This is a genomic window from Sphingobacterium sp. UBA7631 (assembly GCF_002483935.1).
GTDB lineage: Bacteria > Bacteroidota > Bacteroidia > Sphingobacteriales > Sphingobacteriaceae > Sphingobacterium > Sphingobacterium multivorum.
In genome coordinates this window covers 807,402-1,038,087 of record NZ_DLIX01000010.1, presented here as the reverse complement: position 1 = coordinate 1,038,087, position 230,686 = coordinate 807,402, and the positions used below count along the sequence as shown (strand labels likewise).

Sequence of the window (230,686 nt, the reverse complement as noted above, 5' to 3'; positions counted from 1 at the left end):
TGTTGCTTTTTCCCGGAGCACTTGATTAAGCTGTTCAAATTGTTCGATGGCGGCGTTTTCGTGCCCGAAGACCTTCACCACTTTTTGTCCGCTGATCATTTCCTCTACATAGCCATTGGCATTGCCGAGTGCAGCTTGGTTGGCGGCAAAAAAACGCTTGCTTTTGTTGATGATCAGTTTCGCCAGATATAACATCAGGGGGATCATGATCAATGCAATAATAGATAGGATAGGGCTGATATATACCATGAGCGCGAGTGTTCCCAGCAAGGTAATTGAGCTGATTAAAAGTTGTGTAATGCTATTATTTAGGGCGTCGCTTACGGTATCCATGTCATTGGTGAAGCGACTCATCAGATCACCATGTTGATGGGTATCATAAAACTGCAAAGGTAGGTACTGCATGCGGTCGAACAGCTCATTTCGGAGGTTGGAAATCGTTTTCTGCGCAACTTTTATGGTCAGCCGGTATTGCAACATGTTGAAAATTCCTGTAGCGATATAAATTCCGATCATGACGAGGGCGATATGTCCTAGACCAACAATATCTTTTTTAAGTACATAATTGTTGATTGCAGGCCGTAAAAGGTAGTTGCCCGCTAGTGTTCCCGCAGTTCCCAGCAAAAGTGAAATTAAAATCAGCAGGAGCATCAGCCGCTGCGAAGACAGGTAGCGCATCAATCGCCATAGAGCCCTAAATCCCTGTTGAGGCTTTTCATTTTTAATGCGTCTTGAACTTCCGGGACCGGGTAAACTCACGGGGATAGATTTGTTTGAGGTACTCATTAGGCTTCTTCTTTTTGCAGGTGTTGGGACTGATAAATTTCCTGATAGATGGTATTTGTTTGCAGAAGTACCTCGTGTGATCCGGAGCCGACAATGCGGCCTTCTTCCATGACCAATATCTGGTCGGCGTGCATGACGCTTGAAATGCGCTGTGCAATAATCAATTGTGTGGTATCCTGCAGATAATTTTTTAAACCTTCAAGTATTTTTCGGTCGGTGTCGATGTCCACAGCACTTGTGCTGTCGTCCATAATCAAGATTTTAGGTTTCTTCAATAAAGCCCTGGCAATACATATGCGTTGTTTTTGTCCTCCCGAAACATTGACGCCCCCTTGTCCCAGTAGCGTCTGATAGCCGGCGGGAAAAGAGCGTATAAAATCGTCTGCACAGGCAATCCTGGCAGCGGCATAAATATCCTCATCCGTTGCCTGCTCATTTCCCCATTTGAGATTTTCTAAAATAGTTCCTGAAAAAAGTTGATTTTGCTGCAAGACAATCGCAATCTGTCTGCGCAGTTCCTGTAGTTGGTAATTCCTGACATCGATTCCATCGACCAACACGCTACCTTCAGACACATCATACAGTCGTGGGATTAATTGTACCAATGTGCTCTTTCCGGAACCTGTGCCACCTATGATAGCTAAGGTACTCGCAGGCTTCACGTCGAAGCTAATATTGTCGAGGTTGGGTTTCTCACTTTGTTTGTTGTACCGAAAAGTGACTTGCTGAAAGGCGATCCGTCCTGCTGTGATAGCGTATCTGTTTTGGAGACCTTCCACCGTATCCGATAAGGAAGGCTGTTTCTCTAAAACTTCTTCAATTCTATCACCCGAAGCGATTGCCCTTGAAATCATCATGAAAGTCAATGAGAGCAACATCAAAGAAATAAGGATCTGCGTGATATAACTTAGAAAGGACATCAGTCCACCAAGCGCAAGCGTTCCGGTCATAACTTTCTGTCCGCCAAACCAGGTCACGGCAACAAGCGACAAGCCCATCACCAATTGCATGACAGGCATGATAAGTACAACGATGCTTGAAGCTTTGGTCGCAACATCCATCAGGTCGAAATTCACTTTGTCGAATTTCTTTTTCTCAAAATCCTGACGGACAAAAGCTTTAACCACCCGCACATTGAGTAGATTTTCCTGCACAACACTATTGACACGATCGACCGCCTGCTGCATCTTGATAAAAAAGGGGAGCCCTTTGCGTAATAATATGAAAATGCTTAGGGCCAATATAGGCAACGCAATGGCCATCACGATGGACAGATCCTTATTTATAGAAATCGCAAAGATAATGGCAAAAACCATCATAAGTGGTGCCCTGAGGAGCATACGCAGGCACATCATCATGACTTGCTGCATCATATTGGTGTCGTTGGTGAGCCGCGTAGTAAGCGATGCCGAACTGAAATAATCGGTATCCGCAAAAGCAAAAGATTGTATTTTTCGAAAGAGGGCAGTCCGGAGATTTGTCGCAAAACCCACAGATGCATGTGCAGAGTAATAGATGTTGCACAAATTGGCAACGATGGCAACGATGGCTAACCCGATCATGGCCAATCCAATTTTCAAAATGTAGTTGATATCTTTATGCAAGATTCCGTCATCGACAATAATAGACATTAGACGAGGTTGTACAATTTCGCAAAACACATCAATTACAACGAAAAAGGGAATAATCAAAAAAGCCTTTCTAAATGACTTGGTATAAGGGGTAAACGTGGAAAGCTTCATCTGCTTGTATATCCATTAAATCATTTAGTCCAGTTTGTATGCCTGAACGCTGTTACTCCTAACGGTAGGCACATAAAGCATACCCGAAGATTTGTCGTAACCGATATCGGCAGCATTTATCTTCTTGTCCCTTGTATCAAGCAATACCGTATTGGAGCCGTCAGGTTTGACATGATAGATCAGTCCTTGCCAGCCCGAAACTACAAATTCGTTGGGTTTAATTTGTACGACACCGTCCAATCCACCTTCCATACCTTTCGATATTACAGTAGTTTTTTTATCCTGATCTATCTTAACAAGAGCACCATCCGATAATACATACAAGTCTTTGCCGACAGCCAGCAGTCCGTTTGCACCTTTGAGATTTTCGGCATATAGCATAGGGACATCATTTTCAATGCGATAGACTTTTCCAAGTCGCGTATCGCTCACATAAACAATACCCTTTGAGTCAACTGTAATGTCATTGAGTAGCTCAGCACCATCGATGGTAATTCTTTTAACGATACTTGCTTTATCTATATCGATGACGGCAATCGATTTAGCGAATGCTTCCGCTGCATAGAGCCGGTTTTTGTGAATTCCTATGCCCAAAACAGCATTTAATCCTGTCACCCAATCTTTTTTGATAAATTTTCCGTCCATATCCAGTTTACTGATGAATGCCGTTGTGTTAGGTTCGAAGGCAATCGTATTTGAAACATAGAGTACTTTGTTTTTGGCATCTACCCAAACGGACTCTGGAGATCTTAGGGTAGTGTCCGATTGCCATTGAGGCGTTAAAGACTTCTGTCCAAACAGGACTTGTACAAACATGAGAAGGGTTAATGTTAACGTAATTTTCATAGAAAATCGGATTGGTGTTTATATTAGTTTAATTTATTCGAGTTAAAAACGACTACTCAAAGGAACTTTTGGTCTTCTGTTTAAGAATAAATAGTTGTAGTCAAAAAAATCGACCATTGAGCTCCTTTAATATACAGCATTTACATCGCATTGTTTTCTTTTTTCGAAAGAAAACCCCATCAGATCGCTTAGATCAATACTTCTTTATAGATAAATTGCTGTAATATTTCTTTTCAATATACGGCAAAATTGCCTTAGGCCCACCAATATATTTATAAATAATTTTTCGTTTCATACCGATTTATAGAAGCTATTAATTTCTTGTTAATAGTTCATTAATGGTACCTCATAACTTTGATTTCGAGAATAAGCCCAGTACTATTTAGCCCCCCGGAACGAAGGGGGAGTAGGGCGACCTGCATTGAAATAAACCAATTTGTATAAACCAGTTTCAACCATTTATAAAAAAAATCACTTGATTATGAGTATTAAAAAGCAAACAAAATTATGTATGGTCTTCTTGTTGGCAACTTTGCTGGCGTCCTGTTCGAAGAGCGAAAAGATGATGGAACAACAGCTCCCGAAAGAGGAGGCCAAAAAGGCAAATGGCAATAATGGAGTTTCCGCGACAGGCGATGTTGTTGGCCAGATTACTGTGGGATACCAGGGCTGGTTTTCCTGCGCTGGCGACAATTCTCCCATGGGAACACATTGGTGGCACTGGACCGAGGCCTGGCAACAGACGCCGTCCCAGGGTAATTTCCATATTCCTTCTTGGCCCGATAACAGTGAATACCAAAAAAAATACAACAGCAATTTACCGGCGTTGGGCAATGGTTCACCTGCGTCTTTGTTTTCTTCATTTGACGATCAGACAGTGAATGTCCAGGTTAAATGGATGAAAGATTATGGTATACATACGGCGGCATTGCAGCGATTTAATCCCACAGGGATAGAAGGTCCCATTCGTAACGCCATTACGGCTAAAGTTAAAACTCCCGCCGAGCAACACGGTGTCAAATTTTATATCATGTATGATGTGTCGGCCTGGGTTAATATGCAGGCTGAGATAAAAAATGATTGGCTAAATCTAATGAAACAATATACTCAGTCTCCAGCCTATGCCAAACAGAATGGCAAGCCTGTGGTCGGTATTTGGGGATTTGGTTTTAATGACAACAACCACCCCTGGTCGGCGGCCGTCTGTCTGGATGTGATCCAGTGGTTTCGCGACCAAGGCTGTTATGTCATGGGCGGCACGCCAACACATTGGAGGCTGGCACAAGCAGGGGGAGATTCGAGGCAGGGCTACATCGACGTTTACAAAGCATTTGATATGTTGTCGCCTTGGATGGTAGGACGTATCGGAACCATTGCAGACGTGGATCATTATGCACAGCATATCCAAAATGCTGATCTACAGTTTTGTAATTTAAATAACATAGACTATCAGCCCTGTGTATTGCCGGGCTCACTGCAGGAGGGGCAAAGAAAACATGGTGATTTTATGTGGCGACAATTCTATAATCTGACTTCGCTCGGTGTCAAGAGTATGTATGTGTCTATGTTTGATGAGTACAACGAATCCAATCAGATCGCGAAGACTGCTGCAACCCAACAGGATGTTCCGGTTGGGCTGGGGATTAAATCCATGGATGAAGATGGGACTGCTTGTTCTTCGGATTACTATCTCCGGATCACAATGGACGGTGGAAAGATGCTAAAGGGACAGATACCGCTGAACCCAAATAGACCAACCTCCCCGCAATAAGTCAACTTTTAACGAACACAATTGGTTTATATAGTTTAATAGTGCGGCCGAATCTTCGTTATGAAGATTCGGTTTTTTATAGGGTTTTATTATCCGATCAGAAAAGCACTTTTCATTTTCAATTCAGACTTTCTTTAGTAACTTTAATCTATGATGAACGTTGCGCTTACCGTTTATAAAACTTCGCAGCATACGTTTTGTCTTGTACAGCGTTGGTCGGCAAGGTTGTCATGTACCATCCTTGGTCCTAGGTCCAAGGGTATTCATCGACCTAAATTCAGACGATGTTGGGGTGGTTTCGGGTAGCTATAGATTGTCATGTTTCAAAAAAAAATAAAAAAAATGCTCTTTATAATTTTATTCATCGTGGCGGTAGTCGCCGCAGGTGTAGCCTATTATTTATTCACCAATGGTAATGTTAAAGTAGATATGGCCTTGAAGTCAGCTACGCTATATGATTTTAAAGTGAAGGGGTTGGATGGCTCGTCCATCGATTTTGCGCAGTTTAAAGGTAAAAAGATACTTGTTGTAAACACCGCTTCTAAATGTGGATTTACACCACAGTACGAGGGACTCGAACGCTTGTATAAAAGATTTAGTGATAAGTTGGTCATTGTAGGTTTTCCATCAAATGATTTTTTAGACCAAGAACCTGGTAAAGATGCCGAAATAGCTGCTTTTTGTCAACGGAATTACGGCGTAACTTTTCCGATGGCAGCAAAGATTGATGTTAAAGGAAAGCGGCAAGCGCCTATTTATCAGTGGTTAACAAATAGAAGCTTGAACGGCGTAGAAAGTTCTGCTGTCCTGTGGAATTTTCAGAAATATCTGATCGATGAAAACGGCAGGCTTATCAAGCATTTTCCTCCAAAAACAGATCCCGAAGATCCAGCAATTGTAGCGCTGATCGATTAGTTAGACAGCGTTCATTCAACTTTCTTTAAACAGTTGAAAGTCTGCGGTAGTGGCTGGCTGCAGAATGGGAGAAATTCTTTTTTAACTTATTTCTTCACCGCCACTTGCTTACCTGCAGTACTTTTTCATCCAGCTGCGCAGCCAATGATTTCACCCGCGCTTTTAAGATCAATTTTCTACCAGCAATTGTTCGGGTAAAAATTAATTCACAATTCCCTACATGTGCTTCCCACTGATTGCTAAAATATTCGGCGAATTCTTTTTTGCGTGCCAGCAGTTCCGGAACAGCATGATAATCTTCCTGCTTGACAAAAAAAGCAAATTTATTCTTCCTGACAATCACATAACGCGGATTATTGATCGGTGTAATAATCTCTTGTAATGCATTGATAAATATGGATTTGTCGAATGTTGTACCCCCTTCTAAATGGCAATAAACGGCACCGGAGCGGTCAACTTGCGTTTCCACGCGCACTTCGTTTTGATCAGCCCGTATGATATGTGCTTTTAACAAGCTATTTAAGAGCGCAGAACTCACTTGGTTCAGATCTTTGGAAATATCGCGATATTTCAAATATAGTCTGAGTGACTTGATCGTATTTCTTCCGAAAAGCAGCATTCCTACTGCACTCAAGCTGGCGATGTAAATATAAAAATCTTTTAGGCTTTGCATATTTTTTAATGCCCTAAAAAATCCTTGAACGTTGTCAAGTCCAAAACTTAGCCAGGCAGCGCCCACTGTCGCCAGTACATTTCTAATTGTTTTGTTGAGATACAACGATTTTACCCGTTGATAATCTTGTTCTTCCGCAAAAGGTATCTTGATCTCCTCGACGAGATTCACTCCTTTGGTAAGCGCATCATTCCACCGCTGCCTGAGGTTTACCCGATTGGCAGCAAATAGTAGCATTTCCGCATTTTTCCGTGAAATTTCCCCAACGTTGTTTATGTTTTCAGGTAGATCAAAACGGCCTATACCATTTTCAATTTCAGGTTCTTGTCGCAGCGAGACGCCGACAAAACTTTTGAACCGTCGTTTTAGTAATTTAAGGTCATCACCACCCGTTGCCGAGGTAGAGTCAGCACATACCAAATGCCAGATATTTGCCGTTTTATCCTTATTGCCCTGTTGCGCTCTAATAGCCCGACCGCGCATCTGATTGGAAAGTACAAATGAGCCGACAAAACTCGCTAAAATCAACGCATTGATTGCCGGAGCATCCCAGCCTTCACCTAGCAATGATTTGGTCCCCAGTAGGACTTCAATTTCTCCAACCTGGAATAGCTGTGTGACAATGTGAACAATATCGTGTTTAAGACCCTCCGTCTGGTTTATTAAAAGGTAATTTGCATCAAAAGGAACAGGGCTCGTAGAGCTGTCAAATATACCATATCTAGCAGCAGTAGTTTGAAATGCTGAGTAAGCACTGGCCGGAATAATGATCATGGATCCTGTAAGCACAGCGATTTTCTTATTATTCTTATTTTCCCGTCTTAATTTTTCGAAAATAGGGATGACACCTATTTTGTTCAATTCAAGCGTATTGTGGTCGGTGTTTACATAGAATTCTTTTCGGATGAAATCCGAGAGGACGACCAGCCGCAGGTCTTTCCCCAATTTTTCATATTCAAAATCCACAATCGCGGTAATAGCGTCCATTTTACTGATACTGGATGTTAAATATTGTCGGACACGGCTATTTTGGGAAAAGTTTACCTGTTTTCTTTCCATGGCACCGTGTCGTTGTAATTTATTTTCCAGCGCGCTTCGATGTTCTGCAAATGCATTGAAATGCACTTTTTCCTGATGTAGGTAAAATTCAAGTAGAATTTCGAGCCATTCATAATCCAGGTGAGGTATTTTAAAATCTTTGCCACCGATGATTTCCATATGGAGCTCGGGAATTGGGATTTGGTTGGCATGGAGAAAAATTAAGCATGCCGAGTAATATTTCAAGTTATTATAGACCCAGTCGAGATCATCCATCGGGTTTAGCCATATCGGATGATTTTGGATCCCCTGAAGTACGATTTCGTCCGTGCCTAATTCCTTAAATAGCTTAAGCATACTATCCCTGTAATCGGCAATAAACTGTCTTTCCCTTTCGCTGGGATTGGTGAAATAGATATAATCCTGATGCGGACATAGATCACCTTCAATGACAAGTTCGGGGACCGAAATTTCCGCATCTATGGGGCCGTTGAGGTCCATATAGCGCTGCCATTCTGTTGGAGAGACATCGTAAGGGGGAGTCGCTGTTAGGCCAACGATCGTCGGGTTCAGCTTTTTCTTGATATTAATTAATGTATGCCACCACTCATTTTTAAGATGGTGTGCTTCGTCGACGACAATTGTACCAATTTTTTGGGATTTCAATCCTTTTAGGATAAAGTCAAGGTTTGAATCTGCTCCCTTTGGATCTTGATCACTGCAGGCAGCATGCATTCCCTGATAAGTCGCTACAGTGATAAATTTAGGATTTCGGATATCCCTAGAGATCCAGTCAGGCACGGTGTCCGATGGAAGAAAAAGTTCACAAAACCGTTGTATCCATTGGTTACGGATTGCACGTGAAGGTGCGAGAATTAGCGTTGGTTTATTGATGCGTATAGCAACTTCAAGCCCCAGGACCGTCTTACCTGAGCCGGGAGGTGCCACCACATGTAAATGACCATCTTTAAGATGCTCCTGTAATTCTTCAAGTACCCGTAATTGGTATTTACGCCATGGATATTTGAATTTAATTGCTTTAGGGTACTCAGTCAATAGATTCGGATAATTTAAAATTTACACCATATTGCAGCGCAATATACCAATTTAGTTGAAATTACGATTTGTTGGAGAGGCTTGTGAAATTACCTCTATTGACCTCGAATTTAGGCGACGATATGGAGACTATGTTTTCTTTAAGTTAAATATTGTATATGCTTGCCGAGGGAAAAAACAACCATTTTATCCACGATAGAGATACTTTCATAGTGCGTTTAAAGCACTTTCAAGGCACTAACCCCTTGTACCCGAACAGTGCTATATCCGTGCTTTATCTGTGCTTAGCATGTGCTTCATCTGTGCTTGATCTGTACAGCCTCCAAAAATGGGCTCTTTTTAAGCCCTGAATTTCAGCAGGTGGTTAATTAAAAGTTAAAAATAAGCAGGGTGGATTTCGGCTCCGTTTTGTCTGCTGTTAGGCTTATTGGATGGCATAATAATTACTATTCGCCGAGATTGACTTTATATTCGTGTATCAGTCCCAGAAAATAACTTGATATCTTTGTAAGCTTACTTGAAGGAGTTGTCAATGCATAAACAAAACGTTATCTCGGTTATATTATTCATAAAACCAAGAAATCAGCAACAGCAATTGTAAAATACGAAGTAATATGGGAAAAATTATATTCAGATTTTGGTTGGTTAATGTATTGATAAGTGTCGCGCTATTTGTACTGTACCGACTTGTTATCGCAGAGACGGATACGGCTGCTACGGGATTTCTCGAGACAATCATCGTTATTCTGGATATTATTGTCAATTTGGGTTTTTCAACAATTTATCTTTTCGCGGTGATTTTATGTTCCTTACTATTTTTTCTAAATCATATCGAAAAAATTCGCCTTAATAAAGGATTATCGTTTTTGACATTTTCGGGAATACCGGCTGTTTGCCTGATCTTACTGATCATTTATATTTTGGTTGGATTTTATAAATATCATATGGTTCTTGACCCGTTAAAAATGCTGCTTCTGTTCTCCGTTATTTATCTAGCCAGCACCATCTTAGAATTTATCTTGTTCCGGAAAATAATCAAAAAACAGCAGGCTGACCCAAAAGTTCAGTAATAAACCGCATTGTTATGTTATCCGTTCCTGGCGTATCTACTGTCCTTTACAAAAAAACGCAGGGGTAGGACTGCGTGCTCCTGAGCATAAGCGATACCAATTCGTGCTGCTTTTCCGATTTGTGCTGAACTGTATTTTATTCCCTGATCTTCAATCCATATGCTATCACCGGTCAATAATACGCCATTAAATGAGGCGTCAATTCCCAAAGCTTTAGCCGTAGATCCCGGTCCGTTGGAGAAGGAGGGTTTTTCGGGCCGCACAGGTCTCCGCAATGCCATTACGTCAATGCCAACCAACGGTTCAATCCCTCTAATTAGAACGCATTGGGGATCGTCTGCTCCAGAAGTCACAATATTCAACAGATGGTGAATACCATAACAGAGGTATACATAGGCGACGCCACCTTCCTTGTACATCGGCTCGGTTCTCGATGTTCTCTTTCCGTTAAATGCATGGGATGCTTTATCCATAATGCCAAAGTAAGCTTCGGTCTCGACAATTCTACCCGCTGTTACCAGGCCATCTTTTTGCGTATAGAGAACTTTTCCTAACAGATCTTCCGCCAGGAATATGGTATTTGTATTAGTATAATAAGATTGAGGTAGTTTAACCATTTTTTATCCTTCAAACTGTCAACGATTATGTTCGTCGCATAACGGTGATTAAATATAGGGAAAATCATTTGATTCGCTATTCATTAGCAAATCAAATGATTTCAGGGCTTATATTCAGGAGCAGATGAAAAGCCTGTTTATCCTAATTTTCATGAGGCCTAACAGCCGCAATCGGTAGATATAGCAGTGAGATCAAATTGTTTGGCCAGCTCCGGGAATATATAACCTTCTGGAAATACCTTTGCGAACTTGATAAATAGTGGTCGTCGTTGTTTATTTTATAAGACATGGGTTGCACCAAATTGACCAGGCATTAAAGTTGTTGCCGCTTTGATCTTGCGTAAGAAGCTCAAGATGATCGACACCTGTGATATCAAGATCAAAAAGATACTGTTCGTTGGGTTTGACGTTATGGGAAGAAAGGATTTTCCCATTACCACGAATGATAAATTGAATGCCTTCTGGTTTTTGTGAGCCGTCGCGTAAAGCTGCGATGATCTTTAATTGTCGCCACTTTTTTGCAAGCTTGTACTTATACAGGGATGGTGCATGGGCATATAATCCTTTGCGATATACTTTAGCGTTGTTTTCTAGAAAAAATAAAGCATTAGATTCTGCTGTGTAATAATTTCTCGCTGGGTTTTCCCAACCTACATAAGCTTCTTCCCATGCTGCCTCAGAAAGAAAGATACTGTCCTTTTTTATGGTTCTAAGGTTGATAGGGTGGTCGTCCTGCAACAATTGATTTAAGACACTCAACTTGGCTTGTTTTTGATTATCCAGGCTGTCATTTTCTACTACTCTAATCAGGTCATTGACGGTAGCCTGACCAAAATTGTTAAGGGTTAGGAAATCTCCTTCTTTACTATGGCTAACCATTTTTCGGTATTCTTTAACTGATCCGTTGTCGAATAAAAATAGCATTCTTATTTCATAGGGTATATTGCCTTCAAAAGGAGCAATATCAATTTCTACAGAATTGCTCTGATTGACTACAGCGGTAAAGCTGTTGCTCAAATACTCTGAGATATTATAAGGGCGGATCAGTGCTACAACGCCACATGGTACTGTACCTGCACGGTACTGAACCTTTAATTTTGTCGTATTTTCAGCTTGAAATAGCGTAAATGATTGTAATAGGAATTCGTTTTTTTGTAGGATAGGTTTTGGTCGCTGTGTAAATATGGGATGACTACTTAGTTGAAAAACTGAGGCTTTGGAAAATTTAGCTGATTTTAAACCACCCCATTTTTCGACTTTGTAGTGCCTGCTACCATGTTCTCCCATTAAGGAAATCGTGTTTGGATTGAACTCATTTGGAAAACCATGATCGTGTGGTAATCCAAATAGGTGGCCCATTTCATGTGCTATCCCACCGAGGTACCAACTGTTGAACTCTCCTACAGTAGATTCTTTATTTGTGGCAAACATCTCTGTAAAAGTTATTTTGGTGCTTGCATCCGTGAGTAATGCCGGATCTAGCAATTCGCAGTCGGCAACCATGCACAAGCCCGAGGAAGCAGAGCCCCTGCCATAGTATGGCGAATGAAAGACGTAGGTCCCATTTTCATCTTTATGGCTTAAGGCAGTAATAATAAGGATATGTTCGGTATTTGGATTGATAGCAGGCGTCAGTTTCTCGAAGATTTCATTTTCTATTTCACGCCCTGAATTTATTGTATAATCATTTGAGGGTTTCGACCCTTGAACCAAGTGGTACCGATAACCCGAATCGTCTGCCTCAAAAGGGATACCATCACTTTTAAACCCCGAATTTCCAAGCTCAGTTTTGTAATAGGAGGAGATGTCCTTCAATGTTCGGTCGAGACGATTTTTCCAATCGGAAGACAGTTTTGCGTCAGCAGGATAAAAATAAACAACCTTAACAGTATGAAGCAGTTTATTTTTATTTGTTGAGATTGCTCCTTGAGCGAATTGGTTAAATGTTAATAGTAAAATAGACAGCATTATCCAGAGGAAGTTTGGCTGACGTTTCATACATGGTGAATATACAATCGCTATTGATTTCAATTAGGTTTAATCTAGGTTTTATATTATCTATACACTAAGTTAAATAAAATCAGAATGGTTTTCTTCAATAATATGCATAAGTTCTTCTCCCTCTACAGGACTTATTTTAAAAAGCTATTCAGATAACTTAAAATGCTTCCAGTTTGGCCTATCAGGCTGACGTGGCTTTGTCCTGGGATAATAGCTAATTGGGATTTCGGCATTTGTCCAAAGTCACCAACTACTTCACCGCCCAATAATTGATATGTTTTTACCAGCTCGATCTTGTCTAGACCGTCGTTGTCTCCAGCAATCAAGAGTACAGGTGAAGATATTTTGGCAATATTTGCGTCTCCCAGATCATATGGTTGCTGTGCCAATGAGATCATCTGTTCCAAAAATTTTGTCCACTTTGTTTTGTCGGGAGCAACGGCTTCATAGGCTTGCTGCATCGGACTATTTTCAAATAATGCTGGTTTCATGTTCTGGAAGGCTTTGTTAATTTCCGGCATCCATCCCTTACTTTTATAGGTAGCAGAAATAATGACTAATTCATCTAAGCGCTTCGGATACTGAATGGCAAATTGGTAGGCTACTGCCCCTCCAAAGCTGTAGCCAAGCACTGCAGCATGTTCAATTTTCAGATAATCCATCACTTTGGCAACATCAGCTGCAAGTATGGCGTGGTCAAATTTTCTATCAGAATAGGGTGAATGGCCATGGCCCTGCAACTCAATGGCGATGACTTTCCTGTTTTTTGACAGTTCGGGTATGAGCTGGCTCCAGTTGGTGCTGATGGTCATAAAAGCGCCGTGTAATAATACAATCGGTTTTCCAGTACCATAAACTTCATAATATACCTTGCTGTCCTTAAGGTGTACTAAACCTTGAGCCGAGGGTTTAATTTGGGCATAAGATTGCATAACAGTAATCATCATAATGATATAAAGTAATGATTTAAAAATAGTATTGGTTTTGATACGTGTGTTCATAACGAATTTATTTAAAATGTACATGACAAATATCATTACGATTTCCCAGGAAAATACTGTGGAAATACGACAAATATAGGGGCGATTGCGTCAGAAACGCAAGCAGACAGTTCGTTAAAAAAAGATCGGAGCGCGATAATACCCGAGGAAAGGATTTCGTATCGCTGGGGCAGTTGAGGTGTAATTAAAAAAGACAGGGACCAATATCCTATACCAGCCCCTGTGTTTTGCTATTATTTCAACTTATCTTTTACACTTTTAGCATGATCTAAGTGGTTTCTAAGTGTTGGTAGAGTTTTATCTACAAACGCTTTCAGCTCGGTATCTTTAAGATTTTTACTAGCGTCCTCAAACAGCTTGATATCCTTTTCATGGTCTTTAACCATATCTTCGATATACGATTTATCGAAGTCTCCGGGCGACTTTTTGGACAATTCATCCTTCAAATTTTGCTCATCTGTACCCAAGGTGGCTGGTAGCGTGATATTTTTTGCTTGTGCAAGTGTTGCAAGTTCATCATTTGCTTTGGAATGATCTTTAACCATCATTTCGCCGAAGGCTTTTACATCCAGATGCTGGCCTTTTTCCTTTGCCAGTTTTCCAAGTTCTACCTCAGCCATGCCACCGTTCGCTGCTTCAGTAACGAATTTTGCATCGTCTTCACTGACAGCAACAGGCGTCGTTGCCGTATTATTATCGTCTATGTTTTCTGGTGCTTTTGTTTCGTTGATACTGTCTGCTGTTTTTTTGCTGTCGTTATTTGCATTGCCGCAACTTTGGACAGCAACAATAGAAAATGCAATTGCTAGGGTCAAAAATATTCTTTTCATGATCTTATGAGTTTTGATTTCTAGATAAACAGTGGTCAAAACAGTATCGTTTCAAAAAAATGACCAACGCAACTATCTCATATTACATTCACGTGTTTTTTAGCTTCAAAAATTTAATAGTGATACCCAGCTGACCCAGGTGGTAAAAATCGTGATGGATAAGGCCTGTCAGGAGGTATTTGAGGTTATGCGGGAAATCAGGATTCGCATGTTTATAGGGTTGCTCGAGGAAGGAATCGTCTTTGCCGTTGAGAAAGTGAATAACGTGTCGCTGACTATCCCAGAAATCTTCCAACAGCTTTTTCCAGCCTGTTGTCTTCAGTTCGTCATTCGTTCGCCAATTCCTAGCTTCGTTCATTTCGAGTCCCCGTGGATTTCCCTTCAAACGGCTTAGAACCTCCTTACGCCATTCAATGAGATGCGACATCAGTTCCGCTACACTGTGCATTTCTGGGATAGGACGCTCATAAACAGATGATTCGCTCACCGTAGCTAATTTTTTTTCAAAATTTTCATCGATCCATAGATCGGCGTGCTCCACATCCTTTAATTGCTGAATGATATCTTTTATCAGAATAGTGCTCATAATGACTTAGTTTTAAAATGATTAAGTTTGAGATTTTAGAAAGTAAACCGAACTATACAGGAATTAGTTTTAACCAATTGTGTATTCGTTTAAAATGCTAACATCGTACTGAAGAATTCCAGCTAGCAACGCTGGAATAGTTGCGGAGTGAAAAGGTTCTAGTTAGGATGTAATCAGTAGACAAACTATTATTTGCCGAATCTTGTCCTTCTATCGAGATTCCCTAGGAAAGGCAATCGCTTTATGATCCGGGCTCATACTCGCGTTTTATGGTCTCGAACAATCGTATTGAAATGGCTGATCAAAGATCCACAGCACGTCTGTCTATCAACGAATTAATGAAACAGGCTAAATTGTTAGAATCCGAAGGCAAATTGGAGGATGCTGTCAAAAACTATCATACAGTTATCGCAAAGGATAAGCTGCATACCGCTGCATATAATCGGCTCATGATTGTATATCATAGGCAGAAAATGTACAAGAAAGAGCTAAGTACCATAAAGAAGGCGCTCGCTGCCTATGAAAATGATCTGTTGAAAGATCAGCGCAAATGGAAGAAGCTGAACGGTGGGTCAGCGGACTTAAGTCAGCGTTTGGCCAAAGTACTGGGATTAATGCAGGAGGATGGCCTTCCAAGATATGAAGAACCGCAAGTCATGGCCTGGAGAAAGCGTTTGGGAAAGATAGAGCAATCTATCAAAAAGGCAAAAGGTGTAAAGACCTAGACGCTTTAAATTTGTTATAAAATCGTAAACGAAATTGTAGATGCTACTGTTCACTATAAAACTCATTAGTTTTAATAAGTCGATATTGAGCCGAAACCCATTTTATAAATGACGATGAAATATATATTCTGCACGGTTGAAACACCCAAAAATTCAAATGCTAAATACAACTATGAGCCAAAATGTGGCGGATTTGTTCTAGCAAAATACCTTCCTTTGGGCTCAGTTTTCCCCTATGATTTCGGTTTTATCCCAGGCACGGTAGGAGAGGATGGTGACCCTTTGGATATTATCTTTATTTCGGAACAAGGGACGTTTCCTGGCTGTATATTGAAATGCAGAATAATTGGTGCAATAAAGGCGATACAGCAGAATAAAGATGGCGAAACTGTAGAAAATGACCGTTTTTTGGTTGTGCCAGAGGCTTCAGCCGTCTTTGGTCACATTCATCGTGTCGCCCAATTGCCTGAAACCGTGCTCGATGAACTGCAACAGTTCTTCATAAATTATAATAAACAGGAAGGCAAAAATTTCCAGCCTTTGAAAATTCTAAGTGCTAAAGATGCATGTAAGGCAATAGAAAAAGCAAAAAGTAACAGTCAGCCCATCAAAAAAATTGAACTTTTTCTTCCACTCTACGATGCGTCGGGAACACCCTTCTCCGCTCAACTATTTCAGGATATTAGGAAGCAGCTCATTAAAGACTTTGGCGGGATAACAGCTTATACGCGTGCCCCTGCCATTGGTATATGGATCGATCCTAAAAAACAGTCAATTAAAGACGAGAATGTGGTTTATGAAATCATGGTTGCTGAAATCGACTATGCCTACTGGAAACAATTCAAGAAAAAACTCGAATTACAATTTGCCCAGAAAGAGTTAGTTATTAGACAAAGTGAGGTCGGGCTGCTCTAGTCGGTATATTAATACTGTAGATCTGCTGGAATGTATACCTAGTAGGCTTATTGATTTATTTAGTTTGAAGCGTAGGTGAACGGAAAATCAAAATAGAAAATAGATCCCTTATCCTTGGCGCTTTGAACGTGTATCTGTGAACCATGTTTTCGTAGGATTTCTGCGACCAAATATAGGCCGATGCCAAATCCAGATATGTTAGAAGTATTTAGGTTATCCACCCGATAGAATGATTTAAAAATATTTTTTTGATGTTTGGGCTCGATTCCAATCCCTTCATCCTGAACATATATACGTACTTTTTCGCCTATTATCTGCGTGCCAATAATAATCGTTCCGCCGTGGGGAGAGTATTTTATGGCATTGTTAAGTAAGTTGGCAAAAACCTGATCCATTTTGGGCCAGTCAGCTAAAATATGAACGGTAGGATCGCAACGCAGTTCAATGCTGTGCCGATTCGTTTCCAAATCATTAATACAGTCCTGCATTAATTTGTCAAGCTGAAAAATGGTTTGGTGAAGTTGCAATTTTCCTTCGTCTACCTCCGTTATACTTAGAAAATCCGCAATCATGAGCATCATTTTTCTTACTTGGGATTCGATCTTAGTTCCTATCTGGGCACTTTTTTCACCAAATATAGTTGCATGCTGTTGCATCATCTGCGCACTCATCAAGACTGTGGTGAGCGGTGTTTTGAGTTCGTGGCTTGCTACGGATATAAACGTATTTTTTCGCTTCTCTTCCTGCTTTTTTTCGCTGATATCCCGTGCAATTTTTGATACACCAATGATCTCGCCGAGATCGTTTTTTATGGGGGATATCGTCAGCGACAAATCGACCAATTTGCCTGATTTTGTCTGCCGAACAGTTTCAAAATGCTTGATGGAATGTCCCATGCGCATTCGCCCCAGGATATAATCTTCTTCAGAATGCCTATCTCGTGGAATTAATTTTAGGATGGACTGACCGATCATTTCCGCATTTGAATAGCCAAAAAGATTCGTCGCAGCGTCGTTCCAGCTGGTTATAATACCGTCTAGTGTCTTTCCGATAATCGCATCGTAGGATGAGTTAACAATGGCTGCGAGTTCGGCACTTTTTTCTGTCGCTTTTTTCTGATCTGTCACATCCATAAGCGCTCCGATAATCCTGCGCGATTCTTTGCTGCCGCTAAAGAAAGCCGATCCCGTGATTTTTACAAAGGCAATCCCATGTGTGATAGGTCTTATAATGCGGCAGGTAAACTCAAAATGGCCGTCCATTTTATTTTCGCTCAGCCCTCTCATTTGCTGGAAAATAGCGGGTTGATCTTCCGGATGGATGAGCGTTATCATCGCTTCTTTCTTTTGGATTGGGGCAGAAAGTTCCAAAATTTCTTGAGCCTGTGGGGAAAGTTGAACTATTCCTTTCGCAGCGTCCCAATCCCAGGTCCCAAGTCCGGTAGAGGCGATGGCAAGGCGAAGTCGCTCTTCCTTCTCCTGCAGGATTGCTGTGAGTTTATCTCTTCTTTTTTCTGCAAGTACGGCTTCCGTAACATCTTTGGTAAAACACATCGAATGGACAAATTCGTCATCCTTCATCAAAGCACTGGAATTTATAACAACATGCTTTATATCTCCATTTTTGCACCTCAGACTTGCTGGATAATCCTCCACACGTTGATTATTTAAAAGCATGTGTAGGATTTTCGAAATGGTATCCTGATCTGTGTGAAAGTCTGCAATGGGGAAACCAATATATTCTTCCTTACGATAACCAAGAAGGTCAAGTTCAGCTTGATTGGCCCAAATAATAACCCCTTCCCGGTTAACCCAATGTAGTGCTAGAGATGCACTGTCGATAAAGTCAGTTAGTTCAGTAATCCGGTTGTTGAGCTCGAGATTTTCAATTCGTAATTGTTCTATTTGTTCGGAGCTGTTCATAAAGATGTCGTATGGTGTTATAAAGACAATTATATGGATATAAAACTACTTTAAAAAAGGTAAAAGTACGGGTCATCTTAATGATAAATAACAAAAATCGCACTAAACCATGTTTGAAGCTATTTAAAGCAAACAAAAATTGGGTGACGGCAGTTTGAAAATAATAGTATCGAATAATTTTAAGTATAATATTTCATGGCGGACAGCAAAAAATAGAGGCTATTATATCATGGACAATAATAAAACATCAATTTACAGTGCCCTTGCTGCCAATCTACTGATAGCGCTGACCAAATTTATCGCCGAATCTTTTACCAACAGTTCTTCTATGATTTATTTCTGAAGGAATTCATTCCACAGTTGATACGGCTAATCAGCTGTTGATATTATATGGATTGAAACGTAGTAAAAAGGCGCCCGACCAGTCTCATCCTTTTGGTTATGGAAAAGAGCTTTATTTTTGGTCCTTTGTGGTTTCTATTCTCATATTCGGTTTGGGTGGAGCGCTGTCCATCTATCAGGGAGTGATGCATATACGGGAGCCCGAATTGATGAAAGATCCTTTCTGGAATTATATCGTCTTGATTCTCTAGCTTATTTTTTGAGGGTACTTCTTTTATTATTGCTGTAAAAGCATTCAACAAAACCCGAAAGGGGGTTGGCTGGTGGGATGCGATCATTAAAAGCAAAGACCCCTCCAGTTTTCTTGTTGTTTTTGAGGATGGAGCAGCAGTGGCGGGACTATTGATTGTCATGATCCTCATGTCGCTAAGCCATTCCCTGCAGATTCCCGAATTGGATGGATTAGCTTCTGTAATTGTTGGGGTGCTGTTGGTTTTTGTTTCGTTTATTCTCGCCAGGGAAAGTCGGAGCTTGCTGTCTACCTATCAGTCTCCTGAAGACGTTATATTGATGCTTATCATTGATTTTAAGGATGATCTTGATACAGAATATATTACCGAAGCAATTACCCGCATCCGTACACGCATTAAAACCGAATTTCAATTTATCCATTATGTCATTATCCAACCAGAATAAATATTAAACGCCAATTAACCTTGATAGCTATTTTAATAGCAGCGGCTTCGTTTTGAAAGTGAGCTTTTGCAAGGACATCGCGGGGGGCTTATGCCAAGATTGCAAAGAACACAGCGTTGGCTAGCACAGTAAAATGTAGCGTTGGGCTATCTTTAGGATGGATAACCGAGTTTCGGAACTTTATCGAAAAATTATGTAAGAAGTAGAAGAATGACAATGTAAACGTGTAAGTTTGTAGATCACCAATATTAAATTTAAGGTTATGCTATATTTAGGAATTTTGGTCTTTTTTGGACTTATTACATTATTTGCTTCATTTTATACGGTAAAGCAAGAGTCTGCGGCCGTGATAGAAAGGCTGGGTAAATTTTTAAAAGTAAGTCATGCCGGTTTGCATTTAAAAATTCCATTTTTGGATCAGATCGCTAAGCGGCTGAATCTTAGGATAAAGCAATTGGATGTCATAATTGATACCAAAACATTGGATAATGTTTTCATTAAGATGAAAGTTTCTGTTCAGTATCAGGTAATCAGAGATAATGTAAAAGACGCGTATTATCGTCTGGAGAATCCCGAAAATCAGATTACATCGTATGTTTTTGATGTTGTGCGTGCTGAAGTTCCAAAAACAAAATTAGATGATGTTTTTGTAAGAAAAGACGATATTGCCATTGCTGTAAAAAGTGAATTGCAGGATGCGATGCAAAGCTACGGTTACGATATTATCAAAGCATTGGTGACAGATATTGATCCTGATGAACAGGTGAAACATGCTATGAACAGAATCAACGCTGCTGAACGCGAGAAAACTGCCGCAGAATATGAGTCTGAGGCACAAAGAATACGAATTGTTGCCGTTGCAAAAGCTGAAGCAGAATCTAAAAAATTACAGGGGCAGGGGATTGCAGACCAGCGAAGAGAGATTGCGAAGGGACTGGAAGAATCGGTAAAAATGCTGAATGCGGCCAATATCAATGCACAGGAAGCTTCTGCCTTAATTGTCGTGACGCAACATTATGATACGCTGAATGCCATTGGAGCAAATAGCAGAAGCAATTTGGTCTTGCTTCCAAATTCACCAACAGCAGCAAGCACTATGCTGAATGATTTGGTAGTTTCAATGGCCGCAGCACAAAAAATTGATGGGCATACTAGTGCGCAATTGCCTGAAATTCCTAAAGATAGCAGTCGGCAGGAATAAAACAAAGGTAGCGTGGTATAAGCGCTACCCTTGTTTTATTGTTTCATTAGTATCCCGGGTTTTGGATCAGATTGGGTTCGACTTGAAAGCTACTTTCGTGGAAAGGCCAGAGGTATTGATGTTTCAAAAATTTTCTATCTTCAATTTTAAGCACCTCAGATTTCCCGTCCGCACTTTGTCGCATATGACCCAATGCAGGTTGATTAAGAACTACTTCTGCTGTTTTCCATCGAAGAATATCACTATAGCGCAGCCCCTCACCGGCAAATTCGACTCTTCGTTCATTGCGAATTAAGTCAATCCATTCTTGTTGAGATCTCACCGTGAGATTGACATCTGCTACATTCATATCGAGTCCTGCACGTTGTCGAATCTGATTGATACAGCTTTTCGCTAATTCATCTACGTTATTCAGCATAATTTTGGCTTCGGCATAGGTCAATAACACTTCTGCGTAGCGTGCCAAAGGAAAGTACATATTACCTCCCGTCCGAAATGCATCAGCTTCATCGACAAATTTCTTAAACCAATAGCCCGATCGGCTGCTTCGTAAGTTTTGATAATAGAATAGACTCTTTGAATCATAAATATCTATTTTTTCTTTGTTGAATAGGTCGCCCTGCCCAAAAATACTTGCTGTGTAACGTGGATCGCGATTTAATTTGGGGTTGAGCTCATATTCCTGCTTGCTGTGTAAGGGGCATTTGTCAATCGAACGTCCTTGTAGTGTCCAATAACTATCAACCAAAGACTTCAAAGGAACGACATAAGATTGCCCATTTCCGGTCTTATATTGTGGGGCAAGATGCTGAAAGGAATTTGTAGCAGAATTATTGTGGCTTTCCATGTCAAATTTGATGATAAACTCCTTATTGGTCTTGTCTGCTTGATAATTGAATAGGCTAGCATATTGGGGGTGAAGTTGATATTTGCCACTGTCCATTATTTCCTTCGCAAGGGTTGCGGCAAGCTCATAGCGTCCATTGTAAAGAGCATATCGCATGACCAACGTTTTGAAGGAGTATTTGTTGAACATATAGGCGTTTGTGGTACCTTCATTTTCAGGGAGCCTGTTTGCCACATCTTGGCTCATTTCAAATAGTTTGTTCAGTATTTCAGCTTTCGGCGTTACTGGAGGTATTGCTTCTTCAAGTGTAACCGGGACTAGGACAAAAGGTACGTCACCCCAAACTTCAGTGATCCTTAAATAATGCCAGATACGTAGTGCTTCTAAGATTGCTTTATATTTTTGTCTTATCGACTCATTTTCCACATAGGGAATGTCAATATTCGCGAGGTAAGTATTGATCCGCCCCACGTGTTTATTATATAATGTCCAATAGTACTCAGCCAAACGTGCGTTGCTTGTCATATTGCCATTGGCAATGATCATATGGTGGTCTGTCTCTATTCTAGCATAGGCGTTATCGCTACGACCATCTAACATATAGAAGAGCAGGCGACGTTCTCCTGGTCCCATAAAAACATCCAAATAACTACTGTAGACTACCCGACGTAAATCTTCTTCGGTATTGAAGAACTCGTCGAAGGATGTTGCGGTAGGATCTCGTTTATCAAGAAATTTTTCGCAGCTACTTAACGTTGCTAGCGCAATTATCAAGGTTAAAATTTTCTTTTTCATTAGCATAGTTTTAAAAAATACTCGCACTCAGTCCAACACTGTAGGTTGCCATACGTGGATAATTTCCGTTCCCATCATTTGTTCCAGGACTATCGACATCAATACGTTCGGGGTCAAGACCTTCCCATTTCGTGAACGTGAATACATCCTGCGCATTAACATATATTCTAAAATTTTTGATGCTTTTGCCGATTTTAGGAAATGTATAACCAAGCTGAAGAGACTTGATACGGAAAAAGGCAGCATTGCTAAGCCAAACATCACTGAGTAGGGTATTGGGGCTTGGCCCCGTCCAAAGACGTGGAAAACGGCTATTCGGATTGTCGGGGCTCCAATGGTTTGCTACATATTCGACACGTGGTGCGCCGAGGTCGTTACTGTTTCCATCAACATACACCGGATAGGCCTCTTGGCCGATCAAGCGGCCCGTGCGCTTTCCGATCCCCTGACCCAATGCTGAGAAATCCCAGCCTTTATAGCGAAAGTCCAGATTTATAGCATAGTTATAATGGGGAAGAGGGTCTGCCAGATAGCTGCGGTCCTCATCGTTGATTATACCATCCTGATTTTTATCCACGTAGCGGATATCACCAGGTTTTGAATTTGGCATTTTAGCGGGCGTTGCGTCAACTTCCGCCTGCGTTTGGAAATAGCCATCAGACTGGAAGCCATAATAATTGTTGATTGGGACACCTTTGTACCAGATTCGGTTATTATCGCCTTTAAAGATCAATCTATCGTTTTCATTGTAGCCCGCCTTGAGCATTCGGTTGCGGTTATCAAAAAGCATTCCACCAATCGTATACGAAAAATCGTCCTTTTTGTCGGACCAGCTTGCTGACAGCTCCCAACCATTATTTTCCACGGCACCGATGTTGACCGCAGATTCCAGACTATTTGATCCCGTGAGCGGAGGCACGGCAAATTGGTCATAAATAAGATCGTATGAATTTTTATGATAAAGCTCTGCCGTAAAGGATAGTCTATTTTTAAATGCATTGACGTCTAGGCCCAGGTTCCATTGCTTCTGTTTCTCCCAGGAGAAATTTGGATTGGGAACACGTATTGTCCAGCCCCAGGTATTAACAGATTCCTGCCAGAGGTATGGCGCTACATTTTCGTTTCCGATAAGTCCATAGGAAGCTCGTATCTTAATGTTATTAACTGTTCCCGATTCGAGAATAGGTTTAAAAAAATGTTCGTTATGTAAGTTCCAGGCGAAAGCTCCCGAGGGAAAAAATCCCCAGCGATGACCGGGGGCAAACTTGCTACTCCCGTCTGAACGTCCAGTCAACTCTAAAATATAGCGGTTGTTAAAGGAATAATTTAATTTACCGAAAAAAGAAGCTTTGCTGATTTCTCTAAAATCGGTGAAGGTGTAATTCATGACTTCTGAACCTGCGGTTAGATAGATCTTGTCTTTGTGCTGGCGGAGCTCTTTGTTAAAGTTAATCAGCATCCGAGCGGTGAGCTGGCTTTCACTAACACCTTGCGAGGCATTGACATCATTTCCCCAAATTGCTGCCGGAGCACCATTTTCATCAAAGAACTTATAGGTCAACCTTTTTTGTTTATTGGCCGATTTGTTAATCATGTAGGAGACATTTCCCTCAATATTGAAATTGCTGTTGATGTTATATTTGGGACGTAAATTGATGGTACTACGATCATACATATTGTTTTTTGTACCACCGTGTTTTATTGAAGCAATTGGGTTGATGTTATTATGCAGGATATAGTGTTCGGGGAGGTCAGAATCATAAAAAATTTGTTGCGTTGGGTTCAGGCGCCAGGCCTGTTTATAAAGGCCGTGCCCATCATCGTTTGCCAAAAGACGATCTACCTGTAGACGGTGCGCATAGAAATCGGCCATTAATACAAATTTGTCGGCAATGTTGATATTTGTATTGAAACGTGCCGAAAACTTTTGAGTACCTTCAATCTTATTGAGGCCATTTTCTTTTATATGGCCAAGCATTAAATTAAAAGTACCAACCCCACCACCGCCAGATATACTTGCGTTATTATTCATTGCTGTCGACGTTCGTTCCATGACTTGATCGAGCCAATTGACTTCTTTTAATTCTCCGGAAGCATATTTGTTGATTGTTTCTTCGGGGTAGATCGCAGATTGTCCCTGTTGGATTAAGGTTTCGTTCCGCAATTTCATAAAATCAACGGCTCCGACAAATTTTGGAAGATCAATGGGTTTATTGACTGCAAACCAGTTGTTGGTAACGACTTTAAACTGTCCTGTCTGTCCGCGTTCTGTTTCGATGATGATAACGCCATTTGCGCCACGGGAACCATACATGGAAGCGGATGCGGCATCTTTTAAGACGGTAATGCTTTTAACTTGATTCGGGTCAATATCATGTATGCTCTGTTCCATACCGTCTACGATGACCAAAGGATCTGCATTTTGTAAGGTACTGATTCCGCGAATAGAGATGGTACCCGGAACACTTCCCGGCATACTGTTTCCGCGCATCATTGTGACTCCTGGGATCGTTCCTGAAAAAGCATCCTGCATTTTAAAAATTGGACGATTTTTTATTTTCTCCATATCCATTTGTGATACGGAAGATGCAACGTGCTTTTTGTCTACTTCGGAGAAGCCGACGACCACCACTTCATCAAGCCCCACTTCATCTGCATCCATAATAACATTTAGCTCCGATTTATTGTTAATCGGGATTTCTAGCTGTTTGAATCCGACTGCACTAAAAATCAGGGTTCCTTTTTTGCCATCGGGGAGTGTCAGTTGGAACTCTCCTTTCGTATTCGACGAAGTTCCTGTATTGGAGCCTTTTAGCAGGATGCTTACAGCAGACAATAGATTTCCCTTGGTATCATGTACTTTTCCTTTTATGACTTGCTGCTGCAGATTGGATATGCCAGACGTACTTTGTTCTGGCAAAGAAATATCTTCATTTTTACGCTTGATAACAACAGTACCACGATGTAACATGTAATAGAAAGCGGTGCTTTTGAAAATTTTATCTAAAGCCTTATCGAGTGATACATCTGTGATTTCAACCGTTGCTTTTTCGTTTTTTAGTAATCCTTCTTTAAAGATAAAATGTATACCAGTCTGTTTGGTAATGCTTTCCAGGACAGTCTCAATCTTGGTATTTTGGGCATGTAAAGTTATCTGAGCGGAGCTTGAAGCGTAGGCGCCCATCATGGATGTCGCCAATAAGATTCCTGTCAGTTTCATTTTTAATAAATGGTTCAGAGTTTTCCCTTTGTCAACGGGACATAAGGTCCCTTTTGAATAAAATAAATTATTCATAAATTGGTATAGAATTAATGGTTTATGATCAGTGTTAATTCAATTTTGATGCAGGAGTATTTGCCGTACTTCTGCATTTTTATCATCTTAATTTAGGTTTTTCGCTTTTTTACATACAAAGTCCTCCTCAATAAGTTTATCTGTTTATAATTAGTTTATCTGTTTACAATTAGTTTATCATTGTCAATGGTCAATTTATAACCTGTCAAATCTTTTAGTACATTACAAAGTTCCGCCAGCGTTACATCTCTTTTCATGCTACCTTCATATCGTTCATTATTTAATGGGATCTTACAATCGACCTGAATTCCGTACCAACGGCTTAATTCATCAAGTATCTGTTGCATATCTTTATTTTTAAAATAGAAATATCCGTCTTTGAAGGCTGTTGCTTCAGCCTTACTGGCTAATGGAAAAGTCTTTAGCTTTTTATCGACAATCTCCGTTTCGCTGCCAGCATTCATATAGATTTCGTTTTCATCGTTGCTAACTTTAAGTTTTCCTTCTGTCAATGATACTCTCGTATTTGCATGATAGGAATTTACATTGAAAGCTGTTCCGATCGCCTGTATATTGATATGATTTGTTTCAACAATAAAGGGCCTATGTGCATCTTTTGCAACTTCAAAATAGGCTTCACCTTTTAGTGTCACTCTTCGCTCTTTTTTATCAAAATTTGCTTTATAGCTGAGCTCAGAGGCAGCATTTACCCACACTTTAGTCCCATCGCTAAGGGTTAATACCAGGGTAGATCGTTTAGGAACTATTAAAGTATTTTTTAGGTTTTCTGCTAAGCTAGCGGGGTATATAAGCCGTCCTTCTTTTAATTCGATACCTTGCGCAAAATATTGGATTGCCTTTTTTTCGGTTAATCGTATTTCTTCTTTGCCCTCAATTTTTAAAACGGCACCTGCTCCTCCTGGAAGAACATCATTTTTATGTCCGTATATCTTGTCCGGAATTAAATAGTTTATAGGTTTTTCTTGCTGTTGTCTTTGCCATAACAGCGTTAGGACAAGTAATAGGGCGGCAGCAATCCCAATAGCCTTGTACCATGGTTTATTTAAGAAGAGATATTTCTTTCTTGATTGTAAAATCGTTTCCTTCGCCGTAAATTTACGTTGTGTGATGAGCCATTCTTGTTTTACATCAGTAGTGCGAAGATCAAAAGGAACATATATGTCGGTCTGTGATAACCGACGAGATAAGCTATCCCTTGCGCTTGGATATTTTTGTAAGAGATTTTTTAATTGGTTTTCTTTGTCGGATGGTAACTCACCATCCTTCAAAAGAAGAGCAATCAGTTCTGCTAATAGTATTTTGTCGGTTTCTATCATAATTCAGAAGCTAAATAACTTGAACGGTTGAAATGGGTGATCCGTTTATGGAAATAAGTGGAGTTTTAGTTGTAAGGTGCTGATTGTTAGAGTGTAAAAAATGTAAAAAGTAGGCTTAGAAATTTTCTTTTAAGCAGGTTTATCGCACGCATCCTTTGTGTTTTAACCGTGTTTACTGAAACATTGAGTTCCTGTGCGACCTCGTCATACTTCATTCCGTCCAGATAGATTAAACGGCAGATTCGTTGACAACCTTCGGGCAATTCATTGAGTTCCCGATGTAGAGCTCCAATCAGTTCGGCGTTTATTAAATTATCCAGAATATCATTGTCATCCGGCTGGTCAGGGTTAAATTGGCTCCGTACACGATCAAATACCACATTTCTTCGTTTGATATTCATCGCTATATTTTTTACAGCGCTATAAAGGAAGCTCTTAATGACGGGCTCTCCCTTTTGCAGTAAGTCCTGTCTACCCATTAGAACGATAAATGCGTCCTGTACGATGTCTTTTGCAATTTCTTCGGAACCAACCCATGGAAATGCAAATACACTGAGTTGCAGAAAATATTTGTTAAAATAATATTCTGTGGATAACATTTCGTTTACTTTTTTTATTAAAATATAAATTTTAAAAGTGAAATAAAGAAAAATATTAGAGATTTTATGTAGGTAAAAACGTCTTAAAATTTTGAAGCTTTATAAAGCTGCTATTAAATGCTGTTTTTAGTTATAGTTTACTGTAATTTAATATAAATATGATATAACAGAGGTTTTTTTGTGTGAACATCTTGGTTTTTCGGAATCTTTCATATGTTGTTTCTATCGATTTTTTTTCAGATAGGCTACTTTACAGTAAGGCTTTGTACGTTTTTATCTCATAGCGATTTTCCCCATAATTTTAGTTATTCAGTGAACAAGCTCATTGCGAATAGTAACGGATCAGCTACGAATTCTAAGTGACCATTTACAGATATTTAATCATCATTTAAATAATTAAATGTGTCTTTATTTTTACCGTCATATACAAGGGTATGCCATCAAATCATACCATGGTTTAACAAGTAAATTTAAAAACAATGAAAAGATTAATGATGAGTTTGGTAGCAGTGGTTATGCTATCATCTGTTGCTTCGGCTAAGACAGCGACAACACCGGTCAATGGAAATGCATCTGTGAAAACAACTTCCCAGCGCCTGGCCAACAATACGCTCCGGGTAATCGAGGAAACCACGGAAACGAATGCAGCCTTTGTACGCTGTAATTTTAAAGTAAGCATATATAGCAGCGACGGCGTTTTGCTAGGCAGCGCAGTCTATACAGATTATGCTTCTTCAGCTGGTGGTTGTGCGGGTTTCTTTGCTGCAATGCATGACTGGGTTGCAAACAACTAACTTTTTATTCATTATCACAAAAAACAAGAGCGGGGCTTTGACCCCGTCTTTCTAAACTAAATTATCATGTGTAAATATTATATATTCTTTTTATTTCTGTTCCTTTCCAGATTATCTTCTGCACAGCGGCTTCATGCCGTATATGAATACATTCCATCGGCAATGGCTACTTTTAAAGAAGCGGTCTATTATGATGGAACAGTGAAGATTGCTGTTCGTGATTCGATGCCAATTCGTAAGCAAGAGCTTAACAAAGATGCCGACGATGAAGAAGTAGCATCTTCATTTTCGATAACAATCGGTTCTGGCAAGAGGTATAACAGGGTCGTGATCCATCAAAATAAGACTGACCAACAGTTAGAAACCCGTTCCATTCAAGGTGTTAACTATTTGGTGACGGACAAATTTCCGGCGCTGGTCTGGAATACGGATTACACCGATGTGGATACATTGGGCAAACATGTATGCCATAAGGCAACGGCCTCTTATCGTGGGACTACGTTGGTAGCTTATTATACGAATGATATTCCCGTGCCTGTTGGACCATCGAAATTTGGCGGCTTGCCAGGCCTTATCGTGATGCTCTATAACGAAAGTGCTAATCCGAACTATTGGTACTTGAAGGAGGTAAATTATCCCTATACTGGCGATATTCCCGTAAATGATAAATATATTCAGTCTTTACCCAAATTGAGCCTGGAAGAGTTTGTCAAGAAAGACGACCAATTCAATGAAGAGCAAATGCGCATTATGTACAGCAAAATGCCAATGATGGAAGGCGTAAGCGTTGAGAAGCAAAAAGTTAGGGGCAGTGTAGAGCAAGTGTATGAATGGGAACATCAATAAGCGGATAGCGGTCTTACTCAGCTTTTGTCTGTTGTGTATGGCCGTATATGGACAAGTTGCTATCCATGGAAGCGTCAGTACTGAAGGAAAACCTTTAGGAGGGGTGCGTATTGATTTACGGCGTGATGGCGATAACAAAATGCTGGCTTATACGTTTAGCGACGGTCAGGGGAAATATCATGTGCAAACGGCCCAAAGTGGATCATTTACGTTGCTATTCAAGGCGCTGAGCTTTAAGTCTGTTTCCCTTTCCATCACACCAATGCAGGTCGATACGCTAATTGATGTGCAGTTATCAGCTGGGGGAGTGGAACAATTGCAGGAAGTGATTGTCCACTCCAAAGGGGCTTATCGTCGGGGCAGAGATACCATTGAGCTTGCTGTGAAATCCTTTTTGCAGGGCGACGAGCGTACGGTAGAAGATCTACTTCGAAAGATCCCAGGTATTCAGGTGGGTACCGACGGCAGTATCAAAATAGGTAATAAAGAAGTGGAAAAAGTGATGGTGGAAGGGGATGATTTTTTCGAAAAGGGCTACCGCTTGCTAACGCAAAGCATGTCTGTTCGTCCCTTGGAAAAAATTCAGATATTGCAGCGGTATTCCAATAATAAGCAGCTGAAAGGTATCGAAAATTCGGACAAGATTGCACTAAATCTGCAACTTAAGGAGGAAAGTAGGGCACAGTGGCTTGGCTCTGTTGATGCGCAGGTGGTTCCCATAGGCCCCAAATATTATCAGGCGAGTGCTAACCTGATGAATTTTGGGAAGAAGAACAAATATTATCTCTTGGGTGCTGCTAACAATAACGGAGCGGATGCCGTAAGCAGCATCAACCACCTCATTCAGTCTGGTTCTCCAGATGAACCAGGTCAGATTGGTGTGGGGGTAACAACACCCACTTTGATAGATAATACACCAAATCTGCCTGGTTTTGATTATAAAAGAACCAATTTCAATAACGACAAGTTGTTGTCATTGAATACCATTTTAAATCCGACCCCACAGTTAAAAATCAAATGGCTGGGTTTTGCAAATCCTACTAAAAAATCATTTTACCGAAATACCGTGCAGAACTATCATTTGGAGGATATCCAATTTACCAACACCGAAGATTATCAGTTTACCAGAAACATCGATAACTACTTCACGAAACTGGAGCTGCAGTTGGAGCCCAATAAGCGTACATTGTTGAGCTATTCAGGTACACTAGGTTCTTTGAGGAAAAATGATTTGGGCGCATTATTGTTCAATGGTGTACAAAGTGAGGAACTGACCAAAAGCAAGGGGTATTTGACCAACCACAATCTGAGTTATAGCTACAAATTTTCGGAGCGGGATGTACTGGTCAGCTCACTACGTTGGATAAACCAGCAATCGCCAGTAGATTACAGTATCGATCAATATTATTATAAAGACTTGTTTGGGGGAGAAGATATCCGTGCGGTAAAACAACATATTGAAAATAATCTACAGTATTTGGGTGCCACTACGCATTATGTAAGCCGGAAAAAAAATGGTGACTTCTTTGAGTTGGCTTTCAATATGGCCTATCAGCAGCAACAGCTTAATACCGAATTAGATTTGCTGTCAAATCCAGATGAGTTAGGGGGAAAAGCAGTCTCTCCCTCGGGATTTTCTAATGCGATGGACTTAAACGTATTCCAGACAAACTTTACTTCCAAGTACACTTTTAAACGAAATAAATGGGAATTAACACCTCGTTTGCAGGTAGGTCTCGTACAGAATAGGTTAACAGATTTTGGGAAAACCATGCCTAAAAATAACCTCTTGCTTTCGCCTGGATTATCGGGGAAATGGGTTATCCACCCAAAAGGGCGCCTGGAAACCGACCTCTATTTTCAGCAACAGAATACCTCGCTTACCGAGCTCATTCCCCATTATTATACGACAGGAGTTCGAAACTTTATTCGAGGAATGGATAAGCTAGCGACGCTAAGCAGTTCTGGTGGTACGCTGATGTATACCTATGGCAGTATGACAGATCGTTTTTTTGCGAACCTCTCGGTCGGACATCAGATTTTGTTTGATTATGTGGGTACAGAAAGCAGTTTAGACCCCAATTTTAGCCTTGTGCAACAGGTATTGCTCAAAAACAAAAAGAGCAGCAATTATAAGGCGGATCTTAATTACTACCTGAAGGCTGTAGGAGGAAATTTTCGTTTGGACTTAGGTGCAAATACAGCAGATTACGAAACATTGGTGGTGGGCGTGGGCAATCGTCGCATCCATACAGAGACATACGATTATGGACTATCGTTTAGAAGTGCATGGAAATCCAGGTTGAATATTTACACAGGTTACGCCCTGCAGTCGGTCACTTATCGCTCAGATAGCAAAACTACACTACATAATAGTCGCGGGTTTCTGAATGTATTTTTGAATATGGGAAAAAACATACAGTGTAATCTAAAGAATGAATCCTATCGCTTTGGTAGTTTCCTTGGCCAGGATTCCAAGACCTATTATTTCTCGGATTTCTCCTTAGCTTATGAATTGCGGCAGCATAGGACAAGATTTACCATGACAGCAAAAAATATTTTCAATACTCGCTTTTTCAGAAATGCTGAATTGACAGACCTTTATAATACCAGCACCGAATATAAACTTTTGCCTGGTTATATCAGTTTTGGGGTAGATTATAGCTTTTAAGTTTTTATTTTGAAACTAGGACAGTACTATCCCCAAAGCTGAAAATCCTACGCGGATAGCCAACACAATCGTTGCTGGTTGATTACAAGTTGATTTCGTCTGAAATTAGATCGTCAATAAAAACTCTTTGATCAATTCGGCAGTTTCGATAGGTTTTTCGGCAAGAATAAAATGGCCACAGTTTTCAATTTTTTTAAGTGTTAGATTACAGGTGATTTCCGGTAAAGAATGATGCAATAGGTCATAACCACTCGCACCAATCGCTAGGACTGGCATTTCTAATTTATCATAGCTCCCGTAATCTTTAATATCTTGTGGAAAGGCCTGATACCATGCATTGGAACTACGAATGGCATCCTGGTTGTCATAAGCTTTACTATACACCGATATATCAAATTGGCTTATGCTATCTTTATTAATCAGCAGGTTGTCGAATAACCAAGAGATGACGATTGACATGCGCCCCTCAAGCAACTTTTCTGGCAATTCTTTGACTTGGTTGAAAGCTAGCCACCAGGGATATAAATAACTGCTCCCTAAAATAGGTAACATCGGAAGCTGATACATGCTTGGGTCTGGATGTGGTGTATCCAGCAGTATCAATTTGCTTGTTGCTTGTGGATAATTACAAGCAAAACTAAAAGCGACATGTGCACCGATATCATGACCTGCAATACAAACGCTGTCGAAGCCTAAATGCTTGACTAATTCGTAGATATCCTTGGCCATGTTCTTTTTATCGTAACCATTTTCCGGTTTATCCGAGCTACCCATCCCTCTAATTTCAACAACAAATACTTGGTTGTCTTCTGCTAATATTGGCATGACATGATGGTAAGCCCACCATGTTTCTGGATAACCCGGAATAAGAATTATGGGGTCTCCTTTGCCCCCTTGAACATAATGGATTGATAGGCCATTTATTACAATAAAATTGTTTGTGAAGCCGGGTACAAGTTTAATAAGTTCTTTGTCGGAATATCCTATTTTCATGATAAAAGATAATTGATAGTTACCATTGATTTTCAATAGACAAATTTAAACTGTATTTTTACAACCCACAAGTATGAAGTATACTATATACTTTTATTATTTTTTTAAACTATTGATTATCAAGTGAAATTAATTAGTCAACTAGCGAAGGAAGCGAACATGCCTATTGGAACTATACGCTTTTATGAAAAGAGCGGACTCATTTCTGGCATGACAAAAAAGGATGTAACTTCCAACAAGTACGTGTATTATGACGATGAAGTAACCGAAAAACTGAGGTTCATAAAGATGGCGAAAGCTGTAGGCTTTACCTTAGCTGAAATTAAACAGGTTATTGATGCATGGTATCAAAAAGAGCTGACTCAGGCAAGTAAAATGGAAGTGCTTGATCTTAAATTGCAACAGATAGACACTAAGATAAAGGAACTTAAGCTAATGAAAAAACAAATTGTACGATGTAAAAGCAATATCGAAAATGGTTTAAGTCGATAACCTATAAAAAACTTTGCGAAAAAGAAAATGATGAAGGAATACAGCATTGCTATTGGACTGTCAATCGTATTGTGTCTAATTGCCTTTTTTATTAGAGATCGGTTTTTGGTGTTTTTTACCACCGAAATAATAGGTGAAAGCCCTTTGCTTAATAATAGTTGGCGCCTACCCGGTCAGGTTTTGCCAGCACTGATTTTTATTTTCTCTTTTGGGATTCTTCCTTTTCTGTATCTGTCAGTCAAAAATTATTGTAAAATATCTTCGGTAAGAAATCAATGGTTTACTATACTATTGATCTGTACGTCAGGATCTATATTTTGTGGAATACGCGTGATTTATTTAAAATTTAAAGTTGCTCAGATACGTGACCTATTAAAAAGGGCCGAGTTTGCTTCGGATAGTGATATACCTAGTGTTAGTTTTCAGGATATGCACCTGGAGTCTTATCTCTTGGCAGGTTTACTTGTTGGCTGGCTATTGTGTATGATTATTTTTAGAAAATCTACATATCCTAAACTTTAGCTTTTAAACCCACCCTGAATGTTTAACGAACGGGGCATTTCATACTACGAACTGCATGAAAGTGTAGAACATCCTGCGGTGTCGTCATAGCTTGAAGGACGCTTGACGGAAAATTCCGGAAATAATTCCTGGTAAGGATTTTCTAATGCTTGCGTTAGCTTCATTAACAGTGCTGTTTTTCCGGCACTAATTTCTTCAATACATTGGTAAAGAAGATAGTTCCGCAATATAAATTTGGGGTTTGTTTTTTTCATTAATTCCACGGACTCAGCTTTTGAAATAGCATTTGAATTCAGACGGGATCGATAGTTTTCCATGAAGTCTTTCAGTCTGCTGAGCTTTTCTTCATTTAAAGCGCTGTAAGCTACCGGGCTGAAATGTTCCTGTAAATCAGTTTCTGGTGTTGTTTTCTCCAGTTGATTGAAGAATAAGGTATGATCCAATGCGAGGTCCTGCATTAAGCTCTGCCAGTTATTAAAAAACACCTCATCCTCTTCTTTTAGTTCATCAAATCCGAATTTTTTGCAGAGCATTCTGTCATGAGTTTCCCAAAAATTAACGCCAAAATTATTTAGGGTGTTTTCAAGAAACTTTTCATCGTTGATGATGGGCTGGAGGGTATTTGCGAGTTTCCATAGATTCCATTGGGCAATCTGTGCCTGCTTTCCAAATGCATATCTTCTTCCCGGTAGATCCGTAGTATTCGGGGTGAAATTTAAATTATATTCATCCAGCATTGAATAGGGACCATAATCGATCGTTAGGCCTAAGATGGACATGTTGTCTGTATTCATTACCCCATGTACAAAACCTACTCTGAACCATTCTACCATTAAGTCTGCTGTGCGGATACATACATTCTCAAAAAAATCTTTGTATTTCTGCTGATCGGATGAAACAATTTCAGGGAAGTAATTTTCAATTGTAAAATCAAGCAGATCCTGTAATAACGTATGTTCACCCTGAGCAAACATCAGTTCAAAATGTCCAAAGCGAAGGAAGCTTTCGGCGGTTCTGATCACTACGGCTCCTTTTTCGTATTGTGGATTGCCGTTATACATGATATCGCGAAGAACATCTTCTCCTGTAAAGGCTAGGCTTAAAGCCCTGGTAGTAGGTATGCCTAAGTGATGCATGGCTTCACTCATTAGGTATTCACGTACAGAAGACCGTAATACGGCTCTTCCGTCTGCACGCCTTGAATAGGGTGTTGCACCTGCTCCTTTCCATTGAATTTCGGTCTTCTTACCAGCAGCATTGGTAATTTCTCCCGCCAGAATGGCCCTCCCGTCGCCCAGTTGCCCGGCCCAATTACCAAATTGATGTCCGGCATAAGCTGTAGCGTAGGTCTGAATATTGTCGGGTAGGTGAGAGCCTACCAGAAAGTTAAGATCCTTTTCTTCAAATTTACCCAGCCCTATTTCCTCAGCAAGAGCTTCGTTAAAAGCAATCCGTTGGGGCTGTTCAAACCCTGCAGGTTCAATCGTAGCAAATAGCACTTTTGGCGTGCCTCGCTGTGTAGGGTTATTGGAAAAATCTCCAGGGAATTTTTTGAGGAAAGGTTGTTTGATCTGTTCAATATTCATACAGCAAAGATATTAAATCTAAAAGATAAAGACCTTCCTTTTTTATACCTAGATGGTGTCTTAATAATGAGTACATAGATAGCCAAAATAAAGAGCCGATAGCTAATTATTGCAGTGAATGAACATTTTATGAAGACAAAGCCTGTCTAAAAGAATATAGCCTGCTGTTTTTATCTAGTACGATCGTAAGCCTTTTTCAAGAGATAACAGGCATAGGCAACATCTTGCTTATTGTGAAGATAAAAACTGATCCAGCCTGAATTTTTAAACACATGGTGGTCCTTAATTTTTCCCTCCATCATCAATGATTTTTTTAGCTCTTTATTTAATAAAATGTCCACTAAACCATTGCTATGGACATGTGCAAATTCCTTTCCCAAATAATTGAACGCAGTCCCACCATATTTATGTATCCCAATCGTCGTCCCGGGCATTCCTTTTACATTTTCTTCCAGGTCATCGATCCAATTTAGCAGTTCAGGCTTGGCAATGAACATCCAAAATCTCATGAGACTATCAAATAGAATGGCTAATAAGGGGATATCCTTTAAAAAGCCAACTCTTTTTACCACAAAAGAAAACATAGATTATCGCTCGCTTAAAAGTTTAATATGCTCCATGACTCGGAAATGGACATTCCTAGTGATACTTTCTGCCCAAAGGTCATAGTACCAAGTCGGGAAAACATGGAGATTATACCAACTGTTCCCAATAAGGGTAGTGGTACCATTTCCATTGTCTTTCAATATAAATTGACCTCTTTTGATATCGATATGTCCCATGATTTCAGGGTCTTTGGGTTGATCAATGATATCAAAAATTAAGTTTTCATTGACGTCAAATTTTACAATCTTCTCATCGAAAACATACCCGTTGCTAAAAATACATTTTCGGTTTGCGCCCAGTTTATGTTCACTTACCGTTGTAGCCATGGGGCTCGGCATTCCTATACTAAAAAGCCAATAGTTTTCCTTCTGAGATATGGGATCGAAGGCGACCACGTGTTGCCATACTTGCGTTGGACTCGCATGAATTAAGATCTCATCGGAGACCATATTTTCATGATGGTGATCAGTCAGGGAGTCGACAATAAAAATTCCAAGTAAGAGGCTAACAATGCTTATATTCAATTTTTGATTACTCTTTTTAAACATTGACCTTCCAATAAAGGCACCTGCGATAACAAAGCCAAAGATAAGAGGTGAAACAATTAAGAGGCAAATAATGCCCTCACCTAGGAATATAAAGCTGAGTAAGATAGCCATAAGGCCACCCAAGATAGAACATGCGGTTATTTGTTTACCTCTCATGTCAGTATCTTTCCAACACCAAGCCATGATAATACCCATCAACAGTGGAATAATCACAAACTCAGAAAAAACAAGTACCCCTGCATCCTTGGGCAGCAATGAAGATTGCATACCAATAATTAGAAATGCAAAAATGTTGGCGATTAGAATTCCCTGAACTGTTTTAGAACTTCGTACTTTATAAAACGTTTGTTTCAAACTCATGATACTTGATTTTTATGTTCATAAACCGGTCGTGCTAAAACTTTGTGTGGCTAAGGTATTAAATAATTCGCTATTTAATAAATTGTGGAATGCTGATAAATATGATGCTATTCAATTGAAGCTGATCAAAATGTTACAAATACAAAAATGCCGTTGCGTTGGATGTATCCTACTGCTGAATTCGATACAAATCGCGAAAAAGTTGATGAAGCAAGTCAACGACAATGTGTTGGAGTTGATAATGTGGATAAAATTATTTGGTTATTACAGAAATAAGTAAGAAACTCGCTTATATGATAATGGTAGAAACCGCTCTCGGCAAGAACGTTGCGGTAATACTTTCCAGTAGAAATAGACAACTCCAATGAAATTAAGAAAGATTATATTGCTTTTAGTGATAGCCCTTTTGGGGCATACACTCTTCGCTCAGGCAAAAAATGAGGTAAAAGTACTGCAGATCAACATTTGGCAGGAGGGGACTGTTGTGCCCAATGGGTTTCCTGCGATAGCAGACGAAATTATTGCCAAGCATGCAGATGTCGTTCTCTTTAGTGAAGTCCGCAATTACAAGGGAACAGATTTTATTCAGCGTATACTAACGGAACTCAAATCTAAAGGGGCAATCTATTTTGGCCAGTCCAGTGATGCAAAACTGGATGTCGGTTTTATTTCCAAATATCCGATTGAATCACAGCATGCGCTTTATGAAAAAGATAGTACCATGGGCGGTGTTTTAAAAAGTAAGATCAAGATTGGAAAGCGTTCTTTTGTATGCTATTCTTTACACTTGGACTACACAAATTACGCATGCTACTCGCCGCGTGGTTACGATGGTTTGACCTGGGAGAAGTTAGATCGTCCTGTTTCAGATGTAGGTACCATTATTGAGGCTAATCGGAAAAGCAAACGTGATGAAGCTATCCAAGATATCCTGAGCGACGTAGAAAAAGAGGATCAATCACAATCGTTTATTATTGCAGGTGATTTTAATGAGCCTTCACATTTGGATTGGACATTGGCTACAAGAGATCTTTTCGACCATCGTGGGGCAGTGGTTCCTTGGGACTGTTCGGTTTTATTAGAAAAAGCCGGATTTATAGATAGTTTCCGTCAATTATATCCCAACCCGGTCAGTCATCCTGGTTTTACCTATCCTGCTTTTAACAAGGATGTTCCCATTGGGAAATTGGCATGGGCACCCACAGCGGATGATCGAGATCGGATCGATTATGTTTATTACCGCAGCAAAAAACCGTTGAAACCAGTAAAAGCTAACATTGTCGGTCCTGTAGAAACCGTAAAGTATGGACAGAAGCAGGAAAAAGATAGTGAAGATAACTTCCTGCTGCCCGAAGGCGTGTGGCCAACCGATCATAAAGCGATGTTGGTTATGTTTAAATTCTAGAGCATTAATAGCCAAATGAAATATACCGAAAAGACTGTAAGTGCCTACGAATGATAATTTATCTGCAGCGAATTATAATTGGTTCGATTTTCAATTGGTTGTACTATTAAATTTGTGTTTAAAATGATAAGTTTATCATGAACAAATCAAGCTAATGAAAAAGATTAAAAGGTTCGTTTTAGTGGTTGTCGTTCTATGCGTAGTAGCCCTGGTTGTTGTGGTGATAACCAATAGCAATGTAACGGCTAAAACAGATTCGGTGATTTTCACTGAACTTAAGGATGTGCCAAGAACCAAGGTAGCCATCATTTTTGGCGCTGGCATCAATGGTGATCAGCCAAGTAGGTATCTGAAAGATAGACTCGATGCCGGGATTTCGTTGTACAAAAACCACAAAGTGGATAAAATATTGTTGTCGGGAGACAACGGAAGAGACGAGTACGATGAGCTTAGCGTAATGAAGTTGTACTGTCAGAAAAATGGCATCGATACCGCTAAAATTTACATTGACTATGCTGGGTTCGATAGCTACTCGACCATGTACCGGGCAAAATATATATTTAATGTTGATACGGCAATTTTGGTATCTCAAAAATATCATCTAAATAGATGTGTTTATCTGGGTGATAAATTAGGCATAAAATCATTCGGTTATAGTGCCGATCGAGGAGTTTACCCTGGATATAAATATTATGCATTTAGAGAAAAACTATCGGTAACGAAAGCGGTTTTGGATGTAATGAGAAATAGAAAACCAAAGTATTTAGGTAAGCAGGTGGATGTAAACGGAAAGTCGAATTATACGAAAGAATAATTTAGGAGATTTTACGGATTGATAGACCAATTATTATCGTAAAATTCAGCAACCTCCTAAGAACAACCAGGAATAAAAAAATTAAAGGCAATGTCTCCAGTAGTTTGCGGGAATCATGTTGAATAAGTATTTTCGTATATATTCCAATTTGATATGAAATTCCTTTTAACCTTTATTTTTTGTTCCTGGTTTTCTTTTTCACTATTTTCTCAGGTTGGGAAAGTAGGTGGGCAGAAAGATCAATTTAAAGCAATTGATTCTGTTCTCGGCCAAGTTTTAAAAGATCATCATGTGGCGGGTTTTGCCGTTGCTGTTGTAAAAGGCGATAAAATAATTTATAATAAGGGATTTGGCTATCGTGATTTCGCGAATAAAAAACCTGTTACACCGAATACGCTTTTTGCAATCGGTTCGAGCTCCAAAGCTTTTACCGCTTCATTGTTAGGTTTGTTGAGAGCGGATGGCAAACTGACATTTGAGGACAGAGCGGTATCTTTACTGCCTGCGTTACGGTTTTACAATGATGAGATGGATAATCAAATCGTGGTTAAAGACCTAATGGCGCATAGGACAGGCTTGTCCCGCTATGATTTATCTTGGTTTCTGTTCAATAGTAAAAATAGAGATAGTCTGATTTCACGGGTCAGATTTATGAAACCCAGTTCAGGCCTGCGCATGAAATGGTTCTATAATAACTTTATGTACCTTGCTCAAGGAATGATTGTGGAGCGATTGAGCGGTAAGACATGGGAACAAAATATACAGGAAAAGTTTTTTACTCCCCTAGAAATGACTCGTTCTAATACCGATCTCTTAGCATTTCAACGGGACAGCGATGCTTCTTTGCCCTATACACTTTCCAAAGATAACACGATAAAACTGATTGATTATTATAATATTAGTGGTATGGGGCCAGCAGGAAGCATAAATAGCAGTGCTAGTGACATGTCTAATTGGCTCAAGGTTTGGCTCAACCAAGGTTATTTCAATGGGAAAGAAATACTTCCTGCAAATTATATAAATGAGGCTGCGAGCTCCCAAATGGTGATGGATGCCGCTTTACCGGACAAACACAAAGATGTTTTCCTTTCCAATTATGGATTAGGCTGGATGATTGGCTCCTATAGAGGACATTATCAAGTAGAACATGGTGGAAATATTAACGGATTTTCTGCGAATGTGGCATTTTTTCCAACAGATACACTCGGAATTGTCGTATTAACCAATCAAAACGTGTCTAAGGTCCCTACGGTGGTCAGAAATTCTATAGCGGATATCCTTTTTGGCTTGGAACCAATCGATTGGAATGGTGAAAAAAAGGCTGAAATCGATTCGCTGCGTCATGTTAAAAAAGAAGAAGAAAAGTTGCCCATTCCAGCGACGAAACCTTCCCATTCCTTAAAACAGTACACTGGTTCTTTTGAGAATCCTGCATATGGAATTATTGAGGTAAGGCTTAAGGATAACAAGCTATACAGTGAACTCGGTTATGAGAAGGTTGTCCTTATCCACCGACATTATGATGTTTTTGACCCAAGGTCTGTCGATAAAAATGGTGTAGCAGATCCTGAACCAAGTAATCTTCTCTTTAACTTCTTTAGCGATGTGGACGGTCAGATTCAAGGTATAGGAATTCTGTTGGACGGTAGTGAAAAACCGGTTATGTTTGATCGTAAACCCAGTCCTGTTACTGCATCGCAGTAACCGACCAATCGTATGGAGCAATAACATGAAAAGGAGGTGCCCCGATGGCACTCCTAAGCCAGCTGCCACAGAAAAGATTAGCTGTCAAATTGTATTTGACATACGAAAGCAGAAGATTGGGTGAATTTAAAAATGGGGACTTTAATGAATCTTAAGTATTTGAGATTTAATCCATGATAATTTATAGACGCATTATGAGATATTCACCTGTAAAAATAATACTAATTGAGGTCGTACTTTTGATGGGGTGTAATTTCGATAGGGAAAAACAGTATTTTCTGGAATTCAGAGAAGAAAAGACAATAGCATCCATGCCCAATGATATTTATTTCAACGATCAAAAAATAGGAACGGTGGATCGGGTATTATTAAAATCAAAGGTTCCAACTTTCAAGGTGACCTTATCTGATCCAATACCTATACATTCAACTATTGAATTAACTGAAATGGATCTGCTTGGTAATCACAGATTATTATTGAAAAAGAGTAGTGCTGAAAGAATATATCATCATAATGACACCATTACAGGTTTTTTAAAATACATTAAACAAAAAAACATAGATCCAAAACTGCGGGATAGTATTTATAAATCAATTCGCGAGGGGAAGGGGATCCTTCAATTTGATACTGAGTAGTTTCCCCGCTTTGAATATTTAAGCTTTTATACCTATTTTTATTACTTGTATAAGGCGCTTATCTCCGTGATATCTCGGTAACCCAAGTGAAAAAATCAGATCTTATTGTAACCTAAATGACTTCTTTACCGAAGCTCTTATTGATTGGAAAATTCTTCTTATGGAGGGGAGGTCTTTATGATTATGTCCAGAACAGCATAGGCGCTCCGGATATAAAGGTAACCGAGTTAAATACTCGCAAAATCTAGCAGGATTGCTTTCGTCAAGTTATGGCTACTACGAATCAAGACAGGTACGTCTGAGCTTCAACTAATAGGTTCATTTATGGCGCGACTAAGGATCAACGTAATCGCAAATCGACTCTCGAAAGCGAATGCGGTCGGATACAATAAGATAGAGTCCGGCTATGTCGACTTTGTGTTTATACCTTTCGATATAAGAGCGTAATTGTGATGAGCGCTCAAATGATTAAATCCTGATCCTGGCGTATAGTTTACCAAGTGAGCGGAGAGCAATACTGTTTTTGCATTTTTTTAAAATTAATTATTATAGAGTTTTGTAAGTATAAACGGCAGATCATGAAAAAAAACACGTTTTTACTAATCGCTATATTCTTTTGGATACCCATTGTTGCTCAGGTTAGCAGCACGGGCGAACAATATTCAATCGACAAAAAGGTAGAATATTATTTAGGGAGTATAGATATTGCAGGAATAAGCATCGGTGCCTCCTTCGATAGTCTGAGTAAAATTAGGAGCTATGCAAACAGGTTTCCCAACATAAGCAACCAAGCGCTGACTTATATCAATAATGGAAATAGGGTACAATTCAAAATTCGTACTAAACTACTTTCAGGCATAAAGAACTATCGCTTTGCTGTTGTCGATGATTTAAAAAATACGTTGTTATCCGGACGCTTAGAGGACCTGAACTTTAACAAACACGGCTTATTTGGTTATATAGCAGAATTGCCAATAACGGAGATCCGAAATAAGACCATTTCTGTAACCTTATATAACGAAAAAAATCCTTCAGAACAGGGAAGCGTGATTATATATAACACAGCGATCCCAAAAACTGATATTATCTTTCTTGGAAGGGAGCTAATTGATAGATCAAATAGATCTGCGGTTGAAATGAAAACAGATGCGTCGAAAATTATCTTGGACAATGATGTTACAGCTCTGAAGGTTGCAGTTAGAAAAAATGATTACAGTTCCATTTACTCGTTATTGGTAAAAGAAAAGGAAACTGGCAACATTGTATTTAAAAGTAATTCTTGGAATTACAGTTTTTACACTGTAGATGGAATAGAGCAACCGAATATTTCAATAGGTCGGGAGAATTTCAAAAATTCTGGAGAATATGAAATCATTATTCGACCACAATTAGAGAATATGACGGAGAAAGAGATGGAATCGTCTAGTTTTAGACAAAATGTCAAAATACAAATTGATAGAACTTTCTCTATGCAAGATATGATCATGTGGTCTCTATCATTAATTATTATCTTTAGCATTATAAGCTTTCTTCTAATTTATGTACTGCGTAGAAGAAATAGAAAAAAAATCCGAGAAGAGAGTTTAAATAAAAAAATATCGGAAACTAAACTGATCTCGATTCAGGCGCAACTCAATCCTCATTTTCTTTTCAATTCGCTCGCTAGCATTCAGAGTTTTATAAATAACAATGATGTGGACAATGCAAATAGGTATTTAAGCAAATTTGCCCGTCTCACCCGAAATGTGCTGGATAGTGAATCGGTAAATACACTCACGGATGAGCGCAATCTTTTAACCGATTATCTTCAGATGGAACAGCTACGATTTGGTTTTGAATATGCGATTGATGTTAACGATCTTGATCCTAATAACATCGAAATACCAACAATGCTCCTACAACCATTGGTTGAAAATGCTATAAAACATGGGATATCAGAATTGAAGGAACGTGGAAAGGTTAGCTTATATTTTGAGAGGAGGGAGAGTGATATGATAATAACTATATTGGATAATGGTCGAGGGTATGATATAGCACATACACCATTCGGATTAGGAATCAGGTTAACCAATGAGCGTATACAGCTTTGGAATGAATTGCATCCAGAGACAAATATTTTCATAGATACAGAATCTAAAAGTACGGGGACATGCGTATCTTTAATTTTTAAAAACTGGTTATTATGATACGTGCTATTTTAGTGGACGATGAAATTTCAAATACCAAAAATTTAAAGGCGCTATTGGCTAAGTATTGTCCACATGTTGAAGTTGTGGCAATTGCAAATACGATTACTGAAGCAGCGAGCTTAATTAAAAATAATAGACCCAATTTGGTATTTCTTGATATAGAAATGGGGAGTCAGACAGGTTTTGACCTGCTTAAGGATTTTGAAACAATAGACTTTCAGGTGATTTTTGTTACAGCATACAACCAATATGGTATACAAGCCATAAAACATGCGGCATTAGATTATCTTCTAAAACCCATTGATATAGACGAGCTCAAATTGGCCGTTGAAAAGGCTTGCAAAAAAGTAAGTACAATAGTGCAGAATCCCGGGGTAGAATTTCTGATTCAGCAGTTGACATCGAAACAGAGGGTGCCTCAGAAGATAGCTCTTGCTTTTCAAAACGAAACTCGATACTTACTCATTAGCGATATTATACGTTGTGAAGCAGACGATACATATACCGTTTTTCACTTACTAAATGAAGAGAAAATAATTTCTTCAAAACCTTTAAGAGAATACAGCGAAATACTAATTCCACACAACTTTATTCGAACACACCAAAGTCACCTTATAAACCCTTTTTATATCCAAAGTTGGCTTAAGGAAGATGGCGGGACTTTACTATTGGCAAACCGTGAGAAAATACCAGTATCTAAACCAAACCGTGAGCGCGTAAAAAACGCTTTGGCACAATTGTAAAACAACTTGGACCTGCAAAAATGGGAAACGGGTATGCATGAATTACGCTCAGTATACGACAGTTTACCCCCGAATGAAAAAGCAAGTTGTCTTATTTGGGGCAAACATTACTCGCAGGAGGGTGCAGTCGAACTGATGAAGAGTACATATGGGCTTCCGAACGCCTTTTGTTATCACGGTAGCTTCTATAACTGGGCACCGACAGGCCGTATGCCCCAAACGGCGATTGCCATTTGTTACAACGATACCAGTGACGATTTCTTTTGTCCTTTTTTCGAAAAAGTTGTTCCTGTGCGAAAATTATATAGTCCCTATGCAAGTAGCGAAGATTGGGTGCTGCTAACGATCTATCGCTGTAAAAAACCTAAGCAGGACTTTAACAAAATGAAAGATTTGTTTAAAAGTTGAATATTTGAATACGCATGCTGCTTACTTTATTTGACTGGGCTGCAAGAAGTATAAAATTGTATTAAGAAGGGGCTATATAACCTTTAGATAACCCCTCGCACGTTAAGTTTTTCGTTGCTATTGCGCTAAATCGATTGAATTTGTCTAATCATTTGGTTGGTAAATCCCCATTCGTTGTCGTACCAAGCCATCACTTTTACCAGATCGCCATCGACAACTCGAGTCATTTCTAGATCTACTGTCGCTGCAAATGGACTTTTGATAATATCGGTAGATACCAAGGGCTCGTCGGTTACCGTTAGCACCTTTTTATAGCGATCAGTTTTTGATTCTTCGATCAAGATTTGGTTGATCTCTTCGATTGTGGTGGACCTTTCTGCAATAAACGTAATATCGGAGATGGATCCTACTGGAACAGGTACCCTCACAGCTATACCGTCAAACTTTCCGGCGTATTGCGGAAGTGCTTTTGTCGTCGCTATTGCAGCCCCCGTGGCCGCGGGGGCAAGGTTAATGCCTGCAGCCCGTCCCATACGCGGTTCTTTTTTTGATGGAGCGTCGACCAATGTCTGTGAAGCTGTATAACCGTGTGTCGTATTTAGTATTGCTTTTTTTATTCCCAGTCTCCTGCCCAATATTTCGATTACTGGACTTATATTGTTTGTCGTACAGCTTGCGCACGAAAAGACAGAAACCCTTCCATCTTCAGTATTTACCCCATGGACCACTGTCGGCGTATCTTTAGTCGGACAGGCGGACTGTAAAGTTTTATTCCTTACTTCATTTTAAATTCCGTCGGCCTCATGTTGGTCAGCAAGTAAAAGTTATTGCTAAAAGCCGCTATATTTGAATAGCCAATATCATACGCAATCTCGGTCATATTCAAATCTGTATCGTTGATTAATTCCATTGCCTTAATAATCCGTAGCATTTTTAAATACTGAACAAATGTAATGTGCAGTTTGGTTTGGAATAATCTGGTCAAACTACGAACACTCATTCCCGATTGCTGAGCAATAAAAGCTAAGCTTAGATTTTCATTTAGTCGATTTCTAAAACTCTCAATTATGGTATTTAGCCTTTGATCGTCAGTTGTAGGAAGTTGTATGGAGAATTTTTTGAGATTTTCTTTTGATAATACACCTTTAAGCGTGATTAAAAATTCAAACTCCCACGAACCTTTGTAATAATCACCTTGCCACTTCTCACTAAATGAAAGCATCTCTGCCAGCAGCTTACTCACCGGATAAATCCCCAACTCCTCATAAAAATTACCAGCACTTTCCTCCGGAAAATAAATATTGATAATAGACAGGTCCTGGGTGTTGAACATCAGGTTGTGCCGATAATTTTTTGGTATCCAGATATAATGATTTGAGGGAATATAGAAATCCTTTTCGTCAGTCTGCAGGTAAGCAATCCCGCCATAAACCAATAACAACTGAGCCTTCTTGTGCTGGTGGGCAGGCAAACGTTGTTCTGTCTGCTGTCGCATCACCAGGATAGAATCAGGATTTTGATCAACAATATGTATGATTTGGCTCAGAATTTCCATATGGCCAAATTTAACAAATATTAGGCTAATTATATAAAATGATACTTCGTCATGCTGGATACTTTTGCTATGTAATAATAGTAAAGTCATTATGAAACATAAAATCATAACATCGCGCAAAGATTTTCAACTTGAAACACAAGACCAAAAGTCTGCTAATAAATTACATCATTCAGATGAAGGAATTGACAGTGCACATATTTTCTGGTTTGCTTATGGGTATAACTATGCTTTTATGCCAATGGTAGATTTAACTTTTGCTTTTGATGAATTGAAAAAGGTTGTAAAACCATGGCTAGTAAAAAGAAATAAATATATAAACAAAACCGATGAAACAATATAAAATAGTCCCGATTTTGAGCTTATTGTTAACCCTATTTGTACAATCACTCTATGCCCAAAATATAGCTAATGAGCTGGTATTAAGCTTGGAAGAAATTTGGAAAGTAGCCGAAACAAATAACCGTCAACTGAAACTATCCGATCTACATCTTCAGCAGAGCAATTTGGAAATATTGGAAGCGAAAGATCGTTTGTTGCCTGAGCTTTTTGTTGGCGGAGATGCAAAACTCAATTCCAAATTCCTGATTTATGACAATGGATTATTCTCTTCTCCACAGGATGTGCCGGTAAAAGGTTATGGTTACAGCGTGGGTTACAACCTGAACGTCAATCTTTACAATGGTGGTAAGGACAAAAGAAACATCGCCATGAAAAAGGAAGAAGCGATACGTACACAATATGAAGTCGATCTGCAAAAACACAGTGTAAAATACAATGTTGCAGCGGCTTACTTTGATCTGTATAAGTTTCTGCATTTCCAGGATTTTCTTGCTGCAGAAATTGAAGCCGAAAAAAAACAATTGACACTGGTAGCAAGCTTGCATAAAAATGGCACCGTGCTAAAGAGCGATGTATTAAGAACCTCCGTGAAATTAGCGCAACTGGAACTCAGCCTTTCTGATATCGCGAAGAAGATTGAAATCGCTAAACAACGGCTCAATATCCTGATGGGGAAAGAAAATGATGCTGAGCTTGCAATAAAATACCAAGATACAATCGAGTTAAAGGCTATCACTCAAGGTGGTTATGAGGATTATCTAGACATCGCATTTAACAAATCGCCGGAATACAAGATAGCCTATAGCGCTGTCAAATTGAGCGAAATGAACGTCAAGCAGGTAAAAGCGACGCTGTTACCCAAAATCTCCTTGTATTCAACTTACAATTACACCTATCCGCAGATTTCATTTTATCCATATTCGAATGATCTATGGGGATTTGGTCAGACCGGGATCAAAGTCCAGTTTCCTATTGATAATCTATACAAAAGTAAGCATTCCATCGCTCATGCTCAAGTGATCAGTAATGAGGCAAGAGAAAAAGCAAACATTAAAAAAGAGGAGATCTACCTTGAGGTAAAAGAGGCTTATTTACAACAAAAACAGGCTTTGGAAAGCATGGAAACAGCGGAGCAAAATATCATTAAAACCGCCGAAACTGCTCGTGTTATCAGAAGTAGCTACTTAAACCAGGAATCCCTTCTGACCGATCTTCTGGAAGCCGAAAATGCTTTGTTGGAAGCTAAATTTAATCTGACAACAGCACAAACAAACGTTAAACTTAAGCATATCAGGCTATTGGCAATTATCGGAATTCTTTAATACAAATATCATGAACAAAAATAAAACAGATAAAATTGTTGTAAGCCTAACCAAATGGCTCGGTATCACATTATTCGTGGGAATTATTATTTGGGCAGCTGTTTATTTCTTCGAAGGATATCGCTATGAACAGACCAACGACGCTCAGATTGATGCCTATCTTTCCCCGATAAACGCAAAAGTAGGGGGCTATATCCGTAAAATATATTATAAGGACAATCAGCAGGTAAAAAAAGGCGATACCCTTGTAGTGATCGAACAGGACGAGTACGGGTTAAAGAGAGATGCTGCGTCAGCAGAACTCATGAGCGCGCAGGCCAAATTACCGATCTTGGCGGCAAGCGAGGAAACGCAGGTTAAAAGCATTGCCGTCATTAAGGCCCAATTGGAAGGTGCTAAAGCACGATTGAACCAGCAGCAAAAAGAATTTGACCGCTATAAAAATCTACTGGCGGACGAATCGACCACACAACAAAAATTCGACAACATCAGTGCTACTTTATCCATCACCCAATCAGATTATGACCAGACCAAAGCTTCTTTACACGTCGCTGAATCCAAATTAAATGATTTCAGGGTACAGCACAATGCAATAAAGGCAGAAATAAAGATCAAAGAAGCACTTCTCAAAAGGCAAGAGTTGGATATTCGATATGCCGTTATCACAGCACCTTTTGATGGACATATTGGGAAAAAGACCATTCAGGCGGGACAACTGATACAGCCCGGACAGACATTGGCATTCTTAGTGAACAGAGCCGAGGAAAAGTGGGTAATGGCAAATTTTAAGGAAACACAGATTGGGAAATTCAAAATCGGTCAAGCGGTATCTATTGAAGTCGATGCTTTTCCGAATGAAGAATTCAAAGGTACTATCGAGTCCCTTTCGCCAACCACAGGATCCCGGTATTCGCTGCTTCCGCCAGATAATGCTACCGGTAATTTTGTTAAAATCATCCAACGTATTCCTGTTCGGATTAAACTGACCGATATACCCGAAAAATTAACTAAGCTATCTGCCGGAATGAACGCAAATGTTTACATTTTAAAAAATTAACGATGCAAGTACACAAAATACCAATTTTTAAATCCTGGGTATCCGAATGGATGGCAAGGTCTGTCATATTTGCTATTCTCATGACGAGTCTGTTTAGTTTTGCCTTTTACGGAAGTCCAGGTGCCGCGATGGGCTTTTACGGAATACAAGCTACCGATGTACAATATGGTATGGTCGTTATCTATGGTTCAACCGTAGCTTTCCTGGCGCTGGATTTTAGAATTGTAAAGTATTTCGCACCACGGGAATATCTACTGTTGGCACTTGGGGTAAATGTGCTATGTGCTGTGGTTTGTTTTTATTTCAGAGATTGGATATTATTTGTTTTCTGTCAGTTTTTGCAGGGCATTACCTGTGCATTAATGTCGGGCATTGTGTTACAGCTTATTTTTCCAAGGTTACAGTCTGTACGTGCCCGTGTGATTGCTTACAGCCTCCTTTATGGCAGTATACAAATAGCGGTGCCATTTTACTCCATCTATATCAGTGTCATCCTTTATTTCTTTGACTTCAACTGGATATTCTACGGATTTGTTATTGTAGTCATTATGCTGACAAGTGTTGTTTTACTTACCATGAACGGTAAGGCCAGGTTTACCAGAAAAATACCACTGTATCAGGTGGATTGGATCGGCTATTTATTTTATGTGTCTTTTATCTTGATCGTAGGATACATCCTTGTGTACGGACGTCAACTGGGATGGTTTGATAGTTCATTAATCAGCACACTTTGTTTAGTTAATGTAATTATTCTTTCTCTTTTTATTAGCAGAGAACTAAAACTTAAGCGACCACTAATCAATTTACAGATTTTTAGGGCAAAGAATTTCGTTATTGGACTTTTGCTTCTTTTTATCTTTTATATCTTTAAAGGAAGCACTGGGCTAGCCTATGGTTATCTTGAAGTAATTTTAGGAAACCATCCATTGAGTACCATTCCGGTATGGATTGCTGTGATTGCTGGAACTACACTGAGTATGTTTATCACTTCTCGATTTGTCTTGATGGGGTACAACCTGATCAGGATGATTATTGTTGGTTTTGGGTTGATGGCGGTATATTATACCTATATGATACTATTTGTTTCTGTACAGGGTGAAACAACCGACTTCCTTCTGCCTATGTTTGTGTATGGCGCGGCAACAGGGGTGTTGTTTGTTCCGATTGTTTCATTTACCGCCGCGTCAGCACCTTCCAAAATTGCCATCAATGCCGCTCTGATTGGTATATTTTCAAGGTTCATAGGATTTACAGCTAGTCTGGCGCTTAACAACGAACTTCAATTATTTGCAAAATCATCCGTAAGGGAAAAAGTTCGGGAATCACTCACGGAGACGAACCTGCAGTTGCCTGTTACCTTATTGGATATTCAGGCACAATACGCAAATGCAGGCAGCGATATATATACGTCCAAAATAGTATCCTCGGGCTACTTGAATCAGATGGTAAGTCAGCAGATATTGGCTCGTGCTATTAGGGATTATTATGATCTGATGTTAACAGGTTTAATTTTTGTCATTCTTATTTTAGTACTCTGGCCTCAAATTCAAGATGTTGTTTTGAAACTAAGAAAGGGAAATGTTCCATATTAAGATATTGACATTTCAGAAATTATCATCGCGAAATATTCTCCAACTATGCGAAAAGAATCCGGGCGTTTAAATACGCATATTATGACACAGGTAAATGGAGAAATCCGAACAAAGGGAGCAACTTCTTTCAATAGTCGATTATTGTTAATTTTGCATGCAGGATTTGGTATGGGACCCCGAGCTTTTTAAGAACAGCAATAGAAGACACAATATGATAATATGACGGATGCACTAATAAAATATCTATTCTCGATAGGAACACTGTCAGCTGACGAAGTGAATTTTTCTGTTCAGTTCTTCAAACCACACGATTTGAAAAAGGGTGATTTTTTTATTCGTGCGGACGAACCCTGTCGTCATATTGGATTTATATCCAGTGGTGCGGTAAAAGCATATGCCGTCGACAAGGAGGGGAGAGAAAATATAACCTGTTTCAAATTTGAAAACGAGTTTGTAACTTCATTCCCAGAGTTTGTCGCTCAGGAAAAATCCAGAAGGAGTATCAGGGCTGTAGAAGATAGTATAATTCATCGGATAAACTATGCTGACTATCAATATCTGCTTGGTCGAGTGACTTCTTGGAACAAGGTTATACAAGCTGTGATGGAACGGGAATATATCCAAAAGGAACAATACCTCCTGAATTACAATAATAAGTCAGCGCTCGATAAATATCATCATGTTCTTTCGAATGAACCAAAGCTCGTTCAGCGCATAGCGACACAAGACCTCGCCTCATATCTGGGCATCACGCAGCGATCTCTTACAAGAGCGAAGGGACAAATACATCGCGCCAAAGTATTATAGGACAAATGTCCTTATTTATTTCTATAGAGTGCCATAGTTTTGCAAAAAAAAGCTATGTTACATCAAATTGCCCAAGAAGTTTTTCATGTACCATTGATGCCACGAAATAGTATCAACTGCTATATAGTAGAGGGTGTGTTGGTTGATTGTGGGATACGCAGTTCATATAATACGGTGAAGGGAGCCCTTCAGAAAATACCCGTCCATCAACATGTGCTTACGCATGCCCATGCAGACCATCAGGGCTGTAGTGATCAACTATGTGATGAATTTGAAATACCTTTACTTTGCCATGAAAATGAAATTTTTAGGACTGAAACAGGTATGGTAACTAATGACTATCCAAATCCCAAACATTGGTTAGCAAAACTTCAACAAAAATACTGGGCGGGGCAGGGCCACAAAGTCGATGGTACACTCGTTGAAAATGATAGCATTGGAAACTTTCGGGTCATAGAAACTCCAGGCCATTCAGCCGGTCATATTTCTTTATTCCGTGAGCGGGATGGTGTATTGATAATCGGGGATGCTGCTACAAATATGAACCTGCTCACTACAGTTCCTGGCCTAGGGCTCCCTCCAAAAATATTCACGTCGGATCAACAGCAAAACATCAGATCGCTCCAAAAGTTAGCAGGATTAAATCCTTCTATGATATGCTTTGGTCATGGCCCGGTCATGCGAAATACGGATCGAAAGTTTGAGCAATTTGCGGCCAAATGTGTATCGTGGTTTAATTCGTAAACTTCCAGTACAGACTCGTCAAGTAGGGAATTACAAATGAATAGACAGTATAAAACTCTTTTTTGAAATCCAGTTTTTGCGATGATTATCTAAAGATTAACATCCTGAAAATGGATATCTTCGTAGATTCAATATCGATTGGCCTTGAAGCCATATCAAGATATCGTATCCACTGTCATAACTGTCCCAAAGAAAGACTGGAAAAATCTTATTGCCTTAGAAGTTTTAAGTAACTTAATATTATTCCGCTGTGCTCGGCTTCGTGAAAGTTAGCGGCTTGAAGCGCTTGGATATGATTATTGATGGAGAAGCCAATTGGTAAGCTGAACGATTGGTATTCAACAAATATACCTGATGTTAAATCTTTACTAAGTTGGTTTACTGTATAAAGCAATAGATGTTTTATTTCATCAATGTCTGGCGTATTTTTCCACGTATGTGGTGCCGTTCCAATTTTGAATGCTTCCATAAATTCCTGCGATATATGCATTGGTAGTCCACTACGCATGTACATATGCCGCTGCTGAGAAGTGATACAGTGGCCAATTTGCCAGACGATATTATTGTTAAAGGTCTCTGGAATTTTAAATAATATGGTATTATCAACTGTTTCCATTACTTGTAATAACCTGATTCTGCTAGCCTTTAAAATTTCAAATTCAAATAATTCAGTTGTCATCGTATTGGTTAAGATTCTAGATCAGTTTAATAAAGTCTTATTGGAGCGAATAGATCAATTAATTCGATTAATGATTATGCCAATGCGATTTTTTGCCGAGTACAAGAAGTGCATCTCTGAAAGCTAGTGCCAGCTCCCTAGAAGGACCGACTCCAAAGTAATGAAGAAAGATCATGTGTGGATCATCTCCAAGCATATGGTTGTGGATTGCTACAATTTCGATAAGGTGTTTTCTTAAAGTACTGATAACTTGATTGACCTCATGGTCTAACATTGCGATGTCACCCGCAATATAGGCTTCGTTTTCGGATCCGGTAAATGACGCCCAACTGTTTAAACCGATCGATGATGTCATTTCGGCTCCCATTGCCATAATTTTTAAATCGGATCGTCCTACGGTATATTTGATTGTTGAGCCGTTTATCGCGGCCTCATGACCGATAATTTTATTTAATTCCGTAACATTAAATATCTTATCCCCGGGATCTTGTTTTTGATTCAGTGGTGCTGGTTGATTTCCAACAGCTATCTTAGTGTTTGAGATAGCTGCTGCGTATTTCTGAGCCAATTCGACTGGTTCCCCCATTCCGTGGATGTGCATATAAAAGATTCGGGGTTCTTCATAAAAGAAATGATTATGGATTGCCCCAACTTCCAGACCTGATTCAAGGGCAGCAGTAATAAGGGGATTTACTTCTTCCTGAAGTAGAACACAATCACTCATAAGCACAGCACTCTTTCCATCCATGGTCCTCTTTATCGCAGCCCATCCTCCAAAGCCAAAAGATATAGGAACATCCTTACCTTTGACGGTCACAGCTAGATCATTACGGGGAAAACTGGTATTATGTGTAACTTCTTTTGTATTATATTTTCCTTTCTTTCCTAAAGCCTTTTCAATTCCCTGGATTTCAGCCTCGGTTAGATCAGGCGTATTCGACGTGGTCGTAGAAAACGCACGAACTGTTTTAAGACCAACTAGTCCGCTGCCTGTTAGGAGCAATCCCATTTTCAATAGCGTTCTGCGTGACGTTAAGTTTCTAAAATTTTTCATCCTGATCTATTATATTTTGAAAATATTACTACGTATAAACAATAAACTATCCCTTGCAACAAATGAACACCACTATTGTTGTTCATTTGGGAATTTTAATCGATCACGATTCGATTTAGAATATATATATCCGAATTGAAAAGCAGCAGCAATAGAAATTTTTTGTTCATTGCCAAATCGGACTGGGAAGGGAGTTGCTAGAAAAAGTTTTCCAGCCTGACCATGTGTTATGACCTTGCTTAATACCGGTGTAAGCCCATATCGTCCGGAAGTTTCAAATGCAGCCCTGGCGATAAATGTGAATTCCTTTCCGATGGGAAATAATACGCCCGGATGGAACAAGAAATTGCTCATTTTGCTGTTCCCGGATGCTACTTTAATGTAGGGAACCATTTCCAGTGAAAATCCCAAGTGTCCTTCTCTAAGTATATTGATACCTGTCGGCATACCTACCTGATAGCTATCTTTAAAATTTGGCGTTATCGTACCAGATGATAGGGAAGCAATGGGGTTTACTATACCAACATAAGCAACCAGTTTGCTCGGTTGTTGGGCTCTTAAATGTAATGATGATAAGAGTATAATAATGATCGCTGCACAAAAAGTTTTATGGTAAGAGGAGTGGTATCGGTTTGGTTTCATAATATCTGCTTTATAAAAGCAAGTATAACCAATACGTAACATCTCAAAATAGAATAAATTTTACTATTTTGTATATTCCTTACTTTTTAAAAGATTTCCTCCTATATTCTGAAGGATTACTTCCTGTAAATTTTTTAAAAATGCGCGTGAAATGACTTTGATCAGAAAAACCTGTCAGATAGGCTATTTCAGTAAGGGAAATTGAGCGGTCAGACATAAGTTCAATAGCTTTTTCTATTCTTTTTTTACGGATGTACTCACCATAATTTAAGTTTTCAAAATATTTTGAGAATTCGCGTGACAAATAGCTTGAACTAATATCCAGTTCTTCGGAAAGTTGATTTAAGCTTAATGTTGTATTTGTATCGATTTGATCCTGTATCATTTCCCGCAATAATGCGGTCCATTCTGGAGATTTTTCTTTTTGCTTATCATTTAAATGTTCGTGATAGATTTTAAGGAGCAAAACCTCAGTTGGCCCTTCATTGCTATGTTTCAGTCGGTAGAGGTGTTGAGCCCAGCTATAAAGGCCGTCATAAATGACCATTCCGATCTCCAAAAGCTGATTGTCGTCCTTGATATTGTAAGCTAGACCTGAAAAAATCGCCTCGAGACCTGCAGATTGTGGCATTAAATCATGTCTATCCGTATCCGCACTACGAACAATTGCAGCAATTCGTTTTAATGCCGGATCGTTTAATTCATGTTTTTTAAGGAAATAGTCAAATGTACACTCGTCTGCATAATGACTGTATTCTACACCAGGAATATCAAACGGAATGGCCTTCGTTTGTTTAGCAATTTCAAAGACCGTATTTAGGGGGGCATATATTATTTTTGCGTCCGGATTTATAAAACGCTTTATCAGCCATGGACAAGCAATCCTATCGATCTTTGGTCTTTCACGTGTAATCCAATCCATATCTTTCTTTTCGTCAAAATATTATGATTAAGATCAATAATTATTGTGTAAAAACAAAGGGAAGTATTTAATTTATTATAATAGCAATACGTTGTCTTCTTATTCAGTTTTAAAAAAATACTTTCTTTATTAGTGTGTTTTATTATATTAGAGTGAAACGCTTTGAAAGATTAAGAGGGAGGTAATGCTTCATTCAAAACATAGCTAATAGATATTTAAACCAAAATCTTATCATTATGATCCATACCAAGCTTAGTATACACTGTAAGATTTTGGTATTCTTTTTTTTTCTTTCGAGCTGCACAACAGTAAATATACCAATAGCTAACTTAAATAAGGTTTCTCCAGGGGCAATGAATCAATTGACAAATGATTCTTTAGGACTAAAGATTGACTTCTATGGGAACGCAAACTTTGGATCTAGGTATCTAGATTTAAAAGATGTCAGGTCTATTTTTCGAAAAAGAAAGATAAAATTTCCATCAAAAAATATTGTTTTTTGGGGTACATATGATGTGACAAGAAATCCAATGTATTTTGTCGGCAGTTTGGAAACTTCTTTAGATGTCTCAAAGTTCACTGCAGATACGTCTATGTATAAATGTGTTTATTATCGTAGTATCCAGAAAAATAGAGATAATATAATAAGTCGTGTAGCGATCCCATACCACAGAGATTCATTTCTTTTGGTCAGTGAAGTTAGGACGGAAATCACCGATATGCAAGAAAGTGTTAAAGATGTTTTAAATGGCATAAAAACGTCCTACAATTCTTTGGCTTACGGAGAGAAATTTGTCGAGCAGAAGCCCGTTCAAGAACCAGATTATTATAATCTAGCTGAATCAATTTTTAAAGATAAGGGATATGCGAATTATTTCTCTACAAGAGATACGCTGGAAAAACTTGTTCTGCAAAATGAAGATAGCCAATTTGCCAACGAGCTATTAAAATCATATCGTTCGTTTCTTGGTGAAAGTGTTCAATATGATAACGAAACTAAACAAGAACAACAGTCAGTCGAAAAAACTGCTATTACCATTGACCAACTGGTAGAGAAAATTAAGGAACATCGAGTGGTTATGTTTAATGAGAATCATTTACAACCACGTTGTCGTTTGTTAATCAATCTTTTACTGCCAAAACTTTACAAAGAAGGCTTTAATGTCCTTGCTTTAGAAGGTCTATCCGAAGATGATGACCGAATTAATAAGCTGGGATTTCCAAACGTTGAGAGCGGATTTTACACCAGGGATCCTAATATGGCGAATCTCATCAGAACAGCAAGAATTTACGGCTTAAAAGTAATAGGCTATGAAGATTTTGAAAACACAATCAATAGAGATCTACAGCAAGCTAAAAATCTGATTAGAAAAAGTGAAATCGTTACAAAAAATCAAGTTAAACTTATCGTATTAGCTGGCGGAGGACATATTGAAGAAGGAGATATCGGAGAAATCAAAAGTATGGCTCAATATTTTAAGAAACTAAGCAAAATTGACCCTTACACAATTAATCAAGTTAAGTTTTTATCTATTAACGATGTTAATGATTTGGTATATGTTATCGAGAGCAAGATATTGAATGGTTATGACTTGTATTTATCAAATAATCTGAATAGCGATAAAATAGTAATTGGAGCAAAAGATTTAAACCGCAGCTATAGTATACCGAATACTGATTCGACCAAATCAGGCACATCGGCCATTTACATTTATCATGAAAAGGAATATCAATTGGATAAAACAGCTATTCCAGTTTACTTGTCACTTTCTAAAAAGGATTCGCTACAGGTAGACCTTCCGAAAGGAGTATATAGATATGTCAAGCGAGATCATTATGGGGCTATAATTCATCAAGAAACTATTGCGGTAGAATGATTAAAACATCGCGCAGGATATAATTTTCGCTTATGTTATTTTTCGTTGTTAAAGGGACATGGGGGGTGAAGGTAAAACCATGTTCGAGAAGCTAACTACGCCTTTTTTTACAAAAAATAAAACGAAAGCAAATCAACCGTTGTTATAAGAATACTTTTCATAAATTAGGTTAATAACAGGTAGTAAAAACCTTGAGATCCCCCCTCAAGGTTTTTTGTCTTTATCTCACTGTTTTACTGAGCCATGCACAAACTTTCAAACACCTTGGTATTTATCATAAGCACATTAAAGTCGCAGCAGCTCCGGTTGGCACTAGTTGATCAGGTCTAGTTCTTTCAATTTTCCCAATATAAGTCGGACGACGGCAGAGGTTCTGCCAACATCACTGAGGGTTATCCATTCAAATGAATCGATTTCACTTGCTGCCTGTAGTGTGCCCGAATAATCCGCAAAATAGCAGGTCATCTTCACGATTACATCGGCCTCTTTGCCATCGGCCGGGGCTTGGAAGGTCTCAAAATAACGGATCGAATCTTCTTGGACCTCAACGTTGAGTTCTTCCTTAATTTCTCGCTTCAGACATTCTATGTCGGATTCATTAGGTTCTCTTTTGCCTCCTGGCAAATAGAGCTTTGATTTTGATTTGGAAAGTGCCGTCAACACTTTTTTATTCGAAATGCTGATCAATGCGACCTTATCTATAACCTTATTGTCCATATTATAAATTTAGTGAATTAAAATGATGTAAGCGGTTAACAAGCTATGATCACTTCGCTTTTTCCTGTTTGGATTAAAGTTTTTTTTTATTCTTATTACAGCATTTTAACGATGTACTTCTAAAGCAATGATCGTTAATCGATCCAAATGAAACCCTGAGAATAGGTACGGGCCTTACCGGCCACGATCACTCTATCGTTTTTGTTTTCGCAATAAAGTTGCCCCTCTCTTTCAGACAGCTGACGGGAAAAAAGAGTATCCTTGCCCAATCTTGATGCCCAAAACGGAATAAGGGAACAATAGGCAGACCCAGTAACGGGATCTTCGAGGATCGTTGATTGTGGTGTAAAGTATCTGGATACAAAATCACTGTCGTTTCCTGTTGCTGTGACGACCACACCTCCGGGATCAAGATTAATCAGATCAAAAATGGATCTGTTAATGTGGATGTTTCTGACCTCTTCCTCAGATTCGTATAGTAAAACATAATCTCTTGATTTATAAATCTCTTTGGGTTGTATGTTAAGCGAGTTTTTAATAACGTCGGGCAGTGCGGAAGGCTGTGGCATTCTGGATGGAAAATCCATATAATAAACTTCGTCTTTTATATCAACAGTTAATTCACCTACTTGCGTTTCAAAAACAATTTTGCTTTTTTGATAGTCTAGGTGCTTAACCAGGCAATGCACGGTCGCTAAGGTTGCATGGCCACATAGGTCCATTTCAATTTCAGGTGTAAACCATCTTAAATGGATTGTATCACCGTTATCTATGAAAAAGGCCGTTTCCGCCACCGCATTTTCACGTGTAATTTTAAACAGTGTCTCATCGGGTAACCACTCTTTTAACGGTACCACGCAGGCTGGGTTTCCCCGGAAAATTTCTTCTGTAAAGGAATCTATTTGATATAGTTCTAACTTCATGATGGATAAATTGCTGTCGTTTGTAAAGTTAATTCAATTCATGAAGATTAGCTTCATTGTTTACAGAATTTGACAGTAAACGCTATATTAACCGATGCTGTACAATCCCTTTGAACAGGTCCCGGGCTGTCAAATCCAAAGATTATTATGTTCTTTTTCGCTCAAATTTTTCCTAACTGTAATTAGGTAGAAATACAGCAGATGTTATTGTGAAGCAAAATGATGAATAGTAATAAACAGTTGAACAACATTTTGAGGGAAATATTTTAAACCTTTTTCATGCTACTATTGTGTTATAGAGAAAATGGGGTAAAGTAAATAAATAGCTATGGGACTATCGAAATATCGTGAAAAGCGTTCTGAAGAGAAAACCCCGGAGCCGTTTGGGGGACAGCCAAGTGGGACTGAATTACGCTTTGTTGTGCAGAAACATGATGCCTCTCATTTACATTACGACTTTCGTCTTGAGATGGATGGTGTTCTGAAAAGTTGGGCGGTGCCAAAAGGGCCTTCTATGGATCCTAGTATTAAGCGCCTCGCTATGATGGTAGAAGATCATCCCTATGATTACCGAGACTTTGAAGGGGTGATCCCCAAAGGTCAATACGGTGGCGGTACCGTGATCGTCTGGGATGAAGGGACGTATGAGCCAGCTGAAAGTGGAATTAAGGAAGTAGCTAAACAAGAAAAAGACCTGTTGCATCAGCTCTATTCCGGCAAGCTTAAATTTAAGCTCAATGGTCAAAAGCTAAAAGGAGAGTTCGCTCTTGTTAAAGCCCACGGACGTGGAGATAACGGGTGGCTGCTCATGAAACTAGACGATAAATATGCCAGTGAGAAAGATATTACAACAAAGGATAAATCAGTGATCTCAGGCAAGACAATTCCACAGATGGAAAAATCACCCGATCAGGTTTATGGTAAACATATTATCAAAAAAGACAGTACGGTAAAAGATAAGCGTTCAACAAAAAACAAAGCATCTGAGCTAATCAATGATCAGCTTGAAGCTGTTCCTACGGCGACTTCCAAAAAGAAAACGAATATTCAGGCACTTTTAAAAAATACGCCAAAAAAAAGATTCTATTCCCATATCGAGCCTATGCTCGCTACCTTGGTCGATAAACCCTTTGATGATGAGGGCTGGATCTATGAAGTCAAGTGGGATGGATATCGCGCAGTAGCTTTTATGAATAAAGGTGAGGTGGAACTAAAATCCCGTAATGACAAGAGCTTTAATGAAAAATTCTATCCCATCTATGATCAATTGAAGGAGCTGAAATTAGATGCCATCTTGGATGGGGAAGTTGTCGTTTTAGGTGGAAACGGCACGGCCAATTTTGGCTCGCTCCAAAATTGGCGGAGTGAAGCGGATGGCGATCTGGTTTATTACGTTTTCGATATCCTTTGGTATCAGGGACAGGACCTGAAAGACCTGACATTGCTCGAGCGTAAGGCAATTTTAAAAGAAATCATTCCCAAAGGCAACAGTATCCTGGTCAGTGAACATTTTGAAACTTCCGGAATACATTTTCTGGAGGAGGCTAAAAGGCTTGGCTTGGAAGGGATTATGGCGAAGCGTAAAGATAGCACCTATCATATCCATAATCGTTCTAAGGACTGGCTTAAAATTAAAGCAAACAAAAGACAGGAAGTGGTCATAGGCGGGTATACACTGAATGATGATTCAAGTAAGCAGTTTAGTAGCCTTCTTGTAGGCGTCTATGAAGGAAAAAAATTGATCTACACTGGAAAAGTCGGTACTGGCTTTAATGATAAGCTTCAAAAAGAAATGATGAAGCTATTTAAACCGCTTGTTATCAACAAAGCACCTTTTTCTGAAGAACCTGATGTCAATAAGCCCTCGCGTTTCAGACCAAATCCGCCACATGCTACCGTGACATGGCTTAAACCGGAGCTTGTCTGTGAGGTGAGCTTTGCGGAATTAACCAGCGACGGTATTATGCGGCATCCTTCGTTTGACGGAATGCGCGAAGATAAAAGTGCCAAGAAAGTAATTCTTGAGGAGGAAACTCCTACAGAAAAAATGGTAGACGATATGGAAGATAAAATTGTTACACCCAGAGTAAAAGGGCCGCGGAAAACGCTATTAAATCCGACGGATAAAACCCAGGTCAAAAAGATAAATGGACATGAACTAAAGTTTACCAATTTAGATAAGGTGTTTTGGCCGAAAGAGGGAATAACCAAAAGAGACCTCATTAATTATTACTATCAGGCTGCTCCATTTATATTGCCTTATCTTAAGGATAGGCCGCAGAGCATGAACCGTTTTCCAAATGGCATTGAAGGCGAAGGTTTTTATTTTAAGAACGTGACTGATACGGCGCCGGAATGGGCAGAGACCTATCTCTACCACAGTGAAACAGATGAAAAGGACCGTCATTATCTTGTGGGCAAGGACGAAGCCACATTGCTCTATATGGCGAATCTCGGCTGCATTGAAATGAACCCCTGGAGCAGTACGGTTAAAAAGCCTGAAAATCCGTCGTTTTGTATAATTGACCTTGATCCGGACAAAAATTCGTTTGATCAGGTTGTTGAAGCTGCTCAGGTCACAAAGAGCATATTGGATGATATGGGGGCGACTAGCTATTGCAAAACCAGTGGCTCTACAGGGCTTCATATCTATATACCACTCGGTGGCAAATATACCTACGAACAATCTAAAGAGTTTGCCCGGGTAATTGTCACGCTAGTCCATCATGAGCTTCCTAAATTCACCAGTCTAGAGCGGTCCATAAAAGACCGCAAAGGTAAAATGTATCTTGATTTTTTGCAGAACAGGCCACATGCGACCATTGCAGCCGCATATTCTGTCCGCCCCAAGCCAGGAGCGACAGTGTCTATGCCACTCCATTGGGACGAAGTGAAAAAAGGGTTAAAAATAAGCGATTTTCATATTTTAAACGCGATTGAAAGAATGCAGAGCGAAGGAGATATTTTTAAACCTGTATTGGGAAAAGGGATTAACCTAAAAAGTATAGTGGATAAATATTATAAATAAATTTCATTTTTAAAAATCAATAACTTTAAACGAGTATTTATGAACGTAAAACGCTTTTTCGGAACAATACTGACTATTCTTGGTATTGTCGGTTTAATTTATACAGGCTATGAACTCATCAATAAAAGCACTGCGTACACCAATTTAGGGGTAGTGGGCGTATTAGCTTTGATTTTCTTTTTTGCCGGTATCGGTCTGGTGAAAAATACCAAAGACGAGTCTTAGCATTAGCCACCAGTTAAAGACCAGCAGGGATTATAGTATATGGTGATCTCGATTTTTTGCATCGCTGACCGTTTTATAAGGTAACCACTACCTTTCCGACGGTACGGCCGGTTTCGATTTGTAGATGAGCTTTTGCCATCTCGTCGAAACCGAAAACATGCGAAATGTGCGGTTTTAAAATACCATTTTCCAAGAGGCTTAAGTCAGATGCTCGGCTTTTTTATAAAAGATCAAACGAATACTGCATTCCGGTTGTTCCTAATACGAAAAATGAGACGATTGCTTTTGCTGGCTTGATTTACACTTTGTCAAGCCAGCATTTTTTGAATCCGACTATCCCATTATTGGGATCATAACTATATATCAGGGCCGGACTATTCCGGCCTTCTTTACTATATGGTAGCAAATCTTGAACCTGGGATATTTATTGTATATGTCGGGTTGCCTTTTGCAGATATTGCCTTTAGCTACTTCATCTTGCTGTACGACTAATGTTTTTTCTAGATCATCCCAAGGCTGTTTCACAGCCTTGAAAACATGTTGAGAAATTTTCTAATACCATGATACTAAATTCCAGTAGCCCATTGTTCTTTATTTTGGTTAGGATAATCCTCATTATGGCAACGTAAGTAAATCCATTTTAGAGGCAACTTTGCATTCATATTAATATTAGTTAAAAATGGAAAATAGGCAAAAGGAAAAAGTTTGGTTCATTACAGGATCTTCAAGAGGATTTGGAAAAATATGGACAGAAGCCGCTTTGAAACGTGGCGACAAGGTGGCAGCTACAGCACGTAATATAAATAGTATTGCCGTGTTAAAAGAAACGTATGGAGATCAGGTTTTGGTTCTTGAAGTGGATGTAACCAATCGCTCCCAAGTGCAAAATGCGATCCACCAAGCCAAGCAGTATTTTGGCAGATTGGATATTGTGCTCAATAATGCAGGGTATTCTTTAGTGGGGACCATTGAAGAGAGTAGCACTGATGAGGTAAAAGCCATGTATGAAACAAATATTATCGGACCTATCCATGTGATTCAGGCAGCATTACCCATACTGCGAGCCCAAGGGCATGGCCATATTTTAGGTACATCCAGCGCTGTCGGCATTTATAGTAATCCCCTAATCGGCTACTATTGTTCTTCGAAATTTGCGTTTGAAGCTATTTACGATAGTTTGTCTAAAGAAGTTGCGGCATTTGGCATCAAAGTAACGCTGATTGAACCTGGGGGTTACAATACCGAATTTGGCAGCACCGAATCACTGAAAATAGCCAGCAAAAAGCTACCGGATTATGACGATTTGAAAAGTCAGGTGATGAAAAATTTACAAACGATGAAGCGGGGAAATCCTAGTGCCACTGCCGATGCGCTATTTGCTATTGTAGATGCTGAAAACCCACCGTTGCGATTCCTTTTGGGTAAAAATGATCTGCCACTTATCCGTCAAATTTATTCAGAGCGTCTCCAGGAATGGGAAACCTGGAAAGCGATTTCTCAAGCAGCCCAAGGCTAGTGATCTATGTCGTCGTTAACAATCTTGCGATCTATTCGCTTTTCTTTTTTGTGAGGAAAAGCGAATATTGTTTAACTTGTAACCTAGAATTTTTATAATATGGTTTCCAAAAAATCGAATCATTCCGTAAAAAGATTTAATACGCTGGCCGATGTCATGCAGGCATCAGGTTTTCCGCCGCCGCAGCATCCCTTAATTGTTTTGTTGAATGGGGTAGACAAGCCACTTGAAGGTCATGCTCCTCCTAAATCACATGTGTTGAACTATTATAAAATAGCTTTTAAACCAGATGCCGGAGGGGAACTAATCTATGGCCATACCAAATTTGATTTTAAAGAGGGCGGTCTGTTTTTTGTTGCTCCTCAGCAGATTCTCTCTGCTATAGAAACGGATAAGCAGAAGGAAACTAGAGAACAAAGCATACTTCGCCCACAGATCACGCTGCTCATAGATCCTGATTTTTTATTGCACTATCCGTTAGCCCAAAAGATCCATCAGTATCACTTTTTCTCCTACGCTACCAATGAAGCGTTGCACCTTTCGAACAAAGAAAAAGAAACCATTCTATCACTTTTCAGAAATATAGAAGAAGAACTTGAGAACCGTATAGACGAGATGAGCCACAATGTGATCATCGCCCAGATTGAACTGTTGCTTAATTATGCCCAACGATTTTATAACAGGCAGTTTCTGACCCGAAAACAAAACTATCCAAGTATTGCCGAGCGTATTGATCAATTGCTAGAGGATTATTTCAATAGCGATAAGGTCCTGAGTGGAGGAGTTCCTACTGTGAATTATCTTGCTGAGCAGCTGCATATGTCAGCGAGTTATTTAAGCGATCTGTTGCGAAACCTTACCGGTCAAAACACCCAGCAAATCATTCATGATAAAATGATTTATCGGGCAAAGAATAAGTTATCTACCACAACTCTCCGTGTTTCTGAAATTGCATTTGAATTAGGTTTTGAACAACCGCAATCTTTTAGCAGATTGTTTAAATTAAAAACCAAACAAAGTCCACAACAATATAGAGCCCAATTCAATTAATTTTTACGGATACTTAAACTCTCCGCACTATTTTTTCCGCGGCGGATTTGTATCAGCGTTTTTGAGAAAACACTTCATTTAGTCAATTTTACAATGGAAGTTTTAACACTTGTAATCAGCAGTAAATGGTACTTACAATCTAATGGAAGATAAATATAATCTGTTAAAAGAACATATAGAGAAAGTCGTTGTACTTACTGAAGATGAATTTGACTTGGTAAAAGCATGTTTTATTCAACGGCAGTATAGAAAGTCGGAATGTATTTTTAGGGAGGGCGATACCGTAAACTATATTTACTTTGTATTGTCTGGTCTTCTTAAATTTTATTATACAGACCATGACGCTAAGCAACATATTGTTTCATTTGCAATGGAAGACTGGTGGGAAACCGATGTTTCAGCCTTTTACACGGGCGGAAATGCTTCATTTACTTTGGAATGTCTTGAGAGAACAGAATTACTTTGTCTGTCGCTGGAAAATTTTGAAAGGTTGTGCAATAGGCTTCAAAAGATGGAACGCTTTTTCCTTCGTAAATCAATTGCCGGGCATATCGGTTCCCAGCAACGGATCTTATCATTTTTAACCTCGGGAGCAAAGGAAAGATATGAGCAGCTGATCAAAAGAAATCCCGCTTTGCTGCAACGGATTCCAAAATTGTTGCTTGCTTCTTACCTAGGCGTATCCAGGGAGACATTAAGCCGTCTATTTTCTTGATTTTATTTAATTGTGAGGTTTGTCACACAGGTGAATGTAAAAATATTTTGAGCTTTGCTCCATAATAATTTTACAGAAATGGAAAAGAAAATAATCAATCCTTGGAACTGGCAGGAAGCCAGAAATTATGTGCAGGCTGTTGAAATTAAACATGCCCATTCAACCTTATATGTGTCGGGACAATGTGCTATTAGTGATGATGGCGTATCGAGCACTGCTGATATGAGAACCCAGATTTTTCATACTATTGAAAATCTTGAAAAAGTTATTCAATCAAGTGGATATGAAGCTCGACATCTCGTTCGCCTCAATATCTACACGACCGATTCTACAGCGCTATTTGAAAACTTTGATGTAATTCAGGATTGGCTTACTAAAAATAAAGTGAAGCAAACAAGTACAGTTTTGGAAGTCAAGACATTGTTTGAAACTTTGAAGGTAGAACTGGAAGCAACACTGGTTAAATAACGTCAGGATTAAAAAAATGGCGATAGCTCACTATTTGCCATTTTTTTATTGTTGAATAACGTCCATAAACCGCATTTGGTTGGAAACTCATAAAGGACAATTCTAATAGCTATAAAACGAAATAATCAGCAAAACTTTTCCCCTAAAATCGCAAACGCTTTGCAGCGAGGATTGTTCTTTCTTTGCAGGCATAGGCTTTTGATGCTTCGGAAAATCGTATAAATTTTAGCTCATTACTCCATGGATCAGCTTAGCTTATTTAAACATGAAGGATATATTTTTCCGGAAGATCTCCTGAACTTTGAACCGGACTTTCTTATGCAGGAGGAAGCTGATCAGTTGTTTGATTTCCTGCTGAAAGAAGTACCCTGGCAGCAGACATCCAAAATAATGTACGACCGAACGATATTGACTCCTCGCTTGACCGCCTGGTATGGCGACGAAAATGCTACTTATCAAATGGCCGGAAAAACGATAGCCGTGAACGAATGGCTTATCTCATTAAAGGCGTTGAAGGAGCGGATTGAACAGCGGTTTCATTGTACATTCAATTCCGTCTTGCTCAATCTATATCGCGACAATAACGATTCAGTCGCCTGGCACCGCGATCGCGAGAGCGAATTGGGCAATAGACCCGTGATCGGGTCGGTGAGTCTGGGACAAGCACGCTATTTTGATTTCAGGAAAGTGGACGATCATAATAAGAAGTATTCGTTGCTACTGAATCATGGTTCTTTGCTGTTGATGAAAGGCAATCTGCAGGAGACATGGGAACATCGAATCGCAAAATCTACGCAAAAGATGAGCGCAAGGATCAACTTGACATTTCGCCTGATCAACGAACTAGAGAATGAATAAACAATTTTTGTATAAAGATCAAAAGAAAGAGAACCGTCCATTGTTATAACAATACTTTTCATAAATAAGGTTAATAACAGATAGTAACAACCTTAAGTTCTCGATTTAAGGTTGTTTATCTAACATATTTTAATTTGAATTAATTCTTTTTTTATTAAAAAACTATTCAAATAAAATTGTTGTTTTGTTATAAACTAAATTTCTATAGCATATTACAACTTTATGCACAATCAAAGATACCCCAAAAACGATAACAGCCATCCTCTTATCATGGATAATAATTATAAGCTGGTCGCTGATATGATTAAAAAAGATCTTTTTGGAGTGCTCCTTAAAGCTAAATTAATATGTAATACGGAAATTGCAGTGTTGACTTTATTTGATAACAGTCAAAATTTTGTACAGACTTATTTTCATGATGTCGATGGCAATATAAGTATCGATAAGGTATTTTTCGATTATGTGTTTGATGTCAACGGCACGCTAGAAATTCCAGACGTTAGCACTGAGCCTCAGTCGCAGCGCAATTCAGTTATTTTCCAAAATTTTGGTATACTATACTATTATGAGGCACCATTAATCGGTTACGACGGAAAAATAGTTGGTTTTTTAAGCGTTATGGATAGACGCCCCAACAAGCTTACGGATAGTCAACGGACTCTTCTTTCATTATTGTGTATAGAAGTTTTTAATTTACTTCAAGAGAAAAACCGGCATCTCCAGTTAACTAGTAAGTTGGAATATGTGAAGTCTACACTAGACATGACCAGTCAGGTTGCCAGAGTAGGGAGCTGGGAGTATGACTTAGTTGATGATTATATCGATTGGTCTGAAATGACCAAGATTATTCATGGGGTCCCAAAGGACTATCGTCCATCTATTGAAACAGCAATAGAGTTTTACAAGGATCCTCAACATAAAATGAAAATTGTTCAGGCTATAAATTGCGCAATATCTACGGGAGCATCATGGGATCTTGAATTGGAGATTGATACCTATCAGGGTACAAGGTTGTGGGTTAGAGCATTAGGCAAAGCAGCTTTTAAAAAGGGTAAATGTGTTCGACTATATGGCACTTTTCAGGATATCGATAAGCGTAAACGCTCTGAAGCGGAATCGATACGTTCTAAGAAAATGCTTGAAGATGTTTTGAATGCCACTACTGCCGTTGCTATCATAGCAACTGACGCAGAAGGGGTGATAACCCTTTTCAACCGGGGCGCAGAAAATTTATTGGGGTATAAAAGTGAAGAAGTGATCGGTAAAATTACGCCGACATTATTTCATAGCAGTAGAGAAGTTAGAGATCGCGCGAAGGAACTTGAAATTGAATTTGGCTATCCGATTAGTGAATTTAGAGTGTTCGTCGAAATAGCGGAGTGCTACGGATACGAGCAAAGAGAGTGGATTTATATAAAAAAGGATTTTACGCAACTTTATGTATCTCTTGCCGTTACTGCAATGCGTGATATTTCTGGTCAGATCATAGGTTATCTTGGCATTGCCACAGACATCACGAAGATTGTACTTCAAAGAGAAGAGTTAGAGAAAGCTAAAAAGCTTGCTGACCAAGGTAGCGTGGCGAAGTCAGAGTTTCTCGCCAATATGAGTCATGAAATTCGTACACCTCTTAATGGGATTATAGGGTTTACGGATTTGATGAGTCGAACAAAACTAGACGATACACAAAAAGAGTATCTTTCCATTGTTGATCAGTCTGCTAATCTTCTTTTGAGTATCATAAACGATATACTTGATTTCTCTAAAATTGAAGCTGGCAAATTGGAGCTTTCTATTGAAAAAAATGATCTGTATGAGATGTTTGCTCAGGTGGCAAGTTTGATTGATTTTCAGTGGAAAGCCAAAAAATTAGATTTTCGGGTAAATTTATCAGAATCACTACCACATTATGTTTGGGTTGACTCACTTCGTCTCAAACAGGTGCTCATGAATCTTTTAAGTAATGCAATAAAATTTACGGAAAAGGGAAGTGTTGCGCTACATGTTGATGTACTATCTTCGGACGAAAATTCCACGACGCTTCGCTTCTGTGTTACGGACAGCGGAATCGGTATTAAACCGGATAAACAGCAAAAGATATTTGAAGCATTTTCTCAAGAAGACGCGTCAATAAGTAAAAGATTTGGAGGAACAGGGCTAGGACTTAGCATTTCCAACCAATTGCTAAAAATGATGGACAGTAAATTACAATTGGAAAGTGAACACGGAAAAGGTAGCAAATTTTATTTTGAAATAACATTGAGATCTCTAAAAGGGGATGTATATGAATGGAAACTTTTAGAATCTTTACATATTATGATAGTCGCCCGGCGAGATGCCGAACGAGCAAATATTGCATTGATGTTGCAGATGAAGAAAGTTAATGTCTCGTTGGCCGATAACGGATTTGAAGTTCTTCAATTGTTGACTAAAGGAGAACGGTATGATGCGATTATTATCGACAATGATCTACCTATTATGAACGGTATCGATACTGTAAAAAAAATCAGGGAAAAGTTACTTTACAGAGGAGTTGGACAGCCCGTAGTTTTAATGTTATCAGTGCTTGAAACCAACCCAGCCCTTATTGCTGAAAGCAGCAATATTATTCATTGTATTAACAAACCAGTTAAAGTAGATCAACTGTATTCAACATTAGTTGCTGCGCTACAGCTGAATGAAGGATCTATCAAATATGCTGAAAAAGAAACGCTCTTTTTGGAAGGCAAATACAAGATTTTAATTATTGAAGATAATAAATTTAGTATGTTGCTCACCAGAACCATTGTACAGAATGTTCTTCCCAATGCTGAAATCATAGAGGCTGTCGATGGTTTCGCGGGATTTGAATTGTTTAAGGACAATAGGCCTGATTTGGTATTCATGGATATACAGATGCCTGAAATGAATGGATATGAGTTAACTGAATTGATTAGGAAAAATGAGGACGGTAGGATGCATACACCAATTATAGCATTGACTGCAAGCAATATTAAGGAAGAAAAAGAACGATGCATTTCGTGTGGAATGGACGATTTTGCAGTGAAGCCTTTTGTTAAGAAAACGGTGCTGGAGCTTTTGAGAAAATGGTTGATAAACGACGACAATGAGTAAAGAATAAATCTAATTCACAATTATCGAATGTCCTACTTAAATCCTAATCTCTACAGTTCGTCGTAGCATTGAATATATCTTATTTCATCGTTTAAAACAACATGTTCCTCTGTGTGGTTTTATAAACTAACGGGGTATCATACTGATCCATCACAAGATCTAATGCTTGTAGACCGACAAAAATTAATGATTCAAAACAAATTGATAAAAATGAAAAATATAAGAATATTACAGATAGCCAATGAATTTATAGCAAAGGGAGATTATGAAAGCTTCTTAGCTTATTGTACTGCAGACACGAAATGGGTCTTTGTAGGGGATCGTATCCTCCATGGAAAAGAAGAAGTCCGTGCTTATATGAAAGAGTTCTATCAGGAACCACCAGTTTTTAATGTGGAAAAATCGATTGAGGAAGGCGATTCTGTTATGGTGACCGGAGAAATTCGGTTGAGAAATAAGGCCGGAAAATATGAGCATTTCGATTATTGCGACATTTGGCGATTCGAAGATGGAAAAATGGCAGAGCTTAAAGCATTTGTAAATGAAAAACACGGATAGCCGCTATCGTCATCCGAATAGGCTTGGTATTTGATCTATTTCGTGTGTGGTTATACAATAATCCGTAATTTTGATTGAACGTGTGGGGCTTTTCACCGGATGTGCCATATTGAATTTAGCGGGGAAGGCTATTGCGCACAAACTCACTAAAGCAATGGAAAATGAATTAAAATATCAGGCAGTAAAACCTGACAGGCCGTTAGCGAATTTTGTTGACAGCTTTTGGCTTTTACAAAATCAATCGGATTGTGATAAAGAAGTTGTGGTACTGCCTGACGGAAGAGTTGATCTATTTTTTACGCAATCTGCAACAGAGCCTTTCCACATGACGCTTTTGGGCATCCAAACTAAGCCGGGGCGGGCGACCATTGCGCCTTTGCGACAGACTTACGCCATCAGTTTTAACCCGCTTGCAATCCAATCTGTTTTTCAGACCAGCATCGCCAACTTGGTGGACAGGGCAAGCCTCTCGCCTCCTAATTTTTGGAACTTTAGTGCCGACGACCTGAATGACTTTGATTTATTCTGTGCGAAAGCTACAAAAAAAATACAGTCACTTTTGCCACGTGAAGTTGACAACAGGAAACGAACACTGTTCGACCTTATTTATACATCAAACGGGGCGATTACAATTAAAGAACTTGCAGCACAATCGTTTTGGAGTCGGCAGCAGATCAACCGTTATTTCGATCAGCAGTTCGGACTTACGGCAAAAGCATATTGCAATATTATCCGCTTCCGTGCTTCCTTCCAGCACATCAAAGAAGGCAAATTGTTTCCACAACAAAACTTTGCCGATCAATCCCATTTTATTAAAGAAGTCAAGAAACTTGCTGGTGTTTCACCAAAAGAACTGTTGAAGAACCAAAATGAGCGTTTTATACAATTTTCAACGCTCAGATCCACCTAATTTTGTTCAGTCAAAAAAATTAAATTGTACTGGATATGAAATTACAAGACAAAAAAGTGGCAGTCGTTGGCGGTGGTCCTGGCGGACTCACACTAGCCAAACTCTTACAATTAAAAGGAGTAAATGTAACTGTATATGAGCGTGATAGTAATAAAGAAGTTCGCCAGCAGGGAGCCACACTGGACCTGCACGAAGAAAGTGGATTGGAAGCTCTTCGCAGGGCAAATTTGATGAATGAATTTAAAGCTAGCTTTCGACCCGAGGCTGGACGTTTAAGGGTGTTGGACAAGCAGGCCATCATCAAAATGGATGAGCACGAGCTTCCACATAAGGATCAGGAAGATCGTCCTGAAATTGATCGTGCCCCTTTGCGTGATATTTTAATAAACGCATTGCATGAGGGTACCATTGTCTGGGACAGTCAGTTTGTTTCAATGGAAGAACAGGATCATGGCTGGCTTCTGCATTTCAAAAACGGAAAATCTTTTTACGCTGACCTTGTCGTCGCAGCGGATGGTGCAAATTCAAAAATTCGCCCTTATTTAACCGATATTAAGCCAATTTATTCTGGCATCACGATTGTTGAGGGAAATGTCTACGAGGCTGAAGAAAACGCACCGAAACTTTGGGAAATCACAAAAGGCGGAAAAGTCTTTGCGCTTGGAAACGGACAATCCATTATCTTAAGTGCAAAAGGAGAGGGCAGTTTATCGTTTTATACCGGTTGTAAAGTCCCTGAAAATTGGGTGCAGGAAAGCGGCATTGACTTTAACAACAAGCAACAGGTATTTGATTGGTTTAAAGTCGCGTTCTCCTCCTGGAGCGAACAATGGCATGAACTTTTTGCAAGTAATGAAATTTGGTTTATGCCACGCCCGCAATATTATTTTCCATTGGACGAGACTTGGCCCACATTACCCAACTTGACCATGCTTGGCGATGCGGCACATCGTATACCGCCCTATGCCGGTGAGGGTGTAAACCAGGCAATGCAGGATGCTTTTGAGCTGGCCGAAAATTTGACCAGCGATCATTTTCCGGATATTCAGACGGCAATTTCACAGTATGAAAAACAAATGCAGGCAAGGGCGGCCGAAGTTACCAAAGATACGTTGGAAAACACCGAAATATTACACGCGGAAGGTGGACTTGACAATTTGCTGGCGATGTTTAACGAGCGGAGGTAAACCACGCTCGGCCATTTCGTGGGCAAAAACCACGATTAATCCAATACCTACTCTTTTCCGTTCTATTTTATACGATCGGTTCTGCTGTACTTTGCTTTGAACAAAATATAAATACTATGCCAAGTGCACCAAAGTGGTTATTTGATACCTTAGAATTCTTAACGCCCAAGCTGCCTTTGATCGAAGTTGTCGAAACAGTCTCTTTATCAAAATCTGTGAAGAGGATTTGTTTCAAAGGGGATTTAAAAAATGTACAATTTACGGTCGGTTCGTTCATAGACTTCAGAATTAATGATACAGAGGCTCGAAGATATACCGTTTCCCATGCAGATACTGAAAAGGGCTTGTTTGAATTCGTCGTTTATTTGAATGGTAAAGGTTGTGGAAGTCGTCTTATGGCGGATTTGAAAGTGGGCGATCAAATTGTGATGTATAAGCCAAGAGCGTTAAGTAGGTACTATGATAAAACAACGCAAAGATTTGTCATTTTTGGCGATGAAACTTCGTTAGCACTTGCTTGTTCTTTTCTTCCAGTGTTAAAGAAGAACAAGCATCAGTTTATGTTTATTTTTGAATTAGAGGAAGAGAACAAAGATGTTCCAAAATTATTGGGTTTGGAAAACTGCCTGATATTTTCCAAAAACTTTTTGTCCAACAAGCAGGAGTGGGTAGGCAAACTGCCGGTGATCGATACTCCAGATTGGCAAGAAGCTAAGTTCGTGTTGACAGGTAATGCAAAATCGGCTCAACTCTTCAGAAAAATTATTAGAGAAAACACCAATGGTACCGTTTATTTACACGGCTACTGGTTAGCCGGTAAAAAGGGATTATAAATAGCTTTGAATTATCATACACATCATTAGCCGCCTGGGCTGGTCCAGCTTGGTAACTAAAGGTGAACCGTGGGCGATGAAGATGAAGGATTGTCAGCATTAAACCGTAATTTTATCGTTCAAACACGTTGAACATGACATTTCTATACCAGTATTTTCGCTTGTATTGGGTGCTAGCGGCATTCCTATTTTCCTTCCATGTTTCTGCACAAAAGCAATCAGGAGTGGACAGCAATGCGTTGGCTATTCACTTTGTTGACGGACAACTTCCTGAAGGTAACTATACCGCAGCGGTGTTGGGAATTCCTCGACCTAATGCATCGCAGCTTGCAATTGTTGAGAAAATGAAACAAGCCTTGAAAGCCAATGAAGATTGGTTTTTCAAAACAATGAAGGAATTAAAACCCGGAGAGCCTATACCATATCACAAAAATCTAGGGATTAGCGAAGCGGAGTATGCTACTTTTATGGAGTTCTCCCAGGCTATCAAAATAGATAAAATAGGGGCTATGGAGCTCAAGATCGTTCGAAAGGACAATAGCATCCATTTCGAACCTAAAGACTTCGGCGATTACTTAAAATATGTGGTCATCAATTTAAAAGACCAGCGGGTCAGGGTTGATAGCCTGGGCTTGGAATACAAAGGGCAGATCATTATGGATGCTAAACGGACAACACTGGTTGCTGGACCTTGGGCAGGTTACTCCTGGCAACTCGAAGAATTTAAGAAAGACGGACAATTAATTTTAGATCCGAATAAAGTGGATCCTGCAGAGATGGGAGAACTGAATATAAAATCTATTGAGGTGATAGTTGGCAAACTCGATCATAATAATCAGTGTTTTCTATATGTCAAGAGCAATATTGTCGATAAAGGCCATGTGCTTGCAAAACAGGATATAGCCCTTTTATTAACGAAAGAATAGGCAGAAATTCAGAAATATACCTAACTTTAAATTAGAGCAAAGCCCAAAGCCGGTTTAACATTGGCTCAAGCGGAGATCTAGCCAAAAAAAGGCTCCCTTATCGGTTAATAAGGGAGCCTTTTATTTGAAAAAAATCGCCTATCCATTTTCCACTTTTGATTTTTCATGGGCGAGAAGTTCATCTGCGCAGAGTTTTCCGAATTTATCGGCCGCCAATGGGCTATCCCCAGTAATCAATTTTCTGTCAACGTGACAATCGCCGGCAATTTTTTTATTCAAAATTTCTACCCCAAGTTGTTTGAGTTTTTCGCCATAAAACCAGGGCATCTCGCCCGGCTGGTAACCACTTTCTGGCAAAGTCTTATCCATTTCATCGGGAAACGAATTGATCTTATACCCCTTAAAGGGAAATTCAGCGTCTCCGCAATCTGCAGCGCTTAAGAGCGCTGCCGGGCCATGGCAGATTGCCAAGAGATATTTATCTTCAGTTACTGCCCATTTGATAAGTTCTTTTACATCATTATTTTCAGGTAGCCCGAGCATTGCGCCATGTCCACCTGGAATAAAAACGGCCACGTAGTCAACATATCCTTTGTTCGTATCAGCTATAAAATCCCGTAGGTTGTGCGGGTTTGAAAATTGTGTATTATACTTGTCGAGGATGTTACCGATGTTTTCATCTTCGTACGGCATAGCCCACATTTCGAATTTTACAGGAGCACCGGTTGGTGTGTAGAAGTCAACCTCAAATCCAGCCTGTTCGAAATGAAGAATGGGAACGAGTGTTTCGACCGGATGATTGCCTGTTGAAAATTTCTTTCCATTTTTCATGGTCATATACCGTTCTTCTGTGCAAAGCACAAGAATCTTTTTTCGGGTGTCCTTGTTGACATCGCTGTACTTTTTTTTGCTGTAATTTGTCTTGGTCGTAACCATTGTCTTTCTTGAAAAAAAAGAAGGTTCGTAACCAATCCCGTCAAATACGGGTTCTTTGCTCAAATCGTTTGAAAATAATGACATAGTAATATTTTTTTTGGTTCGACATTCGTGCTATTGATAAGCTTCGAAGGTCAAACTTTCCACATTTATTAATCTTTAAGAGATAACAATATCAAAACCCATGCTGTTTCGCCTAAAAAATATTTGTAATCAGGGCAAAATATTTTACGAGGAACTTGGCTTTATGTACTCAAAAATATTTCATCGCTAAAGTAACTAACCATATCAGGTTTTAAGGTAGCTTGGACGCTGTTCAAGCGGGCTTTTTCTTTTTGTACATGAGGGAACATATTTTCCAATTTGCCGTCTCTTCAATACAATCCAACAGATCGATATCCGGCATCAAGGTATACGTTTCATTTGGCAGGAGTAAAAAAAATATTAGCTCCAGTGTAACAGATGTTTACCTCCATATACTTATTGTATATGAAAGAACTATTCAAAGCAATGCTGTTGCTGTTTTTAGGCACAGCTTTTACGAAAGCTGTATCGGCGCAGTCTAATACGAGTCAATCGGTTATGGTTGAGGGAAAAAAAATGGCCTATAAAACCAGCAATCTTGCCAACCGCAAAGCGGGGGAACCTATTTTGGTGTTCGAAGCCGGATTGGGCGGCGGTACATTTGATCCGATTTTACCCCTTTTGCCCAACCATATCGCGAGTATTCAGTACGAAAGAAGTGGTATTGGTAGTTCCGAACCCGACTCCCGTATTGTGACAGATAGCCAGGTGGTGGCGCGCTTACATGGCCTTTTGCAAACCTTGGCCATTCAGCCCCCTTACTTGTTAGTGGGGCATTCCATGGGAGGCCCTTACATCCGTCTGTTTGCAGCCCAGTATCCCGATGAAGTATGCGGACTGGTATTTTCGGACCCGACGGATTTTATGTTAACCGAGCAAGAGGATGAACATGCTAAAGTGGTCTCGCAGAGTAAAACGAGCTATCAGCAGATTACAAAGATTATTATGGAGCAGATGTCCAAAAATAAAAATTCCAGTGCGGGAGCACATATTGATGCTGCTCGAGCGCTAACGTCCATTTCAAAAGGATACTTTCATGAATACCGAACATTGCCGCCATTGAAAAAAGAAATTGCTGCTACAGTGATCATATCCTACAACAAAAATATTGAACTGCCGGATGAAGAGCTGGACCGTAAACTAAATCTGGGTATCAATTTTAAGGCATGGTGGAAAGAATACGATGAATTGCGAATCCAGCACTATGCAGCATTGTTAAAAGACAATGACCATAGCATGCTTGTCCTGCTCCCGAAATATTCACATGGTATTTACTACCAAAATCCGCAATTGGTTGCAAAACTCATACAGGACAATTTTAATAGCTATAAAAAGGAATAACTACCTCGAGTCCCTTGATTCGAGGATGGATCCGATGTAGGAATCAAGGCTTTTTATTTTCCCCTTTTATGCTTTACCAGCACGATCCAATCGTCCTGTACACTTTCTGTGCCTACCAATAATAGCGCATTGTCTATCGACAATAAATCGTCTTCCGCAAGTGGAGTTGTGCTGGTTTGCGCGAGCAGCTGTTCAAGATTCCCTTTCATGGGTTTATAGGCGTGCTCGCCAAATTTTCGCCATAAGTACGTAAATCCTTCACGCTTTAAATAGCTGAGTATCTTTTCGTTCATAGGTCGCGTTTTGTAATAAACAGCACATCCGCCATCTTGTTTAAGCCAACGACCAACTATAAATTATATCGCTGACAATGAATGTGATAAAAATTAAACCATTGTGCCTTCTTGATTGTTTGCTAATAATATTAGTAATTTTGAACAGAGCAGCTACCAAATTAAGAGAGGCCGAAGGACGGCTTTTTTATACAATTGAAAAAACATGGAGAGGAGTATAGTACATTGTGATCTCGATACATTTTTTGTATCTGTCGAGCGCTTGCAGAACAGCAAGCTCATCGGAGTACCCGTGCTCATAGGAGGAAGTAGTGACCGCGGGGTAGTTGCGTCTTGTTCCTATGAAGCCCGTAAGTTTGGCGTGCATTCCGCTATGCCGATGCGGCTGGCACTACGCATGTGTCCCGAAGCCGTTGTAGTCCGGGGCGATCACGATCGATACAGCCACTATTCCGGTATCGTTACACAGATTATCGAAGAAGAAACGCCTATTGTCGAAAAAGCCAGTATAGACGAACATTATCTCGATGTCTCCGGTATGGACCGCTTTTTTGGTTGTTGGAAATGGACCCAGGAGCTCCGCCAGCGTATTATCCGAGAGACTGGGTTACCCATTAGCTTTGGCCTGTCGGTCAACAAAACCGTCTCTAAGATCGCCACCGGTACGGCCAAACCCTGTGGTGAAAAGCAGGTACAAAATGGTACCGAAAAAGGTTTCCTCGCACCGCTATCCATCCGCAAGATTCCCATGGTAGGCGAGAAGTCCTTTACCTTGCTCCGAAATATGGGGATTTCCAAGATCGGAACCCTACAGCAAATGGAGGTGTTCACCATGCAGAAGGTCCTCGGGGAAAATGGGATCAACATCTGGCGCAAAGCCAATGGGCTTGATGATTCCCTGGTGTTGCCTTTTCGGGAGCAAAAGTCCATGTCCAAAGAAAATACCTTTCAGCAGGATACTATCGATATGGATGTACTACGTCGCACGCTGATCAGCATGGTCGATACACTCGCTTTCGATCTGCGCAAAGAGCAGAAACTAACCAGCTGCGTCACTCTCAAGATCCGTTACAGCAACTTCGATACCCATACGCAGCAGTTGCAGATTGGCTATACCAATTCGGATCGAAAGCTTACCGATGTGGTGCTTTCGCTATTCAAAAAACTCTATAGCCGCAGGATGCTGATACGGCTTATTGGGATCAAGTTCTCAGGCCTGATATACGGTTCTTACCAGACCGATCTCTTTGACGATAGCGCCGAGGAGGTTAACCTCATGCAAGCCATGGACAAGATCCGAAAACGCTATGGGGCCGAATTTCTGATGAAGGCCATCTGTGCGCCGCTGCCGGAGAAAGGAGGGGAGCATGCTCTTAAATCTACATAGCTATTATAGCCTACGTTTTGGTACCCTCAGCCTGCAGGATCTCGTGTCGGGCATGCTTGCTGGCGGTTATGATACCGCCGTGCTTACCGATATCAACAACAGTTCGGGATCACTGGATTTTATCAAACTGGGGCGCGCAGCCGGACTGAACCTACTCGCAGGGATGGAGTTCCGCAACGACGATCAGCTTTTTTTTGTAGCCATTGCCAAAAATGAGCGTGGCTTCCGTGAGATCAATGAGTATCGAACTAAGCTCAATATGGAAAACCGTGCTATACCGGAGCGTGCGCCCGAATTTGAGGAGGTCTTTGTCATCTATCCCTTTAGCAGGCTCAATGCCTTTCCATTGCGGGACTTCGAATACATCGGCGTTCGACCTAGTGAGCGTACCCGCGCCCAGCTGATGGACCACAAGGTACTTGATCGCTGTGTGATAATCGCCCCCGTCAGTTTCCGCAAAACCGACTACACCTTACATCGGCAATTAAGGGCGATTGATAACAACTTGTTAATTTCGCAGCTTAACAAAGGGCAGATCGCTGCCGAGGACGAGGTATTTATCCCTCGGGTCAAGCTTATGCGCTTATTTGCCGACTTGCCCCAATTGCTGGCCAACACCAACCGTATACTGGGCCAGTGTTCTTTCAGTTTCGATTTCACCAGTGTTAAAAATAAAGCAACCTTTACCGGTAATCGCTACAACGATAAGCAGCTCCTGTACAAGTACTGCATGGATGGCTTTTCCAGACGCTATGGTCGTAACGACCGGGTGGCAACCGAACGCATCCAGCGCGAGCTCGAGATTATCGAAAACCTGCGTTTCTCCAGTTATTTTCTCATTACCGACGATATCTGCCGCTACGCACGTGGGCGCAATTTTCACTATGTAGGCCGTGGATCGGGGGCCAATTCTGCTGTTGCTTATTGCTTGGGGATCACCGATGTTGACCCCATTGCACTTAAGCTTCCCTTTGAGCGTTTTCTCAATCCCAAGCGCAAGAGTCCGCCTGATTTTGATATAGATTTTAGTTGGAATGAACGCGACGAGATGTACGACTATATTTTCAACCGTTATCAGACAGGACATACAGCCCTGATGGGCGCCATGAGCACCTTTCGCTCCCGCAGCATCCTGCGCGAGCTGGGTAAGGTATATGGGCTACCCAAGGCCGAGATCGACCGCCTGGTGCATGAGCCCGATCATATGCTCAACAAAAATGAGGTGACTAATACAATTCTGAGCGTTTACAACCGCATGGCCGATTTTCCCAATCAGCGGACCATCCATGCCAGCGGCGTGCTCATTTCGGAGGAACCGCTCACCTGTTATTCGGCGATGGACAATCCGCCCAAGGGATTGCCGACCATGCAGTTTGATATGTATGTGGCCGAAGATATCGGTTTTGAAAAGTTCGATATCCTTTCCCAGCGAGGTATCGGCCATATCAAAGATTGCCGGACCATTGTGCGGGAAAACTTGGGTGTGGTGATCGATACCGACAACCCCAAGCGTTTTTTTCAGGATGCCCATATTGCGACGCAATTAAAATCAGCCAATACCATCGGCTGTTTTTATATCGAGAGCCCGGCCATGCGGCAGCTGCTCACTAAACTGCGTTGCGATGATTACCTGACGTTGGTGGCAGCGTCCTCCATTATTCGGCCTGGTGTGGCCAGTTCGGGTATGATGGGCGAATATATCCGCCGGCATCACAACCCCACGACGGTCGTCTATCCGCACCCCGTGTTTAAGGAACAGCTCGAAGAGACCTATGGCGTGATGGTCTATCAGGAAGATGTGATGAAGATCGCCAATGCCTACGGTGGACTCGATATGGCCGATGCCGATGTGCTGCGGCGCATGATGTCGGGCAAATACCGGAGCAAAGACCACCTGATCGAAATCGAGGATAAATTCTTTTCCAACTGCAAGGCCAAGGGATACCCCGAAAAGACGAGCCGCGAGATCTGGCGGCAGATGGAAAGCTTTGCGGGCTATTCCTTTAACAAGGCGCATTCCGCATCCTTTGCTGTAGAGAGTTATCAGAGTCTTTTCCTCAAGACTTACTATCCTTTGGAGTTTATGGTTGCGGTACTCAACAATTATGGTGGGTTTTACAATCGTAAAGTCTATGTCAATGAGGCGCGAATTTCAGGCGGCAATATCTGCCTGCCCTGTGTCAATCAGTCCGTTTTTAATACCTCCATTCAGGGTAAGGATATTTATCTGGGTTTTGACTGCCTGCTCAACTTGGAGGGTAAACTGGCCCATCGCATTATCGAAGAGCGCGAAGCGAATGGCACCTATACGAGTCTGGAAAATTTTGTTAAGCGCACACAGACGGGTATTGAGCAGGTTGTTATCTTGATCCGTGTTGGAGCCTTGCGCTTTACAGGGACGGGAAAAAAGCAATTGCTGTGGGCTTCGCATCTGATGATGAGCAAGCATAAGCCTGTTGCAACGGGTATGGCGCTCTTTGAGACTGAGAGTCGCAAGCCTATACTGCCACTCTTGGAAGAAGATATCTTGGAGGACTATTACGACGAAATGGAGCTGATTGGCTTCTGTGTCACAGGGACGCTTTTTGATCTTACCAAAAGCAATTACCGGGGCGATATGCCAGCCAGAGAACTCCACTTGTTTGAAGGGAAAATAGTCCGCGTTGTGGGGGATTTTGTCTGTGAGAAATTTGTGAAGACCAAGCGTGGCGACCTGATGAAATTCGGTACTTTCCTCGATGCCGAAGGGCGTTTTTTTGATACCGTCCATTTCCCACAGAGCCTGGTCAAATATCCGCTCCGTGGGGCGGGAATCTATTTGGTTGAAGGCAGAGTTGTGGTAGAATATGGTTGCCCTTCCATTGAGGTGGTCCGCTGTGCTAAAATGCCGTTAAAGCCAGATCCTAGAAGCGAGTAACCTGCTGCTTTAATCCAGTACTGCGGTGAGGTTGGGATTAATCACAAATTTACCTTCTGCAGTCTCTTGGATGAAATCTGATAGATTGATATGAAGCATTAGCGTATGGTTTTCATTCGGAGAAAGCTTATTGTCGGCAGCGATATTCACCGCGATAATTTGTCCTTGCGGCATCTCTAAAGCATAGGGAAGGTCATCTATGACTATTTCATTTCCTGTAGGGGCAACTTTTAGCATAACTTCCTTTAGGCTGCCATGGGGCACATGTCCACCCGCGATGATGCTATCCTTTTGAATTCCGAGGATGTTTACCCTTTTATTTGCCTCGATTTTTCCTCCACCTGCAGACGTGCGGGTCCATAACTGCTGGATCTCGAGATGGACTGCATCATACTGATCACCTTCAGTTTTTACCGTTACTTTTAAATGCGCCTGCTCGGGTGCGGGGCTATCATCCTTATGGCAGCTACCTAAAAGTATGAGGAGGACCAGGCCCATAAGATGCAACAGCGCAGAAACCCTGCGGGCGGTTAACTTTGTATTTTTTCTATTGGAAATCAGGGGCATAATTGTTTTTTCTAATTGAACACAAGAGGAGCTGTCATCGTTTGTTTTTTTGTAAAAACAGCCCGCTACGTGAGCCATATACACATTGTCCATTTTTCTCTTACTATTCAATTTAACTTTTCATATCTTTGTAGTTCATGCAAAAACAACTATTCACATATTATAGTTTAGCGATTGGAATGATTGCCTGATTCCGGGTGTCTAGCTTCTTGCGTTTCGCTGGTAATAAGCATGTTACCAGTGGTATACCTGTGAGTCATTCGGATGACCAATAATCAGCAATTTAATTCATCAATCTAAATTAATAATAAATGAATAACCTCGCATTATTTGGTTGGAATAGTGACCTATTTCAGCTTAAACAAGAATCTACATATTCTAATCTTTTTCATGGTCGTGTTTCGGCTGTGAACAAAACTAACTACGAGATCATGTCCGAGAATGGCTTGCTATTTTGCGAGCTGGCGGGCAATCTGCTCTTTGGAAAGTCAGCGTTTGAGCTACCCTGCACGGGGGACTGGGTTATCTTTCAACCTTTTGACGACAACAAAGGAATAATTGTCGATATCCTATCGCGTACCCACACATTATACAGAAGAAAGAGTGGTACCACTTCGGATAAACAGGCAATAGCATCTCATATAGACAAAGCTTTTATTGTTCAGAGCTTGGATGCCAATTTTAATCCCCGTCGAACGGAACGGTTTATGGCCCAGGTATTGGAAGAAAATATTCAACCGGTGCTCATACTCACTAAATCTGATTTGGATTTTAATCGACAGGATATAGATGAGTCGTTAAAACACCTTACCAGCAACGTGCAAGTATTTTACACAAGCATTCATTCCACAGAGTCAATTGTTCTTGTACGTGAATCTATCCTGCCTGGGGAAACAGTAGTATGTATAGGCTCCTCTGGTGTAGGAAAAAGTTCTTTAGTCAATGCGTTATGCGAACGCACAGTGTTGCTCACCTCCGAAACAAGTAACGCCACAGGGAAAGGTAGGCACACTTCAACCCGGAGAGAAATGGTCTTGATGGATGGTTCCGGCGTTTTGATTGACACGCCCGGTGTAAGAGAATTCGGTTTAGCGTTAGAAACTCCCGAAACATTGGAAGACGTATTTGATTTCTCTGGATTTGCTGGCTCCTGCCGCTTTGACAATTGTGCTCATCTTTCCGAACCTGGATGTGCAGTTAAGAATGCGGTAGACAATGGTCTTTTAGAACCTCGTGTATACGAAAGCTACTTAAAATTGAGAAGGGAATCATGGCATTTCTCCGTATCTGAACACGACAGGCGCAAAAGAGATAAATCCTTCTCAAAAATCGGGGAGGAGGCGAAGCGAATAAAGAAACGCTAATCAATTTTTCAATTTTATACAGATGTTCCTTAACAATGTTGAACATCTGTATAATTTAAGATACAGATATCAAACCTTGGTAGTCACGAATTCACATTATACTATACAATTCTACCCCCCGGAAACGACTACTTTTTGGGGAAACATTTCATGTAGCGGATATAATAACAGAATAGATTGAATCAGGGGAAAGTACTACTTTATTAAAAAGGCCGGCGACATGAATTACCGACCTTTATAACGACTAAAACAAACTAACTTAACCTATCAGATAACGATATTCATTTATAATAGTTCATTTTTTAGCAAAAAAAGGACTAATCTTTCGATTAGCCCCTAACTAAATTATAGACAGATCCATAAAGGACCGGAAAATACGTTTAAAATGGCCAGGTCTAAAACCTGACCATACAATTAAATCAATCTAACTGAACTGATACATAACGATTGACGCTAAATGGACAATTCTGTTAACAGCTTGGTTTGATAAAAATGAAAAAGCCTTGAGGGGGGAACCCAAGGCTCTAATTATTATTAACCTATATTTTTGAAAAGTACTTATAATACAAGGTCGAATTACTTTTAGTTTGAAAAAAATAAAAAAGGCTGATCCTAAGACCAGCCTTTAAAATCAACCATAAAAAATAAAACCTATTAATCGTGTCCTTCAGTCTTAACGATCTTATTGTAAATTCCTAATAATAAAAACGGTGCCGCCCATTGACCGACGAACAAAGCTGTATTATCATCTTTTGTTTTGCAACATTTTAATGCTGCTGAAATTCCCATCGCTGCAAGTGATGCCGCCAAGAATAAAATCGAGGGAATTTTAGAAGTTTGCTGTTCTACTTCTTTTGTTACTTTGTCTTCATTTCCTGTTGTAAGTGCCATAATATGTATACTTTGGTTTATTAATGAACTACTTTCAGGGATGAATAGTTTAGTTTTATACAAAAAAGACCGAGACTCAGCATCTCGACCTTCCATTCAAGACATTGCACTAAAGACTTTTATGTCGTTACTTTGGTATTCCTAAGAAATAAAATACGCTATTTTGTGTTAAGGTTCTTCGTTATCTGCCATGATTTTAAATGATGATTATAGGTGAGCATCCAAGCCGTTTCATTGGCTCTCTTTCCTTTTTCATTTAAATATTCACCTACTCGTACTGTTATCAGTGTTGTATTATCTCTAAGTATTTCAGCATATGCTTTTTCACCAGTGCTAAGTTCTGCTATTGCCGGAATATTTTCTACACCTACTTCGGGTTCGAACAGGAATGTTGCTGTACACCCAATATTGAGACTTTTTCCTTGAAATATGATTCCGTTCATGATGTTATCTTTTTAAGGGTGAGAAATTTATATTACAAAGAGAACCGCTATGGCATTGGTACCCTTTTATAAGTTTTACAGTAATATAACGTTTACAAGTCGTGATTTATTTTTTCTTGCTAATTTTATGAAATAAATATTACATTTCTTCAATAAGATCGCGAGTCCCTTGATGCTGGGGTGATCCATTGCAAGCGATCGGTTTGGTTCGGGGTCAGCTGTAGGATCTTTGACTAAGCACAAAGTTAACGACTTTTTGAACTATATGGGCTGCATTACTGTTCCAAAGTAAAGAGAACCGTATATAGCTTTTGAAGATGAAATTTGTCAAAGTAAATCGAGTCGTATTAACCGCGCTGCGAGCGATGGGGTATAATGTGCTGATTTCACCTGTTGAAGTTCAGGATCCACAAAATATTACTTGGAAGGCGATGTGGGTAGAGAACCTCGATACCTGGATTAGGAACTTGTATTGTGGGCAGGGAAGTACGGCTCGTCCAAATATTCTTGACATTGATTATGTACTGGCAAACGTTCCCGAGTGCTATTTGTCAGGAAGTGTATTTATAGAAAGTGATAAGGTCTATTAGTCTATAAATCCGCTTCGTTATTTGGAGTGAATATCTTCTGTTTAAAGATTATTGTGGCTACGTTTTTTTAAGAGATCCAGAGGTTAAAGAATCGTTGTACGATTACCCATTTACCATTCACTTTTTCAAGAAGAAATGCATCACCGTTTCCACATAAAGGACCGCATACATAGTCAACCGGCACGTATGCTTTTTTGCGGTTATACCCCATAATGGGAAGATGAAGGTAATAAATGCTTTGATTACGGTTCATCCTGTATTTATCGGCGTCATCGACATTGTACGCTGCTTTGATAGCGGCTGGAATCGGGATGATTGCCTTCCTTTCGTTCATCTGATTAAGCATATCCAGCGAGTCTTTGAGCTGGTTATCCAGTATTTTCATCAGCTTCTGTGGATCGACGTTGTAAAAAACATAATTCCTGTCATGCAATGATGAGATAGATTCTCTCATAAACTTATTATGAATGAACGCCCTTCGTTCTCCTTCACGTTGCAGTTTGATACCGGCCGAATCGTCAGACAAAATTGTTTCTAAAATGGAAACATAGTCTTTTTGCACTGAGCTGTCATTGTATATTTTGGATTTATTATTTTGGACAGGTGTCATTGTACTTTTACGCATTGTACAGCCCTGGAAAACTAAAAAAAAGAAGATAATATATAGATAATTCATATGCAATTAGTTGTTCCTATTTCCGTACTAGATCTGTGCCAAAAAACTTCATTTTCAGTTTTTGGTCTAATGCCGCTTTCCATCTTTTGCGCCATCCCAGACTTCAGTAATGCTACAACTGGGTGCAGAAGAGGCAAAGCCTTTATTTTGTCAACGAAGAAGATTATGAGCTGTTCTTTATGAATAGCTTATATCAGTGGCATGAGATGGGGGATAATAGTTTCGTTTAACACTGTAATACGCATTCTATCTGCGTACTTCTATATTTCTGTGTAAGCTTCAATTTTTTCAAGAAAATTATCTACCTGATAATAAGAGGTCTTCCATTGTTTTTATGCTCTTTTTTTAAATGCGCAAAAAGGCTTCAGTAGCGCAATCGATCTTTGTGTTAATGAAAATTTAAAAAAGCATGAAGAAATGAAAGCACATATCATCAAGAAGCTCATGGAAATAGAAGCGAGCGAAGGAGTACGTATACTTTTCGCCTGTGAATCAGGAAGTCGAGGTTGGGGATTTCCGTCAATCGACAGTGATTACGATGTTCGGTTTATTTATGTAAGAAAAGCAGAGGACTATAGTCTTTTGTTTCCGCTTCCTACCGAAATGCGGTTTCCGATAACCGATGACCTTGATATCGCAGGCTGGGATCTGTTTAAAGTACTCATCTTAATGTATAAGAGCAATGTGAGCCCATTTGAATGGATTCAGTCACCAGTGGTCTATCACGAGTTTAACGGATTCAAAACAAGTTTTAGGACAATGATCGAAAATTATTTTGACGCACGTAGGCACGCCCATCATTATCTTGGGATTGTCCGAAGCAAAGTGAAAGATCTTCGGCGAGAAACGATGAAGCTCAAGAGCTTATTTTATATCCTCAGATCTTTACTAGCGGCAGACTGGAGTATGACCTATCGCAGTTATGCGCCGATGACATTGGCCGAACTATCCGTATTATTGCCCAATGTTGTTAAAGTCGAAGTCATGCAGTTACAGAAGTTGAAAAGCCAAGTCGATGAAGGTTTTGTATTCAGCTGTTCAGCTACCATAAGGAGTTATATCGAAACAAAGTTAATACATTTAGAGAGCCAAGTAGAACAGGTTCCCGTATCCGTATTGGATAAGGAAGGACTAGAGAATTACTTTAAAACTATATTAAGATGACTATAGACGAACTTCGAAAGAACGGGCTGATCCTGTTTGAGGCCGTTGTCGGCAGCCGGGCATATGGTTTGGCCACCGCATCTTCCGATACGGATATCAAAGGGGTATTTTATCTGCCTCTGGAAGATTACTTGGGTGGTCAATATACTGCCCAAGTGGCTAATGCGAGCAATGATGAAGTGTATTATGAGCTAGGTCGCTTCGTCGAGCTCCTGTCAAAGAGTAATCCGACTGTATTGGAGCTATTGGCTAGTCCTGCCGATTGCATCGTATACCGAGATCCAATAATGGAGCAATTTAAAATGCAGGAATTTATTACGCGGGAGGCCGTTATGACTTTTGCGCAATATGCTATGGTACAGGTGCGTAAGGCAAAAGGGTTGAATAAGAAAATCAACAATCCGATGGATCACGAACGTAAAAATTTGCTGGAGTTCTGTTTTATCATAGCCGGTAATGGTAGTTTACCGTTAAGCGCGTGGCTGAGCAGGCGGCATTGGAAGCAGGAAAACTGTGGTTTAGCAAAGATTGAACATGCAAAGGGAATGTATGCCCTATATTATGATCAGACTCAGACTTTGGGTTATAAAGGCGTCGTGGCTAACCTGGATAGCAATGAGGTGTCGTGCAGTTCTATCGCAAAGGGTCAGACACTTTGTGCGTACCTCTGTGTTAATTACGAATCTTATTCATCTTATTGCAAGGCGTATAATGAATATTTCAGCTGGGTGTCAGCACGCAATGAGGCACGTTTTGAGGGGACAATGGATCATGGGCAGGGTTATGATGCGAAAAATATGATGCATACCATACGTTTATTGCAACAGGCAAAGGAGATTGTATCCAAAAAGAAATTACAGATACAACGTCCCAATAGGGAAGAGCTCCTGCGCATCAAGAATGGCGCCTATAGCTATGAGGAACTTTTTGTCTGGTCGCAAAAGCTCTTTCAGGAAGTTGAAGAGCTCTGCTTGCACAGTTTATTTCCGGTAGCGCCAGATCAGGTTAAGCTGAAGCATCAATTGGTTGATATGCGTAAGCGTCTGTATCATGTTAAGATTTAATTCTTCATGTCAAGGAGAAGTCAGTAATGGATAGCGTTCCACCATCCTTAAACTTCATGGAAACTAATGCATACTTTGGATTTTAAGCAAAGCATTTGCGATTTCGGTTGCTTTCTCCCGGATGGTGACCGGTTGATTTTTATATGATGGTGGATAATCTCCATTATACCAAGGCATAATTCCTCATTTTTGTATTTAGAACAAGGTACGCGTAGGATATCAAATAAATTTATCTGTTTCTGTACTAATTAGTTAATTGACACAGGATTCTTACAGGAGGAATTTTTTCTTAATTTCGAACCGTTAATATTTATAATTCATTCCATTTATGCTGTTCATTTATACACGTTACGAGTACGTTTTAGGAAGTAAAAATATCACTGCAACATTAAAAAATGAGACCATACCGCAGAATTTCAATCTTAGTATCATTACACCTGCGACCAAATTTTTAGGGTTTCCGGTTGGAGGAGGTCTGGTAAAAATGTCTCGTTTAGTCAATCAGTACGGGCAGGTCATCCACGCAAGAAATTATTCGCCTGAAATAAAAGAAGAGGTAAAGAAATTTAAGAAGACACTAGAAATTCCCTATTTCAAACTTTGGAAAGGGTATTTGATTATAGCATCGATAGCAATTATCGGCTCTATTATTTACGGTATTAAGCTGAATATGGATGGCAAGAAATATCGGAATGAAAAAGAAAGTCTGGCTAAATCGGCTCAAAAATTACAGGCAGGACAACTATATGGAGCAAGTTTCTTTACCGATGCTGAAGGAAATAACATCCAAGGTTTACCAGCAGGTTGGGTCAAGATTCTAAAGATAGAAGGAGATACAATTTTTGTCCAACGGTCTAAAAAAATATCGGATCGTGCGATGTTTGAAATGAAAGATTTGGAATCAATTAAGCCAACATCGGATGAAGACTGGAACAATAGGATCGAAAAAATGAATTATACGCTATTTAAAGAAGCTGTGAACAATAAAAATTTATCCGGTATTGATTTATCTTATATTGGTGCAGATCACGATAAATATTCTGGCGTTATTATGTCTTTTAAAGGCGTTGAATAATATTATTGCTAGAATTAAAACTGGAAAAATGGAATGAAAGTTCGAAAGTTTATTGTCAGGAAGAGAAGAAATACATCGATATTACCAATTATCAATATTGGTTGATTTTTCAAGAATGGATTTGATCAGCCCATTAAAGTACGCGTTTACGAATTGATGTTTTTTCTCATTTTTGGGGCTACCGTTGCCTTTGAAATAAAATTTTTTCACGTTCATTTTATTCCAAGTACCGTTGTAATTCATAATTTGAGCACTGAAAGTTGGACTATTGATTCTTATTTTTCCATCTTTAAACAAAAAAGACAAGGTATAATCGACATCATAGTAAGCAATACCCGATGTTTTAAGTCCTCTTTGTTGGTAAGCTGCTAAAGTTATCGCCTGCCCGGGAACCAAAGTCAGGCCTTCTTTGGGATTGGAATACAAGCTATTGATCGACTTTAATACATTATCGTAAAGTTCTTGCTGTTTAACGCCAGGAACTTCTACTACGGTATAATCTAGATTCTCTTTAGAAACGAAACCTGTTGGAGCTAGGGTGAAATATTGTGGAAACGCCAAATTTGTGAACAGAAGCAAAAATATTCCGGTAATGATATAATTTTTCATATTAAATTGTTTTAAAGAGAATTAACTTAGCCAACTTTACAAAATAATTCTTTAGTCGCATCAATGTTTCTACAATGTACTCTTTGTAAAAGAAAATCCAAAATTAAAGTTACCCCGAGCCGCCAATTATCCCTTTAATAGGATGATATAAGAAACGAATGATACCCTTGGTATAGTCATAATAGTCTGCTCCATTAGATGCTCCAACCGTCCAAAATTGATAAGCCGTACCTACCGATGTGCTTACAACCGTAAACTTTTCTAATTGGCCCTGATAATAACTATTAACTTGAAAAGTGCATACAGAGGATGTCGAACCATTTTATAACTATACAACTGAGGAAATTGTTTGGAAATCAATGTATATATTTGAATACTAAAAAGATTTAAAGATGATAAAATCAATGCGAACACAAACTATTACCATTGGAATTATAATAATAATTATTTTAAATTTATTTGGCTGTTCTGGACATACTAAGCAAAATAATAATAATAATAATAATAATAATAATAATAATAAGCCATCAATTCAGAATCCATTAACCGAGCAGATTATTGATACGACTTCGGATGACATGTTATTGGAAGTCGTTTATGATAACCTCTTTCGTAAGTTATCGCCGGCATATGATAAAGAATATGAAATCGTCTTGTCCTGGAACAAATCCAGACAAGCAATTTATATGATCAGCCAATTAGAAGGAGAAGTAAATAATGGTGGTTATAACCAGTTTTATTTTAATTCAAGCGGTCAATTTGCTACTGCGTTGCCAGAAGCGCTGAAATTAGTTGGCGCTACTCAATTTGCTGATCTGACCGAGCGGGCAAACAGCACATTTGAAAAGGAGAAATCGAAAATAACCGAAGATCAGGATGGTACGGTAGAAGGTTTTAGTAAATCTTATGAAAACAATCCGCTAAACAAATTTGACGAGGAGTTCTACAAACTTAATGACGCTAAAAACTTGCAAAAAATTCTGGTTGACTACATCCGAAAGAACAAGAAAGAGTTTACTGATTAGCATGTATTTACATATAGCCAAAAGTAAAATTAAAATTAGAGAATTTGGACCTGGATAGTTTATAGGTTGAACGATGCCCTTATCACCGTATTGATTAATGACATTTTCCAGTTGATGATAAAAAGTGTCACAATGGAAAGAAAATTTTAGATAATTTTTTTACTGGCATGCATTTCAGTAATTTTGAATTTATAACATAAACTTTAAGTAAGAATGGAAAAGTATAATTACGGGGTCATTGGTCTGGGTGTAATGGGAAGAAATCTGCTTTACAACATTGCCGATAATGGTTTTTCTGTCGTAGGATTCGATTTAGATGAAGAAAAGGTAATCGAACTTCGTAAAGGAGTGGCTTCAGGTACACAGGTTGTTGGAACTGTTTCACTAGAGGAATTTGTATTGAATTTAGAAAGTCCGCGAAAAGTTATTTTGATGGTACCAGCAGGCAAACCGGTTGATGCTGTTCTTGAAAGCATAACCCCGCTGCTGAGTCCAAAAGATATTGTCGTTGATGCGGGAAATTCTTATTTCAAAGATACCGAGAGACGTATAGCCAATTTAGCTTCTAAAAACCTTCATTTTATGGGAATGGGAGTTTCTGGAGGAGAGCAGGGCGCCAGAAGAGGACCGAGTATTATGCCAGGGGGAGATTTGGAAGTTTTCAATTTGGTGAAGCCTATGCTGGAAGTTATTTCAGCAAAAGTAAATGGGGAGCCCTGCACCGCTTATATGGGGAAAGGAGCTGCTGGGAATTATGTTAAAATGGTTCACAACGGAATTGAATATGCCATCATGCAATTAATCAGTGAAGCATATGATTTACTGAGAAAAGGAGCTAATCTTACGAATGAGCAATTGTATGAAGTTTTCAAAAGATGGAATGAAGGCGAGATGAATTCTTTCCTTATTGAAATAACAAGAGATATCTTCCAGCAAAAAGATGATGTAACAGACGGTTTTCTTGTCGACAAGATTTTAGATAAAGCAGGAGCAAAAGGAACCGGAAAATGGACCTCCCAGGAGGGTATGGAAATTGGGGTTTCTATTCCAACCATCGATATTGCCGTAACATCAAGAATTTTATCCGCTTACAAAGATGAGCGAGCAAAAGCTTCTCAATTATATGCTAAAGAAGAAGTAAAAACTCCAGAAAATACAGAATTGTTTATCAAAGAGGTGGGGGATGCTTTGTATTTATCTACTTTAATCAGTTATGCTCAAGGTTTGGCATTATTGGTAAAAGCTTCTGAGGAATATCAGTTTGAAATTCCGTTAAAAGATGTTGTTAAAATCTGGAGAGGTGGGTGTATCATCCGTTCGGTTTTATTGGAGAAATTTTATCTGGCTTATTCAAAATACGAGAACTTATCTAATATTTTATTGGATCATGAAATTTCAGAAATTGTAAAAGATAAAATTCCGTCATTAAGAAAAACAGCTGCTTTTGCTGTATCAAACGGAATTCCAAGTTTAGGAATTCAGTCAGCTCTAGGGTATTTCGAAGCTTACACCACAGCATCTTTACCTGTAAACCTGCTTCAGGCTCAGCGTGATTATTTTGGTGCGCACACTTACCAAAGAACGGACAGAGAAGGAGTCTTTCATACTTCATGGCAAACCCCAAATAACTAGATCCTAACAATGAGTGACAATACAATCCTGCATCCAACAACGATCGTTATTTTTGGTGCAACAGGGGATTTGGCAAAAAGAAAGCTTTTTCCTGCCTTCTACAATTTATACATCGATGGCAGAATGCCCAAAGGTTTTAATATTCTAGCTTTAGGAAGAGCCGAAAATACGGATGAAAAATTCAGCACTTATATTAAAGAAAATCTGGAGAGTTTTTCCAGGAAGACCGTAACCAAGGAAGATTGGGCTGGTTTTCAGGCTCACATCAGCTATTTTCAGCATCAGCTTGATGAAGAAAGCTCTTATCAGAATTTATATCAGAAACTGGAGAATTTTGATAAAGTGTACGGAATGAGAGGAAACAGACTTTTCTATTTGTCGATTGCACCAAACTTTGTATCGGTAATTTCAAATCATCTTAAAAATACATCAATAGCATCTGATCCTGCAACAGATCGAATTATTATCGAAAAACCTTTTGGTCACAATAAAGAATCTGCCATTGAGCTAAATAATCTTCTTTCACAAACTTTCCAGGAAGAACAGATTTATCGTATCGATCATTATTTAGGTAAAGAAACAGTACAGAATATTTTGGCGTTCAGGTTCGGAAATTCAATTTTTGAACCTCTTTGGAACCACAGACATATAGAATCGGTGCAGATTACGGTTGCCGAAGAAGTGGGAGTGGAAACAAGAGCCAGTTTTTATGAGCAGACAGGAGCTTTGCGCGATATGATTCAGAACCATCTTTTGCAAATTCTTTGTATGGTTGCTATGGAACCTCCGGCTTCACTTGGATCGGGTGAGATCAGGGATCGTAAAGTTGATGTTTTAAAATCCATCCGTAGGATTTCTCCTGAAAAAGTAGATCATTATGCGGTAAGAGGACAGTACGGACGAGGCAAAGTAAATGGGCTGAAAGTAAATGGCTATCGCCAGGAGGAGGGAATTGCTCCTGATTCCAATACCGAAACATTTGTCGCTATCAAGTTTTATCTGGATAATGAAAGATGGGAAGATGTTCCTTTTTATGTTCGTACAGGGAAGAAGATGAAAGAAAAGCATTCTTATATAACGATTCAGTTTAAGCCACTTCCCAATTCTATGTTTTCAGAAAGCACCTCGCTTCTGTCGGCTAACCGATTGATTATTAATATCCAGCCACAAATGGACATCAGATTGCAGTTTATGTCTAAAAAACCAGGCTTGTCCTTAGCGCTTAAACCTGTGGAAATGATTTTCGATAATTTTGCCTGTCAGACCGATACTCCCGAAGCTTATGAAACTCTTTTATTGGAAGCACTTGTCGGAGACCTTACACTGTTTATGCGCTCCGATCAGGTAGAAGAAGCTTGGGATGTGATAAAAACGATTCAGGAAACCTGGGAAAAAACCAAAGACCCATCTTTCCCAAATTATGCTTCAGGAAACTGGGGGCCTGATGACAGTGATGCACTGGTAGAGCGGCAGGGACATCAGTGGGTCTAAAATCTAATTAAAAGAAAATGAATATTACGATATTTGATAATCTGGATGCTTTATATAAAGAAGCAGCAGATACATTTGTTGAGCTTTCGAAAAAAGCAATCCAGAAGCATGATAAATTTGTGGTTGCGTTAAGTGGTGGCTCTTCACCGAAAGCTATTTTTAGCTTATTAGCTACTCCTGAATATGCCGATAAAATAATCTGGGATAAAATCCATTTTTTTTGGGTAGATGAAAGATGGGTTTCTCTTGAAGATGAGAAAAGTAATTTTAAGATGACTTTGGAAGTACTTTTGAATAAAGTTCCAGTCAATAAAAATCAGATTTTCCCCATGTATAAAGAGGGAATTGAGCCTGAAAATTACGCTAAAGAATACGAAGCTCATATCAGAAATGTTTTGGGAGCTGACGGTGTTTTTGATTTCATCCTTTTAGGAATGGGCGATGATGGCCACACAGCTTCTCTGTTTCCAGGTGAAAAGATTTTACAAGAAAAAGAAAAATGGGTTGATGCCTACTATCTAAAGCCACAGGAAATGTTTAGAATTACCTTGACTGAATCTATTATCAATAAAGCTGAAAATATTCTGATTGTTACATTCGGTAAATCCAAGAAAAACGCTTTGAACGAGGTTCTTAATGGTGTATATAATCCTGAACTATATCCGCTACAGTTAATTGAAAAGAAAGCAGGAGTCCAGCTTTTTACTGATAAAGAAGCTGGAATTTAATTTAATTGTCTTTTTGGGGTAAGCAATATTAACCTCCATTTCGAAATTGAGATTATTAAAAAGACCTTTCCGCAATAGCGGAAAGGTCTTTTTGATTCCTCTTTTCATGCGATGGAAGAATCACTGTAACCAGGGTATTTCAGTTATCCTTCAGACATTGCTAAAGTGAGGTTAGCCGTAAATTCAAGCCCTGTGGTTGTCAGTGCCTTTATGGTTACCTTATAGCTACCAGCTTTCAAGCTGTCACTTTTTTTCACGGAAACTGTACCTGTTTGGGCATTTACGCTAAACAGCTTTTCGCTATCTGTAAATGGCTGTCCATCTTTTTGTATTGAAACCAGTTCAAATGCAGATTTATATTTTTCGGGATATAATGTTGGTGCTGCAGAGACATAACCATTTGAAAGACCGATGTGTATCAGACTAAAGTCGATTGTTAGGTTTAGATCGGGATAATATTGTCCAAACAAGAACTTAATTTGTGGAATCAGAATGACTCTAAAAGTCGTTGAAGCGACAGGAAAACCATCTTTCCTAAGTTCGGGAGTCAGTTCGAACGACGTTTCAGCTTTTTTTTCCGGATCGCCAGCATCTTTCGATAACTTGATATGTGTATCTGCTATTGAAGCGATATTTTCCTGGCCATCCTTTTTTGCCAAGTGGAAACTAGCGCCATTAATCGGTAGGCCTAGAGGATCTATTTCAAAATCAGTAGATTGGTCGCCATACAATACATACGAATAAGGTAACTCGCCGCCGCTTTTTAGACCTTTGATAGCAATTGTTCCAGCCGTTATCTTGATTGAAAAATTTTCTTTTCCTACTACTGTGCCATGCGATTCTTTGGCTATCACTGTGACTTTATAATCATCGGGAATGCGTCCGCTGCTCGATTGGGCTCCGTTTGGATAGAGTAGGGCACTGTTAATCTGTATGCTTTGTTTTTCGCTATCGTATTTGATGGCTTGGTTCAATTTGTCACTGAGCTTACTCCCGTTGCCCAAATTGATGTCTGCAGTCTGGGAAAAGTCAAAACTGAATGTCAGTCCTGTACTTGTAGTTAGGTCTTTCGGAAGATGAATTTCTTGTGTTTCGCCGTAGCGTAGACTGAGCTGCGATGGTAACGAAAGTGAGATTTCAGTGGGAGTAGCGGCTGTTTCCTTTTTACAGGATGATGCCGAACCGAGCATCAGAGTCAGCGCTGCAGCTAGAGCGATTGGTGTGTTGATGTACTTCATATGATGTAAAATTTTGACGAAGGTAGCAATTGTAAATTATTAATGCAACATGATTGCATTTACTATTATCTTTTTTATTTTTGCAGCTCAAACAGGAATAGGTTATACTATGTTACGGTATCAGAATAAAGTTTTTTTAGCATCTCTCGTGATGTTAACTAGCGCAAAAATTGCGCATGCACAGCGCACACCATCAGTGGATACATTGCGAAGCTATACGCTTCCCACCGTAGAGGCAACTGGCTTTGTGCCGGGGCATGGGCAAAAGAAGAGGCTCGATCGAAATCAGCTAGATCGTATTCAGGCGCAAACGCTCGGTGAAACATTGAGTCATATTTCCGGGATACAAAACGCTTCTTTCGGTCCCAATTCCGGCATGCCCATGATACGCAGTCTAAGTGGTAGCAGGGTAGGTGTTCTTTCCAATGGTCTTTCTGTCAATGATCTGTCGGGAATCAGTCCTAACCTAAATCCCAATTTCGATATGGACAATCTATGCGAAATAGAACTTTACAAGGGTGCTGCTGCTGTATTATTCGGAGGAAAGGCGATTGGTGGAGCGGTCAATCTCAAAGACAACACCATTCCTATGACCCGTCTGCCACAGAAGATTGCAGGCCAGGCCAGTGCGGAGTTAGGAACCAATAGTGGCAATAGCCAGTCGCTGGCCTTCAATGCAAACCTTGGAAAATACTGGGTGGGGCATATCGGCGCGATGAGGTTCAGGCACGGAGACCTTAAGATTCCGGGCAATACAAAGGCGGCTATTGCTTATGATCCTAAGATCGATCATTTGACAGCTGCAATGGCACAGGTAAATGTCGATCGCGAGACGATTCGAAATCTGACGCTATATCCCTATTTAAGCCAGTTTGTGCTCGATAATATGGGCGATCCAAAGTGGGGTTTATCGGAGGCCGACCTCTATACCTTTGAAGATTATTCATTTATCAATGGAGCAAAAGTCCGAAACCCTCAAAATGACAAATATATCGCTGGACAGGATCCCAACACACCAATGTACACCGAAGTCGTTCATGGGATTACAGATTACGTACCTGTCAAACGCGGAGTGATGCCCAATAGTCATGCCGAGAGAAGCGCTGTCAATGCAGGAGCCAGCTATATCAGAGACAACTTTCGAGTAGGTCTAGGGCTTTACGCTCTTGAAAGCTATTATGGTATTCCTGGTTTTGCACAGCGCAACAAGCCTGTCCATAGCCACAGCACAGTTTGGACCCCCATATATGAACCGATCAATACACGCACTTATTCCTATGCCTGGCAGTTAGAATCTGCTTTTAAGCCAAACGCACAATTGATCTCGGAGATTAAATCTAGTTATAGAGGTGAGTTGTCGGACGATCGGGAGCTCTTGGGCAGGTACCGTGTCAATAAGTTTGATAGTGAGCGTCATGCACTTCGATCGGAGATAACGCAGCAGTTTACCCGGTTTTGGTCTGGGACGAGTGGATTTGATTTTTCATTTGCAGCCTTAAAGGGCGAGGGGGATCGGCGGTATATTCCCAATAATCTGAGTCGGGAAGGAGGGATCTTTACGTTGCAGAAAATAGAATTTAATCCAGTTACCCTTCATATGGGCTACCGACATGACTGGGTTGCCCGGCGTACTTTGAGCGATCCTACCTACCAGCGGAGCCGGGGGATGGCCGGGGGACAGCTTTTGGCTCGGGATTTTAGCTTAAACCACTTTTCGGGAGATATCAACTATTCTATTTTTGACATTGCCTATTTACAGGCTACATTTTCTCACGCAGAACGAGCACCAGGGGTCAATGAACTTTATGCTGGGAACGACCATTTCGCTATCATGGTGGAAGAAAATGGAGATGATCGACTTAATAAGGAAAGCTCAAATTCCTATGAGTTATCCGCAGGGATAAAATATGGTGGATTAAAACTGTCGGCGACGCATTACCGCAGCTTCTTTAAAAATTATCTCTATTTGGCTCATACAGGCATTTCCCGTTCTGGTGGTTTTTTGGTTAAGGAATGGCGTGCTTCAGACACCGAGATTCAGGGTTGGGAGCTGGAAGGAGGTTATACCTATGCGTGGGCAGCCGGTGGTCATCTCGTATTAAATGCGTTCGCCGATCTTGTCAAAAATATAAATACCTCAGATGATACTATGCGCAAATGGGCTGAAGGAGATTATATGCCCAACCTACCGACCAGTAGATATGGAATATCCGCGTTACTTCAATATAAAAAGTTTTTTGGGAACGCCAATTTCGACCGGTATCTGAAACAGCGTTATTTAGGCAAAAATATCAATATTGAGCCACCGATGCCGGCCTATTCCTTGCTATCTGGTCAATTAGGTTACAAGGGGAATCTAAAAAAGTATGAATTTGTCTATTTTATTTCCGGAAATAATCTGCTGAATGTTGAAGCACGTCCGCAAAATTCCATACTCAAATATCTAGCTCCATTACCGGGGCGTAATATCTCTATTGGATTAAAGCTATTGCTCTAATGAAGAACGGTGACGATCGATTCATATAAGTCCGTTACCTCCCGACTTTTGAAAAAGGGGCGAAACCAAATCGAAAAATTCTGCTGGTGATTCACTTTCATTATTTAATAGATTGTTGCCCTGAATGTTTTTATAGGGGACATCGATATTGACGACATCAGCTTTATAAGCTGAACTAATGTTTTCTATTTCCATTTTAGCGAGCTCCCCGTGTTTAACTGTTTAGAGGACGCAAGATTATTGCCGACCTGTTCTCCCGTACCAAATTAATGTATTTCGGCAGGGTAGCAGTTCCCGAAGGTATGGTCTCAAAATTATCTTCACTTATGAGGTTCCAACTAGCCCAAGCTTTATACCATCGGAGTTCATAGGAAATACTGGTGCCATTTTTTTTCAGAATAAGTTTATGCTCACCAGGTTCATCCATAAAAACAACTGATTTGTCAACTTTAGTTCTTAATTCAATGGCAGATTGTGCCAATTCCTTCAACGAATCGTGAAAAAAGGAAATGTTGAGTGTGACAGTCTTTTCTATATTGCCAATTTCAAGAGCAGCCTAGTCTCCAGTATTAAAGGTGAAAACTGATTTCATTGTTTTTAGCGATTTCCTCTACAATTTAAAAAGAATATATTATATCCGTGGGATTTTGTATTTCAAACCTCACCCTTTTCGGTATCTCCCACATACCGCCTAAATACACCTCATCGAAGCTGATCGTTGGCAGATCGGTATTGTATTGGCGTGTTCTATTATTGCACAGGTTACTTGCAAATAAAGTTGATGATTTTTCATTGTTAGATAGAATACATATATGGTTTCCTCGTCAACAATATATTAGCTGTTTTCAGCTTTGTGTTAACTTTTTGTTATAGAATATTTAAAAAATTAACATAAACCTTTTTTTATTTAAAAATTTATTACACAAAAGTGTAGGATTGAATATTTCATTTCATTGAAAGAAAATTATAATTAAATTTGTGAATCAAGTTTCTGTATGTAATAGTGGTTTTTAGTATTTTTTTTAAAATATGTTCTTCCTTTTCAATAGAATGCTTGATAGAAGAAAACGTATTCAAATAATAGCAAGCTGACTTGCTTGATTTTTAATTTTAAAATTAATGATAAAGATCATATCGAATAAGGTTATTGTAAATACCAGAATTGCTGCGGCATGTTTTATAGTTTTAGGATCAGCATCTTGCAGTAAAAGTCCAATGCCAGTTAAGCCACCTATCGTCGATAGTACAGGTAAGAAGATAGACTATAGTGTTTATGATTTTGAAAGAATGGCAGCGCTTAGTAATCGTTGGATATCCGATACATTATGGAATGAAAAAAAGAACGAAATTATCGGATTTAGGCTTAAGAAGGCAGCAGATTATGCTTTTTCGTATGATTCTGAAAATTATTTAAAACAACCTTATTTTAATGTATTTGTTTCCTTAAACGATTTTCCAGAATTTAATTTGACCCAATATCAATCGCAGTCTGCCTCCTATATTCCTTATGTGCGATTTAATCGTTATAATTCAAATCCCGTCGCGTATCAAAAAATTGCGAGCAGACAGGATCTAGATCAATTTATAAAAGATAAGTTTGTTGACAAGGGCCCGGTAAATTACTATGGCCATCAGGATTATATTTATCATTTTAAGCAATTTGAGAATCTACGTCTTGTTTTTAGCGGAGATGTGGATATAAAATCGAAGTTCGCCATCCCTGATTCACGTTATAATAGGATGGAAAATACGGGCTGGCTATACTATAGTTATAAACCGACATTTAATATCAAATCACATGCAGAGGAAAAAGATTTCAAGAAACTATTCCCTACGGCGAATTTAACTGGAGGCAACATTGTCAGGGTAGCAGAAATAGAATATGGAAAAAGTGCTTATATGGTCGTGGATGGCCCTGAAAAAATTAAGCCTATCATCTCTAAATTATCTTTAGACCCGCAGAGTTTAAGTGCTGACGATAAGAATCTTTTAAACAAACAACAAGCTTATTTTTACCTTATTGGCTATCAATCTTCGGATTTAGATCTGATACGAAATGCGCCTACCACCGTAGAAAAAATAGATGCTTATCTAGCCTTGGCAATTCGCTCCCCAGAAACAAAGATTTACGAATATCCCCATATAGGAGTTCCCGCTTTATATAAATTAGAGTCATCCAATTTAAATGATGAAACTTTCAAAACCCTTCAGTTTACAAAAGAAATAAAATTTTAATACATAATATAAACTAAAATGAAAAGTAGTCAATTAAGTCTTGTACTCCTGGCAGGGGTATTGGGATTCTATTCCTGTAAAAAAGACAACTCGAGTCTAAAAAATGAAATCGGAAATAACGAGGATTCCCTGTTAAAAGTTTTCCAAAACACGAAGATCATCGAAAATCCAATTATTGACCTGACTAAGAAAGGAAATTCGAGCAGACTCCGGGCCGGAGGAATCATTAGAGACAGCGTCTGGCAAAATGGGCTTGGCAATACCTATTTTGTTGAGTCTGATAATATAACCATTTCATCAGAAACGGAGGATTATGCCTATCCAGGTGCAATATTCAATAGCAAAAATATCATTAGGTCCTATCAGTTCGACCCACTCGGCAGGGAGCATTATGATGCTTTACCGATAAGAGCAAGTCTTTCAATTCCGGGTACAAATGTTTCTGGAACAATTGAATATCCAAGCCTGGACGAGACAAGGGAATTTGTCGGCAACATTTTGAAAAAAAATGGAAATGTGCCACAGATTAATAGTTTTTCTTATACTTCAAGTGAGTTTACAGATTACAATGAATTGAAGTACACCTTTGGGGCAAACGTCGACATAGGGAAAATAGTGAAAGCATCTGTGAATGGGGGTAAAAGTAAAATCACCAAGAGAACAGGGGTCATTGCCCGTTTTGTACAAGAAAATTTTACGCTCGATATGTCATTGCCTAAGAAAACTGAATTGATCAGCATTGCAGATGCAAATGCATTACAGGCGGAATACGCACCCACCTATGTGAGTTCGGTCACCTACGGACGGATAGGTGTTTTTACAGCGGAGACCGATGCCAACTACGAGGATTTTAATGTTGCTTTTAAAGCGGGAGTAAATATTGGCGTTGTGGGTGTGGATACGCACCTTACTGCAGCGCAGAAAGAGCTATTAGATAAAGCCAAAATTACGATCTACATGAAATTTGGTCCCGGGTCAGCATATGTACAGACAGTCCAGGGATATGCAGCATTCAAAAACGCAATTTTGGCGGGAGCGAATGTAACATCACAATCTTATGGTGGGCCAATCTCGATGCGCATGCGAAATCTTAAGAATTTTGGAATATTTAAATCAATATTTAAAATTGATGTTACAAAGTAAAACTTTCATCCATACATCAAAAGGGCTATTTAAAATAGCCCTTTTGATTTCAATCCTTTTTGTCGGTTGCAAAAAGGATAATGATTCCAAACTGACTGTACAGGAAACGAAGTCGCTTAATAAAAAAGCAAATAATGCAAATACTTCCGCTGCTGACATTTTGGTTATGGATAATAATTATGAAATTGTTTATTTAGGTGCAATTCTCAGCGGCACCGATATTCTCAGCGAATCCACATTTAATCCGCTAGGATCATATGCAAAATTACCGATTAAAGTCAGTACGTCTATCAGTGGAGCACCGTCTGCGACCATTAATCCGCCACGCTTGTCTACGTATCGCCAAACGGTTCAAGATATCTTAAGGTCAACCACATTGAGTAATCCAGATATCGCCTCATTTCTTTATTATTATCGACCATTTTATGATTATAAAGAAATTACAAGGGAATTTGGTTATAAAGTAAATACCAGAGGTCTGTTTTCCAAAACGAGTTCTAGCCTGACAAATCAGCTGACGACAATAACAAAAAAATATGGATTCGTTTCTGCTTTTGAGTTGGTCAATTTTACCGTTGACATGTCATCACCAAAATTGACTGAGTTGATTGATACTGCTGCGGCGCATAGACTAGTAGCTTCAGGAGAGAATCCTGTCTATATCAATTCCATTTCATATGGGCAGAAAGGCATTCTAGCGGTCGAAACGGATTACAATATGGAGCAGACGACCAAAATTTTCGAAAAGTTGACAAAGAAGATTTTTAAAAAAACCAAAGAAACGTTCTCTTCAACGGAAATAAATATCATTAATAACTCCACGATTCGTCTTTTTTTGGTAGGTGGATCAAGTGGTGGCTCTTCGGTTACGATTGATGGCTATAATGGATTTATCAACTATGTAAAAGATATAGGTGCATTTTCCGCTGATAATCCCGGTTATCCAATTTCATTTCGCTGTCGCAAATTAAAAGATTTCTCACTTTTTAAAGCATTGGAAAATGAATAATTATTATACAATAAATAGATTTGTGTATATATTTTTGGTTACAGCTTTCTTTGCCTCCTGTAACAAGGATCACTCCACTACTGACCCTAGAAACAATCTACAGATGCCCAATTTCTCAGAGATTTCCATTTTGGGGTCTAGTAATATATTGAATAATCATTCAGAAAATATATTTAACGAACAAGATTCCAAAAAGAAAGCTGGATCTCCTTTAATGGGGAGTAATCCCCGTCGAAAAGTTGGACGAGTTGAAGTAACAGACCGCACTCAATGGGATGACCCTGGTCAAGTAGGTTTTACAATTAAAGGCGTTGCCGACGAATTCATTATGACGCCTGACTGGTTGGGAAAATTGGATGTGTTTCATCTGGGCTCTATTATACAAGGTAATAGTATCCAAGATCTTTCCTTTATACCGCTTTCAGAAAGAAATAGAGAATATGAGGCAAAGCCGGTGTCGGTCTCCGTTTCCTTTCCTGCAAAAACAGTCACAGGAAGTTTCATGCCCGATGTCATGTCGTCGACCGAGTTTTTCAGCACATTAATGAAAAATAATAAGATGACTTCAATGCAGAATAGTGCATTTCAATATGAGATTGAAGAGTTTACATATTTTAATGAGCTTAAGACTGTTTTTGGTGCTGATGTTGATATAAAAGCCATTTTCTTTAAATCGGGAAGTAGCGGATCCACTTCTTCTGAACAGATCAGCGGTAACTCAGGACTAGTGGCCACTTTTACACAAAAGAATTTTTCCGTGGATATGAGCATACCTGAAGAGGGACTAGAGTTGTATGATAAATTAAATGTCGCCAGCGGTGTATCGCCTGTATATATCAACTCGGTCGTGTATGGAGCCAAAGGTATTTTATTGGTCGAGAGCAGTGTTGAATCAAATGTCTTAAAGTCCACCTTTGATAAAGTATTCTCCGTAATGGGAGGTTTGATCGACGGTTCAAAACAATTAACCAGCGAAGAAAAGCAGATAATTGCAAATTCGCAGATACAGATGGCCTTTATGGGTACTGGCGGAGCGGTCGTGAAGAAATTAGCTTCATTGGACGAGTTGATAGGGGTGATCAAGAAAGGTGTTCAGTTTTCGCCATCGACGCCTGGCGTCCCTATTTCTTATAAAATGAGAACACTTTTGGGGAATAAAACGGTTCAAAATAAATTTAATTTCCGGATCCCGATCAAGCCATTTTATGGAAAAAATGTTATTCAAGTTGAAAATGGTGTGAGCAATATGTATGCAATGTTTTTTGCTGACAAAAATTTGAAAGTACCAATTATAATCCCAGAGAATATCGCAATTAGATTAAGACATATTCAATATATTAGGGAAGGTAATCCTAGGGAAGGATTCGGTGTCGTAAAATATATGGATGATGAAAATATTTATAACAAAGATAAATCATCAAGATTTTTTTTAAGTCAAACATCATTCCCGCGGACCAATATTAATGATGGAGCCGGAAAGTTTCTAATTGATTCACAAAGTGGTTTTTATATAGTAATTTATGATAAAAATTGACGCTGTCATTAGAAAGCTTACGAACTTCCGAATAAGTATGACCTAATTGCAGTATTCAGTGAACTTCAAGTAGTTTCATAAAACAAAATTACTAATATTATTAGCGATTTACAGGTGTGAATTTTCGATTTAATGCTTTTCACTTTTTATGCAATAACTATTTTTCCAGAAGCCCGACTGATCCGATTTTTAAGGATGAAGTCCATCAAGAGCACATAGGATGGATCAAGATAGTTTAACAGCGCTTGCCGCAAGGGGAATAGGGTGGAGCTTTGATGAACTCGTATTCAATATGCTCCTTCAAAATTGGTAGAAAAAAGGATCGAGTGAGAATTGCGACATATAACCCCAAATGGTAAATCTTGGTATGCGAATTATAATGGCGAGGATGCGAAAATAAATTTTAGTCTTCCTGGAAATAAAACACGCTATTTTGTTTTAAGGTTCTTCGTTATCTGCCATGATTTTAAATGACGATTATAGGTGAGCATCCAAGCCGTTTCATTGGCTCTCTTTCCTTTTTCATTTAAATATTCACCTACTCGTACTGTTATCAGCGCTGTAGTATCTCTAAGTATTTCAGCATATGCTTTTTCACCAGTGCTAAGTGCTGCTATTGCCGGAATATTTTCTACACTTACTTCGGGTTCGAACAGAAATTTTGCTGTACACCCAACATTGAGACTTTTTCCTTGAAATATGATTCCGTTCATGATATTATATTTTTAAGGATGAAAAATTCATATTACAAAGAGAACCGCTATGGCATTGGTACTCTTTTATAAGTTTTAAAGTAATATAACGTTTACAAACAGTGATTTATTTTCTCTTACTTGTACTGTGGGCAGGGGAGTACAGCTCGTCCTAATATTCTTGACATTGATTATGTACTGGCCAACGTTGCCGAGTGCTATTTGTCGGGTAGTGTATTTATCGAGAGCGATAAGGTCTATTAGGATATAAATCCTATCTTAGCCCTATGCTGTACAATCCCTTTGAACAAGTCACCAAAAGTTCCTTTCGCGAGCTTGTCGAGTCGGGCTATGTCGACTTTGTACTGCAGCGCTTTGAATGGCCCGATGTTAAGGAAAAGACAGGCTTTCTACTCACGCCTTATGATGATAAGGATGCCGCCGATCAGCATGCCCATCAGCTGGGGGCAAAGGAGGGAAGAGCCCTGCAGCTGCCGCAAGACGCCGATAAAATTGATAGCCTGTTAACCACAGGATCAGGCTATCGGATTTTTCTCAATCGTATCAAGGAAGAAAACTGGGACAAGCGCATGCTTAAGCTCTACGAAAAAAATATAGTCAATTATCTGCGTACAAAGACCAGGTTTCAACGCAAAAATCCCATCGATATCCTATTCTCTCTAGAGTATGGTCGGGTAGTGGCTACCATTACCGATGGGCAGACCAAAAAGATAGTATTTGCTATCGAGATCCTTCGGTAGCTAGATCTAGTTCCAATTGAAATCCACTATTTTCTTGCCTTGGGGCAATCCTTATTTACAGCACAAATTGTGTATATTCGTATCAAAGCCAAAGAAGAAAGGATACCATTATGTGCTGGGATATTAGCCTCCATACCGATATTGAGATTATCAAAAAGACCTTTCCGCAGTTGCGGGATGAGCGTCGTCAATTGGATTACAATTATGACTATCTGGAAAACGTCCAGGCCATTACCTTTCCCAAGTATCCGATCCTGTATAAGGACAAAGACTCAAGCCAGCTGGCCTTGACCGAGATGGAGTGGGGGGTATTGCCTACCTATATTGACGATCCGAAGCTGCAGGCCGATCGCCGGCGCAATATGATCAATGTACGTAGCGAACGTATCTTGGAAGATAAAAAATCCTATTGGTATCGCTTGCGCAAGCAACGTTGCCTTATCCCAGTGAGTGGTACTTTTGAGCATCGTGCGGTGAAGGGATGGAAAAAGAAAGTACCCTATTTTATCGGTGCGGAGGGGAGAGATCTCTTCTATTTGCCAGGTTTGTACCAGTGGCATGAGACGGTGGATGAGGATGGCGTGGTGGAACGCGTAGGTTCCTTTGGAATGCTTACACGAGCAGCCAATGAAGTGATGGCCAATATCCATAATGACGGGCCCAATAAACATCGGATGCCTTTGTTCTTACCAGAGGATCTCGAGCGACAATGGATCGAGGATATTCAGGAGGATGATATGCCACCAATTTTCCTGTTTGAAATGCCCAATGATAGGCTGAAGCACTATCCGGTGTATACGTTGAGAGGATATCCAAACCGCCCGGATGGAAAGCATCGTTACGAGCAATTTGACTGGGAAGGATTGCCGCCGTTGGGAAGTGATACAGTGCAGACTTCGTTGTTTTAAATCAGTGTTCAATGGGAAGTTTAACCAAATATATATCAAACGATCGTCCAGAATTCGCGGTATTTATCGAAGATGACGATAAGGTATGTTATGCTTACCTTTGGAAAGAAGGTGAAAATATTATTGCCCATGTGTGGCTATACAATGTAGCTCCAACTCCTAGTGAGCCGGAATTGCAAATAGAGGAGAATCATCCCTTTTTAAATCCTGCGGAGTTTGTCAAAGAGAATCTAGAACTATTTGACGCATGGTCGCCTGTTGAAGTCATTTGGGATTTTGGGGAAGAAATAGTAGCTAAGATATTTTTAGGATCCAGATTGATTGCAAAACTTACTGATGGATCTCGCCCGGGTTGGTCTACCCTTGTGACTAAAGATGGGCCTTTGGCGCAGAAGATGTAACGTTTTCACGATTCGAATCGGAAGTAGGTAGAAGATATATTCAATAATATTATTTTTATAGTCTCGCCCTATACTGCTGTGGTGATAGTCCAAAATATTCTTTGAATAGATTGGAAAAGTTCGGTACACTTTCATACCCAATTTGATAAACAATCTCAGCGATATGCATATCCTTATTTTCCAATAATTGAAGCGCCTTTAGAAGTCTATGCTGTTTTATGAACTGGAATATGGTGATCTGCATTTCTTCCTTAAACTGTCTAAAAAGTGTCCGCTCCGAAAGAAAAAAATTAGCGCTAATCTCAGCTATTGACAATTTATTGTCGAGATGTTGGAGGATATACGTGCATACCTGGATCATCAATTCACTTTTTGCAGGCGTAATTTGCAACAGGATCGGGTTTGCCAATAGTATCGGGAGCATAGACTTAAAGGCCTCTAAGGTAGATGCTGTCAACGTGTCGTGGTCTTTAAGCTTCCAATGTTGCTGGCCAAAAAGCAAAAAATGATTCAATAATTCATTTGATGGATACACCTTAACGTCCTCGTGCATATTGTTCATATCGACAAAAATGGTTTTTATTGACAGTTGCTGTGAGCGAGAAATGAGTTTGTGTGGAACATGTGCTGGAATATATACAAAGAAAGTACTTGGTACACAGAAGCTGGCTTTTTCTGTATAGATAAAGAGGGTACCATTTGTTGGGCTAAGTACCTGTACTTGTTCATGAGCATGCATTTCTGTATTGAACTGTCCATAGGTACGTAATTCAATTGTGCCATCGCAGAAGTTTTTGGCACATTGAACGAAGGGGATGGTGGATTTTGGCATTATTGAATAACAATTGTTTTATTTTCAAATATATTAAATTTTATAGTTCTGGTACTTTTGATCTATAACAATAAGCGGAATATGAAACAAGTTAAGATTTTCGATACTACTCTACGTGATGGAGAACAGGGACCGGGCTGCCAATTGACACTGAATGATAAATTAGAAATTGCTAAAAAACTCGATGCAATGGGGGTAGATGTGATAGAAGCAGGGTTTCCAATAAGTTCACCTGGAGATTTCAAGGCAGTCACAGAGGTTTGTAAACTGGTAAAAAAGGCAACCGTCTGTGCATTAGCTAGGGCCAATAGGAAAGATATTGAAGAGGCCTCTTTGGCCTTGAGTAGGGCTAAGGTGGCACGAATTCAGCTGGGAATTGGAACATCGGACATTCATATTAAACATAAGTTTAATACCACTCGTGAGGTAATCTTGGCGAAAGCTTATGAAATGGTGGCTTATGCGTCTGATAAATGTGATGAAGTACAATTTTTTGCAGAAGATGCTGGCCGCGCAGACAATGATTTTTTGGTTCAAATGACCAATACGGTGGTTGAAGCGGGGGCGAAAGTTGTGAATCTTCCTGATACCAATGGTTTTTGTACACCCTTTGAGTACTTTGAAAAGATAGCCTACGTGAACCAAAATAGAAAGGAAAAAGAGAACGCAATTCTTTCTGTCCACTGTCATAATGATTTAGGTATGGCTACAGCGAATAGTATAGCTGGGTTAATGGCAGGTGCGCTTCAGGTGGAAGGAACGATTAATGGTGTGGGAGAACGTGCTGGAAATGCTGCCTTAGAAGAAATTATTTTGACACTCATTGTAAAGGAAAATCTAGGTATTGCGACCGGAATTGATCCAAAATATATTGTAGAATTAAGTAGTATGGTGGAACGGGCGATGTCAAATCCTATACAGGCCAATAAGGCCATTGTCGGCAAAAATGCTTTTGCACATTCTTCCGGCATCCACCAGGATGGCGTATTGAAAGACCGTAGAAACTATGAAATTATTGATCCCCAAATCATAGGAGGAAAGTTGCCTGAATTGTTTTTATCTGCCAGGAGCGGACGTGCAGCATTAAAAAATCGGTTAAAAAGTATGCAAATAGATTTCCCGCCTGAAAATTTTGAAAATATTTATAACCAGTTTCTTGTTTTAGCAGATCAGAAACGTTTTATTGAAGATAACGATCTACGGAATTTGGTTTAAAAAATATGAATGAACATCCAAACTTAGTTTTAGTAAACAAATTTTTCGATGCATATTAGCACAAACGCCGAACCGGTTGAAAGATACGAGTTTACATTAGCTCATAGCACGTTCTTAGCAGCTGATAAGGAAGGCTATTATAATGCTTATAAATTGGACGTTGATAAATAGTATCAGGATAAAAATATGTGAATTAATTTTCATCAAAACCCTTGTAATTAAATTTTTCTAATATTAGATTAGTAGTGTAAAACCATATTAATCTAAATTATGAAAAGAGTTCTATTATTATGCACTATTTGTGCTTTATCTATGCCTGTTTTTAGTCAGGTTGATACCCTTCATGTAACTTCAAATGTTGCAATTTTAAAAGTTAAAAACCAAAATTCTTTGGCCTTTTATGCTGATGAGGAGGGGGCTGATGAGGAGGACCAGTCTTCATTCCAGGCTTTAAATGCACTCCTTTCTTTCAATTTTTCAGGGAATAATAAGGGGTTGTCCAATTTGACCCCAATTGTAAATTATGGTTGGATTGAAAAATGGAAGTTAAGAGAAAAATCAAAAATTGCATTGGAAATTCAGCCATACGCTGGAGGACAAATTAATATGCGGGACTCCTCATCATATATTCCAGGATTAATGCTTCCAGGAGTTGCAGGGATTAAAGTGGATTTATCCTATAGATATGAGAATCAGGACGGTTTTTCTTTCATGCTTGCACCGATCAATTTTGGATACAAACTGATTTCCAATTTTGCTGATACTACTGTAACCGTTGCTCAGCATAATCTTCGCACCATCGGTGCAATTCAATTCAAAGATAAATTCACCCTAAGTGTCCAGTATACTTATGGATGGCATAACTCTATTTCGGAATCCAGTAGTGCTTTTCGATCCATATTTGGTAAGGATGCGACAGATATACAATATTTGAATTTAAATCTACAAACCAAGCTAACAAATACTACATCAAAAATGCCCACTTATTTATATATAGAATGGCGCGGTCTCTTAAATTCAGATAAGTATAATTCATTTCAGAATACTAGAATCATATCTATAGGGTTGCGAACTGAAATGGGATTTAAATTTAGCGGTAGTGCTAAGAAGCTTATTAATTCCTTTGTACTATAACATATTATGAGATTATCCTTTATTATTTTAATCTATTTTTATGATCGCAAATAAATTATACACCACAGTTTTTTGTTTGCTTATCTCCTTTTGCTGTTATTGCCAGGAGGAAAGGGTAAATAAGCAGCAAAGCAATCAGAAGTCGTTTCGATTGTACTTAGATGAAGATTTCAATCCGCTCCAGTTATTTCCCCCTGCCACAGATCAAAATTATACATTAGGTTTAGGATTTGGCTTCTCAAATTCAAATTATATCAATTCTCCTTTGTTTTATCCAATTTCAAAACTGGATCAATGGATACTAGGGAAAACCAATGTAGCGCATAATGATGTGGTGCCTATTGACCCTTCATGGATGGTCAATGGTGTCGCGTTTACGCCTGATGACCTTAGAGCCAAAGACCCGGTTTACAATGATCGGCCCTATGCCTTTCTATTAGGGTTATCAACCAGGAGGGGATATGTAAACCCTAAAAATGGAGTTGCTTTTCAAACGGAGCTAAATATTGGTGCCTTGGGCCTTCCCATTGGAAAATGGGTCCAAACCGGGATACACAAATTGATGAATGATAATAATACGCATTCCCCTTATAATCCCGAGGGCTGGCATAATCAAATTGCCAACGGTTTTTCTCCCGTATTCCTTTACGCTGCAGATTTTGAAAAATTGATTTTTGGTAATCCAGGAATTGAACACGCGGAACGTTCTTATTTTAATTTTAAAGTTGGCGCTGGTAGCTCAATCGGATATTATACCCAAGTCCATGGTATGGCAACGATGAGGATGGGACTCTTGGATTCAAGGAAATGGGTTCAGAATTTCAACCCTCTAGGAAACATGAATCAACTAGTTGAAAATGCGCAAAAGGACCTGTGGGAATTATATTTCTTTGCAGCAGCAAGACCAACATTCATAGCCTATAATACCATGTTGCACGGTACACCACTTAGGTCATCAGTTCACAAGCTCTCCTGGAAACAAACCAATCCCTGGATTCTTGAATGGAATACGGGAATACAATGCCACATACCATTTAGCAGTTACCGCTCATTGGATATTACATGGGCGATTAATTCAGGACGCACCTCCGAATTAAAAACTGATTTGAAAAGAACACATTATTGGGGCGGCGTGTATTTAGTTTATAACTTTTTTTAAATTATGTTTTTATGAAAAAAATCATTCTATTCCTCGGATTTCTATTGTCATCCCAGTTATGCTTGAGTCAAAAAATAACAATTAAGGTCCATTCTGTAACCGGATATGGAAAGCATACCGAATTTGCCCAAAAAGCTTTTAAGGCATTTGAGCTGGTACTGAATTCCGATGAATTTAAAGAGGGTATTGAGGCCATGAAAGCTGAAAAGACACAGGGCTATACGACGGGGCAGCTTTATGGGATAATAATGAAAGCTCATGAAAAAAACATTCCAAAAGATAGTATAGCAACTGATGGAATAGTGGACCTTTGGGTCAGGACCTTGGAGTTAGATGGAAGAGATTCCAGATGGAAAGATAATTGTGAAAAACCATCCATATTTGGGAATCAGACAATCGGCATTGATGGCGCTGGAGATGGAGTTATGGCTATTTGTCCAACAGCATTAGAACATTGGGCATCCACCAATGATTTAGCCGCCTTGGCGGGTCATTATGCACACGAATACATGCACGTATTAGGATTTGACCATTATCGGTTTCTCAGCACGCAAGCGTGGCGGGAAAGAACTTTTGTTTATAAAGTAGGGTACTTGGTCAAGTACTTGGTGGGAACGATGAATTCTACTAACCTATGAATAAAAAGCCGCACTAGTAGTTCGAATATACAAGTTCAATCATTTTCTATCACTTGCCATAGGACAAGAACTGACTGCTCCACTAATAAAAATGGGACAGCTTCCGATAACAATTCTACATATATGAAATGCTAAAATTTTGACTCAACCCATATGTGTTGTTTTTGGTATAGTTAGATTATTCATTCAACGCTAATTATCATTTATATTGATTCTCGTTGCGGCATGCACATGATTACCTAAATTTGCCTCTTCATCATCCTGTTGACGAATAAAATCAAGTAGTCGCTTCAATTCTCCATTGGCATCATCCCACCATTTAATGGACCATATCCTATGGAATATAAAACCATGTCTTTCAAGTTGCTCCTGGCGGAAGCTGTCCCAAGCGTAAGCTTCAGGACTGTTATGGTATTTCGCACCATCACACTCTATTGCGATGAGTGGTTTGTGGCTTGTTTTTGATTTTACAACGATATCAATCCTGAAACCGCCTACGGAATGCTGCTGTTCTAAACGGTCTGCACCGATATGCTGTGCAAGTTGTTCAAATACTTCATCTTCAAATGGAGACTCAGACCCCAAGCTAAATTCCGCATGTTCATACAGTTTATCTGTACAATACTGACTCAACAGCTGTAGAATGCCCTTTCGCAATTCGTCATTCCCCTCACTTACCGCTTTCGCATAGGTAAAGTAAGCGTACAGAATTCCACGGCCTTTATTGCCCTTCTGTTGGATAAGATTTGGGTACTGACCAACATACTCCTGCGGGAAAGAGGTACATACATATACCTTTGACCTTGCTCGAGTAATGATTACATTCAACATACGATGTCCTTTGCCCTGTATAATCGGACCAAAGTTTTGACTAAACGAACCGTCAGCCTTCCGTCCAAATGTCGTTGAGAGAATAATAATATCTCGTTCGTCGCCCTGAATGTTCTCGAGGTTTTTAACAAAGAATGAATCTCCCGCCTGCGCCATTAAACTATCGAATACAGAATCGTTCTGACGAACTGCACTCAGCTCCTCCAGGATCAAGTTACGTTGGTAGATATTGAATGTAGCAACACCCACGCTTGGGATACTATCTTTTGCATCCTTCATGATCTGTTGTAACAATTCGACCACTTTCAATGCCTCTTGCTTATTTACTTGACCTTCATACAATCCGTCAATTTGTAGGTATTCGATAGGCGTGTAATGCTCTTTCGCCGGGACAGGCATCAACCTATTTCCGTAGAATGCATGATTGGAGAAGTCGATAAGATACGGATGTTTTGAGCGATAATGGACTTTTAGGTAAGACTCTACAAAACCCTTGTCTACAGCATAAGCTAGTAACGATTCGCTATCCGCAAGATTAAGCTGAGCCGCTTGTAGCGCAGTCCGATCTGAAAATTCATCTTCGGAGTCTTCTATCTCATTATCAATCGGATCAAGTAGCGCTCCACTTCCTTCAAAGTAAGAGGAGGGAGCCATCTGGTGCTTATCACCCGAAACAATTTTAGCCTTTCCTCGGATCAGGGCCGCGTACGTATCTTCGAGACGCAACTGGCTGGCCTCATCAAATATGACCACATCAAAAATTCCTTCCTCCAGTGGTAGGATAGAACTGCAGACAGATGGATTGACCAACAATACCGGGAAAAAATCTGTAAATAGTTCAAATTCTCTGTTCACAATAGTGCGGAGTGAATTGCGACGCATTCCCTTCGATCCCTTTTTGTTAAACAAACTATTGATGTTTTGTCCTCTGGCTTTAAAATGTCCGACGGCGTCAGCTTGCCTTTCCGTCCATAAGGCAATAATACTATTCAGCTGTGCATGGTTAAACTCTTGTTTTTGCTGCTGATATTGTTGTAATTGGTAATCACTTTTTGGCAATTCCTGTGGCTCACTTGTCGTGAGTACCCAATACAGATACCAGCATTCAAATGCTTCAGCCCAATGATCTTTAAGATGTATGCTGGTTCTGGTAATAAGCCTTTGTTGCGCTTCGTCCACTGAAAGAAAAAATGATTTCCACTCATGATAGATACGGAAATCACTCATATGTTCACCGAACGTTGTGACGGTATGCTTAATCTTATCACAGAGTTCCTGTGCCGCCTGAAGACTTGTATACGGCAAAAATATCCCATTTGTTATATTTCCTGTTAACTGGTTACTTTCAATATCGTCAAACGAGTTTTGTAGACTCCGATAGGCATCAGCGCGTGCCGCGTAATAGTCACGAAAATTATTAAAATGCCTTAATTGAAAAGTTACTCTTTCAGTTAGATAAGGTACTGCCTCAATCAGCCCATTGATATCAGTAACAGGAGTCGTTGGAACGATAATATAATCAGCGATTAGCATTTGCTCGATGCTATCCAGTTTTTGAAGTAGGGGAGCTATTTGCGCTTTTAGTTCACTCAGTTCAGCATGAAAATGATGATCATTAATATTAGACAAATAGTCACTGATCGTATGCGGGTATTGCTCTTTCCAAGTAGCTGTCTTTTGTCGGAGTTCCTCGATATTGTTTAGATAAATAGATAAATCAGTCGTTTCCAAATGATCGTTATATTGATGTTCAATATAATTTTTCTGAACATGGGCTGCTCTTACCTGCGCGATGCGATTCTTTAACTCGATCCTCGTTTGTTTTATCTGCTTATGCTTTCCCGAGAATATGCTCAACAAAATTGTTTTGAATTTTGCACCACTACTATTATCCAATACATTATTGCCATATTGCGCAATGCTTGACTCAGCGTAGGCGAGATAAGTTGATATTTCATTGCTTAGCGATGAATAATAGCTGCTATAATGTTGTTGCAAAGCATCTTCATATTGTTTGAAAAATTGTTGCGCTTTTATCCCTACAGATTGTAATTCTAATACAATTTCGTTTATTCGTTGTTCCTGAGTAAAAGTGGATGGTAATACCTCTTCCTTCACTGAATCTCCAAGACAAAATGCCATATAGGACTTGAAATCCTGCTGCATTATTGCGGGGATGCCACTCAAAAAATCATCAGCCCACCGCTTCCCACTCACTTGAAGTTCAGCAATAAGCTGTTCAATAGGCGGTAGCTGTTTATGCGCGTATGCAATAAAATCCTCAATTCTTACACGTGATGGCCCAACCTGTTGATCTATAAATAGATCGTCTGCCAATGGTCTAAATATAGAATGGACTTGCTGCGATTGCTTAAATAAATTATGGCTACGCTTTAAAACAACAAGTGTCCTTTCCAGCTCTGCATGATCCTGAGCAAAATTAAAATCCTCTTTCGGTATAATATTCTTGAGCTGTACTTGATTAAAGTGTTTTAATAAAGCCAAATATCGTCCGACGATCTGCGACCAACTCTTATCGCCGTAGACCGTTTGAGCTAAGGCAGCATGCTGTGCATTGATAAGTTCAGCTGATTCCTTGAGTTTTGATTTTATCGCATCATATTGGTTTTGAGCTTGCCTTCCTGAGATGTGAAACGGAACCCCGATCTGACGATCTCTGACGGAATCAACGATTGCTTCACGCGCATCGTTTACATCATCAATTACACCGACTAGAGCGCCGATCTGAGGATTCGTACGTTCGATATTTGCTTTAATGACATCAAGCGCTGTTTTCTTTTCGCAGACAACAAGACATTTCAGTCCATTGGCAAGTGCATTTGTGATCAATGCAGTTAATGATTGACTTTTTCCGGTCCCCGGAGGGCCTTGTATTATTTGATTCGGTTCATTTCCAAGAGCACTTATTATGGCCTGTTGGCTTGGGTCTGTATCTACGGCGCTGAAAGGTGTTGTCGATAGATTTTCCACTTTAAGCTCATCAAATTCAAAGGCATCGAACCGATCCAATAAGCGGGAAATGTCGGTGATAATACTCTCTTTTTGCGCTCTGAACAAACCAAAAACACCGCCGAAATGAATGTAGGCTTTGTTATTGGCGATAGCATCTATCTGGGATGCTTCGGGTAATACATTGATCGCTGTTTCAAAGTTTTTGCTTAGCACCTCGAGTATCTGCTCTTTACTATTCGAATTGAGTGCCTCCAGTGCTTCAGCACAAGCGTTCACTAATTCGTTGCTATCAATCAGTGCGTCATCTAAGGCTTCATTGGTCAGACTGGGCAGTGTGATGTCATCTTCACTTTTGATAAAAGAAAGGAGGACTTCGTTTATACTAATCGGGTGAATATCTGAATCCACTATTTTTCCATTTGCTTGAACCACTTTATTTCGCAAAAACGACCATTCATTGACTTTGTTTTTAGATTTAACGGCCTCTAGTTGCCAAATAAATAATGGGGCTTTTATGATTTTCGAAGGGTCTTTTGAAGATCTTTTTATAAGTATAGGATAGCCGAATCCGAGGGTCTTCATCCCATGTTCTTTAAAATAATCCTCATTTTCGATGATAATGGAGTTCAGTCGTTTAGAAATGACTGTCAGTTTCTTTTGAGTCTCCGCATCTTTTTCATTGAGGTCTATCTTATCAAATGAAATCTTAAATTCAAAGTTTGCTTTGGTCAACAAGGTATCCAAAAATGATTTGGCGAGACCATCCTCAATGAGGTCGAGCTGCTGCAGGTCTAACCGTGTGGCCAACCTTCCTGGCAATGCATTTAAATGAATAGAACGGGCGTTACCGCCTTTTAATTTACTTTGTAAAGATTGCAGGAAAATCTTGGATGACATAATTGTAATATTTGTATTTAACCTAAGATACAAATATTCGGTACAATTAGCAATGCAATCAATTGCTGGTCTCCTAGAATACCAATTATAAGAGTCATGCTCTCCGCTTTACCATCTTGCACTACTCGGAATCTGTAATGGGTATTTGGCCGATACAGTTAGTCATGGGAAGGGAGGCTTTTTAATGGTAAAAGCATAGTCCTATCGTCAAAGTAATTGTTTGAATAGCTGAAAATTTTCATCATCAAAACAAACTATTGTAATTAGTTTGATTGTAGTATTTGATTCAAGAAACTGATTTATCGCGTTAATCGATATTTGGGCAGCCAATTCCTTCGGGAATCTGTATATACCTGTGCTGATATTCGGAAAAGCAATTGTTGTACAGTTATTATCCGCAGCCAGTCGAAGAGAGTTGAAGTAACAATTTGCCAGGAGGTTCTTTTCATTCTTTTGGCCGCCGTTCCAAACAGGACCGACGGTGTGGATGACATATTTAGCCTGTAGATTGCCAGCTGTGGTGATAACTGCTTCACCCGTTTTGCAGCCCCCTTGTCTAGCTACTATCATTCGGCATTCTTCCAGAATAGCTGAACCACCCGCTCGGTGAATGGCACCATCTACACCGCCACCACCAAGTAAGGAGCTGTTTGCAGCGTTTACGATTGCATCGACTTCGACCTTAGTGATATCTCCTTTAACAACGTTTACTATTTTGTTCATTTGGTATGGATAATGTTCGGAAATTTGCTTTGGCGTATCCGATGACAATAATATTTTAAATTTAATAAAAGTTACCCATTAAAGCTTCCTTTATCAGCTTAACACAATATTGGTTTCTTCTTTTGTAAAAATTAGCTAGATTAATGTGATTAAATAATATTCATAACGCTAGTACAGATCGTCAATTTTATTGTTGTCTGTTTCGATATCAATATGTAAATTTATTACGCCATAGGCCATATAACATTTTAATTTACATGAAGATCCTATTTATTTTTTTAGTCTCACTGCTATTCGTTTATCCATCGTTTTCACAAAGCGATAAATTGTTAGGTCAATGGGTTTTAGACTTTGCGCTGACTGAACAAAATTCGCTTGTTCCTCTAGATAATCCCTATTTTTCCAATGAGGTTATCTATGAAATAAGTCGGAATAAGATGAAGATATCAGCTTTTACATTTGACGCGAAATACATTGGCGATAACGAGATCGACCTGGGTCATATGAAGCTAAGTTATACATTCAGCGATGGCTATTTGACAGTTATTGAGAAGGGTACTGAAATCAAACTCTATTTTTTAAAGAGAGACGATTTTGTTAAAAAATATCCTGAATTTGAAGAAGAACGCATACTTAGTGAGGGTAGAGAATTATATATTGCAAATACGCTTTCCAAATTAGTATTCGATAATGGGACCATAGATCCCAATTCTTTTATCACGAATGGGGCACCACTATTGAAAAAGAAAACATCCAAAAATTACTTTATGAAGGCCGCGTTTATCCTTGACCGGCGTAATCAGATTTCAAATATTGTTGTTTCAAACATTGAAGAAGATGACATCAGGCAGCAAGTCATAAAATCAATAGAACGTTGCAGTAAATTTTATAAAAATTATACGGGGAAAGATTTATTGATCACACTACCTTTTAATTTTTTTAAAATGTATCAGTTTTTTGATCCTGAAACCAAAAGAGTTTATCGAGCCTATCAACAGGGAGAAGAATGGTTTGGGAATTCGGAATTTGAAAAAGCAATCTTTGAATACGAAAAGGGTATAGACACAAAAATTGATATGGAGCGATACGGCAATGTATTTTACCACGATTATATTATCCACCTTGGAATTGCGTATTTATTGACGGATCAAAAGGAAAAAGCTGCCTCTACATTTCGAAAGTTGGGCGATGAAACGAATTTTAAGATTCGGAACTATTTACGTTTTTATTGTCGATCTTAAAAGATGGAAATCTCGTAAAAAAATAAATCTCACCCTTCCGATGGTTGTGCCGCAATTGCTGTTTTATCGGTTATCATTGGCTTGTTAGCAATTCAATCGAAATGTCTGCTCGTCATATTTGTTCTGCTTCATATTTTACAATAGATTTTGATAAGCTTAAGATACATTTTTATTATCGTATTGAAATTATAAAACCATTGCATTAATGGATGACTTTCCTATCTTAGTCCTATGCTGTACAATCCCTTTGAACAAGTCACCAAAAGTTCCTTTCGCGAGCTTGTCGAGTCGGGCTATGCCGATTTTGTGCTGCAGCGCTTGGAGTGGCCCGACGTTACGGAAAAGACAGGCTTTCTCCTTACGCCGTATGACGATAAGGTTTGTTACGCATACTTATTGAATGAGGAAAGAATAGTAGGAGATATATGGTTATACAATAGCGTTCCTACGCCGAGCGAACCCGAATGGCATAAAAGGGAAAATCTACCATTTTTAAATCCTGCAGCGTTTGTCAAAGAGAATCTTGAACCATTTGATGCGAGTTCACTTGTCTAGGTAATCTGGGATTTTGGAGAAGAAACAGTGGCTAAGATATTTTTAGCGTCCAGATTGATCGCAAAGCTAACCGTAGGATCGTGTCCCGGTTGGTCTAACCTGGTCACTAAAGATGGGCCTTTGGCGCAGAAGATGTAGAACTTTTACAATATAATTGTCAGTAAAGATTCCTATGTGTTTTTATTTCTTCGATCCTTTTATAATAAAGTTTTCTTTGTTTTTGTTTACGAAATGGGTCAACAGACAAATAAATAAACGACAATATAATAATAACAGAAAAAAAAGCAGCTACATACATTAACCAAGTAAAAAACTTTTTCATTTTTTTCGGGGCAGTCCCAATAAGTATGTGAATAAAAACTATGGATTCCAGTTATGTTCCTTATAACTGGAATCTTTTTTTCAAATAAAGTTAAGAATTGTGATAAGATCCATAGTTATTGAGATTTTATTATCGTTAACTCGCCATCATCAAATCCCAACGTTATTGCTATCGCCTGGGCAAAAATTGAAGTTTTGAAATCTTCGGATTTTACATACGATTGGACTAACGATTCAGCACATTTTAAAATATCCTGCCAGTCTTTATCTTTTAACAACTCATTACCGAATGAAAAATATTTCTGTTTAGGTTCAAAGTCCATATTTGCAGCCCAATCGTCATCATCTTTATCGAATATTTTGGAGCCGGTGAGATACATGGTGAAACCCTCTTTAGATTCGAAAAGCCCGAAATTGAACGCAATTATTGATTTATCAATTCTTTCAATTTTGTTGATGTTATCCACCCATTCGTGGAATCTTTGATCGACTGGTTTAACTTTATGCAGATAGCTCATCATGATGCAGTAGGAGTAATGTCGTCAAAAGTAATAATTAATACCTATCTATTCTGGTTTTATTTTCACGCCACAGCTCCTGTTTTACAGCAGTAGAGCTAATTCAATAATTACAAAAAATGGCTCCCATTTTCCATATTTGAAATCGACGAAATTGAACTTAACTAATGTCGACTCAAAGAGTAATTTGGCTGAATTGACTTATCAGCTAGATCGTGGTATTACGTTGCAACAAAAAGCATCAGATAATCCAAATTATCCAATTCATACCTCGCTAGATTTTTTGGGACGAGATCGGTTACGCTTGTTTAATAATGGAACTATTAAGGTGTAAAATTTAAATGAGGCAGGTTATGTAATTATGAGCGGGGAGCTTATACCAGAAGGTAACGTTACAGCTGATCCCTCAACAATATACATCCGGTCTGCTAAATCAGGAGGGAGCTTGATTCCAGGTTCAATTTGGTTTAAACAATCCACAATTGGTAATACAGGCTGGGTGCGAATTGACAATGGTAATGCAACAACGACCGCAAAAGGAGTCGTTAATCAGGCTGCTACATCTATGGATTCGGCACCTAGTCCAAGCACGGTTTATACCCAGGCTGAGGCACAGGGTGTACTAGCTGAACTTAGAGATTTAAAAGCTAAGTTGCGAAGCGCAGGAATTTTAGCGAGCTAACCGTTTAACTTGGAACGAATAACAGTTTATATAAATAAACATTTTTCTTGTAGAAACCAAATGGAAAATTGTTTGTGACCTTTCTTCTTCACGTAAGAAGGAAGGTTACTTTTTTTATTGAAAAAGTAAATATTGGTTTCAGACAATTTTTTTACCGCTGTTTGCTGGCATTAAAATTAGATTATTCAGCGATCATCACCTTTTCCTCCTTGATATTATTTAGAAAATCCGTGTATTTTATGGGTAGCTTTTTTCTGTGGTAATAAAAATAGAAGTCAAATGAGCCCCCGATGATTCCCTTTTCCGGAGCATATACAAATCGATCAATTCCTCGCTCAAAATCATAATTATACTCATGTTGTGTCCAATCTACATAGGTCCAAAACTGATATCCCGTTGCATGCTGTGCTAAGGTGATTTTTTTTGATAGATATTCTCTTCTGTCCCGGGACCAATCTAAAAAGGAAAGCGGGTCTTCACCTATCCGATATAAAGGGAATTGTAAACTAGGATAAGCGCCTTTAAATATTTTTTCGAATTGAAGCACACTATAGGCCGAATCTTGCGTATTGATAGTCCCATAGACATTCGTAAAAGCTTGCGGACGATTGCGGACTGCATAAAACTGTAACAAACAATATTTTGGTGCATAATAAGTATCTCCTTTTTTTATAATTAGCTTATACGCATTAAAATACTTTGTTGTTTGCTTCACAGTAGTGTTGAAGTACGATAACGTATTTTTTTTATGAAGCTCTTCCAGATCTTTAAAGTTAATCATTGAAGAACGTACAGTATCAGGGTTGATTTCATACCAATCTTCTGAACCATCTAAATCAGGTAGAATGGAAAATAGCATGATATTATAATCATGTTGTCCATTATATATACCCTTATTACCAATAAACGTTTGTACCTTACTCATTACATTAAAAATATGCACTTCACGCTTAATCTTATATAGCGGATAGGTGTTTAACCTAAAGGACGAGGCTGTAAACTCTTTGCTATCTTCTTCAAAAAGGAAATATTTGGTGTGACTAAATCCTTTATTGAAGGACAATAGGGAGATAAGGACCAACCAAATTATAAGGCACTTAGTTTTAAGCATAGCAATGTTCATTTTGTTTGTTAATTAGTTTCTTTCAATTAAAAATTAGTTGCATTTAGTACCTGCTTTGCCATCTCTATGAGTCGAATTAACACTTGACTCGACCGCATCGAGATTATTTACTATTCCATTTTTTGCTAACGCCAATGCATCATATTTGCTCAAATTAGGATTAAAAGATTGTATTGCCTGTACAAGCTTATCTAGCTGGGTGCCAAAGCTGTTATGTTGGTTTACAAATCTTTGTTGATCATTCACATTGACTGCTGTCCAGCCGGAATATAATATTCCAAATTGTTCTCCCTTTCCTTCCGTTATTAATCTGGTGCGTTCATAATTTAAAAAGCCGTGTAGCGCCTCGTGAAACATCGTTGCTGCAATATACTCTTTTGAAGAGTTATTAAGGACATCTGGGTTGATAATTATTTTATGCGTTTGACCGCCTACACTACCAAAAGAACTGTGTTCTGCATCAATTTTAGTTCCTACAAATTGCGGAGCATCGGAGAAAGTGATGTTAAATGCGGTACTGTTACTAAATACAGAATTTAACCATTTTGAGATTTCGTTTTCTAAATTAGGAATATTTGCCAAAATGGATTGAGCACAAGGGTATCCTTGTAAAGAATCTATGATTTCTTGGTCCTGATTCGGATCAATGGGGGGTTTAGTGCCACCGTCGCCGTTGCTACCTCCGCCGATACCACCTCCGCCACCTCCGCTCGAACACCCGTCGCATCCATCAGGAAAAGGTGGAAAATCAGGAAAACTTGGATCAACAATATCATCACTACAAACTTCTTTCCATCCTGAAGAACATATATCAGTACCGTCTAAACAGACTTGATACCACATCATTCGACAATTCTTAAGCCTTTCTTTTGCAAGCTTACTATTCGAAGATGCATAAATTTTTACAATGTCATTTCTTGAAACTAGTTTATTGTTCAAATAATTTACAAACGAGGTCTTTCCCGTTAACAAGTCTTCTGAAACAATCACTCCGCCACTTTTGACCTCATTTATATCATCTGGAAATACGGTTAGAACCTTAAATTCCCATTTGTCATCATTTTTGAAAGCAAATAACCAAGTTTTATCTGCCAATGAATATATGGTGCTATCTGACGTTTTTGAGAATCGATTATTGTCTGAAGACAAGGGAATATAATATCCACCATTTACGCTTTGTCTTTTGCTCCAATTGGGAGTGAAGTCATAATTTTGAATTGTCGTTTTACCTTTTAGCTCTTCATAAGAAGAAATTAATGTATCCTCTATTTGAGAATGCTCATACTGTTTACATGCGGTAATAAACACCACAAAAGTGATTAATGTATAAATAAGTTTCCTTTTCATTAGGTTTATTTCTTTATTCTAATATAGTAATTTATTTTCAGTTATCATGAACTCAACTCTCGTTGATGATTATTTCTTATAAAAGTATGTTTTTTATAGTTGGGATTGTAATAATGTCGTGCAGCCGTAAGTTGTTGCAGCAAAAATTACTCGAGTATCTTTTGATAGCAATTCGATTTTTCCTTCCAAAATAAGATGATAAAAGTTTTCGAAGCAATCCTGATAGATTACCCATAATACCTATAGTCGTCAGTTTCCATTTCATCGTCATCGAACCATTCATCATCCAGATACTTGTAAAGATCATTTAAGTCAGCTACATCCTGACTTGTTTGAAAACAAGGGTGAAACCAAATTCAAAAATTCTCCTGGTCTTTATAAGGATCGGGTAGTGGTACAATCACTTTACCACGGAATAGATCTCCAGGATGTTCCTTATACCTGAAGTGGGTGAACTTTTCGCTCAAGTTTTTCATGACATTCATTTGGTCGAAATGCCACAAATGTCGTTCCGGAGAGATTAGATTAGCGTCAAAGTCAATTTTAGAACAATATTTCTAAACAAATGTACAAAGTTTTTCAGTATTGTTTATTTCATGACAGGCAAAGCCCTTAATATTCTAGCCCATCTGGAAACCCCGTAGCGCCAAGAAAAAAAGCTAGATGAACAATTGTTATATGGAAACATAAAATTACAACTATAGTTAAAGGCCTAAGGGTCTTTAAATCAATTCCAAGTAAAATAATTTGAGTAAGGTATTTATCGTAGTATATACCGTATGCTAGCGTAAAAATAGATTGTGGAATTAAGGAAATCCCTAACAGAACCTTTGTCAGTTGGCTATCTTGTAGTGAACCAATATTATTCAATATCACTATATCCGTTACTGTGAAAAGTATCGAACTAAAAACCAAACACAAAAATAAGCCCCTCTCTCGGACGGTGTTTTTTTTAGTCGCATTACCAGATCTCTTCAGATATTTTTCCAATCCAAAGTCTTCACCTGTCAGTCCACGTATTCCGCCGTACATCATTATTAAATATACGATTATGCACGGAAGTAAGGGCATCAATATGAAGATCGTTTCGGTATTCATTTCCATAATAGGTTAGCTATTTTTAAATATTACGCCAAACTTCCTTTTACAAAGGTGCCGCGCAATGTGATTATTCTTTGTTGCAATTCCAGTTTTCAATTGCTGGGTATTTTTTTACAAAATCGGCTTGAAAGACCATCGACAATTTAATTGTTAGATCTGATATATTTCATTGCCCTCAGTAGCATAGGAGCTACTATAATTTAATTCAGCATTTAGCTCTATCGCAAAAGTTTTTGTGAGATATTCTAATTCTTCCATTAAAAAGGCCACTAAGACCGTTCGGATCTTTTCTATTTTATACTCTTTAGAATTTATAGATGCCACTAAGTACCTGTCTTTTGTTTCCTCCATTGGGGAAAGAGAGATACGATCGTTGTTGACTGAGTAGATTTCTATCCTGTCGTTGTCCGAATCTGTATTAAAAAACAAGTATCGACTCTCGTAAAAGCAGGCCGAGCCTACTTCATTTTTTAACTTCCCACATATCCGAAATGAAAAGTAGTCGGGCAAATTCCCGTCGGATTCATAGATAAGATCTGAATTCCGATTAGCTAACAGCAGCACAAGATAAGGTGAGCGAAGTACTTCTTTTATCTCATTTAGAATAGTATAGAAGTCTTTTCTATAAAATGATTCAAAAGCTATTCTAAATTCTGAAGGCTTATTACAGACCTGATGAAAGGCTTTTAGCTTGGCTTGAAGAGATTTATACATTGGGTACTTTGTTGATTTAGTTATATAATTTTAAGCTATTCATTATGATAATGAGTTGAAAGTCCTGTTAAGATAATAATTCTACTGGAGAAATAAAATTATAAACGCTAAGCCTGCTGGTCATACCTGGATTTCAGGTTAATGCACCTATCAAAAGTGTCAGGGTACTTTCCGAAGTGGTGACTAATGGTTCGTTCGATGCGCTATTTGGGTACTTTGATACTTTATTCTCTTTTAATCTTTTCATTATTTGATACACTATTATATCCATGTCTACCATAGAACCAATAAATAATCAATCCAATAAAAGAACCAAATATAAGTGCTAGTATCCAAAGTGACTTTTTTATAGCATTTAGTTTTCTATTCGTCAATACATGGTTAATAGAATATAAAAATGGTGTGATTACACCTATAAGAAGAAGCGTTTCTTGCCAAGTTATAAACATTTTAATTAGCATAGTTTTGAATTTATAGTGGTTTGCACTGTGAGTAATTTGAGTTTATAATAACACATCTATTTCTAAGTTTCTCCATGAAATAGGTTATTAGCTATTCAATTATTATATACAGCGCCAAATAAAAAAAGTACTAAAAGAAGAGAATAAATATTTTTATTGACTAATCCTGATACTTTTTAAAAGAGAAGTAATGCTTTTTATCACAGATTTCCTGCTGAAATTTAAATATAATGCCTTCTTTGGTTATGTAAAACATGTCAGCAACGTCCCAGTCCATAATACCACAGTTATTATCCGGGTTTAACCTCACTTTTATGGTAGGGTTGATTTTGTGATAAATAATTCCCTCTTTTATAAATTCACTTATCTTATAAGTATCTTTACTTGGATAATATACCTTGTCAATTTCTAGCCTATTATCACTTTGTTTAATGTGTAAAGTTGGTACTATATTTCTTTTTTTTCGTTGGTTTGTAAAAATGATTTTGTCGCGATGCAAATATCCCATCTGATAAATGATACAGTTGCTAAGATTAACGATGGTATCAGGTTGATTGGTGTAAATACTGGCATATTGAGGAGCGTTGAGCCTTTGTCGGTATGGTTTTATGGGGACTAAATTCAGTACTCTTTTTAAGGTGTCAGATGTTTTTTCTATAAACAAGTAATGTATCCCAACCTTGGTTGTGGTATCCTGTTCCGGATAGGTATAAAACTCTTCTCGGCTATAGCAACTGAAATTTTTGAAATTAAGCGTATCCAAGATTGTTTCCTCAAATGTTGTTCGGTCAGGGAAATTAATGTAGTAGGTCGCACAGCTGCTAAGTGTAAACAGAGAGACTATAATTAGATATTTAAATAGATTCATCGTCGATCGTTTTATTCGTTTTACTTTGATCTGATTGTGCCATCAATCCCTATATGAAAAGTTGAGTTGTCGGGATGATAGGGGTAATTTCTCATGTAGTGGATCATTTTCTGTCCCTGAAAAGCCCTAAGTTTTGAATTGATCAGGTTAAAATTCAGCTGACGGTTATGTTTTAATCCAACGCCTAATCTAAAGTAATCCATATTAAATTGCCGTTCATCCGGATCGCCATAAACCACGATGTTATTGTTTAACGCGCTAGCTAACTCATAGCTTCCCTCAGAATATCCCGTAAATCTGTTGTAAGCAACTTGAATATGATTTACATCGATATAATCCTTATTTGAATGCCAAGCTACCATGGCGCTGGAAGTAAACCAACGATCTTTTTGATCCGCCATCCATTTAGGCAATACACCATCATTCTGATAAAAGATGTGGACATTTCCAAATTTTCCATATACTGATCCCACGCGTTGTGTTTTTTCAGCTAATGAGCCCGATCGCGATAATAGTAATATACAACCTGTTCCGGCAGACAGAGAAAGCGGGTAAACATTTTTAACAGCGGGGAATGATAGGTCGGCCATACTATAGAATGGCTGATTGTAGCTGTCTGATTTATTGATTTTTTTTGCCTTATAGGGAGACAGAACCGCTTGTACCGTAGAGTGGAGCTGTGCTGAAAAACCCTTTCGTTTACTCGAAAAGAAGTTGTATGTGCCATTTATTCCTACCTGCGCCACCAGACCTGCGTAATCAGGATTTACACTGCCTCCTAAATTAATATTACTATAGGCGTATAAGTTCTCCGCAAGATTTTTGGTTTTGACCAGTTTAAATCCTACGGTCAACGAGCTGGACATTCCATATTGAAATAGGTTACTTTTGCTTTCATAGATTTGGGCATTACTGTATAGGAAGCAGACAAGTAATGCTATTGTACTATAAATAGGTGCTATTTTCATTGTATCAGATGTTCCTGTCATTGGCTTATTTTATATTAAATTTTCATAATTAAAGCAAAAAACTGTCAAAATATATGGGATAATATGTTTTTGAACGGGAGAGCCGCTTTTCCCTAATTTTTAGGAAAAGGCGATTCTTTTGATTTAGCCATTAGATGGCTTTGTATTCATTTTAACTGCTATATAATAAGCGATCCAACCAATTTTTTCGGCAACATCGTCCTTATGGTCTGTATGGCAATAGCCAACTGTATGAGCAAACTCATGGCAAATATGTACGGCATAGGCAAGCTCAATGGGGAGGTTACGCATGTCACAAGATATCGACTTATAGTTTGAGGAAATATACTTCGTATTTGGGCATGTTGCACCCAAAGCGCCGCCACACCTGCCGGCCTGTATTGTCAAATCCAGGGTGACCTCCGCATTTCTATATAAACTATCGAGCACGGTTTTACCACCGATCCTTTCTTTTCTTGATTCCCTTTTATCTCCACAGGAGGTACAATGATTTTTGTATGCAAAATCCAGATCGTTCACTTTGTCCTGAAACTCTTTCGAATTCAGGATTTGAGAAGCCAGAACCATAGCCTTGTCAGCAATCTCCTTTGATAAAAAATTAGAATTATAGGTTTTAAAATCACCGACATGTAAAGTGACACTTAAGGTCCCTTTTGTCAGAGAAATAACTTTTGGCAGGCTCGCATTGGCCTTTAAAAAATTGTCTCTTCCAATTGAATCAGTAATACAGGAATCCTGACTAGTCACTTCATTCTTGGTTTTCACTGTTTCATGACATGCCATCATCACTATATAGCAGATTATAGACATTACAATTGCATTTTTTTTCATAATTCAAGTATATAAGGTTGATAATTGGCTTCATGGTGCATTTTGGATCACTGGTTAAACAATCTATATTCCCGGCTGAAATTTTAGTGCGATACTGGCAGCCTGGTTTTTTAACATATTTGTAGAACTTGAATATACTGGAATGTTGAATCCAATGGTGAATTTGCCAGCAATTTTTACCCCGGTATTAAATTGTAATAAACTGAAATCATGACTACCGATTCTATCGGCAAATTTGCCATTTCCGAAATAGTATGAGGTTTTAAATCCTGCGAATAGATTCATGTTAGATAATGTTTCTTCGGATCGTACCAAATCTATTGAGAAAAAGAACATGCTAGACAATTCATGAAAATTATAAGTTTGGGCCATAGGCTGGTTATCTTTTACTTCATCTATATTAAACTTATATTCAAGTGGAATATAGAATCTCATAAATTTTCCCATACTGACTTCGGTTTCTGTAAAAACAAATGGATATGTAAATGTTGCATTGAAAAAACCACCATAAGGGAGTTTGTTTTTACCTATATTGGTGCTGTCTATTTTTTTCTCATCTACCTGCGTTATCGTGCTACCTATGGCGAGTTTGATCGGTATTGACGGTATCGGGACGATTGCCGAGAAGAGCTCCGAATTTAAAGAATTCGATCCGTCAAAGTTCCGTTGTACCATAACATCTTGGACCAATTTGTAATGATCGTTTTTATCGGGACCATAGAAATGTTTTACAGCATCATCCGGAGTTTTAAACGGGAATATCCCTTTATTTTTATTTATTGAGCTCTCCTTAATTAATGATTGATAATATTTGATCGCCTCCCGGTAAGCTCTTTCTTCGGTTTCAAGTTTAAGACCAGCTTGATTATACTCATAAGCTTTATACTCTAAAATTTTCTCGATCTCTTTCTCGTTAAAATGTTTAATGCTTTCATCATCTTTTACCTGCTTACCTTTATTTGCCACTTCTTTATAAATTTTATCGTCAATCTCCGCAAGTATTTTAAATTCTTTTCTTTTTTCAATTATAGTCCTAAGTCTCTTCTCACTATCTTTTATAAAGTTGGGCGCTAATGTACTGTCTACAACACCTGAAGGAAGGTGGACGCTGTTCAAAAAAGATTGTGTCTGGGCATCTAGAGTAATTATTTTGGGCTCCTTCTGGCTCTTATAACTGTCGCTGAATGAGGATACAAATTGTGCCTGGGATCGAATTGCTAGCATGGCAAAGAGAATAATAGATAATAGTCTTTTCATATCAATTGGTTTTAGTTGTCAATGGTAATTCAATCACATTCTTGGGTATTCAAGGATGGGAAAATTTAACTTGGTTTTAGTCTTTAAACTATTTGATTAATACTTGTTTGGCTTCAAAATTTTGGCTATGTAAAAGTTAAAAACAAAATTTTAAATAACAAAATTTATCCTAAAATTTCTATCTGCTATACGGAACTTGTTTTATGATTACGTTTCGTTTAGCCGATAGCTTCGCTTCATTAAGAAGGCTGGACTAATTGTTTCAATATAAATACAGAATCCAATTAAGATTTTATTTTAAAAATTTATTAAATTAGTTACAGCTAATAACCTATTTAGATTAATCCTAAAAACCAAGATTATGGAAAGACCAAAAATTCTTTGTATTCATGGAATAGGTGGAAAAGACGAAACCATGTGGCAGCATGAAAAATGGGCGGAACAATGGCGCAAAACATTGAAAGATCACCTTCGAATTATTAAAGACGAAGATGTCATATTTATGGAATTTGACAGCTATTTTAGCAAATCAAGAGCCAACGCTAGGGATTATGTGAAGTTTTTTACCGACGCATTTTTTGCATTTTTTAGAATTACAAAGGACAGAAAAGGAATGATTACTTATCTGAAAGATAATTATCCAGATATGGTGATTGAATATCTGCAAGACCACAATAATATAAAAAGGCAGTTATGGACTTCTCTAAGAGAGCTAATTCTGAAGTATAAGCCTCATATTATATATGCCCATAGCTTGGGCTCAATGCTGGCTTATGATTTTTTCAAACAACAGGAGAATAGCACTGGATTTGAAGATATCACACTGGTCACCGCAGGCTCCCAACTTGGGAATAATGCTATAATGCGTGCCTATTTGGGCGGCCCCATAGTTCAACTTCCTATAAAGAAATGGTATAATCTGAATAATAATATTGATCTGGTTTTTGCCTGTCGAGATATAATAGCAAAATATCCGAACTTTAAACAAGTAGAAACATTTTTTCTAAAAAAATGGACCGCAAACCACGACGGCTGGGAATATTTAAATCATAAAAATGCAATCGCTGAAGTATGGAAATCTTTCCAATGAAGAGCTATTTCGCTTTGCTATTTCCAAGAAGCTTTTTTGAGCTTCATTACGGTTTCCCGTATTCCATTTTTAACCAAACAAAATATCTTTACATTGCTTAAGATTGATATAGGTTAAGTACAGATATATTATTTTAAAATAAATAATGTATCTTAGTAAAGGGTATAATAGCCAGCCCTTGTTAAAAAAGAAAAGCCATATTAATTCACAAATTGTAAATTATCAAATTTTGAATTACACGACCAAACAACTCATCGACAGGATCGAACATTTTGCTGTGAGCGATTGGGATATATCCAATCAGATCTTGTACAACATGTGTCAGCAATATCCTAGTAATACAGATAGCCAATCTATTTTGGCAAAGACCTTAATTATTGGCCGAACCTATGCGGCATCGATAGAAAGAAGAAAAGTAAAAAATACAATCGAAGACGTACAACCTGTCGCAACAATAATCAACGACGATTTTTATGTCAATCACGTTGTACCCATATTTCAGGGGCTGGATCTCGACCAGTATATCAGCGAAATCAAGAATTGGGGAAACATCCCTTTAGTGTCACTTAGCGATGAGCAGATCACCAAAGTCCTTATTCTACATAAAATACTGAGTGGCGCTTTTGAGAAAGCAACTGGATTACAGAAACGATCTTTTGCCTCAAAATACCTGCATTTTCATCTGCCTCATATCTACTTTATTTATGATAGCAGGGCATATGCAGCCTTGAATTTGGTGTATAAGGAAGTTAAGCCCCATGGCAAGAGGATTGTCAATACAGCACAGGCGGATCAGGGATATGCCTCATTTTTTTTGAAATGCCTGCGTATATTAGATTACTTTAAGACAGCGGATGAAAACCTGGATATAACGCCAAGACAGTTAGATAATCTCTTGATTGAAATTGCCAATCAATCATTGCGTAACGATAAGTCAGCAGATTAATTAGAGACTTAAACAGTCTTTTTTGAAATCGTAAGAATAGAACAACTATAATTTTACCACCCATGACCAATGCTATCTTTTTTGACACAGTCAAAGATATATTTAAGCTTGACGAAGAAAGAAAGCTAAAAGAGCGAACGCAATTCAACGTTTTTGAAATCCTTAAATTACAGAGTAATGAAAATAGGACCCATTCTGCGTTTATAGCTGAATTATTAAATCCCCATGGTTCCCATCTTATGGGTACTACATTTCTCAAGCTGTTTCTTGAGGTTACCGATTTGTTACCTTGGTTTTCACTGGATGGTGTCCGTATTAAATTGGAGAAGCATATTGGCAAGGTCGACCTGGAGGAGATCAGGGGAGGCCGTGTTGATATTTTCATTGAAAACGGCAAACAGACCATATGCCTCGAAAATAAGATTTATGCAGGTCAGGGGCATTATCAGGTGGAGCGATACCTAAAGCATAATGAAGGGAATAATCGCGTTCTATATCTCACTTTACAGGAAGATGGGTTAGATTTAAAGATAGATCATCGCTTTGATGGCCAGTGGCAGCACATCAGCTACAGCAAAACTATTATTGATTGGCTGGAGCGGTGTTTAACTGTTATAGATGAAAACTATTATTTGTTAAAAGAAAGTATAAAACAATATATTGTATTAGTAAAGAAACTAACAGGAACTATGGAGGACAAGAAATCAGCAGCTGACCTAAAAAAACTGATTATCGAAAATATAGAGCTGTCGCGCGCCGTATCAGTGAATTATCGGGAAGTACTGATTGATATCAAAAATGAATTTCAACAAGAAATCCATGATCGGTTAAAAAAACAGTTGCCGGATGGCTGGACTATCGCTATCGGAAAAAAAGCTAATGGTCCTAATGCATCCATTTGGATTAAACCTCCCAACGAACAAGCCATGTTATGGTTCGGTATAGAAACCTTCAGTGGTATGGGATCTTTTAAGGATCAGTTTATTGTTGGTGTTATTGATATGAAAAGACAATATGCAGAAGAGTTTAACCGCTCTTTTGAAAACCACAATACATTTCAAAAGAAAGATACATGGCTTGATTACAAGATTATAAAAGATCACGAGGACAAGGGGCTTAATTTTAATGACGATTTATTTCTTGTCCGTCTCGAACAAGATACTGATTATAGAGAAGCACTGACCGAACATATTCTAAACGTGTTTTCTGATTATTTTAATAGATCTAATGAGGTAATCCTTGAATTGACTAGTTAGTATTGTGTTTTTGCATAATGATTTGAAAAAAGTCCTCTAAAGATGACAATGTTTATTGAGCAACTCATGCTTATAATGTATGTTTCTAATTGATCCATTATATAAATATGAGTACGATTAATTTAATATTAATAAAAAGAATTTATGAAAGAATTTAATGATTTTGAAAAGGACAAAATTAGACTTCTAATTAACGCTGATAAACCTTGTTTAGGAGATTTTATCGCTGATACTGTTTTAGTGAATAGTGCAGTTGCAATTGATCGCCCCATGCGTACACTTGTTCTTTGGCATTTGAAAACAGATGCAAATAAACTAGACGAGTTGTTTGATACTATATCTCTGATAGAATATTTGAGAAGAGAAATGCTCATATTTGTACATACTAATCCAGTCGCATTTCAGGGAGTTTTTTTATCAAATAATTGGAATAATGATAGTAATATCCCAGTCGATAATATATTAAAGCATGAAATTCCAACGAATGTCTATGATTTAATTTTAGAATATATAAATTCATTTTATCATCCTACCTCAGATCTTAAGAATTTAGTCGAGGATAATTTTGAAACTCTTGAAAGGAAACAATTAAATGAAGCCCTAACCCAAACAAAATATTCAAAAGGTGCTTTTGTGGTTGCAATTTTGGCACTTATTTTTACCGTTGGGTATTCGTATTTTAAAGATGATTCCTTGAAATTTGATAAAGATCAAATTATTGAAATTAAAGACTTTATAGAAAAAGAAAATGAAATAAGAGAGAATAATTTGACCGAATATTTTAAGATGGAGAATGAATGGAAAAAGAGTTTTTATGTGCAACTGGAAAAAATCAGCACTAACAAGAAAAGTAGATGAGATTACAACATTACTATGCTAAATACTGTAAGTACCCCATTTTTCCGACAGCTGGGATTGGACTTTTCTAATTTACGTTACTAATTGATTTATTTGTTGTTTGTGTCTAATATTTTTTGATAATTCCGTTGGTGTAAGATTCCCAAGACCTTCATGTGGTCTGTTGTTATTGTATTCATCCATCCATGCCTGGGTATGTTCTCTTACGTCTGACAAGTTGAAAAATAAATAAGCATCCAAAATTTCTTTGCGATAACTTCGGTTAAACCGTTCGATGTAACCGTTCTGCATAGGCTTACTGGGCTGGATAAATTGAATAGCGATGCCTTGATCTTTACACCAGAGCTCAAAATGATGACTGGTGAATTCAGGACCATTATCTACGCGTAGACAGAGCGGTTTGCCCCGCCAGTCTATGATTTGTTCAAGTGCCCGAGTTACCCGCAAAGAAGAAATTGAAGTAGCTATTTCGATACACAATATCTCACGGGAACAGTCGTCCATCACATTAAAGGTTCTAAACCTGTTTCCGCTGGCCAAGCTATCGCTCATAAAGTCCATGCTCCATTTTTGATTAATGCTGACCTGTTGTTCCAAAGGCTGTTTCTCCCGAACAGGTAGACGACGTTTGCCACGCCTCTTCTTGTTCATATTTAGTAGCTTATACACCCGATAAACTTTTTTATGATTCCAGGGCTTCCCCGCTCTGCGCAGATAAGCGTAAAGTTTTCGGAATCCATATACAGGATGTTTGGAGGACAGTTCATCTAATGCAGAGATGACAGCGCTGTCATCTTTCTTACTAACATAGTAATATTGTGAACGGCACATACCTGTCAATTTACAGGCTCCGGTTACACTCAAACCGTGATCTAGGACAATCTCCTGAGTTAACTGTTTTTGCTGCCGGAGCCCCAACCTTTTTTTGTGATGACTTCTTTTAGGATATCATGGTTCATACTCAGTTCGGCAAACATCTTTTTCAAGCGTGCATTTTCTTCTTCAAGTTCCTTTAGGCGTTTGACATCTGAGGCTTCCATACCTCCGTAACGACTCTTCCAATTATAAAATGTGGCCTTGCTAATTTCCAGCTCACGGCAGATGTCTTCGGTCTTTCTGCCTTCTTCGCCCTCTTTGAGTGCTCGAACAATCTGTGTTTCTGTAAAACGTGTCTTTTTCATCTTATTACTTAAATCTAAACATTTATGTCCAGTTTTAAGCTGTTGGAGTTTTTGGGACACTTACAATTTCAGGACAAGACAGGTCAGTATGATCCGGAAAAGTTCATCTAAATCTTATTGAGGGGTCAACATCTGCCGGAATGGCATGCGATAACTCAATTGAATCGCGCATATACTCCAGTGCAATGTACCGGAATCATGGGGTCAATTTACTCCGGAATATGCAAATTCATCCGATCCTATTATTGTCCAAAGGAATTACCAGGCAATTAGGGATGAGGTCAGGGAAATAGTTAATGCAGCGCTGCAAAAAATTTTATAGATTATTCTTCATTTATGGGTAATGAAACTCCTTAATATTTTAATGCCATAATGTTATTAAACCATTTTCAAATAACATTATGGCATTAATCTTTAAAATTCAGTCAACGAAACATTTACGCCAGCTTTTAAATGCTTAAGTCCCCAGACTTTTACGGGTATCCCCTCATTTTGCAATTTTCGACTGAAAAATTTCGCTTGAACTGGATCGTGCGTTGTCATCAATATCTGAAAATCATGATCCAAAATATAGTCCCTTAACAAATCAAAGACTCCAGCAGCATGCACTAGATCGTGGTGTTGTGTTGGGTCGTCTAGTAATAAACCCTTCCAATCAGACCATTGGTATTTATGAGCCATTGAGAGTAAAAAAGTAAGTTGAAGATCAGTTAATTGGGCTTCACTTGCAATATCTGATACTGGTACACCATTGCCATGAATTTCAAGATTAACACTAGCGTGTTGTTTTTTATAATGGGAATAACTATTAAGTTGGGTTTCTGAGAATCTTCTATCTACTACTGTTCTGCTTAATAACTTTTTCCAATATGGATTAATTAATTGTAATCTATCATGAAGACTACCTATCTCACTTGAAATTTCACGTGATAGTGTGTTTAAAATATCAGAATTCGCATTTATTGAATTATACTTTTCTGTTGCTGCTTCATATTCTTTTTGCAGATATGATTCATATTCTACTTCCGATTTAGTTGCCCGCAATAAGTCAATTTCTTCTTGTGTTTTAAAATATGTCTTAAAGGTTGACCAACCAGCTAATTCACTCTTTATAGCTGACAATCTAGACTTTAAACTGTATAATTTTTCAAGCTTTATTTGTTCATCTTCTTTTCTTGACTTTAATAATTCTAAATTGATCTCATTTTCAAAACCTTCTAACTTCCAATTCTCTATAAATTTTGAAATGGTATTTGAATTTGAAGCTAAACTTTCCTTTAGCATAGTCTTCTCATTCTGTAGTTGTTGAAGTTTTAGGTTTATTTCTTCTTTTTTTGCGATTAAAGTTTTTTGTGCTGTTTGTTGTGAATTATTAATGCTCAGAAAATCATGAATTTCTTCTTGGTAATTTTTCTTCTGGTCAAAATCAGATTCAAGAATTATTTTAATTTTCTCATTTATTACATTTATCTTATTTTGCAAATTATGGACCTCGTTCTCTAGTTCATGAATCTTTAATTGTAAATGCTTAGACTCGTTTTCTAAATTTTCAAGTTCCTCCTTAGATACTGTTTCTATAAATAAGTAATCCGTTTCAACTTTTAGATATTCATCATTGTTTATTAGCTTTTGATTCTTCAAATATTCTACTGCCTCTTCTATACTATAGTTGCCTTCAAATTTTGGATGAATTTCCAATTTAATTTGATTCTCAAGGGACTTTATTTCGTCCTCTATTATTTTTTTATTGCTTTGGACTGATGTATAATTAGAATATTCTTTATTGTAACTATTCTTTTTGGATTCAATTTCGTCAAAGGTTTTTTGTGATTGTTCTTGCAATTGCATAAGCTGCGGGGAGAGTCGTTCCAAAGAATTCTTCATCCTATTTTGCAGTTCGTTAGGATCAAATTTTGATTCACACAATGGACATTCACCGTTGTCCTTAGGATGGTTTAATATTATTTGGGTCAGCGCGTCTTTGAGTGTATTATTGATACTACTAATATCTTCAAGCTGTCTTAATTTTTCACTAAATTCTTTTGATAATTCGGCAATTTCTTTTTGCAACTGATCTGCTAAACCTTTATGTGTTTTCTCTGATTCTGCATAATCGTTAGAGATCTTCCGCTTTTCAATAATCTCTCTATTAATTATTGCCCACCGATTTAAAATAGGATCTAAGTTTTCTAATTCAACTTTTCTATTAATAACTTTTTGTCTTTCATCTAAAATAATCTTCTGCCTTTCAAATTCTGTCTGTTTGGATCCAATTTGAAGTTTTAGGAGATCAAGCTTTTCCTTTCTATTCAATAATTCAGATCTTAAAGTCGAAATTAAAGTTGATGTATTCTGAACCTCAGAATTATGATTATACAAGGCTTCTAACTGTTTTTGGTTATTTTCCGCAAGGTTAAGTAGAATATTATTCTTGTTTATATTTTCAAATATAATTACCTCGTCATCATTTAATTCTTGAATTTTTGAAACATTGTCATTAATCTCTATTTCTAACTCATCAATTTTAATTTGATAATTTTGATTTTCTATTTCAAATTTAAAATAAGACAATGCTCCCTGTTCCAGTATTGCAAATCGTTCTAATTTTTTCCTTTTGCTTTCTTCTTTTGAATCTAGTTTATTTTCAATTGAAGAAATTGTAATATCAAGGTCGGCTATGTTATCCGTAATTATTACTTTCTCAATTGAAGCTTGTTCAATTAAAAATTTAATTTCGTTTATTAGCTGGTCGATTGGCTTTAATGAGGAGGAATGGTTAATTTTCTCCTCGTCCCTTTTTAATAATAGTGACTTCCAGTTTTGGAATAACACTTTAGCATTTTCTTTTTCAAGTTCTGCTTTTTCCCTTTTCTGAGTTGCAGCTCTTTTTGCACCGGTCATGATTTCATTCGCCCGAATAATTTCTTTTCCAATACTTAAGTTTTGCAATAAAAATCCTGCTTCAGTTGTGTTTGACTGGACAAACCATTTGTTACTTTGTTGGTCAAGCAAATGTGTTAATCGTAATAGGAATGGGATGTTTTCTATTTTAGCGTTCCTAAATAATTGATTGATATTACCTTTAACAGATATTGGATCTTTTGTCGATAAATTTACTTCATTAAATATTGACTCTCCAAATTCCAATTTTACATAACCATCAGTATATTTATCTCTAACAAGTGTATTTAAATTTGAATTTTCCAGTCTCCTAATTTTTCCTGTTAATCCCAACTCTATTGCTTCAAATATTGTTGTTTTCCCTGTTCCATTTGGAGCTAAAAATATAGTAGCTCCTTTTTCTATCGGAATTTCAACATCTTTATCAAATTTACGGATGTTACTAATGGATATTTTAGTTAAGTTTTGCATCAGGATTGGTGTATTATTTAAAAGATTGAGTCAACTAGTTCAATGCCACTTTTACCTGATAAAATTTCTGATTTCCATTGTTCAATTTTTTCTTTTGTAAATTGTGGATGTGATTGTGATGTTAACTGCAGCGCTGCCTGAAAGGGATCGGTAATAGCCTCCGAATCAATTCCAATGACTAAATTACTAAATACAGTTCTTTCCATAAATTGGTGAATGGTTTCATCATTTCGTATTATGTATTTCCTGCAGAATAATTCAGTTGTTTCGTAACCAAGTATTTCGTCTTCACTTAAAAAAGGGTTTACCATTAATAATACTAAATATAAATCAGTTCCTTCTATATATGATAAATGATCTTTTACGTTTGCAGTCCAGACAAGAGCGTCCTTTAGTTCCTCAATTGAATTTATTGATGTGAATAGAAATGTTTTCCAGCTATCTACTTGAATACTTCTTTTCTTAAAACGTATGCATTTTTTATCGTTATCTAAATAGAAGCTTTCATATAATTCTATTGTGCTTGAATCTACATCAGCGATAAATCGATCATTGGTCTGTTCTAATAGTTCAACACTAAACTCTTTTGCGGAAATCATATTTTTCATATTTGTAGTGTATTAATTAGTTCACTCGCATTTATGTTTTTTAAATGTGTTTGAATAAACTCTTCTAATTCCTTTATGGAACCTCCATTGATTATAGTTGATAATTTATTAGAATCTGTTATAATGGTTTTTTTCTTCTCTGTTAACATTGGTGGGTCATCAAAACTTCCTGCAAGTGAAGTTCCATATAAACCTGAAATAGGAGTATTTGATCCTGATAGTAAAAGGCAATTGCAGTTTTCCTTATCGATTATGTATTTCATATCTGAACTACTAATTGAAGTTATTTTTCTTTTTGCTTGTGGCGGTCCGCTCCAATATCTTAAAGCCTTAACAATCAAATTTTGGTTTTTTGTCGATATCCAATCATGGTTAATCTTATCAAATCCGACTGAAACGATTAATAGTAATAGAATGCCATGGGCAATAAGGTGAGCGGTTTTAGGCCCTATCCTAAGTATTGCAATTATATCTTCACCTTCTGCTATCGGTTTCATCATTTGGAGGAATAGACATTCTAATTCTGCGGGATTTTTATCAAAATCTTCCATCCATGCTGCCCACCGAGCATTTACAATATTTTTTAAGTCGCCTGTATTGAGTTCTCTAATTTTTAAATTTACTTTTTTATAAACAATGGTTCTGGTAGCAATTAGCATTTCTTCATTTAAACTTTCAGCCTCTTTTTCCTCCAGAACTTCATCTTTTAATTCAAAATTATCGCTTGCTTCAAAAGGAGTATAGTCTACAAATACCAAATTTTCTAAATCAGTTTCGTCCATACCTAATGTTCCTCCAGTCTTTGCAAATGTTATTTGCTCCCAAACTTTAGGATCAATAACATTAAAAGTACAATTACTTTTAAAGTGAATACCCAGTCTTATTAAAGCAGTGGAAAGCTTACAAAAATCATTATGTTCATTATTATTAAACATTAATGAAAATGAAGTTCTTTCATTCCAAAAATTATTTACTGTAATTTTTGGGTGCTCAATATCATTAATATCCTGAATTCCACTTTTGACCCATCGACTTAATGAGTTTTTAGAATATTGTGTCCACCTTGGTTTTTCTGGTTTTAAAAATTCATAAAGGTTAGTATAAATATATCTAGCAGTCAATGAATTCGGTGCCGGTGCCCCGTGTAACACTAATTGATTTATCTTAGCAATAACTGTTTCAATTTCTTTATAAAATGGACTAAGCAATTGTTTGGTGCTTTCAATCAACCTATCTTCATATCCATCAACCTGAATAGTTAAAGGTTTTAGGACTTTTAAAATTTCATCCCAATCATTTAAGCCGCACCAGGTATTGAAGTAGGTGAATGCTAATTTAACAAAATTTACTTCATCTTGCATCTCCTCCATTTGGGATGCTGTAGTTGTTTCTTTAATATGGATGTTGCATAATTTCATAAGATCCCTGACATAGAAATCTTTCTTTATTTGAACTCCGCCATCTGGCAGCTCTATTATGAATTTTTTTGGTGGATGAATTTGAGATTGATCAGTTTTTTTTATCCATTCTGCCAATTCGACTATGGTTTTATCAAATTCTGTTAAATCTCTTAATTTTTCAGAATCTTTGTCTTTACCTCTTTTCACAAGTGCTCTTTCTGTATCGCCATTATCAAAATCAGTTGTTTGCCTTTTTATTTGAATATGAATCCAATTACTTGAATTTCTTAGAATCAGATCGTCCCATCTTCCAATACCCCCTTGCTCGCTACCGATTTCATGGTGATGGGTACGACCATCAATAAAGCCTGCCAACATTTCTGCTATCTTGTTAACGGCAATTTGGACACCATAGCTTTCTGAAATATTTAAATTTATTTTTTTAAACACTTTTCAATTCGGTTAAAATTAGTTGGCAAAATAGCAATTATATTTATAAGATCACATAAGTATGAATAAAAGGTTATTACTTTATTTATTTTAAATAGAACGATATCATGATTGCCAAAATTCTTGGTTATCCAAATTCATTATGAAGCCTTCCCGCTTTTCTATAAAATATCACCTTTTGTGGAATCGGCGGGATTCGAACCTTATGGGTCAAAGCCGCTTCCAGTGCGTATTTTATAGTACTAAAAACAAAAATGCCACGAATAGCGATTATTCGTGGCATTTGTATCATTTGGCGGAAAGGGAGGGATTCGAACTAACCATCTCAATTCACAATAAACCTATATTTTTAATAGTTTTTAAGTAAGCAGCCACGATTTTGCCATAGATTTATTATATTCTGAAAACCGTTAGAAATTACTTAAATAATGTAACCTATAACAACAATGCAAAGAGCTTTATAATTCTTTTGTTTGAACAAATATAACTAAAATTATTAGTTCATTAATAATTGCTAAGATCTTTGTTTAGAATAATTTTTATTGTTATTTTACGGTAAACCGTATTGGAAAGAGATGATTTTTTTTGTATTTTCGAGTAACAATGCCATATTTTAATTCAAAAACTTATAACATATAATAATTGAAATAACTTATTTTTTAAATGAATTATAAGTTTTAAATTATTAATACCATGAAACACCTAATGATTAATGGAGTTAGAAGAACACGTACGAGTATACAAGGATAGGTTGAGAATATTTTTAATTCTCTATTATTTTGCTGATGATTATTCATCAGAAGAATTTCCAGAATATAAAAGAGTTTTTAAGAGTGAGGTTCGCATACAAAAGTTGGACTTTCTTTTACGAAACCCAGATTATCTTTCTTATGAGTTATTACAATTAATATCTACTAAACCTGAGTTGAAGGCGGAAATTAAAGATATTGTTAAGTCTATATATTTAAGTTCTGAACCTCAATTAAGAAGACTTGAAATGGAAAGGTTTTTCTTTGGCGCCTACGAAGATATAGATGATGTCATTAGCTTTCTATCGAGTATTGATTTCATTAAATTTACTAGCAAAAAAAGTTCTGATCTAAAGACAATCGAAAAACTATATTTTGTAACACAATATGCTATTTCAAAAGTAGATTCAGTAATTGACGATTTACCAGCAATTGAATGGTATACAAACAGGTGCATGCTTATAAAGAAATATTTTGGCAATTTGTTAGGATCAAATCTAAAAGTTTCTCAATACAAAATTGAGGAATACAAGAATACAAGTTTTAAGAAATTTATAGGTGAAATTTCAGAAACAGTTAAAAATAACTTTCACCAAATTTATACTGAGAAATTATGAAATTCGACTATAACAAATTTATAAAAGATCTACATTCTCAATTTAAGGATTCTTTTACCGTGGAAGAAATTAAAAGTTTATTAAATCTTGAGGACGAAATAGATAGGGATACCTCTTTATCTAATGGTAAACGACTTACTGTAAATTACGTAGCATTCAATGGTAAAAAAGAAGATGATGGAAATAAAAATATTAATAAAGTTGAAATAGATTACAAACAAGATATTTATTCAGGCGTAAATATTTGGGTTGCTGATAACTTAAAAGGAAAATCTAGTATTTTTAAGATTATCAAATTTGCATTGACAGGTAGTGATAGCTTAAAACCAAATATTTCAAGATGGATAGATCAAATTTTGGTTATTTTTAGTATAAATGATAAAAAGTATACTGTATTTATAAATAATTCAAAAAGAGTTAACGCGATTCTATACAATAAGGAGATAAAATCTTTTCCATCTGAAAATGAACATTTAGAAGATCAATTATTTGTTTCGTCTTCTAAAACCGATTTTGAAAATCAAATTCAAAATTTCTTTTTTAGGCAATTGGATTACTATTCCCTTCGTTGGACACAAAAATCCTCTGTAAAAGATAAAAATGATCTATTGGATGTCGGAGCTAGTTGGCTAACTTATTTTAAATCTGTTTTTTTAGAATCTAAAGATAGCGCAGAACTTATGTACGGTTCGCAAGGGACTAAGGTTTTCCAAATGCTTTTAGGACTTCATTTAACTTCACCAATAAATAAATTGACGGTTCAGAAAGATATGTTAATGCATGAAAAGGGCAAACAGAACGCTAGTGATTCGGCACAAAATGAATCGGCCTCTGAGGAGAAAAGTATTTTGCAAAAAGAACTTGATGATGTGACAAAAGAACTTGATGATTTAAATTTAGCCAAAAAAGAATCTGGTGATATTGAATTTCTTGTTAATCAATATGATGCACTACTTAAAGAAATTGAAGTAGAAAATAGTAAATCCTTTAAAGTTAACACAGATCTGCAAGAAAATAGGACGCAGAAATTAAATCTTACCAGATTAATTCAAACTCTTGATGAAGAAAAAATCAAATTAGGGAAAGAGAATCGAAAAGTTGAAAAACAGCAAATAGACATTCAAGAGTATTTAGATATTGGCGTTCTATTTTCCAATCTGGAGATAAAGTCTTGCCCAAGCTGTAACCACCCTGTCACTAATGAGAAGAAACAACATGCAGTGAATTCTCATTCTTGTGCGTTATGTAATGACGATGTTTCAAAGGATGAAGTTGAATTTAATACAGCTAATCTATCAAGTAAATTAGAAAGTCTTGTCAAATTAAAGGAAAATATCCAGCAAAGAATAGTAGAAATTAAGTTAGATATTGATACAGCGAGGAAAGCTGATAATGATTTGTACAGTACCCGTATTAGACTTGAACAACAATTAAGTTCGATCAAGGATGTAGCAGGTTTAAATGAGAAACTCAAAGAATTACAAGATAAGATAAATATAGAACGGCAAAAAATGGTCCCACGTGACTCTGAAAAAGATATATTAATTGAAAAAAAAGCCATTTTAAAGTTTAGGATTGATCAATTAAATCAGGGACCAAAAAGAATTGGAGATCCCAAAATAGAACAAAAAATTCAACTATTGACAAAGGCTGTTGAGGAATTAAATAGCCGAAGATTTTCCGACGGTCAATCAATTTTAAAAAAGCTGTCAGATTTGATGTTATCTGAGGTGCAGTCTCTTGGTCTAAGAATTTCAGAAATTACTATTAATGATAAATTTGATATTAAATATAAACAAGATGGAGATTACCTCACATTTTCTCAAATTGCTGAAGGTGAGCAATTAAGGGCAAAGCTTGCGTTTTATTTAAGTCTTATACAATTAGATATTATCCATAATTATGGGCGCCATTCTCGATTTTTAATTATCGATAGCCCTGGTAAGGAGGAAGGTGATAGAAGTTACTTAGAGGGCTTAACCTCATTGATCAAGGAAATTGAGGAACGTTATGGAGATCAACTTCAAATATTGATAGGAACTGCTGAAAGAAGTTTGGAAAATACAGTTTCTCATCAAAACGTATTTCCTGCAAACACGTACGTATTCTAATGGAAAGTCTAAAGGATCATTTCGCAAAAATAAATACTCCGGAAAAGATTGACTTCCTTCAGTCATCATTTTTTAATGTTGTGGAGAAATCAAGTGAAAGGGAATTAAATGCTTTTTTGCAAAATATTGTATTGAATGAATCTGAGAATACATATGTTCAAAGACTTGCGATTGAAAGATTAATGGATCTAATCTTTTTAAATAAGCTTAAGCCTCGTCACGCTTTATCTATTTTAATAGATAATTGGGATTCAAAAGACCTTTCATTAAATACTCTCAGAATAAAGTCGCTATATTACCTTTATGATTATGAAGAGAAAGATGTAATAAAAATTTATGAACAGTATCTCAGTTCCGAAGAATCAGAATTAGTTGCTGAAGCTTTTTTCCATTTGGGATTAGTAAATATGCAACTTGGAATGGCATCAAAAGATAAAAATACTTCCCTAAAGGCTCTTGAAAAAAGCAAGCTAGAATTTACAAGCGCCAGCTTGGCTATCGAAAATAGATCAGATGCAATTCTTATGAGCAAAATCGTAAGTCTGACTATTAATGTTTGTAATTCTGTAACATCAACGTTGAAAGAAGGCCTTAAAGAGATTTGTGAAATTCTATTTACAATTGAGTCGTATTCATTTAATTTTAAGAATGGTCCATACTATATTGGCTTTTATAGAGTTTTAAATAGTTTAGTTAATATAGCAGAACAAAAACCTCTTACTTGGTTGGATTTTAGAACTGGTTTATCTTCTCTGTTTAACGAATATGCATCAATTAAAGATCAAGAAATTAAAGATAAACTTTCTCTTAGTCAATTATCAAACAGTTTTTTCGAAAAATTAAAATCTGAATTTTTTCAACCCTTCTTTGCATTGAATTTTTCAGCAGAAAAATCTAGAATAACCGGTAGGCTAAACGAACTACCTTTGGACTCTCCAGAAACTATCTTTTTACAAGATCTACTAGCTCTAATAGATGCAGATCCTAAAAAAAAAATTACAATTGAGACCTTAAAAAAACAACTGAAATTATTATTTCCATTCGTTTCTGATTCTACTTTGGAAGAATTGGAAGAGCGATATTCTGACGAGAATATAGAAACGAAGCTGTTTAAAATTTATAAAGATCTATCTAAACCATCTTTAATACAAGTAGATGATCATGTTTTGAGAAGTTGTTTGTTAATGCAAAGTAACCGTAACTATTATGGAAATTATTCTGAAGATGATCGAAATACTTTTATAGCAAGTATGTTGGAAAGTGCAGGATATTTAATAAAGGATCAGACTAGACGAAGTAAGACGGAAACCGGAAAATCGGCAGGGGAAATAGACATCCTTATACAAAATATCGAATATCAACCAATTTCGATTATTGAAGCATTAAACTTAGAATCAGTCAACAAAAGCTATATCATAACTCATATAAACAAAATTTTCACCTATGATGCAAATGGATTATCAGATAACTACATCTTGGTTTATGCGAACTTGAAAAAATTTGGAGTGTTTTACAAAAACTATATGGATTTTGTAAAAGAACATGATTTCAAATATCCACTTATTGCACTTAAGGAAGATAACATATTGCAATATACTGAAATTAGAAAATTTACGATTGTCCATAAACGAAATGAAAGAGAGGTAAATATGCATCATGTTTTGATAAATCTTTCTGATAGTAAAAGTTAAAAATGATGTGATAGTTTAGAGACCGGTTAATAATATAAATAATTGATAGCCTACTTCTTTCCTTTATGCATTAAAAGTAATAACCTGTATAAATTTAGATAAATGAGAATTGGACGTAATGACCCGTGCCCATGTGGATCAGGGTTAAAAAATAAATTTTGTTGTAGAAACAAGCCAAAAAAACGGCATTTAGAGAGTTTACCGATGAAAAAAATAGAAAAGAAACATTTCTTTTCGAAATTTGATAAATGCGAGTTGTTGAAAACACTTGCCGCATTATCAATTATACCGGAAAATCATGGTAAGAATATTAGGATAGAGGAGTTAATAGTCAAGGCACTTATTCATAGTGGAGCCGATACTAAAGTCCCAACTAAAGCAGAACTAAACTTTTATTTAGATAAAAATTATGCGCATCACCCTCATGAAGACCTCTCTGTAAATCCATTTACAGATCTGGTTACTTTCCTAGGTGGGGATTATTTTACTTTTCCGGGTATTACAGAAAATGGACAAGAAATATTGAGTAATCAATTAGGTGCAATTTTCCATTTTCCTGACACAAATATTCCTGACTGGTTTAAAAATAATACAGTACTATTAGCCAAGTTCCTTCTTGGTATCTCCAATATTATTGCCAAACGTCTTGGTTATAGCAGATATATGGATGGAATTATGAATAAGGATGAACTATTTGTACCAGACGACATCAAATTGAATGAAATTAAAAGATCTGTTTTCATAAGTAACGGTGACATGGAATCCTTTTTAAAAGAAAAGAATATTCCAGCAGAAGTGATGAATTATTTCATTGTTGCTCCGGAAAAAGAGATCGGCGAATTTTCTTTAGACCCGTATAATAATGTTATTCTTTACAAACCTATACTTAAAGTAGAAGAAGGTTATATTATATTGTCGCCTTCAACAATTTGTCTTGCTATAAGTGCTTCGATTTGGAATATGGCAAAAGAAGGTGGATGTATGAAAGAAGTAAATGATGCTTACCATTCATTTGCCTGGAATAATGTAAACCTTGGTCTTAGAAAATTAGGTTTTGATTATATTGAAATTCCTGAAATCATGTTCAACCCTGGCAGTAAAGCTGGGTTTTATTTGTTTGACGATCATAAAATTGCATTGGTACGTTACCTTGGAGATAACGGACAAAATTATGGTAAGAATAAAATTGGATATGGTTGTTTTGCGACTTTAGAAGGAGAAAATAAGCCAGAAAAGATTATTAAGGAACTTAAAGCGCATCCTCTTTATAAGGAATTTAAAATATTTTCCATTACAATAATTTCAGGAATTGGATCTGAGACCGGCTACGCTATAATGAAAGATGGTGCGGACAGGATTTTAGCATTGCCCATCGAAGAATTCAATACATTAACAATGGTATCTGAAATGGATGCGCTCGATTTGTGGAAATTTGCAACCTTAAAAGATGAGTTTTTAGAAGATAACCCTTTTGCTTTCAGTACTTCTGCATTGGACCAAATGAAATTTTATAAAGAAAATTCAGATTCATTTTATACGACTGACGATAGTGCACCTGTTATTCCAATATTAGCTCCGGGATATGCTAGAGATTGGTATATAATAGCAAGGAAACGTCCTGACAAACATTCCATTTTGAGAAAAAGAAATGATCGATATGGATATGTAGGAGTTGAAAGGAAGGATAAATTTATGCCGGTTTACCACAACGAATATGAATTAATTTCTGGGGAATTGAAATTTGCGGTTGAAGGCTACCTCCAACCAATTTGGGTCATAGCTGAAAACCTTGATTCCCATATGTCACCAGGTCTAAAAAGCATACATTATCAAATAACAGAAGGAATAAGTTATTGGTTATGGCAAATACAGGAAAGTATCAGAGAAAATATAGCAAAGCTTGGCGAAGAACCTTTGGAAATTGCTTTTGAACTGGATAAACCTGAAAAATTTGATAACATCGAAAGAGACTATATAAGAATCGAAGATTTAGGATCTTTTTTTAAGGTAGAGTTACGGGATAATGGATTTAAGATAATTATTCCAAGTGAAATCATTCCATATTTGTATGGGGAGGACAATGCTGGAGAGAGGGTCTTGGTTCGACAGATTTTAGACTCTTGTAACCAAATAATGATAAGAAAAGGGTTTGGAGACCTTTCAGTGGAGACCATTGATAAAATTATAGAAAAAGATGTGCCTTTGGGTATGAAAAAGAAATTCTTCATCCTTGACAGTCGTGACAACCTACTAATTGATCCAACGAATCTCAAAGAGTACAGATATGTCCAAGAATATGATACAGGAAAAGTTTTAGACCAGATTGTTGGGAAATTAGGAAAGTTGTGTCCACCAATCGGAGAAATAGCTACTAAAGATAAACGTAAGGAGCTTGCAAGGGATATTACTACTAAAGTATTATTTGGTCTTTTGAACGAAAAAATAAATAATTATGATTCGAAAGAACTTATTCAACGTTTAATAGGGCTTAACGAAAGTTTAATCAGGGAAAGAGAAATGTTAAGGATATATACTCCAACAAGAATAGCATGCTTTGTTTCAGAAGAAGAACAGACAAAAGACGTTCATGAGAAACTTTCCAAAATTAACAGAACCACAATTGCTATACGATGTCTGATAGAGCACCTAGCTGCTGAGCAAAACAATGGAAAAGAGAATTTTTCAACTACGGATATTGATGAGCTCTTAGCCATTATGGATCAAATTATCCAGTGGGGATCAATTGGTGATATGATCCATTTTGATCTATTTGATGTAAAGATGGCTGTATTACCATCTGGAAGGATTGGTACTACAAAGAAAGATATGGAAGAGGTATTTGAGCCTTATCATAAATCTAAAACCACAGAAGGAGTGACAAATGCCGTAAGTTCATTTAATCATGTTTTTCCGCAGAATAAGTCAGATAAAACAGGAAAGGATGTACCAGAAAAACTGGACAAAGCATTTTTAGCGGATTATGGCGTGTCATTTACCCGAATCTGCTATTTCTGCGATTGGCTCTCATACATAGGTTTAAACCAATCACAAGATTTTGCTTCATTACCTTTCAGTCAGCTGAGAAGTGAGATAAATAAATTTGCAAAGCCAGAGTTTTTGGAGAATGAATTTGAAAATGTGATTGATTATCTATCATTGAAAAAAAGAGGAAAAGTGGATAATGTCGATAAAGCAAGTGGTTTTGAGATTTCCGATATCATTCCTTGGAAGTTTAACAGAATGTTATCACTATTGCGTAAACCATTGATACTTTTAGGGGAGTCAAGTGATGCTGATAAAATAGCTTTATGGGGTCCTAGGCATATTCTTGAGATAAAACGGTATTTAGAAGAACAATGCCAATCTGGAAGATTAAGAGTTCCAAAAACAGAATCAGAGATTGTAAAAGTTTTAGGTGTTTTTGCCCAAGAACGCGGGGATAACCTAGTTAAGGCAATTGTCAATTCCATTGATCCAACAGGGCTAATTATTGATCAAGAATGTTTTATTGGTCCTAACGTTGAGTTTAAACATATGGCCGATATTGGAGATATTGATGTTTTGATTATTGATAAATCAACAAAGGTAATACTTAGCCTGGAAAGCAAAAGTATGTCCCCAAGTAGAAATATAATGGAAATGGTGTCTGAGGTAAATAAACTTTTCGGAAGTAAAAGTGAAAAAGGATGGATTGACAAACATATGGAAAGGCATGAATGGTTAGTTAAAAATAAGCAACAATTGACAAATAAATATGGAATTGATGTTTCTGATTATGAGGTAAGATCATTTTTTGTGACAGATGAAGACATGCTTACTCCTCATTTAAGAAAAATGAATTTGCCACTACCATTTATAACAAGATATGATCTGGAAAAAAATGGTTACAAAACTTTATCTAAGGAACAATAAGATGATACCAAGGAAAATATATAGAGGAGATGCTGACCCTAAAGACATAAGGAACTTGAGGTACAGCAGTTCCAGAGGACAGTATTATACCAATTTAATCAAGGGTGGTATTGGACAGAAGATTTTCTCAGAACCTTTTATGAATTTGGTAAATACTCATATCCTTTCAAAGTTCGAGATTTCGCATTTTCTTTCGTTTACAGAAAGTAAAAATTCTGCTATGCGTTACGGACTAAATTTAATGAGTGATGACGTAAATGTTATAGAAGCCTGCTCAATACCATATTATGAGGATAATTATAAGTGGGATTTTGCATTACTAACCTTAAGTATTGACTTTCTAACATTTAATAAAGAAGTTTTCCCCGGGGTTTATGAGTTGAGCTATACACCACAATTATTAGAATTTTCCAGACATGGACCTTACAGAGTCATCCTTATTGATGTGAGTAAGGCGTTGGGAGGAATGAATTCAGAATCTTACGCAACAGCATTAGAGTACAGTAAATACGACAGTGAGTGGTTAGTACTTCCTGCAACAATAAAAGAATTCAATGGAGGCAAATCAGAATTTTCAGGAATACTAGATGGAGCTTGTTTTGAAAGCCCTGAATATTTTATAATTGATAAAGAACAGTATGACCTGAACAATACGCTAGATTATGGCATTTAAAAGTGAAAAGGAAATGCAGGCTTGGCTGAGTGACCTTTTTAAAAAAGGTCACTTCTTAGCTGAAATCGTTTTAAATTATGAGGATTTTAGAAAAAATAAACACCATGATAATTATCCAGAATCTTCATACCAGAAAATAATTCAAAGTTTTCAACATTGTCTCAACTCTTTTGAAAATCATGAAGTTCTTTCGGAGGATGTAAATATCTCTTTGAATCCGGGGGATATATTGCGACCTGATTTTTTACTTTACTCACCAGGAAGTGAAAGTATCCTTATAGTTGAACTTAAAAACATAAAGGGTCCAACGAGACAAGTCGCAACAGAAATTGGAGCGTATGCTGCTGAAATAAGAAGTTATCTGCCTTTTCTTGCAGACGGTGATCTTGTAAATGTTATTATTTCATGTGAATGGCCAAGTTTACTCTGTCACTTTGTTTATAACGAAATAGTTTGGTTGAATAAAGGCATTATATGTTTAGAGCCAATTCAAAATGGCGACGAAATGGGTTTGAAAATAGTTGACCCACTTATTATTTTTAAAGAACAAATGATACCTTTAATTTCTGCTAAACAATTAGGGGGATACCAAATTTGCCTTTATGATGACCAGATTTTGGGAGGAGGTGATTATATGAGGTTAGAGGAATATGAGGATTCAATGCGAGTTGCCTTAAACGCCATGTCGGCAAAGGGCAATTCTTTGAAAGCAAATGGATTTGCATTTTTGTGGCGACACTGTTTTGATGTAGGTTTAGCTCCTTACAACATAACTGTGATAAATTTTGCTTCTTTTCAAACCCCATCACTTACAACGCGTAATCCTTTAATTCAAAAAAGTGATTTCGGAAAGAGACTTAAGAAAGTAGTTCGAGATTATGATCCTGAAGGCCACAGTAGAACATTAGATGTTATAGCTGATTATGGGGAAATATTTTTAAAGGAGTTTTGTTCCCCTAAAGTAGAAGGTTACTCAAATTGGGAAACTTTAAAGCCTAGAATCTTTACTAATACGGACGCTCTTGCATTTATAGGATGGGGAATTTTCCAAGATCGATTATTTGACCGTTTACGGTTAATGCCAAAGCATGACGAAGCTGATTTTCGATTTGAATCTACAGATCCATTGTTTGCAATTGAAATGCTTAACGAAATAATTAAGGAAAATTAATATATTATTATTTTTTTTGACTAAAAATCTAAATCAATATTTGGCAATTTAGCCTTTAATCCCTAAGCCTATTTTTCAAAATAAAAAATTATTATTTACCTATGAGCCTAAACAATAAAACAAAATCTGAAAGTAAATTGTCTGCAATTAATCAAGAGGTGTTTTTTAAGGAATTTACTTTTAGTAAAAATGATTTTAAAATTGAAGATAAATCCGAACTAGAACTTGCGGATAATCTTGTTTGGCTAGATGACAAATGCTTTATTTATCAGACCAAGGAAATGAACCAAAGCTCAGTAAATTATGAAAATTGGTTTAAAAGCAAAGTGCTCAAAAAAGCTGTAAAGCAGATTAAAGACACATTGAACTATTTAGATGTCCATCAATCCATAACCATTGAAAATGAAAAAGGACATATTTTGAATGTGAGTGATGCTCGAAAATGTGAAAATATAAAAAAGATTATCATTTATGAGCCTAATGATGACTTTCCAGAAAGGCTAAGGCATTGCAAATTTTATGAGAGCTCGGAAGTTGGACATATCCACCTTTTTCATATGGAGGACTATTTTCATATTTGTAAATATCTAATAACCCCTAGTGAGGTCTATGAATACCTGGATTTTAGAGAAGATTTTTTTGAATTTTATAAAGACGGTGCCAATCGTGTTCATGAACAATATTTATTGGGACATTTTTTCGAGACCCCAAATGTAGATCATTTCAATGCAGAATATATTAAAAATCTCAAGGATCAACATATAAAAAAGTTAGATTTTGATATTTCTGGTTTAATTGAAAATTTTAAAAAAGCAATTATTAATTCGGGATTTAAACCTGAAACCCATTATTATCCAATCATAAAAGCAATAGCTCAATTAAAAAGAAGTGAGCTTACAGAATTTAAAAAAAGAATTTCTACCGCTATTGAAAGATGTGAGAAATTTGAATTTATCATACCATACAAGTTTTATTCAATGCGGACAGATTGTGCCTTTGTATTTATACCTCTACACTCAAAAAATATTAATAATGCAGTTGTTGCGCTAAGAAATTTAACATATGCTATAAAATATGACAACAAATCGAGCAAAGCACTTGGTGTGGTGGTTTATAGAAACCCTGAAAATATTGAAAAAATTGAAACAGCATGGATGTTTATAGAAGAGGATTTTGTTTTTGATGAAAATATGGAAAAGGCATTAAAGGATAATTACCCATTCCGTAAATCCATTCATAAGGAAATAAAGAATCCATACAAATAAACCTAAGAAAAGAATCTTCTTGCATATAAAAAATTCGAAAATAGAATTATATTTTTTAAAATGATAATTTACTACTAAAACTAATTACGAAAGTCCAAATTAGTGCAACAGCATGCTTGATTTAATTTGGCTTTGCTAAATCACATATTTAAATTTTATAGGTGTTGATCTCTACACATATTCGAACCATCTTTTTTAAGATGGTATGAGGGCACGTTTTCGAAGACAGTAAAATAACTGCCATGATTCTGCCATAATAAATTTGCTCTGACTTTTATGATATTTTGAAGCGGCGGTGTATACAACGTGAAATCAAAATATTAGATCTTTATACGATTTAGACCATCTATTCATTTTTGGAACAATTTGAATTATCCTTTTTTAAGCCTAAATAACATTCCGGAAGCTACAGCGATAACGCTGTAAGATACAACAAGTCCTAAGCTCAAAGTTTTTGATAAGAGATAGCATGTGGAACAAATACCAATAACGGTAAGTGAATCGCCCGTACCCATTTTACATCAATTTCATAACGATTCAGTAGATAGAATGCTAATATATAGACTAATAATGTAGGAAGAGATAATACTATTCCGCCTATCAATATCCATGGGAAAACCCAAATATCATTGAATACTTCTTGGTTCTCAAACCCTCCATAAAGTGAAAGGATGATGGGAGCTATCAATATTGTGGTTCCCCAATGCTTAAATATATACGACCACCTCATCTAATAACTTCCCTTACTAGGTATCACATGTCTAACGCCACCTCTAGGATTTTCCATATCTCCAACATAACGTGGAATTAAGTGGCAATGAAAATGAAAGACCGTTTGACCGGCAGATTCACCACAATTCATGCCGATATTGTAGCCATCAGGAGTAAATTCTGCTTCAACTAAAGATCGAGCTAGGCCAATCGCATTATCCAAGTCAGCTTTTTCTAAAGGAGTCAGTTCGAAATAATCTGTACGAAGTGCCTTGCTTATTATAAGTGTGTGACCTGGGCTAACTGGAAATCCATCTCGTATAAGGAAGAAATGTTGTGTTTCTCCAATTTGTTTATCTGTTGGTAATTCTAAAAAGTTTTTAATGCTACTCATGGCTAAAAATTTCCCTGCAGTTCGATCCACGGCTCCCATTCATGGATAGAGTGGGAGAGTGCTAGGTTATACTGCGTTTGTAGAAAGATACGTCTTTTTTCTTTATTTTTCCCTGTTTGATTAATAATTGTTTCGGCAAGAGGATGTTTACTTTCTATGTAGAACTCATTTCGGTTATATAGCCTTTCCAAGTAGCGGCGATGTGGTACTCTAGCACTTTTATCACCGTTGATTTTAGGATCTGCCAAAACCAAATTCCAGATACCGTTAATATTCGCTTCTTCTGCGGTGTGAGCCTTTTTATTAAGATGCGGTAGGAAGTGGTCTACTTCACAGATGTTCTCCGATCCTTTGTTTACAAATATATCTTGGTAAGAGTAGAAGCATTTTCCTTTTTGGTAACCGTTTAACGAATCTCTGACAGAGGTTATATCAATCCGACGCATAAATGAATCTATGAACAATTCCTGTTTTAGCGAATCGTGTTTTACTTCTAATAGATTGGGATTCAATTGGAGGTTCCAAGCTGTTTCGACCAGATTCCATCTTGCATCAACTTCTTGCTCCAAATTTATAAATTGTAGCGCCTCCCTTAATTTAAAGATATTGTCGGTAAGAATGATCTCTTTTCTGCCGTCAGCATAGTTCTTTTGATAAAAAGGATCTCTGATAATGTCGCCATTTACATTTTGAAATGCATCGACAACATTGACAAAACCGTATTTAATTGTCGTTTGGATCAACTGATCTTCATTGATACGACCAGCAATAAAATCGCGACAAGCATTTAAAAATTTGCTAGAAGAAGAATTACCTTGCTTATCACTTTTCCGTAAATGATCAACAATATTCTTGGAGAAGGGTACTGCTAAATCTTCCAATGACAATGACGATTTGCCGGAAGGCAGTAGTTCAATGATTGACTTAGCAAAAGCAAATTTATATGTTGCCGAGTTTTTGCCAAACAAGATGATTGCTCGCCATTGCGATTCGAGACTGGGGTCGTTTATCTGAAATTGCGTCACCAATACTATTTTATTTGAGAATACGTTTCAATCAATTCTTTCGCAATAGGAATATCAGCAGGAGCGAGTTTCCAATTTAATAGGTCACTAACTTCCACCCACTCAAGTTGATCATGATCGGTAGACTCAGAAGCTATATTTTCGGTCACACAAATGAAAGAGATCAATTCAATTGTGATTTTTTCATAATAGTGAACTGTATTAAAAAAGTGCTTTTTGATATTCACGTCCAAATTAAGTTCTTCCATTAATTCGCGTTTTAGCGAATCTTCGTGAGACTCAGCTTCTTCAACCTTGCCCCCCGGAAACTCCCAATAGCCACCTAAAGATTTTTCCGGTTTTCGTCGGCAAATCAAAACAAGATTATCTTTGAATATAATTCCACAAACAACTTTAATGATAGCCATGTCGTTTAATTTATTTTACTTTTATTTCGAAGAATAATAGCCTCTTTACTAGGTTGTAATTCAGTTGTATTAGGAAGATTTAATTTCTTTCCATTGTATATTTTATATTCAGAATTTCTTAGGGAGTCATCGATACTAATAGTATACGTCTCAGAATCTATAGTTATCAGTTGTAGATCAAAGAGTGTATGTAAATCGGCGCGAAGGAGTATTCCATTTTGAACGTGATTAGTTTCCTTTCCTTTATACGGAAGGATATGTGCAGCTTCTAAAATAGGTTGTATTTCACAGCCTGAAATTGCACATTGATAATTGTAAGCTTTTAATAGATCTTTCCTGAATTTTGGCTGGCCTTGTCTTACACTAATTTCTCTAGCTATTTTTTTTCTTCCATCTTCAACGTTCTCTGGATCAAATGGTGTCGATAGGGAATTGCTAGTTACTAGGTCTTTTACAGGTATATTTGAGCTGTCTATTAAATTTAGCTTAAATAGAACTAGATTAAGAGAAGCCTCTAAATGATCAAATAATTCTTTATCATCAACAAGTTCGTAATAGAACTCTTTAGGATTAGCAAATGTGTTATTGTATTTTGTATTCTCCTTGCCACCGTCAACATCAATAAATAAATTATCTTTATTAGATTTTTTTCTAGTAATAACATCCAATCCCTTTGGGTGCGTTTTAGATTCGGCACAACCTGCGACAGCTCCTCGACCCAATTTATCAAAACATATCACTACATAGATTCCATTTGATACTTTCTGATCGGGGGGCAAGATAGAGACATGAAGAATGTTTGGGAAGTTAGAAGCTCCTTTTGAGTATTCAAATTTTAGATCTACACCCTTATATTTTCTAAATCTATCTTCAAGCTTATTTCTAAACGCAGAGAGATTCGCAAACACAGGCTTAACGAGTTCAGAATTTGTTGATATCGTTTCACCTTTAATCGGCGGATTGTTTTGCCTAAAGGAACAAAGTTCATTAAATTCTTTTTCAATCATTTTTTGAGTAGTAATATGTGACTATTTTTTTCAGCTGTTGCTTTATTAACAAAGTAATTCATTCAATATTAAATTGACTATACAGCAGGAGGAGCGGGATAATTGTTGTCGTTAGGTTTAACAGCTTTTGCAATATCCTTTAAAATTTCATTTTGCTCGCGTAACGCTGCGGTGTGATCGCGTTTGACGATTAGGTATCTTTCAAGGAGATTTGAAAGAATCAGGTACAGCCCGTAGAGACAAATTGCAATAAATCCTCCGTAAATGAGGTACATGAATAATCCGAATGAGAACATAATTTATAATTTATTGGTTAAGGTATTTTTGTTTTAATCCGTTCAAATTTTTAACATGATTTATACTATTTCTTCAATAATAGACTTACCACTAGATTGGTCCCCACTTGTCCATTTCCACTCCTCGTGCAGTCTAATTCTTCCATCTTTAAGAATTTCAGGAGTAGATTTACAGAGCCCCGTCATGATTTCCCCTGCAGTATTAATATGATGGTACCGCATATCTATATTGCCATTTTCATCTACAACTCCTAATAAATGACCTGAGACAATATTCCCTCCTGAATAATTTGAATTGAGAATATTCCCAACTTGTATATAGTGAAACGTGGTCTCGCCCGAGGTGTCACCATTATCTGAATTGTTGATGACTCTGAATATTCGATTATTGTAGTTCATTTATCAATTTTGTTCTTAATATATTTAGCATACTAAGTGAATTAGGAAATATCCGTTAAGCGACTTATCTTGCTCTCTGCTGAGAATTCGGAGATTGACTTTCCCTGTAAGTTTATTTCATCGCTTCTCCTTGCTTTTTGTTTCTTGGTACTCTTCAAACTTCGAGAAGAATTCTGATAGAGATATATTTGCATACTGGCAAATTTTGGAAATGGTTGAAATTGGCAAATCGTATCCTTGGCTCTTTATCAATTTTTCAATTGTTGTTCTTCCAATTGAAGTAATTTCTTCATACTGCCTTATAGTCGGTTTAATACCGTTAATTTTAATTGGTGCAATAAATGTGACGTTAATAAAGCTCAATAAGTCATTTTCCAACTGTTCCTGTTGTTCATCTTTAATCTTTGTCATTATTTTATGATAAAAAAATTGAAAAAAATATTGTCCGCTATAGCGGACAAGTGAGTATGATTTGCTATATTTGTATTAGTTTTAAAAAAAAGCGACACGTAGGGCGGAAACTTGGTTTTCGCCAACAACGATGTTACTCTCGTCTGAAAACCGCTAAATGAACACGAGAGGACTGCGGTTCGCCATTTTCTACTGGAAATGCTATCTTTACGATATATTACCAGTAGGGTGAGCCGTCTGTAAGTCTTCTTGGGTTCAAGATTCAAGTCTCGTGTAGACTTGATGACAGGTTTCTTAGCGGTTTCCTGGGCAAGGAGCAGGATGGTTCATCTTATTGGTTTTTCAGCCGATTCGACCTTCCTACAGCTGTTGAGTTTCATCGTTTTTTATAACCAAATATGATTATGACAAAACGATTTAAACACCGTCTAAAATGCCAGGCTTACCTCCAGGATGTAAGTATTCGGTTTTCCAATTTAATTTTAATTAGTAAGATTATTCGGGCTCCAGAATAATCCGGTTAAACAATATAAACCAAAATAGGGGATAGCGGCATCCGCAAAATAGTTCGTGCCGAACAGGTAAGTGCTAGAAAGGCCCTTGACTAGGTTTTTCCCGATCTGTATTTGATACACTACACCCTTAATTTTGTGTAATTAATGAAATTGCTCTTGCGAGACTTCTAACACCTTAAATGTAGCACTTTTATTTCTAAACAACAAAATTAAATACTATAATTTTGTATTGTTATTCTATACTAAATAGGTCGGGTTTTTATTTCTTTCCGAGAGGAAGCGCCATAATAACCCCTAATGATGACTTGTAACCAATTTGCGGGCGCTTTGCGGAACTGTTAATTTTTTCTTGTTGTACAAGCAGTATTTAAAAAAAGCTGCGATTGACAACCCTTTTTGAATGCAATTTTTTTGCAAAGGGGAGGCTATGCCCGTTTAAATTGATCGGGTAGGGCTGAAGTCATCTTTTTTGAACCTATAAAATGAATCAAAAATACTTAAATGTACTAGCTCTCGAGCTGGCCATATATCAAGTACACGATCAGAACTATGATCCCACGGATAAGATCGCTGATTTTTGGACAAAGTATGATATCCGGACCATCCAGAATACCATTTCTTTACTACTTAAAAAGTCAGCAGACCGCTGGCCTAATGAAAATCTAATAGAACTCTGCCAAAAGCAGGTGTTCGGCTTCGACCTATTAGCTGTACTGATCGCTTATTTCCATGTGCATAAAGACGATGTAGACATGAGCAAATTAGATTTTTCAGACGCTGAAACAACAGGTTTTAGTTTGGATGAGCTGGAAATCACCAAGCGGATCCATGAATTTTTCGGCCGCATAGCGGACTAACTTTAACAATAAGCAGATGAAACACAGATCAAACTGGATGTCTGCCTTATTGGATAAGGTAGCCTATCTGGCAGCTATAAAAGGTGCCAAAAAAAATAATTTAAAAAAAATACAAAATGCATGGGATAAAAAGTACCCCTTCAATTGTATAGTATATAGCTTAAGGCTAATAATGTCGGCATGTACCCCTGTGCCGATGCCAAAGAGCGTAAAGGGAACGATACAGTTTTCACTGAATCTATACTTTTTAGTTTTCAATGTCATTATTTGTCTTTTAAAGGCATTGAAGAACAAACAAGCCCTATTTATGCTGGCTTGTTTGTTTCATATGTTTAGTTTATCAGCTCAGACGCCCCGCAAGGATAGCGGGGCTGAAGGGCTGTTATCTGTCAGTGGTACTGTCGTATCTTCAGTCGACGGCAAACCGATCGAAGGGGTGTCCATTCGAGTAGATGGTGAAAAGGGTAGGGCTTCTTCGCGTAACGACGGTTCCTTTTCTTTCCAAGTCCCCAATCCCAAAGGTATTGTTTCATTTTCCCATATGGGATTCAGGCGATTAGAACTACCCTATATCAGTGGGGTATCAATGAAAGTGAAATTGATACCGCTGGAGAATCAATTGGAAGAGGTGGAAGTAGTCTCTACAGGATACCAAAAGATTCCGAAGGAGCGGGCGACGGGGAGTTTTGCCCAAACGGATATGAATTACTTCAATAGCCGTCCGTCCACAACGGTGATCTCACGCTTGAAAGGGCTGGTAAGTGGCCTGCGTTTCAACTCGGATAAGGATATTTCCGTAAGAGGGCAAAGTACCATTTTTGCAAATGACCAGCCGCTGATCGTCGTAGACGGATTTCCCTATAGCGGTGATATTGATATGCTCAATCCGGAAGATATTGCGTCGGTAGATGTACTGAAAGATGCAGCTGCGGCAAGTATCTGGGGAGCACGAGCAGGAAATGGCGTCATTGTCATATCGACAAAGAAAGGTCAGGTCAATCAGCCAGTGACTATTTCCTTTTCTTCTCGTTTCTCAATTGCAGCAAAGCCGGATCTGAAATATGCGCCCAATTATATGGATGCACAGACTTACTTATCGGCAGAAAAGCTGCTCTTTGACAATGGACGCTATAATACCTTATTTGACGATACCCAAAATTATCCGGTGATTTCGCCTTATGTACAATTGTTGCATCAGGGAAATATAGCAGAAGCTGAAAAGCTTGTTAGTCAACTCGGTACCTATGATGTCCGGAATGATCTCTCGAAAGCTTTCTACCGCAATAGGCTCCTGCAAAATTATGACCTCAATATCAGTGGTGGCTATGGTAAAGGGCAATATTATACCTCAATTGCGTACAACAAGGATTTGCAGGGGCTAAAGAAAAATCAGTCAGACCGGCTTTCGATCAATCTGTCGAATACTTTGTCGATTACAGATCGCATCAAATGGACTGTTGGATTAAATTACATAAAAGCGAGAAACTCGGTCGATAATACGCTTGCTGAACTGCTCGGTGGCAATGGTCTTTATCCCTATTTACGTTTGTGGGATGACGAAGGTAATCAAACGTCTCTCTATCCAATATTCAGTGGCAACTGGGTAGATCAGCTTGCACCCCAAAAGGGGTTCCTTGACTGGTCATACTGGCCTTTGCAAGAATTGGGGCGTACAGAAAACAATAGCAATACCCATGATATCCGTGCTTATACTTCGGTCAACTTACAATTGGCCAAAGGACTTACTGCCGATATCAGTGCGCAGATGCAACATAGTTTTTTGGATAATAACCTAGTTGCTCCACAGGAATCTTTTTCAACACGTAATTTGATCAACCAGTATACGGAATTGCAGGATGGAAAGGTCGTGGGCTATAATATTCCAGTAGGGGACATTGCCAGTATTTCTAAGAGCCGTACACAGGCTGCGAACTTAAGAGGCCAGCTCAACTATTCGCGTGAAGCGAAAGAGTGGCGCTTGGATATGCTATTGGGAGCTGAACTTTCGCAGACGCAGCGTAGCTCGGATTATTTTAGATTGTATGGCTATGATAAAGATATTCTGACCGCACAGCCAGTCGATTATGTTTCCTATTTCACCTTATCACCTTATGGAACTGCTGCGACGATTCCAAACTACAGCGGTCAGGGAAAAGGTGTTTCTAGATTTGTATCTACTTTTTTCAATGGATCATTTGCACTGCACGATCGATATATTCTTTCGTCGAGCATTCGGATGGACGGCTCCAATTATTTTGGTGTCAATACCAATCAAAAGCTGGTGCCACTATGGTCTACAGGACTGAAATGGCGGCTTATAAAAGAATCTTTCTTTAAAAGAGGGCTATTCGACCAGCTTGATCTGCGCGCTACGTATGGCTATAGTGGTAATCTGTCTTCCAATCTGACGGGTGTGACCACCTTGCAATACCGTAGCAATGCAAGTTTTACGGGCTTACCTTATGCTACATTGGCCAATCTTGGCAATCCCGATCTCCGATGGGAGCGTATCGGACAGGCGAATTTTGCTATTGATTTTCGGTTGGCTAGCAAATGGCTCGAAGGCAGTATCGAGTATTATTTGAAAAATGGAAAGGATATGATCGGTGATAAGCCTTTTGCACCGAGCAGCGGGGTGAGTTCTATGCGCGGAAACTACAGCGCTATTTCGGGGCAGGGTGTAGATATCAGGCTGACGGCTAATTTGCTGAAGGGGAGTATATTTGGCTATCGCTCTGACCTCCTGTTTAGCTATACCTACGATAAGGTAAAGGCCTATGACAAAGGTGTCGTGCCCGTTATGTCATATACGGCGAATGATAATATACCGCGGGTAGGTTTTCCGGTTCACAGCTTATACAGCTTTCAATGGGCAGGACTTGATCCTCAAAATGGTGGACCTCGTATTTTGGACGTGGATGGAAAAGCCAGTGCCGATTATAACAATCTACTTAGTAATCTCCGTGCAGAAAATCTTGTGTACAACGGCATGACTCGAGCAAAATATTTTGGTAGCTGGATGAATCGAATTCGCTATCAGGATTGGGAGCTCGGGGCAAGCATACTATATAAATTGGGTTATGTATTTCGTAAACCCAGTCTTTCGTATAGCCAGCTTGCCAGCGCAGGAAAACTGGTCGGGCATGCCGAATTTGCTAACCGATGGCAGAATCAAGGGGATGAAATGAATACCGATGTACCGAGTTTTAGCTATCCGGCAAACACTAATCGCGACAATCTCTATCAATACAGCACGGTCAATGTAGGTAAGGCGGCACATATTCGACTGCAGGATGTCTTTATTTCTTATAAGCTACATCCACAGATCGGAAAGAAAAATACAGTATTGAAGATTTCTGGGCAGCTGGAAAATCTTGGGTTGCTATGGAGGGCAAATGATTGGGGGTATGATCCGGATTATATTTCAGGAAATGCCAATCCATTAGCAACTTATCCAATACCATTTCAAGTAACACTTGGTGCTTCATTAACCTATTAATTCAATAACAATGAAAATATACATGCTCATATTATCAGTGCTTGGGCTTATCACGATGATAGCTTGTTCCAGCTCTTGGCTGGATATAAAACCGGATCAATCTTTAGTCGTGCCCAAAAGCGTAGTGGACTATCAGGCCTGGCTGGATAACACATCTAAGTTCAATAATTCAAGTTCATTCGGTAATATGGAGGTCTCCGCTGATAACCTCTATGTACCTGATGCAACATTTAATGGACTCAGTTCTGCTGCTGCCCGCAATATATATACCTGGGCAAAGGGGAACGACGATTTTTATGAAGGTGAGGGAAGTGCCAGCTGGAGCGACGCTTACGATAAACTCCTGCAGGTAAATGTGATTATTGAAGGCATCGATAAAGTGGAAAGATCCTCAGATCCAACGGGCTGGGACAATGTAAAAGGTAGTGCATTGTTCTATAGAGCATTTTATCATTATGCACTTTTGGCAGAATTCTGTGGGGCCTATGATGAGGCCGATCCCTTGGGTATCCCACTCAGGAGTACGGCAAATGTGAATGATAAGATGCAGCGTAGTTCATTGAAACAGAGCTATGAATACGTATTGTCGGATTTAGATGCGGCCGAGAAATTACTGCCATTAGTACCAGCCAATAAACTGAGGCCTTCACGCTTGGCAGCTTGGGCGATGTTATCCCGGATCTATCTTGCGATGTCTAACTACGCTGCTGCGCTACAATATGCGCAACTGTGCCTGAGTAGCAATGATCAACTTCTAGATTACAACAGCTTAAATGCATCGGCTAATTTTCCTTTTGATCGATTTAATAAGGAAGTGATATTATCTGTTTACATTGCTAATCCTGCGATTCTATCGCAAAATAACCATGTCATTGATAGCGCATTGTACAGCTCTTATGGGGCGGATGATCTCCGCAGGCAGCTCTTTTTCCGTATTAATGCTGGACTTCCTCGTTTCAAAGGTGGATACTTTGGCGTCGCCAACTGCTTTGTCGGACTGGCAGTGGATGAAGTGTACCTGAATGCCGTGGAATGTCTGTTGCGCACGGGGCAGCTAAAAGAAGCCGAAAATCTGTTTAATAAATTGATGGCTACGCGCTGGAAGACAGTTAAGTATGTTCCTGTAAGCTTTAATGATCAGGCTACAGCACTAAAGACAGTTCTCGAAGAACGGCGCAAAAGCTTGCTTTTTCGCTGTATTCGGCTTACCGATATTAAGCGGTTAAATAAATCTACGGATCAAAAAGTAACGATGCGACGGAAGCTCAATGGTAATGAAATTGTATTGGCGCCAAATGATCCGAAGTATGTACTGCCTATCCCGCAAAAAGAACTATTGTTAAATCCAATGACCCAAAATCCAAGATAATATGAAAAAGATATTTTTAAGTATAGTTATCCTCTTGCATATTGTTTTTACGCTCTCAGCACAAAGGAAATCAAATTTTGTCATGCAGTTAGCGGGCTTTGATCAATTTGAGAAAGCTGCAGTGACCATTCAGCGTATTGACGAAGACGCTGACGTATTAAAACTTGAAACAGAATTAACGGATGGTCACGTCTTTTCGGTGATAGACGGAAAAGGTAAGATCGAGCTTGCAAATTTGCCGAAGCATTTTATACTTACAGTCAATATGTATAAACAGGGCTCTATAAATGAGTTTATTGACAATTGGTATGTATCTGCGACGGATAGTATAGTCGTAACCAATAATCATTCAGTAAGAAATTTTGATAAGATTACTTTTTCGGGCTTCGGCGCTGAACAATATCGTTTACAGTACACGTTGGACGGGATGCTATGGAATAGGGTTAGTTATTTCCGTTATCCTTCATCAATAGACTATTTTACCGGTGATTTTGCCCAGTTGACAATATTTGATCGTGCTGTGGATATGAATATTGAAGCTGGCAGACTGGTCAATAAATCAGATTTGGATTTTCCCGCCAAAGAGTGGATGTTGGCTAATATGTTTTACAAAATCTACTATACCTTTCTTTTGAGGCCACTAACAGTTAGCTTCATTAAAAATGATTCTAAGCGCACTGAAGATATAGCGGGCATATTGCATAAATTTGAGTCGTCTTATGGACGAACTATTGTTGAAAAGGGCAAATTGTCGTCAAGCAATTATATTAATTTTTATCTTGCGTATTGGTCATTAAAAAATACATTGTTTGGTCAAAATAATATCAAGTATAGAATCAAACTATTGGAAGACTATTTTCAAGGCCAATCATTGGAAAATATGGGCTATGCTGCTTTAAAGCGATCATTTTATGGGTTGGATGAGGAGAGTAGAAAAGTTTTCTTGAATTGGCTTATTGCACATTCGAAGTCTTCGATTCGACTAGAAAAGCTAAAGCTTAGGGAAGCAGTGGCAGTCGGCAAACCTTTTCCCGATTTCGAGTTAACAGATTTAAACGGTAAGGTTTGGCATAAAAAGGACTTATTGGGAAAAGTGGTCTTTTTCGATTTCTACTATACAGGATGCAGCAATTGTGCCATTTATTTTAAAAATACGGTTTCTAAAGTAGAAGAGCATTTTAGTCAGAATCCAAACGTATTGTTTGTTAGTGTAAGTATTGATAGAGAGAAAGAACTATGGAAAAAGTCCATTGAATCGAAAAAATATAATTCAGATCATAGTATTAAGCTTTACACAAATGGCTTGCGAGACCATCACCCGTTGATTGAATACCTTAATATAAAAGGTTATCCTTTTCCAATCTTAATGGGGAAAACAGGCTTAATTGAGACTTCGGATAATGTGAAATTAGGAAGAAGTGGCAAAAAGGTGGAAACGCTAATTGAGACCATCGACCAGGCGGTACTGAGATAAAAGAAGCCGGAGTTAAATCTCCGGCTTTTTAAAAAATACTAATTAGGAGTATATTCTCCCTTTTGGTCGCTATTAGGTACAAATGTCGCAGTTGATGGCGGCGCTTGACCCACAACTGGATTCGCCGATCCCAGATTCCATTCCGAAGTACAGACCTTGGAATCATTTGGTTGGCAATCAAGGCCATCTTCATCTCCGTAGATGTAATCAGCTGGATTTGTAGAAGGGCTTCCAGTTTTGTTATAATAACGATGAATTCCAGCCAATTTTTTGTTTGTGGCTGCTTGCTCTGTAAACGACTGCGTCAATATCGCGCCGCCTATTGTTGCTACGCCCAGTAGCAATTTCCCATATTTTTTAATTCGTACCATGGGTTTAAATTTTAGAATGTATAACTTTTGTTCTTACAAGGGCAAAGATTCCCGCGATTAGCCAAATGATATTAAAGACGATATGCGTTTTCCAGCCCATTGATTCGATCACACCACCACAGTGACAAAGCTTTTTCTCTGCAAATTTGACCATCAGACTGAGGTAAATGGTAAATACCCCCATCAAAAGGGTCGATGTCCACAGTGCAAAGCGCTTGATCCGATATACAGGAATAACGAGCAGGATCGCGAGCACAATCTCCAGCGAGGGGATGCCATAGCCGATCAATTTCGCATACTGACCTAGATGGGGGATCTTGCTATTGCCTCTGATAAAGGTAGATATATCCATAAACTTGGCCCATCCCGTGTACATGTATAGAAAGGCATAGCCGTAGATGATCACATCAGGTAAGCGATGATAGATCGAGCGTGCACCCGAGCGGATTGAACTACCGCGTTTTGGGGAGCTTGCCGGCTGATCCTGTTGATGTACTGATATATTGAAGCGCTTTTCCATAAGCTTGTTTATGTGAGTGTTGAATCTCTTTCGTTTTCTGCGGAGCCAACAGCATATCACTGCCGGATTTCCTGGTTGGTTTTACATTCACCGACATCGCGGGAATAAGGCAAATTTTCTTTTGTGCTGTTTCATAACCTTGTTTTTTATTGGAGCTTTTCGGATAGCGCTTTCACCTGTACCTATTACTTTCTTCGATTAATCTGAATGGCATTGCTTTGCTTTATCCGAGCTGCTATTACAAAGTTCAAGTACAATGTATTGTCCATGTTGGGATTTTGAATACTAAGTTTTGTGTTTGCCTCAACGAATAATTGTGATAGGATGCCCAAAAAATTGGACTGTTAGCAATCATGATCCCGAAATAGGCGACGGAGTAACTCGCTGCTGATCCCCATAAATCGGGCAATCTCCTTATGGTTGACATAACTTCTGAGATCGGGATATTTGTCAAACACAAAGTCGTATTTATCCTGATTATCTAAAGATAACATCTTATGCCGATAGTCCAGATAGGTCTCCTGCCTGTCCTTGAGATTGGCATACAGGTAAAATACTTTTGGGTTGTTTGCATTAATTTCCTCCAGTTGTCGGAGCGAGGTACGGTAAGTGCGGCAATCACTCAGCGCGATAAACTGATAGCGATGTTTATGGTTGGGGATCATCAATGATTCGCCAGCAATGGCATAGCGTAAGGGACAGGTTTTCTCGTATTTCCCAAAGATTCCGTCAACGATCAGATAGAGCTCGCCCCAATCGTTCGTCAGTCGCTCGCCCTTTATAAAATTCTCTTCCTCAAATACGGCTGATAGTTCGGGAATCTCGGTTTGCCATTGTGAATTGATATCCCTAAAAAAGGGATCGAGTAGGTGTTCTTTACTTTTTTTCATTGTTTAGTTTATGTTGGAATTTTTTATCATAAAAAAGGAAAAGGCAATTTACATATTTGATTAATTAAAGGTTAATTGAGGGATAAATGACCTATTTGATGGGTGAACTGCATATATCATGGGTGAATGGTATTTTACGCCACGATTGTCAGCTAATTTTCAGTTCAGTGCTGCTTTTTTGCTCTGTTTCCCCCGACTTGTTTTTTTTTCATTTCTTGTTGCAAATTTGTTTATCAGCTGATCATTAAATGAATATATCGTACGATAGAGCAGGATAGATTCGACCTGCATCTTTCGAGTCAACAAAATGATTTAAACATGGCAAATGAATTGCAAACAAGCGTAACAAGTGATCTATTTGAAGGCTATACAGCTTTTGAACTGTTTGGTGACGACCCCATATTGGGCGATCTGGATGATGATAAATGTTGGACAGGATCTCTATAGTTCTTCATCGTACACCAATGGCCTCAGGTGATTCAAATTCACCTGGGCCATATTAACCGAAAACCGAATGAACAATCAAAAAAAAGAACAACTACAACGCCTGCTGTGGATGGCGAATGTGCAAGGCTTTTATCCGGATAAGCCCGCAGTTGAACTGGAGGCTGGCTATCAACGGTGGCAGGATCATCGCCAACGCTTTGCACAGCTGGATTTAGATTTTACTGCTGAAAATGTACTGCTTAAATTGCCTAAACTTGAGCTTGGCTCTTTAGCCGGCAGCATCGTATTTACATTTCATTATGGGCCATATCGCCTTTTGCCACGTTATCTGATCGCAGCAGGTTACCAACTCACCATCGTAGTCTCGGCTGCAGTGCTAAACAGAGAGCGAAGGCAATACGCACGCGATCTGTCTGCCATGGGCTTGCCAGCCGATAGGCTCGAATGTCTCGAAGCGAATAACGCGCTGGTGATACGTAAGATGCTTCAGGCCATTGCACGTAATCGGCTGATCCTGGTATTTTTGGATGCCAATGAATCGGTAGGCAGCAATGACAGTAAAGAGAAGCAGGGGCGATTGCGGATATCTTTCGGTGCAAGCTACTTTTATTGGCGTAGTAACCTGCTTAAGCTTGCACATCAATTTGGACTACCTGTATACGCCATTCATCTAAGTTCAAAACTGCATGAGGCTAGGCCAACCTGGCAAGTGGAAGATCCGCTCACTGTATTAGCCCCGGCGGACAAGAATAATCCCATGGCGCTCGTACAAGCCTTTACCAAACTCCAGGAATACTTTCAGGCAATGATGAAGCAGGATTGGACTGCTTGGGAAAACTGGGGGCTGATGCACCATTACAAGGGATTTGACGAACGAAACGGTTTGGAAGGAAGGAATAAGGGCGGTTGGATGATACCTTTTTCTTTTGCAGATAAAGGTTATCTATTTGATCTATCTCGTAAGCTTTTTTATGAAATTATTGTTAAAAAGGATAATATTATCTAATTTGGGTTAACTACTTGACCGGTTCTAATATGAAGGCTTTTTCATTCAACCTGAGCTTTTTAAACCAATTGCATTACAGGTTTTTACTTGGAATCACAGCACTTGCCGTGCTGCTGGGTATCCTATTCAAAGATTTATGGTTAAATCACCCGCCAAACATCTTTATCATATATATCATTCCGTATTTATTTTATTTTACAGTTTGTTTCAGCACTTTTCATATTATAAGGACGCAGAGGTATCTGCTCTGGTTTGTTTTAGTGCCCGGTGTCGCGCTCCTCGTATTGGTTTATCCAATTGTGAAATGGTATTATTATAGTTTTTTGACGGCACACGGCGTGGTATTTTATTCCCCTTGGAAGGATGGGGATGCGCAAGAGCTATTTATTAAAATCGTTCGTGGCCTTGCGTTCATGTGGCTATTCATTTCAGCCGAAACTTTTTTCTGGCAGAAGAAAAATAAAAAAATGAAGATTTCCAAGCTCCAGCTCGCCGTAAAAGATATTTCTGATCATGCGCTGCTGTCAGGACATTTTTTGTTTAAGCTTTATCAATTCGCTGTTGAGGGAAGAATAGTTTTTGACCTTAAAGTGCTGGATTACTTTCAATACATCATCAATAAAATTGCCACGCGGGACACTCGGGTGGCGCTGGTTGAGGAATGGACTTATCTTAAACAACTGGTGGATATGTGCGTGCATCGTACAATAGAGATCAAAGGCGAGGAGCTTGTCCCCGCTTATATCTGGAACAGGTCTGTCCCCACGCTTTCACTGATGACCTGGGTAGAAAATGCGATCTCCTATAGCCCAATTGGAAAAGCGATCCCTATTGTCATCGAGTGGTTAGATGAAAATAATGCAACAGTTTTTCGGGTGCGTAATCGTATTGCGAGCCATAATGAGAAGAAAGGAACTGGCAAGGGACTAGAACTGGTCAATCGTCTTTTTGAACCTTTGAAAGAACACCGCGTAAATATTGCATATCGTATTGAGGAGCAGATGTATTTTGTGGTAGAGTTAAAATTTATGAAATAATTATGCCTAAATATAGTATTGTTGTGGTCGACGATGACAGATCAGACGCCAATAAGGTCCTCGAACAGATCTTAAAATTAAAAGACATTCACAAAATAGGTGATTTCGAAGATGTCAAAGTTTTCGAGAATGGAAAGGAGGCACTCAACTACCTGATACATCATAAAGTAGATATTCTTTTTCTGGATATACAGATGCCTGAAATCTCTGGATTTGAGCTTTACAGAATATTGCCTGAACAGATGCGTCCAGCGCTGGTCTTTGTAACAGCTTATGCCGAATTTGCGCTGGATAGTTACAAATTGGATGCTTGCGATTATCTGCTAAAGAATGTCTCTTTTGATGCTGTATTTCTGGCTTTAAATAAATGCCTTAAACGATTAGGGACACCAATCATGATAGCGCCAGAGGTAAGGCGTGAATATTACGTATACGAAGTCAAAGATTCTCGCTATAAAAGGGTTTTGAAATATCGAGATATCATCTATATTCATAGCATCGACAATTATGTAGAAATAGTGACCCGTAGCGAAAGGCTGATATGCAGAATCACTATGGAGGAGATCGAAGAAAATATGCCCCTTTCTTATTTTGTGCGTATACATCGCGGTTATATTGTCAACTTCCAGTTTGTTAGGCATATTGATGGTGGCAAGTTATGGCTCACTGAAGGTGAAAAAGCTGGTCTTCCCATCAGTCGATCGCGCAGAAAGAATATCGCCGGCATGAGGAAATCAGTGGAATAACTCGTCTTTTATAAACCCCAATTATACATTATGCGTAAAAATCAGTACCTCAAGGGCTTTTCCATAAGTCCTGGGCATTCCTTTGCCCAAAAATTGATCTTGTTGGAACTATTGGCAGTAAAGCGCCAACTGGCAACTTATCTCGAGCTGCGGGAGCAGCTGGAAGCGGAAAATGTGCTGCTGCGTGATGCCGAATATGTCAAATCGCATGTCGGCATCTCTACCGAGACGCTCTATCGCCTCCAGCGGGATGGTTATATCTGCATCGCGAAGCGCGAGCGCAATAAACGCTATTACCGCGATGTGGATGTAGAACGCCTGCGCAAGAGCTACCGCGGCCTTTAGACCGCTCGATCAATTGATTTCTACCTGTATACGCATTACTTTCTTCGGGCGTCTCTCTGATAGGGAGACGTTTTTTTTATCTATTTTTTTGCATTACATAGTTTGTTAGCTCCACGCCATTTCGGCTGACTTGCTGCTCTTGGATTACCCGATATCCACGGCGCTCAAAAAAGGGCTTTGCGGTTATCGAAGCATGCGTTGTAAATAGATCGCATGCGGCAGCATTTTCCAGTTTATTGCACAGCGCAGTGGCAATACCCTGTCCCTGATAGTCTTTGTGGACGTAAAGGCGGTCGAGGTAGCCAGCTGTTGTGATATCGCCAAATCCTACAAGCTGATTATTCACCACTGCAACGAAGGTATGGTGAGCCAAAAAGGATTCGTTCCAGGCCTTCAGGTCAAGCTGACCCGTCGCCCACACATCCAATTGCTCCTGGCTGTAATCTGCGGCATTGACCGTATGCACCGTATCATAAAATAACTGACTGATCTGTGCCAGATCGGAGGGCTGATAGTGTCGTATTTCCATTTTTTATTTTTAAGGGTTTCAAATTTAAGATTATTTGCACGATTGCCCAACTTTCTTCTCCCTTTCTCCCGACCAGCTCCTGCCTTTGCAGCAATTTTCATCGAATTGGCATCGGGATTTCATCGGGAAAATCCGATCAGCACCCGATGAAATCTCGATGAAAATACGATAAAAGCAGGGAGTTAATCGGGGATTAACTCCCCGCCAGTTAAAATATGACCAGGATTGTCAGGTAAGAGCTATTATGGCTATTTTGTTGATTAACAGTGTTTAGGTGTTCGATTTACACTAAAACGTTTTCGGTAATCACACAACCGATTGCGTTTGGTTCTGATAAGATGAATCTGGTTTTTTAACTGGATATTACGGCCGTCATTCATTTGGTCTGTTTTACCTGAGGACGATAAATAACTTAATTTAAAATCTATACATTTTTTTTCAAGATGAAAACCAGCAAACGTTTACTTATTTTGATGGCTATTGCATTATTCCAGCAGGGGCTCGTAAAGGCTCAGTGGACAGGCAAAAGGGAAAAACCTGCTCACCCCATTGAAGTGAAATTTGGTGCCATTACCAAGCCAAACAGGACTGATACGGCAATGGCCGCATTTCGAAATTATGGGCTAGGCCAATTTATCCACTGGGGTTTATATGCCATTCCGGGCAATGAATGGAATGGTGTAAGCGCCCGGAGCGGTGCACCGGCATCGGAGTGGATTCGAAAATGGGAGGGACCTACCGTACCTGAAAACTGGATAGAAACGTACGACAACCTTTACAAACAATTTAATCCAAAAAATTTCGATGCAAAACGATGGGCCAAGCGGGCCAAAGAAATGGGCGCGAAATATGTCATCTTTACAACAAAACACCACGATGGATTTTGCTTATGGCCTTCTAAATATTCGGATTATACCATAGCGAACAGCCCTTATAAAAAAGATATCGTGAAGCAGGTGGTGGATGCATATACGGAGCAGGGGATCGATGTGTTCTTATATTTTTCTGTAGAGGAATGGACCAACAAGGACTATGTCAAAAACATTCCAAAAACGCCTGATGAGATAGCTCGCTTTGATCGCTTTTTGAAATATACCAGAAACCAGCTGCTGGAATTACAGACAAACTACCCCAAAATAAAAGGCTTTTGGTTTGATGGTACCTGGGATCCTTCCTGGATAAATGCTTATGCGTTTACATATAACCTAGAGAAAGAGTTGAGAAACAACAATCCAAACCTCATCATCGGCTCGCGTTTTCGAAATGATGAACATGAAAGTCGGCATTTTGATTCAAACGGTGTCTTATTGGGCGATTATGAACAGGGCTGGGAGCGGAAGATGCCTGTCAATATGGAGTTGCTGGGCGGCAATGATTGGGACTGTGTGATGACAATACCGCCCAACGGCTGGGGATATATAAAGAATACGGATGGGATGTATTTGAAAACAACAAATGACATCATCGATTTGTTGATGAAATCTCGCGCCATGAACGGTAATTTTGTCCTTAATTTCGGTCCGGACCAAGATGGAAATATGAGTAAACACGAGAATGAACTGATTACAGCATTGGGAAAATGGACGAATACGAATGCTGAAGCCATCTATGAAGTGAAAAATTTTCCCTTAGAAAGTAAATATGGTTACTACACCTTGAGCAAAACTGATCCGACCTCGCTATTCTTAACGGTAATCAATAGGCCTGTAGATGGTATATTAAGACTTGTTTTTCCTAGCAATGCCAAATTGGTTCCCGCATCGGCAGCTTTACTAGATCATCAGCGTGATCTGCTGCTGAAAAAAGCAAATATTGGTTTGGATAGAGATACAAATACGTATTTCGATATCATTATCCCTGAAGGTTTGAAAACGAAAAGAGCTTTCGTAATTAAAATAAAACTAAGTACTCCAGCGATTTCAGAAAATAAACTGATGGATGCAAAAATCTAAATAGTAATAATACTGGTCGTAATAATAAAAGGCAGGAGTTAATAACGCATTAACTACCTGCCAATCCAAATAATACCATTATCCTAAGATGGTGAAGATATCGATACTACTCCCGGTAATCAGTATCATCTACCTTTTTACTTTTGATTTTTTTGCCCATTTTAATCTTTATGTCGGTTCTAAAAAGTATGAGTGCAGGTCTATGATCGGTCAGTTTTCCGATGCCTGTCGGTCAACGGTCGGTGTAACTTTGTTTGTTTATTTGTTATTGATTTAAAGTGTTTTATGTTTGTTATGTCAATCAGATGTACCGGTACGAAACAGGATTGATTTTAACACATGGGAACTATTGTAAACGGAGCAAATGGAGGCTTTAAGGGTAAAGCCGGCTCAGTAATCGGAAGTAGTTGGAAGAGCATCAACTACATCAAAGGGCTTTATAAAAAGAGATCAAAGCCCGCCTCAGAGGCACAGCTCATCCAGCAGGAAAAGTTCAGGACGCTGATGCGTTTTCTGCTACCGATCAATGTCTTTTTAAAAATCGGTTTCGGTGGTAAAAACACCGATAAAGTGACCCCGATGAATGCGGCATTTCAATTCAACCTCAAAAGGGCGATCACAGGTGTCTATCCCGATTTTTCGCTTGATTATTCCAACATCAGTATTTCGGATGGTGGCTTATACGGCGGTGGTACAGCAGCCGTGTCCTATGACTCGGGCGAACTTATCTTTACCTGGTCGACAGGTGCCAGCGAAACGTTCGAAACCTTTGGGGATGACTTGGTGTATGTGCTGGCCTATCATCCCGAAAAAGATGAGTTCATTTCAACTCCGGCACCGAGTACGCGATCGATGGGTGTGGTGACCTTTTTGGTACCCGACCATCTAGCTAACGGTTCAGTGCATACCTGGCTGTTTTTGTCAAATCGGTCCAAAACCCGGGTGTCTAAAAGTGTGTATCTGGGCGAGGTACAGCTTATCTAATTAACTGTGGGCTGGGCCGATCGGGCTCAGCTCCTTTTTAGCAGCTTATTATGGTAAAAAAGACAATCAGCCCCGGGCAGCAGCGCGTGCGTACAGCCTTTAAAGCGGGGGTGGCTTTTTTGAGGCCTTTAAATGGATTGGTCAAAAAAGGGTTTTCCGAGATGGCCAAACGGAAAAATAGCCTCGCAGGGGGATTGGCCCTGGGATGTTTGCTAAAGATGGCCATCAGGCATGAGGAGGGTGGACCTGTGGTAGATCCTGCATTGGTACGCCTCAGTGAAGGTTCTCTGTCAGGTCTATATGGCATTAGCATAAATCGTTATGCCGATTCTATTGAACTGACGCATGAGGTACGGTATTCGCGATTTTTAGATTCGGATGACAGGCTAATACTCTGTGCCTATCAGGTAGAGAAAGGCTATGCCTACGTCAACGAGCAGATCTGGCAACGGCGGGAAGGACGCGTAATTTTGCCGATTCCCGAAGGATTCCGCGAGGATGGATTCCATCTTTATCTACTGCTGTCAGACCGGAAGGGTACAAAGTATGCACGGTCAAAATATCTGGGTTATTCAACAAAATGAAAACAAAACATATCCTGCTGCTCCAACGGAAATATGGGGCGCAGGGAACCAATGGAACCATCACCTATCAGGGTGAAGAAATCTGCCATACAATCGAGCTACCCGACAGAAATAATATTCCACGGATTAGCTGTATCCCCATCGGGCAGTATAAACTTGAAAAGCGGCGTTACCCCAAACATGGCGAACAGATCGGCATTCCCATGGTACTCGGACGCGAAGCAATTCTCATCCATGCGGCCAACAATGCGTTAAAAGAGCTGCAGGGCTGCATTGCCCCGGTCACGACTTTAACCGGTATAGGTACAGGGGATTACAGTGGCAAAGCTTTAGCAAAACTCAAGGCGCTGGTGTATAGCCTGTGGGATATGGGGGATGAAGTGTATTTGAATATTCGGTAGCAATTTGGAGGACATGAATTTGCGCTGCATTCCTTTGTGCCATCTTCTTAGCAATATGACTGCATAAATCAAACTCGCTTTGCTCGGACAGTGACTTATGCTATCGTCATATTGCGTCAGCGATAGGCAGTCGCAATGCCTGGCTTTCAATTCTTTGTCCTCCTATATTGCTCGAATAAAGAAGTGGGAAGGATTGGATGAGGGTCTACCGCTCTATTCCTTGGTGCAATTGCTTTTGCCCAATGGCTATATGAATTCAAACTCACTTCGTTCAGACAAGAATTCATTTTTAACGCCTTTGGACTTCATCAATTTGCAGTCGGAATATTAGGCTTTGACCGTTCATCCAATCTATTATAAATAATTATGAAAAAGATCTTAATGAAAATAGGACAGGTGCTGCAGGTGGTTCTTGCGGCTCCGGTCAAATGGCCAGGTAAAGCGGGTAATATATTGAAGTATATCGCCGTAGGCCTGGGGATATTGGAAACAGTGATGGAAGAGGAAAAGCCACCACCTGAACTTCCGCCTGAAAAGGAGGAACTCTTCGCTCTGCCGACTAACGAAGAGCGGGACGCTGCCGCGAGCGACCGGATAGATGACCGGCCAGACAGCGCGACGATACAGCAGAACGCGGAAAGGAGTGAAGCTGATGCGGTGGAATGATATTCGTATCTCAGCCCTAGGTGGCACGATCTGCTCCATCTGGGCAAGCATCTCGCTGGGCGATGTGCTGCAGACGGCATTGACAGCCGCGCTGGGCACCTTGATCAGTTTCGCCACGAGTAGATTATTGGCGAAGTTGGGCAAACGAAAGCGATGAACAGCGGTAATCTAGGCGTATCTACGGGTGCGCCTAACTTTTGTAGGGCTTCGACATATTGTATTGATATCAATTTTGGAATGCGTTCGGGATCAGAGGGAAACGAAATTTTTCACACTATTATCGAGGGGGCACAGGCCGTATTGTCAATAAATTGAGGATAAGCGTAAAAATAATTTTTTCATTTTGTTGACACTAATTTGAGACATCTGTCATACATTTGTGTCAAATGAGTAAAGACAAATTAATAAATAGCGCTGTAAAAGTTTTTAATGAAGATTTTCATGCGCCATTAGAAAGGGTAGCCGAAGTTGCTCAAATAAGCAAGCGAACTTTGTACCGATATTTTAAAGACCGAGAGGCTCTTATCACAGCCTGCTATGCCGACATGCTAGAAAATTGGTATCAGGCTATGGTAACAGCCTTCAACAGCGATAATGATCCGATCAAACAATTGGAGGCAATGTTACATGCTGCTATCGACTGCGGCGTAAAGTATATTTTCTTACACACTTTGGAAGAGAAGCATGTTGATGTTGCAGACCTGGATAAAGATAAATTATTGGCTTATGAACGAACAAAAGAAAAATGGTTCGCTTTGGTTCCTGAATTGCAGGAGAAACATATTATAGACAATCGATTATCAGCTCCCTGGATCAGACATCTCTTTGAAAGCATGGCAAGGACTAGTGTAAAGGCATTAAATTCTGGTGATGTTGCTCCAAATGATCTTAAAAAATTTGCTTGGTTGTCTTTCAGCCGCAGTATAGGTATCCGATAATCTCCTAAATATAATAACATGATAAAGTCTTTTTTGCTGATAGGGCAATCAAATATGGCGGGCCGTGGTATTCAAAATTCCGTACCTCCTATAATTAATGAATCAATAAAGATGCTCCGTAATGGTCGTTGGCAGATAATGGCCGAACCAATACACAGCGACAGGCCTATCGCCGGTGTTGGGCTTGCATCGTCTTTTGCTGCCTCGTGGCATGCAGACAACATTGGCGAGGAAATCGGCCTTATCCCTTGTGCCGATGGCGGTACCAGCCTGAACGACTGGCAGGCAGGCGGCGAACTTTTTGACCATGCTATTTTTCAGGCAAAACTTGCTCAGCGCAGCAGTAAGTTATCGGGAATTCTATGGCACCAGGGAGAAAACGATTCATCTGCAGAACTGGCCGCAAACTATGTCGATAAATTTGATGTTATTGTCAATGAGCTACGTAATCAGTTAGAAGTTCCTGATGTTCCCCTTATCATTGGTGGGATAGGCGATTTTTTGCCCCATGGGCAGTTTGGAGCACATTTCCATGATTATTATTTAGTTAATAACGCCTTACAGGAATATGCAGCATCACACAGTAATTGTCATTTCGTTACCGCAAAAGGTTTGACTGCCAACGAAGACCAAATCCATTTCGACGCGAAGTCAGTTAGAAAATTCGGGCTTCGATACTATCAGGCATTTTTAAATGCAGCAGATGTGACTGAAGCTTTAATTGATGAAGACGAATTGCTGGAAAAGATTTATAGACGTGAATCGTCGCCTAATGAGCAGAAATTTATATTAGAGGTTCAATTTGCATCTGGAAAAATTGCATTTAAAGAATTTCAGGAACAACTGAAACTGATTGGTAAATAACGTAATAATTTGGAAGCTAGGGATCTTGATAGAACTCAAAAATTATTAGAAAATTCAGTAGTTTATGAGGAAAAGAAATAAAGTTAACGATATAAGCTTGGGTTTTTACCAATAAATTTTTGTTTATATTTGAGTTACGTTGATCAATTATAATAACCTAGTGAAAGCGAAACAACTTATTCTTCTATGCATTTTTGCGATGGCTTACTGTACACCATTACAGGCAAGCAAAATAGATTCCTTACTGCAAGTCTTAGATAAAGCTATAAATAATAGGACAGTTTATTTAGATACCAAGATTCGTCAGATTGATTCAATCAAAGATCGGTTGAGAAATCACTCAGCAGCCAAAGATCGCTATGAGATACAAACCCAGTTAATCTTTGAATATCAAACCTTAAACTGCGATTCTTCCCTTACCTATATTGATCACAATATCGCAATAGCCAAACAATTGAACGATCAGAAGCTCATGACCGAAAGCCAAGTCAAATTGGCTTTTGTTCTTTCCATCTCTGGATTGTTTACCCAGGCATGGGAGGTACTGAAGCAAATCGATTATGATGGGCTGCCTCAGCACCTCAAGGTCATCTACCACTGGAGCTATATCCGTTATTATGAAAACTTGATCAAATATACTGACCACGATAATTACAATAGGCAGTACGAAAGCGAAATCGCCAAATCTAGGAATAGCCTCATGGGACTGCTTGACCCAAAATCGGATATGTACCTCAAGGAGAAAGCATTTAAACTCAAAGCAGCCGGTATGTTTAAAGAGTCTAGGGATCTTCAGTTGCATTTATTTAAAAAGGAAAAAAGTGATACACACGGTTATGGAATGGCTGCCATGGGTCTTGCTATGATTGCTAGAGAACTCGGCGAAATGCAGCTGGTAGAAGAATACCTGATCATGGCTGCAATAACAGATGTACGCCTGGCGATTAAGGAAAACGAGTCGTTATTGACTTTGGCGATTTACTTGAACAAAAAAGGGGATGTAAACAGAGCTTTTACCTATATTCAGGCTGCCCTGGACGATGCCAATTACTACAATTCGCGCTTCCGCAATACCGTGATTGCACGTACGCAGCCTATTATCGAAGCGACCTATCTGGCCAAAATCGACCAACAACGGAAAAACCTACGTCTGTATGCGATCGTAATCAGCATATTTGCGATTATTTTGATCCTCACACTCTATTTCTTATTTAAACAGATGAGGATCGTATCCCGTGCTCGAAAGAAACTCAATATGACCAATGAGCAACTGACGCTCGTCAACCATAAACTGGACGAGGCCAACCTCGTGCGTGAACGTTATATCGGCTATTACCTCAATCAGTGTGCGGTGTACCTAGACAAATTAGATGATTTCAGGAAAAATGTGTACCGTAAAGTCAAAAGCCGTCAGCTTGAGGACCTGCAGCAACTTACCTCCTCCAATGCATCACTTGAAAAATATGCGCAAGATCTTTATACTGATTTTGACCGTACGTTTCTAGAGGTATATCCCAATTTTGTCGATGAATTTAATAGCCTGCTCCGGCCAGATGAACAGTATCAGCTGAAAAAGGATAAACTCAATACCGAGCTCCGCATTTTTGCGCTGATTCGATTGGGAATATCTGATGTGAACCAGATCGCTATATTTCTACGTTATTCGATGCAAACCATCTATAACTATAAAAGCAAAGTAAAGAGTAAGGCGATCAATGATGCTGAACATTTTGAAGAAAAAGTACGAAAACTGGGCGCAGTATCCCCAAATCAATTCTAAATCATTTACCAAAACACTTTGCTTGCTTATTTGTAAAATTTTGTTTTTCAGTTTTTTAGTTTGATTTCTGTGCTTTAATCGTTTACTAAGAGCCCTACTTGCAGCTGCAAGTAGGGCTCTTGCGTTATACATTTGTTTCCAAGGGAATGCCGATAGAACCAATACCAATTTGATAAATCTATATTTACGTTTTACCTATCGTCAACCTGATACAATTTTAATCTTATGGGAAATTATTCTAAAAAAATCTTTTTAGCAGGATTCATCGTTCTCGTCTCTTTGGGAACAGCTCTCCGGACTGTTGCACAACAAATTTCGCCTTTTAAGGATGGCGATCGCGTGGTCTTTTTGGGAAATAGTATTACAGATGGTGGGCACTACCACGCCTATATCTGGCTGTATTACCTCACACGTTTTCCCGAAATGAAATTGAAGGTATTCAACGCCGGAATCGGGGGCGATCGCGTGGTGGATATGCTCAGAAGATTGGATGGCGATGTTTTCAGCAAGCAGCCTACGGTATTGATCACGACTTTCGGTATGAACGATTCAGGCTATTTTGAATATAACGGTGATCAGCCGGAGATTTTCGCGGATACCAAGGTAAAAGAGTCGTATGATGGGTACAAGGAAATGGAAAAAAGATACAAAGGGTTGGTCGATACCCGTCTGGTATTGCTTGGAAGCACGCCTTATGATGAAAATGTGGTGATCAAGGATAATAAGCCCTTTAAAAATAAAAATAAGGCTATGAAACGCATTGTAGATTTTCAGCGTGAATCGGCCAAAAGCAATGGCTGGGAATTCTTTGATTTTAATCAGTCCATCAGCGCAATCAATGCGAATTTTCAGCAAAAGGATCCAACCTTCACCATATCGGGAAGCGACCGCGTGCACCCGGATAATAATGGGCATATGGTCATGGCTTATTTATTCTTAAAAGCACAGGGATTTGCCGGTCAAGGGGTAGCTACAGTGGGTATTGACGCCTCGAAGCAACGTGTGACAGAAGCAAAGAACTGTACGGTTGAAAATGTCAAAAAAGCTGGAAATAACCTCAGTTTTGATTATCTAGCGGCGGCATTGCCTTATCCTATAGATACAGTCGCTAGAGGCTGGGGGGCTAAATATAGTCAGCACGATGCCGTTAAGATCGTCCCTTTTATGGATGAAATGAATCAGGAAGTCTTGCAGGTAAAGGGACTTAAAGGAAATTACACCTTATGGATTGACGATCAGGAAATCGGTGTATGGTCTGCTGCGGATCTCGACAAAGGGGTCAATCTGGCAACTCAGACACGGACACCACAATATCAGCAGGCCTTGAAAGTGATGTTCCTCAATGAAGAACGCTGGGAGATTGAACGCCGCTTCCGTGATCTGGCCTGGGTGCAGTATAATTTTTTTCTCCCAAAAGGATTGTTGAATGCCGACAATCGAAAGGCAATCGAGGTCATGGACCAACATGTCGCCACAGATGGTTGGTTGCGTGCAAAAAGAGATCTCTATGCCAAAGCGATGTATCCTGAAGTACGCGCGGCCTGGCAAAGCCAAATTGATGATCTACAGCAGCGCATGAATGAAGTAAATCAACCTGTTAAGCGTTCTGTGCGTCTTGTGCAGCTGAAAAAATAATGGCATGACCGGGTTGAAAAAAATAGCAGTTATTTTGGTCCTTGTGTTGGTTTCAGCAGCTGGACTAAAGGGACAACAGCAAGCTTATTTTGTCGATGGTTATCACGGCGGGGTTTACGGACACTACCCATTTTGGGTAACGACATTTATGCTCGACCATCTGGAAGCATCACCAAGCTGGCGAATTGGACTTGAGATCGAACCGGAGACCTGGGATACGGTCAAGGTTAAGGATGCTGCTGGCTATGCACGCATGAAGGAATGGGCGAAGGATTCACGTCTGGATTTCACAAATCCGACCTATGCGCAACCTTATCTGTATAATATCTCTGGTGAAAGTATTATTCGCCAATTTGCTTATGGTATGGCTAAATACCAGTCGCATTTTCCGGGGATTAATTTTACAACTTATGCTGTGGAAGAACCTTGTTTTACAAGCAGTCTACCCCAGATCCTTCGGCAATTCGGATTTCAGTATGCGGTACTTAAAACGCCAAATACCTGCTGGGGAGGCTATATCAGGGCACATGGTGGTCAATTTCTGAATTGGGAAGGGCCCGATGGTACGGCAATCCTTACGGTACCCCGTTATGCAAATGAGGCTTTTGAAAAAAACTCCACCTGGCAGACTACGGCTTGGGCCAATACCGCGGACTATTGGAAGAGTTGCTATGATGCTGGAATTATGAATCCAGTCGGTATGTGCTACCAGGATGCAGGTTGGAAAAATGGTCCGTGGATGGGAACGGGCGAACAGGTGAAAAATAAGGTGCTTTACACCACCTGGACGGAATATTTTCGGTCGGTCCCGGCTGGACGAGCTGTGCCCAGCTGGAAAATGGGGCAGGAGGATATTTTGGTTAATTTAATGTGGGGGAGCCAGGTGCTGCAACGTATTGCACAACAGGTGCGCAAAGCAGAAAACAGCATACTGCAAGCTGAAAAAATCGGTGCCATGGCTTTTATGGATCATGGTTTTGTACCAGATCATAAACGCCTTGACGAAGCTTGGCGAACCTTGATGATGGCCCAGCACCACGACTCGTGGATTGTGCCTTACAATAAATTGCATCAGGACCAGACTTGGGCGCAGGCGATCGAGAAGTGGACAAACAATACCCTGAACATTGCGGACCAATTGATCCAGCAGGCAAATGCTTCTTATGCCACTTCCACGCGGAGTACCAATTCGGAATTGGGCTATATCCGGGTTTATAATACGCTAGCCCGGCACCGAAAGGAATGGGTACAGGTTTTCTTGCCAAAGCATATGGATGATGCCACTGTGTGGACTGGAAAACAGCAGGTATTGCCTGTGAAGTGCCGTCAAACGGATCAGGGTAAGGTCGTGGAATTTGAAGCAGAAGTAAACGGCTTCGGCTATGCTACCTATCAGCTTAAGCCCGCTCAACCCATTAAGCCGGGACAATCTAAATCTCGTGAGCGACGAAAAATCGTCCGCTTTGATACCGAAGGCAATTGTATTCTCGAAAATGAATTGTACAAGATTGTGCTGGACAAAAAGCAGGGTGGAACAATCAAGAGTCTGATTGCCAAATATGCAAATCATAAGGAATTCGCTGCACAAGATGGGGGATATCGGATGGGAGAAATCGCAGGGCATTTTTATGAGCAGGAGAAATTTTATTCTTCCAAGGAAAGCCCTGTAGTGTTTACTATCGTACAGGATGATGGGCTGAAAACAACGGTGGAGGTAAAAGGGAATATCAATGGGCATCCTTTTGTTCAGTTGCTGTCTCTAGTGGCAGGGCAGCAACGCATCGATATGGACCTGACCATCGATTGGAAAGGCAATGTGGGAATCGGTGAATATAAGCAACAAAAGAAATGGACTGATAATAGACGTGCTTTTACGGACGATCGCTATAAGTTGAAAGTCATGTTTCCTTCAACTTTGAAACAGGGGAAAATAGCCAAAAATGCACCTTTTGACGTCACCGAAAGTAGCTTAGAGGATACTTTTTTTGGCCAGTGGGATCAGATTAAGAACAACGTGGTGTTGAACTGGGTAGATCTCTATGATGAAAATAGCCAATATGGACTCGCCATACTGACCGACCATACGGGGTCATACGTCCATGGTAAAGCGTATCCATTGAGTCTGACGGCACAATACTCGGGTTTGGGATTGTGGGGGATGGATTATAAGATCACTGAACCATTACACATGCGCTATGCATTGATACCACATGAAAATAACTGGAATACAGCGCGTATCGCAGACCGAAGCAATGCCTGGAACGAACCCTTGCTGGCATGCTATCATCCCCATTTGAAACTCAGCGATCGTCAGCTGATCACAATCTCGGATAATAACCTGGAAATCTCGGCCTTGCAGCTGGACCATGGACAACTTAGCTTACGCCTCTTTAATACGCGCAATAAACAGGCCACATCATCTGTCGCCATAAACTCTCCTGCGGCTTCGCTGCAGGAAGTTCTGCTAAATGGTGAGCAAAAGGGGAATATTCCCCTGAGTAGGATAGATGACAAGAGGAAGGCTTTTGTGGTGCAGCTGCCAAAATTCGGAATCAGAACCTTTCAGATTAATAAATAGAACCTAAGAAACGATAAATCAATATGAACAAATTATATGGACTGCTATCTTGTTTTGTTATCGCGCTAATCCTGTCTTCGACATCGTGTGCTAGTCGCCGATATCATCCTGTTCCCAGTTTAGCAGACTATGTCAATCCATTTATTGGTGCGAGTACAAGTGTGGGCGCCGCAGGTACGTATCATGGTTTGGGAAAGACTTTTCCGGGGGCGACGACACCCTATGGCATGGTACAGGTGAGCCCTAACACGATTACAGGCGGTGATAACAGTCCTGGGTATAGTTACGAGCATCGCAGTATGGAAGGTTTTGCTTTCACGCAGATGAGTGGAGTAGGCTGGTATGGCGATCTCGGAAATTTTCTGGTGATGCCTACCACCGGTAGGTTGCATACCATTGCGGGTAAGGAGGATGGTACCGTGACCGGTTATCGGTCTCCCTACAACAAGTCCACTGAGATCGCCCAGGCTGGCTACTATGCGGTTGATCTCGAACGGTATAACATACGGGTGGAGGCTACCGCTGCCCCACATAGCGGTATGCTTCGTTTTACCTTTCCGCAAAGTAAGGAATCACGTATCCAGATTGATTTGGCGCGTCGCGTTGGCGGCACTGCGATACAGCAATATGTCCGAAAAGTAGATGACTATAGTATTCAGGGATGGATGCACTGTGCGCCGGAGGGCGGTGGCTGGGGCGATGGCGACGGTAAGGCAGATTATACCGTTTACTTTTATGCACGCTTTGATAAACCCTTAAAAAAATATGGTATCTGGTCGGCAGAAATCCCCGACAACTGGACGCGTAAGCGTGAGGATGTACAATCCATAACCTACCAAAATCGGATAGCCGAAGCGAAGGTATGGCCCGGAAAAAACGAAATGGAAGGCAAACACCTTGGCGTTTTCTCCGAATTTGAAACCCGACAGGGCGAGCAGGTCAATCTACAGGTCGGCATTTCTTTCGTCGATATGCAGGGCGCCGAAAATAATTTTAAAAAGGAAATCGCAGGCAAGAATTTCGATGAAGTCCGTCGGGAAGCCAAAGAAATGTGGAATACACAGCTGTCAAAGATCGCTGTCAATGGTGGTACAGAGGATCAGAAAACGATCTTTTACACAGCATTGTATCATACCATGATTGATCCGCGCACTTTTACGGATGTGGACGGACGTTATACGGGTGGTGACAACAGAATACACCATAATGAAAGCTTTACAAAACGGACCATTTTTAGTGGGTGGGATGTTTTTCGGTCACAATTTCCGTTGCAAACATTGATTAACCCCAGCTTAGTAAATGATGAGCTCAATTCATTGATCAGTCTGGCTGATGAATCTGGAAAGGGTTATTTTGAACGCTGGGAATTATTAAATGCGTATTCAGGCTGCATGATCGGTAATCCTGCGCTATCGGTACTGGCAGATGCCCATGCGAAAGGAATACGCAATTACGACGCACACAAAGCATTAACTTTTGCAATCAATACCTCCAAAAAATTTGGCAATGATTCTTTAGGTTACAGCCCCGGAGCATTGAGCATTTCGAATACGCTGGAATATGCATACACCGACTGGTGCATAGCACAACTGGCAAAAGGATTGAACAAGACGGAAACAGAACACGTTTATTTGGCCAAAAGTCAAGCTTATCGGAAGATATTCGATCCGGAAAAAGGCTGGTTCAGACCCCGAAAAAGCGATGGGTCATGGGAAGATTGGCCCGTAAATGCCCGAATCAAGGAATGGTATGGTACCATTGAAAGTAACCCATATCAGCAGGGTTGGTTTGTGCCACATGATATTCCAGGCATGATCCAGTTGATGGGCGGTAAAGAAAAGACCTTAGCTGATCTAACGGATTTTTTTGAGAAGACACCTGAAAATATGCGCTGGAACGATTATTATAATCACGCCAATGAGCCCGTGCATTTAGTTCCGTTTTTGTTCAATCATCTGGATGCGCCTTACCTTACCCAAAAATGGACCCGTTACATCTGCGACAACGCGTATAGTAATACCGTAGAGGGAATCGTGGGAAATGAGGATGTAGGACAGATGTCGGCCTGGTATGTGCTGGCCGCCTCGGGGATACATCCCTCTTGTCCGGGGGCAACCCGCTTTGAAATAACAAGTCCCATATTCCAGGAATTGTCTTTTCAGCTGGATCCTAATTATTTCTCGGGAAAAAGGTTTCGCATTGTCGCTCACGATAATTCGGCGGATAATATATATATCCAGCGGGCAGTCCTAAACGGAAAGCCTTATGCTAAAAATTACATTGATTTTAAAGATATGGTGGCTGGGGCAACTTTGGAACTCTATATGGGGCCTAATCCAAACAAAGACTGGGGGATCAAATGAAAAAAAGACTAGTATATATACTGCTATTCCTACAGCTTACTCTTGTTGGCTATGGTCAAGTACGCGAGATTTCGCTCAATAGTGATAATCCTACGATTCGTTGGGAAATAAAGCCCCAGTCGGATCTGCCTTATTCAGGGCAGGAAATAGCACAACCCGATTTTCGGATGAAAGACCCTGTGCGCGGTATTGTTCCGGGGGTCGTCTTCACAGCTTATGTGGATCAAGGACTGGTACCAGATCCCAATTTTTCAGACAACATCTACCGCGTAGATGAACGGCTATTCAACCGTCCGTTCTGGTACCGTACCTCTTTTCGCCTGCCTGCAGACTATAGAAAGGGACAACGTGTGTGGATCCATTTTGACAATACCAACCGTTATGCCGATTTTTTCTGCAATGGCGTGAAATTATCGGGTACAGCTGGCTCTACCAAAGATGTCAGTGGCCATATGTTGCGCAGCAAATTTGATATCACAGATCTCGTGCGTGTGGGGCAGGAAAATGCAATCGCGGTGTTGATTACCGATGCCGATCAGAAGAAAACACTTACGGCAAAAGAACCTTTTGGCGTAACGGCAAGCCCCACGTACTTGGCTGCGGCTGGCTGGGACTGGATGCCTTATGTGCCGGGACGTTTGGCTGGGATTACTGGCAATGTATCGCTGCGCTTTGCTGGCGACGTCAGTATGGAAGACCCTTGGATGCGGTCCGACCTGGAAAGCAACGAGTTTGCCTACCTGGACTTTTCGACCGATCTAAAAAATACAGGTGATCAACCCAAAGAAATAACACTGGAAGGGATCATCAAGCCCGGGGATATCCGATTTTCTAAAAAGGTAGAAGTTCCGGCACATAGCACCCAAAGGGTATATATCACCCGCAAGGAGGTGAAGGAATTTTTGATCAAACAGCCGCTGCTATGGTGGCCAAATGGTTATGGGGATCCGAATTTGTACAGTTGTTCGCTTACCGCAAAAATTGGTGATGAGATCTCGGATCAGAAGCAGATCCAGTTTGGTATCCGTAAATATGAGTACCATTATGTACGCAATAAGGCAGGATGGCCAGTGCTGAATTTTTATGTCAACGGAAAAAAGATCTATCTCAAAGGTGGGAATTGGGGAATGAGCGAATACTTGCTCCGCTGCCAAGGGGAAGAGTACGGTCTCAAGATCAAGTTACATAAGGATATGAACTATAATATGATCCGCTTGTGGACGGGCTCGATCACAGACGATGCTTTCTATGATTATTGCGATCGTTACGGGATGATGGTGTGGGACGATTTTTGGCTCTATGTGGCATATAATGATGTGGCCGATGATGATGATTTTAAAGCAAATGCGCTCGATAAAGTAAAACGACTGCGAAATCATGCCAGCATCGCTATCTGGTGCGGCGCCAATGAAACGCGTCCAAAACCTGAATTGGATAATTACCTGCGTGCTATTGTGGCGTCTGAAGACCACAATGATCGGCTGTATAAGTCCAGTTCCAATCAGGATGGTCTTTCGGGAAGCGGATGGTGGGGCAATCAGCCACCGCGGCACCATTTTGAAACTTCGGGAAGCAACCTAGCCTGGAACGATCCGCCTTACCCTTATAGCAGCGACTACGGTTATGGCCTACGTACGGAAATCGGAACGGCTACTTTTCCCAATTATGAAAGTATCGTGAAGTTTATCCCAAAGGACAAGCTCTGGCCATTACCTACGGACGAACAGCTCAAATCGGAAGATGACAATGTGTGGAATAGGCATTTTTTCGGTAAGGAAGCTGCTAACGCCAGTCCTATCCAGTATAAAAGTGCTGTCAATAAACAGTATGGCGAATCGATGGACCTATCTGCATTTGCTGAAAAGGCGCAATACCTTAACCTCGAAGTCATGAAGGGCATGTATGAGGCCTGGAACGACAAGCTCTGGGACGACGCAGCAGGCATGCTGATCTGGATGAGCCAATCGGCCTACCCTTCATTGGTATGGCAGACCTATGATTACTATTACGATGCAACGGGCGCCTATTGGGGAGCGAAAAAGGCCTGCGAACCGGTACATATTCAATGGAATGCATCCAACAACAGTGTTAAGGTGATCAATACGAGCTTAAAGAGCCTTGATTCGGTATGGATTTCGGCGAAGGTCTTTGATATGGATGGCCAGGAGGTCAAAAAATATGGTCTGCAAACCAGTGCTACTGTACATGCTAATATGGCGAAGGAAATCTTCCGTCTAAATTTTGACGACGAGCAAGAAGCTACAGCCTTGTCGGATCTACACTTCATCAAGCTTACCCTGAAGGATAGAAAGGGAGCTTTGCTGTCTGAAAACTTTTATTGGCGAAATGGCCGAAAAGAGCTGGATTATACCAGCTTAACTAGTTTGCCGAAAGCCAAGCTTGAATTTGACTATAAAAAAGAAGCGGGAACCGAAGGTATTATGCTTCGCATTGTTAACCGTGGAAAGTCAGTATCATTTGGTAATCGCTTACGCCTGGTGGATGCAGCAACTAATGAACGCATTTTGCCGCTCATGATTTCGGATAATTATTTTACCCTGATGCCGGGCGAGGAAAAGCATGTTCGGCTTACGGAATCCCATGCACAGCAATTAAAAAATGCGAAGCTGTTATGGAAGCAATATGGTCATGCCGAAAAGGAAACATTGAAACTAAAGAACATTTTTTAAAGATGATACAAATTTAAATAACTGATTATGAAACGAAGATTATGTATTTATCTGACTATGATTTACGCGATGCTAAATCAGGCGCAAGCGCAGCAGGCGGACCTGGTAAAGTATGTGAATACGCTCCAGGGAACGGAATCTGAATGGAGCCTGTCCTATGGAAATACTTATCCTACGGTAGGACTGCCTTTTGCGGTGCATTTCTTTTCGGCACAAACGGGGAAAAATGGAGATGGCTGGAAATATCAATACAAAGCAAACAGCATACGCGGATTTCAGCAAGTTCACCAATGTAGTCCCTGGATGGGCGATTATATGGTTTTTTCGTTGATGCCGGGCCTTGGGAAGTTGGAGGTCAATGAGGAACGTCGCGCGTTATCCTTCAAACATGAAAATGAGATCGCTAAGCCGCATTATTATGATGTGAATTTTGATAACGGCATCAAGGCGGAACTGAGTCCAGTGGAAAGAGGGGCGCATATGCGCTTTAGCTTCCCGAAAAAGGAAAAAGCGTTCTTGCTATTGGATGGCTTTTTGGGCGATAGCGAGATTAAGATAATTCCTGAGGAACGCAAGATTGTCGGGTATGTGCATAATGGGCGTTTTGTGCCCGAGCATATGAAAAATTATTTTGTGCTTACCTTCGATCAGGATTTTAAAGCTTACGGCACCTGGGAAAATGTCAAGGGCACAATCCAGGCCGGGCAGCGCTATGATGCTGGGAAAGGTAAAGGTGGATATCTGGAATTCCGCCCTGGGGCAAAAGTGGAAGTGAAGATTGGTTCATCCTATATCAGTCCGCAGCAGGCAGATCTTAATTTTAAACGCGAACTGGGCGGACACAATACTTTTGAGGTGAGTAAAAAGAAAGCTTTTGATACCTGGAATGCATTGCTGAACCGCGTGCGCGTAGAAGGGGGAACGGAAGCGGAGATGGCAACATTTTATTCCTGCATGTTCAGGGCCAACTTATTTTCACGTAAGTTCTATGAAATGGATCCGGAGGGCAATCCCTATTATTTCAGCCCTTATGATGGTAAGATTCACAAAGGGTACATGTTTACGGATAATGGTTTTTGGGATACTTTTCGTGGACAATTTCCCTTGAGTAATCTTTTGCATCCGGTCATGCAGGGGCGTTATATGCAGTCCTTGCTGGATGCGCAAAAGCAGGCCGGATTTTTTCCGACCTGGTCCAATCCTGGAATGTCCGGCGTGATGATCGGCAATCATGCCATTTCGTTATTGACGGATGCCTGGGTGAAGGGGATCCGAACCTTCGATGCCGACAGTGCTCTGGCTGCCTATTACCATGAAGCGACCAATAAAGGATTGTGGGGTGGATCAAATGGGCGCGAAGGGTGGAAGGAGTATTTTACCAAGGGGTATGTTCCTTATGGCGATATTCACGAAAGTACGGCAAAGACATTGGAATATGCCTACGATGACTTCTGTGGTTATCAGTTGGCAAAGGCTACGGGCAACAAATTCTATGAAAATATCTTTGCCCGGCAGATGTATAACTACAAAAACGTATTTGATCCTCAGGTAAACTTTATGCGCGGCAGGCTAGATAATGGGCAATGGCGTGAACCCTTTGATCCTGTAGAATGGGGTGGCCCTTTCACAGAAGCAAATGCCTGGCAATATACTTGGTCGGTGATGCACGATGTGAATGGCTTGATCAACCTGATCGGTGGGGTGGATAAGTTTAATGCAAAGTTGGATACGTTCTTTACCATGGAGCAACGTGTCAACTACGGTAGCTATAAGCAGGAAATCCATGAAATGCGTGAAATGTTGTTGTCAAAAATGGGGCAGTATGCGCATGGCAACCAGCCGACACAGCACGTCCCGTATCTGTATAATTTCAGCGGTCAACCCTGGAAAGCACAAAAATATGCTCGTATGGTGACATCGCGCCTTTATAATGCGACGGAAAAGGGGTATCCCGGCGATGAGGATCAAGGGCAGATGTCTTCCTGGTATGTATTGAGTGCTATGGGGATCTATAGCGTCTGTCCCGGTACCGATGAATATGTGTTTGGGAGTCCAGTATTCAAAAAAGTGACCATCAGTCTCGATAATGGGAAAACATTTACCATCAAGGCAGATAACAATAGTCTGGAACATGTCTATATTCAATCTGCTACGCTCAATGGAGCAGCCTACGACAAAAATTTTATTCGTTATGAAGATCTGCTGAAAGGGGGCGAGCTTCATTTTGTCATGGGCGATAAACCCAATTATAAAAGGGGGATTTCTACGGCTTCGAGGCCATTTTCCCTGAGTTCGATCGATTAGATCTTTTGAAAAAACTAATGCCAGCGGGCTAGGCTCGCTGACATCATGATAGCATAACCAATTATTTAACTGTTTTACAAAAAATTATGAACAAAAGCCAATTGACATTTTGTGCTCTGGCCTTCCTCGCCTGTACGGCTTGTAGTAAACAGGGATTTTTAGATCAGACACAATCTTCAGATCTGAATGAAGAGGTCGTTTTTTCAGATAGTACGTATACCATTAACTTCCTGTCGGGAATATATGGTGATATTGGGTTTGCGACTTGGCCTAAGCGCTTTGGTGGTGGTGGGCTTGATGCCAGTACAGATGAAGCGGAAGGCGCTGGACTCGGCAGTATCAATACCTTCATCCAGTTTGCCACGGGTACTGTCAACTCCAATATTATCACCAATGATGCCTGGGCAAAACCCTATACTAATATTCGTAGGGCAAATATTATGCTTAAAAACCTGCATAGGGCACGCTTTGGTACGAATATTAAGGTGCGGGTAAAAGCCGAGACCCGGTTTTTAAGAGCTTATTATTACTTTATTTTATTGGAACATTATGGTGGTGTGCCACTGATGGGAGACAGTGTTTACGCAGCAAGTGATGTCATCCCAGCTAAGCGTAATACTTTCGATGAATGTGTGAGCTATATTGCAGCTGAATGCGATGCTGCCGCGCAAGATCTTCCATGGGAACATGCTGGCGAAGACTATGGACGTATCAGTAAAGCAGCCTGTTATGGGTTGAAATCTCGCTTGCTGCTTTATGCTGCGAGCCCGCTATTCAATGGTAGCCCAGTGACAACAGAGGGGACGTTGAAGGATGTCGTTGCCTATCCCGTTGTGGATGAAACACGCTGGCAGCGGGCCGAAGCGGCAGCAGAGCAGGTCATTGAATCGGGACATTACAGTTTGTATGTCAATAACGATCCCGAACTTGGATTTGGCTTCTATCAGCTGTTTCAATTGCGCAAAAACTCAGAATATATACTCGCTAGAATGCAAGATTCCAACCGGGATCTTGAAGGTATCTGGAATCCGCCAACTTTTGGCGTAAGCAACCCCGGCGCTTATCCGTATCTGGAAACGGTGGATGCTTTTGGGATGCGTAATGGTTTGCCTATTAACGATCCCAATGCTGGATACGATCCGAAAAACCCCTATAAAAACCGGGATCCCCGCTTAGCGAATACCGTAACCAGGGATCAGTCGATGGTCTTCCACCGGGATGGATTGGCCCGAAGACCAGTCAATATCTATATCGATAAGACCAATCCAAACAATGTGACTTCGGGGCAGGATGCCATTTACCGGGGCACGCCCACGGGGTATTATACCTATAAGATGGTCAATCGGGATGTAGCGGCGGATTGGTTTAATACCTATACGCCACGCTGTCTGCCGATTATCCGATATGCGGAAATTTTGTTGAACTATGCTGAAGCACGCAACGAATCGCTCGGAATCCCGGATCAGAAGGTCTATGCGGCCGTGGAGGCCATCCGAGAAAGGGCAGGATTGGATCCTTTTGTATTGCCGATTGGCCTAAACAAGGACGCTATGCGTGAGATAATCCGGAATGAGCGACAAAAAGAACTGGCCTTTGAAGGACATCGTTTTTTTGACGTACGCCGTTGGAAGTTGGCCGAATCATTGGAAAACAGACAGCTGCATGGAACCGAACCCGTCCGTACAGCATCGGGGACAAGCTACAATACCATCAAGGTACGAAAACGTGTCTTTGACAAACGGATGTACCTCTGGCCCATCCCGCGATCAGAAGTAGCGAAGTCCTTAGACTTGATTCAAAATCCAGGATATTAAAAAAAACTAAACGGATGAAAATATATAAGATACTCTCATGGTCCTTGATGCTGGTCCTGTGTATGGGAATAAACTCCTGTAAAGATGAGCTGGGCAATATCCCCACCGAAGAGGCCGAAAAAGATATTACCGGAAAATGGCAAGTAACTCAGCTGACCCGAAACGGGGAAGACCTGAGTAAGCGTTTAGCATTGGACAATTTTAAGATCGATTTCAATGCCGATGGAACCTATACCATAGCTGATAATCTACCTTTTGTGGTCAGCGGCTCAGGAAAGTACCGTTTGGACGACCCACAGTATCCCTTTAGTGTTGTGCTTAGTCCAGCAGAAGGCAAAGCGGACATTGTCCTCAAATTCCAATTTCCTGTGGTCAAGGGCAAACGTCAGCTCAGCTTAGTGATGAGCCTGGGTTGTAGCAGCAACACCTATCAATATGATTGTGAACGTTTGAACGGTGGAATATGAAATATCCACGATTGGAAAACACAAGCACCAAGGAAATAATCTGGATATCCATATAGCCTTTAAAGAACAAATTATTTACATATGAAAAAGAACACACATTATTCAACATATATCTACTGGGCAATGGGGCTATTTTTGGCCATATTCTTAGCTCAATGCGGTCTTAAAGCCATCTCAGTAGCTGTGCCAAAAGCTGCAAAGGCAAATCAGCGGGTGACTTTTACGATGAAGTGCGGGGCCGAGCCCCGTATCCAGGGGGGAGGTAATTATAGCACCCAGCTTGTCGCGGGTATAATGGTACCCAAGGGATGGAATGCGCGTAAAAACCTGACCATGTCCTTTACCAGTCCAAAGGGAGATGGCACCATGCGCATTATTCCGGACAGCGAACTCGAACCTGTATCGGGACTGAGCTGGCATCAGGCCGCCAAGAAAATGTTCGGTATAGGCCCCAATCTGGTGGATGATATGGAATGGATTGTTTTTAGAAGTACGCAGGCCTATTCCTTTGTCAATAACGAAGATATCGATTTTACGGTGAAGGCCGAATGTAACGTGGGAGCCGAAAATATGTTGCTGTCTTTGGGATTCTATATCGGTTCTTCCATCGAAAATCTGCGTCCGGAGGATACAGATTATAAAAAGTTTACGTTCTCAAATGCTTTCGAGGTAACCGATGGTGAGGGCGATCTGATCGATTTTATCAACCCACAGTTGGGTACGGTACAACCGGTCAAAAGTCTGGACAACGATATCATTACATTGACTTTTGATGCTGGGGTTACCAATACGGTGCTGGATCATGAGCCTGTCATCTATCTACATGTCAGGGCAATGGATGAGTCAGGAAAGCTTATTGCTGAAATCAGGAAACAGACAGCAGATACCAAACTGACGGACGTCGGTGGTAAAAAGTACCTTATTGATATCTGGCCACGTGGATTTTTTAAGGTCGATAAAGATGTACATATCGCCCGGCTGGAATACTTCTATACGGACATTACGGGAACCAAAAGTGTCGGTTATGGCAATACGGATGAGCCTTTTAAATATACCTTCCGCTGTGAGTGATTGCTAACCTAATAAACGAATGACAAATGTTTAACCATTATATAAAATTAAGTGTTGTCGGTGTACTGTTGGTGATTGCCGATAAACAGACCGCACAGGCCAGCTGGTATCCACGGCTCCGCGAGACAGCCTCAGGGAATGAGAAGCGGGCGATATGGAAATTTCCGAAAATTGTGGATGAATATGGTAAGCCGATTTCAGGTGCTAAGGTCTATGACGCCGGGCGGCAGCTTGTCGGTGAGACTGATGAAAATGGAGATTTTTCCCCGTCAGGCCATCTTACGCATGAAGTCTTATGGGTGGAATATCCGGGATATTATAGAAAGAGGATAAAGGGAGGTGCCGAAAAACTGGTGTCTTTGGTGCCGGCCGTACTTCAAAGTGCAGACTCCTTGCGTATAGGCTATGACAAAAAGAAAAGTTCGGAGCTCCTGGGAGCCGTTTCGGTAGTCTACAACAGTCAGATCAAAGATGTACCGACATCCTTGTATTTGAATGCGCTTGCAGGCCGGATGCCGGGGCTGTTTACGCAGGAGGTCAGCGGATTTCGGTCACCGAGCATGACAGCAATCACCGCTAATGACCTGGCGGGATCTCTTCCTTCGGATGCCGTGAAATATCGTTCCAGCATCGGTGACAATACGGAAATTGGCTTCAACTTAAGGGGACAAAGCCCGCTGACTATGATCGACGGTGTACAGCGGGATATCTATTCGATAGATCCCGAAAACATCGAATCGGTGACCGTTCTCAAAGATGCGCTGTCCAGCATTTTATTGGGACAACGGAGTTCCAGAGGGATATTGCAGGTAACGACGAAAAAAGGACAGGCAGGACCACCAAGGATCAGCTTTTCAGCACAAACAGGAATTCAGCAATCGCTTAAAATGCCACAGCCATTGAACGCCTATCAGTATGCCTATCTCTATAACGAAGCATTACTCAATGCAGGGCGCCAACCTGTGTATGGTTCGGACGATTTTAAGGCCTTTAGAGATGGATCCGATCCATTGTTTTTCCCTGATGTCAATTGGTACGATGCTGTCGTGCGGGACAATAACCCGATCACCAAATATAACCTGGGTGTGAAGGGCGGAATCAAAAATGCACGTTATGCCCTTTCGCTAAGCTACCTGAACCAATCTGGTCTATTTAAATCGGATGATAAATTTGACTATGAGACCAATGTACAGCATAAACGTTATCTCATTAATAGTGCTATTGATGTGGATGTAACTGATGACTTAACAATTGGACTGCAGTTTTTTGGAAAAATACAGGATGGCAGACAACCGGGGGCAAAAACAGGAACGATCTTATCGAGTTTGTACAATACACCGAACAACGCGTATCCAATTTTTAATCCCGACCAATCTTATGGTGGTTCCTCCGTGTACCGGAGCAATTTGTACCAGCTTACTACGGGATCGGGTTATCTGTTGGACAATACGAGGGACCTGCTGGCTAATCTGGATTTTAATTACAAGCTTGACAAATTTGTTCCCGGACTGTACGCAAAGGGTAAGCTAAATGTTTCATCAACCTCGTCGAGCCTCATTGACCGCAATCGCCAACAGCCGGTTTATGACTTAAGCTATAACGAGCAAAAAGAGCTCGTGTATGTACGGTATGGAACGATAGCTGACCAGCCTAATTCATTTGCGACCACATCGACAGCAAACTTTTTCTATTTCCAGGGAGTGCTGGGTTATGATAAACAGGTGAGTGAGAAACATCGTGTCGGCGCCAAACTGTTTATGGACAGGCAAACGGCCAATTATCAGTTTGATTTACCTGCGATCTACACCAACTTTGCGGCGACAGCAAACTATGTCTATCAGGATAAGTACTTTGCTGAAGTAGCCTTAAATTATTCAGGATTCAATCGTTTTATGCCGGGAAACCAATATGGCCTGTTTTATGCTTTTGGGTTGGGCTGGGATATGATGCAGGAAGACTTTCTGAAGGAAAAAGCGGATTGGCTTTCTCAACTGAAATGGCGCGCTACATTTGGGCGGACGGGAAATACCAACGAAGCCGCCCTAGGTTATTACAGCTGGCGAGCTTCTTATGGACAGGACGGAGCGAACGGCTATGATTTCGGCTCAGAATACGCTTACACCAATAGCTTGATCGAAAAAGGACTGGCCAACATTGAAGGAACTTGGGAAAAGGGAAATAAATTTAACATCGGTTTGGATGCTGCATTCTGGCATTCAACACTGAAATTGACAGCCGACTATTTTAGAGATACTTATTTTGACCTATTGCAACAGCGCGGATCGACCATTGACTTGATCGGTATTGGGTATCCGAATGAAAATATTGGTAAAAACCGGTATGAGGGGCAGGAAATCACTTTGACCTATCAAAATAATTTCGGTGAGTTTAACTATTTCATTACCGCCAATGCCTCACGGATGAAGACCCAAGTGCTGTATATGAACGAGGTCTTTCAGCAATATAATTGGAACAGGCGCACGGGGATGCCCATAGGCCAGACATTTGGTTACCGTGCGGATGGGCTAATCCAAACGCAGGAAGAAGCCGATAATGCACCTTTGTTATCGGGAAATAAGGTGTATCCTGGTGATGTAAAACTGGTGGACCTGAATGGAGACGGTATTATCAACCAGTACGATCAAACGGCCATTGGCAATACAAAACCACTCGTATATTTTGGCACTACCTTAGGATTCAATGTCGCAGGCTTTGATTTTAGTGTATTGCTTCAGGGGGTATTAAACCGTAGTTACCAACAAACGGATTATTCCTTTGGGAATACTGGCGACGGACAGGGATTTGATTATATGCTGGGACGTTGGACACCAGAGACCGGTATTGCTGCAACTTATCCAAGGCTGACGCTGGGACCCGATCCGACCAATACACAAAATATTTCGAGCTACTGGACCCGTTCCGGCGAATATCTTCGGGTAAGGAATCTGGATGTCGGCTATACATTGCCCTTCAATTGGACAAAGCGCGCAAAGCTATCTTCGGTACGCATTTTTGCAAACGCGCAAAACCTGTTCACTTTTACCCCCTATGGCCGCTTGGATCCAGAAATCTCATCAGGTACAGCCTATCCAGCACAGCGGATCATAAGCTTTGGTGTAAACGTGAAATTATAAACCTTAGAAATCGACAATGATGAAATATTCCTATTCAAACCACATACATACTGAGGAGCACGAAGTATCATGCAGATCGTCCGAAATAAAACCTATTTCTAATATGGACCTGGGCTTCCGCATGGCCTTTAAATTACCAATCATTCGTATGAAATATGATCAGTTAAAATGGGTGCTTGTAGTCGGAGTTGCGATCGGGATCTTCTCCTGTAAAAGCGACCTAGAGGAAGAGCCTATCGAGCTGCAGACACTGGACCAGGTGTTTGACCGACGTGATTCGGCCGGTGTAAATGCAAACCGGTTTCTGACCGATTGCTACCGTTATCTGCCCAGCCTAGGGAATCGGGTCGGTGGAGATTTTCTGGACGCAGCCACGGATGATGCTGTTTCCTCCAATCCGACCAACACATCCGTACAGCAGTTGGCAACAGGTTCTTATACTTCGGATAATTATCAGGACAACCTTTGGGCATCTTGGTATCAGGGGATTCGAAAGACCAGCATTTTTATTCAAAATATCGATCGTGTACCGGTAAAGGGACAACTCGAAAATGGTACGCCCATGCCGCGGGTATGGAAAGCCGAAGCAAAATTTATGCGTGCCTTATTTTATTTTGAATTGGTCAAACGGTATGGCGGAGTGCCACTGATGGGTGATAAGGTATACCAGCTGAACGATGATATTGAGTTGCCGCGGGCAAGTTTCGAAGAATGTGTCAACTATATCGTAGGAGAATGTGATGCAATAAAAGATAGCCTACGTGTAGATCCATTTAATCTTGCTTTTTATGGAAGGCCGACCAAGGCGGCGGCCATGGCACTAAAATCCCGTGTGCTCCTGTATGCTGCCAGTCCATTGTTCAACGGCGGAAATAGCAATGGGCAGAATGATCTCTCTGGGTATACCGCATATGCAGCTGCGCGATGGCAGTTGGCCGAGAATGCGGCCAAAGACTTGATGGACCTAAACCTGTTTAAGCTCGAACCGCAGTTTAAAGATGTCTTTATCACACGCAACAATGAACGGATCTTTGCGAAACAAGGTGGCAATAACACCAGCTTTGAAAATAACAATGGTCCCGTGGGTTACGCCAATGGAGTGAACAATGGTCGAACTAGTCCTACCCAGGAACTTGTAGACGCCTTTGGGATGAGTAACGGACTGAAAATTACGGACGAAAATTCTGGTTATGATCCAAACGATCCTTATGTAGGGCGCGACAGCCGCTTCTACGCAACTGTTTTTTATAATGGGGCACCTTGGTTAAACCGGGCTGTACAAACCTTTGAGGGAGGATCCGATAAACCGGGCGGATCCAAACAGCAAACAAAATCGGGCTATTACCTACGTAAGTTTATGGGGAATTTTGAATCCCTGGCAAATTATAGTAATGTAAACCATGACTTTATTCTATTCCGTTATGCTGAAATATTGTTGAATTATGGTGAGGCACGAAATGAACGTCTGGACAGACCTGATGTCAATGTTTATCGTGCTGTTGAACAAATACGACAACGAGCAGGACTAAATCCATATCAGCTTCCTGAAGCATTGTCCAAAGCAGAAATGCGGAAGCTGATCCACCTCGAACGGAGAAAAGAACTGGCTTTTGAAGAGCATCGCTTTTATGATGTCCGACGATGGAAAATAGCGGAAGAGGAATTTAGCAAGGAGCTTCATGCCACCGTCATTTATCAAACGGGAACCGGGGTGATCAGGCAAAAAGTTCCTATTCTGAAAATGACATTTGAGGCAAAAATGTATCTGGCTCCAATTCCATTCTCGGAAGTGATTAAAAACCCAAAAATGGTACAAAATCCCGGCTGGTAATTAGTCTATTTACGCAAACCGAAGTGGGCAGTGTGAATGGCTTTAATCATGAATAAATAAATATAAACGGATGAAAAAGAGCATATATCTGTTAACAATAATGGTTTTGACGCCATTTATACTATTGGCGCAATCCATGGTGAATGGTATTGTCAAAAATAGTTCGGGTCCCTTGTTGGGGGTATCAGTGCAGGAGAAAGGCGGTGGAGCCACACAAACAGATCAAAATGGACGATTTAAATTGGCTTTACGTGGTACTAAGGTCTTGGTATTTACAAGTATAGGATATAATACCCAGCAACGTGATGTAAAGCAGGGGGGAAATATCGAAGTGATTATGCAATCAAGTAGCCAGGATATTGATGAAGTGGTGGTGGTGGGCTTTGGTACGACCAAAAAACTTACAAGTACAGGTGCAGTCAGTTCAATAAAAGGGGCGGATATCCGCCAGGTGCCAACTTCGAGTGTACAGAATGCATTGGCTGGAAGATTACCGGGATTTGTTTCGGTACAGCGCTCCGGACAGCCCGGTAAAGATGCTTCGGATTTTTATATCCGCGGTGTCAGTTCATTGAATCCAGAAGGAAACCAGCCCCTGATTATTGTTGATGATATCGAATATACATATGAACAACTTTCGCAGATCAACGTCAATGAAATCGAAAGTATTTCGATCTTAAAGGATGCATCGACGACGGCTGTTTTCGGTATCAAGGGGGCAAATGGTGTATTAGTTGTCAAAACGCGGCGGGGTGAATCGGGGCGTCCAAAGATCAATGCGCGTATCGAGTCAGGTATGCAGAGCCCCGTCACAAAATTGAAGTTTTTGAATGCCTATGAAAGTGCGCTCTTATGGAATGAAGCGATAGCAAATACGCTGGGCGACAATTCCAATCAACCTTTTAGTGAAGCAGATTTGGCACATTTCCGTTCCGGGGATGATCCTTATGGCCATCCGGATATCAATTGGTATGACCGGATCTTTAAACCATCGAGCCAACAGTACAATACAAATATTGATATCACTGGTGGTGGCGAAAGTATTAAATATTTTGTATCAGGTGGGGCTTTCTCCCAAAATGGAAACCTCTACAATTTTGAGAATGAAGGTGACAAGGTCAACAATAACTATTATTATCGTCGTTTCAACTTGCGATCGAATCTAGATGTACAAGCAACGAAGACGCTCAAATTACGATTGGATTTCCGAGCGAACTTCAATCGTATCAATTCACCGAGGGCGGGAAATATTGTTGGTGAGGTGTTCAATTTTAATAAGATAAGACCTTGGTCGGCACCTTTTATCAACCCAGATGGTTCGTTTGCCTATGCCAGCGATACGCAGGAGTTGCTACCGACGATCAATGCACGCCTGGCAGCGTCTGGATATAGCTTGGATCGACGTAACGATATCAATATTTTATTTGGCGGGACTCAGGAACTGAATGCTTGGTTGAAGGGGCTTTCATTTTCTACCCGTGTAGCCTATGCCAGCGTGGAGTCGAATGGTCGAGAGCAGGCCCGCGATGAGATACCTGTGTATCGTTATGACCCGAGTTCGAACGGTTACCAGCTGAAAGGTGGGGCACCTTATGTGCTGGGCAATTATACCTTGCGGGCCTACCAGGGGGATTACAACAGTCGGGTGAATGGGCAGGCCAATTTCAATTATGCGCGAACTTTTGGGGATCATGGTGTGACAGCACTCTTGCTGTATAATCGGGAATCCTATAAAACAAAAGGGGATAAGAAAACCAACTGGATTCCACAGAATTTTGAAGGCTATACCTTTCGCGCAGGGTACAACTTTAAAGAGAAATTCTTATTGGATGCGACAGCAGCATACAATGGCTCGGATCGTTTTCAGTCGGCACAACGTTATGGTCTTTTTCCGGCGGTGTCGGCAGGATATAATCTAGCAAAGGAATCGTTTTTCAAAGATGCATTTAACTTTGTAGAGTTATTTAAATTGCGGGCTTCCTATGGAATCGTGGGTTCTGACAAGGTCGCCGGTGACCGTTATCTGTACCAGCAGGTATACAACGAGGGTGGAAGCTATTCTTTTGGTGAAACCCATCAGCCTTCACTTATTATCACGGAAGGAAATCTGGGAAATAATAATGTCACTTGGGAAAAACAAAAGTCATTTGATGTAGGGCTTGATGTCAATCTATGGAAAAACAAGTTTTCCATGACCTTTGACTATTTCAATAACCTGCGGTACGATCAGCTCGTCACTTCACAGTCGCTTTTCCAGCACATCGGTGTAGGGGTCTCACCGTCAAATATTGCGAAGGTGCGGAACAGGGGTGTGGAGTTGGAATTGAATGTAAACAACAATATCGGTGCATTTAATTATAATATTAAAGGTGTATTGACATATTTCAAAAATAAGATTTTGTTTCAGGATGAACCGGCGCCAGCTTATCCTTGGTTGCGGCTGACAGGGCAGCAGATCAATCAACCGTTGGGTTATCTGTACGATGGTTTTTATACCGAAGAAAATATCGGTGCAAGCCCAAAACCAACGGGAGGGTATGAGGTGCAGCCTGGTGACCTGCGGTATAAGGACCTCAATAACGATGGTGTGATTGATGACTATGATCGGACTGTGATCGGTAAACCCAATATACCGAATACCAGCTTTGGCCTTACCTTGGGGGGAAGTTACAAAGGATTTAGTTTCAATGTGCTGCTGCAAGGGACTACCGGATACAGTTTTAGCGTTCAGGGAAGCGGTATTGAGCCCTTCCAGAGCCAGTTTCAACCGATCCATCAAGAGCGATGGACTGCGGAAACGGCCTCTACTGCTAAATTTCCACGCTTAACGACTAATCCGACAACGATTAATAGCCCGTCAACCTATATGTCTGACTTCTGGCTTATTGATGCGACCTATTTACGTCTGAAGACAATTGAACTGGGGTATCAATTACCCAATAAATGGCTGCCATTTAGGATTAACAATGCACGTTTATATCTGAGTGGGTATAATCTGCTGACCTGGACGAATTATTCCTTGTATCAGCAGGATCCTGAGGTGACTTCCAACAGTGCGGGAGATGCATATCAGAATCAACGTGTCGTAAATCTCGGTATACAGATCGGACTTTAATCAGCCAGTGATGAGTTTTAAATAGTACAATTACAGGTTTAAATAATAGGCAGGGCCAAATCATTTGATCCTGCTTATTATTTTGAAGAAATTTGGACGATCCGTATCACTCGCTCAGTTTTTTGAGCAGTTGCATTAGAGCGTTTTAGCGCTAATACCGCTAGGATAGGATCGATCACTAGGATAGGATCGATCACTTCATTTTTCTTTTGGAACAAAGCCCATAAACCACCAATCCAATGACTAGACCAGACACCATAGATTACTCCTGCAGTGCGCTTTATTCGTATCAATCAGCAACTTTAATCGCTGAATCACGGTATTGCTTTAAACTCATTCCTTGGTGTCGTTTGAAAAACTTATTGATATGACTTTCGTCTGCAAAACCAAATTCATACGCTATTTCGTGCACTCTTTTATCGCTAAAACGTAAGCGATGTTCAATAAGCCTGATGCGATACGAAGAGATATATTGCTGAAGGGATTCATTGCATTGTTTACGAAAATAGCTACCCAAATAAGTTGGAGAAAGATCGAATCTTTCCGCTATGACAGCGATTGTCAAACGTGCCGGATAACGAATATGTTCTTGAATATAATCCAATATCTGCAAGATACGATTGTCTGCATGTGGACTTATATTTTTGGGTTTAATAATGGCAATATTTCGCGCAGCAATGACAATCAAAGCATTGACTAAATGCCGCAATAGATCTTCCGTATACACAGATTCTTGGATAAGCGTCTGTTGGATGTGTTGAATCAATGAGCTAACCATTTTCTTATCATCCTGGTTGATCAACACAGATCCAGCTAAATCCGACGCATTGTGCAACAGACATTCGATATGATCAATACTTTTCCATTGATATTCTCGCACATAGTATTCTCCGAAACGGATAACCATAAATTCACAAATACTACCAAGATCAAAAGAATGGTAATCATTTGGCGTGATGAGAAAAAGATCACCGGGTTCAAACGGAAGTTCATTACCATTGATGCCATGTACACCATTCCCAGATAGTACATATACAAATTCAAAAAAATTAAACTGTCGATCCCGAAGTGGGCAACAATTTACTTTTTCATAATAGACCTCCAGCGATTTAGAAATATTCTCTCTTGCCATAAATGCAAATATACCCAAATGTACTCGATATATACCTGTTAAAAGGTGTTATATAGGGCTAATTTTGTATAATTCAACGTAAGAATAAATGAAAGCTATAGTTTTAAAAGAGTTTGGAGATACAGAAAATCTCCTTTACAAAGAGATTGAAATGCCTTTAATTAAGGCTAACGAGGTTTTGGTCAAAGTGAAAGCCATAAGTATTAATCCAGTAGATTATAAAGTAAGAAATCGACAAGCTCCTTTGGCAGAAGATCTAGCGCATTTTGATCCTTTAATTTTAGGTTGGGATATTTCGGGAGAAGTTGTGGCGGTAGGAGCAGATGTTACCGAATTTAAAATCGGGGAAGAAGTATTTGGTATGGTCAATTTTGTAGGTCATGGAAAAGCTTACGCCGAATACGTGGCGGCTCCAATTTCTCATTTGGCGCTAAAACCCAAAAACATCACACATATTGAAGCAGCGGCTAGTACGATGGCTGCCTTAACAGCGTGGCAAGCTTTTGATAGTTATGGAAAATTGAGATCAGGAGATCGCGTATTAATTCACGCCGCTTCAGGTGGTGTTGGTCACTTTGCTGTACAGATTGCCAAATATTTGGGAGCCTATGTGATTGCCACTGCATCTGCCCCAAACAGGGATTTTGTTTTGGGATTAGGAGCTGATGAATGTTTTGATTACAGAATGAAGCCATTTGAAGAAGTGTTACACGATCTTGATTTTGTGGTTGAATCGATTGGCGGAGCTAACTTTCAAAAATCCGTACAAGTATTAAAGCCATTCGGAACCATTGTAGCCTTAAATTCAGGATACACAAAAGAGGATGAACAGAAAGCAAAGGAAAAGCAACTTCATGCCTGCTATTTTATGGCGGTATATTCCAGTAAAAAAGATATGGCTATTATAGCTTCTTTTTTGGAGCGAGGTATATTAAAACCACACGTTTCGCATGTGTTCGATTTTGATGAAATGGCTCGGGCACATTTGCAGATAGAAACGGGACGAACTGTTGGGAAAGTGGTTGTCACTTTATAAAAAACATAAGAAAAGAATTCGCACAAGCTATCTTGGATAGTTCGTACAGTGCAATCACTTTTACAAACAACAGATAGCCTTGTTTAAGTACATCATAAATATATTGAAATGATAAAAATACTCGTTATAAACGGACATCCCGATAAAGAAAGCTTCAACACAGTTATTGCAGATCGGTATATTAAAACGGCGCTAGATCTAGGGGCAGAAGTCCGATATATTCATATTGGAACATTAGATTTTAATCCCAATTTGCAATTTGGTTATCGGCAAAGAATGGAACTTGAACCTGATCTGTTGAAGGCTTTAGAAGATATTCACTGGAGCGATCATCAGGTGTGGATTCATCCCATCTGGTGGTTGGGTATGCCTTCGATTATGAAAGGATTTATTGATAGAGCTTTTCTTCCGGGAATTACTTTTAGAAGTCATAAAAATCAACCAACTGAAGGTTTGCTAAAAGGAAAAACAGGACATATCATCACTACGGCTGGCGATATGTCGTTGGAAGTGTACCAAGATGTTTATAAATCCAGCGGACTCGTTCAGTTACAAAAAGGCATTTTGGAATATTGTGGAGTAACGATCATTCAACATGATTTTATAGGTCCTGTGCACGAATTCAATGCGACGGATTATCAAGAAGTATTGGACAATGTGGAAGCAATTGCTCAAGCAGATATAAATCTCATTGCTAATTAGGATAACAAATTTCATACGAAGGAGAATAGTGAAGCATCCCTCAGGTAAGTGAAGCGTATAAACTCCTGGTGGTGAATAGATGTATCCGCGTCGAGTAGCGTGCCGTAAATCTGTGCTATTCTTTAGCTCAAATGAGTTAGTCTCCCCGTACCAATAGCGGTAATTTTGTATAAACAAAAGAATAAAAAATGAGCAAAATAGTTTTTATAACAGGAGCTTCCAAAGGATTTGGAAAATTATGGGCTGAGGCCTTACTGCAACGCGGCGATAAAGTAGCCGCCTCGGCAAGAAATATTGCTGCATTAGCAGAGCTGAAAGCGGCTTATGGCGACAATATACTCGAAGTGGAATTGGATGTGAACAACCGCGAAGCTGTTTTTTCCGCTGTGAACAAGATCAAAGATCATTTTGGACGGATCGATGTGCTGATCAACAACGCGGGATTTGGCTTATTTGGTACCACCGAAGAAACCTCCGAGCAGCAGGCCCGTGATCAGATGGAAACGAATTTCTTCGGATCCCTGTGGGTGGCGCAAGCGGTATTGCCGATTATGCGGGCACAAAAGAGCGGCCATATTATTCAGGTTTCCAGTTTCCTTGGCTTAACTACGATTCCTTTATTGGGTTTATACAATGCCTCAAAATTTGCCGTAGAAGGGCTTATCGAAACCATCGGTTCGGAAACCGCGCACTTAGGCATCAAAACGACCTTGATTGAACCAAACGGTTTTGCGACAGACTGGGCAGGAGCATCTGCGGTGCAGACTTCTTCGGATATTACCGATTATGATGCCGTGCGTGCAGCTTTTGCAGCGACGGGTGATAACCCCGATACCTGGGGCAAAGTTGAAGCTACGGTAGAGCCTGTGCTAAACATCATCGACAGTGAAAATCCGCCCAAGCGTTTGTTGTTCGGTAAAATTGCCTATCAGGTAATCAATGATGTGTATACGCAAAGGCTTGAAGATATCCAGCACTGGAAAGAGGTCAGCATTGCAGCGCACGGACATTAAAAAACCGCTATTTCCGGTAGAATATTGTTTAACTTTGATAAAATGAAAACCGATGCAACATTATAGAACCCTGACAGAACTTCATCTGGGCAATCGTTGGGCAGCGCCGCAGCATCCGCTCTTCAGCTTGGTCGGCTGTCTTTCCGATTGTAAGTTGGGGGATAGGGAATTTACCGCCGACTGTTATGTGATTGCGTTCAAGAAAATCAAATCCGGCAATCTAATGTACGGGCGTACGCGCTACGATCACGATAACGGATGTCTTTTCTTTGCAAAACCCCGGCAGATCATCGAGATGAAAAACCTGGAATTTGAAGAAGAGGGCTATATGTTGATGATCCACGAAGACTACCTGCATGGCTATGAACTTTTCAAGGAAATCGAAAAATACAGTTTTTTCGATTATGAGGTGAACGAGGCGCTGCATCTTTCCCCGAAAGAAGAACAGCTAATTTTGGAGCTCTATGCAAAAATCCAGGACGAATACGAGAATAATCCCGATGAATACAGCCGTGAAATTATGCTGAGCCATGTTTCTTCGATCCTGAAATATGCGCAGCGCTATTACAAAAGACAGTTTATCGATCGGGCGCAGGTGAGCGGCAAAACAGCATCCAGGTTTAATGATCAGCTTCGCAATTATGTCAATCAGGGCCTGCTAGCCAAAAGCGGCTTACCCAATGTGGCCTTCTTGGCCGATCAGCTCTTTGTGTCGCCACGCTACCTCAGTGACCTGCTCAAGCAGGAAACGGGCAAGACGGCCATGGAGCTGGTCCATATTTTTATGATTTCAGAAGCCAAGAATTTACTGCGTCTAGGGGAGAAGGGTGTCGCTGAAATTGCGTATGAACTCGGTTTTGAAAACCCATCCTATTTTACCCGACTTTTTAAAAAACAGACGGGGATGAAACCCTTGGAATTTAGAAAATCCCAGTTGAACTGATAGAAGCTAAGCTGTTATAAGTCACAGGAAAATGAACCATTTTCCTGTGACTCTCTGTTTGTGTTCAATCACTTACATCGACCGTTTAATTTTCGGGCGAGAGATGCTGTACTGCTATTCGTCGAGCGCAGGTATTTGTCGCGCAGTCGACATGCGACAGCGTTTCAGCGCCAACAGCTCGTGGAGAGGATCGATTAATGGGATAGGATCGATCACTTCATTTTTCTTTTCGAGCAAAACTGATAGGCCACCAACCCAATCGCAAGACCGGCCACAATAGATTTGCTGATAAAGGCCTTTTTATTAAATTTCCATTCAGCGCCTAGGCCGAGTTCTTTGGCGATATTAGGGAGATGGCCTTTTGCGATATCCTGTGCCACGCCTTCCAGCATATTGACGCGGTCTGCCAGGACTAGTGGAAGCCAGCGTCCGTAGCTTGATTCGCTGTATTTGAAAGCGATGCGCCGAATTGCGCCACTCAGGCCGCTTGGTGGACTGCTGGTACCATAGACTGCTGTCAGATTGGGTCTTTCCACAGATTTGAGTATTTCAACCGTCTCTTCCTGTAGTGGAGGCCGTTGCCAGGCATATCCTTGGTGTTCTTCGTTATTTCGTTTTTTAATGGGGAAGGTCGGATCATTCCTGGGGTCAAAATCGATCCCCCAGCCCTTGATGTAGCTATAATGTCCTTTTCTATCGTTGATAAATTCTTCGGGTGTTGTTTGATCTGTTATCATAATAAAATATCTTAAGTTGAAGCCAATGGTGGGATTAACACGGTCTTGATGCAGTTGTCCAATTTGGAAGAGAAAAGGTGATAGGCATCGCCCACTTCCTCCAGTGGAACCCGATGTGTAATCAGTTCCTTTGGATTGATAATGCCGTCTTGTACATGTTGGATCAGTTTTGGCAAAAGCCGCTTCACCGAGGCCTGATTGGCCCTTATCGTAATCCCTTTATTGAGCACATTGCCTATCGGGACCAGACTGTTAGTCGGACCATAAACACCGACGATCGACACGATGCCGCCCTTTTTTACACTGTTAATTGCCCAATGAAGTGCTGTAGTAGATCCGCCTTGAAGCATCATGTATCTTCCTAAAAGCGTATTCATCGCATTTCCGGCAGCTTCACAACCTACGGCATCAATACACACATCGGCCCCCAGCGAATCGGTAATTGTCTTGATAAAAACAACAGGATCGCCTATAGACCGGAAATTGACGGCCTCACACTGCGCATAGCGTTCGGCAAATTCAAGCCGATAGTCCACCTGGTCAATAATAATGACGCGTGCTGCACCAAACAGCCAGGAGCACTTGGCAGCCATAATACCGATAGGGCCAGCGCCAAATACAACCACGGTATCGCCGGGCTGTATGCCAGCCATTTCAGCCGCCTGATAGCCTGTAGGCACTACATCGGTCAACAAGACCGCGTCGTCGGGGTCCATCCAGTCGGGGATCACCACAGGGCCTACATCGGCATAGGGCACCCGCACATATTCGGCCTGCCCGCCGGCATAGCCCCCTGCGGTATGCGAATAGCCAAAGATGCCACCCACGGCGGTGGCTTCGGGGTTCGACTCATGGCAGTTGCCGTATAATTCCTGCCGGCAAAAAGCACATTTGCCGCAGGCAATGTTAAAAGGGACCATCACCCGGTCACCCACTTTCAGATTTTCTATTGCCGCTCCGACCTCAACTACCTCACCGATAAATTCGTGACCGAAAGTAGAGCCTACCCGGGTGTCGGGTACCAGTCCATGGTAGAGATGCAGGTCTGATCCGCAGATACAGGAACGCAGTACCCGGACAATCGCATCCTGCGGATGGAGGATTTCTGGCAATGGGGCATTTTTATCTGCGCGCACGCGATAGGGGCCCCTGTAATTCATTGCAAGCATAATTTCGAATTTTTAATCTATCAAAAAAGCCAGCGCCCGTTCGAAGACACTTACTTAGGGAAGGGATGTGCTGCGCCATTCGTTTGGCTACTTTGCGGATAGCGGATTTATACGTTACAGTGCGTATTTAAGACACTCCAGCCATCAAATTGAATTTATAGGGTATTTCAACGATTCAAAATGTCCGCTTCTTCTCGTCTTTCTTAGGGTTAGTAGGGCCGTTACGGAGATGTTGGCGCAGACATGACCCCGTCACCGAGACTTTATCCTGGAGCAAATCGGCAACTGTTCCTGTAAACACCACGGTGCCACCATATTTGCCTGCTCCAGGGCCAATATCGATAATCCAGTCGGCCTGCGCGATGACATCGAGGTTATGCTCGATAACGATCAACGTATTGTCGTTGTCCACCAGGTTATTGATAAAGTTTAATAGCTTTTCGGTATCGTTTGGATGTAAGCCTGTGCTGGGTTCATCAAGCACGATAATCTTGTTGGAGTTTTTCAGTTCCTTGGTCAGTTTCAGACGTTGTCTTTCCCCACCCGAAAAGCTGTCCGACCGTTGCCCTAAGGTCAGATAGTCCAGGCCGAGTTGGAGCAACATGTCAAAGGACTGGCGGTAGATTTTGTCCGGGAAAAAATCATAGGCTTCTGCGACGGTCATATCCATTACCTCAACAATATTTTTGCTGTGGTAATGATATTTTAAAACCTCGGGCTTAAAACCGGAGCCAGCGCATACTTCGCAGGTCTGTTCAATATCATCCATAAAGGCCAGATCAATTTTTTCGATACCGATACCTTTACAGTTTTCACAGGCCCCCAGGCTATTTCGGCTAAACAATTTTTCGGATACCTGATTTGCTTTTGAAAACAGTGCACGTATCGCATCCGATAAACCCAAATAGGTCAATAGGTTGGAGCGCGCACCTGTGGAAAATAACGACTGGTCAATAATGGTGGCCTCTGGATAAAATTTGGGCAGCACTTTGTTGATAAGCGTACTCTTACCGGAGCCCGCCACGCCCGTAACCACCGTCATCACCTTCTGGGGAATCTTGACCTGGATGTCTTTCAGATTATGCAGATTGGCATGCCTAATTTCCAGATATCCGTTAGCCGATCGTGGTTTAGTATTTAGTTGGGGCGCTTTGGCAAAGTACCGGCCTGTTTTTCCGCTGGATGTTTTTAGTCCCGCAACAGTACCGTTATACACGATCTCGCCACCGTTTTTTCCCGACGCTGGTCCCATATCGATGACCCAATCGGCTATGCGGATCAAATCGGGGTCGTGCTCCACAAGCAATACGGTATTGCCTTTATCACGGATCTGTTTAATAATTGCGGCGATGTTCTGTAAATCCATTGGATGAAGGCCGATGCTCGGCTCGTCAAAAATATAGAGTAAATCCGTGAGGCTGCTCCCCAGGTTCCGGACCATTTTGATGCGCTGGCTTTCTCCGCCCGACAAGGTGTCTGTACGTCTATCCAAGGTCAGATACTGCAAACCGATGTTGACGATATGTTGAAGTTTATGTTTCAATTCGGTAAGGATGACATCAAAAGTGCTGGAATGTAAAGAAGCAACAAATTCCAGCAGCTCATCGATCGAGAGCGCCGTACAGTCGGCAATGTTTTTGCCTGCTATTTTACAGGACAGAATCGTATCATTCAACCGCTTTCCCTTGCATACAGGGCAAGTTTTGGTAATGATCGTATGGCTTAACGCTTCTTTTCGGCTTAGGATTTCCTTCGACTGCTTCTTGAGGAATGCTTTCTCAAGGCGGGGGATAATGCCCTCATACTGTACCGTTTTACCCCATTCCCGGGCAGGATGTTTGGGTTTGTGCTCGGCGGCATGCAACAGGAGCTCCCATTCCTGCGGCGTATAATCGCTCAGCTTTTTGTCGTTGTCAAAATAGCCTGACTGGGTGTAGCGTGTCAGGCGCCAGCCTCCCGGTTGAAAGGTCGGAAAGCGGATTGCCCCCTCGTTCAGCGATTTTTGCTTGTCGATAAGGCGATCGACATCTACGGTCTGCACCATGCCCAGCCCTTCACAGGCTTTGCACATCCCCAAGGGATTATTGAATGAAAAGGCATTTGAATAGCCTACAAAGGGTGTCCCCATGCGCGAGAAAAGCAAGCGCAGGGAAGCATAAATATCGGTGGCCGTTCCTACGGTCGAGCGTGCATTGCCGCCCAATCTTTTTTGATTGATGATAATGGGGACATTCAGGTTGTCGATTTTGTCGACATCAGGAACGCCAATATGCTGCAGTCGGTTTCGGATAAAACTGCCCTGTGTTTCGCTGAACTGCCTTTGCGCTTCGGCGCCTACTGTTTCAAAGACCAAAGAGGACTTGCCCGACCCGGAGACTCCTGTAAAAACAGTAATCTTTTTCTTTTCGATCTGTAAAGAAATATTCTTGAGATTATTTTGCCGGGCGTGTATGATGTTTATGTGTTCCATAATCATTAACTTTGGTAATTATTAACTAAGTTAACTATTTTAGGGGTGATGAACAAAGCCGAACACAAATTTTATGAAGTATTTACCGATTTACAATGCTTCATCTTGGCCAATATGAATAGGGGCGACATCAATGGTGTAACAGCGACCCACTATAATATGATCGAATATATTTACCGCCACGATCATTGTATCGTAAAACAGATCGCGCAGGCCTTTCATATAAGTCCGCCGGCAGTTTCCAAACAGCTCAAATTTTTGATCGCCAATAATCTCATTGAGCAGCAGCAGTCCCCGGCCGACCGCCGTATTTTCAATTTGCGTGTAACGGATCAGGGCAAGTTCATCATCGACAATTCGGAGAATTTCAGGGAAACCGTGGCCAAAGAAGCGGCTAAAAGCCTGTCGGAAGAGGAATTAATTAAGCTGAGCGAATTGCTCGATAAGGTGTTGACAGGAGTGAAAAAATAGTCTTTAAACGGAAAAGGCAGCCACTTCTGGCTGCCTTTGCTCGTACGTATATTATTCGTAATCCTGTTTTGTTAGGCATCATCCCAAGAGGGGAGCTAAAGAACACAGTCTTTCGATTGCGTATGGCATTATGGACTGATCAAACGCTATTAATGGCTTAACTGTAATTTTCCAATAAAGGGGCGGTTATCAACCGTTAGAATAGCTTCTTTAAGGGAATAGCATAGCTGGTAGCTTTCGCTCAGTGCCTTTTTGCTAGCTTCTATTTTGTCTTTTTCAACCTTGTCGACAATCCAGGTTGGGTTTAACGGATCGGAATTAAATTTGGTGATTAATACGGTAAATCCTTCTTTCTGAGCACTGATTAAAGTGTCTTTTGTGATGTCTACTATTTTCATAGTGAGATAATATACAAAAAAAATATGAAACAGGATGTGCCAAGTTGAGTCGATGACCTAGCCGGCGTCCGGACAATTTTAACGCAAATGTACCTTCTTTTATGGATCCGACGCTAAAATTTGGCGATTCAGGCATCGGAATACCCATCGTAAAGCAGCTTGCAAAAAAAAATATATGTAACTAAACTTTTTATCTTAATTCTATTCTCCATTGAGGTGGTCGCGCACAAAATTTAGCCAATTCTTAGGATCAATGGTTTTATCAATAAAGACGTCCGGTTGTAATCCGATATCGTCTACAGGGAAGTCCGGAATACGGTAACTTTTAGATAATCCATAATACAGTTCAATATCGCCACAGGGTGATGTAACGATATTTACATTAGAAATATCAAGCATCCCTTTTGTTGTTCGACCGTACAATTTTACCTTTTTACTTTGCATGGCAGTCAATAGAAATTGCTCTGTCGTGCTCCCGTTATTTTCATTGATAACGATTCCGATGTTTTTGGGGTAGGGCTGAATGGTATCCAGCTTGGTTATGTTTACTTTTTTATTGAATAAATCAACATACTCACCTTTATTGGCCTGCAATTTTTCGTAGTAGTTTTTGAACGTCTTTTTAGACTCCTCGTCAAAATCGGGGTTTTGACTCAGCTCCAACATGCGTTGATTATTTAAATCAGTCGAATAAAATAATGCACCTACGGTTCTAATCGGTTGCGTGTATAAGAAGGGGATAAGACTACTATAACTCGCATCACTTCCACCTGGATTATTTCTGACGTCAATAATAAAGTTTTCGGTCGATAAGATGGTTGCTCGGTTGGCCAATATAAGGCTGTCAATCGCCTTCTTTTCGGATATTTCAAAATCAGGAATACGGAGGTAAACCGTGTTTTCATTTAATTTTTCGAAAAATGGCTTTGTAGCGTTTAATGGATTTAGGTCCTTTTCAATAGAAGGCTTATTTTGTTCGGTAACCTTTTCGGCTTTCTTTGTTTTTCCAATATAATTTACACCGATATGTCCATTACGAAAGAAACGGATCCATTGATTGAGCAATGTAGCACATTCCTGATTATTGGGCAATTGTTTTACTTTTTTGAGATATAGCGCATTGTGCAATTCATAAGCATCCCGGCCTTTCTTGCTGATGATGTATTGAAAACCGGCATCATTCTCTTCAAACGTTTTTTTTACCCACAAAAAATTGGATTCACAATTGCAGTTTTGGGCGAAATTTAAGATAGGTAAACTTAGCAATAGCCATAAAAATAGGACGCGTGTGTTCATGTGTATAATCAGAAATGTTAATAATTGTCGATCGTACAAATATAGACTAAAAATAGAAAATACACGCGTACACAGCGAAGAAAAGATGCATTAGTACGGATAAATCCTATTACTGATTTTGATTCGTCTTTATTAAAACTATAGTGGAACCTCGGCTGTCTATAGTGTACAGTTTACAAGATGCAAAGTCTGCTATATAATGGTTTACGCGGTTATTGTATAACCACTAGGGCCGATCTTATGAAACTATAAACGTATTAAAGATTCGAAAAAAATGAAAAAGAAAATAGTCATTTGCGATGATGAACTTCTTATTTTAGATGTATTAGCAATTGCCTTAGAAAGTGACAGCATAGAAGTGATCAGCACATCAAAAAGTACGGAACTTATCGCACTCATTGAAATTGTGCAACCTGACCTGTTGATTATCGACCTAATGATGCCCTGGTTGACCGGTGATGAACTTGTGCGTGAGCTAAAAACAGGGCAAAAATATAGCCACATGCCCATTATCATGATGTCTGCTAGTGCTAGAGCGCCAAGAGTAGCCGACGAATGCGGAGCAGATGCTTTTCTGGCAAAGCCATTTGAACTTGACGATCTCTATGATTTAGTCGAGAAAGTGATGTATGCGTAGTTTTGGGAAGCGGACCAAACTTAAAAATGTATCGGTTTTTCATGAAAAAAGCGGGCAGAACATATTGCTGCCAACTTAGAGTCGCAGTTTCGGGCTGGTAGTCACTTTGTTAATTTAGCTTAATGTTTGTTAAATCGAACCTTACTGTAAGCAACCACAGCTAAATAATTCGTTATTTAGGTATAAAAGAAAACAGGAAAAATGCGCTCGGAAATTTTCGGGATCTGCTGTTTGCCGTTTCCAAAGCTCCGGCGATGCTCAATTTCCTCAACAACCAGCAGAATAAAAAAGATCACCCCAATGAAAACTTTGCCCGCGAAGTGATGGAACTCTTCACCATGGGGACTGGTAACTATACCGAATCGGATGTAAGGGAAGCTGCACGCGCATTTACGGGCTGGTCGTATAATAAGGATGGCCAGTTCCTGGAGCGTAAAAAGTTTCATGACTCGGGCCGCAAAACATTTTTGGGTAAAACCGGGAATTTTGACGGTAATGCCGTGTTGGATATTATCCTGGATCAACCCGCTACGGCCCGTTTTATCACAGCAAAACTCTACCGTTTTCTAGTCAATGAACAAGTGGATCAGGACACCGTCGTTTCGTTGAGTAGAGATTTCTACGATTCTGGATACAATATCAAGCAATTGCTCGACCGCATATTTACAGCAGCCTGGTTTTACGACTCCAAAAATGTCGGTAATAAAATAAAGTCACCGGTAGAGCTCATGGCCGGTATCATGCGCATGTTGCCCATGGAAATAGCGAATCCTGAAAACCTGATTGTTTATCAAAAGTTGCTGGGGCAGATGCTCCTGTATCCGCCGAATGTGGCGGGATGGCCGTCGGGAAAAGCCTGGATCAACAGCTCGACCTTATTACTACGGATGCAGATCCCACAGATATGGACCGGCCTGCGGCCGCTAGACCTTGATGCGCAGAATGACGACGACCTCGACATGGGTCTAAAGCAGTCGCGGGCGCTGGCTAAGGCCTACAAAAATCCCAAAATATCCATTGACTGGGCTGGGGTCGAGGCTGCATTTGCCGACCGGGATCCCTTTGAGCTCTTGCTGTCGCAGCAGCCTTCGTTTGGTAAGAAACTGCGCGATAGCTACGCTGGTGGAAGCCGGCGTAGAACTATTATTGAAGTCATGAGCATCCCCGAATATCAACTTTGTTAATCGTAAATAGGAAACCATGTTCATCAAAAGACGCCAATTTATTAAAGCAGGTACACTCGCAACAGCATCGCTGCTGCTGCCCAATTTCTTAAAAGCCATGTCCTCGCCCGAAGCACTGGAAAGGGGAAATAAAGTGTTGGTCATCTTGCAGCTTAGTGGCGGCAATGACGGGCTGAATACTATTGTGCCGATACGCAATGATATTTATTTTCGGGAACGGCAGACGATTGCGGTCAATAATGCGATGGCCCTTACGGATGAAGCGGGCATTCATCCGGCTTTACCCTTTTTCAAGAAACTTTATGAAGAATGCCAGCAATGGCACGGACCATGGTACGGCCAACCAGCTCTTCTTTCTATCCGGAGGCTTGAAACGACAGGGACTGCTCAATGCCTTGCCTGACCTGACTCAGCTCAATGAGGGGGATCTCCAGTATACGGAAGATTTTCGAAAAGTATATGCAACAGTGCTGAAAAACTGGCTACATGCGGATTCCACCAAAATATTGGGATGGAAAAATGGGATTTATGATTTTATTTAAAAAGCACAGCTGTATGAATACAGTCTGTTCGTGGGTTAGCAGCGCACAAAAAACTGATGCAGACTTGCATCAGTTTTTGCTAAGAGCCTTTTAAGCTATACCATTTACTTCTTGGCTAGCAAGGGCAAATATTTTTCATAACCCTTGTCTTTCATTTCTTCTTTAGGCACAAATTGGAGAGAAGCACTATTGATGCAATAGCGTAGCCCCCCTTTGTCGGCAGGGCCGTCATCAAAGACATGTCCTAGGTGAGCGTCGCCAGTTTTGCTACGTACTTCCGTCCGGCGCATGCCATGAGAATTATCAGCTAATTCTTCGACTAAGTCTGGATTGATCGGTTTGGAAAAGCTGGGCCATCCACAGCCTGATTCAAACTTGTCGGTCGAGACAAATAGCGGTTCACCGGTAGTAATATCTACATAAATGCCATCTCTGAACTCATCATTATATGCGTTATCAAAGGCACGCTCGGTTGCCTGATTTTGTGTTACATCATATTGTAGTGCAGTAAGTTCTTTTTTAAGTGTGCTCTTGTCCTTTCTTTTGTAGGTTGGTGACACAGCTGTATCTTTGGCGGGAGAAGGATTGGCTTTGCGAGCCATCTCGAATAATTCCGGATCAATATGGCAGTAGCCACCTGGATTTTTGTCGAGATATTTTTGATGGTATGTCTCAGCGTCGTAGTAATTTTGTAAGGGTTCCAGTTCAACAACTATTTTTGCCGGATATTTTTTGGCCAGTTCGGCAAGGCTTTCCTTGATAACCGGAATGGCTGAATCATTTGTATAGTAAATACCGGTACGATATTGTGTTCCGATATCGTTTCCTTGCTTATTGAGCGAGGTCGGGTCGATAGTCTTTAGGAATAAATCTACGAGCAGCTTTAAGTCAACGATCTGTGGATCGTAAGTGACTTTGACAGTCTCCGCAAAGCCCGTTTTTCCTGTGGAAACCTGCTCATAGCTTGGTTTTTTTACATTGCCATTGGCATAACCAACTTCGGTAGCGGTCACCCCGCGGACCTGCTTAAGAAAATGCTCCGTACCCCAAAAACATCCCCCTGCAAAATAAATAACCTGATCTTTATCGCCGGTAGGGTTCATAGCTTGTTTTTTAATTATTTTGGAATCATTAGTTTTCTGCGAAAAACCAAATTTGCTGAGCATAAATAAGCCTAATCCTAGTAATAATAATAAAAATACCTGTTTCATAGCGTTTCTCCATTCTTGTTTTTTAATATACGATGTAAAGATCCAGATCGGTTTTAATCAATTTAAAAATTGGGATTCTTTGCTTCGTTATTGGTAAGATATATCTAGTTATGAAATTCCATAAAGATCGATAGAGAGTTTTAGGATGCAGGCACTTTTTTTACCTGAAGCAGACAATACCTACTGTTACCGATAGAAATCTATTATTAAGTTGCTAAAAGTTTATACACTACTTTTTTTGCCGAACACCGACAATACCATATAACCTAAAATTCCCGCTAGCAGGGAGGTTAGCAGAATCGATAACTTCGCTTCATTTATATGCAGCGCGTCTATATGCAGCGCGTCGCTGAAGGACAGGATGGAAATAAATATAGACATGGTAAAGCCAATTCCAGCCAATAAACCCACACCCAGGATATGTTTGAATGAGCTTCCTTCTGGCAGACTGCTAATCTACTGTTAATACCACCCCCGAAAATCGGGCCAGCAGTCGATATTTAGTTCGTTTTTCTTCGGGTTTAAAGTGAAAGATGCAAATTTCGATAGGTCAGAATATTTTACTAAATTAGTAACATATGATAGCATTGATGGAGGATAGTACTGTTGATTTTACCATATTTTTATTTAATAGATCAGTAACTTTATGCGTGAAATCAATTGTCATGAGGAAAAAATTCACCTGTGTGGAAATATACAGTCTTTTGGGTATTTATTTATCTTTGAAGACGATAAGTGTATTGCGGTAAGTGAAAACTGTGCAGCTATTGCAGGTGAAGATTACTCCGAAATACTCGGCATGACAGTAGACGATGTTCTTCATCGGATTGTTCCATCTTTTGAACTTCGTGGAGAGAGCATAGAACATGCTGTTTCAGACAACATGTTTGCCAGGTATGCCGATCGTGTAGCTATCCATGCTAACGATTATTTTTTAAGTCTCTATAGGTATGATGGCAAAATTTATCTTGAAATAGAGACCTGCAATCCGCTTGCTGTCAAAACCACCAAATTATATTATTATGCCAAGCATTTAGATGACCGTAGCGGGGGCAACTCTTGCTGGCAGGCATTGACTGAATTGATTAAGGACATCATCCACTATGATAGAGTGATGGTGTATCGCTTTTTGGAAGATAATAGTGGACAAGTTATTGCAGAGAGCAAGACGGCGGATCTGGAATCGTTGATGAATTACCGTTATCCGGAATTCGATATTCCGGCACAGGCGCGCGAGCTTTACCGTATTTTTCACGCCCGCCATACGGCGAATGTCAATGAGGAAGTGATTCCGCTAATGGGGCGGAGCGCCGATGCTCTCGATCTTACACGTTGCAGCCTTCGGGCACTTTCACCCATGCATTTGCAATACCTTAAAAATGCCGGCGTAAAGGCGAGTGCAAGTTTTAGCATTATCGTGGACGATGAGCTTTGGGGGCTTGTAGCCTGTCAGAACCGGGAGCCAATGCATGTCGATCTTTCACAGCGCCATCTATGTACCTTTCTTACACAATACGCTGTGAACAATTATTTGGCAGATTTTCAGAAGAAACAGGTAAAAGTTCAGAAAAATCTATCGCAGCTGAAGCATGATCTAAAAAGTGATTTGTTGGTCAAGCGCGACTTGTATGACGTGTTGGAAAAGTATGCCGTGCGTATTATGGAGGTAATGAACGGGCAGGGGCTAATCATTAAACGTGACCGCGCAATCATGATGGTGGGTGAGGTGCCTGATAAAAAAATGCTCCGAGAAATTGATAAACAAATAGCCAATGCAGAGTTTTTTGCGACCGATAGATTTAAGTGTGATGGTCCTTCCAAAGATGTTGAGATGTATCCTGGTGTATTGCGCATCAGTATTCTGCCCGCAAATAACTGGTACTTATATGTCTTTAGAAAAGAACGTCTGATAGAAGAGACCTGGGCAGGGAAGCCGGAAAAAGTGATGCAGGTTGACGAAGATCGAAAGATCACCTTTCCTTCGCCACGTTCTTCTTTCGAGGCATGGAAAAAGATTACGAAGGGAAAAGCCGAAAAATGGCAATCTTCTGAACTCGCTTTTATTGAAGATATAACACATATTATTCAGCAAGCAGTGGCACAACGTGGTGGAGAGATTGATGAATTGAACAAGAAACTGGTGCGCTCTAATAATGCGCTTGATACTTTTGGCTACACATTGACCCATGATCTTAAAAATCCGCTGACGACGATACAGCTCACTGCACAAATGTTGCTCTATAAAAAAGACATCTCTGAGGAACTGCTTGCAAAGTCAATGAAAAATATCTTGGATGGGACGCAACTGATGCGGGATATGATGGATAAAGTCTATCAAATGTCAAAGGTAAATCATGTAGACTTTGTGTTTGAACCAATTAATCCACAGTCCAAGATTGTCAATATCGTGGAAAATTGCAAACAACAATACAAGGTTCCTCATTTAGAATTTATAATGGGCGAAACACTACCTGTTTTGGGAGAGAGAACATTGGTCTATCAATTATTTTTGAACCTTGTTGGCAATGCCGTAAAATACAGCAGCAAAAGGCAAAACCCGCAGGTGTCCGTTAAGAGCATGCGGCAAGGAAATACGGTCCGGTATGATATCAAGGATAATGGAATCGGAATTGATTTGAAGGAGGGCGACAAAATTTTTGAAATCTTTGCCCGAATGGCCAATTCAGAAGGCTTTGAGGGTTCGGGGGTTGGCCTGTCCATTGTTAAACAAATTGCGAGTAAGCTCAACGCAACTATTCATGTAGAAAGCGAATTAGATGTCGGTACTACATTTTCAGTCGTCTTCAAAGATGTGCCTGAAGCAGATCGTATGCATTTAGTATCTTAAACGATAGAGGGTAGATTTTTTAGAAGGTGATATAGTGGTTTTTATCCAATAAATTGTCTATCTTGTGGTATCTCAAAGAAAGATTATATAAACGGTTTGGTAACCAACTATCTGCCTAGCTTAGGTCTATATTTTAAATTCCTCCCACAAGACCATATTTTTCAATCATTGCGGTGTTTTTAAACAATCAAAAAATGAAAAAGAAAATTGTTGTTTGTGATGATGAAACCGTCATCCTTAACGTTTTAGAGCTGGCTTTAAAGAATGAATTTAGAGAAGTTTATTTAGTTTCAAAAAGCAGAGAACTTATTGCATCTGTCGAAGAAATTGAGCCTGATATTATATTATTGGATATTGAAATGCCATGGCTGTCAGGTGACGATATCCTTCGTGAACTCCGAAGTTCGGAAAAACATCGAAAGATTCCAGTGATCATGATGTCTGCAAGTTCGCGTGGAAAGCAGATTGCTTCTGAGAGTGGAGCTGACGCCTTTTTGGCCAAACCATTTGAACTGGACGATCTTTTACTTCTCGTGGATAAATTAGGTTAGGCGTAAGCGTTTGTCTTAGGATGATCCCATCAGCTGCTTAAAAGCACTTTTTAAAGAAAAAGTGCTTTTATGTGTATTTAGTCACCATGTACTTGCCAGCTAGTTGCTCAGTATGCTATTAAGTTTATCTGTGATATCTGTTAAATCAAAAGGTTTGGCGATAAAGCCATTTGCGCCTAAATTTCCTGCGATTTCAGGTCCATCGACGCTTGCTGATAGCACGATGATAGGAGTTTCTTTAATTTCGGGTGTACGGCGGATAATTTTAATCAACTGGTCACCAGAAATTATTGGCATCCAGAGATCCAGCAGCAAGAGGTCTGGCTTATGGGAAATTAATTGCTTCGTCAGGTGGGTGCTATTTATTTCGCATATAACATCAAATCCTTCTAGTTCTAAAAAAAGCTCAAGCATCTCGAGTATTCCTCGGTCGTCATCACAGATCATTATCTTTTTAGGCTGCATATTCTTTATTTGTTGATTACGATGGGTAATGTAAAATTAAATGTGGATCCCTCTCCCGGCTCGCTTTCGACCCACAGTGTTCCTTTGTGGTTTAAGATAATCTCATGCGAAACATAGAGCCCAATACCTAAGCCCGGAAACTTCTTCTGTATATGGCTGACACGGAAAAATCGTTCGAAAATTTTTAGTCTATCCTGATAGCTTATGCCCATGCCATAATCCCGTACCGAGATTTTAACAAAATTAGCTACCCTGTGGATGCTAACTTCAACTTTTTTCGACTCGGGTGAATATTTAATTGCATTGGATAGCAGATTGTTCAGCACTTGGATAATCTGTAGCTCGTCGCCTTCTACGATAATGCCCGTACTTCCTGTAAGGTGGATGTCAGAATCAGGTGCCGCCAATCGCATGCTTTCAACGGTATCTTGGATTGTCTTATCGATCTCAAATGGCTCCATGTGCAATTCAAGATTTCCAGATTGAATTTTAGACGTATCTAAGAGTTTTGCTATCAATATATTCAAGCGATCGATATATGCTGTGATTTTATCTAAAGTTGAGACATATTTCGGATCGGTGTTTTCGGTGCCCAATCGCTGCAAGATCTGGAAGAGACCCTTGATTGTTGTGAGGGGTGTCTTCAGTTCGTGGCTCGCAATCGAAAGGAAATCATCTTTACGCCGATCCTGCTCCTTCTTTTCAGTAATATCTTCGATGGCGATTAGGATCCTATCTTTATACTGGCCCTCGAACTCAATACGATAAGCATTTAGCAGCATGACTTTTCGGCCAATATGAGGAAAGATATGATCTACCTCATAATCGATAACCGGATTATTGGTTGGCAATATCTGAGTGAGCATCTCTTTTAACGAAGAAATATCCCACTGCTGATTACCGAGGTCAAATAATAATTTTCCTACCGTTTCTTCTGTGGTGACTTTAAATGAGTTTAAAAAATGCCTATTGGCGCTCAGGACGATATATTTGGCATCGAGTACCAAGAGACTTTCTCGTACTGTTTCAATAATACTGGACAGAAAGCTTTCTTTATCTTGTAGCTCCTTGGTTCTTTGCTGTATTTTGAGCTCTACATGGGACTTCTCTTCACGAAGATCATGCTCCGCTTTTTTTCGATCACTGATATCATTTTGAACACCAATAAAATGAGTTACCTGACCTTCTTCATTCTTCACTGGTGAAATAAAAAGTTCGTTCCAAAAAAGCGTTCCATCCTTACGATAATTTCGAATTTCAATTTTACATTCTTCGCCACGCTCAATGGATTCTTTAATAATCTTACGTTCGGCTTGCGAACGGTCCTGAGCCTGTAAAAATCGGCAATTGTGGCCAATAATTTCATCGTGGGCATAACCACTGATGGTTTCGAAAGCTTTATTGCAATAAATGATGGGATTATCATACTGCAGATTGTCTGTAATTATAATACCCGAATAGGCAGAATTCAATGCTTTTAGATAAAGATCTAAATCATTGTTCTTGTTTTCAATACGTTGCTTTAAATTTTTTATGCCGGAAGCATTTTTTTTCATATATTTTAAACTCCCAAATTAATTAAGGTGTCCTAATTTAGTCGATAATTTTGAAATTGAAGCGGATTTTGGGATGTCTAAATTAAAAAACCGTATAAATTCCTACTGAAAAAATAATCCATGCGAACATGGGGGACGACTATTATGATCTGACCTGTACCGCTGAGAACAAAACTCTAGTTAATATATTCTTTACCTGTCCTTAATACTGTAGTTGTATTAAAGCATGATCTTTACAGCCGACGAAGAATTATTGATCTAGAGAGTATGCTTGTGAAAACGATAGACGCCGTGCTATTGGCACGTCTGGTAAATGCAGATTACAGTGCTTTTGATGAGATTTATGAACATCATTGGAGTCACCTGCTTCAAATTGCCATCAAGAAGGTCGGCGACCTGGACGTTGCCATGGATCTCGTTCAGGATCTCTTTGTAGACCTCTGGCAAAGACGTCACACAATCAATATCCACAGTGGACTGCGGGCTTACCTCATTTCGGCCTTGTACCACAAACTGTTTCAGCATTTCAGGAAAAAGGGGGTGTATGAAAAACATATCGAGCAATATAGTATACTGTTGCAAGATGGTTTACATGACCTATTTCCAATAGATGGTTATGAGGAAAACTATACGGATGTGCTGGTCGCTATCGAACAGTCGGTCGTTGAAATGCCCGACCGTATGCGTATGGTGTTTAATCTGAAATACCAACGGAGCCTCAGTAATCACGAAATTGCGGAACACTTAGGCATATCCCTTCAGACTGTAAAAAATCAATTGAGCAAAGCATTGCACCTTGTGCGCCAGCACATGCAGCTGCAACAGCTAAATCCCAGTGTATTTCTGTCCTTATCTTTTTTTCTTTTCTTTTAGCCTAATGTCCGATCGCTGCCGCCGTCATTTTTTCTTAAACTAAGCTTTATACAAACTTAACCTATTTGGGATGGTACGATCATCCCATTGCTGCAACTATAAGGTGTATGCAGGGTAAAAAAAGAGAACTGGAAAATTTGATTGAACGATATTCCACAGGAAAGCTGACAGACACAGAGCGTGCGCATCTGATGCAATGGATGCTGGAACTCGACGTAAATAAAGCTGAGCAGGTTGATATGGATCTGGCGAGCAATCGTATGAAAGAAAAGATTGATGCACGTTTGCTCCCTGCCGAAACTGAGGTGGAAAGCCAACAGCTGTCTTGGCAATTTTTCGCTAAACTTGCAGCTTTAGTTCTTTTTTGTTTTTCTTTCAGCTGGTATCTTATGGAGTGGGATCCGGTAGATAGGTCGCAACAAAGACAATTCACTAAAGCTGCGGAAATTGCGGTGAAATTTACACGGATGACTTGCAGCGTTTCGCAAGATAGCCTGATCTACTTGGAAGATGGGAGCAGAGTCCGCCTTTTGGCGCATTCCAGCCTGACATGGGTGCAGCCTTTCCCCAAGGGACAGCGTACCATTCAATTGGAGGGAAAGGCATTTTTTGAAGTGGCGCATGATCCTTCCCGACCATTTACCGTATTGGCAGGCAATATCCTGACCACAGCCTTGGGAACATCTTTCTGGGTAACGCAGGAAACCAAATACGCCACACCAAGGGTGCGCCTGATCTCCGGAAAAGTTTCCATTAAAGAGCGTAGTGAAAATGGCAGTGAAAGGCTGTTAGCCTATCTGAGCCCCGGACAAATCTGGCGGGCACCGACTGCGCAGCCCAAAAAGGAACCTGTGGCAAAATCCGAAAAACCACCGGAGCGGGTCCTACCAACACTGTTGACATTTCAGCATAAGCCGCTTAAAGAAGTGTTGCCTGCACTGGCTTCCTTCTACCGTACAAGCATTCTGTTTTCTGAAGAGGAAGTCGCAGAATTATCCTTATATGGTACGTATACGCAGGAAAATGATATTGCGCAGATTTTGCAGACAATCTGTATTGCAAATGATCTTAGATTGGAGTTTAACGCCGAAAAAAATACCTATACGATCGTAAAAAGCGGGTTATAAAAAATAAAAAAAATTAAATAAATGCACCCCAAAATCGGGGAGCCTTGGACAACTATGCACAATTATTAAGTAAAAATATGCAATTATCTTTATCTAAAAAACGGCCTGCCAAAGGGGCTTTATTACTGCTATTAGCGATTGCTTGTGGCCAAAAGGGCTTTGCCCAGCAAGGAGGGCAACTCGTTGTCATCGTGCAGGATGCAAAGTCGAAGGGCCTGGCCAATGCTACAGTGACCATAAAAAATAAGGTCAGCAACTTGAAGCGCTCTGGTCAGGCTGATCAGCAGGGAAAAGCAGTGTTTAACAATCTGCCAGTGGATAGCAACTACTGTATTCTGGTGACGTATACCGGCTTATCGCCAAAAGAGGAATGTCAGTATATCGTTACGTCGGGCAAACGTTCGAGTGTGGTTTTTCAGTTGACAGACGCCGCGGCAAATCAGATGGATGAGGTGGTCGTGGTGGGCTACGGTACGCAGAAAAGGACCAATCTCTCCGGGGCTGTGGATCAGATCAGCGGTGAGGTGCTCGAAAGCCGCCCCATATCCAATGCGGCTCAAGGACTTCAAGGGATTTCACCCAATTTGAATATACAGTTCAATTCAGGCGAACCTGGGGTCGCTCCTAAAATTAATATTCGTGGTATTACCTCGATCAACGGCGGCGATCCCTTAATCCTGGTCGACAACGTGCCGATTTCGGCAGCGGAATTAATTCGCATCGCACCACAGGATATTGAATCATTTACCGTCATCAAAGATGCTTCTGCCGCTGCAATTTATGGTGCACGTGCCTCGTTTGGTGTACTTATTATCACGACTAAAACCGGAAAAGGGGATGTAAAGGTGAACTATTCCAATAATTTTACCTGGAATACGCCGACGGTAATGCCTGATAAAATAACAGATCCTTATGTGTTTTCGCGATTACTGGAAACCTCAACAGACAATACGCCTTGGGACAATGTCAATTACTCGGATCAGTTTTACCAATATGCAAAGGAGCGCTCGGATAATCCTACTATCGCCGGGGTGCGGGTTAATCCTTCGGATTCCAAAGTCTGGGAATATATGGGAAATAGGGACTGGACGCGTTACTTCCTATCTGACTGGAATGCAACTCAAACGCATGACCTGTCGATCTCGGGTTCCAATGAGAAGGTACAATATTATATCAGCGGCAGCTACAACCGACAAAATTCGCCCGTTAAGCTTACAGAAGACTACTTTGACCGTTACAATTTGCGCTCGAAAGTGAATTATAGACTTTCAGATTTTATTTCATTTGGCAATAATACAGTGATTGGAAGCATACGCCGACTTGCACCATCGCAGATGAGCCTGGCGGATATCTACAATATTTTTCCAACGTCATTTGATAAAAATCCAGATGGCACATGGGCCAATTCTTCGGCAGGTATCATCGCAGCGCAAATGGTCGATGGTGGAAAAAGTGACCGTAAGCGACTTGATGTGCAATCAACTTTCAATACGGAACTTCGCTTTTTCAGCAATAAATTTAAAGTCAATGCCGATTACACCTTTCAGCGCAATTCCTTGAACCGCAATTGGTATACCAAGCGATATGAGATTGGTTACGGTCCGGATGATATCCGAAAAGAAGGGACCACAGGCGCATACCGTGAAGCAGGGTTTTCCTACTACAACGTGTACAATATCTACGGAACCTATATGCAGTCTTTTAACAGGCATCAGGTCAACGCGGTATTGGGCTTCAACCAGGAAGATTACCGCTATGAAGTTATCAGTGCCGAACGCGCGGGTTTGATTTCGGAATCTTTTCCGACGATTCAGTTTGCAACGGGGACTATGAAAATGGGCGAGGCAATTGATACCTATGCACTACGTGGAGCCTTCTACCGTTTGAACTACACCTATGACGATAAGTATATTGTCGAGTTCAATGGCCGTTACGACGGTTCGTCCCGCTTTCCAAAAAACAAACGTTTTGGCTTTTTCCCTTCGGGTTCGGCGGCATGGCGCATCGATCGTGAAAATTTTATGTCAGGAGTTTCAGGACTGGATCTCTTGAAACTGAGAGCCTCTTATGGCCAGCTGGGTAATCAGTCTGTGTCAAACTACGGCTACCTCCCTTCGATGGAAAAAAAAGATTCGGAATATTTATTCGGCAGTGAACGCGGTATCTTTATTCAGGTGCCTTCCTTAGTGTCGCCAAACTATACCTGGGAGAAGGTCAATACTGTGAATGTGGGTATGGATGTAGCTGTACTGAAAAATAAGCTTTCAGCTAGTTTTGATTATTATTCGAGACGTACCTTGGGGATGCTGACGCTGGGCAAAGATCTACCCAATATTTTGGGGGCAGATGAGCCCCGCGAGAATGCCGCCGATCTAAAGACCAATGGGTGGGAGCTGACCATCAATTTTCAGGACCATTTTGAATTGGCCAATGCACCATTGCGTTTCAATGCCAAGTTATTGCTGTCTGACTCACAGTCTAAGATTACACGCTTTGACAACCCCAATAAAAGCATCCTGCAGTATTACGAGGGCATGCAGATGGGAGAGATCTGGGGGCTGCAGAGCAATGGGCTTTTTAAAGATGAAGCTGAGATTGCCAAGTTAGACCAGACTTCGATTATTCCTTGGGGAGCCTTGTCCATCGTACCGGGATGGCCTACTTATGTGGATCAGGATGGTAACGGGAAGATTGAAAAAGGATATAATCTAGGGGATACCAAAGACCTCAAAATTATCGGTAACTCAACACCGCGCTATCAGTTTGGTGTGGATCTTTCTGCTGACTGGAAGGGGTTTGACTTGCGTGCATTTTTTCAGGGAATTGGCAAGCGCGATTATTATCCGCTGGATTACCTCTATTGGGGGACTTACCAACAACCTTATGGTAATTTCTATGGGCACTTGCTCGATTTCTACCGTCCGGAAGGTGATTCGGATATCGACCGTGCCAAGCATTCGCAGGCTTACCTGAATCTTGGGCTTGCAGATCAGAATCTCGATGCGACCTATCCGATATTGCAGTCCTGGCTCGCCGACCGCAACCTGGGAACCCGTATTGACCAGGCTCAGGGACTGGCTATTCCACAAACCAACTATTTGCTGAATGCTGCTTATCTGCGCCTGAAAAATCTGACCATTGGCTATACCTTGCCAAAATCAATAGTCTCCCGTGCGAAGATCAGCAATCTGCGCGTGTATCTCAGTGGCGAGAATATCATCGAATGGTCGGCGGTAAAACGCTATTTTGACCCGGAGACGTTGAATGAAAATACCTATACCAATCCTACAATCGGTTCAGATCGTGTCGGGAATGGATTGACTTATCCCTTTCAACGGAGTTTTTCAGCTGGTATTCAAGTGACTTTTTAATTGCCTATCATGATAAATAAATATATAAAAATAGCTTTAGTGGGTTCAGTAATTTCCCTGCTTGGAAGCTGTAACGACAACTATTTGGATCGTGTTCCTGAAACTGCGATCAATAACGAAAATTTCTTTAATACAGCCACGGATCTGGAATTGTATATCAATGGATTGTATAATTTCTCAGGACTTGGTATCTATCAGGCTGACGCTACCTCGGACAATGCAAGTACAACGGGCAATACCGAAATCAAGACCATTATGGCTGGTAACGCCTCTGCCGCAACGATCTCGGGCGGCTGGGACTGGGTGCAGCTCCGCAAAATAAATTTCTTTTTGCAGCACATGGGAAAAGCAAATATCAGTGATAGTGAGAAAGCGCATTATGAGGGATTGGCCCGTTATTTTAGGGCACGGTTCTATGCGGAGAAAGTACAGCGTTTTTCAGATGTGCCCTGGGTAGATAAAGCGCTCGAGGTTGGTGATAATGACTATTTATTTGCCAAACGTGATCCGCGTGCCATAGTCGTAGAAAAAATCATGGAAGATTTTGAGTTTGCTGCCCAAAACGTACAGCCCCGCATCAAACTCGGTACCGTTAATAAATGGGTGGTGCTGCAGGAATATGGCCGCTTTGCACTGTATGAAGGAACTTATCGTAAATACCACAGTGAGCTTGAATTGAAAAGCTCGGCAAATGACTTTTTGACCAAAGCACAGTTCCTGAGTGATGAGCAGATGCGTGAGGGTGGTTTTACCATCTATAATACCGGCAGACCTGATGTGGACTATGGGTCTTTATTTTTTAGTGAAAATCTCGAAAATAACAAGGAGGTGGTGCTGGGACGCTTTTATGCCAACAATGTGCTCAATGCGGACTCCTGGCCAGGGATGTTTGGTAATTACGAGTATTATCCGCTCCGTGATCTTGTGCAGGCCTATCTCATGAAAGATGGCTCATTTTATACAGCACAGCCAGGCTATGCAAAAAATACATTTGTCAAAGAATTTGAAAACCGCGATCCGCGCCTGTCACAAACCTATGCGTATCCGGGATGGGAGTTGATCTATTCCCATACTTATGCCCAGGGTGCCGGATTATATGTGCAGCAGCTGGCCAAAAACTTCTCGGGCTATCACCAGATCAAAGGATTTCAAAATACACTCAGTCTGGAAGCGCGCAACAACCTGGACATTCCGCTGTACCGCTATGCCGAAGTATTATTAAATTTTGCTGAAGCGAAAGCAGAGCTGGGACAACTTACACAGGCTGATCTTGATCGTAGTATCAATTTGCTACGCAGAAGGGCTGGTATGCCTGATATGACCGTCAGCGAACGTATAGATCCGGTTATGGCAGCACGCTATGCCAATGTCGAAAGTAGCCAGCGCAACCTGGTACTGGAGATCCGGAGGGAACGTCGGGTCGAACTTGCTTTTGAAGGCTTTCGCTTTACCGACCTCATGCGCTGGAATGTGGGCGAACTGTTGAAAAACAAACGTGAAGGCATCTATTTCAATGGATTGGGACAACATGATATGACCGGCGATGGCATTCCGGATATGGTGTTATTAGCTGCCTCATCGTCTATTCCCGCAGTAAAAGAGAAAAACAGCTTGGGCAGAGAACTGCAGTATTATCGTGTGGGACGATTTGGACAGGATGTAGGTGTGTTTTTATCGGATGGAAACAGTGGAACTGTCGAAACGATCGAAAATACTGGGAATTTTGAAGCGCCCAAATTTTATTATCGCCCTATACCGCAAGGCGAAATACTTTTAAATGATAATCTTAAACAAATATTCGGATGGTAATGCGTCGTGTAACAACAGCTATTTTATTTTTTCTTTTTCTTGTGTTATCTGGTGTGGAGGCCGCCTGTGCACAAGAATTCAAGTTTGCATTTTTAACGGATATGCATGTACACAGTGATTCGACACTTGGTCAGGTGGAGCGAAGATTAAAATCCTTGCCCCCTCAGGTCGAGCTGCTGCTAAGCGGCGGCGATAATGTCGATATTGACAATTTAAAAACAACTGACTTATCGGCGGGCGAGCAGCGCCTCAGGTCCTTAAAGAGCCTTTTCGACCTTACAAAAAAGCCATACCATATGGCGATTGGCAATCACGACCGCTTGCCGCGCGATCTTCGGAATGGCAAGAATGACTTTGAGCTCTTTGAAAAGACTTTTGGCCAGACGTATTACAGTTTTGAATTTAAGGGCTGGAAGTTTATTGTGCTAAATAGTGTGGAAACCAAAGATAACCAGTATGTCATTGGGGATAAGCAGCTCGCATGGCTGCAGGATCTGGTGAAAAATACAGCCCAAGATCAACCTCTAGTGATTATTTCACATGTGCCTTTTTTGTCGGTTTATTATCCGGTGTTGGAGGGGCGCTATACGGCTACCGACACCTTTGCAAACCAAAAACAGGTATTCGATCTCTTTAAGGAACATAGCCTAAAGCTGGTGTTGCAGGGCCATATGCATTTGTACGAAGAGATTAAAGTAAAGGGCGTGCAGTTTATCACAGC

Annotated in this window: 198 protein-coding genes and 1 pseudogene (2 of these 199 only partly in view); 122 read left to right on the top strand and 77 right to left on the bottom strand. The window is 39.7% G+C overall.

What is annotated here, in order from left to right; translation table 11 throughout:
• The 3 genes in view from B3P16_RS20980 to B3P16_RS20970 are tightly spaced (at most 24 nt apart) and all read right to left on the bottom strand, a layout consistent with a single transcriptional unit that may run on beyond the window.
• Positions 1-786 carry the start of an ABC transporter ATP-binding protein gene (locus B3P16_RS20980; RefSeq protein ID WP_286769659.1) on the bottom strand. Its footprint begins 1,020 nt before the window's first position, so the window shows 786 of its 1,806 coding nt (coding positions 1-786); its start codon is at positions 784-786; the stop codon falls past the left edge of the window.
• Positions 786-2,528 (bottom strand): ABC transporter ATP-binding protein, encoded by a 1,743-nt coding sequence (locus tag B3P16_RS20975; RefSeq protein WP_286844232.1) that lies wholly within the window; start codon positions 2,526-2,528, stop codon positions 786-788. The genes B3P16_RS20980 and B3P16_RS20975 overlap by 1 nt, the downstream gene beginning before the upstream one ends.
• A gap of 24 nt (positions 2,529-2,552) precedes the next feature.
• A complete protein-coding gene (locus tag B3P16_RS20970; protein ID WP_286844231.1) occupies positions 2,553-3,374 on the bottom strand; it encodes an ATP-binding protein in 822 nt (273 codons plus the stop codon).
• A gap of 481 nt (positions 3,375-3,855) precedes the next feature.
• Between B3P16_RS20970 and B3P16_RS20965 the strand changes: the two genes are divergently transcribed.
• Positions 3,856-5,145, top strand: a complete 1,290-nt coding sequence (locus B3P16_RS20965) for a glycoside hydrolase family 71/99-like protein (protein ID WP_286844229.1) — start codon at positions 3,856-3,858, stop codon at positions 5,143-5,145.
• Positions 5,146-5,487: 342 nt separating this feature from the next.
• A complete protein-coding gene (locus tag B3P16_RS20960; RefSeq protein ID WP_286754494.1) occupies positions 5,488-6,060 on the top strand; it encodes a glutathione peroxidase in 573 nt (190 codons plus the stop codon).
• Between the two features lie 94 nt (positions 6,061-6,154).
• Here B3P16_RS20960 and B3P16_RS20955 read toward each other — a convergent pair whose 3' ends face one another.
• On the bottom strand, positions 6,155-8,827 hold the full coding sequence (locus tag B3P16_RS20955; protein ID WP_286844228.1) for a DEAD/DEAH box helicase family protein: 2,673 nt from the start codon (positions 8,825-8,827) through the stop codon (positions 6,155-6,157).
• Between the two features lie 614 nt (positions 8,828-9,441).
• Here B3P16_RS20955 and B3P16_RS20950 point away from each other — a divergent pair.
• Positions 9,442-9,897 (top strand): hypothetical protein, encoded by a 456-nt coding sequence (locus tag B3P16_RS20950; protein ID WP_286844227.1) that lies wholly within the window; start codon positions 9,442-9,444, stop codon positions 9,895-9,897.
• Between the two features lie 17 nt (positions 9,898-9,914).
• Here B3P16_RS20950 and B3P16_RS20945 read toward each other — a convergent pair whose 3' ends face one another.
• From B3P16_RS20945 to B3P16_RS20925, 5 genes are all read right to left on the bottom strand, one after another.
• On the bottom strand, positions 9,915-10,514 hold the full coding sequence (locus B3P16_RS20945; protein WP_115048138.1) for a DNA-3-methyladenine glycosylase: 600 nt from the start codon (positions 10,512-10,514) through the stop codon (positions 9,915-9,917).
• 273 nt (positions 10,515-10,787) lie between these two features.
• Positions 10,788-12,512, bottom strand: coding sequence for an NPCBM/NEW2 domain-containing protein (locus B3P16_RS20940; RefSeq protein ID WP_115048140.1), 1,725 nt, complete (start codon positions 12,510-12,512; stop codon positions 10,788-10,790).
• Positions 12,513-12,646: 134 nt separating this feature from the next.
• Positions 12,647-13,516 carry an alpha/beta fold hydrolase gene (locus B3P16_RS20935; protein ID WP_286844226.1) on the bottom strand — a complete coding sequence of 290 codons (870 nt, stop codon included), beginning with the start codon at positions 13,514-13,516 and terminating at the stop codon, positions 12,647-12,649.
• A 233-nt stretch (positions 13,517-13,749) separates the two neighbouring features.
• A complete protein-coding gene (locus B3P16_RS20930) occupies positions 13,750-14,346 on the bottom strand; it encodes a DUF4142 domain-containing protein (protein ID WP_046675942.1) in 597 nt (198 codons plus the stop codon).
• An 88-nt stretch (positions 14,347-14,434) separates the two neighbouring features.
• A complete protein-coding gene (locus tag B3P16_RS20925) occupies positions 14,435-14,932 on the bottom strand; it encodes a DinB family protein (RefSeq protein ID WP_286779441.1) in 498 nt (165 codons plus the stop codon).
• A gap of 293 nt (positions 14,933-15,225) precedes the next feature.
• On the opposite strand from B3P16_RS20925, the gene B3P16_RS20920 reads away from it, so the two are divergent.
• Positions 15,226-15,657: a tetratricopeptide repeat protein gene (locus B3P16_RS20920; protein ID WP_147282023.1), complete on the top strand. Its 432-nt coding sequence runs from the start codon at positions 15,226-15,228 to the stop codon at positions 15,655-15,657.
• Positions 15,658-15,771: 114 nt separating this feature from the next.
• The gene (locus B3P16_RS20915) at positions 15,772-16,572 is read left to right on the top strand and encodes an inorganic diphosphatase (RefSeq protein WP_286844225.1); all 801 of its coding nucleotides are present in this window, start codon (positions 15,772-15,774) and stop codon (positions 16,570-16,572) included.
• A 59-nt stretch (positions 16,573-16,631) separates the two neighbouring features.
• Here B3P16_RS20915 and B3P16_RS20910 read toward each other — a convergent pair whose 3' ends face one another.
• Complete coding sequence (locus B3P16_RS20910; RefSeq protein WP_286769651.1) at positions 16,632-18,494, bottom strand: PAS domain S-box protein; 1,863 nt, start codon at positions 18,492-18,494, stop codon at positions 16,632-16,634.
• A 395-nt stretch (positions 18,495-18,889) separates the two neighbouring features.
• Here B3P16_RS20910 and B3P16_RS20905 point away from each other — a divergent pair, with 395 nt between their 5' ends.
• The 3 genes from B3P16_RS20905 to B3P16_RS20895 all read left to right on the top strand — a co-directional run bounded on the left by B3P16_RS20905 (position 18,890) and on the right by B3P16_RS20895 (position 20,733).
• A complete protein-coding gene (locus B3P16_RS20905) occupies positions 18,890-19,087 on the top strand; it encodes a cation transporter (protein ID WP_286844223.1) in 198 nt (65 codons plus the stop codon).
• A 139-nt stretch (positions 19,088-19,226) separates the two neighbouring features.
• Positions 19,227-19,532 (top strand): hypothetical protein, encoded by a 306-nt coding sequence (locus B3P16_RS20900; protein ID WP_286709492.1) that lies wholly within the window; start codon positions 19,227-19,229, stop codon positions 19,530-19,532.
• A gap of 262 nt (positions 19,533-19,794) precedes the next feature.
• On the top strand, positions 19,795-20,733 hold the full coding sequence (locus B3P16_RS20895) for an SPFH domain-containing protein (RefSeq protein ID WP_070568567.1): 939 nt from the start codon (positions 19,795-19,797) through the stop codon (positions 20,731-20,733).
• A gap of 46 nt (positions 20,734-20,779) precedes the next feature.
• On the opposite strand, the gene B3P16_RS20890 is transcribed toward B3P16_RS20895, so the two are convergent.
• From B3P16_RS20890 to B3P16_RS20875, 4 genes are all read right to left on the bottom strand, one after another.
• Complete coding sequence (locus B3P16_RS20890; protein ID WP_286844222.1) at positions 20,780-22,375, bottom strand: RagB/SusD family nutrient uptake outer membrane protein; 1,596 nt, start codon at positions 22,373-22,375, stop codon at positions 20,780-20,782.
• Between the two features lie 10 nt (positions 22,376-22,385).
• On the bottom strand, positions 22,386-25,595 hold the full coding sequence (locus B3P16_RS20885; protein WP_286844221.1) for a SusC/RagA family TonB-linked outer membrane protein: 3,210 nt from the start codon (positions 25,593-25,595) through the stop codon (positions 22,386-22,388).
• Positions 25,596-25,825: 230 nt separating this feature from the next.
• Positions 25,826-27,007, bottom strand: a complete 1,182-nt coding sequence (locus B3P16_RS20880; RefSeq protein WP_286844220.1) for a FecR family protein — start codon at positions 27,005-27,007, stop codon at positions 25,826-25,828.
• Between the two features lie 86 nt (positions 27,008-27,093).
• Complete coding sequence (locus B3P16_RS20875; RefSeq protein WP_286844219.1) at positions 27,094-27,606, bottom strand: sigma-70 family RNA polymerase sigma factor; 513 nt, start codon at positions 27,604-27,606, stop codon at positions 27,094-27,096.
• 479 nt (positions 27,607-28,085) lie between these two features.
• Between B3P16_RS20875 and B3P16_RS20870 the strand changes: the two genes are divergently transcribed.
• The 3 genes from B3P16_RS20870 (at position 28,086) to B3P16_RS20860 (ending at position 31,917) form a co-directional block, all read left to right on the top strand.
• Entirely contained in the window at positions 28,086-28,400 is a 315-nt protein-coding gene (locus tag B3P16_RS20870) for a hypothetical protein (protein WP_286844218.1), read from the top strand.
• Between the two features lie 66 nt (positions 28,401-28,466).
• The gene (locus tag B3P16_RS20865) at positions 28,467-29,246 is read left to right on the top strand and encodes a GLPGLI family protein (protein WP_112374551.1); all 780 of its coding nucleotides are present in this window, start codon (positions 28,467-28,469) and stop codon (positions 29,244-29,246) included.
• On the top strand, positions 29,227-31,917 hold the full coding sequence (locus tag B3P16_RS20860) for a hypothetical protein (RefSeq protein WP_286844217.1): 2,691 nt from the start codon (positions 29,227-29,229) through the stop codon (positions 31,915-31,917). Before B3P16_RS20865 ends, B3P16_RS20860 begins: the two co-directional genes overlap by 20 nt.
• Before the next feature lie 105 nt (positions 31,918-32,022).
• Here B3P16_RS20860 and B3P16_RS20855 read toward each other — a convergent pair whose 3' ends face one another.
• Complete coding sequence (locus B3P16_RS20855) at positions 32,023-32,910, bottom strand: alpha/beta fold hydrolase (protein WP_070568803.1); 888 nt, start codon at positions 32,908-32,910, stop codon at positions 32,023-32,025.
• Positions 32,911-33,033: 123 nt separating this feature from the next.
• On the opposite strand from B3P16_RS20855, the gene B3P16_RS20850 reads away from it, so the two are divergent.
• The gene (locus B3P16_RS20850; RefSeq protein ID WP_070568534.1) at positions 33,034-33,402 is read left to right on the top strand and encodes a MerR family DNA-binding protein; all 369 of its coding nucleotides are present in this window, start codon (positions 33,034-33,036) and stop codon (positions 33,400-33,402) included.
• A 566-nt stretch (positions 33,403-33,968) separates the two neighbouring features.
• Here B3P16_RS20850 and B3P16_RS20845 read toward each other — a convergent pair.
• The 3 genes from B3P16_RS20845 to B3P16_RS20835 all read right to left on the bottom strand — a co-directional run bounded on the left by B3P16_RS20845 (position 33,969) and on the right by B3P16_RS20835 (position 37,024).
• A complete protein-coding gene (locus B3P16_RS20845) occupies positions 33,969-35,510 on the bottom strand; it encodes a protein adenylyltransferase SelO (RefSeq protein WP_286844215.1) in 1,542 nt (513 codons plus the stop codon).
• 170 nt (positions 35,511-35,680) lie between these two features.
• A complete protein-coding gene (locus B3P16_RS20840; protein ID WP_286844213.1) occupies positions 35,681-36,082 on the bottom strand; it encodes a luciferase family protein in 402 nt (133 codons plus the stop codon).
• A 15-nt stretch (positions 36,083-36,097) separates the two neighbouring features.
• Positions 36,098-37,024 (bottom strand): hypothetical protein, encoded by a 927-nt coding sequence (locus tag B3P16_RS20835; RefSeq protein WP_070568525.1) that lies wholly within the window; start codon positions 37,022-37,024, stop codon positions 36,098-36,100.
• Between the two features lie 364 nt (positions 37,025-37,388).
• Between B3P16_RS20835 and B3P16_RS20830 the strand changes: the two genes are divergently transcribed.
• From B3P16_RS20830 to B3P16_RS20800, 7 genes are all read left to right on the top strand, one after another.
• On the top strand, positions 37,389-38,429 hold the full coding sequence (locus B3P16_RS20830; RefSeq protein ID WP_286844211.1) for an endonuclease/exonuclease/phosphatase family protein: 1,041 nt from the start codon (positions 37,389-37,391) through the stop codon (positions 38,427-38,429).
• Between the two features lie 154 nt (positions 38,430-38,583).
• Positions 38,584-39,243, top strand: a complete 660-nt coding sequence (locus B3P16_RS20825; protein WP_201303515.1) for a SanA/YdcF family protein — start codon at positions 38,584-38,586, stop codon at positions 39,241-39,243.
• Positions 39,244-39,396: 153 nt separating this feature from the next.
• Positions 39,397-40,947 carry a serine hydrolase gene (locus B3P16_RS20820; RefSeq protein ID WP_286844210.1) on the top strand — a complete coding sequence of 517 codons (1,551 nt, stop codon included), beginning with the start codon at positions 39,397-39,399 and terminating at the stop codon, positions 40,945-40,947.
• Positions 40,948-41,141: 194 nt separating this feature from the next.
• Entirely contained in the window at positions 41,142-41,582 is a 441-nt protein-coding gene (locus B3P16_RS20815; protein ID WP_286754514.1) for a hypothetical protein, read from the top strand.
• 578 nt (positions 41,583-42,160) lie between these two features.
• A complete protein-coding gene (locus tag B3P16_RS20810) occupies positions 42,161-43,768 on the top strand; it encodes a sensor histidine kinase (protein WP_286844208.1) in 1,608 nt (535 codons plus the stop codon).
• On the top strand, positions 43,765-44,514 hold the full coding sequence (locus tag B3P16_RS20805; protein WP_070568500.1) for a LytR/AlgR family response regulator transcription factor: 750 nt from the start codon (positions 43,765-43,767) through the stop codon (positions 44,512-44,514). The genes B3P16_RS20810 and B3P16_RS20805 overlap by 4 nt, the downstream gene beginning before the upstream one ends.
• A gap of 33 nt (positions 44,515-44,547) precedes the next feature.
• The gene (locus tag B3P16_RS20800) at positions 44,548-44,922 is read left to right on the top strand and encodes a hypothetical protein (protein WP_286754516.1); all 375 of its coding nucleotides are present in this window, start codon (positions 44,548-44,550) and stop codon (positions 44,920-44,922) included.
• 125 nt (positions 44,923-45,047) lie between these two features.
• Here B3P16_RS20800 and B3P16_RS20795 read toward each other — a convergent pair whose 3' ends face one another.
• Both B3P16_RS20795 and B3P16_RS20790 read right to left on the bottom strand, forming a co-directional pair.
• The gene (locus tag B3P16_RS20795; RefSeq protein WP_286844207.1) at positions 45,048-45,650 is read right to left on the bottom strand and encodes a hypothetical protein; all 603 of its coding nucleotides are present in this window, start codon (positions 45,648-45,650) and stop codon (positions 45,048-45,050) included.
• Positions 45,651-45,697: 47 nt separating this feature from the next.
• Positions 45,698-46,477 (bottom strand): AraC family transcriptional regulator, encoded by a 780-nt coding sequence (locus B3P16_RS20790; protein WP_286771169.1) that lies wholly within the window; start codon positions 46,475-46,477, stop codon positions 45,698-45,700.
• Positions 46,478-46,568: 91 nt separating this feature from the next.
• On the opposite strand from B3P16_RS20790, the gene B3P16_RS20785 reads away from it, so the two are divergent.
• From B3P16_RS20785 to B3P16_RS20760, 6 genes are all read left to right on the top strand, one after another.
• Entirely contained in the window at positions 46,569-46,820 is a 252-nt protein-coding gene (locus B3P16_RS20785) for a hypothetical protein (protein WP_286844205.1), read from the top strand.
• Positions 46,807-48,141, top strand: a complete 1,335-nt coding sequence (locus B3P16_RS20780) for a TolC family protein (RefSeq protein WP_286844204.1) — start codon at positions 46,807-46,809, stop codon at positions 48,139-48,141. The genes B3P16_RS20785 and B3P16_RS20780 overlap by 14 nt, the downstream gene beginning before the upstream one ends.
• Positions 48,142-48,151: 10 nt before the next feature.
• A complete protein-coding gene (locus B3P16_RS20775; RefSeq protein WP_286844202.1) occupies positions 48,152-49,198 on the top strand; it encodes an HlyD family secretion protein in 1,047 nt (348 codons plus the stop codon).
• Positions 49,199-49,200: 2 nt separating this feature from the next.
• Positions 49,201-50,790 (top strand): MFS transporter, encoded by a 1,590-nt coding sequence (locus B3P16_RS20770; RefSeq protein WP_286844201.1) that lies wholly within the window; start codon positions 49,201-49,203, stop codon positions 50,788-50,790.
• Positions 50,791-51,009: 219 nt separating this feature from the next.
• Complete coding sequence (locus tag B3P16_RS20765) at positions 51,010-51,597, top strand: Crp/Fnr family transcriptional regulator (RefSeq protein ID WP_286754522.1); 588 nt, start codon at positions 51,010-51,012, stop codon at positions 51,595-51,597.
• Positions 51,598-51,651: 54 nt separating this feature from the next.
• The gene (locus B3P16_RS20760) at positions 51,652-52,341 is read left to right on the top strand and encodes an MBL fold metallo-hydrolase (RefSeq protein ID WP_070568485.1); all 690 of its coding nucleotides are present in this window, start codon (positions 51,652-51,654) and stop codon (positions 52,339-52,341) included.
• A 208-nt stretch (positions 52,342-52,549) separates the two neighbouring features.
• Here the strand turns inward: B3P16_RS20760 and B3P16_RS20755 are convergent, their stop codons facing one another.
• The 4 genes from B3P16_RS20755 to B3P16_RS20740 form a co-directional block, all read right to left on the bottom strand.
• A complete protein-coding gene (locus B3P16_RS20755; protein ID WP_070568482.1) occupies positions 52,550-53,020 on the bottom strand; it encodes a DinB family protein in 471 nt (156 codons plus the stop codon).
• Between the two features lie 67 nt (positions 53,021-53,087).
• Positions 53,088-54,074, bottom strand: a complete 987-nt coding sequence (locus B3P16_RS20750; protein ID WP_286754523.1) for a DUF1259 domain-containing protein — start codon at positions 54,072-54,074, stop codon at positions 53,088-53,090.
• Positions 54,075-54,146: 72 nt separating this feature from the next.
• Positions 54,147-54,716, bottom strand: a complete 570-nt coding sequence (locus tag B3P16_RS20745) for a hypothetical protein (RefSeq protein ID WP_286844198.1) — start codon at positions 54,714-54,716, stop codon at positions 54,147-54,149.
• A gap of 79 nt (positions 54,717-54,795) precedes the next feature.
• Positions 54,796-55,638: a chromate resistance protein ChrB domain-containing protein gene (locus tag B3P16_RS20740; protein ID WP_286844196.1), complete on the bottom strand. Its 843-nt coding sequence runs from the start codon at positions 55,636-55,638 to the stop codon at positions 54,796-54,798.
• A gap of 236 nt (positions 55,639-55,874) precedes the next feature.
• Between B3P16_RS20740 and B3P16_RS20735 the strand changes: the two genes are divergently transcribed.
• Entirely contained in the window at positions 55,875-57,515 is a 1,641-nt protein-coding gene (locus tag B3P16_RS20735) for a hypothetical protein (RefSeq protein WP_286779462.1), read from the top strand.
• A gap of 312 nt (positions 57,516-57,827) precedes the next feature.
• Here B3P16_RS20735 and B3P16_RS20730 read toward each other — a convergent pair whose 3' ends face one another.
• Together B3P16_RS20730 and B3P16_RS20725 are read right to left on the bottom strand one after the other, a co-directional pair.
• Positions 57,828-58,232 carry an NUDIX hydrolase gene (locus tag B3P16_RS20730; RefSeq protein WP_286754528.1) on the bottom strand — a complete coding sequence of 135 codons (405 nt, stop codon included), beginning with the start codon at positions 58,230-58,232 and terminating at the stop codon, positions 57,828-57,830.
• A 134-nt stretch (positions 58,233-58,366) separates the two neighbouring features.
• Complete coding sequence (locus tag B3P16_RS20725; RefSeq protein ID WP_286754529.1) at positions 58,367-59,155, bottom strand: PhzF family phenazine biosynthesis protein; 789 nt, start codon at positions 59,153-59,155, stop codon at positions 58,367-58,369.
• 328 nt (positions 59,156-59,483) lie between these two features.
• On the opposite strand from B3P16_RS20725, the gene ligD reads away from it, so the two are divergent.
• Both ligD and B3P16_RS20715 read left to right on the top strand, forming a co-directional pair.
• Positions 59,484-62,183 carry a DNA ligase D gene (gene ligD / locus B3P16_RS20720; RefSeq protein WP_286844194.1) on the top strand — a complete coding sequence of 900 codons (2,700 nt, stop codon included), beginning with the start codon at positions 59,484-59,486 and terminating at the stop codon, positions 62,181-62,183.
• A 39-nt stretch (positions 62,184-62,222) separates the two neighbouring features.
• The gene (locus B3P16_RS20715; RefSeq protein WP_046675983.1) at positions 62,223-62,408 is read left to right on the top strand and encodes a hypothetical protein; all 186 of its coding nucleotides are present in this window, start codon (positions 62,223-62,225) and stop codon (positions 62,406-62,408) included.
• A 73-nt stretch (positions 62,409-62,481) separates the two neighbouring features.
• Here B3P16_RS20715 and B3P16_RS20710 read toward each other — a convergent pair whose 3' ends face one another.
• The gene (locus B3P16_RS20710; protein ID WP_286844192.1) at positions 62,482-62,601 is read right to left on the bottom strand and encodes a zinc-binding dehydrogenase; all 120 of its coding nucleotides are present in this window, start codon (positions 62,599-62,601) and stop codon (positions 62,482-62,484) included.
• Between the two features lie 486 nt (positions 62,602-63,087).
• Between B3P16_RS20710 and B3P16_RS20705 the strand changes: the two genes are divergently transcribed.
• The 11 genes from B3P16_RS20705 (at position 63,088) to B3P16_RS20655 (ending at position 74,543) form a co-directional block, all read left to right on the top strand.
• Positions 63,088-63,924 carry an SDR family NAD(P)-dependent oxidoreductase gene (locus B3P16_RS20705; protein ID WP_286779465.1) on the top strand — a complete coding sequence of 279 codons (837 nt, stop codon included), beginning with the start codon at positions 63,088-63,090 and terminating at the stop codon, positions 63,922-63,924.
• 99 nt (positions 63,925-64,023) lie between these two features.
• Positions 64,024-64,974 (top strand): helix-turn-helix domain-containing protein, encoded by a 951-nt coding sequence (locus B3P16_RS20700; protein ID WP_286754532.1) that lies wholly within the window; start codon positions 64,024-64,026, stop codon positions 64,972-64,974.
• Between the two features lie 142 nt (positions 64,975-65,116).
• Entirely contained in the window at positions 65,117-65,689 is a 573-nt protein-coding gene (locus B3P16_RS20695; RefSeq protein WP_286754533.1) for a Crp/Fnr family transcriptional regulator, read from the top strand.
• Between the two features lie 78 nt (positions 65,690-65,767).
• The gene (locus B3P16_RS20690; RefSeq protein WP_286754534.1) at positions 65,768-66,157 is read left to right on the top strand and encodes a RidA family protein; all 390 of its coding nucleotides are present in this window, start codon (positions 65,768-65,770) and stop codon (positions 66,155-66,157) included.
• 240 nt (positions 66,158-66,397) lie between these two features.
• Complete coding sequence (locus tag B3P16_RS20685) at positions 66,398-67,015, top strand: alpha-ketoglutarate-dependent dioxygenase AlkB family protein (RefSeq protein ID WP_286754535.1); 618 nt, start codon at positions 66,398-66,400, stop codon at positions 67,013-67,015.
• A gap of 270 nt (positions 67,016-67,285) precedes the next feature.
• Positions 67,286-70,129 (top strand): response regulator, encoded by a 2,844-nt coding sequence (locus tag B3P16_RS20680; RefSeq protein ID WP_286754536.1) that lies wholly within the window; start codon positions 67,286-67,288, stop codon positions 70,127-70,129.
• Between the two features lie 210 nt (positions 70,130-70,339).
• A complete protein-coding gene (locus B3P16_RS20675) occupies positions 70,340-70,687 on the top strand; it encodes a nuclear transport factor 2 family protein (protein WP_286844189.1) in 348 nt (115 codons plus the stop codon).
• Positions 70,688-70,757: 70 nt separating this feature from the next.
• Positions 70,758-71,597 (top strand): helix-turn-helix domain-containing protein, encoded by an 840-nt coding sequence (locus B3P16_RS20670; protein WP_286844187.1) that lies wholly within the window; start codon positions 70,758-70,760, stop codon positions 71,595-71,597.
• Between the two features lie 35 nt (positions 71,598-71,632).
• Positions 71,633-72,784, top strand: a complete 1,152-nt coding sequence (locus B3P16_RS20665) for an FAD-dependent oxidoreductase (protein WP_286754537.1) — start codon at positions 71,633-71,635, stop codon at positions 72,782-72,784.
• Between the two features lie 116 nt (positions 72,785-72,900).
• On the top strand, positions 72,901-73,617 hold the full coding sequence (locus B3P16_RS20660; RefSeq protein ID WP_286754538.1) for an FAD-binding oxidoreductase: 717 nt from the start codon (positions 72,901-72,903) through the stop codon (positions 73,615-73,617).
• Between the two features lie 134 nt (positions 73,618-73,751).
• A complete protein-coding gene (locus B3P16_RS20655) occupies positions 73,752-74,543 on the top strand; it encodes a hypothetical protein (protein ID WP_070568446.1) in 792 nt (263 codons plus the stop codon).
• 138 nt (positions 74,544-74,681) lie between these two features.
• Here B3P16_RS20655 and B3P16_RS20650 read toward each other — a convergent pair whose 3' ends face one another.
• Entirely contained in the window at positions 74,682-75,563 is an 882-nt protein-coding gene (locus tag B3P16_RS20650) for a DJ-1/PfpI family protein (protein WP_070568443.1), read from the bottom strand.
• A 405-nt stretch (positions 75,564-75,968) separates the two neighbouring features.
• Here B3P16_RS20650 and B3P16_RS20645 point away from each other — a divergent pair, with 405 nt between their 5' ends.
• Positions 75,969-76,904 carry an alpha/beta hydrolase gene (locus B3P16_RS20645; RefSeq protein ID WP_286844186.1) on the top strand — a complete coding sequence of 312 codons (936 nt, stop codon included), beginning with the start codon at positions 75,969-75,971 and terminating at the stop codon, positions 76,902-76,904.
• A gap of 53 nt (positions 76,905-76,957) precedes the next feature.
• Here B3P16_RS20645 and B3P16_RS20640 read toward each other — a convergent pair whose 3' ends face one another.
• Entirely contained in the window at positions 76,958-77,197 is a 240-nt protein-coding gene (locus B3P16_RS20640; protein ID WP_286844185.1) for a hypothetical protein, read from the bottom strand.
• Positions 77,198-77,402: 205 nt separating this feature from the next.
• Here B3P16_RS20640 and dinB point away from each other — a divergent pair, with 205 nt between their 5' ends.
• Together dinB and B3P16_RS20630 are read left to right on the top strand one after the other, a co-directional pair.
• Positions 77,403-78,584 carry a DNA polymerase IV gene (gene dinB / locus B3P16_RS20635; RefSeq protein ID WP_075992248.1) on the top strand — a complete coding sequence of 394 codons (1,182 nt, stop codon included), beginning with the start codon at positions 77,403-77,405 and terminating at the stop codon, positions 78,582-78,584.
• Positions 78,565-81,501, top strand: coding sequence for a DNA polymerase III subunit alpha (locus B3P16_RS20630; protein ID WP_286844184.1), 2,937 nt, complete (start codon positions 78,565-78,567; stop codon positions 81,499-81,501). Before dinB ends, B3P16_RS20630 begins: the two co-directional genes overlap by 20 nt.
• 9 nt (positions 81,502-81,510) lie before the next feature.
• Here the strand turns inward: B3P16_RS20630 and B3P16_RS20625 are convergent, their stop codons facing one another.
• A complete protein-coding gene (locus B3P16_RS20625) occupies positions 81,511-82,146 on the bottom strand; it encodes a DUF4382 domain-containing protein (RefSeq protein WP_286844183.1) in 636 nt (211 codons plus the stop codon).
• Positions 82,147-82,379: 233 nt separating this feature from the next.
• Between B3P16_RS20625 and rsgA the strand changes: the two genes are divergently transcribed.
• Entirely contained in the window at positions 82,380-83,432 is a 1,053-nt protein-coding gene (gene rsgA / locus B3P16_RS20620) for a ribosome small subunit-dependent GTPase A (RefSeq protein WP_286844181.1), read from the top strand.
• A gap of 654 nt (positions 83,433-84,086) precedes the next feature.
• Here the strand turns inward: rsgA and B3P16_RS20615 are convergent.
• Positions 84,087-84,323 carry a hypothetical protein gene (locus B3P16_RS20615; protein WP_112374587.1) on the bottom strand — a complete coding sequence of 79 codons (237 nt, stop codon included), beginning with the start codon at positions 84,321-84,323 and terminating at the stop codon, positions 84,087-84,089.
• A gap of 158 nt (positions 84,324-84,481) precedes the next feature.
• Positions 84,482-84,766, bottom strand: a complete 285-nt coding sequence (locus B3P16_RS20610) for a hypothetical protein (RefSeq protein ID WP_070568770.1) — start codon at positions 84,764-84,766, stop codon at positions 84,482-84,484.
• A gap of 317 nt (positions 84,767-85,083) precedes the next feature.
• Between B3P16_RS20610 and B3P16_RS20605 the strand changes: the two genes are divergently transcribed.
• On the top strand, positions 85,084-85,356 hold the full coding sequence (locus B3P16_RS20605; protein ID WP_286844180.1) for a hypothetical protein: 273 nt from the start codon (positions 85,084-85,086) through the stop codon (positions 85,354-85,356).
• 67 nt (positions 85,357-85,423) lie between these two features.
• Here B3P16_RS20605 and B3P16_RS20600 read toward each other — a convergent pair whose 3' ends face one another.
• Positions 85,424-86,032, bottom strand: a complete 609-nt coding sequence (locus B3P16_RS20600) for a hypothetical protein (RefSeq protein WP_286844178.1) — start codon at positions 86,030-86,032, stop codon at positions 85,424-85,426.
• A 417-nt stretch (positions 86,033-86,449) separates the two neighbouring features.
• On the opposite strand from B3P16_RS20600, the gene B3P16_RS20595 reads away from it, so the two are divergent.
• The 3 genes from B3P16_RS20595 to B3P16_RS20585 all read left to right on the top strand — a co-directional run bounded on the left by B3P16_RS20595 (position 86,450) and on the right by B3P16_RS20585 (position 89,335).
• Positions 86,450-87,196 (top strand): nucleotidyltransferase domain-containing protein, encoded by a 747-nt coding sequence (locus B3P16_RS20595; RefSeq protein WP_070566414.1) that lies wholly within the window; start codon positions 86,450-86,452, stop codon positions 87,194-87,196.
• Positions 87,193-88,260 carry a DNA polymerase beta superfamily protein gene (locus tag B3P16_RS20590; protein WP_070566416.1) on the top strand — a complete coding sequence of 356 codons (1,068 nt, stop codon included), beginning with the start codon at positions 87,193-87,195 and terminating at the stop codon, positions 88,258-88,260. The genes B3P16_RS20595 and B3P16_RS20590 overlap by 4 nt, the downstream gene beginning before the upstream one ends.
• 328 nt (positions 88,261-88,588) lie before the next feature.
• A complete protein-coding gene (locus tag B3P16_RS20585; RefSeq protein WP_286844176.1) occupies positions 88,589-89,335 on the top strand; it encodes a hypothetical protein in 747 nt (248 codons plus the stop codon).
• Positions 89,336-89,416: 81 nt separating this feature from the next.
• On the opposite strand, the gene B3P16_RS20580 is transcribed toward B3P16_RS20585, so the two are convergent.
• Positions 89,417-89,944, bottom strand: a complete 528-nt coding sequence (locus tag B3P16_RS20580) for a DUF4468 domain-containing protein (RefSeq protein ID WP_286844174.1) — start codon at positions 89,942-89,944, stop codon at positions 89,417-89,419.
• 392 nt (positions 89,945-90,336) lie between these two features.
• On the opposite strand from B3P16_RS20580, the gene B3P16_RS20575 reads away from it, so the two are divergent.
• From B3P16_RS20575 to pgl, 4 genes are all read left to right on the top strand, one after another.
• Positions 90,337-90,969 carry a DMP19 family protein gene (locus B3P16_RS20575; RefSeq protein WP_286844173.1) on the top strand — a complete coding sequence of 211 codons (633 nt, stop codon included), beginning with the start codon at positions 90,337-90,339 and terminating at the stop codon, positions 90,967-90,969.
• 213 nt (positions 90,970-91,182) lie between these two features.
• Entirely contained in the window at positions 91,183-92,601 is a 1,419-nt protein-coding gene (gene gndA / locus B3P16_RS20570; RefSeq protein WP_286844171.1) for an NADP-dependent phosphogluconate dehydrogenase, read from the top strand.
• A gap of 9 nt (positions 92,602-92,610) precedes the next feature.
• Positions 92,611-94,092 (top strand): glucose-6-phosphate dehydrogenase, encoded by a 1,482-nt coding sequence (gene zwf, locus B3P16_RS20565; protein WP_286844170.1) that lies wholly within the window; start codon positions 92,611-92,613, stop codon positions 94,090-94,092.
• Between the two features lie 17 nt (positions 94,093-94,109).
• The gene (gene pgl, locus B3P16_RS20560) at positions 94,110-94,820 is read left to right on the top strand and encodes a 6-phosphogluconolactonase (RefSeq protein ID WP_286844168.1); all 711 of its coding nucleotides are present in this window, start codon (positions 94,110-94,112) and stop codon (positions 94,818-94,820) included.
• A gap of 143 nt (positions 94,821-94,963) precedes the next feature.
• Here pgl and B3P16_RS20555 read toward each other — a convergent pair whose 3' ends face one another.
• On the bottom strand, positions 94,964-96,058 hold the full coding sequence (locus B3P16_RS20555) for a hypothetical protein (protein WP_286844167.1): 1,095 nt from the start codon (positions 96,056-96,058) through the stop codon (positions 94,964-94,966).
• 151 nt (positions 96,059-96,209) lie between these two features.
• On the opposite strand from B3P16_RS20555, the gene B3P16_RS20550 reads away from it, so the two are divergent.
• Positions 96,210-98,555 (top strand): TonB-dependent receptor, encoded by a 2,346-nt coding sequence (locus B3P16_RS20550; RefSeq protein ID WP_286844166.1) that lies wholly within the window; start codon positions 96,210-96,212, stop codon positions 98,553-98,555.
• Positions 98,556-98,576: 21 nt separating this feature from the next.
• Here B3P16_RS20550 and B3P16_RS20545 read toward each other — a convergent pair whose 3' ends face one another.
• Positions 98,577-98,750 carry a hypothetical protein gene (locus B3P16_RS20545; protein ID WP_286844164.1) on the bottom strand — a complete coding sequence of 58 codons (174 nt, stop codon included), beginning with the start codon at positions 98,748-98,750 and terminating at the stop codon, positions 98,577-98,579.
• A gap of 19 nt (positions 98,751-98,769) precedes the next feature.
• Positions 98,770-98,982, bottom strand: a complete 213-nt coding sequence (locus B3P16_RS20540) for a hypothetical protein (protein ID WP_286844162.1) — start codon at positions 98,980-98,982, stop codon at positions 98,770-98,772.
• A gap of 692 nt (positions 98,983-99,674) precedes the next feature.
• Between B3P16_RS20540 and B3P16_RS20535 the strand changes: the two genes are divergently transcribed.
• From B3P16_RS20535 to B3P16_RS20520, 4 genes are read left to right on the top strand one after another with little or no spacing between them, the layout of a single operon-like run.
• Positions 99,675-100,790 carry a hypothetical protein gene (locus B3P16_RS20535; RefSeq protein WP_286844161.1) on the top strand — a complete coding sequence of 372 codons (1,116 nt, stop codon included), beginning with the start codon at positions 99,675-99,677 and terminating at the stop codon, positions 100,788-100,790.
• 18 nt (positions 100,791-100,808) lie between these two features.
• Positions 100,809-101,933 carry a thiol-activated cytolysin family protein gene (locus B3P16_RS20530; RefSeq protein WP_286844160.1) on the top strand — a complete coding sequence of 375 codons (1,125 nt, stop codon included), beginning with the start codon at positions 100,809-100,811 and terminating at the stop codon, positions 101,931-101,933.
• Positions 101,920-102,942 (top strand): thiol-activated cytolysin family protein, encoded by a 1,023-nt coding sequence (locus B3P16_RS20525; RefSeq protein WP_286754558.1) that lies wholly within the window; start codon positions 101,920-101,922, stop codon positions 102,940-102,942. Before B3P16_RS20530 ends, B3P16_RS20525 begins: the two co-directional genes overlap by 14 nt.
• Positions 102,935-104,476 carry a thiol-activated cytolysin family protein gene (locus B3P16_RS20520; protein ID WP_286844158.1) on the top strand — a complete coding sequence of 514 codons (1,542 nt, stop codon included), beginning with the start codon at positions 102,935-102,937 and terminating at the stop codon, positions 104,474-104,476. The genes B3P16_RS20525 and B3P16_RS20520 overlap by 8 nt, the downstream gene beginning before the upstream one ends.
• 428 nt (positions 104,477-104,904) lie before the next feature.
• Here the strand turns inward: B3P16_RS20520 and B3P16_RS20515 are convergent, their stop codons facing one another.
• Positions 104,905-105,189, bottom strand: coding sequence for a hypothetical protein (locus tag B3P16_RS20515; protein ID WP_286844157.1), 285 nt, complete (start codon positions 105,187-105,189; stop codon positions 104,905-104,907).
• Positions 105,190-105,455: 266 nt separating this feature from the next.
• Here B3P16_RS20515 and B3P16_RS20510 point away from each other — a divergent pair, with 266 nt between their 5' ends.
• The 3 genes from B3P16_RS20510 (at position 105,456) to B3P16_RS20500 (ending at position 107,238) form a co-directional block, all read left to right on the top strand.
• Positions 105,456-105,929: a hypothetical protein gene (locus B3P16_RS20510; RefSeq protein ID WP_286844155.1), complete on the top strand. Its 474-nt coding sequence runs from the start codon at positions 105,456-105,458 to the stop codon at positions 105,927-105,929.
• Between the two features lie 110 nt (positions 105,930-106,039).
• A complete protein-coding gene (locus B3P16_RS20505; RefSeq protein WP_286844153.1) occupies positions 106,040-106,837 on the top strand; it encodes an SOS response-associated peptidase in 798 nt (265 codons plus the stop codon).
• An 11-nt stretch (positions 106,838-106,848) separates the two neighbouring features.
• Positions 106,849-107,238 (top strand): hypothetical protein, encoded by a 390-nt coding sequence (locus tag B3P16_RS20500; protein ID WP_286844151.1) that lies wholly within the window; start codon positions 106,849-106,851, stop codon positions 107,236-107,238.
• 55 nt (positions 107,239-107,293) lie between these two features.
• Here B3P16_RS20500 and B3P16_RS20495 read toward each other — a convergent pair whose 3' ends face one another.
• Positions 107,294-108,070, bottom strand: a complete 777-nt coding sequence (locus tag B3P16_RS20495; RefSeq protein WP_286844150.1) for an AraC family transcriptional regulator — start codon at positions 108,068-108,070, stop codon at positions 107,294-107,296.
• Between the two features lie 81 nt (positions 108,071-108,151).
• Here B3P16_RS20495 and B3P16_RS20490 point away from each other — a divergent pair, with 81 nt between their 5' ends.
• From B3P16_RS20490 to B3P16_RS20475, 4 genes are all read left to right on the top strand, one after another.
• Positions 108,152-109,285: a 2-isopropylmalate synthase gene (locus B3P16_RS20490; RefSeq protein ID WP_286844148.1), complete on the top strand. Its 1,134-nt coding sequence runs from the start codon at positions 108,152-108,154 to the stop codon at positions 109,283-109,285.
• Positions 109,286-109,555: 270 nt separating this feature from the next.
• The gene (locus tag B3P16_RS20485) at positions 109,556-110,419 is read left to right on the top strand and encodes a hypothetical protein (RefSeq protein WP_286844146.1); all 864 of its coding nucleotides are present in this window, start codon (positions 109,556-109,558) and stop codon (positions 110,417-110,419) included.
• Between the two features lie 40 nt (positions 110,420-110,459).
• On the top strand, positions 110,460-111,578 hold the full coding sequence (locus B3P16_RS20480) for a lipid A-modifier LpxR family protein (RefSeq protein ID WP_286844145.1): 1,119 nt from the start codon (positions 110,460-110,462) through the stop codon (positions 111,576-111,578).
• Positions 111,579-111,589: 11 nt separating this feature from the next.
• The gene (locus B3P16_RS20475; RefSeq protein WP_286844144.1) at positions 111,590-112,216 is read left to right on the top strand and encodes a hypothetical protein; all 627 of its coding nucleotides are present in this window, start codon (positions 111,590-111,592) and stop codon (positions 112,214-112,216) included.
• Positions 112,217-112,408: 192 nt separating this feature from the next.
• Here the strand turns inward: B3P16_RS20475 and B3P16_RS20470 are convergent, their stop codons facing one another.
• Positions 112,409-116,917, bottom strand: coding sequence for an AAA domain-containing protein (locus tag B3P16_RS20470; protein WP_286844143.1), 4,509 nt, complete (start codon positions 116,915-116,917; stop codon positions 112,409-112,411).
• Between the two features lie 207 nt (positions 116,918-117,124).
• Entirely contained in the window at positions 117,125-117,640 is a 516-nt protein-coding gene (locus B3P16_RS20465; protein WP_286767903.1) for an O-acetyl-ADP-ribose deacetylase, read from the bottom strand.
• Between the two features lie 257 nt (positions 117,641-117,897).
• On the opposite strand from B3P16_RS20465, the gene B3P16_RS20460 reads away from it, so the two are divergent.
• Both B3P16_RS20460 and B3P16_RS20455 read left to right on the top strand, forming a co-directional pair.
• Positions 117,898-118,881 (top strand): hypothetical protein, encoded by a 984-nt coding sequence (locus B3P16_RS20460; protein ID WP_286754571.1) that lies wholly within the window; start codon positions 117,898-117,900, stop codon positions 118,879-118,881.
• A gap of 231 nt (positions 118,882-119,112) precedes the next feature.
• Positions 119,113-119,436, top strand: coding sequence for a hypothetical protein (locus tag B3P16_RS20455; RefSeq protein ID WP_286754572.1), 324 nt, complete (start codon positions 119,113-119,115; stop codon positions 119,434-119,436).
• Between the two features lie 437 nt (positions 119,437-119,873).
• On the opposite strand, the gene B3P16_RS20450 is transcribed toward B3P16_RS20455, so the two are convergent.
• Complete coding sequence (locus tag B3P16_RS20450) at positions 119,874-120,278, bottom strand: hypothetical protein (protein ID WP_286754573.1); 405 nt, start codon at positions 120,276-120,278, stop codon at positions 119,874-119,876.
• 358 nt (positions 120,279-120,636) lie between these two features.
• On the opposite strand from B3P16_RS20450, the gene B3P16_RS20445 reads away from it, so the two are divergent.
• A complete protein-coding gene (locus B3P16_RS20445; RefSeq protein ID WP_286844141.1) occupies positions 120,637-120,957 on the top strand; it encodes a hypothetical protein in 321 nt (106 codons plus the stop codon).
• Between the two features lie 181 nt (positions 120,958-121,138).
• On the opposite strand, the gene B3P16_RS20440 is transcribed toward B3P16_RS20445, so the two are convergent.
• From B3P16_RS20440 to B3P16_RS20410, 8 genes are all read right to left on the bottom strand, one after another.
• Positions 121,139-122,068, bottom strand: a complete 930-nt coding sequence (locus tag B3P16_RS20440) for a hypothetical protein (protein ID WP_286754575.1) — start codon at positions 122,066-122,068, stop codon at positions 121,139-121,141.
• Between the two features lie 45 nt (positions 122,069-122,113).
• The gene (locus B3P16_RS20435) at positions 122,114-123,427 is read right to left on the bottom strand and encodes a hypothetical protein (protein ID WP_286844140.1); all 1,314 of its coding nucleotides are present in this window, start codon (positions 123,425-123,427) and stop codon (positions 122,114-122,116) included.
• A gap of 1,251 nt (positions 123,428-124,678) precedes the next feature.
• Entirely contained in the window at positions 124,679-125,242 is a 564-nt protein-coding gene (locus B3P16_RS20430; RefSeq protein WP_286844139.1) for a hypothetical protein, read from the bottom strand.
• Positions 125,243-125,466: 224 nt separating this feature from the next.
• Positions 125,467-125,691 (bottom strand): PLDc N-terminal domain-containing protein, encoded by a 225-nt coding sequence (locus B3P16_RS24370; protein ID WP_376786270.1) that lies wholly within the window; start codon positions 125,689-125,691, stop codon positions 125,467-125,469.
• Between the two features lie 172 nt (positions 125,692-125,863).
• Entirely contained in the window at positions 125,864-126,571 is a 708-nt protein-coding gene (locus B3P16_RS20425) for a hypothetical protein (protein WP_286844137.1), read from the bottom strand.
• Positions 126,572-126,591: 20 nt separating this feature from the next.
• Positions 126,592-127,560 (bottom strand): hypothetical protein, encoded by a 969-nt coding sequence (locus B3P16_RS20420; RefSeq protein WP_286844135.1) that lies wholly within the window; start codon positions 127,558-127,560, stop codon positions 126,592-126,594.
• Between the two features lie 123 nt (positions 127,561-127,683).
• Complete coding sequence (locus tag B3P16_RS20415; protein WP_286844134.1) at positions 127,684-128,325, bottom strand: hypothetical protein; 642 nt, start codon at positions 128,323-128,325, stop codon at positions 127,684-127,686.
• 129 nt (positions 128,326-128,454) lie between these two features.
• Entirely contained in the window at positions 128,455-129,648 is a 1,194-nt protein-coding gene (locus B3P16_RS20410; RefSeq protein ID WP_286844133.1) for a hypothetical protein, read from the bottom strand.
• A 361-nt stretch (positions 129,649-130,009) separates the two neighbouring features.
• Here B3P16_RS20410 and B3P16_RS20405 point away from each other — a divergent pair, with 361 nt between their 5' ends.
• The 4 genes from B3P16_RS20405 to B3P16_RS20390 all read left to right on the top strand — a co-directional run bounded on the left by B3P16_RS20405 (position 130,010) and on the right by B3P16_RS20390 (position 133,798).
• Positions 130,010-130,738 carry a hypothetical protein gene (locus tag B3P16_RS20405; protein ID WP_286844132.1) on the top strand — a complete coding sequence of 243 codons (729 nt, stop codon included), beginning with the start codon at positions 130,010-130,012 and terminating at the stop codon, positions 130,736-130,738.
• Between the two features lie 145 nt (positions 130,739-130,883).
• Complete coding sequence (locus B3P16_RS20400; RefSeq protein WP_286844131.1) at positions 130,884-131,684, top strand: hypothetical protein; 801 nt, start codon at positions 130,884-130,886, stop codon at positions 131,682-131,684.
• A gap of 62 nt (positions 131,685-131,746) precedes the next feature.
• Positions 131,747-132,940 (top strand): PD-(D/E)XK nuclease family protein, encoded by a 1,194-nt coding sequence (locus B3P16_RS20395; protein WP_286844130.1) that lies wholly within the window; start codon positions 131,747-131,749, stop codon positions 132,938-132,940.
• A 144-nt stretch (positions 132,941-133,084) separates the two neighbouring features.
• A complete protein-coding gene (locus B3P16_RS20390) occupies positions 133,085-133,798 on the top strand; it encodes a hypothetical protein (protein WP_286844129.1) in 714 nt (237 codons plus the stop codon).
• 72 nt (positions 133,799-133,870) lie between these two features.
• Here B3P16_RS20390 and B3P16_RS20385 read toward each other — a convergent pair.
• From B3P16_RS20385 to B3P16_RS20370, 4 genes are all read right to left on the bottom strand, one after another.
• Positions 133,871-134,979 (bottom strand): IS3 family transposase gene (locus B3P16_RS20385; RefSeq protein WP_286844128.1). Its coding sequence is split into 2 segments (ribosomal slippage): positions 133,871-134,718 and positions 134,718-134,979, totalling 1,110 coding nucleotides; the frame shifts between segments, so codons are not numbered across the junction.
• Between the two features lie 414 nt (positions 134,980-135,393).
• Entirely contained in the window at positions 135,394-138,351 is a 2,958-nt protein-coding gene (locus B3P16_RS20380; protein ID WP_286844127.1) for an AAA family ATPase, read from the bottom strand.
• 17 nt (positions 138,352-138,368) lie between these two features.
• Positions 138,369-138,959, bottom strand: coding sequence for a hypothetical protein (locus tag B3P16_RS20375; RefSeq protein ID WP_286844126.1), 591 nt, complete (start codon positions 138,957-138,959; stop codon positions 138,369-138,371).
• The gene (locus B3P16_RS20370) at positions 138,956-140,809 is read right to left on the bottom strand and encodes an ABC-three component system protein (protein WP_286844125.1); all 1,854 of its coding nucleotides are present in this window, start codon (positions 140,807-140,809) and stop codon (positions 138,956-138,958) included. The genes B3P16_RS20375 and B3P16_RS20370 overlap by 4 nt, the downstream gene beginning before the upstream one ends.
• Positions 140,810-141,521: 712 nt before the next feature.
• Between B3P16_RS20370 and B3P16_RS20365 the strand changes: the two genes are divergently transcribed.
• The 7 genes from B3P16_RS20365 (at position 141,522) to B3P16_RS20335 (ending at position 152,998) form a co-directional block, all read left to right on the top strand.
• Entirely contained in the window at positions 141,522-142,175 is a 654-nt protein-coding gene (locus B3P16_RS20365) for a hypothetical protein (protein ID WP_286844124.1), read from the top strand.
• Positions 142,172-144,286: a hypothetical protein gene (locus B3P16_RS20360; RefSeq protein WP_286844123.1), complete on the top strand. Its 2,115-nt coding sequence runs from the start codon at positions 142,172-142,174 to the stop codon at positions 144,284-144,286. Before B3P16_RS20365 ends, B3P16_RS20360 begins: the two co-directional genes overlap by 4 nt.
• Positions 144,286-145,977, top strand: coding sequence for a hypothetical protein (locus tag B3P16_RS20355; protein ID WP_286844122.1), 1,692 nt, complete (start codon positions 144,286-144,288; stop codon positions 145,975-145,977). The genes B3P16_RS20360 and B3P16_RS20355 overlap by 1 nt, the downstream gene beginning before the upstream one ends.
• A 204-nt stretch (positions 145,978-146,181) precedes the next feature.
• Positions 146,182-149,889 (top strand): hypothetical protein, encoded by a 3,708-nt coding sequence (locus B3P16_RS20350; protein WP_286844121.1) that lies wholly within the window; start codon positions 146,182-146,184, stop codon positions 149,887-149,889.
• Positions 149,858-150,562 carry a hypothetical protein gene (locus B3P16_RS20345; protein WP_286844119.1) on the top strand — a complete coding sequence of 235 codons (705 nt, stop codon included), beginning with the start codon at positions 149,858-149,860 and terminating at the stop codon, positions 150,560-150,562. The genes B3P16_RS20350 and B3P16_RS20345 overlap by 32 nt, the downstream gene beginning before the upstream one ends.
• Positions 150,552-151,733: a hypothetical protein gene (locus tag B3P16_RS20340; RefSeq protein ID WP_286844118.1), complete on the top strand. Its 1,182-nt coding sequence runs from the start codon at positions 150,552-150,554 to the stop codon at positions 151,731-151,733. Before B3P16_RS20345 ends, B3P16_RS20340 begins: the two co-directional genes overlap by 11 nt.
• A gap of 101 nt (positions 151,734-151,834) precedes the next feature.
• Entirely contained in the window at positions 151,835-152,998 is a 1,164-nt protein-coding gene (locus B3P16_RS20335; RefSeq protein WP_286844117.1) for a hypothetical protein, read from the top strand.
• Positions 152,999-153,728: 730 nt separating this feature from the next.
• Here B3P16_RS20335 and B3P16_RS20330 read toward each other — a convergent pair.
• The 7 genes from B3P16_RS20330 to B3P16_RS20300 form a co-directional block, all read right to left on the bottom strand.
• The gene (locus B3P16_RS20330; RefSeq protein ID WP_286844116.1) at positions 153,729-154,103 is read right to left on the bottom strand and encodes an HIT family protein; all 375 of its coding nucleotides are present in this window, start codon (positions 154,101-154,103) and stop codon (positions 153,729-153,731) included.
• 2 nt (positions 154,104-154,105) lie between these two features.
• Complete coding sequence (locus tag B3P16_RS20325; RefSeq protein WP_286844115.1) at positions 154,106-155,128, bottom strand: HNH endonuclease domain-containing protein; 1,023 nt, start codon at positions 155,126-155,128, stop codon at positions 154,106-154,108.
• Positions 155,129-155,133: 5 nt separating this feature from the next.
• Entirely contained in the window at positions 155,134-155,535 is a 402-nt protein-coding gene (locus B3P16_RS20320) for a (deoxy)nucleoside triphosphate pyrophosphohydrolase (protein WP_286844114.1), read from the bottom strand.
• Positions 155,536-155,540: 5 nt separating this feature from the next.
• Positions 155,541-156,542: an HNH endonuclease gene (locus B3P16_RS20315; protein WP_286844112.1), complete on the bottom strand. Its 1,002-nt coding sequence runs from the start codon at positions 156,540-156,542 to the stop codon at positions 155,541-155,543.
• Between the two features lie 77 nt (positions 156,543-156,619).
• A complete protein-coding gene (locus B3P16_RS20310; protein WP_286844110.1) occupies positions 156,620-156,838 on the bottom strand; it encodes a hypothetical protein in 219 nt (72 codons plus the stop codon).
• A 60-nt stretch (positions 156,839-156,898) separates the two neighbouring features.
• Positions 156,899-157,237: a n-acetylglutamate synthase gene (locus B3P16_RS20305; RefSeq protein ID WP_201671002.1), complete on the bottom strand. Its 339-nt coding sequence runs from the start codon at positions 157,235-157,237 to the stop codon at positions 156,899-156,901.
• Positions 157,238-157,354: 117 nt separating this feature from the next.
• Complete coding sequence (locus B3P16_RS20300; protein ID WP_286844107.1) at positions 157,355-157,648, bottom strand: hypothetical protein; 294 nt, start codon at positions 157,646-157,648, stop codon at positions 157,355-157,357.
• Between the two features lie 997 nt (positions 157,649-158,645).
• Here B3P16_RS20300 and B3P16_RS20295 point away from each other — a divergent pair.
• Genes B3P16_RS20295 through B3P16_RS20280 form a run of 4 tightly spaced genes read left to right on the top strand, consistent with a single transcriptional unit; the run spans position 158,646 to position 165,362 of the window.
• Positions 158,646-159,020 (top strand): hypothetical protein, encoded by a 375-nt coding sequence (locus tag B3P16_RS20295; protein ID WP_286844105.1) that lies wholly within the window; start codon positions 158,646-158,648, stop codon positions 159,018-159,020.
• Between the two features lie 16 nt (positions 159,021-159,036).
• On the top strand, positions 159,037-162,519 hold the full coding sequence (locus B3P16_RS20290; RefSeq protein WP_286844104.1) for a SusC/RagA family TonB-linked outer membrane protein: 3,483 nt from the start codon (positions 159,037-159,039) through the stop codon (positions 162,517-162,519).
• Positions 162,520-162,541: 22 nt separating this feature from the next.
• Positions 162,542-163,888 (top strand): RagB/SusD family nutrient uptake outer membrane protein, encoded by a 1,347-nt coding sequence (locus tag B3P16_RS20285; RefSeq protein ID WP_286844102.1) that lies wholly within the window; start codon positions 162,542-162,544, stop codon positions 163,886-163,888.
• A 1-nt stretch (position 163,889) separates the two neighbouring features.
• Positions 163,890-165,362 carry a TlpA family protein disulfide reductase gene (locus B3P16_RS20280; RefSeq protein WP_286844100.1) on the top strand — a complete coding sequence of 491 codons (1,473 nt, stop codon included), beginning with the start codon at positions 163,890-163,892 and terminating at the stop codon, positions 165,360-165,362.
• A gap of 38 nt (positions 165,363-165,400) precedes the next feature.
• Here B3P16_RS20280 and B3P16_RS20275 read toward each other — a convergent pair whose 3' ends face one another.
• The 3 genes from B3P16_RS20275 to B3P16_RS20265 form a co-directional block, all read right to left on the bottom strand.
• Positions 165,401-165,733, bottom strand: coding sequence for a hypothetical protein (locus B3P16_RS20275; RefSeq protein ID WP_286844098.1), 333 nt, complete (start codon positions 165,731-165,733; stop codon positions 165,401-165,403).
• A gap of 4 nt (positions 165,734-165,737) precedes the next feature.
• Positions 165,738-166,253 (bottom strand): MauE/DoxX family redox-associated membrane protein, encoded by a 516-nt coding sequence (locus tag B3P16_RS20270; RefSeq protein WP_286844096.1) that lies wholly within the window; start codon positions 166,251-166,253, stop codon positions 165,738-165,740.
• A 344-nt stretch (positions 166,254-166,597) separates the two neighbouring features.
• On the bottom strand, positions 166,598-167,143 hold the full coding sequence (locus B3P16_RS20265; RefSeq protein WP_286844094.1) for a hypothetical protein: 546 nt from the start codon (positions 167,141-167,143) through the stop codon (positions 166,598-166,600).
• A gap of 318 nt (positions 167,144-167,461) precedes the next feature.
• Between B3P16_RS20265 and B3P16_RS20260 the strand changes: the two genes are divergently transcribed.
• The 5 genes from B3P16_RS20260 (at position 167,462) to B3P16_RS20240 (ending at position 170,724) form a co-directional block, all read left to right on the top strand.
• The gene (locus B3P16_RS20260) at positions 167,462-167,590 is read left to right on the top strand and encodes a hypothetical protein (RefSeq protein WP_262511804.1); all 129 of its coding nucleotides are present in this window, start codon (positions 167,462-167,464) and stop codon (positions 167,588-167,590) included.
• 67 nt (positions 167,591-167,657) lie between these two features.
• On the top strand, positions 167,658-168,596 hold the full coding sequence (locus tag B3P16_RS20255) for a hypothetical protein (RefSeq protein ID WP_286844092.1): 939 nt from the start codon (positions 167,658-167,660) through the stop codon (positions 168,594-168,596).
• Positions 168,597-168,625: 29 nt separating this feature from the next.
• On the top strand, positions 168,626-169,633 hold the full coding sequence (locus B3P16_RS20250; RefSeq protein ID WP_286844091.1) for a hypothetical protein: 1,008 nt from the start codon (positions 168,626-168,628) through the stop codon (positions 169,631-169,633).
• 2 nt (positions 169,634-169,635) lie between these two features.
• Positions 169,636-170,379 (top strand): LytR/AlgR family response regulator transcription factor, encoded by a 744-nt coding sequence (locus tag B3P16_RS20245; protein WP_286844090.1) that lies wholly within the window; start codon positions 169,636-169,638, stop codon positions 170,377-170,379.
• Between the two features lie 30 nt (positions 170,380-170,409).
• Positions 170,410-170,724, top strand: coding sequence for a MerR family transcriptional regulator (locus B3P16_RS20240; RefSeq protein ID WP_286844089.1), 315 nt, complete (start codon positions 170,410-170,412; stop codon positions 170,722-170,724).
• Between the two features lie 76 nt (positions 170,725-170,800).
• On the opposite strand, the gene B3P16_RS20235 is transcribed toward B3P16_RS20240, so the two are convergent.
• The gene (locus B3P16_RS20235) at positions 170,801-171,253 is read right to left on the bottom strand and encodes a GNAT family N-acetyltransferase (protein ID WP_286844088.1); all 453 of its coding nucleotides are present in this window, start codon (positions 171,251-171,253) and stop codon (positions 170,801-170,803) included.
• A gap of 443 nt (positions 171,254-171,696) precedes the next feature.
• On the opposite strand from B3P16_RS20235, the gene B3P16_RS20230 reads away from it, so the two are divergent.
• The 21 genes from B3P16_RS20230 (at position 171,697) to B3P16_RS20130 (ending at position 202,424) form a co-directional block, all read left to right on the top strand.
• Entirely contained in the window at positions 171,697-173,205 is a 1,509-nt protein-coding gene (locus B3P16_RS20230; RefSeq protein WP_286844087.1) for an alpha-L-fucosidase, read from the top strand.
• Positions 173,206-173,544: 339 nt separating this feature from the next.
• A complete protein-coding gene (locus B3P16_RS20225) occupies positions 173,545-174,189 on the top strand; it encodes a DUF6266 family protein (protein WP_286844085.1) in 645 nt (214 codons plus the stop codon).
• Positions 174,190-174,239: 50 nt separating this feature from the next.
• Entirely contained in the window at positions 174,240-174,773 is a 534-nt protein-coding gene (locus B3P16_RS20220; protein WP_286844083.1) for a DUF6266 family protein, read from the top strand.
• Positions 174,770-175,174 carry a DUF5675 family protein gene (locus tag B3P16_RS20215; RefSeq protein WP_286844081.1) on the top strand — a complete coding sequence of 135 codons (405 nt, stop codon included), beginning with the start codon at positions 174,770-174,772 and terminating at the stop codon, positions 175,172-175,174. The genes B3P16_RS20220 and B3P16_RS20215 overlap by 4 nt, the downstream gene beginning before the upstream one ends.
• Positions 175,175-175,271: 97 nt before the next feature.
• Positions 175,272-175,505: a hypothetical protein gene (locus B3P16_RS20210; RefSeq protein WP_286844079.1), complete on the top strand. Its 234-nt coding sequence runs from the start codon at positions 175,272-175,274 to the stop codon at positions 175,503-175,505.
• A gap of 35 nt (positions 175,506-175,540) precedes the next feature.
• Positions 175,541-175,840 (top strand): hypothetical protein, encoded by a 300-nt coding sequence (locus B3P16_RS20205; RefSeq protein WP_286844077.1) that lies wholly within the window; start codon positions 175,541-175,543, stop codon positions 175,838-175,840.
• A complete protein-coding gene (locus B3P16_RS20200) occupies positions 175,827-175,997 on the top strand; it encodes a hypothetical protein (protein WP_286844076.1) in 171 nt (56 codons plus the stop codon). The genes B3P16_RS20205 and B3P16_RS20200 overlap by 14 nt, the downstream gene beginning before the upstream one ends.
• 229 nt (positions 175,998-176,226) lie before the next feature.
• Positions 176,227-176,778, top strand: coding sequence for a TetR/AcrR family transcriptional regulator (locus tag B3P16_RS20195; protein WP_286844074.1), 552 nt, complete (start codon positions 176,227-176,229; stop codon positions 176,776-176,778).
• Positions 176,779-176,796: 18 nt separating this feature from the next.
• Positions 176,797-177,642 carry a sialate O-acetylesterase gene (locus B3P16_RS20190; RefSeq protein WP_286844072.1) on the top strand — a complete coding sequence of 282 codons (846 nt, stop codon included), beginning with the start codon at positions 176,797-176,799 and terminating at the stop codon, positions 177,640-177,642.
• A gap of 199 nt (positions 177,643-177,841) precedes the next feature.
• Positions 177,842-179,422 carry a DUF6377 domain-containing protein gene (locus B3P16_RS20185; RefSeq protein WP_286844071.1) on the top strand — a complete coding sequence of 527 codons (1,581 nt, stop codon included), beginning with the start codon at positions 177,842-177,844 and terminating at the stop codon, positions 179,420-179,422.
• A 225-nt stretch (positions 179,423-179,647) separates the two neighbouring features.
• Positions 179,648-181,057, top strand: a complete 1,410-nt coding sequence (locus tag B3P16_RS20180; protein WP_286844069.1) for an SGNH/GDSL hydrolase family protein — start codon at positions 179,648-179,650, stop codon at positions 181,055-181,057.
• 4 nt (positions 181,058-181,061) lie between these two features.
• The gene (locus B3P16_RS20175) at positions 181,062-183,635 is read left to right on the top strand and encodes a glycoside hydrolase family 38 C-terminal domain-containing protein (protein ID WP_286844067.1); all 2,574 of its coding nucleotides are present in this window, start codon (positions 181,062-181,064) and stop codon (positions 183,633-183,635) included.
• A gap of 23 nt (positions 183,636-183,658) precedes the next feature.
• Positions 183,659-185,998 carry a GH92 family glycosyl hydrolase gene (locus B3P16_RS20170; protein ID WP_286844066.1) on the top strand — a complete coding sequence of 780 codons (2,340 nt, stop codon included), beginning with the start codon at positions 183,659-183,661 and terminating at the stop codon, positions 185,996-185,998.
• Positions 185,995-188,688, top strand: a complete 2,694-nt coding sequence (locus tag B3P16_RS20165; RefSeq protein ID WP_286844065.1) for a glycoside hydrolase family 2 protein — start codon at positions 185,995-185,997, stop codon at positions 188,686-188,688. Before B3P16_RS20170 ends, B3P16_RS20165 begins: the two co-directional genes overlap by 4 nt.
• Before the next feature lie 27 nt (positions 188,689-188,715).
• On the top strand, positions 188,716-190,992 hold the full coding sequence (locus tag B3P16_RS20160) for a GH92 family glycosyl hydrolase (protein ID WP_286844064.1): 2,277 nt from the start codon (positions 188,716-188,718) through the stop codon (positions 190,990-190,992).
• A gap of 86 nt (positions 190,993-191,078) precedes the next feature.
• Positions 191,079-192,806 carry a RagB/SusD family nutrient uptake outer membrane protein gene (locus tag B3P16_RS20155; protein WP_286844062.1) on the top strand — a complete coding sequence of 576 codons (1,728 nt, stop codon included), beginning with the start codon at positions 191,079-191,081 and terminating at the stop codon, positions 192,804-192,806.
• Positions 192,807-192,820: 14 nt separating this feature from the next.
• Positions 192,821-193,273, top strand: coding sequence for a DUF5004 domain-containing protein (locus B3P16_RS20150; RefSeq protein WP_286844060.1), 453 nt, complete (start codon positions 192,821-192,823; stop codon positions 193,271-193,273).
• Between the two features lie 81 nt (positions 193,274-193,354).
• Positions 193,355-194,344, top strand: a complete 990-nt coding sequence (locus B3P16_RS20145) for a DUF4961 domain-containing protein (protein WP_286844059.1) — start codon at positions 193,355-193,357, stop codon at positions 194,342-194,344.
• A 26-nt stretch (positions 194,345-194,370) separates the two neighbouring features.
• Positions 194,371-197,478 (top strand): SusC/RagA family TonB-linked outer membrane protein, encoded by a 3,108-nt coding sequence (locus B3P16_RS20140; RefSeq protein ID WP_286844057.1) that lies wholly within the window; start codon positions 194,371-194,373, stop codon positions 197,476-197,478.
• Positions 197,479-197,494: 16 nt separating this feature from the next.
• A complete protein-coding gene (locus B3P16_RS20135) occupies positions 197,495-199,309 on the top strand; it encodes a RagB/SusD family nutrient uptake outer membrane protein (RefSeq protein ID WP_286844055.1) in 1,815 nt (604 codons plus the stop codon).
• A 70-nt stretch (positions 199,310-199,379) separates the two neighbouring features.
• Positions 199,380-202,424 (top strand): SusC/RagA family TonB-linked outer membrane protein, encoded by a 3,045-nt coding sequence (locus B3P16_RS20130; RefSeq protein ID WP_286844053.1) that lies wholly within the window; start codon positions 199,380-199,382, stop codon positions 202,422-202,424.
• Positions 202,425-202,501: 77 nt separating this feature from the next.
• Here B3P16_RS20130 and B3P16_RS20125 read toward each other — a convergent pair whose 3' ends face one another.
• Positions 202,502-202,717, bottom strand: coding sequence for a hypothetical protein (locus tag B3P16_RS20125; RefSeq protein ID WP_286844052.1), 216 nt, complete (start codon positions 202,715-202,717; stop codon positions 202,502-202,504).
• Complete coding sequence (locus B3P16_RS20120) at positions 202,714-203,556, bottom strand: AraC family transcriptional regulator (RefSeq protein WP_286844050.1); 843 nt, start codon at positions 203,554-203,556, stop codon at positions 202,714-202,716. Before B3P16_RS20120 ends, B3P16_RS20125 begins: the two co-directional genes overlap by 4 nt.
• Before the next feature lie 88 nt (positions 203,557-203,644).
• Between B3P16_RS20120 and B3P16_RS20115 the strand changes: the two genes are divergently transcribed.
• From B3P16_RS20115 to B3P16_RS20100, 4 genes are all read left to right on the top strand, one after another.
• A complete protein-coding gene (locus B3P16_RS20115) occupies positions 203,645-204,592 on the top strand; it encodes an NADP-dependent oxidoreductase (RefSeq protein WP_286844048.1) in 948 nt (315 codons plus the stop codon).
• A 108-nt stretch (positions 204,593-204,700) separates the two neighbouring features.
• A complete protein-coding gene (locus tag B3P16_RS20110; RefSeq protein ID WP_286754626.1) occupies positions 204,701-205,294 on the top strand; it encodes an NAD(P)H-dependent oxidoreductase in 594 nt (197 codons plus the stop codon).
• A gap of 188 nt (positions 205,295-205,482) precedes the next feature.
• The gene (locus B3P16_RS20105; RefSeq protein WP_286844046.1) at positions 205,483-206,307 is read left to right on the top strand and encodes an SDR family NAD(P)-dependent oxidoreductase; all 825 of its coding nucleotides are present in this window, start codon (positions 205,483-205,485) and stop codon (positions 206,305-206,307) included.
• A 52-nt stretch (positions 206,308-206,359) separates the two neighbouring features.
• Complete coding sequence (locus B3P16_RS20100; protein ID WP_286754628.1) at positions 206,360-207,250, top strand: helix-turn-helix domain-containing protein; 891 nt, start codon at positions 206,360-206,362, stop codon at positions 207,248-207,250.
• Between the two features lie 212 nt (positions 207,251-207,462).
• On the opposite strand, the gene B3P16_RS20095 is transcribed toward B3P16_RS20100, so the two are convergent.
• From B3P16_RS20095 to B3P16_RS20085, 3 genes are all read right to left on the bottom strand, one after another.
• Positions 207,463-207,987, bottom strand: a complete 525-nt coding sequence (locus B3P16_RS20095; RefSeq protein ID WP_286754629.1) for a hypothetical protein — start codon at positions 207,985-207,987, stop codon at positions 207,463-207,465.
• Positions 207,988-207,998: 11 nt separating this feature from the next.
• Positions 207,999-209,147, bottom strand: coding sequence for a zinc-dependent alcohol dehydrogenase (locus B3P16_RS20090; RefSeq protein WP_286844408.1), 1,149 nt, complete (start codon positions 209,145-209,147; stop codon positions 207,999-208,001).
• Positions 209,148-209,331: 184 nt separating this feature from the next.
• Positions 209,332-211,626: an excinuclease ABC subunit UvrA gene (locus B3P16_RS20085; protein WP_286844044.1), complete on the bottom strand. Its 2,295-nt coding sequence runs from the start codon at positions 211,624-211,626 to the stop codon at positions 209,332-209,334.
• Positions 211,627-211,674: 48 nt separating this feature from the next.
• On the opposite strand from B3P16_RS20085, the gene B3P16_RS20080 reads away from it, so the two are divergent.
• On the top strand, positions 211,675-212,097 hold the full coding sequence (locus tag B3P16_RS20080; RefSeq protein ID WP_286844042.1) for a MarR family winged helix-turn-helix transcriptional regulator: 423 nt from the start codon (positions 211,675-211,677) through the stop codon (positions 212,095-212,097).
• 149 nt (positions 212,098-212,246) lie between these two features.
• Here B3P16_RS20080 and B3P16_RS20075 read toward each other — a convergent pair whose 3' ends face one another.
• Both B3P16_RS20075 and B3P16_RS20070 read right to left on the bottom strand, forming a co-directional pair.
• A complete protein-coding gene (locus B3P16_RS20075) occupies positions 212,247-212,495 on the bottom strand; it encodes a hypothetical protein (RefSeq protein ID WP_070566561.1) in 249 nt (82 codons plus the stop codon).
• A gap of 201 nt (positions 212,496-212,696) precedes the next feature.
• Positions 212,697-213,791, bottom strand: coding sequence for a S41 family peptidase (locus tag B3P16_RS20070; protein ID WP_286754632.1), 1,095 nt, complete (start codon positions 213,789-213,791; stop codon positions 212,697-212,699).
• Between the two features lie 274 nt (positions 213,792-214,065).
• Here B3P16_RS20070 and B3P16_RS20065 point away from each other — a divergent pair, with 274 nt between their 5' ends.
• From B3P16_RS20065 to B3P16_RS20055, 3 genes are all read left to right on the top strand, one after another.
• Positions 214,066-214,428: a response regulator gene (locus tag B3P16_RS20065; RefSeq protein WP_286844040.1), complete on the top strand. Its 363-nt coding sequence runs from the start codon at positions 214,066-214,068 to the stop codon at positions 214,426-214,428.
• A gap of 164 nt (positions 214,429-214,592) precedes the next feature.
• Positions 214,593-215,612, top strand: coding sequence for a DUF1800 domain-containing protein (locus B3P16_RS20060; protein ID WP_313552783.1), 1,020 nt, complete (start codon positions 214,593-214,595; stop codon positions 215,610-215,612).
• 302 nt (positions 215,613-215,914) lie between these two features.
• Positions 215,915-216,154 carry a hypothetical protein gene (locus B3P16_RS20055; RefSeq protein WP_286844038.1) on the top strand — a complete coding sequence of 80 codons (240 nt, stop codon included), beginning with the start codon at positions 215,915-215,917 and terminating at the stop codon, positions 216,152-216,154.
• Between the two features lie 104 nt (positions 216,155-216,258).
• On the opposite strand, the gene msrB is transcribed toward B3P16_RS20055, so the two are convergent.
• The 3 genes and pseudogenes from msrB to B3P16_RS20045 form a co-directional block, all read right to left on the bottom strand.
• Entirely contained in the window at positions 216,259-216,756 is a 498-nt protein-coding gene (gene msrB / locus B3P16_RS24280; protein ID WP_349681494.1) for a peptide-methionine (R)-S-oxide reductase MsrB, read from the bottom strand.
• 33 nt (positions 216,757-216,789) lie between these two features.
• A pseudogene (gene msrA, locus B3P16_RS24275) lies at positions 216,790-217,257 on the bottom strand (peptide-methionine (S)-S-oxide reductase MsrA); the annotation flags it as partial.
• Between the two features lie 330 nt (positions 217,258-217,587).
• Entirely contained in the window at positions 217,588-217,812 is a 225-nt protein-coding gene (locus B3P16_RS20045; RefSeq protein WP_286844405.1) for a Na+/H+ antiporter NhaA, read from the bottom strand.
• 199 nt (positions 217,813-218,011) lie between these two features.
• Between B3P16_RS20045 and B3P16_RS20040 the strand changes: the two genes are divergently transcribed.
• Positions 218,012-220,213 carry an ATP-binding protein gene (locus B3P16_RS20040; RefSeq protein WP_286844034.1) on the top strand — a complete coding sequence of 734 codons (2,202 nt, stop codon included), beginning with the start codon at positions 218,012-218,014 and terminating at the stop codon, positions 220,211-220,213.
• A 194-nt stretch (positions 220,214-220,407) separates the two neighbouring features.
• Positions 220,408-220,764 carry a response regulator gene (locus B3P16_RS20035; RefSeq protein WP_286754638.1) on the top strand — a complete coding sequence of 119 codons (357 nt, stop codon included), beginning with the start codon at positions 220,408-220,410 and terminating at the stop codon, positions 220,762-220,764.
• A 99-nt stretch (positions 220,765-220,863) separates the two neighbouring features.
• Here the strand turns inward: B3P16_RS20035 and B3P16_RS20030 are convergent, their stop codons facing one another.
• Together B3P16_RS20030 and B3P16_RS20025 are read right to left on the bottom strand one after the other, a co-directional pair.
• A complete protein-coding gene (locus B3P16_RS20030) occupies positions 220,864-221,229 on the bottom strand; it encodes a response regulator (RefSeq protein ID WP_286754639.1) in 366 nt (121 codons plus the stop codon).
• Between the two features lie 5 nt (positions 221,230-221,234).
• Positions 221,235-222,785 carry a PAS domain-containing sensor histidine kinase gene (locus tag B3P16_RS20025; protein WP_286844033.1) on the bottom strand — a complete coding sequence of 517 codons (1,551 nt, stop codon included), beginning with the start codon at positions 222,783-222,785 and terminating at the stop codon, positions 221,235-221,237.
• A 273-nt stretch (positions 222,786-223,058) separates the two neighbouring features.
• Here B3P16_RS20025 and B3P16_RS20020 point away from each other — a divergent pair, with 273 nt between their 5' ends.
• The 5 genes from B3P16_RS20020 to B3P16_RS20000 all read left to right on the top strand — a co-directional run.
• Positions 223,059-223,658: an RNA polymerase sigma factor gene (locus B3P16_RS20020; protein ID WP_286754641.1), complete on the top strand. Its 600-nt coding sequence runs from the start codon at positions 223,059-223,061 to the stop codon at positions 223,656-223,658.
• A 107-nt stretch (positions 223,659-223,765) separates the two neighbouring features.
• A complete protein-coding gene (locus tag B3P16_RS20015) occupies positions 223,766-224,785 on the top strand; it encodes a FecR family protein (RefSeq protein WP_286844032.1) in 1,020 nt (339 codons plus the stop codon).
• Positions 224,786-224,862: 77 nt separating this feature from the next.
• Positions 224,863-228,156, top strand: a complete 3,294-nt coding sequence (locus tag B3P16_RS20010) for a SusC/RagA family TonB-linked outer membrane protein (protein WP_286844031.1) — start codon at positions 224,863-224,865, stop codon at positions 228,154-228,156.
• A 9-nt stretch (positions 228,157-228,165) separates the two neighbouring features.
• Positions 228,166-229,965 carry a RagB/SusD family nutrient uptake outer membrane protein gene (locus B3P16_RS20005; RefSeq protein ID WP_286844030.1) on the top strand — a complete coding sequence of 600 codons (1,800 nt, stop codon included), beginning with the start codon at positions 228,166-228,168 and terminating at the stop codon, positions 229,963-229,965.
• On the top strand, positions 229,959-230,686 hold the 5' portion of the coding sequence (locus tag B3P16_RS20000) for a metallophosphoesterase family protein (RefSeq protein ID WP_286844029.1). The gene runs 109 nt beyond the window's last position; only the first 728 of its 837 coding nucleotides appear in the window; it begins with the start codon at positions 229,959-229,961; its stop codon lies beyond the right edge, outside the window. Before B3P16_RS20005 ends, B3P16_RS20000 begins: the two co-directional genes overlap by 7 nt.

Bases quoted from the DNA above. Each gene is read 5' to 3' on its own strand.
- B3P16_RS20790 (WP_286771169.1), bottom strand. From the start codon at position 46,477: ATGGAAATTCTGAGCCAAATCATACATATTGTTGATCAAAATCCTGAT.
- B3P16_RS20610 (WP_070568770.1), bottom strand. From the start codon at position 84,766: ATGAACGGAATCATATTTCAAGGAAAAAGTCTCAATATTGGGTGTACA.
- B3P16_RS20065 (WP_286844040.1), top strand. From the start codon at position 214,066: ATGAAAAAGAAAATAGTCATTTGCGATGATGAACTTCTTATTTTAGAT.
- B3P16_RS20165 (WP_286844065.1), top strand. From the start codon at position 185,995: ATGAAAAAAAGACTAGTATATATACTGCTATTCCTACAGCTTACTCTT.
- B3P16_RS20910 (WP_286769651.1), bottom strand. From the start codon at position 18,494: ATGAACAGCTCCGAACAAATAGAACAATTACGAATTGAAAATCTCGAG.
- B3P16_RS20645 (WP_286844186.1), top strand. From the start codon at position 75,969: ATGAAAGAACTATTCAAAGCAATGCTGTTGCTGTTTTTAGGCACAGCT.
- B3P16_RS20825 (WP_201303515.1), top strand. From the start codon at position 38,584: ATGAAAAAGATTAAAAGGTTCGTTTTAGTGGTTGTCGTTCTATGCGTA.
- B3P16_RS20685 (WP_286754535.1), top strand. From the start codon at position 66,398: ATGGATCAGCTTAGCTTATTTAAACATGAAGGATATATTTTTCCGGAA.
- B3P16_RS20105 (WP_286844046.1), top strand. From the start codon at position 205,483: ATGAGCAAAATAGTTTTTATAACAGGAGCTTCCAAAGGATTTGGAAAA.
- B3P16_RS20405 (WP_286844132.1), top strand. From the start codon at position 130,010: ATGGAAAGACCAAAAATTCTTTGTATTCATGGAATAGGTGGAAAAGAC.
- B3P16_RS20760 (WP_070568485.1), top strand. From the start codon at position 51,652: ATGTTACATCAAATTGCCCAAGAAGTTTTTCATGTACCATTGATGCCA.
- B3P16_RS20155 (WP_286844062.1), top strand. From the start codon at position 191,079: ATGAACAAAAGCCAATTGACATTTTGTGCTCTGGCCTTCCTCGCCTGT.
- B3P16_RS20575 (WP_286844173.1), top strand. From the start codon at position 90,337: ATGATAAAATCAATGCGAACACAAACTATTACCATTGGAATTATAATA.
- B3P16_RS20215 (WP_286844081.1), top strand. From the start codon at position 174,770: ATGAAAACAAAACATATCCTGCTGCTCCAACGGAAATATGGGGCGCAG.
- B3P16_RS20195 (WP_286844074.1), top strand. From the start codon at position 176,227: ATGAGTAAAGACAAATTAATAAATAGCGCTGTAAAAGTTTTTAATGAA.
- B3P16_RS20530 (WP_286844160.1), top strand. From the start codon at position 100,809: ATGAAAAGTAGTCAATTAAGTCTTGTACTCCTGGCAGGGGTATTGGGA.
- B3P16_RS20450 (WP_286754573.1), bottom strand. From the start codon at position 120,278: ATGATGAGCTATCTGCATAAAGTTAAACCAGTCGATCAAAGATTCCAC.
- B3P16_RS20755 (WP_070568482.1), bottom strand. From the start codon at position 53,020: ATGACAACTGAATTATTTGAATTTGAAATTTTAAAGGCTAGCAGAATC.
- B3P16_RS20280 (WP_286844100.1), top strand. From the start codon at position 163,890: ATGAAAAAGATATTTTTAAGTATAGTTATCCTCTTGCATATTGTTTTT.
- B3P16_RS20375 (WP_286844126.1), bottom strand. From the start codon at position 138,959: ATGAAAAATATGATTTCCGCAAAAGAGTTTAGTGTTGAACTATTAGAA.
- B3P16_RS20275 (WP_286844098.1), bottom strand. From the start codon at position 165,733: ATGGTACGAATTAAAAAATATGGGAAATTGCTACTGGGCGTAGCAACA.
- B3P16_RS20130 (WP_286844053.1), top strand. From the start codon at position 199,380: ATGAAAAAGAGCATATATCTGTTAACAATAATGGTTTTGACGCCATTT.
- B3P16_RS20445 (WP_286844141.1), top strand. From the start codon at position 120,637: ATGAGCGGGGAGCTTATACCAGAAGGTAACGTTACAGCTGATCCCTCA.
- ligD (WP_286844194.1), top strand. From the start codon at position 59,484: ATGGGACTATCGAAATATCGTGAAAAGCGTTCTGAAGAGAAAACCCCG.
- zwf (WP_286844170.1), top strand. From the start codon at position 92,611: ATGAGTGACAATACAATCCTGCATCCAACAACGATCGTTATTTTTGGT.
- B3P16_RS20615 (WP_112374587.1), bottom strand. From the start codon at position 84,323: ATGGCACTTACAACAGGAAATGAAGACAAAGTAACAAAAGAAGTAGAA.
- B3P16_RS20465 (WP_286767903.1), bottom strand. From the start codon at position 117,640: ATGAACAAAATAGTAAACGTTGTTAAAGGAGATATCACTAAGGTCGAA.
- B3P16_RS20920 (WP_147282023.1), top strand. From the start codon at position 15,226: ATGGCTGATCAAAGATCCACAGCACGTCTGTCTATCAACGAATTAATG.
- B3P16_RS20875 (WP_286844219.1), bottom strand. From the start codon at position 27,606: ATGTTATCCACAGAATATTATTTTAACAAATATTTTCTGCAACTCAGT.
- B3P16_RS20945 (WP_115048138.1), bottom strand. From the start codon at position 10,514: ATGGTTAAACTACCTCAATCTTATTATACTAATACAAATACCATATTC.
- B3P16_RS20940 (WP_115048140.1), bottom strand. From the start codon at position 12,512: ATGAAACGTCAGCCAAACTTCCTCTGGATAATGCTGTCTATTTTACTA.
- B3P16_RS20890 (WP_286844222.1), bottom strand. From the start codon at position 22,375: ATGAAAAAGAAAATTTTAACCTTGATAATTGCGCTAGCAACGTTAAGT.
- B3P16_RS20270 (WP_286844096.1), bottom strand. From the start codon at position 166,253: ATGGAAAAGCGCTTCAATATATCAGTACATCAACAGGATCAGCCGGCA.
- B3P16_RS20820 (WP_286844210.1), top strand. From the start codon at position 39,397: ATGAAATTCCTTTTAACCTTTATTTTTTGTTCCTGGTTTTCTTTTTCA.
- B3P16_RS20320 (WP_286844114.1), bottom strand. From the start codon at position 155,535: ATGGCTATCATTAAAGTTGTTTGTGGAATTATATTCAAAGATAATCTT.
- B3P16_RS20525 (WP_286754558.1), top strand. From the start codon at position 101,920: ATGTTACAAAGTAAAACTTTCATCCATACATCAAAAGGGCTATTTAAA.
- B3P16_RS20475 (WP_286844144.1), top strand. From the start codon at position 111,590: ATGAAAAAAATCATTCTATTCCTCGGATTTCTATTGTCATCCCAGTTA.
- B3P16_RS20730 (WP_286754528.1), bottom strand. From the start codon at position 58,232: ATGGACAATAAGGTTATAGATAAGGTCGCATTGATCAGCATTTCGAAT.
- B3P16_RS20590 (WP_070566416.1), top strand. From the start codon at position 87,193: ATGACTATAGACGAACTTCGAAAGAACGGGCTGATCCTGTTTGAGGCC.
- B3P16_RS20360 (WP_286844123.1), top strand. From the start codon at position 142,172: ATGAAATTCGACTATAACAAATTTATAAAAGATCTACATTCTCAATTT.
- B3P16_RS20070 (WP_286754632.1), bottom strand. From the start codon at position 213,791: ATGAACACACGCGTCCTATTTTTATGGCTATTGCTAAGTTTACCTATC.
- B3P16_RS20680 (WP_286754536.1), top strand. From the start codon at position 67,286: ATGGATAATAATTATAAGCTGGTCGCTGATATGATTAAAAAAGATCTT.
- B3P16_RS20390 (WP_286844129.1), top strand. From the start codon at position 133,085: ATGAAAGAATTTAATGATTTTGAAAAGGACAAAATTAGACTTCTAATT.
- B3P16_RS20250 (WP_286844091.1), top strand. From the start codon at position 168,626: ATGAAGGCTTTTTCATTCAACCTGAGCTTTTTAAACCAATTGCATTAC.
- B3P16_RS20885 (WP_286844221.1), bottom strand. From the start codon at position 25,595: ATGAAACTGACAGGAATCTTATTGGCGACATCCATGATGGGCGCCTAC.
- B3P16_RS20715 (WP_046675983.1), top strand. From the start codon at position 62,223: ATGAACGTAAAACGCTTTTTCGGAACAATACTGACTATTCTTGGTATT.
- B3P16_RS20110 (WP_286754626.1), top strand. From the start codon at position 204,701: ATGATAAAAATACTCGTTATAAACGGACATCCCGATAAAGAAAGCTTC.
- B3P16_RS20035 (WP_286754638.1), top strand. From the start codon at position 220,408: ATGAAAAAGAAAATTGTTGTTTGTGATGATGAAACCGTCATCCTTAAC.
- B3P16_RS20115 (WP_286844048.1), top strand. From the start codon at position 203,645: ATGAAAGCTATAGTTTTAAAAGAGTTTGGAGATACAGAAAATCTCCTT.
- B3P16_RS24370 (WP_376786270.1), bottom strand. From the start codon at position 125,691: ATGTTTATAACTTGGCAAGAAACGCTTCTTCTTATAGGTGTAATCACA.
- B3P16_RS20805 (WP_070568500.1), top strand. From the start codon at position 43,765: ATGATACGTGCTATTTTAGTGGACGATGAAATTTCAAATACCAAAAAT.
- B3P16_RS20200 (WP_286844076.1), top strand. From the start codon at position 175,827: ATGCGGTGGAATGATATTCGTATCTCAGCCCTAGGTGGCACGATCTGC.
- B3P16_RS20230 (WP_286844087.1), top strand. From the start codon at position 171,697: ATGAAAACCAGCAAACGTTTACTTATTTTGATGGCTATTGCATTATTC.
- B3P16_RS20040 (WP_286844034.1), top strand. From the start codon at position 218,012: ATGCGTGAAATCAATTGTCATGAGGAAAAAATTCACCTGTGTGGAAAT.
- B3P16_RS20765 (WP_286754522.1), top strand. From the start codon at position 51,010: ATGACGGATGCACTAATAAAATATCTATTCTCGATAGGAACACTGTCA.
- B3P16_RS20770 (WP_286844201.1), top strand. From the start codon at position 49,201: ATGCAAGTACACAAAATACCAATTTTTAAATCCTGGGTATCCGAATGG.
- B3P16_RS20550 (WP_286844166.1), top strand. From the start codon at position 96,210: ATGTTAACTAGCGCAAAAATTGCGCATGCACAGCGCACACCATCAGTG.
- B3P16_RS20175 (WP_286844067.1), top strand. From the start codon at position 181,062: ATGACCGGGTTGAAAAAAATAGCAGTTATTTTGGTCCTTGTGTTGGTT.
- B3P16_RS20965 (WP_286844229.1), top strand. From the start codon at position 3,856: ATGAGTATTAAAAAGCAAACAAAATTATGTATGGTCTTCTTGTTGGCA.
- B3P16_RS20505 (WP_286844153.1), top strand. From the start codon at position 106,040: ATGTGCTGGGATATTAGCCTCCATACCGATATTGAGATTATCAAAAAG.
- B3P16_RS20010 (WP_286844031.1), top strand. From the start codon at position 224,863: ATGCAATTATCTTTATCTAAAAAACGGCCTGCCAAAGGGGCTTTATTA.
- B3P16_RS20015 (WP_286844032.1), top strand. From the start codon at position 223,766: ATGCAGGGTAAAAAAAGAGAACTGGAAAATTTGATTGAACGATATTCC.
- B3P16_RS20510 (WP_286844155.1), top strand. From the start codon at position 105,456: ATGCTGTACAATCCCTTTGAACAAGTCACCAAAAGTTCCTTTCGCGAG.
- B3P16_RS20285 (WP_286844102.1), top strand. From the start codon at position 162,542: ATGCTCATATTATCAGTGCTTGGGCTTATCACGATGATAGCTTGTTCC.
- B3P16_RS20520 (WP_286844158.1), top strand. From the start codon at position 102,935: ATGAATAATTATTATACAATAAATAGATTTGTGTATATATTTTTGGTT.
- B3P16_RS20080 (WP_286844042.1), top strand. From the start codon at position 211,675: ATGAACAAAGCCGAACACAAATTTTATGAAGTATTTACCGATTTACAA.
- B3P16_RS20160 (WP_286844064.1), top strand. From the start codon at position 188,716: ATGAAACGAAGATTATGTATTTATCTGACTATGATTTACGCGATGCTA.
- B3P16_RS20225 (WP_286844085.1), top strand. From the start codon at position 173,545: ATGGGAACTATTGTAAACGGAGCAAATGGAGGCTTTAAGGGTAAAGCC.
- B3P16_RS20205 (WP_286844077.1), top strand. From the start codon at position 175,541: ATGAAAAAGATCTTAATGAAAATAGGACAGGTGCTGCAGGTGGTTCTT.
- B3P16_RS20365 (WP_286844124.1), top strand. From the start codon at position 141,522: ATGGAGTTAGAAGAACACGTACGAGTATACAAGGATAGGTTGAGAATA.
- B3P16_RS20780 (WP_286844204.1), top strand. From the start codon at position 46,807: ATGAAACAATATAAAATAGTCCCGATTTTGAGCTTATTGTTAACCCTA.
- B3P16_RS20400 (WP_286844131.1), top strand. From the start codon at position 130,884: ATGTATCTTAGTAAAGGGTATAATAGCCAGCCCTTGTTAAAAAAGAAA.
- B3P16_RS20180 (WP_286844069.1), top strand. From the start codon at position 179,648: ATGGGAAATTATTCTAAAAAAATCTTTTTAGCAGGATTCATCGTTCTC.
- B3P16_RS20665 (WP_286754537.1), top strand. From the start codon at position 71,633: ATGAAATTACAAGACAAAAAAGTGGCAGTCGTTGGCGGTGGTCCTGGC.
- B3P16_RS20725 (WP_286754529.1), bottom strand. From the start codon at position 59,155: ATGAAGTTAGAACTATATCAAATAGATTCCTTTACAGAAGAAATTTTC.
- B3P16_RS20500 (WP_286844151.1), top strand. From the start codon at position 106,849: ATGGGAAGTTTAACCAAATATATATCAAACGATCGTCCAGAATTCGCG.
- B3P16_RS20580 (WP_286844174.1), bottom strand. From the start codon at position 89,944: ATGAAAAATTATATCATTACCGGAATATTTTTGCTTCTGTTCACAAAT.
- B3P16_RS20005 (WP_286844030.1), top strand. From the start codon at position 228,166: ATGATAAATAAATATATAAAAATAGCTTTAGTGGGTTCAGTAATTTCC.
- B3P16_RS20695 (WP_286754533.1), top strand. From the start codon at position 65,117: ATGGAAGATAAATATAATCTGTTAAAAGAACATATAGAGAAAGTCGTT.
- B3P16_RS20855 (WP_070568803.1), bottom strand. From the start codon at position 32,910: ATGAAAATAGGATATTCCGACAAAGAACTTATTAAACTTGTACCCGGC.
- B3P16_RS20880 (WP_286844220.1), bottom strand. From the start codon at position 27,007: ATGATAGAAACCGACAAAATACTATTAGCAGAACTGATTGCTCTTCTT.
- B3P16_RS20785 (WP_286844205.1), top strand. From the start codon at position 46,569: ATGAAACATAAAATCATAACATCGCGCAAAGATTTTCAACTTGAAACA.
- B3P16_RS20100 (WP_286754628.1), top strand. From the start codon at position 206,360: ATGCAACATTATAGAACCCTGACAGAACTTCATCTGGGCAATCGTTGG.
- B3P16_RS20460 (WP_286754571.1), top strand. From the start codon at position 117,898: ATGAAGATCCTATTTATTTTTTTAGTCTCACTGCTATTCGTTTATCCA.
- B3P16_RS20930 (WP_046675942.1), bottom strand. From the start codon at position 14,346: ATGAAAAGAATATTTTTGACCCTAGCAATTGCATTTTCTATTGTTGCT.
- B3P16_RS20480 (WP_286844145.1), top strand. From the start codon at position 110,460: ATGATCGCAAATAAATTATACACCACAGTTTTTTGTTTGCTTATCTCC.
- B3P16_RS20535 (WP_286844161.1), top strand. From the start codon at position 99,675: ATGATAAAGATCATATCGAATAAGGTTATTGTAAATACCAGAATTGCT.
- B3P16_RS20090 (WP_286844408.1), bottom strand. From the start codon at position 209,147: ATGAATTACAGGGGCCCCTATCGCGTGCGCGCAGATAAAAATGCCCCA.
- B3P16_RS20970 (WP_286844231.1), bottom strand. From the start codon at position 3,374: ATGAAAATTACGTTAACATTAACCCTTCTCATGTTTGTACAAGTCCTG.
- B3P16_RS20435 (WP_286844140.1), bottom strand. From the start codon at position 123,427: ATGAAAAGGAAACTTATTTATACATTAATCACTTTTGTGGTGTTTATT.
- B3P16_RS20295 (WP_286844105.1), top strand. From the start codon at position 158,646: ATGAATCAAAAATACTTAAATGTACTAGCTCTCGAGCTGGCCATATAT.
- B3P16_RS20255 (WP_286844092.1), top strand. From the start codon at position 167,658: ATGAACAATCAAAAAAAAGAACAACTACAACGCCTGCTGTGGATGGCG.
- B3P16_RS20950 (WP_286844227.1), top strand. From the start codon at position 9,442: ATGGGAAAAATTATATTCAGATTTTGGTTGGTTAATGTATTGATAAGT.
- B3P16_RS20545 (WP_286844164.1), bottom strand. From the start codon at position 98,750: ATGGAAATAGAAAACATTAGTTCAGCTTATAAAGCTGATGTCGTCAAT.
- B3P16_RS20830 (WP_286844211.1), top strand. From the start codon at position 37,389: ATGAAATTAAGAAAGATTATATTGCTTTTAGTGATAGCCCTTTTGGGG.
- B3P16_RS20245 (WP_286844090.1), top strand. From the start codon at position 169,636: ATGCCTAAATATAGTATTGTTGTGGTCGACGATGACAGATCAGACGCC.
- B3P16_RS20185 (WP_286844071.1), top strand. From the start codon at position 177,842: ATGGCTTACTGTACACCATTACAGGCAAGCAAAATAGATTCCTTACTG.
- rsgA (WP_286844181.1), top strand. From the start codon at position 82,380: ATGAATAACCTCGCATTATTTGGTTGGAATAGTGACCTATTTCAGCTT.
- B3P16_RS20700 (WP_286754532.1), top strand. From the start codon at position 64,024: ATGGTTTCCAAAAAATCGAATCATTCCGTAAAAAGATTTAATACGCTG.
- B3P16_RS20075 (WP_070566561.1), bottom strand. From the start codon at position 212,495: ATGAAAATAGTAGACATCACAAAAGACACTTTAATCAGTGCTCAGAAA.
- B3P16_RS20440 (WP_286754575.1), bottom strand. From the start codon at position 122,068: ATGCTTAAAACTAAGTGCCTTATAATTTGGTTGGTCCTTATCTCCCTA.
- B3P16_RS20330 (WP_286844116.1), bottom strand. From the start codon at position 154,103: ATGAGTAGCATTAAAAACTTTTTAGAATTACCAACAGATAAACAAATT.
- B3P16_RS20310 (WP_286844110.1), bottom strand. From the start codon at position 156,838: ATGTTCTCATTCGGATTATTCATGTACCTCATTTACGGAGGATTTATT.
- B3P16_RS20355 (WP_286844122.1), top strand. From the start codon at position 144,286: ATGGAAAGTCTAAAGGATCATTTCGCAAAAATAAATACTCCGGAAAAG.
- B3P16_RS20605 (WP_286844180.1), top strand. From the start codon at position 85,084: ATGAAATTTGTCAAAGTAAATCGAGTCGTATTAACCGCGCTGCGAGCG.
- gndA (WP_286844171.1), top strand. From the start codon at position 91,183: ATGGAAAAGTATAATTACGGGGTCATTGGTCTGGGTGTAATGGGAAGA.
- B3P16_RS20975 (WP_286844232.1), bottom strand. From the start codon at position 2,528: ATGAAGCTTTCCACGTTTACCCCTTATACCAAGTCATTTAGAAAGGCT.
- B3P16_RS20515 (WP_286844157.1), bottom strand. From the start codon at position 105,189: ATGAACGGAATCATATTTCAAGGAAAAAGTCTCAATGTTGGGTGTACA.
- B3P16_RS20340 (WP_286844118.1), top strand. From the start codon at position 150,552: ATGGCATTTAAAAGTGAAAAGGAAATGCAGGCTTGGCTGAGTGACCTT.
- B3P16_RS20350 (WP_286844121.1), top strand. From the start codon at position 146,182: ATGAAAAAAATAGAAAAGAAACATTTCTTTTCGAAATTTGATAAATGC.
- B3P16_RS20380 (WP_286844127.1), bottom strand. From the start codon at position 138,351: ATGCAAAACTTAACTAAAATATCCATTAGTAACATCCGTAAATTTGAT.
- B3P16_RS20640 (WP_286844185.1), bottom strand. From the start codon at position 77,197: ATGAACGAAAAGATACTCAGCTATTTAAAGCGTGAAGGATTTACGTAC.
- B3P16_RS20585 (WP_286844176.1), top strand. From the start codon at position 88,589: ATGCTGTTCATTTATACACGTTACGAGTACGTTTTAGGAAGTAAAAAT.
- B3P16_RS20260 (WP_262511804.1), top strand. From the start codon at position 167,462: ATGGCAAATGAATTGCAAACAAGCGTAACAAGTGATCTATTTGAAGGC.
- B3P16_RS20085 (WP_286844044.1), bottom strand. From the start codon at position 211,626: ATGGAACACATAAACATCATACACGCCCGGCAAAATAATCTCAAGAAT.
- B3P16_RS20655 (WP_070568446.1), top strand. From the start codon at position 73,752: ATGACATTTCTATACCAGTATTTTCGCTTGTATTGGGTGCTAGCGGCA.
- B3P16_RS20410 (WP_286844133.1), bottom strand. From the start codon at position 129,648: ATGAAAAGACTATTATCTATTATTCTCTTTGCCATGCTAGCAATTCGA.
- B3P16_RS20345 (WP_286844119.1), top strand. From the start codon at position 149,858: ATGGTTACAAAACTTTATCTAAGGAACAATAAGATGATACCAAGGAAA.
- B3P16_RS20120 (WP_286844050.1), bottom strand. From the start codon at position 203,556: ATGGCAAGAGAGAATATTTCTAAATCGCTGGAGGTCTATTATGAAAAA.
- B3P16_RS20540 (WP_286844162.1), bottom strand. From the start codon at position 98,982: ATGGATGAACCTGGTGAGCATAAACTTATTCTGAAAAAAAATGGCACC.
- B3P16_RS20430 (WP_286844139.1), bottom strand. From the start codon at position 125,242: ATGTATAAATCTCTTCAAGCCAAGCTAAAAGCCTTTCATCAGGTCTGT.
- B3P16_RS20915 (WP_286844225.1), top strand. From the start codon at position 15,772: ATGAAATATATATTCTGCACGGTTGAAACACCCAAAAATTCAAATGCT.
- B3P16_RS20265 (WP_286844094.1), bottom strand. From the start codon at position 167,143: ATGAAAAAAAGTAAAGAACACCTACTCGATCCCTTTTTTAGGGATATC.
- B3P16_RS20775 (WP_286844202.1), top strand. From the start codon at position 48,152: ATGAACAAAAATAAAACAGATAAAATTGTTGTAAGCCTAACCAAATGG.
- B3P16_RS20315 (WP_286844112.1), bottom strand. From the start codon at position 156,542: ATGATTGAAAAAGAATTTAATGAACTTTGTTCCTTTAGGCAAAACAAT.
- B3P16_RS20095 (WP_286754629.1), bottom strand. From the start codon at position 207,987: ATGATAACAGATCAAACAACACCCGAAGAATTTATCAACGATAGAAAA.
- B3P16_RS20135 (WP_286844055.1), top strand. From the start codon at position 197,495: ATGATGAAATATTCCTATTCAAACCACATACATACTGAGGAGCACGAA.
- B3P16_RS20220 (WP_286844083.1), top strand. From the start codon at position 174,240: ATGGTAAAAAAGACAATCAGCCCCGGGCAGCAGCGCGTGCGTACAGCC.
- B3P16_RS20815 (WP_286754514.1), top strand. From the start codon at position 41,142: ATGAGATATTCACCTGTAAAAATAATACTAATTGAGGTCGTACTTTTG.
- B3P16_RS20495 (WP_286844150.1), bottom strand. From the start codon at position 108,070: ATGCCAAAATCCACCATCCCCTTCGTTCAATGTGCCAAAAACTTCTGC.
- B3P16_RS20690 (WP_286754534.1), top strand. From the start codon at position 65,768: ATGGAAAAGAAAATAATCAATCCTTGGAACTGGCAGGAAGCCAGAAAT.
- B3P16_RS20335 (WP_286844117.1), top strand. From the start codon at position 151,835: ATGAGCCTAAACAATAAAACAAAATCTGAAAGTAAATTGTCTGCAATT.
- B3P16_RS20170 (WP_286844066.1), top strand. From the start codon at position 183,659: ATGAACAAATTATATGGACTGCTATCTTGTTTTGTTATCGCGCTAATC.
- B3P16_RS20395 (WP_286844130.1), top strand. From the start codon at position 131,747: ATGACCAATGCTATCTTTTTTGACACAGTCAAAGATATATTTAAGCTT.
- B3P16_RS20030 (WP_286754639.1), bottom strand. From the start codon at position 221,229: ATGCAGCCTAAAAAGATAATGATCTGTGATGACGACCGAGGAATACTC.
- B3P16_RS20960 (WP_286754494.1), top strand. From the start codon at position 5,488: ATGCTCTTTATAATTTTATTCATCGTGGCGGTAGTCGCCGCAGGTGTA.
- B3P16_RS20705 (WP_286779465.1), top strand. From the start codon at position 63,088: ATGGAAAATAGGCAAAAGGAAAAAGTTTGGTTCATTACAGGATCTTCA.
- B3P16_RS20865 (WP_112374551.1), top strand. From the start codon at position 28,467: ATGTGTAAATATTATATATTCTTTTTATTTCTGTTCCTTTCCAGATTA.
- B3P16_RS20630 (WP_286844184.1), top strand. From the start codon at position 78,565: ATGCTCTTAAATCTACATAGCTATTATAGCCTACGTTTTGGTACCCTC.
- B3P16_RS20425 (WP_286844137.1), bottom strand. From the start codon at position 126,571: ATGAATCTATTTAAATATCTAATTATAGTCTCTCTGTTTACACTTAGC.
- B3P16_RS20455 (WP_286754572.1), top strand. From the start codon at position 119,113: ATGCTGTACAATCCCTTTGAACAAGTCACCAAAAGTTCCTTTCGCGAG.
- msrB (WP_349681494.1), bottom strand. From the start codon at position 216,756: ATGGCTCGCAAAGCCAATCCTTCTCCCGCCAAAGATACAGCTGTGTCA.
- B3P16_RS20650 (WP_070568443.1), bottom strand. From the start codon at position 75,563: ATGTCATTATTTTCAAACGATTTGAGCAAAGAACCCGTATTTGACGGG.
- B3P16_RS20925 (WP_286779441.1), bottom strand. From the start codon at position 14,932: ATGAGCACTATTCTGATAAAAGATATCATTCAGCAATTAAAGGATGTG.
- B3P16_RS20600 (WP_286844178.1), bottom strand. From the start codon at position 86,032: ATGAATTATCTATATATTATCTTCTTTTTTTTAGTTTTCCAGGGCTGT.
- B3P16_RS20660 (WP_286754538.1), top strand. From the start codon at position 72,901: ATGCCAAGTGCACCAAAGTGGTTATTTGATACCTTAGAATTCTTAACG.
- B3P16_RS20555 (WP_286844167.1), bottom strand. From the start codon at position 96,058: ATGAAGTACATCAACACACCAATCGCTCTAGCTGCAGCGCTGACTCTG.
- B3P16_RS20750 (WP_286754523.1), bottom strand. From the start codon at position 54,074: ATGAAAAATTTTAGAAACTTAACGTCACGCAGAACGCTATTGAAAATG.
- B3P16_RS20745 (WP_286844198.1), bottom strand. From the start codon at position 54,716: ATGAAACCAAACCGATACCACTCCTCTTACCATAAAACTTTTTGTGCA.
- B3P16_RS20305 (WP_201671002.1), bottom strand. From the start codon at position 157,237: ATGAACTACAATAATCGAATATTCAGAGTCATCAACAATTCAGATAAT.
- B3P16_RS20025 (WP_286844033.1), bottom strand. From the start codon at position 222,785: ATGAAAAAAAATGCTTCCGGCATAAAAAATTTAAAGCAACGTATTGAA.
- B3P16_RS20190 (WP_286844072.1), top strand. From the start codon at position 176,797: ATGATAAAGTCTTTTTTGCTGATAGGGCAATCAAATATGGCGGGCCGT.
- dinB (WP_075992248.1), top strand. From the start codon at position 77,403: ATGGAGAGGAGTATAGTACATTGTGATCTCGATACATTTTTTGTATCT.
- B3P16_RS20300 (WP_286844107.1), bottom strand. From the start codon at position 157,648: ATGACAAAGATTAAAGATGAACAACAGGAACAGTTGGAAAATGACTTA.
- B3P16_RS20210 (WP_286844079.1), top strand. From the start codon at position 175,272: ATGCTATCGTCATATTGCGTCAGCGATAGGCAGTCGCAATGCCTGGCT.
- B3P16_RS20625 (WP_286844183.1), bottom strand. From the start codon at position 82,146: ATGGCTCACGTAGCGGGCTGTTTTTACAAAAAAACAAACGATGACAGC.
- B3P16_RS20740 (WP_286844196.1), bottom strand. From the start codon at position 55,638: ATGGATTGGATTACACGTGAAAGACCAAAGATCGATAGGATTGCTTGT.
- B3P16_RS20835 (WP_070568525.1), bottom strand. From the start codon at position 37,024: ATGAGTTTGAAACAAACGTTTTATAAAGTACGAAGTTCTAAAACAGTT.
- B3P16_RS20235 (WP_286844088.1), bottom strand. From the start codon at position 171,253: ATGGAAATACGACACTATCAGCCCTCCGATCTGGCACAGATCAGTCAG.
- B3P16_RS20485 (WP_286844146.1), top strand. From the start codon at position 109,556: ATGAAAAGAGTTCTATTATTATGCACTATTTGTGCTTTATCTATGCCT.
- B3P16_RS20420 (WP_286844135.1), bottom strand. From the start codon at position 127,560: ATGACAGGAACATCTGATACAATGAAAATAGCACCTATTTATAGTACA.
- B3P16_RS20800 (WP_286754516.1), top strand. From the start codon at position 44,548: ATGCATGAATTACGCTCAGTATACGACAGTTTACCCCCGAATGAAAAA.
- B3P16_RS20935 (WP_286844226.1), bottom strand. From the start codon at position 13,516: ATGAACACACGTATCAAAACCAATACTATTTTTAAATCATTACTTTAT.
- B3P16_RS20810 (WP_286844208.1), top strand. From the start codon at position 42,161: ATGAAAAAAAACACGTTTTTACTAATCGCTATATTCTTTTGGATACCC.
- B3P16_RS20290 (WP_286844104.1), top strand. From the start codon at position 159,037: ATGAAACACAGATCAAACTGGATGTCTGCCTTATTGGATAAGGTAGCC.
- B3P16_RS20055 (WP_286844038.1), top strand. From the start codon at position 215,915: ATGAAGAATGCCAGCAATGGCACGGACCATGGTACGGCCAACCAGCTC.
- B3P16_RS20595 (WP_070566414.1), top strand. From the start codon at position 86,450: ATGAAAGCACATATCATCAAGAAGCTCATGGAAATAGAAGCGAGCGAA.
- B3P16_RS20870 (WP_286844218.1), top strand. From the start codon at position 28,086: ATGAAAAGATTAATGATGAGTTTGGTAGCAGTGGTTATGCTATCATCT.
- B3P16_RS20860 (WP_286844217.1), top strand. From the start codon at position 29,227: ATGAATGGGAACATCAATAAGCGGATAGCGGTCTTACTCAGCTTTTGT.
- B3P16_RS20140 (WP_286844057.1), top strand. From the start codon at position 194,371: ATGTTTAACCATTATATAAAATTAAGTGTTGTCGGTGTACTGTTGGTG.
- pgl (WP_286844168.1), top strand. From the start codon at position 94,110: ATGAATATTACGATATTTGATAATCTGGATGCTTTATATAAAGAAGCA.
- B3P16_RS20895 (WP_070568567.1), top strand. From the start codon at position 19,795: ATGCTATATTTAGGAATTTTGGTCTTTTTTGGACTTATTACATTATTT.
- B3P16_RS20240 (WP_286844089.1), top strand. From the start codon at position 170,410: ATGCGTAAAAATCAGTACCTCAAGGGCTTTTCCATAAGTCCTGGGCAT.
- B3P16_RS20470 (WP_286844143.1), bottom strand. From the start codon at position 116,917: ATGTCATCCAAGATTTTCCTGCAATCTTTACAAAGTAAATTAAAAGGC.
- B3P16_RS20675 (WP_286844189.1), top strand. From the start codon at position 70,340: ATGAAAAATATAAGAATATTACAGATAGCCAATGAATTTATAGCAAAG.
- B3P16_RS20735 (WP_286779462.1), top strand. From the start codon at position 55,875: ATGATCCATACCAAGCTTAGTATACACTGTAAGATTTTGGTATTCTTT.
- B3P16_RS20145 (WP_286844059.1), top strand. From the start codon at position 193,355: ATGAAAAAGAACACACATTATTCAACATATATCTACTGGGCAATGGGG.
- B3P16_RS20490 (WP_286844148.1), top strand. From the start codon at position 108,152: ATGAAACAAGTTAAGATTTTCGATACTACTCTACGTGATGGAGAACAG.
- B3P16_RS20845 (WP_286844215.1), bottom strand. From the start codon at position 35,510: ATGAATATTGAACAGATCAAACAACCTTTCCTCAAAAAATTCCCTGGA.
- B3P16_RS20150 (WP_286844060.1), top strand. From the start codon at position 192,821: ATGAAAATATATAAGATACTCTCATGGTCCTTGATGCTGGTCCTGTGT.